Origin of the sequence: Pseudoalteromonas sp. T1lg76 (assembly GCF_002964725.1) — a bacterium.
Taxonomy (GTDB): domain Bacteria; phylum Pseudomonadota; class Gammaproteobacteria; order Enterobacterales; family Alteromonadaceae; genus Pseudoalteromonas.
Genome location: NZ_PQCE01000025.1, coordinates 1 through 230,686 on the forward strand (window position 1 = coordinate 1; position 230,686 = coordinate 230,686).

The 230,686-nt window shown below is 48.7% G+C and carries 193 protein-coding genes and 5 pseudogenes (1 of these 198 cut by a window edge); 99 read left to right on the top strand and 99 right to left on the bottom strand.

Annotated elements, in window-relative coordinates:
• Positions 1-112 precede the first annotated feature (112 nt).
• Complete coding sequence (locus tag C2M35_RS15670; protein ID WP_158677954.1) at positions 113-574, top strand: hypothetical protein; 462 nt, start codon at positions 113-115, stop codon at positions 572-574.
• Positions 575-674: 100 nt separating this feature from the next.
• Entirely contained in the window at positions 675-1,472 is a 798-nt protein-coding gene (locus tag C2M35_RS09430) for a hypothetical protein (RefSeq protein ID WP_105215812.1), read from the top strand.
• 338 nt (positions 1,473-1,810) lie between these two features.
• Here the strand turns inward: C2M35_RS09430 and asnS are convergent, their stop codons facing one another.
• Entirely contained in the window at positions 1,811-3,208 is a 1,398-nt protein-coding gene (gene asnS, locus C2M35_RS09435; protein WP_105259187.1) for an asparagine--tRNA ligase, read from the bottom strand.
• Positions 3,209-3,754: 546 nt separating this feature from the next.
• On the opposite strand from asnS, the gene C2M35_RS09445 reads away from it, so the two are divergent.
• On the top strand, positions 3,755-4,186 hold the full coding sequence (locus C2M35_RS09445; RefSeq protein ID WP_105199084.1) for an ATP-binding protein: 432 nt from the start codon (positions 3,755-3,757) through the stop codon (positions 4,184-4,186).
• A 53-nt stretch (positions 4,187-4,239) separates the two neighbouring features.
• On the opposite strand, the gene C2M35_RS09450 is transcribed toward C2M35_RS09445, so the two are convergent.
• Both C2M35_RS09450 and bioA read right to left on the bottom strand, forming a co-directional pair.
• Complete coding sequence (locus C2M35_RS09450) at positions 4,240-5,577, bottom strand: KamA family radical SAM protein (RefSeq protein WP_105265187.1); 1,338 nt, start codon at positions 5,575-5,577, stop codon at positions 4,240-4,242.
• A 183-nt stretch (positions 5,578-5,760) separates the two neighbouring features.
• Complete coding sequence (gene bioA, locus C2M35_RS09455) at positions 5,761-7,062, bottom strand: adenosylmethionine--8-amino-7-oxononanoate transaminase (protein WP_105265188.1); 1,302 nt, start codon at positions 7,060-7,062, stop codon at positions 5,761-5,763.
• 95 nt (positions 7,063-7,157) lie between these two features.
• On the opposite strand from bioA, the gene bioB reads away from it, so the two are divergent.
• The 5 genes from bioB (at position 7,158) to htpX (ending at position 11,824) form a co-directional block, all read left to right on the top strand.
• Entirely contained in the window at positions 7,158-8,201 is a 1,044-nt protein-coding gene (gene bioB, locus C2M35_RS09460) for a biotin synthase BioB (RefSeq protein ID WP_105189673.1), read from the top strand.
• Positions 8,202-9,341, top strand: coding sequence for an aminotransferase class I/II-fold pyridoxal phosphate-dependent enzyme (locus C2M35_RS09465; RefSeq protein ID WP_105265189.1), 1,140 nt, complete (start codon positions 8,202-8,204; stop codon positions 9,339-9,341).
• The gene (locus C2M35_RS09470; RefSeq protein ID WP_105265190.1) at positions 9,338-10,081 is read left to right on the top strand and encodes a methyltransferase domain-containing protein; all 744 of its coding nucleotides are present in this window, start codon (positions 9,338-9,340) and stop codon (positions 10,079-10,081) included. The genes C2M35_RS09465 and C2M35_RS09470 overlap by 4 nt, the downstream gene beginning before the upstream one ends.
• Positions 10,078-10,758: a dethiobiotin synthase gene (gene bioD, locus C2M35_RS09475; RefSeq protein WP_105199081.1), complete on the top strand. Its 681-nt coding sequence runs from the start codon at positions 10,078-10,080 to the stop codon at positions 10,756-10,758. Before C2M35_RS09470 ends, bioD begins: the two co-directional genes overlap by 4 nt.
• Before the next feature lie 205 nt (positions 10,759-10,963).
• Complete coding sequence (gene htpX, locus C2M35_RS09480; RefSeq protein WP_105199080.1) at positions 10,964-11,824, top strand: protease HtpX; 861 nt, start codon at positions 10,964-10,966, stop codon at positions 11,822-11,824.
• 43 nt (positions 11,825-11,867) lie between these two features.
• Here the strand turns inward: htpX and C2M35_RS09485 are convergent, their stop codons facing one another.
• Complete coding sequence (locus C2M35_RS09485; protein ID WP_105199079.1) at positions 11,868-12,074, bottom strand: hypothetical protein; 207 nt, start codon at positions 12,072-12,074, stop codon at positions 11,868-11,870.
• 104 nt (positions 12,075-12,178) lie between these two features.
• On the opposite strand from C2M35_RS09485, the gene C2M35_RS09490 reads away from it, so the two are divergent.
• The gene (locus C2M35_RS09490) at positions 12,179-12,640 is read left to right on the top strand and encodes a GNAT family N-acetyltransferase (protein ID WP_158677955.1); all 462 of its coding nucleotides are present in this window, start codon (positions 12,179-12,181) and stop codon (positions 12,638-12,640) included.
• Between the two features lie 11 nt (positions 12,641-12,651).
• On the opposite strand, the gene C2M35_RS15875 is transcribed toward C2M35_RS09490, so the two are convergent.
• Positions 12,652-13,203 carry a TetR/AcrR family transcriptional regulator gene (locus tag C2M35_RS15875; RefSeq protein WP_267894737.1) on the bottom strand — a complete coding sequence of 184 codons (552 nt, stop codon included), beginning with the start codon at positions 13,201-13,203 and terminating at the stop codon, positions 12,652-12,654.
• An 84-nt stretch (positions 13,204-13,287) separates the two neighbouring features.
• Between C2M35_RS15875 and C2M35_RS09500 the strand changes: the two genes are divergently transcribed.
• The 5 genes from C2M35_RS09500 (at position 13,288) to C2M35_RS09520 (ending at position 19,402) form a co-directional block, all read left to right on the top strand.
• Positions 13,288-13,500 carry a hypothetical protein gene (locus C2M35_RS09500; RefSeq protein WP_105199076.1) on the top strand — a complete coding sequence of 71 codons (213 nt, stop codon included), beginning with the start codon at positions 13,288-13,290 and terminating at the stop codon, positions 13,498-13,500.
• 192 nt (positions 13,501-13,692) lie between these two features.
• Positions 13,693-14,175: a 5-(carboxyamino)imidazole ribonucleotide mutase gene (gene purE / locus C2M35_RS09505; RefSeq protein ID WP_105189681.1), complete on the top strand. Its 483-nt coding sequence runs from the start codon at positions 13,693-13,695 to the stop codon at positions 14,173-14,175.
• A gap of 12 nt (positions 14,176-14,187) precedes the next feature.
• Positions 14,188-15,327 (top strand): 5-(carboxyamino)imidazole ribonucleotide synthase, encoded by a 1,140-nt coding sequence (locus C2M35_RS09510; protein ID WP_105265192.1) that lies wholly within the window; start codon positions 14,188-14,190, stop codon positions 15,325-15,327.
• A 152-nt stretch (positions 15,328-15,479) separates the two neighbouring features.
• Positions 15,480-16,706, top strand: a complete 1,227-nt coding sequence (locus tag C2M35_RS09515) for an endonuclease/exonuclease/phosphatase family protein (RefSeq protein ID WP_234000047.1) — start codon at positions 15,480-15,482, stop codon at positions 16,704-16,706.
• Between the two features lie 209 nt (positions 16,707-16,915).
• The gene (locus tag C2M35_RS09520) at positions 16,916-19,402 is read left to right on the top strand and encodes a S9 family peptidase (RefSeq protein ID WP_105265193.1); all 2,487 of its coding nucleotides are present in this window, start codon (positions 16,916-16,918) and stop codon (positions 19,400-19,402) included.
• Between the two features lie 76 nt (positions 19,403-19,478).
• On the opposite strand, the gene rrtA is transcribed toward C2M35_RS09520, so the two are convergent.
• A complete protein-coding gene (rrtA, locus tag C2M35_RS09525; protein ID WP_105265194.1) occupies positions 19,479-20,060 on the bottom strand; it encodes a rhombosortase in 582 nt (193 codons plus the stop codon).
• A 249-nt stretch (positions 20,061-20,309) separates the two neighbouring features.
• Here rrtA and ggt point away from each other — a divergent pair, with 249 nt between their 5' ends.
• The 5 genes from ggt (at position 20,310) to C2M35_RS09550 (ending at position 26,674) form a co-directional block, all read left to right on the top strand.
• On the top strand, positions 20,310-22,073 hold the full coding sequence (gene ggt, locus C2M35_RS09530; RefSeq protein WP_105265195.1) for a gamma-glutamyltransferase: 1,764 nt from the start codon (positions 20,310-20,312) through the stop codon (positions 22,071-22,073).
• A gap of 155 nt (positions 22,074-22,228) precedes the next feature.
• Positions 22,229-23,947 (top strand): NAD-dependent malic enzyme, encoded by a 1,719-nt coding sequence (locus tag C2M35_RS09535; protein ID WP_105265196.1) that lies wholly within the window; start codon positions 22,229-22,231, stop codon positions 23,945-23,947.
• A 171-nt stretch (positions 23,948-24,118) separates the two neighbouring features.
• A complete protein-coding gene (locus C2M35_RS09540; RefSeq protein ID WP_105199070.1) occupies positions 24,119-25,192 on the top strand; it encodes a sensor histidine kinase in 1,074 nt (357 codons plus the stop codon).
• The gene (locus C2M35_RS09545; protein WP_105265197.1) at positions 25,189-26,016 is read left to right on the top strand and encodes a LytR/AlgR family response regulator transcription factor; all 828 of its coding nucleotides are present in this window, start codon (positions 25,189-25,191) and stop codon (positions 26,014-26,016) included. The genes C2M35_RS09540 and C2M35_RS09545 overlap by 4 nt, the downstream gene beginning before the upstream one ends.
• A gap of 184 nt (positions 26,017-26,200) precedes the next feature.
• Positions 26,201-26,674, top strand: a complete 474-nt coding sequence (locus C2M35_RS09550) for a helix-turn-helix domain-containing protein (protein ID WP_105199068.1) — start codon at positions 26,201-26,203, stop codon at positions 26,672-26,674.
• Positions 26,675-26,712: 38 nt separating this feature from the next.
• On the opposite strand, the gene C2M35_RS09555 is transcribed toward C2M35_RS09550, so the two are convergent.
• Both C2M35_RS09555 and pyk read right to left on the bottom strand, forming a co-directional pair.
• The gene (locus C2M35_RS09555) at positions 26,713-27,702 is read right to left on the bottom strand and encodes an ATP-dependent 6-phosphofructokinase (RefSeq protein WP_105265198.1); all 990 of its coding nucleotides are present in this window, start codon (positions 27,700-27,702) and stop codon (positions 26,713-26,715) included.
• A 38-nt stretch (positions 27,703-27,740) separates the two neighbouring features.
• On the bottom strand, positions 27,741-29,177 hold the full coding sequence (gene pyk, locus C2M35_RS09560) for a pyruvate kinase (protein WP_105199066.1): 1,437 nt from the start codon (positions 29,175-29,177) through the stop codon (positions 27,741-27,743).
• Between the two features lie 451 nt (positions 29,178-29,628).
• On the opposite strand from pyk, the gene gndA reads away from it, so the two are divergent.
• Entirely contained in the window at positions 29,629-31,002 is a 1,374-nt protein-coding gene (gndA, locus tag C2M35_RS09565) for an NADP-dependent phosphogluconate dehydrogenase (protein WP_105265199.1), read from the top strand.
• Between the two features lie 71 nt (positions 31,003-31,073).
• Here gndA and ansA read toward each other — a convergent pair whose 3' ends face one another.
• Together ansA and sppA are read right to left on the bottom strand one after the other, a co-directional pair.
• Entirely contained in the window at positions 31,074-32,084 is a 1,011-nt protein-coding gene (ansA, locus tag C2M35_RS09570) for an asparaginase (RefSeq protein ID WP_105215841.1), read from the bottom strand.
• Between the two features lie 85 nt (positions 32,085-32,169).
• Positions 32,170-34,034, bottom strand: a pseudogene (gene sppA / locus C2M35_RS09575) (signal peptide peptidase SppA).
• A 209-nt stretch (positions 34,035-34,243) separates the two neighbouring features.
• Here sppA and C2M35_RS09580 point away from each other — a divergent pair.
• From C2M35_RS09580 to C2M35_RS09605, 6 genes are all read left to right on the top strand, one after another.
• A complete protein-coding gene (locus C2M35_RS09580; RefSeq protein ID WP_105265200.1) occupies positions 34,244-36,214 on the top strand; it encodes an NADPH-dependent 2,4-dienoyl-CoA reductase in 1,971 nt (656 codons plus the stop codon).
• A 141-nt stretch (positions 36,215-36,355) separates the two neighbouring features.
• On the top strand, positions 36,356-37,045 hold the full coding sequence (locus tag C2M35_RS09585; RefSeq protein WP_105215845.1) for an HvfX family Cu-binding RiPP maturation protein: 690 nt from the start codon (positions 36,356-36,358) through the stop codon (positions 37,043-37,045).
• Between the two features lie 87 nt (positions 37,046-37,132).
• On the top strand, positions 37,133-37,684 hold the full coding sequence (locus tag C2M35_RS09590) for an NAD(P)H nitroreductase (RefSeq protein WP_105265201.1): 552 nt from the start codon (positions 37,133-37,135) through the stop codon (positions 37,682-37,684).
• 189 nt (positions 37,685-37,873) lie between these two features.
• On the top strand, positions 37,874-38,251 hold the full coding sequence (locus tag C2M35_RS09595) for a hypothetical protein (RefSeq protein ID WP_105265202.1): 378 nt from the start codon (positions 37,874-37,876) through the stop codon (positions 38,249-38,251).
• A 183-nt stretch (positions 38,252-38,434) separates the two neighbouring features.
• On the top strand, positions 38,435-38,797 hold the full coding sequence (locus tag C2M35_RS09600; protein WP_105199058.1) for a hypothetical protein: 363 nt from the start codon (positions 38,435-38,437) through the stop codon (positions 38,795-38,797).
• A 95-nt stretch (positions 38,798-38,892) separates the two neighbouring features.
• The gene (locus C2M35_RS09605) at positions 38,893-39,510 is read left to right on the top strand and encodes an FKBP-type peptidyl-prolyl cis-trans isomerase (RefSeq protein ID WP_105199106.1); all 618 of its coding nucleotides are present in this window, start codon (positions 38,893-38,895) and stop codon (positions 39,508-39,510) included.
• A gap of 64 nt (positions 39,511-39,574) precedes the next feature.
• Here C2M35_RS09605 and C2M35_RS09610 read toward each other — a convergent pair whose 3' ends face one another.
• A complete protein-coding gene (locus C2M35_RS09610) occupies positions 39,575-40,078 on the bottom strand; it encodes a DUF2062 domain-containing protein (protein WP_105199057.1) in 504 nt (167 codons plus the stop codon).
• Positions 40,079-40,339: 261 nt separating this feature from the next.
• Between C2M35_RS09610 and C2M35_RS09615 the strand changes: the two genes are divergently transcribed.
• Genes C2M35_RS09615 through tcdA form a run of 7 tightly spaced genes read left to right on the top strand, consistent with a single transcriptional unit; the run spans position 40,340 to position 47,549 of the window.
• Positions 40,340-42,331, top strand: a complete 1,992-nt coding sequence (locus C2M35_RS09615) for a DNA internalization-related competence protein ComEC/Rec2 (protein ID WP_158677956.1) — start codon at positions 40,340-40,342, stop codon at positions 42,329-42,331.
• A gap of 59 nt (positions 42,332-42,390) precedes the next feature.
• On the top strand, positions 42,391-44,133 hold the full coding sequence (gene msbA, locus C2M35_RS09620; protein WP_105199105.1) for a lipid A export permease/ATP-binding protein MsbA: 1,743 nt from the start codon (positions 42,391-42,393) through the stop codon (positions 44,131-44,133).
• Positions 44,133-45,149, top strand: a complete 1,017-nt coding sequence (gene lpxK / locus C2M35_RS09625; protein WP_105265204.1) for a tetraacyldisaccharide 4'-kinase — start codon at positions 44,133-44,135, stop codon at positions 45,147-45,149. The genes msbA and lpxK overlap by 1 nt, the downstream gene beginning before the upstream one ends.
• A gap of 1 nt (position 45,150) precedes the next feature.
• Positions 45,151-45,348: a Trm112 family protein gene (locus tag C2M35_RS09630; RefSeq protein ID WP_105199054.1), complete on the top strand. Its 198-nt coding sequence runs from the start codon at positions 45,151-45,153 to the stop codon at positions 45,346-45,348.
• Complete coding sequence (kdsB, locus tag C2M35_RS09635) at positions 45,336-46,085, top strand: 3-deoxy-manno-octulosonate cytidylyltransferase (protein ID WP_105265205.1); 750 nt, start codon at positions 45,336-45,338, stop codon at positions 46,083-46,085. Before C2M35_RS09630 ends, kdsB begins: the two co-directional genes overlap by 13 nt.
• Positions 46,082-46,747 (top strand): TIGR01621 family pseudouridine synthase, encoded by a 666-nt coding sequence (locus tag C2M35_RS09640; protein ID WP_105265206.1) that lies wholly within the window; start codon positions 46,082-46,084, stop codon positions 46,745-46,747. The genes kdsB and C2M35_RS09640 overlap by 4 nt, the downstream gene beginning before the upstream one ends.
• Before the next feature lie 4 nt (positions 46,748-46,751).
• The gene (tcdA, locus tag C2M35_RS09645; RefSeq protein ID WP_105265207.1) at positions 46,752-47,549 is read left to right on the top strand and encodes a tRNA cyclic N6-threonylcarbamoyladenosine(37) synthase TcdA; all 798 of its coding nucleotides are present in this window, start codon (positions 46,752-46,754) and stop codon (positions 47,547-47,549) included.
• Between the two features lie 15 nt (positions 47,550-47,564).
• On the opposite strand, the gene C2M35_RS09650 is transcribed toward tcdA, so the two are convergent.
• The 3 genes from C2M35_RS09650 to C2M35_RS09660 form a co-directional block, all read right to left on the bottom strand.
• Positions 47,565-47,978 carry a SufE family protein gene (locus tag C2M35_RS09650; RefSeq protein WP_105199050.1) on the bottom strand — a complete coding sequence of 138 codons (414 nt, stop codon included), beginning with the start codon at positions 47,976-47,978 and terminating at the stop codon, positions 47,565-47,567.
• Entirely contained in the window at positions 47,978-49,189 is a 1,212-nt protein-coding gene (locus tag C2M35_RS09655; protein ID WP_105265208.1) for a cysteine desulfurase, read from the bottom strand. The genes C2M35_RS09650 and C2M35_RS09655 overlap by 1 nt, the downstream gene beginning before the upstream one ends.
• Positions 49,190-49,306: 117 nt before the next feature.
• Positions 49,307-50,596: a citrate synthase gene (locus tag C2M35_RS09660; RefSeq protein WP_105215867.1), complete on the bottom strand. Its 1,290-nt coding sequence runs from the start codon at positions 50,594-50,596 to the stop codon at positions 49,307-49,309.
• Positions 50,597-51,023: 427 nt separating this feature from the next.
• Between C2M35_RS09660 and sdhC the strand changes: the two genes are divergently transcribed.
• From sdhC to sucD, 8 genes are all read left to right on the top strand, one after another.
• Entirely contained in the window at positions 51,024-51,401 is a 378-nt protein-coding gene (gene sdhC, locus C2M35_RS09665) for a succinate dehydrogenase, cytochrome b556 subunit (protein WP_105199045.1), read from the top strand.
• Complete coding sequence (gene sdhD / locus C2M35_RS09670; protein ID WP_105199044.1) at positions 51,392-51,739, top strand: succinate dehydrogenase, hydrophobic membrane anchor protein; 348 nt, start codon at positions 51,392-51,394, stop codon at positions 51,737-51,739. Before sdhC ends, sdhD begins: the two co-directional genes overlap by 10 nt.
• Entirely contained in the window at positions 51,740-53,512 is a 1,773-nt protein-coding gene (gene sdhA, locus C2M35_RS09675; RefSeq protein WP_105199043.1) for a succinate dehydrogenase flavoprotein subunit, read from the top strand.
• An 11-nt stretch (positions 53,513-53,523) separates the two neighbouring features.
• Entirely contained in the window at positions 53,524-54,240 is a 717-nt protein-coding gene (locus C2M35_RS09680; protein ID WP_105199042.1) for a succinate dehydrogenase iron-sulfur subunit, read from the top strand.
• 114 nt (positions 54,241-54,354) lie between these two features.
• Positions 54,355-57,168: a 2-oxoglutarate dehydrogenase E1 component gene (locus C2M35_RS09685; protein ID WP_105265209.1), complete on the top strand. Its 2,814-nt coding sequence runs from the start codon at positions 54,355-54,357 to the stop codon at positions 57,166-57,168.
• A gap of 10 nt (positions 57,169-57,178) precedes the next feature.
• Positions 57,179-58,675: a 2-oxoglutarate dehydrogenase complex dihydrolipoyllysine-residue succinyltransferase gene (odhB, locus tag C2M35_RS09690; RefSeq protein ID WP_105265210.1), complete on the top strand. Its 1,497-nt coding sequence runs from the start codon at positions 57,179-57,181 to the stop codon at positions 58,673-58,675.
• Positions 58,676-58,855: 180 nt separating this feature from the next.
• Positions 58,856-60,022 (top strand): ADP-forming succinate--CoA ligase subunit beta, encoded by a 1,167-nt coding sequence (sucC, locus tag C2M35_RS09695; RefSeq protein ID WP_105199039.1) that lies wholly within the window; start codon positions 58,856-58,858, stop codon positions 60,020-60,022.
• Entirely contained in the window at positions 60,022-60,894 is an 873-nt protein-coding gene (gene sucD / locus C2M35_RS09700) for a succinate--CoA ligase subunit alpha (protein WP_105199038.1), read from the top strand. The genes sucC and sucD overlap by 1 nt, the downstream gene beginning before the upstream one ends.
• Before the next feature lie 120 nt (positions 60,895-61,014).
• On the opposite strand, the gene C2M35_RS09705 is transcribed toward sucD, so the two are convergent.
• Positions 61,015-61,908, bottom strand: coding sequence for a LysR family transcriptional regulator (locus tag C2M35_RS09705; RefSeq protein WP_105265211.1), 894 nt, complete (start codon positions 61,906-61,908; stop codon positions 61,015-61,017).
• Positions 61,909-62,070: 162 nt separating this feature from the next.
• Between C2M35_RS09705 and hutH the strand changes: the two genes are divergently transcribed.
• Positions 62,071-63,564: a histidine ammonia-lyase gene (gene hutH / locus C2M35_RS09710; protein WP_105199036.1), complete on the top strand. Its 1,494-nt coding sequence runs from the start codon at positions 62,071-62,073 to the stop codon at positions 63,562-63,564.
• 15 nt (positions 63,565-63,579) lie between these two features.
• Positions 63,580-65,591, top strand: a pseudogene (locus C2M35_RS09715) (urocanate hydratase).
• Between the two features lie 234 nt (positions 65,592-65,825).
• Here C2M35_RS09715 and C2M35_RS09720 read toward each other — a convergent pair.
• Together C2M35_RS09720 and C2M35_RS09725 are read right to left on the bottom strand one after the other, a co-directional pair.
• Positions 65,826-69,158: a S8 family serine peptidase gene (locus tag C2M35_RS09720; RefSeq protein ID WP_105265212.1), complete on the bottom strand. Its 3,333-nt coding sequence runs from the start codon at positions 69,156-69,158 to the stop codon at positions 65,826-65,828.
• A gap of 295 nt (positions 69,159-69,453) precedes the next feature.
• Entirely contained in the window at positions 69,454-69,789 is a 336-nt protein-coding gene (locus C2M35_RS09725; RefSeq protein ID WP_105199032.1) for a zinc ribbon domain-containing protein YjdM, read from the bottom strand.
• Between the two features lie 450 nt (positions 69,790-70,239).
• Here C2M35_RS09725 and C2M35_RS09730 point away from each other — a divergent pair, with 450 nt between their 5' ends.
• The 8 genes from C2M35_RS09730 (at position 70,240) to C2M35_RS09765 (ending at position 74,582) form a co-directional block, all read left to right on the top strand.
• The gene (locus tag C2M35_RS09730) at positions 70,240-70,569 is read left to right on the top strand and encodes a hypothetical protein (protein WP_105215886.1); all 330 of its coding nucleotides are present in this window, start codon (positions 70,240-70,242) and stop codon (positions 70,567-70,569) included.
• 117 nt (positions 70,570-70,686) lie between these two features.
• Entirely contained in the window at positions 70,687-71,157 is a 471-nt protein-coding gene (locus C2M35_RS09735) for a GNAT family N-acetyltransferase (protein ID WP_105265213.1), read from the top strand.
• 80 nt (positions 71,158-71,237) lie between these two features.
• Entirely contained in the window at positions 71,238-71,552 is a 315-nt protein-coding gene (locus C2M35_RS09740) for a hypothetical protein (RefSeq protein ID WP_105265214.1), read from the top strand.
• 105 nt (positions 71,553-71,657) lie between these two features.
• Positions 71,658-71,924, top strand: coding sequence for a hypothetical protein (locus tag C2M35_RS09745; protein WP_105199028.1), 267 nt, complete (start codon positions 71,658-71,660; stop codon positions 71,922-71,924).
• Between the two features lie 138 nt (positions 71,925-72,062).
• A complete protein-coding gene (locus tag C2M35_RS09750; protein WP_105265215.1) occupies positions 72,063-72,476 on the top strand; it encodes a hypothetical protein in 414 nt (137 codons plus the stop codon).
• An 82-nt stretch (positions 72,477-72,558) separates the two neighbouring features.
• Positions 72,559-72,777, top strand: coding sequence for a DUF6500 family protein (locus tag C2M35_RS09755; RefSeq protein WP_105199027.1), 219 nt, complete (start codon positions 72,559-72,561; stop codon positions 72,775-72,777).
• A 123-nt stretch (positions 72,778-72,900) separates the two neighbouring features.
• Positions 72,901-73,347, top strand: coding sequence for a hypothetical protein (locus C2M35_RS09760; RefSeq protein WP_105265216.1), 447 nt, complete (start codon positions 72,901-72,903; stop codon positions 73,345-73,347).
• A gap of 527 nt (positions 73,348-73,874) precedes the next feature.
• Positions 73,875-74,582, top strand: coding sequence for a DUF6544 family protein (locus C2M35_RS09765; protein WP_105265217.1), 708 nt, complete (start codon positions 73,875-73,877; stop codon positions 74,580-74,582).
• Positions 74,583-74,997: 415 nt separating this feature from the next.
• Here the strand turns inward: C2M35_RS09765 and C2M35_RS09770 are convergent, their stop codons facing one another.
• The 9 genes from C2M35_RS09770 to C2M35_RS09810 form a co-directional block, all read right to left on the bottom strand.
• Positions 74,998-77,781 (bottom strand): M16 family metallopeptidase, encoded by a 2,784-nt coding sequence (locus C2M35_RS09770; RefSeq protein ID WP_105265218.1) that lies wholly within the window; start codon positions 77,779-77,781, stop codon positions 74,998-75,000.
• A gap of 351 nt (positions 77,782-78,132) precedes the next feature.
• Positions 78,133-78,792: a CoA transferase subunit B gene (locus tag C2M35_RS09775; protein ID WP_105199024.1), complete on the bottom strand. Its 660-nt coding sequence runs from the start codon at positions 78,790-78,792 to the stop codon at positions 78,133-78,135.
• 10 nt (positions 78,793-78,802) lie between these two features.
• Entirely contained in the window at positions 78,803-79,504 is a 702-nt protein-coding gene (locus tag C2M35_RS09780; protein WP_105199023.1) for a CoA transferase subunit A, read from the bottom strand.
• A gap of 18 nt (positions 79,505-79,522) precedes the next feature.
• Entirely contained in the window at positions 79,523-80,434 is a 912-nt protein-coding gene (locus tag C2M35_RS09785) for a hydroxymethylglutaryl-CoA lyase (RefSeq protein ID WP_105265219.1), read from the bottom strand.
• On the bottom strand, positions 80,434-82,398 hold the full coding sequence (locus C2M35_RS09790; protein WP_105265220.1) for an acetyl/propionyl/methylcrotonyl-CoA carboxylase subunit alpha: 1,965 nt from the start codon (positions 82,396-82,398) through the stop codon (positions 80,434-80,436). Before C2M35_RS09790 ends, C2M35_RS09785 begins: the two co-directional genes overlap by 1 nt.
• Before the next feature lie 3 nt (positions 82,399-82,401).
• On the bottom strand, positions 82,402-83,178 hold the full coding sequence (locus C2M35_RS09795) for an enoyl-CoA hydratase-related protein (RefSeq protein ID WP_105215900.1): 777 nt from the start codon (positions 83,176-83,178) through the stop codon (positions 82,402-82,404).
• Positions 83,179-83,186: 8 nt separating this feature from the next.
• Complete coding sequence (locus C2M35_RS09800) at positions 83,187-84,794, bottom strand: carboxyl transferase domain-containing protein (protein WP_105265221.1); 1,608 nt, start codon at positions 84,792-84,794, stop codon at positions 83,187-83,189.
• 8 nt (positions 84,795-84,802) lie between these two features.
• Positions 84,803-85,978, bottom strand: coding sequence for an isovaleryl-CoA dehydrogenase (locus C2M35_RS09805; RefSeq protein ID WP_105189734.1), 1,176 nt, complete (start codon positions 85,976-85,978; stop codon positions 84,803-84,805).
• A gap of 5 nt (positions 85,979-85,983) precedes the next feature.
• Entirely contained in the window at positions 85,984-86,400 is a 417-nt protein-coding gene (locus C2M35_RS09810) for a MerR family transcriptional regulator (protein ID WP_105199020.1), read from the bottom strand.
• 293 nt (positions 86,401-86,693) lie between these two features.
• Between C2M35_RS09810 and C2M35_RS09815 the strand changes: the two genes are divergently transcribed.
• From C2M35_RS09815 to C2M35_RS09845, 7 genes are all read left to right on the top strand, one after another.
• Positions 86,694-87,887, top strand: coding sequence for a thiolase family protein (locus C2M35_RS09815; RefSeq protein WP_105265222.1), 1,194 nt, complete (start codon positions 86,694-86,696; stop codon positions 87,885-87,887).
• A 63-nt stretch (positions 87,888-87,950) separates the two neighbouring features.
• Positions 87,951-89,441: a CoA-acylating methylmalonate-semialdehyde dehydrogenase gene (locus tag C2M35_RS09820; RefSeq protein ID WP_105189737.1), complete on the top strand. Its 1,491-nt coding sequence runs from the start codon at positions 87,951-87,953 to the stop codon at positions 89,439-89,441.
• A 58-nt stretch (positions 89,442-89,499) separates the two neighbouring features.
• Positions 89,500-90,657: an acyl-CoA dehydrogenase family protein gene (locus C2M35_RS09825; protein ID WP_105189738.1), complete on the top strand. Its 1,158-nt coding sequence runs from the start codon at positions 89,500-89,502 to the stop codon at positions 90,655-90,657.
• A gap of 9 nt (positions 90,658-90,666) precedes the next feature.
• Complete coding sequence (locus C2M35_RS09830; RefSeq protein ID WP_105189739.1) at positions 90,667-91,443, top strand: enoyl-CoA hydratase; 777 nt, start codon at positions 90,667-90,669, stop codon at positions 91,441-91,443.
• Complete coding sequence (locus tag C2M35_RS09835) at positions 91,443-92,576, top strand: enoyl-CoA hydratase/isomerase family protein (RefSeq protein ID WP_105265223.1); 1,134 nt, start codon at positions 91,443-91,445, stop codon at positions 92,574-92,576. Before C2M35_RS09830 ends, C2M35_RS09835 begins: the two co-directional genes overlap by 1 nt.
• 9 nt (positions 92,577-92,585) lie before the next feature.
• Positions 92,586-93,473: a 3-hydroxyisobutyrate dehydrogenase gene (mmsB, locus tag C2M35_RS09840; protein WP_105265224.1), complete on the top strand. Its 888-nt coding sequence runs from the start codon at positions 92,586-92,588 to the stop codon at positions 93,471-93,473.
• Between the two features lie 2 nt (positions 93,474-93,475).
• Positions 93,476-94,249 (top strand): SDR family oxidoreductase, encoded by a 774-nt coding sequence (locus C2M35_RS09845; protein ID WP_105199013.1) that lies wholly within the window; start codon positions 93,476-93,478, stop codon positions 94,247-94,249.
• Between the two features lie 81 nt (positions 94,250-94,330).
• Here the strand turns inward: C2M35_RS09845 and C2M35_RS09850 are convergent, their stop codons facing one another.
• The 3 genes from C2M35_RS09850 to C2M35_RS09860 all read right to left on the bottom strand — a co-directional run bounded on the left by C2M35_RS09850 (position 94,331) and on the right by C2M35_RS09860 (position 98,258).
• Entirely contained in the window at positions 94,331-96,034 is a 1,704-nt protein-coding gene (locus C2M35_RS09850) for a hypothetical protein (RefSeq protein WP_105265225.1), read from the bottom strand.
• Positions 96,035-96,051: 17 nt separating this feature from the next.
• Positions 96,052-96,423 (bottom strand): hypothetical protein, encoded by a 372-nt coding sequence (locus tag C2M35_RS09855; protein WP_105265226.1) that lies wholly within the window; start codon positions 96,421-96,423, stop codon positions 96,052-96,054.
• Between the two features lie 95 nt (positions 96,424-96,518).
• Entirely contained in the window at positions 96,519-98,258 is a 1,740-nt protein-coding gene (locus C2M35_RS09860; protein WP_105265227.1) for a hypothetical protein, read from the bottom strand.
• A gap of 166 nt (positions 98,259-98,424) precedes the next feature.
• On the opposite strand from C2M35_RS09860, the gene C2M35_RS09865 reads away from it, so the two are divergent.
• Together C2M35_RS09865 and rmf are read left to right on the top strand one after the other, a co-directional pair.
• Positions 98,425-100,242: a protein kinase domain-containing protein gene (locus C2M35_RS09865; protein WP_105199104.1), complete on the top strand. Its 1,818-nt coding sequence runs from the start codon at positions 98,425-98,427 to the stop codon at positions 100,240-100,242.
• 472 nt (positions 100,243-100,714) lie between these two features.
• The gene (gene rmf / locus C2M35_RS09870) at positions 100,715-100,885 is read left to right on the top strand and encodes a ribosome modulation factor (protein ID WP_105199011.1); all 171 of its coding nucleotides are present in this window, start codon (positions 100,715-100,717) and stop codon (positions 100,883-100,885) included.
• 57 nt (positions 100,886-100,942) lie between these two features.
• On the opposite strand, the gene fabA is transcribed toward rmf, so the two are convergent.
• On the bottom strand, positions 100,943-101,458 hold the full coding sequence (gene fabA / locus C2M35_RS09875; RefSeq protein WP_105199010.1) for a bifunctional 3-hydroxydecanoyl-ACP dehydratase/trans-2-decenoyl-ACP isomerase: 516 nt from the start codon (positions 101,456-101,458) through the stop codon (positions 100,943-100,945).
• A gap of 238 nt (positions 101,459-101,696) precedes the next feature.
• On the opposite strand from fabA, the gene C2M35_RS09880 reads away from it, so the two are divergent.
• Genes C2M35_RS09880 through C2M35_RS09890 form a run of 3 tightly spaced genes read left to right on the top strand, consistent with a single transcriptional unit; the run spans position 101,697 to position 103,837 of the window.
• Complete coding sequence (locus C2M35_RS09880; protein WP_105265228.1) at positions 101,697-102,554, top strand: 6-carboxytetrahydropterin synthase; 858 nt, start codon at positions 101,697-101,699, stop codon at positions 102,552-102,554.
• On the top strand, positions 102,547-103,407 hold the full coding sequence (locus C2M35_RS09885; protein WP_105215923.1) for a M23 family metallopeptidase: 861 nt from the start codon (positions 102,547-102,549) through the stop codon (positions 103,405-103,407). The genes C2M35_RS09880 and C2M35_RS09885 overlap by 8 nt, the downstream gene beginning before the upstream one ends.
• Positions 103,400-103,837 (top strand): acyl-CoA thioesterase, encoded by a 438-nt coding sequence (locus C2M35_RS09890; RefSeq protein ID WP_105265229.1) that lies wholly within the window; start codon positions 103,400-103,402, stop codon positions 103,835-103,837. The genes C2M35_RS09885 and C2M35_RS09890 overlap by 8 nt, the downstream gene beginning before the upstream one ends.
• Before the next feature lie 194 nt (positions 103,838-104,031).
• Here C2M35_RS09890 and C2M35_RS09895 read toward each other — a convergent pair whose 3' ends face one another.
• From C2M35_RS09895 to C2M35_RS09950, 12 genes are all read right to left on the bottom strand, one after another.
• A complete protein-coding gene (locus tag C2M35_RS09895) occupies positions 104,032-105,348 on the bottom strand; it encodes a Na+/H+ antiporter family protein (protein WP_105265230.1) in 1,317 nt (438 codons plus the stop codon).
• A gap of 2 nt (positions 105,349-105,350) precedes the next feature.
• The gene (locus C2M35_RS09900; protein WP_158677957.1) at positions 105,351-107,288 is read right to left on the bottom strand and encodes a transglutaminase family protein; all 1,938 of its coding nucleotides are present in this window, start codon (positions 107,286-107,288) and stop codon (positions 105,351-105,353) included.
• The gene (locus tag C2M35_RS09905) at positions 107,281-108,270 is read right to left on the bottom strand and encodes a DUF58 domain-containing protein (protein ID WP_158677958.1); all 990 of its coding nucleotides are present in this window, start codon (positions 108,268-108,270) and stop codon (positions 107,281-107,283) included. The genes C2M35_RS09900 and C2M35_RS09905 overlap by 8 nt, the downstream gene beginning before the upstream one ends.
• Position 108,271: 1 nt before the next feature.
• Positions 108,272-109,180: an AAA family ATPase gene (locus tag C2M35_RS09910; RefSeq protein WP_105265233.1), complete on the bottom strand. Its 909-nt coding sequence runs from the start codon at positions 109,178-109,180 to the stop codon at positions 108,272-108,274.
• A 5-nt stretch (positions 109,181-109,185) separates the two neighbouring features.
• Positions 109,186-109,566: a response regulator gene (locus C2M35_RS09915; protein ID WP_105199003.1), complete on the bottom strand. Its 381-nt coding sequence runs from the start codon at positions 109,564-109,566 to the stop codon at positions 109,186-109,188.
• 380 nt (positions 109,567-109,946) lie between these two features.
• The gene (locus C2M35_RS09920; RefSeq protein WP_105265234.1) at positions 109,947-111,848 is read right to left on the bottom strand and encodes a cation:proton antiporter domain-containing protein; all 1,902 of its coding nucleotides are present in this window, start codon (positions 111,846-111,848) and stop codon (positions 109,947-109,949) included.
• Between the two features lie 102 nt (positions 111,849-111,950).
• Positions 111,951-112,343, bottom strand: coding sequence for an MAPEG family protein (locus C2M35_RS09925; RefSeq protein WP_105215952.1), 393 nt, complete (start codon positions 112,341-112,343; stop codon positions 111,951-111,953).
• 141 nt (positions 112,344-112,484) lie between these two features.
• The gene (locus C2M35_RS09930) at positions 112,485-113,210 is read right to left on the bottom strand and encodes an SIMPL domain-containing protein (RefSeq protein WP_158677959.1); all 726 of its coding nucleotides are present in this window, start codon (positions 113,208-113,210) and stop codon (positions 112,485-112,487) included.
• A 125-nt stretch (positions 113,211-113,335) separates the two neighbouring features.
• The gene (locus C2M35_RS09935; RefSeq protein WP_105215956.1) at positions 113,336-114,892 is read right to left on the bottom strand and encodes a SulP family inorganic anion transporter; all 1,557 of its coding nucleotides are present in this window, start codon (positions 114,890-114,892) and stop codon (positions 113,336-113,338) included.
• A 124-nt stretch (positions 114,893-115,016) separates the two neighbouring features.
• Positions 115,017-115,475, bottom strand: coding sequence for an Lrp/AsnC family transcriptional regulator (locus C2M35_RS09940; RefSeq protein WP_105198954.1), 459 nt, complete (start codon positions 115,473-115,475; stop codon positions 115,017-115,019).
• Positions 115,476-115,577: 102 nt separating this feature from the next.
• Entirely contained in the window at positions 115,578-116,219 is a 642-nt protein-coding gene (locus C2M35_RS09945) for an MBL fold metallo-hydrolase (protein WP_105265281.1), read from the bottom strand.
• 7 nt (positions 116,220-116,226) lie between these two features.
• Positions 116,227-117,996, bottom strand: coding sequence for a M14 family metallopeptidase (locus C2M35_RS09950; protein WP_105265235.1), 1,770 nt, complete (start codon positions 117,994-117,996; stop codon positions 116,227-116,229).
• Positions 117,997-118,117: 121 nt separating this feature from the next.
• On the opposite strand from C2M35_RS09950, the gene C2M35_RS09955 reads away from it, so the two are divergent.
• Positions 118,118-118,945, top strand: coding sequence for an SDR family oxidoreductase (locus C2M35_RS09955; protein WP_105265236.1), 828 nt, complete (start codon positions 118,118-118,120; stop codon positions 118,943-118,945).
• Positions 118,946-119,002: 57 nt separating this feature from the next.
• On the opposite strand, the gene rplT is transcribed toward C2M35_RS09955, so the two are convergent.
• From rplT to thrS, 4 genes are all read right to left on the bottom strand, one after another.
• Positions 119,003-119,362, bottom strand: a complete 360-nt coding sequence (gene rplT, locus C2M35_RS09960) for a 50S ribosomal protein L20 (protein ID WP_105189760.1) — start codon at positions 119,360-119,362, stop codon at positions 119,003-119,005.
• A 15-nt stretch (positions 119,363-119,377) separates the two neighbouring features.
• Positions 119,378-119,578, bottom strand: coding sequence for a 50S ribosomal protein L35 (rpmI, locus tag C2M35_RS09965; RefSeq protein ID WP_022944197.1), 201 nt, complete (start codon positions 119,576-119,578; stop codon positions 119,378-119,380).
• 208 nt (positions 119,579-119,786) lie between these two features.
• Complete coding sequence (gene infC, locus C2M35_RS09970) at positions 119,787-120,347, bottom strand: translation initiation factor IF-3 (RefSeq protein ID WP_105199099.1); 561 nt, start codon at positions 120,345-120,347, stop codon at positions 119,787-119,789.
• A 63-nt stretch (positions 120,348-120,410) separates the two neighbouring features.
• Positions 120,411-122,321 carry a threonine--tRNA ligase gene (gene thrS / locus C2M35_RS09975; RefSeq protein WP_105265237.1) on the bottom strand — a complete coding sequence of 637 codons (1,911 nt, stop codon included), beginning with the start codon at positions 122,319-122,321 and terminating at the stop codon, positions 120,411-120,413.
• 250 nt (positions 122,322-122,571) lie between these two features.
• On the opposite strand from thrS, the gene C2M35_RS09980 reads away from it, so the two are divergent.
• From C2M35_RS09980 to C2M35_RS10000, 5 genes are all read left to right on the top strand, one after another.
• On the top strand, positions 122,572-123,012 hold the full coding sequence (locus tag C2M35_RS09980) for a DUF3010 family protein (RefSeq protein ID WP_105198950.1): 441 nt from the start codon (positions 122,572-122,574) through the stop codon (positions 123,010-123,012).
• 92 nt (positions 123,013-123,104) lie between these two features.
• On the top strand, positions 123,105-123,644 hold the full coding sequence (locus C2M35_RS09985) for a manganese efflux pump MntP (protein WP_105265238.1): 540 nt from the start codon (positions 123,105-123,107) through the stop codon (positions 123,642-123,644).
• A 445-nt stretch (positions 123,645-124,089) separates the two neighbouring features.
• Complete coding sequence (locus C2M35_RS09990) at positions 124,090-125,802, top strand: AMP-binding protein (RefSeq protein WP_105265239.1); 1,713 nt, start codon at positions 124,090-124,092, stop codon at positions 125,800-125,802.
• Between the two features lie 160 nt (positions 125,803-125,962).
• Complete coding sequence (locus C2M35_RS09995; protein WP_105265240.1) at positions 125,963-127,807, top strand: ABC transporter ATP-binding protein; 1,845 nt, start codon at positions 125,963-125,965, stop codon at positions 127,805-127,807.
• Between the two features lie 120 nt (positions 127,808-127,927).
• On the top strand, positions 127,928-128,380 hold the full coding sequence (locus C2M35_RS10000; protein WP_105198946.1) for a hypothetical protein: 453 nt from the start codon (positions 127,928-127,930) through the stop codon (positions 128,378-128,380).
• Positions 128,381-128,430: 50 nt separating this feature from the next.
• Here the strand turns inward: C2M35_RS10000 and C2M35_RS10005 are convergent, their stop codons facing one another.
• The 9 genes and pseudogenes from C2M35_RS10005 to lrp all read right to left on the bottom strand — a co-directional run bounded on the left by C2M35_RS10005 (position 128,431) and on the right by lrp (position 137,542).
• On the bottom strand, positions 128,431-129,480 hold the full coding sequence (locus C2M35_RS10005; RefSeq protein ID WP_105265282.1) for a peptidase M42: 1,050 nt from the start codon (positions 129,478-129,480) through the stop codon (positions 128,431-128,433).
• Between the two features lie 125 nt (positions 129,481-129,605).
• Positions 129,606-129,992 carry a hypothetical protein gene (locus C2M35_RS10010; RefSeq protein WP_105265241.1) on the bottom strand — a complete coding sequence of 129 codons (387 nt, stop codon included), beginning with the start codon at positions 129,990-129,992 and terminating at the stop codon, positions 129,606-129,608.
• Between the two features lie 159 nt (positions 129,993-130,151).
• Positions 130,152-130,364 (bottom strand): hypothetical protein, encoded by a 213-nt coding sequence (locus C2M35_RS10015; RefSeq protein WP_105265242.1) that lies wholly within the window; start codon positions 130,362-130,364, stop codon positions 130,152-130,154.
• Positions 130,365-130,634: 270 nt separating this feature from the next.
• Positions 130,635-131,929, bottom strand: a pseudogene (serS, locus tag C2M35_RS10020) (serine--tRNA ligase).
• 8 nt (positions 131,930-131,937) lie between these two features.
• Positions 131,938-132,321, bottom strand: coding sequence for a fluoride efflux transporter CrcB (gene crcB, locus C2M35_RS10025; RefSeq protein ID WP_249318882.1), 384 nt, complete (start codon positions 132,319-132,321; stop codon positions 131,938-131,940).
• The gene (locus C2M35_RS10030) at positions 132,308-133,609 is read right to left on the bottom strand and encodes a replication-associated recombination protein A (RefSeq protein ID WP_105265283.1); all 1,302 of its coding nucleotides are present in this window, start codon (positions 133,607-133,609) and stop codon (positions 132,308-132,310) included. The genes crcB and C2M35_RS10030 overlap by 14 nt, the downstream gene beginning before the upstream one ends.
• A 46-nt stretch (positions 133,610-133,655) precedes the next feature.
• The gene (lolA, locus tag C2M35_RS10035; RefSeq protein ID WP_105265243.1) at positions 133,656-134,297 is read right to left on the bottom strand and encodes an outer membrane lipoprotein chaperone LolA; all 642 of its coding nucleotides are present in this window, start codon (positions 134,295-134,297) and stop codon (positions 133,656-133,658) included.
• A gap of 20 nt (positions 134,298-134,317) precedes the next feature.
• The gene (locus tag C2M35_RS10040; protein WP_105265244.1) at positions 134,318-136,936 is read right to left on the bottom strand and encodes a DNA translocase FtsK; all 2,619 of its coding nucleotides are present in this window, start codon (positions 136,934-136,936) and stop codon (positions 134,318-134,320) included.
• A gap of 126 nt (positions 136,937-137,062) precedes the next feature.
• Entirely contained in the window at positions 137,063-137,542 is a 480-nt protein-coding gene (gene lrp, locus C2M35_RS10045) for a leucine-responsive transcriptional regulator Lrp (protein WP_105259130.1), read from the bottom strand.
• A 142-nt stretch (positions 137,543-137,684) separates the two neighbouring features.
• On the opposite strand from lrp, the gene ald reads away from it, so the two are divergent.
• On the top strand, positions 137,685-138,806 hold the full coding sequence (ald, locus tag C2M35_RS10050) for an alanine dehydrogenase (RefSeq protein ID WP_105198942.1): 1,122 nt from the start codon (positions 137,685-137,687) through the stop codon (positions 138,804-138,806).
• Between the two features lie 71 nt (positions 138,807-138,877).
• Here the strand turns inward: ald and pssA are convergent, their stop codons facing one another.
• Positions 138,878-140,203, bottom strand: coding sequence for a CDP-diacylglycerol--serine O-phosphatidyltransferase (pssA, locus tag C2M35_RS10055; RefSeq protein WP_105265284.1), 1,326 nt, complete (start codon positions 140,201-140,203; stop codon positions 138,878-138,880).
• Between the two features lie 257 nt (positions 140,204-140,460).
• Here pssA and trxB point away from each other — a divergent pair, with 257 nt between their 5' ends.
• From trxB to infA, 4 genes are all read left to right on the top strand, one after another.
• Positions 140,461-141,414, top strand: coding sequence for a thioredoxin-disulfide reductase (trxB, locus tag C2M35_RS10060; protein WP_105199095.1), 954 nt, complete (start codon positions 140,461-140,463; stop codon positions 141,412-141,414).
• 42 nt (positions 141,415-141,456) lie between these two features.
• Positions 141,457-142,188: a leucyl/phenylalanyl-tRNA--protein transferase gene (gene aat / locus C2M35_RS10065; RefSeq protein WP_105265245.1), complete on the top strand. Its 732-nt coding sequence runs from the start codon at positions 141,457-141,459 to the stop codon at positions 142,186-142,188.
• Positions 142,166-142,876: an arginyltransferase gene (locus C2M35_RS10070; protein WP_105216007.1), complete on the top strand. Its 711-nt coding sequence runs from the start codon at positions 142,166-142,168 to the stop codon at positions 142,874-142,876. The genes aat and C2M35_RS10070 overlap by 23 nt, the downstream gene beginning before the upstream one ends.
• A 91-nt stretch (positions 142,877-142,967) precedes the next feature.
• The gene (infA, locus tag C2M35_RS10075) at positions 142,968-143,186 is read left to right on the top strand and encodes a translation initiation factor IF-1 (protein WP_023401681.1); all 219 of its coding nucleotides are present in this window, start codon (positions 142,968-142,970) and stop codon (positions 143,184-143,186) included.
• An 82-nt stretch (positions 143,187-143,268) separates the two neighbouring features.
• Here the strand turns inward: infA and clpA are convergent, their stop codons facing one another.
• Entirely contained in the window at positions 143,269-145,542 is a 2,274-nt protein-coding gene (gene clpA / locus C2M35_RS10080; protein ID WP_105265246.1) for an ATP-dependent Clp protease ATP-binding subunit ClpA, read from the bottom strand.
• 27 nt (positions 145,543-145,569) lie between these two features.
• The gene (gene clpS / locus C2M35_RS10085; protein ID WP_105189777.1) at positions 145,570-145,887 is read right to left on the bottom strand and encodes an ATP-dependent Clp protease adapter ClpS; all 318 of its coding nucleotides are present in this window, start codon (positions 145,885-145,887) and stop codon (positions 145,570-145,572) included.
• A gap of 200 nt (positions 145,888-146,087) precedes the next feature.
• Between clpS and cspD the strand changes: the two genes are divergently transcribed.
• From cspD to C2M35_RS10130, 9 genes are all read left to right on the top strand, one after another.
• Positions 146,088-146,309, top strand: a complete 222-nt coding sequence (cspD, locus tag C2M35_RS10090) for a cold shock domain-containing protein CspD (protein ID WP_105198938.1) — start codon at positions 146,088-146,090, stop codon at positions 146,307-146,309.
• Positions 146,310-146,613: 304 nt separating this feature from the next.
• Positions 146,614-148,836, top strand: a complete 2,223-nt coding sequence (locus tag C2M35_RS10095) for an NADP-dependent isocitrate dehydrogenase (protein WP_105198937.1) — start codon at positions 146,614-146,616, stop codon at positions 148,834-148,836.
• Between the two features lie 56 nt (positions 148,837-148,892).
• The gene (locus tag C2M35_RS10100; RefSeq protein WP_105259127.1) at positions 148,893-149,546 is read left to right on the top strand and encodes an rRNA large subunit pseudouridine synthase E; all 654 of its coding nucleotides are present in this window, start codon (positions 148,893-148,895) and stop codon (positions 149,544-149,546) included.
• Positions 149,539-149,982, top strand: a complete 444-nt coding sequence (locus C2M35_RS10105; protein WP_105265247.1) for an NUDIX hydrolase — start codon at positions 149,539-149,541, stop codon at positions 149,980-149,982. The genes C2M35_RS10100 and C2M35_RS10105 overlap by 8 nt, the downstream gene beginning before the upstream one ends.
• An 86-nt stretch (positions 149,983-150,068) precedes the next feature.
• Positions 150,069-151,169 carry a tRNA 2-thiouridine(34) synthase MnmA gene (gene mnmA / locus C2M35_RS10110; RefSeq protein WP_105198934.1) on the top strand — a complete coding sequence of 367 codons (1,101 nt, stop codon included), beginning with the start codon at positions 150,069-150,071 and terminating at the stop codon, positions 151,167-151,169.
• A gap of 1 nt (position 151,170) precedes the next feature.
• Positions 151,171-151,773 (top strand): high frequency lysogenization protein HflD, encoded by a 603-nt coding sequence (gene hflD, locus C2M35_RS10115; RefSeq protein WP_105198933.1) that lies wholly within the window; start codon positions 151,171-151,173, stop codon positions 151,771-151,773.
• Positions 151,774-151,843: 70 nt separating this feature from the next.
• Positions 151,844-153,211 (top strand): adenylosuccinate lyase, encoded by a 1,368-nt coding sequence (gene purB / locus C2M35_RS10120; protein WP_105198932.1) that lies wholly within the window; start codon positions 151,844-151,846, stop codon positions 153,209-153,211.
• A 112-nt stretch (positions 153,212-153,323) separates the two neighbouring features.
• Positions 153,324-154,466, top strand: coding sequence for a cupin domain-containing protein (locus C2M35_RS10125; RefSeq protein ID WP_105265248.1), 1,143 nt, complete (start codon positions 153,324-153,326; stop codon positions 154,464-154,466).
• A gap of 8 nt (positions 154,467-154,474) precedes the next feature.
• Positions 154,475-154,933, top strand: a complete 459-nt coding sequence (locus C2M35_RS10130; RefSeq protein ID WP_105198930.1) for a GNAT family N-acetyltransferase — start codon at positions 154,475-154,477, stop codon at positions 154,931-154,933.
• Here C2M35_RS10130 and C2M35_RS10135 read toward each other — a convergent pair.
• The 6 genes from C2M35_RS10135 to C2M35_RS15885 all read right to left on the bottom strand — a co-directional run bounded on the left by C2M35_RS10135 (position 154,920) and on the right by C2M35_RS15885 (position 159,581).
• A complete protein-coding gene (locus tag C2M35_RS10135) occupies positions 154,920-155,345 on the bottom strand; it encodes a DUF4826 family protein (protein ID WP_105265249.1) in 426 nt (141 codons plus the stop codon). The genes C2M35_RS10130 and C2M35_RS10135 overlap by 14 nt on opposite strands.
• A gap of 99 nt (positions 155,346-155,444) precedes the next feature.
• Positions 155,445-156,677, bottom strand: coding sequence for a lipoprotein-releasing ABC transporter permease subunit (locus C2M35_RS10140; RefSeq protein WP_105265285.1), 1,233 nt, complete (start codon positions 156,675-156,677; stop codon positions 155,445-155,447).
• A 5-nt stretch (positions 156,678-156,682) separates the two neighbouring features.
• Entirely contained in the window at positions 156,683-157,384 is a 702-nt protein-coding gene (gene lolD, locus C2M35_RS10145) for a lipoprotein-releasing ABC transporter ATP-binding protein LolD (protein WP_105265250.1), read from the bottom strand.
• Positions 157,377-158,585 carry a lipoprotein-releasing ABC transporter permease subunit gene (locus tag C2M35_RS10150; RefSeq protein ID WP_105265251.1) on the bottom strand — a complete coding sequence of 403 codons (1,209 nt, stop codon included), beginning with the start codon at positions 158,583-158,585 and terminating at the stop codon, positions 157,377-157,379. The genes lolD and C2M35_RS10150 overlap by 8 nt, the downstream gene beginning before the upstream one ends.
• Before the next feature lie 86 nt (positions 158,586-158,671).
• The gene (locus C2M35_RS15880) at positions 158,672-159,034 is read right to left on the bottom strand and encodes a LysR substrate-binding domain-containing protein (protein WP_158677960.1); all 363 of its coding nucleotides are present in this window, start codon (positions 159,032-159,034) and stop codon (positions 158,672-158,674) included.
• Positions 158,967-159,581, bottom strand: a complete 615-nt coding sequence (locus tag C2M35_RS15885) for a LysR substrate-binding domain-containing protein (RefSeq protein ID WP_105265253.1) — start codon at positions 159,579-159,581, stop codon at positions 158,967-158,969. Before C2M35_RS15885 ends, C2M35_RS15880 begins: the two co-directional genes overlap by 68 nt.
• A gap of 93 nt (positions 159,582-159,674) precedes the next feature.
• Between C2M35_RS15885 and C2M35_RS10165 the strand changes: the two genes are divergently transcribed.
• A complete protein-coding gene (locus C2M35_RS10165; RefSeq protein WP_234000048.1) occupies positions 159,675-160,802 on the top strand; it encodes an S-(hydroxymethyl)glutathione dehydrogenase/class III alcohol dehydrogenase in 1,128 nt (375 codons plus the stop codon).
• A 9-nt stretch (positions 160,803-160,811) separates the two neighbouring features.
• On the top strand, positions 160,812-161,660 hold the full coding sequence (gene fghA / locus C2M35_RS10170; RefSeq protein ID WP_105216025.1) for an S-formylglutathione hydrolase: 849 nt from the start codon (positions 160,812-160,814) through the stop codon (positions 161,658-161,660).
• 94 nt (positions 161,661-161,754) lie between these two features.
• Here the strand turns inward: fghA and C2M35_RS10175 are convergent, their stop codons facing one another.
• A complete protein-coding gene (locus C2M35_RS10175; protein ID WP_105265255.1) occupies positions 161,755-163,650 on the bottom strand; it encodes a beta-ketoacyl synthase in 1,896 nt (631 codons plus the stop codon).
• A gap of 158 nt (positions 163,651-163,808) precedes the next feature.
• Between C2M35_RS10175 and C2M35_RS10180 the strand changes: the two genes are divergently transcribed.
• On the top strand, positions 163,809-164,768 hold the full coding sequence (locus C2M35_RS10180) for a GlxA family transcriptional regulator (RefSeq protein WP_105265256.1): 960 nt from the start codon (positions 163,809-163,811) through the stop codon (positions 164,766-164,768).
• A 17-nt stretch (positions 164,769-164,785) separates the two neighbouring features.
• Here the strand turns inward: C2M35_RS10180 and msrA are convergent, their stop codons facing one another.
• Positions 164,786-166,078: a peptide-methionine (S)-S-oxide reductase MsrA gene (gene msrA / locus C2M35_RS10185; protein ID WP_105265257.1), complete on the bottom strand. Its 1,293-nt coding sequence runs from the start codon at positions 166,076-166,078 to the stop codon at positions 164,786-164,788.
• Between the two features lie 158 nt (positions 166,079-166,236).
• Here msrA and pxpB point away from each other — a divergent pair, with 158 nt between their 5' ends.
• From pxpB to C2M35_RS10200, 3 genes are all read left to right on the top strand, one after another.
• Entirely contained in the window at positions 166,237-166,896 is a 660-nt protein-coding gene (gene pxpB, locus C2M35_RS10190; protein WP_158677961.1) for a 5-oxoprolinase subunit PxpB, read from the top strand.
• A 3-nt stretch (positions 166,897-166,899) separates the two neighbouring features.
• The gene (locus C2M35_RS10195; protein ID WP_105265259.1) at positions 166,900-167,868 is read left to right on the top strand and encodes a biotin-dependent carboxyltransferase family protein; all 969 of its coding nucleotides are present in this window, start codon (positions 166,900-166,902) and stop codon (positions 167,866-167,868) included.
• Positions 167,869-167,998: 130 nt separating this feature from the next.
• Positions 167,999-168,211 (top strand): DUF2061 domain-containing protein, encoded by a 213-nt coding sequence (locus C2M35_RS10200; protein WP_105216037.1) that lies wholly within the window; start codon positions 167,999-168,001, stop codon positions 168,209-168,211.
• Positions 168,212-168,255: 44 nt separating this feature from the next.
• On the opposite strand, the gene C2M35_RS10205 is transcribed toward C2M35_RS10200, so the two are convergent.
• The 3 genes from C2M35_RS10205 to C2M35_RS10215 form a co-directional block, all read right to left on the bottom strand.
• Positions 168,256-168,804, bottom strand: a complete 549-nt coding sequence (locus C2M35_RS10205; protein ID WP_234000049.1) for an Lcl C-terminal domain-containing protein — start codon at positions 168,802-168,804, stop codon at positions 168,256-168,258.
• 100 nt (positions 168,805-168,904) lie between these two features.
• Positions 168,905-169,426: a GNAT family N-acetyltransferase gene (locus tag C2M35_RS10210; RefSeq protein WP_105265261.1), complete on the bottom strand. Its 522-nt coding sequence runs from the start codon at positions 169,424-169,426 to the stop codon at positions 168,905-168,907.
• Between the two features lie 123 nt (positions 169,427-169,549).
• Entirely contained in the window at positions 169,550-170,296 is a 747-nt protein-coding gene (locus C2M35_RS10215) for an HNH endonuclease signature motif containing protein (RefSeq protein ID WP_105265262.1), read from the bottom strand.
• A gap of 520 nt (positions 170,297-170,816) precedes the next feature.
• On the opposite strand from C2M35_RS10215, the gene asnB reads away from it, so the two are divergent.
• The 3 genes from asnB (at position 170,817) to C2M35_RS10230 (ending at position 176,638) form a co-directional block, all read left to right on the top strand.
• A complete protein-coding gene (gene asnB / locus C2M35_RS10220; protein ID WP_105265263.1) occupies positions 170,817-172,502 on the top strand; it encodes an asparagine synthase B in 1,686 nt (561 codons plus the stop codon).
• Between the two features lie 148 nt (positions 172,503-172,650).
• Positions 172,651-174,816 carry a S46 family peptidase gene (locus C2M35_RS10225; protein WP_105265264.1) on the top strand — a complete coding sequence of 722 codons (2,166 nt, stop codon included), beginning with the start codon at positions 172,651-172,653 and terminating at the stop codon, positions 174,814-174,816.
• 247 nt (positions 174,817-175,063) lie between these two features.
• Positions 175,064-176,638: a BCCT family transporter gene (locus tag C2M35_RS10230; protein WP_105265265.1), complete on the top strand. Its 1,575-nt coding sequence runs from the start codon at positions 175,064-175,066 to the stop codon at positions 176,636-176,638.
• 248 nt (positions 176,639-176,886) lie between these two features.
• Here C2M35_RS10230 and C2M35_RS10235 read toward each other — a convergent pair whose 3' ends face one another.
• From C2M35_RS10235 to trhO, 7 genes are all read right to left on the bottom strand, one after another.
• Positions 176,887-177,588 carry a 3'-5' exonuclease gene (locus tag C2M35_RS10235; protein ID WP_105265286.1) on the bottom strand — a complete coding sequence of 234 codons (702 nt, stop codon included), beginning with the start codon at positions 177,586-177,588 and terminating at the stop codon, positions 176,887-176,889.
• Positions 177,589-177,590: 2 nt separating this feature from the next.
• Complete coding sequence (locus C2M35_RS10240) at positions 177,591-179,486, bottom strand: DUF294 nucleotidyltransferase-like domain-containing protein (RefSeq protein ID WP_105265266.1); 1,896 nt, start codon at positions 179,484-179,486, stop codon at positions 177,591-177,593.
• A gap of 89 nt (positions 179,487-179,575) precedes the next feature.
• Positions 179,576-182,662: an efflux RND transporter permease subunit gene (locus tag C2M35_RS10245; protein ID WP_105265267.1), complete on the bottom strand. Its 3,087-nt coding sequence runs from the start codon at positions 182,660-182,662 to the stop codon at positions 179,576-179,578.
• 3 nt (positions 182,663-182,665) lie between these two features.
• The gene (locus tag C2M35_RS10250) at positions 182,666-183,634 is read right to left on the bottom strand and encodes an efflux RND transporter periplasmic adaptor subunit (protein WP_105265268.1); all 969 of its coding nucleotides are present in this window, start codon (positions 183,632-183,634) and stop codon (positions 182,666-182,668) included.
• Positions 183,635-184,002: 368 nt separating this feature from the next.
• A complete protein-coding gene (locus C2M35_RS10255) occupies positions 184,003-184,332 on the bottom strand; it encodes a hypothetical protein (protein ID WP_234000050.1) in 330 nt (109 codons plus the stop codon).
• Positions 184,332-185,483, bottom strand: a complete 1,152-nt coding sequence (locus tag C2M35_RS10260) for a serine hydrolase domain-containing protein (RefSeq protein WP_105265269.1) — start codon at positions 185,481-185,483, stop codon at positions 184,332-184,334. Before C2M35_RS10260 ends, C2M35_RS10255 begins: the two co-directional genes overlap by 1 nt.
• A 149-nt stretch (positions 185,484-185,632) precedes the next feature.
• Positions 185,633-186,619, bottom strand: a complete 987-nt coding sequence (gene trhO, locus C2M35_RS10265) for an oxygen-dependent tRNA uridine(34) hydroxylase TrhO (RefSeq protein WP_105198907.1) — start codon at positions 186,617-186,619, stop codon at positions 185,633-185,635.
• A gap of 167 nt (positions 186,620-186,786) precedes the next feature.
• Between trhO and C2M35_RS10270 the strand changes: the two genes are divergently transcribed.
• Both C2M35_RS10270 and C2M35_RS10275 read left to right on the top strand, forming a co-directional pair.
• Positions 186,787-188,136, top strand: a complete 1,350-nt coding sequence (locus C2M35_RS10270; protein WP_105265270.1) for a DEAD/DEAH box helicase — start codon at positions 186,787-186,789, stop codon at positions 188,134-188,136.
• The gene (locus tag C2M35_RS10275) at positions 188,136-188,975 is read left to right on the top strand and encodes a CvfB family protein (protein ID WP_105265271.1); all 840 of its coding nucleotides are present in this window, start codon (positions 188,136-188,138) and stop codon (positions 188,973-188,975) included. Before C2M35_RS10270 ends, C2M35_RS10275 begins: the two co-directional genes overlap by 1 nt.
• A gap of 11 nt (positions 188,976-188,986) precedes the next feature.
• Here the strand turns inward: C2M35_RS10275 and C2M35_RS10280 are convergent, their stop codons facing one another.
• The 10 genes and pseudogenes from C2M35_RS10280 to gyrA form a co-directional block, all read right to left on the bottom strand.
• Positions 188,987-189,373, bottom strand: coding sequence for a hypothetical protein (locus C2M35_RS10280; RefSeq protein WP_105198904.1), 387 nt, complete (start codon positions 189,371-189,373; stop codon positions 188,987-188,989).
• 1 nt (position 189,374) lies between these two features.
• The gene (pyrF, locus tag C2M35_RS10285; RefSeq protein ID WP_105265272.1) at positions 189,375-190,082 is read right to left on the bottom strand and encodes an orotidine-5'-phosphate decarboxylase; all 708 of its coding nucleotides are present in this window, start codon (positions 190,080-190,082) and stop codon (positions 189,375-189,377) included.
• 11 nt (positions 190,083-190,093) lie between these two features.
• A complete protein-coding gene (lapB, locus tag C2M35_RS10290) occupies positions 190,094-191,230 on the bottom strand; it encodes a lipopolysaccharide assembly protein LapB (protein ID WP_105198902.1) in 1,137 nt (378 codons plus the stop codon).
• A gap of 2 nt (positions 191,231-191,232) precedes the next feature.
• The gene (locus C2M35_RS10295; RefSeq protein ID WP_105259107.1) at positions 191,233-191,532 is read right to left on the bottom strand and encodes a lipopolysaccharide assembly protein LapA domain-containing protein; all 300 of its coding nucleotides are present in this window, start codon (positions 191,530-191,532) and stop codon (positions 191,233-191,235) included.
• 25 nt (positions 191,533-191,557) lie between these two features.
• Positions 191,558-191,842 (bottom strand): integration host factor subunit beta, encoded by a 285-nt coding sequence (gene ihfB / locus C2M35_RS10300; protein WP_105198900.1) that lies wholly within the window; start codon positions 191,840-191,842, stop codon positions 191,558-191,560.
• 61 nt (positions 191,843-191,903) lie between these two features.
• Complete coding sequence (gene rpsA, locus C2M35_RS10305; RefSeq protein ID WP_105198899.1) at positions 191,904-193,571, bottom strand: 30S ribosomal protein S1; 1,668 nt, start codon at positions 193,569-193,571, stop codon at positions 191,904-191,906.
• Between the two features lie 104 nt (positions 193,572-193,675).
• Positions 193,676-194,386 (bottom strand): (d)CMP kinase, encoded by a 711-nt coding sequence (gene cmk / locus C2M35_RS10310; RefSeq protein ID WP_105198898.1) that lies wholly within the window; start codon positions 194,384-194,386, stop codon positions 193,676-193,678.
• 167 nt (positions 194,387-194,553) lie between these two features.
• The gene (gene aroA, locus C2M35_RS10315; protein ID WP_105259105.1) at positions 194,554-195,834 is read right to left on the bottom strand and encodes a 3-phosphoshikimate 1-carboxyvinyltransferase; all 1,281 of its coding nucleotides are present in this window, start codon (positions 195,832-195,834) and stop codon (positions 194,554-194,556) included.
• Positions 195,834-196,915: pseudogene (gene serC, locus C2M35_RS10320) on the bottom strand (3-phosphoserine/phosphohydroxythreonine transaminase). Before serC ends, aroA begins: the two are co-directional and overlap by 1 nt.
• A 112-nt stretch (positions 196,916-197,027) precedes the next feature.
• The gene (gyrA, locus tag C2M35_RS10325; RefSeq protein WP_105216067.1) at positions 197,028-199,730 is read right to left on the bottom strand and encodes a DNA topoisomerase (ATP-hydrolyzing) subunit A; all 2,703 of its coding nucleotides are present in this window, start codon (positions 199,728-199,730) and stop codon (positions 197,028-197,030) included.
• 191 nt (positions 199,731-199,921) lie between these two features.
• Between gyrA and ubiG the strand changes: the two genes are divergently transcribed.
• The 4 genes from ubiG to yfaE all read left to right on the top strand — a co-directional run bounded on the left by ubiG (position 199,922) and on the right by yfaE (position 204,950).
• Positions 199,922-200,632, top strand: a complete 711-nt coding sequence (gene ubiG, locus C2M35_RS10330) for a bifunctional 2-polyprenyl-6-hydroxyphenol methylase/3-demethylubiquinol 3-O-methyltransferase UbiG (RefSeq protein ID WP_105198895.1) — start codon at positions 199,922-199,924, stop codon at positions 200,630-200,632.
• 505 nt (positions 200,633-201,137) lie between these two features.
• Complete coding sequence (gene nrdA / locus C2M35_RS10335) at positions 201,138-203,420, top strand: class 1a ribonucleoside-diphosphate reductase subunit alpha (RefSeq protein WP_105216069.1); 2,283 nt, start codon at positions 201,138-201,140, stop codon at positions 203,418-203,420.
• A gap of 71 nt (positions 203,421-203,491) precedes the next feature.
• Positions 203,492-204,622: a class Ia ribonucleoside-diphosphate reductase subunit beta gene (gene nrdB / locus C2M35_RS10340; protein WP_105198893.1), complete on the top strand. Its 1,131-nt coding sequence runs from the start codon at positions 203,492-203,494 to the stop codon at positions 204,620-204,622.
• 52 nt (positions 204,623-204,674) lie between these two features.
• A complete protein-coding gene (gene yfaE, locus C2M35_RS10345) occupies positions 204,675-204,950 on the top strand; it encodes a class I ribonucleotide reductase maintenance protein YfaE (RefSeq protein WP_105216071.1) in 276 nt (91 codons plus the stop codon).
• A gap of 2 nt (positions 204,951-204,952) precedes the next feature.
• Here the strand turns inward: yfaE and C2M35_RS10350 are convergent, their stop codons facing one another.
• The gene (locus C2M35_RS10350; protein ID WP_105198891.1) at positions 204,953-205,477 is read right to left on the bottom strand and encodes a YaeQ family protein; all 525 of its coding nucleotides are present in this window, start codon (positions 205,475-205,477) and stop codon (positions 204,953-204,955) included.
• Between the two features lie 150 nt (positions 205,478-205,627).
• Here C2M35_RS10350 and C2M35_RS10355 point away from each other — a divergent pair, with 150 nt between their 5' ends.
• On the top strand, positions 205,628-208,000 hold the full coding sequence (locus tag C2M35_RS10355) for a TonB-dependent receptor (RefSeq protein WP_105265273.1): 2,373 nt from the start codon (positions 205,628-205,630) through the stop codon (positions 207,998-208,000).
• 86 nt (positions 208,001-208,086) lie between these two features.
• Here the strand turns inward: C2M35_RS10355 and C2M35_RS10360 are convergent, their stop codons facing one another.
• The 12 genes and pseudogenes from C2M35_RS10360 to pepN form a co-directional block, all read right to left on the bottom strand.
• Positions 208,087-209,829, bottom strand: a complete 1,743-nt coding sequence (locus tag C2M35_RS10360; protein WP_105265274.1) for a DUF3466 family protein — start codon at positions 209,827-209,829, stop codon at positions 208,087-208,089.
• A gap of 11 nt (positions 209,830-209,840) precedes the next feature.
• Entirely contained in the window at positions 209,841-211,751 is a 1,911-nt protein-coding gene (gene uup / locus C2M35_RS10365; protein WP_105265275.1) for an ATP-binding cassette ATPase Uup, read from the bottom strand.
• Positions 211,738-211,986, bottom strand: a complete 249-nt coding sequence (locus tag C2M35_RS10370; protein WP_105265276.1) for a glutaredoxin family protein — start codon at positions 211,984-211,986, stop codon at positions 211,738-211,740. Before C2M35_RS10370 ends, uup begins: the two co-directional genes overlap by 14 nt.
• Positions 211,979-214,099 (bottom strand): bifunctional 23S rRNA (guanine(2069)-N(7))-methyltransferase RlmK/23S rRNA (guanine(2445)-N(2))-methyltransferase RlmL, encoded by a 2,121-nt coding sequence (gene rlmKL / locus C2M35_RS10375; protein WP_105265277.1) that lies wholly within the window; start codon positions 214,097-214,099, stop codon positions 211,979-211,981. The genes C2M35_RS10370 and rlmKL overlap by 8 nt, the downstream gene beginning before the upstream one ends.
• 53 nt (positions 214,100-214,152) lie before the next feature.
• Positions 214,153-214,680, bottom strand: coding sequence for a cell division protein ZapC domain-containing protein (locus C2M35_RS10380; protein WP_105198885.1), 528 nt, complete (start codon positions 214,678-214,680; stop codon positions 214,153-214,155).
• A 135-nt stretch (positions 214,681-214,815) separates the two neighbouring features.
• The gene (pyrD, locus tag C2M35_RS10385; protein WP_105198884.1) at positions 214,816-215,826 is read right to left on the bottom strand and encodes a quinone-dependent dihydroorotate dehydrogenase; all 1,011 of its coding nucleotides are present in this window, start codon (positions 215,824-215,826) and stop codon (positions 214,816-214,818) included.
• 76 nt (positions 215,827-215,902) lie between these two features.
• Positions 215,903-220,741 (bottom strand): NAD-glutamate dehydrogenase, encoded by a 4,839-nt coding sequence (locus C2M35_RS10390; protein ID WP_105216094.1) that lies wholly within the window; start codon positions 220,739-220,741, stop codon positions 215,903-215,905.
• A gap of 198 nt (positions 220,742-220,939) precedes the next feature.
• Complete coding sequence (locus tag C2M35_RS10395) at positions 220,940-223,258, bottom strand: efflux RND transporter permease subunit (protein ID WP_105198882.1); 2,319 nt, start codon at positions 223,256-223,258, stop codon at positions 220,940-220,942.
• Positions 223,259-223,260: 2 nt separating this feature from the next.
• Positions 223,261-224,259, bottom strand: a complete 999-nt coding sequence (locus C2M35_RS10400) for a YCF48-related protein (protein ID WP_105198881.1) — start codon at positions 224,257-224,259, stop codon at positions 223,261-223,263.
• 75 nt (positions 224,260-224,334) lie between these two features.
• The gene (locus tag C2M35_RS10405; RefSeq protein WP_105198880.1) at positions 224,335-225,702 is read right to left on the bottom strand and encodes a DUF1329 domain-containing protein; all 1,368 of its coding nucleotides are present in this window, start codon (positions 225,700-225,702) and stop codon (positions 224,335-224,337) included.
• Positions 225,703-225,714: 12 nt separating this feature from the next.
• Positions 225,715-227,802, bottom strand: coding sequence for a DUF1302 domain-containing protein (locus C2M35_RS10410; protein WP_105198879.1), 2,088 nt, complete (start codon positions 227,800-227,802; stop codon positions 225,715-225,717).
• A gap of 452 nt (positions 227,803-228,254) precedes the next feature.
• Positions 228,255-230,686 (bottom strand): annotated as a pseudogene (gene pepN, locus C2M35_RS10415) (aminopeptidase N) (it continues 186 nt past the right edge of the window).

Here is a 230,686-nt window from a genome sequence, read left to right on the forward strand (position 1 = left end):
GGTTTATGGCATATGGACTCGTTAAGGCTTGCTCGGGTTCGTTCCTCACCAAGTATAGCAAGCCTGAACTCGCCCCATAACCGGGCGTTATATTGCTTTGTAAGGTCAAGCGTTGAATACAAAAGAAAGCAAGGAAAGTGGTATCTTATATGCGGTGTTCATTACCGTGTTGTTGTATTTCTTTTTTAAGATTACTTTGATCTTTTCAATAGTGTCAGGCAGAAATATCACTTGTTTAAGCTCTATTTGGAGTAACTCTGATACTTTAATAACTCCTTTCTCTGCGTTTTTCATTCTGGCGATATTTAGCAGCATTTGGTTTTTTTATTGCGGCATAAGGTACAAACGAAAAGTAGGTAAATCGGTATATTTGCTATTAGCAGTCGGAACTGTGTTCTATTACTTTTGGTTCAAAGGTTTTTACGGTTTCTGGCAGCTAATGAGCTACGAGCAAAAGGAAATTACATTACAAGAGTTTTTTGAAAAAACAGGTGGTACAGAAAGGTTAAAGCTGTATGGTAGTGGCGCTAATAAAAATGTATTGTGTAAATCGCAATATAACAAAGCAAATTAAAAGTGCGGACAAAAAACAGTGGGCTTTGTTCGTACCTCACAAATTATAGCCCACTATTTTTAGCCGTTTATTTGCGGCGTTATAGGGCCAAGGTACCAGGATGGATTACCAAGAATTCAAAAAACAATTGATGCCAGAATTGGATAAGAAAATGGCTGAGATTGGATTTATTAGAAAGAAAACTAGTACCCCCACATATTGGAAGTTTCCGAATGAAGATGAAAGGCTAGCATGGGTCGTATGCTTAAATTTTTCGCATAGAGGTAACCCATTATTTGATGTCCTAATTACTCCTTACTGGATACCTTGCCAGCACAAAGATGAACCATTTCCCCGCGGTGTTGGTTACTTAGGTCATCTGTCGCCTGAGGGGTTTGGGCATGGGCAACATACATGGTGGACTAAAACGCCTGAAGGAGCCCAAAAGTCTATTCAAGAGGTAGTAGATGCTTTATCAGGCCCTGGGCTCGAGTGGTTTCAACAATATTCAACACCAGAAAAGTTATTGAAGGAGGTCCCTTCAGCGAAGCTCGCAGCAGACTTAGGGTATTATCAGCAAGCTTCAGAACTCTATAGAAAGAAACTAAAATCTAGTTTCGCGAACCTGCTAATCGAGAAAAAGACCACTCACGCTACGCCTTATGACAGTGTTAGAGACTGGGAAAAAGAGAGGCACGAGAGAATAATTGAAGAGTACGGCGAGGTTTTTCTTAAGCTTGGCTCAAGTGCCACTGATTATGAGCGGGAGCTTTGCTTGGTAGAATCCGAAACTCTAAAAGAAGAAAAGGATAAGTATCAAAAAGATCTTGAAGCTGACCCGAGATCCAGATGGTATAAAGCTCAGGTTAAGTATTGCGAAGTACGTATTGATGAGCTTAAACAAAAATTATATGAATAAACTAGGGAAGCCTATAACAAGGCCAAGCAGCATCGCCCCTACGGGGCTGGACCTCGCTACGCTCGGCCGCTGTTGGCGGCGTTACCGAATAAATACTCTAACGTGTTTCTGTCCAGAAGTGAGTTACAACGAGTATGATACTTTAATACTCAGTTGTAGCTTGATTCGGACTTGATAGTAGCATTTAGTATGAATCTTTATTTTTGGTCATGTTTAATCTTAAACGGTTCGAGCAGGGTTGCTTGACTGTTTAGTATGAAACTTTATTCCTCTCCTACAATAACTCAAAGTAAAAAACCGCTCATTGAGCGGTTTTTTGTTTGCCATTTAACTAAGTATTAGTAAGTAGCGCTGCCCTTAGTACGAGGGAAGGCAATAACGTCACGAACGTTGCCCATACCGGTTACATAGGCAACCAAGCGCTCAAAACCAAGACCAAAGCCAGAGTGTGGCACTGTGCCGTAACGGCGTAGATCACGATACCAGCTGTAGTCTTCTTTATTTAAACCCATTTCATCTAGGCGGGCATCCAGTACGTCCAAACGCTCTTCACGTTGTGAACCACCGATGATCTCACCGATACCAGGGGCAACCACGTCCATGGCCGCCACGGTTTTGCCGTCTTCGTTCTGACGCATATAGAAGGCCTTGATATCGCGTGGGTAGTTTTTGATAACAACCGGTGCTTTAAAGTGTTCTTCGGCCAAGTAACGTTCGTGCTCTGATTGCAGATCTACGCCCCACTCAACAGGGAATTCGAATTTCTTGCCACATTCTTTCAAGATTTCGATGGCGTCTGTGTAATCCACCTGAGCAAAGTCTTTGCTCACGAATTCTTCTAGACGTGTAATAGCTGTTTTCTCGATGCGCTGAGCAAAGAATTCCATGTCGTCACGGCGCTCTTCAAGCACGGCGGCGAATACATATTTGAGCATGTCTTCGGCCAGCTTGGCGATGTCGTTCAGATCGGCAAAGGCCACTTCCGGCTCAACCATCCAGAATTCCGCCAGGTGGCGCGAGGTGTTAGAGTTTTCGGCGCGGAATGTTGGACCGAAGGTGTAAATCTTAGACAGAGCGCTGGCATAGGTTTCGCCGTTGAGCTGACCTGAAACGGTAAGGAAGGCTTCTTTACCGAAGAAGTCCTGGCTGTAATCTATGTCACCCTTGTCGGTCAGTGGCAGGTTCTGCATATCAAGCGTCGATACACGGAACATTTCACCGGCACCTTCACAGTCACTGGCGGTAATGATAGGCGTGCTGATCCACATATAACCACGCTCGTGGAAGAAGCGGTGGATGGCTTGCGATAAGCAGTTACGCACGCGTGTTACGGCACCAATCACATTGGTACGTGGACGCAAGTGGGCATGCTCACGCAAAAATTCGATGCTGTGGCGCTTGGCCGCCATAGGGTAAGTATCCGGGTTCTCAACCCAGCCAATCACCTCAACGGCTTCGGCTTGAATTTCAAACGCCTGGCCTTGACCTTCGGAAGCAACCAGCTTACCAGTTACAGACACAGAGCAACCAGCGGTTAAACGAGTGATTTCATCATAATTATTAAGCGAATTGGGCACGACTGCTTGAATAGGATCAAAACTCGAACCGTCATGAACGGCTAAAAACGAAATACCTGCTTTTGAGTCGCGACGTGTACGCACCCAGCCCTTAATGGTCACCTGGCTGTCCACGGCAACGGCGCCTTTTAATAGCTCGGCGATTGCTGTATGGCTCATTTTCACTCCAATGATTACTATTGCCCAAGTTGCTTAGCCCTTGTTCAGGCTCTTACTAAGCAGCTTTATTATGATGTAAGTTAAGAGGCCTATCTTAACCGTGTTCGGGTGAGAAAAAAACTGTCAATTACGCTCTTTACCGCTTAATTGCTGAAAAATGGCCAATAATTCACCTAAACTAAAATTGAGCGTGAAATTATAAGGCTTAGGGGGATGTTACGAGGCGACGGAGCGGGCCCTTTTATATTGATTGGCTGGTGTGCAGCATTGGGATGGAGCTTGTTTGTACTTGTTTTGCTCATCATCCATTAGGGTCGCCGGAGCAGGATTTTGGCCAGTGGCGCTATTTAGGCGTACAAACACAGGATTTTTGGCTATTAAGTGCAAAAAATCCGCCTTAATGTTACTTGGGTTGTGCAGTCTGTGCGCAGTTTGTGGCATTATAAGAGCCAGAAAGATAAATAAAATGATGTAACTAGCGCCTCTATCCTTAATTGCCTGGGCGTTTTTGTGCATCAGCTTCATGCTAGCCTTAGTGAGTAGTTAATGAAACAAGCGTTTATTTTGCGCGGTTTACCTGGCAGCGGTAAAACCAATTATGCGCACAACCTAGCCGACGATTTGGTCGCCGGCGACAGCAGTCAATATGTCATTTGCAGCACCGATGATTACTTTGTCGGCGCCGAGGGTTATCAATTCGATAAGCATAAGCTTCCCGAATACCACAACCTTAACCTAGCACGCTTTATCAAGGCCCTGAGCGAGGGTATTCCCTTGGTGATCGCCGATAACACCAATATAAAAAAATGGGAATTTATTGCCTATCTAGAGGCCGCTCATGCTTTGGGTTATCAGGTTAAAGAGGTGATTGTTGGTGAGGTTAAGGACAAGGCTATGCAGCACCTTTATGCCCAGCGTAATACCCATAATGTGGCGCTGAGAACTATAGCGAAGATGGCCTACCAGTTTGAATGGTAGTCACTGCCTCAGCAAATAAAGAATCCCGCATTAAGCGGGATTTTTTTATGTCCTTACATGGCGTTGTATTCGTCTTCCCAGAAGAACTTCTCTTCGCCAAAGGCTGGTTTTAGGTCATCAAGCCAGGTGGCGGCTTCATCGTATTTGGCAAAGAAAGGACGTTGCACCCAGTCCGGATTGCGGGCCTGAATGAATCGCAGTACGAACACCTTTTCACCGGCGATCTCGCTCACACCCGATACTTCGACCTTACCTGGGCCGGCACTCATTGACGGGCCACGCACGGTGCGACTTACTCCGGAGATCTGTTTATAGGCTTCACGAAAGGTTTCCCAGGTTTTATGCAGGGGCAACTCAAAGTAGCGTTTTGCACCCGTGTCCCGCTCGATAAACATATAGTAGGGGATCATGCCTAGCTGGGTTTGCTCTTTCCACATCTCGGCCCACATATTGGGATCGGTGTTGATGTTATTGAGCAATGGCGCCTGGGTGCGAATTTGCGCCCCAGTTTTGCGAATTAAAGCGATGGCTTCGCGGGTGGCCGGACTGCGCAGCTCTTGCTTATGATTTACATGGGCCATAATGGACACATGCTTATCGGCATCGACCAATTCTTTTAATAGTGCCAATAAGTCCTGCGCGTCCGGGTCGGTCAGGTATCGGTATGGCCAAAAGGTCAATGATTTGGTGCCAATACGGATAGTGCGAATATGATCAAACTCCGGCTCTTTTAACTTCTCAAGATAGCCACGCAGTTTGATCGTGCGCATAACCATGGGATCACCACCTGTCATTAGTAGATCGGTTACTTCTGTATGCTCGCGCAAATAACCGTGCAGCAGTTCGACATCGTTATTGTTAAAGCGTGTGGCTTTACCTACAAACTGCGCCCAGCGAAAGCAAAAGGTGCAGTAAGAGTGGCAATATTGGCCCTGAGATGGAAAGAAGAGGACGGTTTCTTTGTATTTATGTTGGATCCCTTCGACGCGCTCGCCATCTAGCTCAGGCACATTCTTTTCCATTTGTCCGGCGGGATGAGGGTTCAACTTTAAGCGAATTTCCTGGGCCAGCGTCATCACTTCTTCGGCACTGGGGTTGCTTCTATGCAGCGCCGCCATTTGTTCGTATGACTCGTCATCAAGCATACCGCGCTGAGGAAAGGTCAATTGAAAGACGGGATCATTGGGTACCTTATCCCAGTCGATCAATTCTTCAATGACAAAATTATTGACGCGGAAAGGGAATACACTTGCGATCACCTTCATTTCAAAGCGCATATGCTCTGGCAGTTGATGCAAAGCCTCAATTTTATCAATTTGGCGATGTTGATACACGGTAAACCTGGGTGGGACAAAGGCCTCCGCTGGCTGAATCTGGACGTGTTGCTGCATAGAAAGTCACTTGCTTATTGAAAAGTTTTGTACTCTAACAAAAAGCAAGGGGTGATTCCTAGCGAAACCCCGGATTTACTCGGTAAATTTCACCATAAAAGCGTTTTTTAATCACTTTTATGGTGATTTTATTTATTTGTACGAAAACAAATAAGATCGCCGCTAGGTTATAAGTCGTTTGATCTAGTAATGTCTTTCGGCAATGGCTTGGTAAATGGCATTGCACAGGGTTTCTATGTCCTGCTTTGAACTCACAAAAGGTGGCATAAGGTAGATAAGTTTACCGAAAGGTCGGATCCACACCCCGTTCGCTACGAAAAAGCGCTGAATTTTAGCCACATCAACATTGCTATCGAGCTCCACCACGCCGATGGCACCCAAGGTGCGCACCGACACCACAGCATCAAGCTCCGTACAGCGTGTCAGTTGTTGTAGCCAAAGATTGATGTTGCCGACCTGTTGCTGCCAGTCGTTTTCCTGTAACAGGCACAGGCTGGCGTTGGCCACGGCGCAGGCCAGGGGATTGCCCATAAAAGTGGGGCCGTGCATTAGGACACCGGCCTCACCGCTACAAATGCCGCGGGCGACCTTATCCGTGGTCAGGGTGGCGGCTAGGGTCATATAACCGCCGGTTAGGGCCTTGCCCACACACATGATATCCGGGCAGATATCTGCATGCTCGACAGCGAATAGCTTGCCGGTGCGGCCAAAACCCGTGGCGATTTCGTCGCAGATCAGCAGTACATCATATTGGTCGCACAGGGCGCGAACGGCCTTTAGGTATGCGGGGTGGTAGAAGTTCATGCCGCCGGCATTTTGCACTATGGGCTCGATAATAAAGGCGGCAATGTCTTGATGATGCTCGGCAAAGTAATGGGCTAATTCGTCCGCTTCATGCTCGTTAAATTCGCCATCAAAGGCACTTTGTGGCTGCGGCACAAAAATCTGCTCGGGCAAAAAGCCACGATACATGCTGTGCATGGAATTAACCGGATCGCATACGCTCATCGCCGCAAAGGTGTCGCCATGATAGCCCTTGCGTGGGGTCATTATCTTATGCTTTTGCTTATGACCCTGGCTAAACCAGTACTGCAGCGCCATCTTGATAGCCACTTCAACACTGACCGATCCACCGTCTGCCAAAAACACCTTATCCAGTGGCGCCGGGGTCATGGCAATCAGCTTTTTACACAGTTCTACCGCCGGGGCATGAGTAATACCACCAAACATCACATGGCTCATTTTTTCGCTTTGCTCTTGCAGTGCACGGTTTAAGCGTGGGTGATTATAGCCATGCAGTGCACTCCACCACGAGGCCATGCCATCGACCAAACTCTCGCCACTGGCTAAATGTAAGCGGGTACCGCGGGCATGGGTGACCGGGTAGTTGGGCAGGGGCTTAAGCATGGAGGTGTAGGGGTGCCAAATATGGTCACGGTCAAACTCGACATCGATAGAATTGCTTTCTGTATAATTATTGTTCATAGGTAAACTTTAAACATTGCACTGGCGTTGACAATACTAAGGCAACTCGTAGACTGATACAAAATAAGTTTACCGTCGATAATAAAGAGAACCCTATGCAACAGGCTGAAATCCGCCATAACTGGACCCATGAACAAGTAAAAGCCCTTTTCGAAATGCCTTTTAACGACCTTCTGTTTAAGGCGGCGAGCATTCATAGGCAGCACTTTAATCCCAATGAGGTGCAGATCTCGACCCTACTATCGATTAAAACCGGCGCCTGTCCGGAAGACTGCAAATACTGTCCTCAGTCCGGTCATTATAAAACTGACCTAGAGCGCGAGCGCCTGATGGAAGTGGAAAAGGTCGTGGAGCAGGCCCGTTTAGCAAAACAAAAGGGCGCGACCCGTTTTTGTATGGGCGCCGCTTGGTCCGATCCTAAGGACCGCGATATGCCTTATATCGAAAAAATGGTTCGTGAGGTCAAAGAGCTTGGCCTTGAAACCTGTATGACTCTGGGCATGCTGGATAACGATAAGGCGCATCAGTTGCGCGATGCCGGTTTGGACTATTACAACCACAACCTGGACACCTCGCCTGAGTATTATCAGCAGATCATCACTACTCGTACCTATCAGGACCGTTTAGACACTCTAGATCATGTTCGCGATGCCGGCATGAAGGTATGCTCCGGCGGTATCGTCGGTATGGGCGAGCAGGCCAAAGACAGATACGGCCTTTTGATCCAGCTTGCTAACCTGCCAAAACAGCCAGAAAGTGTGCCAATTAATATGCTTGTTAAGGTAAAGGGTACGCCGCTGGAAAATGTTGACGACCTGGATCACTTTGAATTTATCCGCACCATAGCCGTGGCGCGTATCATGATGCCGAAGAGTTATGTTCGTTTATCTGCCGGTCGTACGGCCATGAACGAGCAGATGCAAAGCATGTGTTTCTTTGCTGGTGCCAACTCCATTTTCTACGGTGATAAGCTACTTACCACGGAAAACCCGGAAGCAGACACGGATATGAACCTTATTCGTAAGCTAGGCATGCGCCCGGCTCAGGGTGAGGACTATTCAGATGAAGCCTACGAGGCATCACTAAGCTCGGCTATTGCCGACAAGGCCGAATCTGAGCTGTTCTACGAAGCAAAATAAATGGCGTTTGACTATATCAATGACGCATTAGAAGCGAGGCGGCAGCAACACCTGTTGCGCCGTCGGGTACTGGTGGAAGAGGTCAGTGCCCGCAGCATTCGTGTGGCTGGCAAGGACTATCTTAACTTTGCTTCCAACGACTATCTTGGCCTGGGGGACTTCCCCCTGTCTGGCCTTGATGCTCGCTCTGGCGCTCACAGCTCTCCCTTGGTTACAGGCTATCAGCGTTGCCACCAAGCATTAGAGCAGCGTTTTTGTGATTTGCTTGGCTACCAAGCTGCCATGCTTTTTCCGAGCGGCTTTAGCGCCAATATCAGCGTATTAAAAGCCCTGTTTGCCGAAAGTAATGATGGGCTTATTGTTCAGGATAAGCTTAATCACGCCAGTTTGATCGACGGCGGCCTGCAGGCCAATGCCGCCATGCAGCGCTTTAATCATAACAATCTCAGCCATTTGCAGGCGCGTTTGACCAAGTCCAAGGCGAAAAACAAGCTGGTGGTCAGTGAGGGCGTGTTCTCAATGGACGGGGATTGCGCCCCGGTTGCGGATATTCATGCCCTGTGCCGCGCCCATGATGCCTGGTTTATGCTTGATGACGCCCATGGTTTTGGCGTGCTGGGGAATGGTTTGGGCACAGCCTATGACGAAACAGATAACGAGCGCGCCCGCCCGGATATTCTGGTGATCACCTTTGGTAAAGCCCTGGCTAGCAACGGTGCAGTAGTGTTGGCCTCAACGCCCGTGATTGAGCTGTTATTACAAAGTAATCGCGATTATATTTATTCCACCGCGGTGTCGCCGATGCAATGCGCCGTTACCGAGCAGCGCCTTACTCAATTGCTTGACGCTCACGCCGAGCGCCAGCAACTTGCGCGTAATATCGCTTATTTTAGAGAGCGTTGTGCGCAAGCGTCTTTGGCATTAATGGACTCACAGACGCCAATTCAGCCGCTGATCGTAGGTGACAGCGAAAGCGCCTTGCAAATGCAAACCGATTTACGTGAGCAGGGTATTTGGCTCAGTGCCATTCGACCGCCTACGGTTGCCCACAATACCGCGCGTTTACGCATTACCCTGACCGCTGCCCATCAAGAGCAGGATATAGACACCTTGGTCAAGGCCCTGGAGTCCTGTCGATGAGCGCGGCGTTAAAACAACAAGCCCAATCCCACTTTTCCAAGGCGGCGTGTCGCTATCAGTATCATGCCCGCGTGCAGGCCAGTGCCAGCGAGGTGCTGTTAGCACATCTAGCACAGCGGCCATTAGGGCTGTGTTTGGATTTAGGGGCGGGGCCCGGTGTTAACAGCGCGGCTCTTGCGGCGCAAAGCGATGCCCTGATAGCCCTTGATTTATCGCCCTCGATGCTGGCACAAATTCGTACGCAAAGCATTAAGCTCTGTGCCGATATGGACGCGCTGCCGCTGCAGGCCAACTGTCTGGATACGGTATTTAGTAACTTTGCCATGCAATGGTCGAGTGATTTAAACATCGCCCTGGCCGAGCTTTACCGCGTGCTTAAACCTAAGGGGCGTGCTTTTTTGGCCATAGTTGCCGCTGGCTCTTTGGTTGAGGTAAAAAACGCGTTTGCCGGTATAGGGCGAGCGGCGATTAATCATTTCGCTAGCTTTGAAGAAATACAAGGTGCAGCGCACAATGCCGGTTTTAATGTCAATTGGCAGCAAGAGTTGCCCTTGTACGACACCTATGCAAGTGCCAAGGATGCGTTAAAAAGCTTATCTGCCATAGGGGCAAACAGTGCCGAGCAGGGCCATAAGGCGCTTACCAAGGGCGAATATCTTCAAGTGTTGCAGTGCTTAGGGGGCGACAGCCAAGAGGTTGCCCTGAGCTATAACGTGGTCTTTTTGGAACTTATTAAATGAAGCAATTTTTTATTACCGCCACGGACACGGATGCCGGTAAAACCCATGTAACCAGTCTGCTGCTGAAATTGGCTGTGCAACATAAACGCAAGGCTTTGGGCTTTAAACCCATAGCTGCCGGTGCCGAGCAGGCCTTTGGTCGTCTGGTTAATACCGATGCGCTGACATTAATTGAAAGCGGTAATACGCAAGCACTTTACGAGCAGGTAAACCCCTTTATTTATGAGCCGCCCATAGCTCCTCATATTGCCGCAGCGCAACAGGGTGAACAAATCACACTGGCCAAGCTAAATAAGGCGTATGAAGAGATCAGCGCCTTGGACGCAGATATCTTGCTTACCGAGGGTGCCGGGGGCTGGTTATTGCCTATCAATGATCAAGAGTTACTTAGCGACTGGGTGGTGGCGGCCAAGCTCCCAGTGATCTTGGTGGTCGGCATGAAGCTCGGCTGTTTAAATCATGCCTTGCTCACCATGGCGTCCCTGCAACAGCAAGGAGTGGAGGTAGCTGGGTGGATAGCCAATCAGGTTGACCCTGACATGGCCGAATACGATGCCAATTTGGCCACCTTAAAGGCGCGCATGCCTGTGCCCATGCTGGCCGAGAGTCCTTATACTGAGGGCACCCCAAAACTGCGTATTCATGGCACCTTATTGGATGTGCTGGCGCTGCGATAGCGCTTTTCCTTCCTCTGGCATCTTGTTACAACTCTTTACAATTGTTTAAGTTACAATGTCTTGATGCTGTCATGGTTAGCCTATATATAGGACTCATAGAGCCGAGAGTGATGCTATCCATTATGGGTCAGGATGCCCCGTAAGCGCTGGACCCCAGCTAAGGGAGACCCCTAATGAATAATCTTACTCGATTGGAGAATGACGTATGAAGCGTGTAGTGCTTTTTTTATTGACCAACCTAGCGGTAATGCTGGTGCTAGGGGTGGTGTTATCGATTATTTTTGCCGTTTTAGGCATTTCCTCGCGCAGCATGGGCGGGATCTTAGTGATCGCTGCAGTATTTGGCTTTGGCGGCGCCTTTATTTCTTTAGCTATGTCGAAATGGATAGCTAAGCGCTCAACTGGCGCCTATGTTATCGAACAGGCGCGTACCGAAACCGAGCAATGGCTGGTGGCCACAGTAGCCGAGCAGGCACAGCAGCGCGGTATTAAAATGCCCGAGGTGGCGATTTACGATAGCCCTGAGATCAACGCTTTTGCTACCGGCCCATCTAAAAACAATGCCTTAGTAGCGGTAAGCAGTGGTTTACTTCATAACATGACCCAGGATGAAGCGCAGGCGGTACTGGCTCATGAGGTATCGCACGTGGCTAACGGTGATATGGTTACCCTGACGCTGATCCAAGGCGTGGTGAACACCTTTGTCATCTTCCTGGCGAAAGTACTTGCCGGGGTGGTCGATAACTTCCTAAGCGGCAATGAAGAAGAAAGCGGCCCAAGCTGGACATACTTCATCTTTGATATGCTGTTTCAAATTCTCTTTGGTGTGCTTGCTTCCGTGGTTGTGGCCTACTTCAGCCGTAAACGCGAATATGCCGCTGACCGAGGGGCTGCGGAACTAGTTGGTGCCAATAAGATGCGTGCCGCACTGGAGCGCTTAAAGGGCAACCGTGAGTCGCAGCTAGAAGGTTCTATGATGGCCTTTGGTATTGCCTCGGGGCGTTCAATCGGCGAGTTGTTTGCTTCACACCCACCGCTGGATGCGCGTATTAACGCATTAAAGTAAAAGTAATAATAAAAAAGGGCCGAAAGGCCCTTTTTTATTGGTTCTAGCTGCCCGCTTGTTCGCGCGCTTGCTGATTAGGCAGCAGTTGCTCAACGATTTCCTTGGCCGACAGGGTATAACGCACCCCGCCAAACATCACCGAGGTATATTCGTCCAGGCCGGTGATCCCCGTTAGCGTCCATCCCTCGCCACGCTCTGGGCAGTATACTGTTGTGGTGGGGGGCACCATGATAAATTGTGCTTGGCTCATTCGCTTGCCGTTTTTAAACTTGCTGATGGCCCTAGTTTAAGGCAATAATCCCGCAACTCAACCTCTGCGAGCTAAGTTTCATGATCCATTGCCAGGAAGCCTCATTGGCGCTTCGCCCAATACGACATAAAGATGTGTCGGCCCTCTATGGCATACTTACGCACCCAGAAGTCAGTCGCTATAACGATTATGCCCTTCCTTCAAACCCATCCGAGGTTCAAGATATTATTCAAGGGGACATAGAGCTGTTACTTACGGGTGAAGGAGTACGCATGGCTATCGTCTATCAGGAGCAAGTCGTGGGCAGCTGTGGCATTTATGATGCCCATACCAAGGTGGCTAAAATTGGCTATGAACTCCACCCCCTGTTTTGGGGGCAAGGCCTAATGCATAGTGCCTTGTCTTTATTATTGTCCGAGGGGCAGCAGTATATGGGCGCCGATGTAACCACAATACAAGCCCAGGTGCATATGGATAACCTGCGCAGTATTAAGCTGCTGCAACGCCTTGGCTTTGTGTGCAGTGAGCCTGGGGTCTATCAATTGCCCTGGCTTCCTCGCTCCTAAGCATTCTCGGCCTATAACAGCGCTATCTTGGCGCTCAAACGACGAACCAGGGTAGAGACATCCGGGTTTTCGCTGTTAAGGCCTTCAATTAAGGTCATAAAGTAGCAGTCCATCATGGCCGCGGCTCGCACCTCATCGTATTGACGCGTACCATCGAACAGTAACTTTTTAAATGCCTCCATCTGCGCGCTGAAAAACGCGCCTTGCCATACCAGGCCCTGCAATAAGGACTTGCTGAATTCCGTGTGCTGTAAATAGAAACGATAGAGGTGCTGAGCATAGTGACGCATTTTCAGCTTCGGCTGCTCGAAGGTATCTTCACGTTTAGCGCTGGCTATCACTTTATCTATATGCATCAGCATAAGTTGGCGTAACAAATCGTCTTTATTTTCAAAGTGGGTAAACAGGGTGCCATTGGCTACCTGGGCCTGTTTGGCAATATCGCGTGTAGAAGTGGCGGCAAAGCCATGCTCCAGGAATAGTTGCCAAGCTGCATCCAAGATGCGCTCCCGGGTTAACTGCTTTTTGCTTATTACCTTGTTTCCTACTTGGTTATTGCTCACAAAATGCCTGCTAAAGAGTTGAAATTGAGCGCGCTCAATTATTATAATGAGCGCGCTCATTTTTAAATCGTTAAGGAAAACAGCATGAAATCAGACACTAACCCCGTTACTTGGGTGCTTGGGTATATCCTTTTTATGCCATTTATTGTTTTTTATAGTTATATCCTAGGTCCTATACTCAAAGCAATTTTACTGCCTGGTGGCTTAGTGCTCTTGGCACTTATCTTAGGGCCTAAGGAGTTTACACGGGCGTGGCGTGAAGCTCAGCAAAACAAGCAGCATGGTAAGTCAGAATAAGGCCATTTTATCGGCCAACTTGGCATGCTTTTTATCTGGCTTTTTTGTATAATGCGCCGCAACTTATTGTTGGCAAATGGCCAACAGCTATGGGCGGGCGTACCCCTCAAGTGTGATAGCTTGGCGCCGGCGCACTAAAGCTTAGTGAAAACCATAGTTAAATTGGTATCGTTATTGACCCGAGGAGTGACAATGAAAGTAGGTATTATTATGGGTTCCAAGTCTGATTGGCCCACTATGCAACATGCAGCGGATATGTTGGATAAATTTGGCATCGACTATGAAACCAAGGTTGTTTCGGCGCACCGTACTCCTCAATTGTTGGCCGATTACGCCTCATCTGCCGCCGAGCGTGGTATCAAGGTAATTATCGCCGGTGCCGGCGGTGCTGCTCACCTACCAGGTATGGCTGCTGCCTTCACTTCACTACCAGTGCTGGGTGTACCTGTGAAGTCTAAAGCCCTAAACGGCGTGGATTCATTGCTCTCTATTTGCCAAATGCCTAAAGGCGTTGCCGTAGGCACGCTAGCCATTGGCGATCCGGGTGCGGCCAATGCTGGCTTGTTAGCGGCACAGATCTTAGGCTGTCAACAGCCTGAGTTATTGGCAAAAATCGATGCTTTCCGTAAAGAGCAAACCGATACCGTTTTAGCTAACCCAAACCCAGCTGAATAAGGTCCGGTAGCCATGAAGATGTTAGTGCTTGGTGCGGGACAATTAGCGCGAATGATGGCGCTTGTTGGCGCGCCTTTGGATATTCATATCCGTGCCTATGATGTAGGCTCAAAGCTGGTGGTCCACCCGGTAACCGGTGAAACCTATGAATTAACGCTGGAGCAGGCGATTGCACAGAGCGAGCGCATTACCGCTGAATTCGAGCATATTCCTGCGGATGTATTGGCGCAGTGTGAGCAAAGCGGTAAGTTCTTCCCTGGCGAAGAAGCCATTGCCTGCGGTGGTGACCGAGCTAAAGAAAAAGCCTTGCTAGAGCGCGCTGGTGTACCGAGCGCCCCTTATGTGCTGGTAACCGAGCGTAGCCACCTGGATAAAGCTATTTCTGAGTTGGCCTTACCCCTGGTGATTAAAACCTGTCAGGCAGGATATGATGGCAAGGGTCAATGGCGCTTAAAAGACGCCGCGGATGCGGATCAGATTTGGGCCGAAATGCGTGAGTTTTTAGAAAAAGACCCTGAGCACAGCATCATTTGCGAAAAAATGATCCCATTCGAGCGCGAAGTGTCGGTGATCGGCGCCCGTGATCAAGAGGGTAATGTAGCCATCTACCCGGTAACAGAGAATGAACACACTAACGGTGTACTCACTTTGTCTGTGGCCGGATTAGTAAATGACAGCGTGCAACAGCAAGCCATTGACGCCTATAGCAAATTGGCGAATGCGCTTAATTATGTGGGCGTACTGGCCATAGAGTTCTTTGATGTTGACGGCCAACTTCTGGTTAATGAAATTGCACCACGGGTGCATAACTCTGGGCACTGGACACAACAGGGCGCCTATAGCTGTCAGTTTGAAAATCATGTGCGCGCCGTTGCCGGTTTGCCGTTAGGTGACACAGCCTTATTGCATCCAAGCGCAATGATCAATGTGTTGGGTCAGGCGGCTATTCCAGCCGAGGTACTTAGCGTAGCGCAAACCCGCAGCCACTGGTACGGTAAGGGAGTAAAGCCCGGGCGTAAAATGGGGCATATTAACGTCAGTGCTGATAACCTGCATGCCTTGGGTGAGCGTTTAGCGGCGTTGGTTGAGTATCTACCCGAGGAGCAATACCCTGGGATTGCGGCCATGGCCAAACGCCTCACTCTAAATTAAGCCAAATCAGGCGCTTCTTAAAAACCGAGCTAAGCTCGGTTTTTTCATCTCTTTTCATTACAAAGTCAAAAGTTTAGCTGCTACCATTGCGACCTAGTACCTATTTCCCTGAATTGGTACTAGCATTTTTCGTCAGCTTAATGGAATCTAGTATGAAAGCACAATCTCGGGCTTTTTCTCTTCTGGGCGTATTTATGCTCGGGGTAAGCGCTTCAAGCGCTTGCGCCAGCGCCACCCCCAGGCTTAACTCTGATGCCGCGCAATCTGCGCCCAGCATACGTATTGCCACCTTTAACGTCAGTATGGACGGCTCTAATTACAACGAACGTTTTACCTCCTTAACCGAGTCGCCACTGCCTCAGTTACTGGCCAAGGGCCGCCACCCGCAAATTCATAATGTCGCCACCATTATCCAGGCTGTACGCCCGGATGTTATTTTACTTAATGAATTTGATTTCACTGGTGATTGGCAACAAAACGTAGCGCTGTTTCAGCAAAATTTTCTTGCTCAGGCCCATGGCGACTACCAAGCCATTAGCTATCAATACAGCTATGCGGCGCCGGTCAATACAGGTGTTGCCAGTGAGTATGACTTTGATGGAAATGGCAAAAAGTCTGGCATAGCGGGTGATGCCTATGGTTTTGGTTTTTATCCCGGTCAATACGGCATGCTGTTGCTGAGCCGTTTTCCCATAGATACTGATGCGGTGCGTACCTTCCAGCATTTGCCTTGGTATACGCAAAGCGGCGCTTCTATGCCCCTGCTTAATGGCCAGCCTTTTTATGATCAACAAACCTGGCAGGCGGCGCGTTTAAGCTCAAAATCATTTTGGGATATTCCCTTAGAGGTTGCCGGTGAACGCCTGCATATTCTTGCCTCGCATCCCACGCCGCCTGTTTTTGACGGCCCGGAAGACAGAAACGGCCTGCGTAATTTTGCTGAGCTCAAGTTAGTCGCGGACTATATCGCCACGCCAGCCCCAGGTTACCTTGTGGATGATAAGGCGCAAGTGGGCGGCCTCAGCGGCGACGGACGATTTGTGATTCTTGGTGACTTAAACGCCGCGCCCCAAGGCCCCAAGGCAAGGCCTGAGGCCATCGATCAGCTATTAAAACATCCCAAGGTGGATAGCAGCCTAATACCTGTTAGCAAGGGAGGCGCCGAATCCTCGACCGAGCCTTTTGCAAAATTCTATACCGCCAGCTGGCAGGCCCGTGTCGATTATGTTTTGCCGTCCAAATTCGGTTTGCAGCCAGTGGACTCGGGTGTGTATTGGCCGGCAGAAGGTGAAGCAGGTTATGAGTTAGTGCGCGATAGAAAGCTATCTTCGGATCATCGTCTGGTTTGGATGGATGTGCAGATAATCGCAAATGAATAAACGTATTTGTTTAAATTATGGTCTATATTTATAGGGAACAGGTTCATAGCTTGTTTTATTGCTAGCGCAGAGTTTTGGTCAGCAAGACTTGCTGACCTTTTTTTGCGTTGTTATTCACCCCGTTAAGCGCCTATTTAATCTAAAACATCTGTTTTTATTGCTGAGATTTTGCTTAAATCTTTGCACCTGCAATTTCAATACTAATAATTATGTTTCATAAAACAGTGCTAGCGGCCACCATAGCTTCTAGCTTTATCCTTGCGGGCTGTCAAAGCACGGCACCGCAAAGCGTGGCAGCGGTTAATGCCGAGCCCAGCACCATTGAAAAACAACAAGTATCGACTCCAGCTAAGCCAGGCTCTATCGCCATCACCCTAGAGCAGGCCATGGCGCATCCAGACTGGTTGGGTAACCAGCCGGAAGGTGCGTTTTGGCGCGCCGACTCTGGCGCGGTGATTTATCAACAGAAGCAGCAGGGCAATGAACTAAGAGATCATTATGTTCAAGCGCTTGGCAACAGCGCTGCCGTGGTGCCTCTGAACGAGCTTCACACCTTGGGTGATGACGCCGCGGTTATGAGCAAAGACCAGCGTTTGCAGGCCTATCAGTTTGAAGGCGATATCTTTGTTAAGGATCTTCTTAACAACACCCTGATCCAAATTACTAAAACGTCGGCATTTGAATCTAAGCCGCAGTTTTTAAATGACAACTCCTTGGTCTACCGAGTCGGTAACCTGTTTATGCAGGTGGATTTAAGCACGGGTCAGCACAGCGAGCTGGTCAACCTAAAGCTTGAAGACAAGCCGGTGAAGGTGAGTGAGCCGAGCAGCTACATAGCCAAAGAGCAGCATAAGCTAATCGACTATGTCGCCTTGCAGTTAAAGAACAAAAAAGATGCCGTCGCGCGCCAACAGGCCTTGCTTGATGCCAACGATGCTTTGGTGGATGCCAGCATTTACCTGGGTGAGAACAAGCGTCTAGTTGATGCCCAGTTATCACCGGATGGCACTAAGCTGATTGTGGCCCTGACCGACACCCGCAGCTGGCGTGGTGAAGGCGATATCATGCCTAATTACATTACGGATGATGCCGGTATTGATGCGGTTCCTGCTCGTCGCCGTGTGGCCGATGATAAGCCGCAGGAAACCGAGCTGGTGTATATCGACCTGGATAGCAAGCAGAAGTCGACCCTGACCTACAATACCTTGCCCGGTTGGGATGAAGACGTACTGGCGGAAGTGAAAGCACAAAACTATGCCCGCGAAGGTAAAAAGTACAAATCTGAAAAGAAACGCCGTGAAATCAATCTAATGATGGACTGGGGCTGGGATCAAAGCGCTATTGTCTGGAATAACGCCGGTACGCAAGTCGCTGTTATGCTGGAAGCCTGGGATAACAAAGACCGCTGGATTGCCACCGTTGATTTCAATGGCAAAAAGCTGGTTAACCAACACAGATTGCACGATGATGCTTGGGTAAACTACACCTTTAACGACTTCGGTTGGTTAAATAACAGCGATACCTTGTATTACCTATCTGAGCAGTCCGGTTATAGCCATATCTATACCAAGGCGTTAGATGGTAAGGCGACGCAGCGTACTCGTGGTGCGTTTGAGGTTTCCGATCTGACTCTAAGCAATGATGATGCTTATCTTTACTTTAAGGGCAATATAAAGCACCCAGGTATCTATGAAATCTACCGTTTGCCGTTGGCCGGTGGTGATTTTGAAGCACTGACCGACCTTAACGGTATGACGGATTATGTGCTCAGCCCTGATCAGAGCAAACTGTTGCTGACCCATTCGACCATTATGAATCCACCTGAGCTATTTGTGATGGACGCGGCGCCTAAGTCTGAAGTGACACAACTGACTCACACCGTATCCGAGCAATTTAAAGCCACTAAACTGACAGCGCCGAAAATTGTTGCCGTGCCTTCAAGTCATGGTGAGCAGCCCGTGTATGCCAAGGTTTATTACCCAAGCGACTACGTGGAAGGGGAAAGTGGTAAGACCCGTAAAGCGGTGATCTTTAACCATGGTGCCGGCTACCTGCAAAACTCACACTTCGGTTGGTCCGGTTATTTCCGTGAATTTATGTTCCACTCCTTACTGGCCGATGAGGGTTATGTGGTAATGGATATGGATTACCGGGCATCAAAAGGTTATGGTCGTGATTGGCGTACCGCTATTTATCGCCAAATGGGCACACCAGAAACCCAAGATCTGATCGATGGTGTTAACTGGATGGCCGAGCATGCCAATGTTGATACCGGTGCCGTAGGCACCTATGGCGGCTCTTACGGCGGCTTTATGACCTTTATGGCTCTGTTCACCGCGCCGGAAGTATTCCAAGCCGGTGCCGCCTTGCGTCCGGTCAGCGACTGGGCTCATTACAATGCGCCGTACACCTCGAACATTCTAAACCGTCCGGATGTTGATCCCATCGCTTATGAACGCAGCTCGCCGATTTACTTCGCCGAGGGTTTACAAAAGCCACTGCTGATCAACGCCCCCATGGTTGATGACAATGTGTTCTTCCAGGACGTAGTACGCTTGGTTCAGCGCTTTATTGAGCTGGAAAAAGAGAACTTCGAGACCGCCATCTTCCCAGTGGAGCCGCACGGCTTTATCCAACCTTCAAGCTGGTTAGACGAATACCGTCGTATTCATAAGCTGTTTAAAGAAAACCTGTAGTGGTTGATATTTGATAGCATAAAAAAGCCCGGGTTTCCCCCCCGGGCTTTTTATTTTCTTCTCTAGATAAGCTAATTTACTTGCGAGCGCGATGCCTTAACCAGTGCAATGCGGCCAGCGCCACACCGCCTATAACGCCAAATAAATGGGCTTCAATGGCCACCCGCGAGGCGATAAGGGTTTCTAAGTCGGCGCTGGCGCCGATAAATTGCTCATAGGCCACCTTGATCAACGCGCCTAATAACAGCAGGTAACCGGTTTTCTCGCCGCTGCAAATATCCCGAAGGGCGCCATAGACCAATAGGCCATGCAAGGCGCCGCTTAGGCCAACGTAAATATCTATATTATCGGCGAACAGATAAATAAGCCCGGTGCAGCCAATTGAAATACTCAGTACCGCCAGCCAATAGCCACGTACCGTAAAAAAATGATGATGAAGAAGCCAAAGAGCGCCAACGCCGGCCATATTCATTAATAAATGGGCGCCATTACTGTGGCTGAAGTTACCGCTAAGCAGACGATAGACTTGCCCGTCATTGATGGCGCCGCGGTCAAACTGCAGCACGGGATTCAAATTGAAAACCATGATCAGTATGCAGAGAATGATCAGGGTTAAAGGAGCAAATAAGGTCGACTTTTTAAACAAGGATTTAAACATAGGGCGATTATCTATTATTTTTGCGTATTGTGCCCGTTTATACCAATTCTGTTAAGTATGTGATCAGATATAGCGCTGGATAAATGATATGCTCACAAGGCGGAATTTTTTCTTACGTTTTCTACATAGAAAAATCCCAACACAGTGAGCATGATATTTAGCCCGCTAGAATGATTAGCTATTTAAGTGAATTGGTATTTCCCTTAAGATGCCAATCTCAAACAAGGATAAACAGACTCTAGCGCTATTATGACTTTTTCTAAATCCCTGCTTACTCTTGCAGCCACTCTTTTTCTTACTACCGGCTGTGTTACCACCGAAGAACCCAGTGCCAACAAACAGGTACTCGCCGACAGAGAGCCCGAAGCCACCACCAGTATTGTCGCCAAACATCAGGTTGTCGGTGGTAAATACATGGTTGCCGCCGCGAACCCTTATGCGGTAAAGGCCGGCGAGGCGGTATTGGCCAAAGGCGGTAGCGCCATAGACGCAGCCATCGCCGTACAACTGGTTTTAACCCTGGTTGAGCCGCAATCATCGGGTATAGGAGGCGGCGCCTTTATTATGCATTATGATGCGCAGGGGCGTCAGTTAACTACCTTTGATGGCCGTGAAACCGCGCCAAAAGCGGCCACACCCGAGCTATTTCTCGATAGTGAAGGCAAGGCGGTGCGCTGGATAGATGCGGTCGTCGGTGGTCGCTCCGTGGGGGTGCCCGGGGTGATGAAAGCCTTGGCCGATGCCCACACCCAGTACGGCAATTTGGCATGGGAAGAACTCTTTAGCGACGCCATCGCCTTAGCCGAGCAAGGATTTGAGGTATCGCCGCGGCTGCATAATCTGCTGGCCCGTCGCATCAACCCAGGTGTTGAAAAGCTGCCGGTGGCCAGTGACTATTTCTTTCCCGGCGGCGAGCCTTTAGCCGTGGGCACGATACGCAAAAACCCTGAGCTTGCAGCCCTATATCAGCAGATGGCTGAGCAGGGCGTTACCGCCTTTTATCAGGGTGACAACGCCACGGCCATCGCCAATGCAGTGCAGCACAGCGAGATTGCTCCAGGTCTTTTAACCGAAGCGGATATTCAAGGCTATCAAGCCAAAGAGCGTGCTCCTATCTGCGTTGGCTACCATAGCTACCGTGTATGCTCTATGGCGCCACCAAGCAGTGGCGGTATGGCGGTCCTGCAAATTCTGAAATTGCTGGAGCACAAAAAGCTAAGTCAATATCCGGTTAATGACCCAGAAGCGTTGCATTACTTTACTCAGGCTTCAAGATTGGCCTTTGCCGACCGTAACGTTTATATGGCCGACCCGGATTTTCAGGCGGTTCCCACTCAAGCCTTGATGGACAGCGCTTATTTGGATAAGCGTGCGGCCTTAATAGGTGAGCATGACCATAAGCAGCGTCACGGCAACCCGGTTTTGGGTGTAAGTTATGCCGAGGACGATGCCTTTGAGCTGCCTAATACCAGCCATATTTCCATCGTTGATGCAAAGGGCAATGCGGTGTCCATGACCACCTCTATCGAAATGGCGTTTGGCTCGACCGTCATGGTGAATGGCTATTTGTTGAATAACCAACTCACAGATTTTGCGCTCTCGCCTAAGCGCGACGGTAAATATGTGCAAAACCGCGTTGAGGGCAATAAGCGCCCGCGCAGCTCCATGGCACCTGTTATGGTGTTTAATGAAGATGGCTCACTGCGCCTGGTGATAGGCTCACCCGGCGGCAGTCGCATTATCAATTATGTGGCGCACAGCATAATCGGTGTGCTTGATTGGGGGCTTACAGCGCAGCAGGCCATCAATATGCCGCGTCTGACCAATCGCAACGATGTAACCACCTTGGAGCAGGGGACCGAATTGGCCAAGCTGAAAGCGCAATTTGAGCTGCGTGGTCATAAGGTACGCATTGGCGATCTGAACTCAGGTCTGCATGCTGTGGAGGTCATTGATGGCAAACTTTATGGCAGCGCCGATCCCAGGCGTGAGGGCATAGCTCTGGGCCAATAGGGCACCAATGTTAATATAAACTCAGGGGCTTGTTGGTTAATTGCTAACAAGCCCAAAAACTGGGGATGAATACGTAATCTAGCCGATTTCGGTTTGCAATTTACCCTCAAGGGGCAATAATATCAGGCAATTGTATTCTGCGCTAAGTAGGCATCATGACTGATAAATCATCCGCACCTCACACACAAATCAGCGATCCAAATTATCTTTATATTCCATATTCCGGCCCCACTCTGTTAGAGACACCCTTGCTCAATAAAGGCAGTGCTTTTACGCAGCGTGAGCGTGAGAGTTTTAACCTGGCCGGCTTATTGCCGCCACGCTTTGAAACCATCGAAGAGCAGGCGGAGCGTTGTTATCAACAATACTCCAGCTTTAGCGATAATCTTAATAAGCATATCTACTTGCGCGCCATTCAAGATAATAACGAGACCCTGTATTACCGTTTGGTACGCGATCATATCGACGAGATGATGCCCATTATCTATACGCCAACCGTGGGCGATGCCTGTGAGCAGTTCTCCGATATTTACCGCAGTTCACGTGGTTTATTTATCTCTTATGAAGACAGACATAATATCGACGACATTCTTCGCAACGCCACCAAGGGCAAGGTGAAGGTGATTGTGGTCACCGACGGCGAGCGTATTTTGGGTCTGGGCGACCAGGGTATTGGCGGTATGGGGATTCCCATTGGTAAACTGTCTCTGTACACAGCCTGTGGTGGCATTAGCCCTGCTTATACCTTGCCGGTGATGCTGGATGTGGGTACCAATAATGAGAAATTATTGAACGACCCTATGTATATGGGGGCGCGTCATAAGCGTATCGGTCAGCAGGAATACGACGAGTTTCTTGATCTCTTCATTAAAGCGGTTAAGCGCCGTTGGCCAAGTGTGATGCTGCAGTTTGAAGATTTCGCTCAGCCTAACGCCATGCCACTTTTGAAACGCTACCGTGATGAGATCTGTAGCTTTAACGATGATATCCAGGGCACAGCAGCAGTGACTGTGGGTACCTTGTTGGCCGCTTGCCGGGTGAAAGGCACTAAGCTGAGTGAGCAAAAGGTGGTGTTTGTTGGCGCCGGCTCTGCAGGCTGTGGTATTGCCGAGCAGGTTATCAGCCAAATGGTGTCTGAAGGTATCAGTGATGCCCAGGCGCGCAGTCAAATCTACATGGTGGACCGTTTTGGTCTGTTGGCCGAAGGCATGGAAGGGTTGCGTGATTTCCAACAAGCGCTGATGCAGTCTGAGGATAACCTTGCGCAGTGGCAATACAGCGGCGATTATCCGTCCTTGCTCGATGTGATGCACTGTACTGAGCCGGGCATACTGATCGGCGTATCGGGCCAACCTGGGCTCTTTACCGAGCAGGTTGTACGTACCATGGCAGAAAATAATCTACAGCCGATTATTTTCCCTCTGTCGAACCCGTCAAAGCAGGTTGAAGCCCATCCTCAAGATGTAGTGAACTGGACCAATGGCCAGGCCATCATTGCCACCGGCAGCCCGTTCGGGACCATTAGCCATGAGGGCAAGGACTACAACATTCCACAGTGTAACAACAGCTATATTTTCCCGGGCATTGGTCTGGGTGTTATTGCCATTAAAGCCAAACGTATTACCGATGAAATGCTGATGGCCGCCAGTGAAACCCTGGCGTCGAGTTCGCCCTTGGCCAACTCAGGTATGGGCAGCTTGCTGCCGCCATTGACTCAAATTGAAGCCTTGTCTAAGCGTATTGCCTTTGCGGTGGCCAAGGTAGCGATTGAGCAGGGGGAGGCACTGGAGGTCAGTGACGAGGACATTATTAAGGCCATAGATAAGAATTATTGGCACCCCGAATATCGCAACTATAAGCGTGTGAGTATTTAATCACCGTCATATAAGTAAACGCCGCACCCACTGTGCGGCGTTTTTGCGTTGAAGGAAGGGTTAGATAAGACCAAATACAGTGCCTTTTGAGCCGGCTTTATTAATAATGATGTTAGATAAGTATGCAGCGCGCATGGATATTGATGGCGTTGGCAAGGAGTTAAGTGAATTTTGAATTGGCAGCAATTAGTCGATAATCGCCAGCGTTTTTTCTGGGTCCTGCAAATCGCCGGATGGATAGGCTATGCCCTAGTTAACTACATAGGTTCCAAGGTCTTTGAAATGCGTGATATTTACGTGTTTGTGATCTTGCTTAATGCCTATGCCGGGTGCCTGATGACGGTGCCGCTGCGCTATTTGTACCGCCGGGTGTGGAATGCCAAACCCTGGATCTTGGTGCTGGTGGTGTTCGGGGTGTCCTATATCACAGGAACCCTGTGGTCGGTGGTGCAAAAGTTTAACCTGTGGGAAATTTACCGCCATGGTTATCGCCCCGATGAGTGGTTTTACTATTTTCAACAAGGCCTGGATTCGGTTTATATCATTTTATGTTGGAGTGGTTTGTATTTCGGGATCAAATACTACCAGCTCTTACAGGGTGAACGACAAAAGGCACTGAAGGCCAATACCATGGCCCATGAAGCGCAGTTGAAAATGCTGCGCTATCAGCTTAATCCGCATTTTTTGTTTAATACTCTCAACGCCATATCGACCTTGATCTTGGTGGAGGAAAACAAGGACGCCAACAAGATGGTGTCGCGATTAAGTGACTTTTTGCGCTATACGCTTAACACAGACCCCATTAAAAAAGTGGCCTTAGAGCAGGAATTACATGCCCTAAGCCTGTATTTAGATATTGAGCGGGTGCGCTTCGACGACCGCTTGGCTGTGCAGATGGATATCAGTGACGAGGCCAGAGAAGCCTTGGTGCCGAGCCTTATTTTGCAGCCGTTAATTGAAAACTCGTTGAAGTATGCCATAGCGCAGATGACCCAAGGCGGGGTGATCAGTGTCAAGGCTCAGGTGTTTGCCAAGGAATTGTTGCTTGAGGTCAGTGATAACGGCCCGGGCACAGAGCTTAAAGATGGGCAGCTGCTGCACGCCGGTGGCGTTGGCATAGCCAATACCAAGGATAGATTGAAGACACTTTACGAGAACAATTATTCATTTGTATTATCAGGGAATACGCCGACTGGTTTAACCGTCAATATTCGTATCCCTTTTGAGAAGGCAGTAACAGAGTGAATACCATAAAAACCCTGATCGTCGATGACGAGTCCTTAGCACGTAAGGGCTTGGCCGTACGTTTGGCGCAACTCGATAACATAGAAGTCATCGAGCAGTGTGCTCAAGGTGCCGATGCGGTGGCCTTGTGTCAATCGCAAACGATAGATTTGGTGTTTTTGGATATTCAGATGCCAGGAATGAACGGCTTTGAGGTGGCGGATGCGCTAGCGCACTTGCCCACCGAACAGCAACCCCTTGTGGTGTTCGTTACCGCCTTCGATCGCTATGCCGTGCAGGCCTTTGAAGTACATGCGCTCGACTATGTGCTCAAACCTGTGGATGACGACAGACTAAAACAGGCGGTGGAAAAAGTGCAATCACATTTAAAAACACAACAAGATAATATTCATAAGAAAAAGCTGGCCAGTTTTGTGGCCGGGATCACAGGTAATAACTGTGAGGAAATTCTTAAGAAATTAGCCAGCGGTGACAGCTTGGAGACCAAGCGCTACCCGGAATCATTGGCGGTGAAAGAGCAGGGTGAAATCATCCGTGTGTCGACCAATAGCATTCAATGGGTGGATGCCGCCGGTGATTATATGTGTCTTCACTGTGGCGACGGACAAACTCATATCTTACGTAAAACCATGAAAGAGCTGGAGCGTGAGCTCGACCCTAGTTTGTTTGTACGTGTCCATCGCAGCGCCATCGTCAATTCAAAACAGATCAGCAAACTGGTGACTCAGGTCAGTGGTGAATACCTTCTGGTATTAACTAACGGTCAGGAGCTGAAAGTCAGCCGTAGCTACCGTGATAAGGTCAAGGCAGCTCTGGCTAATTAATTTAACTAGCTTCATCAATATCAGTAGATCTTATTAAAAGCGAGACATGGGTGCTCGCTTTTTTGTTGGGTTTAGGCATTTGAAATGCCTGCTGTCGGGTAAATGTCGGGCAGTTTTCGTACCCGACAGTGCTAATATTCCTTCAATCTTCACTTTGACATGGATACGCAGTAAGAGGCAGGTTATGAATTTAAAGCAATTACGTTTGAGTCGACAATTATCGCAAGAGCAATTGGCGCAGATGTCCGGGCTCAACGTCAGAACAGTGCAAAGGATAGAAAGTGGTGCCAATGCGAGTTTAGAGTCGCAAAAATGCCTGGCTGCTGCCCTCGATGTCGATTTAGCAACATTGAACCAGGAGAAAGTGATGATAGATAAAAGCTCGGATAATTGGAAAAACCTGCCGCTGTTTTTAAAACTGTGGTTTGTTTTTCACTTTTTACAGCCCAGACCAACGCGCAGTTCGGCACAAAATGTTGAGCGTCTGTGCCATCTCTGTGGCTACTTGTTTTGTCTTATGGGTATTGTAAACGAGGCAGCACTGGTCGGTGGCCTGCTAATGCTGAGCACAGGATATTTATTTACCCTGTTGAAATACCAAGGTGATAAATATCAAATCTGGTATGAGCGAAGCGACAAGGCACACGCCGAAGGATAACAAAGGGGCCGTTTACACGGCCTTTTTTCTGTCTAGTCTCAAAGTCGATACTGCTTTAACCGGGCCACAAAGTCCTTATTACGGGTTTGTGTATTGGCGGTATCGGCAAAGAGGGTGGTGGTGATGGCATTATTTTCTATGCCGACCATCACACCGCTGGTGCCCTTGGCTAATTGCTCAATCGCAGCGACCCCTAACTGAGTCGCCAAAATACGATCCCCGGCAACCGGCGCTCCGCCTCGTTGCACATAACCTAAAATAGCGCTGCGACTATCGACTCCTGTGTATTCGCTGAGCTGCTCGGCCAATTGTTGAGCGCTGATACTTAACGAGTGCTCCGCCATAACCAGCACATAACTAGGGTGCTTATCCTGGCGCAGTGACTGTGCCATTTCTTCTTTTAGCTCGGCAAGAAAGGCCTGCTCATCATCGATAAGTTCCTTGCAGATGATCTGCTCGGCGCCACTGGCCAGGCCCGCTTCCATGGCCAAAATGCCGCAGTCACGGCCCATTACCTCAACCACAAAAGTGCGTTCAAAGGCCTGAGCGGTATCGCGAATCTTGTCTATGCAATCGAGCGCCGTATCTATGGCGGTATGAAAGCCAATGGTGGCCTCTGTGCCATTGATATCATTGTCTATGGTGCCGGGAATACCAATAAGCTGCCCTTGCCAATGGGCTTGCAGCGCTTGGGCGCCCTTGAAGCTACCATCGCCACCGATCACTACCAGGGCATCAATATGGCATTTGCGCAGGCTGTTGGCCGCTTGGAGGATCCCGGCTTCACTGAGCATTTGTGGGCAACGGGCGGATTTTAAAATGGTGCCGCCGCGATGTATGATGTCAGCAACATCGGACGCCTTGAGTTCGGTATAGTCTTCGTTGATCAGGCCATTATAGCCGGCGTAAAAGCCGACAACCTGATAGTCATGGGAGAGAGCGTGCAGGGTAAGGGCACGGATTGCCGCATTCATACCGGGGGCATCGCCCCCGGATGTAAGTATTGCGACGCGTTTCAATTTAGTCATAAGTTATTGCGTCTGTTGCTTAAACCTATGCTTACTATTTATTGAACGGTGACAATTTTCAAGGTATTTGTGGCACCAACGGTTTCCATCATGTCACCATGGGTGAGTATCACAGTATCACCTTGCTGCAGGTCGCCAAGCTCAACTAAGCGCGACAGCGCCTGGCTGGCAATTTCTTCTTTTTCATACAGGCTGGAATCGAAGTGCACCGGGTAGACGCCGCGATACAGGGCAGACTGACCTAGCGTTTGTTTATGGCGCGACAGTGAATAGATGGGCAGGCCAGATGAAATACGTGACATCAGCTTGGCCGTGTTACCTGATTCTGTCAGCGCGACAATGGCTTTAACCGTACCCAGGTGGTTGGCCGCATACATGGCGGACAGGGCAATCGTCTCGGCGTTGTCGGCAAACATGCTGTCGAGGCGGTGTTTGGAAATATGGGTTTCTTTTTGCGACTCGGCGCCTAAACAAACGCGCGCCATGGTGGCGACGGTTTGCTCTGGGTAATCACCGGCAGCGGTTTCCGCCGATAGCATCACGGCATCTGTGCCGTCCAATACCGCGTTGGCCACATCCATTACTTCGGCGCGGGTCGGCATAGGGTTGTCTATCATGGACTCCATCATCTGCGTGGCGGTGATCACCACACGATTCAGGGAGCGGGCACGATTGATAATGGTCTTTTGTTTACCAACAAGCTCGGCATCGCCAATTTCTACACCCAGGTCGCCACGGGCAACCATGACCGCATCGGAAGCCAGGATAATATCGTCGATGGCTTCAACGCTTTCCACCGCTTCGGCACGTTCAATTTTAGCTAATAGCTGGGCTGTAGAGCCGGCTTTTTCGGCCAAAGAGCGCACATAGCGCATATCTTCGCCACAGCGCGGGAAAGACACGGCGATGTAATCTACGCCAATTTTAGTGGCGGTGATCAAATCTTCTTTATCTTTATCGGTAAAGGCGGGCGCCGTTAAGCCGCCGCCTAAGCGGTTGATGCCTTTATTGTTTGACAATACACCACCGACCTTAACGATACAGTGCACCTTGTTGCCTTCAACATGGTCAACGGTCAATTGAATTAGACCGTCGTTAAGGAGCAGTAGGTCGTCAGATTTAACATCTTGGGGTAATTCTTTGTAGTCGATACCCACGCCGTTAATATCGCCTTGCTCCGGACCTAAGTCCGCATCCAGAATAAACTTATCGCCCTGAGTCAGGGTAACCTTGCCTTCTTTAAAGGTGGAAACGCGAATTTTAGGGCCCTGTAAGTCGGCCAGAATGGCCACATGTACGCCTAAGCGGCTGGCGATATCACGTACTGCATCGGCACGCTCTTGGTGATCGGCGGCTTTACCGTGGGAAAAGTTTAAGCGCACCACATTAGTGCCAGCGCGGATGATTTTTTCTAGATTATTGTCTCTGTCCGTTGCCGGACCCAGGGTGGCCACGATTTTCGTACGTCTAAGCATTAAAGTCTCCCGTAGGCATTTGCTTAATAGCAGGGTAGCAAACTCTGGCTTAATTACAGCTCGAAGTCCGCTTTTTACGTATTTTTTACTATTTATGTGTCGGTAGTATGACACCGGTGTCAGATGCAGTCAATTGTGCTATAATCGCGAGCTGACTCCTTTATGCAATGATATTGGGGTAATTTGATATAATTCCAAGGCGGGGATTGAATGGTCTCAAGTTTTCCCTATAATGCCCGCCGTAATCAGGTTATACACCCAATTTTTTAAGGTGATCAACCCGCGTGCAGAGCATCAAAACGCTAAGCGGAGAATAATAAAGATTTAGAGCCTGGCTCTATAAAAATTATTAATCCCATTAGTGAGTTAGGCTCTCACGCTAACAGTAATATGTTGTTGCACCCATGGGTGTTTTAAACCAGTCACACGTTAATACCGAGGAGGAAACTCGATGCAAGTAGCATTAGTAGGTCTGGGAGTGATGGGCAAAAATCTTGCTTTGAACTTAATCGAAAAAGGGCTCACGCTCGTTGCTTATGATACAAATCCAGACGCTGGTGAAGAGTTACTCAGCTGCGCCAAAACGCAAGGAACGGCCGAGCGCTTGCATATAGTCTCAGATCTTCATGATATGGTGCGCCGTTTAGAAGCGCCGCGTTCTATCCTTTTATTGGTTCCTGCCGGTGAACTGGTTGATCGCGTATGTCAGGACTTGGTTGATGCGGGTGTGAGCAAGGACGATATTATTGTCGACTGCGGTAACAGCAATTATAAAGACGGCATTGCCCGTAAGCTCAAATACCAGAACAAATTTGAATTCGCTACCATGGGTATTTCCGGTGGTGCTGAAGGCGCACGTCATGGTCCAGCCATGATGGCCAGTGGCTCAGAAGGTGGCTGGGAGCGTATCGAGTCTTCATTTGAAAAAGTGGCGGCCAGCTACAATGGCGAGTCTTGTTTTGCTCGCGTGGGCCAATCCGCCAGCGGTCACTTTGTAAAAATGGTACATAATGGCATCGAATATGCGTTAATGCAGTTAATTGCCGAGATTTACCAATTACTTCGTTTGGGTGCGGGTAAAACACCACAGCAAATCGCCGAGATTTTCGATACCTGGTCTGAGGGCGAACTGAATAGTTATCTGCTGGCTATTTCCAGCCATATTCTTAAGCTTGAAACCACAGACGGCAAGGCACTGGTTGATTTAATCGACAATAAGGTTGGCGCCAAGGGCACCGGCCTGTGGACGGCGCAAAATGCCTTGGAACTGGGCATTGCCGTACCTTCATTGGTTGCCGCGGTGCAAGCCCGTCACCTTACCAATACAGGTGACACCCATGCTGCAAAAGAAATGACCTATGCGGCCAAGGCAACCGAGCGCCTCGATATCGATTTGGACGAACTAAAAGATGCGTTCCATCTGGCGAGCCTGTTATGTTACCGCCAGGGTCTGGCGCTGATCAAAGGTGCATCGCGCGCCCATCAGTGGAAGGTAGACCTGGCTAAAACGCTGCAAACTTGGCGTGCCGGTTGTATTATCCGTGCCGATTATCTGGATCAAATTGCCCAGGGCGTAGAGTTTATCGATACTCTGGATACGCAAGTCAAAGCGCTGCGTCGTATTACCGGTGCCGCGGTGAGCACAGGTCTGGCATTCCCGGTGCTGAGCGCCACACAAAACTATTTGGCGACCTTAAGCACGCCGAGCAATGGTCACCTGGTGCAGGCGCAACGCGACTACTTTGGTGAGCATGGCATTAAGACCCACAGCGGTGAGGTGTGTCACCTGACGGACTTGGTTGAGATTGATGCCAAGGTTCGTTAATCGCCAAGATTAAACGCACATATAAAAAAAGCCCCGCATTTGCGGGGCTTTTTCATGCTTTAAATTGGTAGTTAACGGCTTAACTCGCCGCGCAAATTGTCCTGCATTAAGTGACGTATGCTTTGCGCCGAGAGCTGCTTGCTAAGTAAATAATGCAGCTTGGTTAAACAGGCTTCCAAGGTCATATCGAAGCCGCTGATCACGCCGACATTCAACAATGCATTGCCGGTGGCATAGCCGCCCATATTTACTTGCCCTTGCAGGCATTGAGTAAGGTTGATAACGACTATGCCTCGTTCGTTGGCATTGGCCAAAAGCTCTAAGAACTCATGGTTTTGCGGTGCGTTACCGACGCCAAAACTCAACAAGATAAGGGCCTTAATGTCGTCGTTTATTATCGAGCCGACCACATCGGCGCTGATCCCAGGGTACAGGTGCAAAACGGCAATGGCTTGTGGGGTAATGCGTGAGACCTGTAATTCATTGTCGATATAGGGGCTGAGCTGGCCTTCAATCAGGCGAATATTAATACCGGCTTTGGCTAAGGGCGCCATATTAGGGGAGTCGAAGGCATTAAAGCCATCGGCATGTATCTTGGTTGCCCGATTGCCGCGGAAAAGCTGATTGTTAAAGAAGAGGCTCACCTCGGCAATGGGATAATTCGCCGCCAGATACATGGCGTTTAACAGGTTAACCTGGCCGTCGGAGCGCAGTTGTGACAAGGGGATTTGCGAGCCGGTAACTATCACAGGTTTGGTCAGGTTTTCAAACATAAACGACAGCGCCGAAGCCGTGTAGGCCATGGTATCTGTGCCGTGCAATACCACAAAACCATCATAGTCATGGTATTTGGCCTGAATATCGTCGGCTATCATCTGCCAATGGGCAGGTGACATATCGGAAGAGTCGATAAGGGGGCAATATTCTTCGATATCAAACAGCGGCATTTCATCGCGGTTAAATTCAGCACTGTTTTTAACCGTTTCGGTCAGGTAGCCAGCGGCGGGAATAAAGCCCTGGCTTGATTTCTTCATACCTATGGTACCGCCGGTATAGGCGATATAAATACGTTTACGTTTCATAAAAAAGCCCGATAAATGCTATCGGGCTAAGTATACATGCTGTAGCGCCGTGACTAAATGTGGCGCCAGGATTTATTTACGAAAATTAATTCGTTACGGTACATACCAAGCAGCGGGCGTAGATACCTTCAGGATCATTGAAGGCTTTAAGCGAGTTCACTTGTTGTTCAATCTGCTCAACAAAATTATCGAACTGCATGGCCGCACCCACGCTGGCACTTTGCGGTGCTTGCTTAGCAACCAATGACTGCACCGCGGCATTACCAAACAGGTTTTGAATGAAAATATCCTGTGGCGATAACGGCTGCTCGATAAGTTGCACATCATAGTGCTTCAGACTTGCCAGTTTAGCGGCGGCGCTAATGGCGGCCTGCTTGTCGCCAAGTTGGTCAACCAAACCCAGTTGTTGTGCCTGAGTGGCAATCCAAACACGGCCCTGAGCGATTTTATCTACTTCTTCAAGAGATAGACCGCGAGACTCTGACACTACTTCTAAGAAGCGAGAGTAGGCATTTTCCACACTCATTTGAATGGCTTGTGCCAGTTTATCGTCTAGGCCAAGCAATACCGATGAGCCTTTTAGCTCTGTGGTGCCAACACCATCTGAGTAAACACCTAGTTTTGCAGCGCTTTTCTCAAAGGTCATTATGGTGCCGAATACGCCGATAGAGCCGGAATAGTGCTTGGCGCTGCCCAAATTTCATTGGCGGCACTGGCTATCCAATAACCACCAGAGGCTGCCACCGAGCCCATGGAGGCAACCACTGGCTTGCCCGCTTCTTTAAGGGCGATAACTTCACGGCGAATTAGCTCAGATGCAAACATGCTGCCGCCGCCAGAGTCGATACGAAGAACTACGGCCTTAACGCGATCATTATTACGAGCTTCACGTAGTAAGGCAGCTGTACTGTCACCGCCGATTTCACCGGCCTTACGGTGACCGTCGACTATGGTGCCTTTAGCCACAATAACCGCCACTTTTTCAGTCAATGGGTTATCCACTGCAATTGGCATCTTAAAGGTAGCCAGGTAATCGTTGAAGCCGATTTGACGGAAGCTCTTACCTTTTTCATCAAGACCAACCAAGTCGATCATCTGTTGGCGTAGCTCCTGATTGTTTTTAAGCGCGTCGACCCAACCGTTTTGCAGCGCGTACTCGGCACCGTTGCCGTCTACTTTCTCAAGTTTGGCAAGGTAAGTGTCCAGGCTTTCATCAAAGTTGGTTTGCTCAAAACCACGCAGGGTCGCGATTTCGTCTTTATATTGCTGCCAAAGGTGTGACAACCATTCTTTGTTCGCTTCTTTAGCCGCTTGCGACATATCGTTACGGATCAGCGGCTCTACCGCCGACTTAAAGGTACCCACGCGGAACACGTGCTGAGTGATCTTCAGCTTGTCCAGCGCATCCTTAAAGTAAACAGGGTAGACACCAAAGCCTTCGATAGACACGCCGCCGTAGGGGTGTAGGTTAATTTCATCGGCGTGGGCGGCAAGATAATACTGGCTCTGGGTGTAATAGTAGCCTGTGGCGATAACCGGTTTGCCCTGGGCTTTAAAAGCATCAATGGCTTTGGCAATGGCCGCCAGCTTATTGATATGAGCGCCACCTAGGTTTTGCACGTTTAATAGCATGGCTTCAATGCGCTCGTCGTTAGCGGCCTTGTTGATCACATCAACCACATCATCAACCAGGATTTCAGCCGGCTCATCTTGTGCACCCATGGATTGGGCTAGGGCAGCATCGAGTGGGTCTACATAGCGTTTTTGTTCGACCAGGTAGCCGTTTAGGTTCAGGTTAAGCACTGCGCCCTGAGGAACCTTGATCTCGCCATCGTCGCTGGTAATTGAGGCGATCACTATGATAACCAATGCTATAAAGATGAGGTTGACCACCAGACGGCGGGAAAAGTTAATTCCATCCCAAGTGGCTTTTACTACTTTTTTAATCAAAATCAGATCCTTAATATTAAAATCTGCTCTACACCTAGTTTAGACTTCCATATTAGCCCAAAGACTTCAAAATTTTAAACAGAAAAAAGTAACTAAGTGTTTACAGTTACCCTTGCTTTCACCAAGGGCGCTGTCGAATCTACTTGCCGCTGAAGTTAAAAATCGCTACTCTCAAACAGGTATGACCAGATTAGTTAGAGAGGATAGCCATGCTAGAACAAGCATTAGAATTAGCGCATGGGCAAATACGAAATCGCCTGGTAATGGGCTCTATGCACACAGGATTAGAAGAAGGGTGGCATAATCGTAAGCGCCTGGCGGCGTTTTATGAAGAGCGTGCTAAAGGTGGAGTTGGCCTGATTATTACCGGCGGCTATAGCCCTAATATTCGCGGCAAGCTGACGCCCATATCCTCATCCTTTAATACCTTGTTCGATGTGCTTAAGCATAAGATATACACCGAGGCGGTGCACAAACACGGCGGTAAAATCTGCTTACAACTGCTGCACGCTGGTCGCTATGGCTATCACCCTTTTAACTGTGCCCCCAGTGCCATTAAGTCACCTATTACGCCTTATGCCCCTAAAGCCATGACCAAGGGCATGATCAAAAGCACCATTAAAGATTTTGCCAACAGCGCCCGTTTGGCACAGCAGGCAGGATACGACGGCGTTGAGATCATGGGCTCAGAGGGCTATCTGATCAATGAATTTATGGCGCCTCATACCAATAAACGCACTGACGAATATGGCGGCGATAACACGGGTCGTATGCGTTTTGCCAAGGAAATAGTCGAGGCGGTGCGCGCTCAGGTGAGCGATGAATTTATTATTGTTTTTCGTTTGTCGGTTATGGACCTTATTCCTAACGGTTCAACTGCCGAGGAAGTCACCGAGCAGGCCAAGGTATTGGCTGCGGCCGGTGTTGATATCTTTAATACAGGTATTGGTTGGCATGAGGCCAGGGTACCGACCATAGCTTCCATGGTACCACCTGGGGCCTTTCGAGAAGCCTCACAGCGTTTAAAAGCGGCTACCGAAAAACCTGTGATCGCTGTTAACCGTATTAACACCCCAGAGATAGCCAATGAGATCCTAAAAGCCGGTCAGGCAGATATGATCTCCATGGCCCGTCCTTTATTGGCCGACCCAGAACTCTTTAATAAGTATGCGCAGCAGCGTAGCGAGCAGATTAACATCTGTATCGGCTGTAATCAGGGCTGTTTAGACCATGTGTTTAAAGGCCAGCGCGCCACCTGTTTGGTGAACCCTTTAGCGGCGTTTGAGCTAGATTTAGCCATTGAAAAGGCCCAAAAGAGTAAAAATGTGCTTGTCGTTGGTGCCGGTCCTGCGGGTCTGGCTGCCAGTATTTATTTGCGCCAGCGCGGCCATCAGGTCACCCTTATCGAGCGCTCAGATACTCTGGGCGGTCAGTTTAACCTGGCCATGCGTATTCCCGGGAAAGAAGACTTCCAGTTAGCGCTTAAATATTTCAGCGAAGAAGTTGTACGTCAGGGCGTGCAGCTACATATGAACACCGCCTATGACGCCTCAATGCAAAATGATTACGACGATATCGTCTTTGCCTGTGGTGTATCGCCTCGTAAAGCCAGTTTCAGCTGTGAAGATGGTAAAAGCGTTTATAGCTATGACGAGGTGATCCGTGGTGACGTAGAGCTCGGCTCTCGTATTGCTATTTTGGGTGCTGGCGGTATCGGCTTCGACATGGTGGCGTTTTTAACTGAAGAGCATCATCAGAGTATCGCCAACTTTAAGGCGCAATGGGGCATAGAGCAGCCGGTTGAGTTACACAAGAGTGATAAGAAACTTTACATGCTAAAACGCAGCAGGGGACGTTTCGGTGCCGGCTTAGGTAAAACTACCGGCTGGATCCATCGTCAGGTGGCCAAGATGCATGGCGTCGAGCAAATCGCCGATTGCCAATACGAGCGTTTTGATGCTCAGGGCCTGCATATCAGTGTAGCCGGTGAAGCCCGGGTGTTGGATGTAGATACAGTGATCGGCTGTATTGGCCAAACCTCGAACGACACCGAGCTTAAACAGGCCGAACAAGGGGCAGGGAAAGCCGAGGTGCACGTCATTGGCGGCGCCAAACTGGCGGCAGAAATTGATGCTAAGCGTGCCATTAAGGAAGCCCTTATGGTGGCACGCGAGATTTAATTTACTCGCTTACACAGCTTTTTATCGATGCCGCCTAGTTGCGGCATTTTTTATGTCTTAAATATTTTTTGTAATAAAAGCAGGGGAATGCGGGTCTTTGTGCTATATCATTAACACTTTATTAGCATAAAAGGTTTCACCATGCAGACTCGCGTTGCCCCTACACCTAAGGATGAATCATTAGGGCCATTACAGGCATTTGATGGCTTAGCGCCCTTGTTAATGCGATTAATTTTGGCGCCGGTGATGATCATCGCCGGGTATACTAAATTGAATCTCGGCAACAGTGATTTGCCCTGGTCGCAACGCCTGCTGGCAGACCCGAATGTGGTGGCCTGGTTTGGCAACAGCGATTGGGGATTAGGTTTACCCTTTGCCGATGTGCTTGCCTTGTTAGCCGGTTGGGCCGAATTTGCCGGAGGCTGGTTATTGCTTATCGGCTTGTTTACGCGTTTGGTGGCCATTCCCTTGATGATCACCATGGTGGTGGCGGCCACTATGGTGCATTGGGATAACGGCTGGTTTGCCATCACTCCTACGGATACACAAACCAGTCCGGCACAGGTCCTAGACTGGGCCGGTATAGAAGCGGCCAAGCAAAGCCTGGAGAATTCTGCGGCGGCTAAAATGCGTTTAGAAGTGATAAAAACGATTGTGGCTGAACATGGGCAACCCGGTTATGTCTATGAGCGCGGTAATATTGTGATCCTCAATAATGGTATTGAGTTTGCCGCCATTTATTTTGTTATGTTGCTATCACTATTTTTTGTCGGCGGTGGGCGTTATGTAAGTTTAGATTATTATCTTGCGCCGCGACGCAGGCGCACATAATACCTGCTTAGGTGGCTTTTCCCTTATCAGCCTAGGGCGACTATGGTAGCCTTAGGCTCAAGTACTTAAGAGAAAGAATCCCCCATAATGAATGCAACCGAGCTGTTATTAAATCGCCAATCCGATAGCCAATTATCTTATCCTGGTCCATCACCAAAGCAGATGGAGCTGATCCAACAAGCGGCACTGAGAGTGCCGGATCATGCCAATCTTGCTCCCTGGCAGTTTATTGTTTTAGAAGATGAACAGCGCGACGCGCTTGGCAGCATTTTTGCCAAGGCTGCGGTAGCCGAAGGCATGGGCGAGCGCGCCATAGAGCGCGCAGCCAGTTTAGTGGACAGGGCGCCCATGGTGATCGTCTGCATTATGAAATACACCCCACACGACAAGGTGCCAAGGGTGGAACAAATAGCCAGCGCCTCATGCGCGACCTTTGCTATGCAACAGGCGGCATTCGCTCAGGGTCTATCGGGTATTTGGCGAACCGGTGCTTTTGCCCAATCGCCCATGGTTAAGAGCGAACTAGGACTGAGCAGCGAGGACGAAATAATCGGCTATTTATATCTGGGCACGCCCACCTTAGATTGTCCGAAAAAGCGTCGTCATCAGGTGGCCGACTTCTTTTCTTACGGTATCTAATCTGACTTAAAACGGCGCATTTAATCGCCCGATTAGGGGCGTCGTCATCTTAGATTAATCTTTATTCATTTATACTGCTTTTTTTTGCTTAATTAATCACTTTGTGTGGTTTTTTAAACCGATATTTTTTGTTAGGCTAAGAATTGTACAAAATTGTAACTAACAAAAATAATAAGAAGATAAGAGTCAATGGGTAACTTATTCTTAAGAGAAAAAGAGCGTTGGGGATTGTGGTCATTTTGGGGAGTAGTAGGCGCTATGCTGACCACTTATGTGGCCATGGCCACTAAGGCACCACTTTACATTACCCTTGCCGCCATGTGCGTGGTCATCTTGGTATCGAGCTGGATGCTCTACAGTAAACGCTATGACTTTCTACGCGCCCTCAAGGTCACCGCCTATGTATTGTTTGTTAGCGTGCTGCCGGCTTTAACCTTGCTGATCATACCTGCCACTAAACAGCAAAGAGGCGAGCTTATTATGCAAAGCGTGCTTTTTGCGCTGATCGCCCTCATTGGCTGTGTAGTGTGTGCACTTATCGCTAAGCGTCCAAAACAGTATTACTAGGGTGGGGCTCGCGACGTCGAGCCTAGCTTTACTTTCCGTTTATGAGACTTTAGTATGCGCGACATCAAAAGGGTCACAAAGCGATGATAAACCCCGCCTTTGCGCCCTTAAACTCAGAGACCGTCTAAATTGGCGGTTTTTTCGTAATAGCTTTGCGATTCTAAACTTGATGGAGTGTACAAAATGGCAGCACCAATGCGCATTTTCTTTTGGCTGGCACTAGCCTTCTTTTACGCCATGGGTCTGGATGTGGTTAATAAGTTACTTGTTGACGCACACCTGGGTATGCTCGCGCAGTTGGCAAGTTTCGCCGTCTTCAACGCCCTGGTTGCACACCTGATAGTTAAATATGAAACACAACTTTCCACCTTATGCGCATTATTAGTAGGTTGCTTGGGAGTGATCGGCTGTGGCGTTATTTTATGGCCTTGGTTTATTGATATGCCGTATTGGCTGTGGGCTTATTTAATCGTTTCCTTACTGGTCTTTACCTGGGCTTGGCCATTTGTGGCTAAGAAAATGGCCAATATATCGGCAAACAAATAGCGATCACCGCGGTTTTTAGGCCTAAGCCTGACGTTGCGCCTTGAGTATGTTACCCTGTGCGCGAATTTTATATTTTCAAAAAGATGGACGATTTTATGTCTGATAAATTTACTACTCATGCGGATAAAGCCAGCTATGGTATTGGTCTGCAAATGGGCGAGCAACTTAAAGCAAACCCTTTCGAAGGTCTTAACCTGAACTCTGTTTTCGAAGGCATGAAAGATGCTTACACAGGTGAGAGCTTCCAAGTTGAGATCCCTGAGATTCAAGCTGCATTCGAAAAAATTAACGCTGAAATTCAAGCCCGTCGTGAAGAAGAAGCGAAAGTACTTGCCGCTGAAGGCGAAGCTTTCCTTGCTGAAAACGCTAAGCGCGCTGAAGTAACGGTAACCGAGTCTGGTCTACAGTTCGAAGTTATCGAAGCGGGCTCTGGTGAGAAGCCAACTGCTGAGTCTACTGTACGTACTCATTACCACGGTACCCTGGTAAACGGCACTGTATTCGACAGCTCATACGAGCGTGGTCAACCTGCTGAATTTCCAGTAGGTGGCGTAATTAAAGGTTGGACTGAAGCATTACAAATGATGCCTACTGGTTCAAAATGGCGTCTATACATCCCGCACGACCTTGCCTATGGTGAGCGCGGTGCCGGTGCAGCCATTGCTCCTTACTCAACACTTATTTTTGATATCGAACTACTTGATATTCTTTAATTTAAAGTGTGCTAAAAAAACCGCCTAAGGGCGGTTTTTTTATGTCTGTAAATAGCCCAACTTGCTATTTGCGCGATTCCCAGGCCTTTTTCACACCGCGGCACCATAAATAGTCGACTAAAATAAACCCTATCAGTGCAGCCAAGGCGCCACAGACGGCAGAGCCGAGTAAGAAGGCCGGGCCTATTGTCGTCAGGCTGTCACTAAGCCATTGCCAACTGGGTTCAAAGTAGAATTCCTGCTGTGGGTGACCGAGGATCCAAGTCCCCACCACATAGGAACAGTAGAAAATCGGTGGCATGGTTAAGGGGTTAGTGATCCACACCAAAGCGATGGAGAGCGGCAAATTAACGCGCAGAGGAATGGCGACGGCCGCGGCTAAAATCATTTGAAAGGGAACTGGAATGAACGCGAAAAACAAGCCAACGGAAAAGGCGCCACGCGCCGAACGTCTATTTAGATGCCAGAGATTAGCATCGTGTAATAGCCGCCCAAAAATACGAAGTGATTTAAGCTGCTTGATCTTATTATGATCGGGTAAGAACCGTTGAATGGTTTTCTTCGCCATCGGATGGGGCCCTGTACATCTATTGCGCTGTGCAGTGGGTTTTCATTCGGCTGTATTCTGTCACTTTTCACCCCGTCACTGCCAGTACTTTTTACAATAATAGCCATATTGCTAGTTATTCGAACAGTAACTGGTTATTTTATCGGCCAGACCCGAGCCTGCCTGTTCGCTCTCCTTTATACCTTAGCCTATTTTCAGCTGTTTTATCATTGGCATGGACCCGAAATTAATAATACCGTTAGGCACATAGAAGGACAGGTAGTGGCGCTCAGTAAATTACCAAGCAGCCAATTCGCCACGCTAAAATTGCTTCGCATTGATGAGTATAAAGTACCTTTTTATCAGCGGGTTATTATCAACGTACCGCTGTCTGCTGATATCAGCCTACACCCAGGCGCGACCATCAAAGCACATACTCGGGTGCGGATTAAACAGTGGCGAGTTAATTTTTCCGTGCGCGATGCGCGCATATATGGCTTTTTGCATGGCCCGCATCTGCAGGCATCAAAACCGGCGACTTTGGATATTGGCGAGGCGCAAGCAACCTTTGCCCAGCATTACCGCCATTGGCTCGATAAAAATCTGCGTGATTATCAGCTTTATGGCGTATATAAGGCGTTACTGAGTGCCGATAGAAGCGCTATCCCCGAGCAACACAAGCAACTGTTTCGTGATACCGGCACCATTCACTTGCTGGCTATATCCGGCTTGCATATAGCGCTGCTCTATGGCTTTTGTTTTTATGCAATTAAGCTGGCTCTTTGGGCACTGAGCCGCTGCTTTACGAGTGTTTTTCGCCAAGCCCAAAGTATCAATGGTCTTGTCGCGCTTATGGCTTTATGCCTGTGTGCGCTATTTGTGCTGCTGTGCCAGCTGCCTATTAGTGCTCAGCGCGCTTGGTTGATGTTGGCGTTGTTTGTGGCCCTATATTTTAGTCGCTTACACTATCGACTCGGCCCTAGTTTATTACTGGCATTAACCCTGGTGCTGGTGATAAATCCTTTTGCTCTTTTGGATGTGGGCATGTGGTTTTCCTTCTCTGCGGTGGCGGTTATTTTTGTTGCCCTTAGACTTAGCGCCGGGCGTCATTGGTTGGTGCGCTACCTCTGGGTACAGATGAGTTTATGTGTGGGCTTGGCGCCGCTGAGTTTATTGGTATTTGGCGGCTTTTCTTGGTCTGCAGCGCTATTTAATTTGTTGTTTGTTCCCTTGGTGAGCTTTATTTTGCTGCCGCTATTAATAATCAGTGCCCTGAGTGGTTTTGCGCCTTGGTTAATGGCAGGCTTAGAGCTCTTCGATATGTATGCCGGAGCTGGAATTGCTTACTTACTGCCTTTAAGCAGCCAGTTTTGGCTGCCTGGTTCTCAATTCCCTGGGACTCAGTTACCTGAGGTTGTGGTGCTGGCTTGTTATCTGGCTATTATAGCCGTGTTGCTGCTTCGTACCTGGTGGCCTGCCTTATATACCCTGGTGCTGTTAAGTACTTTTATTTTGATTGAGCGTGTACGGGCACCGAGCTGGCAACTGGATGTGCTGGATGTCGGCCATGGTTTGAGCATAGTGCTCAGGCGAGGGGGGCATGCTCTGGTATACGACCTAGGCGCCAGCTATTTTGGGCAATATTCCATAGTCGATAATACCCTGTTGCCATTTCTACAAAGCGAAAACCTAAGGCCTGAGCTGACCCTTATTTCTCACTGGGATAACGACCATGCTGGCGGCCTGAAGTTTTGGCGCAGTGCAGGTTATGGGAGCACCTTAGTTCGGTTTCATCCTGGTGGCATGCGGACCTGTAGTCAACAAGCCTTTAATTGGCATGGCCTTGAGTTAAGGCCATTGTGGCCAAAGTACGTAGGCAGTAATGATAATGCCAACTCCTGTGTATTACTTATTTCAGATGGTAAACATAGGGTGTTGTTAACTGGCGATATAGGTATAAAAGAAGAGGCGCAATTGGTGGCGTTAAACGCGCTGCCCAAGGTGGATGTCTTGGTCAGCCCCCATCATGGCAGCCGTACCTCTTCAAGCCTGGCCTTTGTAAACGCCCTAAAACCAAGTGAGGTGATCCATTCAAGTGGCGCCCGTACAAATTGGCAAATGCCTCACCCCAAGGTACTGGCCAGATATCAAACGGTGGGGGCGAGGCAATGGCAAACTAAAACGCAAGGTGGAATTCGGGTTCAGTTTTATCGCGATAAAATACAGGTAGAGGCTGCAAAAGAGCAGAAAAACTATTGGTTTATCACCGATTAAGTTTTGTTTTTCGCCGCGCAAAGCTACAATAGCCGCTAATGCGTGAATTTGAGAGTCTTATGCAACATAGCGCCACCCACACCTATAAGCGCCTTTTAGGCTACGTTAAAAGTTATAAGTCTGCGGCCATTGTCGCCATTATCGGTATGCTTGGTTATTCCGCCATGGATGCCACCTTTGTGTGGTTGATGCAGCCTTTTATTGACGAAGGCCTTACCGAGGGCAATAGCACGGTACTAAGTTGGGCGCCCTATGTGGTGATAGCGCTGGTGATCGGCCGTGGCACCTTTAACTTTGTGTCCAGTTATTGCCTTGCCTATGTGGGCTCTCAGGTGGTGCGCTCGTTGCGCCAGGATTTGTTTGTACACATGCTCAACCTGCCGGTGAGCTTTCATGATAATCATTCTAACGGCGAGCTGATCTCGAAAATCACCTTTGATACCGAGCAGGTGCAACAGGCCATTACCAAGGCGCTTCTGGTACTGGTACGCGAAGGCGCTTATGTGGTTTTCCTGCTAATGGTGATGTTTAACGCCAGTTGGAAGCTAAGCCTTATCTTTTTGGTGATCACCCCTATAGTGGCGGTAATTGTCGCTGTGGTGTCAAAACGCTTTCGTAAAATTTCCCGCAATATTCAAAATGCCATGGGTGATGTGACCCGTTGCTCAGAGCAGATGCTTGCCGGGCATAAGGTGATCCATGGTTTTAACGGCCAACAGCAAGAAACCGAACGCTTTGGCCGCGTTAATAACATTAACCGTTTGCAACGGGTGAAAATGGATGCCACCAAGGCACTGAGCGTGTCGGTTATTCAGATTCTGGCGGCGTCATCCATGGCGGTGATCCTGGTGTTGATTTCCATGCCTGGAATGATTGACAGCATTACCTCGGGCACCTTTGTTACCCTTATCTCGTCCATGATGTTGATGCTTCGTCCCCTTAAACAGCTTTCCAACGTGAACAGCGAATTGCAGCGTGGTATTGCCGCGGCACAAAGTATTTTCGCCGTGCTCGATACCGAGATTGAAAAAGACAATGGTACCTTGGAGATAGCCAAGGCCAAGGGCCATATCGAAATTAAGGACTTGTCCTTTGCATATCCAAGCAGCCTAGATCCGGTTATCAAAAATCTTAATCTGGATCTTAAACCCGGGACCAATATTGCGCTGGTGGGGCGCTCGGGCTCGGGCAAATCGACTTTGTCGAGCCTGTTGCCACGTTTCTATGATGTTGAGCCAAGCTCCGCCATCACGCTCGATGGTATACCCCTGTGTGATTACAAGCTACGCAGCTTGCGTCAACAATTCGCCATAGTGTCTCAGCAGGTGGTGCTCTTTAATGACACCATAGCCAACAACATTATGTATGGTCTGGAAACGCCACTGAGTGATGAGGCGCTGATGGATGTGGCGAAAAAGGCCCATGTATGGGAGTTTGTGAAGGACTTGCCGCAAGGGTTAAATACTCTGGTTGGAGAGGATGGAGTCATGCTCTCAGGTGGTCAGCGTCAACGTATCGCCATAGCCCGCGCCATAGTTAAAGATGCACCTATTCTTATTCTCGATGAGGCCACGTCGGCGCTCGATACCGAGTCGGAAAAGCTGATTCAAAATGCCCTGGAATCGCTAATGCGCGATAAAACCGCCATTATTATTGCCCATCGTTTATCTACCATAGAGCAGGTTGATTGTATCTATGTGCTTGATAAGGGTCGTATAATTGAGCAGGGTACGCATCAAGAGTTACTGACTCAGGATGGCACCTATGCGGCGCTGGCCAAAATGCAGCAGGGCGAAAATTAATGGCAGGATTGGATCACCAATCGGCTAACCAGCCTCAAGGATTTGCTCAGCGTTTAGAGCTTGCCTGGTACCGCAAAGGCGACTGGCTGGTGCTAGTTATGCTGCCTTTGAGTGCCTTATTTTGGTTGCTAAGTGCGTTTATTCGCTTGTTATTTAGTCTTAAGATTAAAAAAGCCTATCGTGCACCGGTACCCGTGATCGTGGTCGGTAATATCAGTGTGGGCGGCAATGGTAAAACGCCCATGACCCTGTTTCTTGCCGAGCTGCTAAAAAAGCAGGGCAAGCGAGTGGGGATCATCTCTCGCGGCTATGGCGCCGAGCCTCCTTACACTCCCTTTATGGTCGACGGCCAGTGCGACACTAAAACAGGCGGCGACGAGCCCGTGCTATTGGCGCAGCGAACCGGGTGCCCAGTAGTGATTGGCGGTGACCGCCGCGCCAGCATTGAAAAACTGATGTCCGAACATCAAATCGATGTCATTATCAGCGACGATGGTTTGCAACATTATGCTTTAGAGCGAGATATTGAACTATGCATAGTCGACGCCGAGCGTCGTTTTGGTAACGGCTTGCTGATGCCTGCCGGACCGCTGCGCGAAGGAAAGTGGCGATTAAAAACAGTCAACCTGGTTATTTTCAACGGTGAAGCGGGGCCTCTTGATGCTGCATATCGGCTGCAACCAAGTGGTATGTTCAGTGTTGCCGATGACACTCCTATCGAGCCGCCTTTCGCATCGGGTGTGGCCGTCAGCGCCATTGGTAATCCGCAGCGCTTTGAGCGCAGTTTGACGCAGCTAGGTGTTGAGCTTACCGACAAACGCCATTTTCGCGACCATCATCAATACCAAGCTGAGGATTTGCCCACTCACAATGCGGTCTATATGACCGAGAAGGACGCGGTAAAATGTCGCGCCTTTGCCCATGGGCAATGTTATTATTTACGCGTTGATGCCAAGGCCAATCAAGCCCTAGAGCAGCAACTGCACAGCCTACTTAAACGTAAAGGGGTCATTTAACATGGCGTTTGATACCAAGTTGTTAGAAATCATTGCTTGTCCGGTTACCAAGGGCAAGCTGCACTATGATAAAGAAAACCAGGAGCTGATCAGCACCGCCGCCAAGCTTGCCTATCCGGTACGAGACGATATTCCTGTGCTGCTTGAGAACGAAGCCAGGGAGTTGAGCAGCGAAGAGGTTGAGAAGTGGAATTCGTAGTTATAATTCCAGCTCGCTATGCTTCTACTCGGCTGCCGGCCAAGCCGCTTGCCGATATCTGCGGTAAGCCGATGATCCAACATGTTTATGAACGTGCTCAGGCATCGGGAGCCAGCGCCGTGTATATAGCCACCGATCACCCTGAGGTTGAACAAGCCTGTTCGGCCTTTGGTGCCGAGGTGGTGATGACCCGCGAAGACCATCAATCCGGTACCGAGCGTCTGGCAGAAGTCGTTACCAAGCTGGGCTTGAGTGATGATACCCTGGTCGTTAACGTACAAGGTGATGAGCCGCTGTTGGCGCCAGAAAATGTGTCGCAAGTGGCGCGACTGCTTGATGGCAATGATGCGCCTATGGCAACCCTGTCAACGCCCATCATTGATGCCGAAGAAGCGTTAAACCCCAATGCGGTTAAGGTGGTCAGTAACACCAGCAATAATGCCTTGTACTTCTCTCGTGCACCCATTCCATATCATCGCGATGCCTTGCTGGCGCAGCAATGTGCGCTGGACTTCAGCCATATGCAACGCCACATTGGTATTTATGCGTACCGCGCCGGTTTTATTTCTAAGTACATTGAATTGACGCCGTCGCCCATGGAAAAGCTGGAGTCTTTAGAGCAGCTTAGGGTCTTGTATCATGGCTACACCATTAAAATTGCCGAGGCCGAAGTGGTGCCGGCGGCGGGTGTCGATACGCCTGATGACTTAGCGCGTGTGATTGCGACCTTACAATGAGCCCATTGCAACTGCTTGCCCAAGAGCGCGACTTTATTGTCGTGAACAAGCCTGCGGGTATGAATTTTCACACAGAAGATGACACCCCGGGCTTGGTTGCTTTGGCCGCTGAGCAATTTGGGCTGCAGCTATTTCCTGTGCATCGCCTCGATAAGGTGACCTCCGGCCTGGTATTACTGCCCACAAGCTCAGAGGCAGCAGCACGTTTTACAACGCTTTTTACCGAGCGCCGAGTGAATAAATTCTACCTGGCCCTGGCCAGTGATAAGCCCAAGAAAAAGCAGGGCTGGATAAAGGGTGATATGGTCAAGGCGCGACGCGGTGCCTTTAAGCTATTAAAAAGCCAGGAAAACCCAGCTATTACTCGGTTTTATTCCTACTCTTTGGCACCTAAGGTGCGCGGCTTTGTGCTTAAACCTTACAGTGGTAAAACCCATCAACTCAGGGTGGCGATGAAATCGCTTTCGGCGCCCATTATTGGCGATAAGCTTTATGGCGGGCAGGCATCGGATCGCACCTATTTGCATGCTTATGCCTTACAATTTGAATATCAACAACAGAATTTTCAGTTCTCTGTGCCACCGAGCGAGGGTGAATTGAGCGAGTATTTGAGCGCACTTACCCGCGAATTCTCCGAGCAGCCGTGGCAATTAGAATGGTAGATACATGACGCAAGATTACGAACTCAGGTATGGTGGCATTGGCCGCCTTTATGGTCAGCAGCAATTACAATGGTTAAGTGAAGCGCATTTTTGCGTGATTGGCATAGGTGGCGTTGGCAGTTGGGTGGCTGAAGCCTTAGCGCGCACCGGTGTGGGCAAATTGACCCTTATCGACTTGGACGATATTTGTGTGACAAATACCAACCGGCAAATACACGCCCATCGCAACAGTGTGGGTGAGGCTAAGGTCGATGCCATGAAGGCCCGTTGCGAGCTGATCAATCCAGACATCCAAGTCAATGTTATCGATGATTTTATCACCCTGGATAATTACCGCGAGCATATTCAAGGTTTTGATTATGTGATTGATGCCATAGACGCGGTAAAAGAAAAGGCGGCGCTGATCGCCCATTGTAAGCGCAATAAGATGCCTATTATTACCACGGGTGGCGCCGGCGGACAGACAGATCCTAGCGAGATAAAATTTGGTGATGTGGCAAAAACCACACATGACCCTTTATTGGCTAAAGTGCGCTATATCCTGCGTAAACAATACAACTTCAGCTCCAACCCCAAACGCAAATTCGATGTGGATTGTATCTATTCAACGGAGCAACTGGTGTATCCCGATGGTCACGGCCAGGTATGTAAGGCCAAGCAGGGAGCGGACTCAAGCATGAATATGGACTGTGCGACCGGCTTTGGCTCGGCAACCATGGTGACAGGCACCTTCGGCTTTTTTGCCGCTGCGAAAGCGGTACGTAAATACCTTGATAAGCGCGCCCGCCTGGAGAAGCTGTAGCTAAGGCCGAGTATCTTAAAGGTGCTGCTCAGCGAAGGCGTTAATTTGCTGCACGATAGCGCGTATGCCATTGCCTCTTGATGGGCTTAGGTGTTTTAGTAAGCCTAGCTCATCAAATTCCTTTTCCGCATCAATGGCAACAACCTGAGCCGGGGTCTTGTTACGGTACATAAGCAAGATCACCGCCAGCAACCCCTTAACGATACGGGTGTCTGAGTCGGCAATGATCAGCAGCTGATCTTCTTGCGGAGTGAAATCGATATACATCCATACATTGCTTTCGCATCCGGCGACTTTAGCTTCATCCACCTTGAGTTCATTGGCCATCAAGGGCAGGGCCTTACCCAGTAACATCAACTCGCGATAACGTTGTTGCCAGCTACCCAAGGCGATAAACTGCTGCTTTAATTCATTGAAATTCTCAACCATCAGGCCATCATCTCCAAGGTATTGGTAAGTGCCATAATAAAGGCGTCGACATCCGCCTTGTTATTATAAAATGCCAGGCTAACCCGCACCGTGCCGTTCACTGAGAGCGCCGACATAAGTGGTTGCGCACAATGATGGCCGTGGCGCAGGGCAATGCCTTCCATATCCATCAAGGTCGCTAAATCATAAGGGTGCTCACCGCCGACTACAAAACTTATGGTGCCTATGTTGTTATCCATATCGCCAAGGATACGTACCTCAGAGAATTGCGACAATTGCTCACGTAAATAGGTAAACAGCTGCAACTCATGCTCTCGTAGCTGCGCTGTCTCAAGGCCATTGAGGTAGTCGATGGCGGCACTAAAACCCAGTACACCGGCGATATTTGGCGTGCCGGTTTCAAACTTGCTTGGCGGCGGGTTAAATTGCGTTTGTTCTATGCTTACCTTGGTCACCATCTCGCCCCCAGTCTGAAAGACATCCAGAGCTTCCAGGCACTGATAACGGCCATAAAGGGCACCAAGGCCGGTGGGGCCTAGACATTTATGGGCGGAAAACACAAAGAAGTCACAGTCCAGGGCTTTTACGTCCGGGCGCAAGTGCAGCAGGGATTGGGCGCCATCGACCAAAGTGAAGGCGTTATGTGCTTTAGCCGCTTTGATAAGTGTTTGCACAGGTTGAATATTACCTAATGCGTTGGAGGCATGGCTGATAGCCAAGACCTTGGGTTTTAATTCATTTATCAGCTCAAGCGCGAGCTCGGTATTTATTATCCCTTCGCTGTCCACGGGGATAGCGCGCAAGGTCGCGCCGCTGCGTTTGGCTAATTGCTGCCAGGGCACTATGTTAGCGTGGTGTTCAAGCTCGCTTATTAATATGACATCATTTTCGCTGATTAGATGAGTCAGGCCATAGGCCACAAGGTTGATGGCCTCGGTTGCCCCCTTGGTCCAAACCAGCTCTTTGGCCTGGCAATTGATAAACTTTGCAGCCTTTTCGCGCGCCTCTTCGTAGCTTTTTGTAGCAAGTTGACTCAGCCTATGGGCGCCGCGATGTACATTTGCGTTGCCATTTTCATAAAAATCACAGATTGCATCTATCACGCACTGGGGTTTTTGACTGGTGGCGGCAGAATCGAGATAGACAACTCCCTGCTGTTGATGGTGAATAAGAGCGGGGAAGTCGCCACGAATGGCATCGATATCAAACATATTGGCTTTGAATAAGAAGGCGGCGCTAAAACAATGGCCGATATTGTAGAGAGTTACATACAAATGGCAAATAAAAAGGCCAGCATAAAGCTGGCCTATATTAAGAATCACCTTGGATTATGAGCGCTCTGCCGGGCTCACATAATCACGCTTGGTCGCGCCTTTATAAAGCTGACGTGGGCGGCTGATCTTGTGACCAGGCTGAGATAGCATTTCATCCCAGTGTGAGATCCAACCTACGGTACGGGCCATAGCAAAGATCACTGTGAACATGCTGGTAGGAATACCGATTGCCTTAAGAATGATACCTGAGTAGAAGTCTACGTTCGGGTATAGCTTCTTCTCAACGAAGTATGGGTCTTCCAGAGCGATTTGCTCTAGGCGCATAGCTACGTCTAGTAGTGGATCTTCGATGTTAAGTTCTTTCAGTACTTCGTGACAGGTTTCACGCATTACCGTGGCACGTGGGTCGAAGTTCTTGTAAACACGGTGACCGAAGCCCATTAGACGGAACGGGTCGTTCTTATCTTTCGCTTTAGCAACGTATTCGTCGATACGGTCAACCGAACCGATTTCTTGTAGCATGGTCAAGCAAGCTTCGTTAGCACCGCCGTGAGCAGGGCCCCAAAGTGATGCGATACCGGCTGCGATACATGCATAAGGGTTAGCGCCTGAAGAGCCGGCGATACGTACTGTCGACGTTGACGCGTTTTGCTCGTGGTCGGCGTGAAGCATAAAGATACGGTCCATAGCTTTCGCTAGCACTGGGCTTACCTTGTATTCTTCCGAAGGCACAGAGAACATCATGTGTAGGAAGTTTTCTGCGTAGCTCAGATCGTTACGTGGGTAAACGAAAGGCTGACCAATAGTGTATTTGTAAGCCATGGCTGCGATTGTTGGCAGCTTGGCGACTAGGCGAATGGCGCTGCGTTTACGCTGAATTGGGTCGGCAATGTCCAGGTCCTGGTGATAGAAAGAAGACATAGCACCAACTACACCACACAGCATGGCCATTGGGTGTGCGTCAACACGGAAACCCTGGAAGAAGGCTGCAACCTTCTCATGGACCATGGTGCTTAATGTGATTGAGTTTGAGAATTTTTCAAGTTGCTCTGCTGTTGGCAGTTCGCCGTTTAACAGTAGGTAGCATAGCTCGGTGTAGTTTGAGTTTTCGGCTAGTTGGTCGATAGGGTAGCCGCGGTGTAGTAGTACACCCTTGGCGCCATCGATGTAGGTGATAGATGAGTCACAAGAGCCAGTCGACATAAAGCCTGGGTCGTAAGTGAAGTAACCGTGAGAGCCCAAGGTACGAACGTCGATAACGTCTTGACCCGCTGTGCCTTCATAAATTGGAAGCTCGATAGGGTCGTGTCCATCAATATGAACTGTGGCTTTCTTATCTGCCATCTATTTATCTCCTAATAAGAATAACAAGCTGCTGCTGTTATGCGTGATACTAATGTTAAGCAAATTGCGCTCATTCTAACGTACAAGAGGGGTAGAAAGTCAATTTTAATGCATCTAGGTATAATAAATATTCCTCACAGATTAAATATTATACCAATGGCTAATTCGCAAACCTGCGAGACTAAACAAGAATTGTAATATCCTCTACAGACTTATATACTGTCTGAGGTTCAATACCGTAACGTCTTTGAGTAAACCGATTATGACAAATCAGTGGAAATTCGCTTTAAAGTCGAACACCTAAAGTGAATTTTTCGCATGTCTACGGTTTATTTCTGTGAGCGCATTTATGCAGTGATGCATAAATGGTTATAAAAACAATGTAGATGGCTCTATTTTTCAATGTGAGCAAGATGGGCAAGTAACTGTGAAAAAGCAAAGACCTGTAAATCTCGATCTAACGACCATCTCTATGCCAGCAACGGCCAAAGCATCAATTCTTCACCGCGTCACCGGTGTAGCAATGTTCTTTGCCTTGACCTTTGTGATTTGGGCATGGGCTGAGTCTCTATCTTCTCCGGAAGGATTTGAATTTGTCAAAAGCCTGTTAACCGGGTTTGTTGCCAAATTTATCGCCTGGGGTACCCTCACCGTTCTTTCGTATCACTTCATCGCAGGTGTACGCCACTTAGTCCAAGATTTGGGCCCGTGGAAAGAATTAGACTCAGGTAACGCGACGGCTAAAGCAGCCCTAGTGTTATGGGTAATTGTTGCTGTTTTAGCGGGAGTTTGGCTATGGTCTTAAATCAAGCATCTCTTAAGCGCAATGGCGTTCAGGATTTCGTATCTCTTCGTGCTACAGCGCTAGTTATCAGTGCTTACGCACTATTTATTATTGGTTATCTGCTTTGCACTCCAGCACTAACCTATGAAGCATGGTCAGGCCTATTCGGCAACCTAGCGATGAAAGTGTTCACCCTGGTGGCACTAATTTGCATCATGGTGCATACACGCATCGGCCTATGGCAGGTATTAACTGACTACGTAAAGAACGCTCAACTACGCGCGTTTCTTGGCTTCGTACTAAACCTTATGGCTCTTGCTTACGTAGTGATCGGCCTATTCGTACTATGGGGTGTTTAAGTGAAATATTCAGTTCGCGAATTTGATGCGGTAGTAATTGGTGCCGGCGGCGCGGGTATGCGTGCAGCACTAGCTATCACCGAATCGGGCAAGTCTTGTGCTCTTATTTCTAAAGTTTTCCCAACTCGTTCACACACAGTTTCTGCGCAAGGTGGTATCACAGTTGCGCTAGGTAACTCGCACGAGGATAACTGGGAATGGCACATGTACGATACCGTTAAAGGTTCTGATTACATCGGTGACCAAGACGCTATCGAATACATGTGTAAAACTGGCCCGGAAGCTATTACCGAGCTTGAGAACATGGGTCTACCATTCTCACGTTTTGAAAATGGCCGTGTATATCAGCGTCCTTTCGGCGGTCAGTCTAAGAATTTTGGTGGTGAGCAAGCGGCTCGTACAGCGGCTGCTGCCGACCGTACAGGTCACGCACTGCTACACTGCCTATACCAACAGAACGTTAAAAACAAAACCAACGTTTATTCTGAGTGGTATGCGCTTGATCTAGTTAAAAACGACGACGGCGCCGTTGTTGGTTGTACAGCAATCGACATCGAAACCGGTGAAGTTGTTTACTTCAAATCGAAAGCCGTGGTTCTTGCAACCGGTGGTGCAGGTCGTATCTTCGCCTCTACTACAAACGCGCACATCAATACAGGTGACGGTGTTGGTATGGCAACACGTGCCGGCGTTGCGATGCAAGACATGGAAATGTGGCAGTTCCACCCAACCGGTATCGCCGGCGCGGGTGTACTAGTTACTGAAGGTTGTCGTGGTGAAGGTGGTTACCTTCTAAACAAAGACGGCGAGCGTTTCATGGAGCGTTATGCGCCAAACGCCAAAGACCTTGCTTCTCGTGACGTTGTTGCTCGTTCAATGATGACTGAGATCCGTGAAGGTCGTGGTTGTGAAGGTCCTTGGGGTCCTCACATCAAGCTGAAGCTAGACCACCTGGGTGAAGAAACCCTTAACCTACGTCTTCCTGGCGTATGTGACCTGGCGAAAACATTCGCTCACGTTGACCCAGCAAAAGAGCCAATTCCAGTAATCCCAACCTGTCACTACATGATGGGTGGTGTGCCTACAAACGTTAACGGTCAGGTTCTGAACGTAGACGGTCAAGGTAATGAGACACTGGTTGAAGGTCTATTCGCGGTAGGTGAGATTGCTTGTGTATCTGTACACGGTGCTAACCGTCTAGGCGGTAACTCACTACTTGACCTTGTGGTATTCGGCCGTGCCGCCGGTAACTTCCTAGGTACTTACCTGAATGATTACCAAGCACAGCGTGATGCTTCAACTGACAACATTGATGGTGCTCTTGCGCGCTTCAATCGTTGGGAAACATCTAAGCCTGGTCAAGGTGAAGACCCAGTTCAAATTAAGAAAGATCTACAGCAGTGTATGCAGCTTAACTTCTCGGTATTCCGTGAAGGCGATGCCATGGCAACGGGTCTTAAAGAACTTAAAGAAATCCGTGAGCGTCTACAGTTCGCCCGTCTTGATGATAAATCAAGCGACTTCAATACCCAGCGTATTGAGTGTCTAGAACTAGACAACCTTATGGAAACCGCGTACTCAACGGCAGTTGCAGCTAACTTCCGTACTGAGAGTCGTGGTGCACACTCACGCTTCGACTTCCCAGAGCGTGATGATGACAACTGGCTATGTCACAGTATCTACAACCCTGAGACTGAGCAGATGTCAAAACGTGACGTTAACTACGCGCCTAAATTGCGTGAAGCGTTCCCACCTAAAGCTCGTACTTACTAGGAGAGATGACGATGGCAACTTTAGAATTATCTGTTTATCGTTACAATCCGGATGTGGATAACGCACCGCGCATGCAGGAATACACCCTAGAGGTGGAAGAAGGCCGCGATATGATGGTGCTTGATGCCTTGATTCTGTTAAAAGAACAAGACCCAAGCCTGGCATTCCGTCGTTCTTGCCGCGAAGGTGTATGTGGTTCTGACGGTGTTAACATGAACGGCAAAAACGGCCTTGCATGTATCACGCCTATTTCTGCGTTGCAGAAAAACGGCAAGGGTAAGGTGATCATTCGTCCACTTCCAGGTCTACCTGTAGTGCGCGACCTCGTTATTGATATGACTCAGTTCTATACCCAATACGAGAAAGTGAAGCCGTTCCTGATCAACGACACACCGGCAGCAGGCGAGCGCCTTCAGTCAATTGAAGAGCGTGATAAGCTTGATGGCCTATATGAGTGTATCTTGTGTGCCTGTTGTTCTACTTCTTGTCCGAGTTTCTGGTGGAACCCAGACAAATTTATTGGCCCTGCGGGCTTGCTACACGCATACCGCTTCCTAGCGGACAGCCGTGATACGGCAACCGAAGAACGCTTGGCCGATTTGGACGACGCATTTAGCGTATTCCGTTGTCACAATATCATGAACTGTGTCAACGTGTGCCCGAAAGGCTTGAATCCGACTAAAGCGATTGGTCAAATCAAATCAATGCTTCTTAATCGTTCTGTTTAAGGGCATAATAACGCAAAGAATGGCTAGACATCTGTCTGGCCATTCTTCGATCACTTACTCAATTATTGAGTAGGCTAGACAATGTAAATCTGCGCTAGATAAAAGGGCTTATAAATGCACGATGGTGTGATGAAGGCATGGCTAGAGTCTTCTCATCTATACGGCGGCAACGTTGCTTATGTTGAGGAGCTTTATGAAGCATATCTTGATGATGTGACTTCAGTGCCAGAAGAATGGCGTGTAGTGTTCGAACAACTTCCAAAAGTGGAAGGCGTGGATGTAGAAACCAAACATTCACAAGTTAGAGCCGAATTCGCCGAACTGGCAAAAAATAAACACCGAGAAGTAATTATTGCAGAAGGGGGTCAAGCTGACCCGAAACAGATCAAAGTTCTGCAACTTATCAATGCTTTTCGTTTCCGTGGTCATCAAAACGCGAACCTTGACCCCTTGGGTCTATGGCAGCGTGAGCGCGTACGCGATTTAGACTTAGAATTCCACGGCCTTTCCAAAGAAGATTTCGACACTGAGTTTTATGTAGGTTCATTCGCTGCCGGCGGTGAAATGATGAAACTGGGTGAACTTTATCAAGCACTTAAGACTACTTATTGTGGTTCTATTGGTGCTGAATACATGCACATCACATCGACCGAAGAAAAGCGTTGGTTACAACAGCGTTTAGAATCGGTGCAGGCTCGCCCGCAATTCGATAGCGCTACTAAAAAGCGTATTCTAAAAGGTCTGATTGCCGCCGATGGTCTAGAAAAGTACCTGGGTGCTAAATTCCCAGGCGCCAAGCGTTTCTCACTGGAAGGTGGTGACGCCCTGGTACCTATGTTGAAAGAGCTTATTCACCGTGCTGGTGAAAGCGGTCAACAGGAAGCGGTTATCGGTATGGCTCACCGTGGTCGTCTAAACGTGCTTGTTAACGTACTGGGTAAAAACCCATCGGCGCTGTTCGATGAGTTCGCCGGTAAGCACAATGACACGCTAGGCTCGGGTGACGTGAAATACCACATGGGTTACTCGTCTGATTTCGCAACCGCTGGCGGCAGTGTCCATATGGCACTTGCATTTAACCCGTCGCACTTGGAAATCGTAAACCCGGTAGTTATGGGCTCGGTGCGTGCTCGTCTAGACCGTCTTGGTTGCGAAAGCGGCTCTAAAGCGCTGCCTATTACCATTCACGGTGACTCGGCGATCGCCGGTCAGGGCGTGGTGCAAGAAACCTTCAATATGTCGCAAACCAATGCCTTTAAGGTAGGTGGTAGCGTACGTATCGTTGTGAACAACCAAGTTGGCTTTACAACCTCGAACCAAGATGATGTGCGTTCTACTGACTACTGTACCGACATCGCTAAGATGGTTCAGGCGCCGATTTTCCACGTCAACTCGGACGACCCAGAAGCGGTTGCCATGGTTACCCAAATCGCTCTTGATTTCCGTAATCAGTTTAAGCGCGATGTGGTTATCGACCTGGTATGTTACCGTCGTCACGGTCACAACGAAGCCGACGAGCCAAATGCAACTCAGCCTTTGATGTATCAAAAGATCAAGAAGCACGCGGTTCCTCGTGAAATCTATGCGCAGCAGTTGATTTCTGAAGGCCTGTTCACTGAGGCAGAAATCAAGAACCTGGTCGATACCTATCGCGGTGGTCTTGATGATGGTCACTGTGTGGTTGAAGAAATTGAGCCAGAGACCAAGCACTCTTCAGAGTGGTCTAAGTTCGTAGGTCACGATTGGGATACCCAATACGATGCCAGCGTATCTGTTGAAAAGCTTAAAGAGCTTGGCAACAAGGTGGCGTCTTACCCTGAAAACCACAAGGCTCAGTCTCGCGTTAAGAAAATTTACGACGACCGTAAAGCCATGGCCGCCGGTGACAAGTTACTGGACTGGGGTATGGCGGAAACGCTTGCTTACGCAACCATGGTTGAAGAGGGCACGGACATCCGCCTAACGGGTCAGGATTCAGGTCGTGGTACCTTCTTCCACCGTCACGCGGTTGTACACAACCAAGCTGACGCTTCTACTTACTTGCCGCTACAGCATATCAGCGAAGCGCAAGGTAAGTTTGAAGTATACGACTCAGTGCTTTCTGAAGAAGCGGTACTGGCATTCGAATACGGTTATGCCACGGCAGAGCCAACGTCACTGGTTATGTGGGAAGCGCAATTCGGCGACTTCGCCAACGGTGCTCAGGTTGTATTCGACCAATTCCTAAGTTCGGGTGAGCAGAAGTGGGGCCGTCTTTGTGGTCTAACTTGTTTGCTACCACATGGCTATGAAGGTCAGGGCCCAGAGCACAGCTCGGCGCGTCTTGAGCGTTTCCTTCAGCTGTGTGCCGACCACAATATGCAGGTATGTGTGCCTTCGACTCCAGCACAGGTTTACGCCATGCTACGTCGTCAGGCGGTACGTCCTCTTCGTCGTCCGCTTATCGTAATGACGCCGAAATCATTACTACGTCACCCGCTTGCGGTATCGTCTCTGGAAGAACTTTCTGCAGGCGTATTCCACAACATGATCGACGAGATCGATGATCTTGATGCGAAGAAAGTTGAGCGTGTGGTTTTCTGTAGCGGTAAGGTTTACTACGAACTACTGCAAGAGCGTCGTAAGCTGGAAATCGACAATATTGCTATTGTGCGCGTTGAGCAATTATACCCATTCCCGCATCAGGAAATGGCGAACATTGTTGAGCGTTACAGCCATGTGAAAGACTTTGTATGGTGTCAGGAAGAGCCGCAAAACCAAGGCGCTTGGTATTGCTCGCAGCATCACTTCTGGAATTCAATTCCACAGGGTGCCAACCTAACATACGCAGGTCGTAAAGCCTCTGCAGCACCTGCATGTGGTTATATGGCCGTACATACTAAAGAACAACAAGCGTTAGTCGCTGACGCGCTTACCATTAAAAAATAAGGGATAAGAGATGACCACAGAAATCAAGGTTCCTGTTCTTCCTGAGTCAGTTGCTGACGCTTCGGTCGCAACGTGGCACGTGAGTGTTGGCGACAAAGTAAGTCGCGATCAAAACCTGGTTGACATCGAAACCGACAAGGTTGTTTTAGAAGTTGTTGCACCTGCTGATGGTGTGATCACTGAAATCAAAGAACAAGAAGGCGCAACAGTGCTGGCCGAGCAGGTAATTGCCATTATCGGTGAAGCTGATGCCGCTGACGCTGGTGCTGCACCAGCTCCATCTGAAGACAAAGCCGCTCCAGTTGCTGCTGGCGCACAAGAAGGTAAAGAAGTGGATATTAAAGTTCCTGTACTTCCAGAATCTGTTGCTGATGCAACAATCGCAACATGGCACGTACAACCTGGTGAAGCGGTAAGCCGCGACCAAAACCTGGTTGATATCGAAACTGACAAAGTTGTTCTTGAGGTGGTAGCACCTGAAGATGGCGTAATGGGTGAGCACATTCATGGCGAAGGCGACACAGTACTTGGTGAACAGGTAATTGGTAAGCTAATCGCTGGCGCCACAGCCGGTGCTGCACCAGCCGCCGCAGCTCCTGCTGCTGAAGCGTCAAGTGACGACAGCGCTGCCGATGCGCTAACGCCTTCTGTACGCCGCCTAATTGCTGAGAAAGGCCTGGATGCTTCGCAAATCAAGGGTTCTGGCAAAAATGGTCGCGTAACTAAAGAAGACGTTGATGCCTTCATCAAGAGCGCGCCTGCTAAGCAAGAGAGCACAGCCGCTGCTGCGCCTGCTCCTGTTGGCAACCGTACGCAGAAGCGTGTTCCTATGACACGTCTACGTAAGACCATTGCTAATCGTCTACTTGAAGCGAAGAACTCAACAGCCATGTTGACTACCTTCAACGAAGTAAACATGAAGCCAATCATGGATCTTCGTAAGCAATACCAAGAAGTATTCGAGAAGCGTCACGGTACCCGTCTAGGTTTCATGTCTTTCTACGTGAAAGCAGTTGTTGAAGCACTTAAGCGCTTCCCAGAAGTAAACGCGTCAATCGACGGTGATGATATCGTTTACCACAACTACTTCGACATCAGCATCGCGGTATCGACTCCGCGTGGTCTAGTGACTCCGGTTCTTCGTGACTGTGACAAGCTGTCTCTTGCTGAAATCGAAAAAGGCATCAAAGATCTAGCGATCAAAGGCCGCGATGGCAAACTAACTGTTGAAGATATGACAGGTGGTAACTTCACCATCACTAACGGTGGTGTATTCGGTTCACTCCTTTCTACGCCTATCATCAACTTGCCGCAGTCTTCAATCCTAGGCATGCACAAGATCCAAGACCGTCCTATGGCGGTTAACGGTAAGGTAGAGATCCTACCTATGATGTACCTAGCACTATCGTATGACCACCGTCAAATCGATGGTAAAGAGTCGGTAGGCTTCTTGGTAACCATCAAAGAGATGTTAGAAGATCCTACACGTCTTCTATTAGACGTATAAGCGTCAAAATTGCATATAAATTAAGCTGCGACCCTTGTCGCAGCTTTTTTTTGCCACCTTTAGTCGTACTAGGGTTTTCAAGCATTGCCATGAGAACTATACTAGGTGCGCAATTTGGGATGGTTGAATAAATTGCATATTTATTCAGCTCTTTTAGTACAAAAAATTGGATAAAGCATCATGAATTTGCATGAGTATCAGGCAAAACAACTTTTTGCCGAATATGGTTTACCAGTTTCTGAAGGCTACGCATGTGACACGCCTCAAGAAGCTGCTGAAGCTGCCGATAAAATCGGCGGTGACAAATGGGTTGTTAAATGTCAGGTTCACGCCGGTGGCCGCGGTAAAGCGGGCGGTGTAAAACTTGCTGACAGCAAACAAGAGATCAAAGATTTCGCTCAAAACTGGTTAGGTAAAAACCTAGTAACTTATCAAACTGACGAAAACGGTCAGCCAGTTGCTAAGATCCTTGTAGAAAGCTGCACAGACATTGCTAACGAACTCTACCTTGGTGCTGTTGTCGACCGCGCTTCACGTAAAGTTGTTTTCATGGCGTCAACCGAAGGCGGTGTTGAAATCGAACAAGTTGCAGAAGAAACGCCTGAACTAATTCACAAAGCTGAGATCGATCCTCTAGTTGGTCCTCAAGCTTACCAAGCTCGTGAACTAGGCTTCAAATTGGGTCTTAACCCAACACAAATGAAGCAATTCGTTAAGATCTTCATGGGTCTTGCGAACATGTTCAACGATTTCGATTTCGCTCTACTTGAAATCAACCCTCTAGTAATCACAGAAGAAGGTAACCTTCACTGTCTAGACGGTAAAATCGGTGTTGATGGTAACGCGTTGTACCGTCAGCCTAAAATCCGCGCTATGCACGATCCTTCGCAAGAAGACGAGCGTGAAGCTCACGCTGCACAGTGGGAACTTAACTATGTTGCACTAGACGGTAACGTAGGTTGTATGGTTAACGGTGCAGGCCTAGCAATGGGTACTATGGACATCGTAAACCTACACGGCGGTAAGCCAGCTAACTTCCTAGACGTTGGTGGCGGCGCGACTAAAGAGCGTGTAGCTGAAGCGTTTAAGATCATCCTTTCTGACGACAACGTTAAAGCTGTTCTAGTTAACATCTTCGGCGGTATTGTACGTTGTGACATGATCGCAGAAGGCATCATAGGTGCAGTTAAAGAAGTTGGCGTAAACGTTCCTGTAGTTGTACGTCTTGAAGGTACTAATGCTGAACTAGGTCGTGACGTTCTTGCGAACTCAGGTCTAGACATCATTGCTGCAGAATCTCTAACAGACGCTGCTGAAAAAGTTGTTGCTGCTGCGGAGGGCAAATAATGTCTGTACTAATTAATAAAGACACTAAAGTAATCTGCCAAGGTTTCACTGGTGGTCAGGGTACTTTCCACTCTGAGCAAGCACTTGAGTACGGCACGCAGATGGTAGGTGGTGTATCACCTGGTAAAGGCGGTCAAACTCACCTTGGTCTACCTGTGTTCAACACAGTACGTGACGCAGTAGAAGCAACTGGCGCAACTGCATCAGTAATCTACGTACCAGCACCTTTCTGTAAAGATGCAATCCTTGAAGCTATCGATGCTGGCATCGAGCTTATCGTTTGTATCACTGAAGGTATCCCAACGCTAGACATGGTTGACGTTAAAGTTAAGCTTGACCAAACTGGCGTTCGCATGATCGGTCCTAACTGCCCAGGTGTTATCACTCCGGGTGAAACTAAGATCGGTATCATGCCTGGTCACATCCACAAGCCTGGTAAAGTAGGTATCGTATCTCGTTCTGGTACTCTTACTTACGAAGCGGTTAAGCAAACTACTGACGCTGGCTTCGGTCAGTCTACCTGTGTAGGTATCGGTGGTGACCCAATTCCTGGTACTAACTTCATCGACGTACTAGAGATGTTCGAGAAAGATCCGCAAACTGAAGCTATCGTAATGATCGGTGAGATCGGCGGTACTGCTGAAGAAGAAGCGGCGGCGTACATCAAAGAAAACGTCACTAAGCCTGTAGTATCTTACATCGCTGGTGTTACTGCTCCTCCGGGTAAGCGTATGGGCCACGCTGGTGCCATCATCGCCGGTGGTAAAGGTACTGCTGACGAGAAGTTCGCAGCCCTTGAAGCAGCTGGCGTACAAACTGTACGTTCACTTGCTGATATCGGTAAAGCGCTTAAAGAGAAAACCGGTTGGTAATCTCGCATAACGCTTAAGAAAAACCCGCCTTCTGGCGGGTTTTTTGTAGGTCGATTTGTAGGTCGGCCTTCAGGCCGACAAAATGAGAATATGTGTTTTTTGTCGGGATAAAATCCCGACCTACAGGTGGCAGCGCTTCATTTCTTCTATCAATGCCTGCGCCAGTGGCGAGGCTGAGTTATTTTTAGAAGTGATCAAAACTACCGGTATGGTGTAGCGATACACTTCGGGCTCGATGGCTTTAAACACCCCCTTATCAACCCAATGCCGGGCATAATGCTCGGGCAGATAGCCGATAAACTTCCCGGATAAAATTAAATGGGCGATGCCTTCATCATGGTAGGCGAGGGCACTGTTTTGATAATTTAAACCATCGTTGCGGCTTTCCCGATCACGCATATAGTTACTGGTGATCACTTCCGCATCGGCTAACAGATCACTCACGGCGGAGGGGTCACAGTCGAACAGGGGATGGCCCGCCGCACAATACAAGTAGTTGGTTTCATCATGAAGCGGGTAATAATCAAGGCCCCTTAAATGATGGCGACTGACGCCTATGCCCACCAGCGCCCGGCCATTGACTACAGAGGTTTCAACTTCCCGCGCCTCACACACATTAATATCGAACTGAACGTTGCTGCCTCGCTCCTTAAGCTCGGCAATAACATGTGCAACGGCGCAACGGGGGTCGCTGACCAGGGTATCTATGATCGCCAGACTAACCCGACCGGATAATTCATTTTTTGAGGTCGCGACCGTGCTGGCAAAGGCCTCGCATTGCTGTAACAGCTCCAAAGAGGCCTGATAGGTGATGCGCCCGGGCTCGGTAAGCTCGAAACCGCTGCGCCCGCGTTTACAGAGTTTAATGCCCAGGCGTACCTCTAAGTCCGATAAATGTGAACTTATGGTGGAGCGGCCTATGCTCAGGCGCGATTCCGCCGCCGCCAATCCGCCACACTCAACTATGGCCACAAAGATACGCAGTAAGCGTAGGTCTACATCATGGACTTGCACTTGATCCCCTTAATTCGAGATGGATGTTTAATTAGATAAGTTTAGTTCGATAAAACCGGAATGAATTACGAATATTATGTATTTATAAAACATCTCTGGCAAGTTAGCATGGTTTAATTAAGCAAGTATTGCTTCGTACAGACAACAAGTTAGGAGAATAAGATGACGTTTAGATATGGTGTAGACCAGCTAAATCTTGATATTGTTAACGGCATCAATGATGGCAGCATTAAAGCCGAGCTTTGCCAGGAAGCCTTAGATAAAATTAATAAAAGCCGTCAGAATGTCGACGTGATGGCCGCTTCAGATAAGGCCGTTTACGGTATCAACACCGGCTTTGGCCCTTTGTGCGATACGCAAATCTCACCAGAAGAAACCCATCTTTTACAAAAGAACCTTTTGATCACTCATGCCGTAGGTGTGGGTGAGCCTATCGCTAAATCAATTTCAAAATTGATGCTGATCACTAAGGTACATGCCCTAAGCCAGGGCTTTTCGGGTATTCGCCTGGAAGTGGTTGAACGCATGTTGGCCTTCCTAGAGCTAGATCTTATACCCGTGGTACCAGAGCAAGGCTCGGTCGGTGCATCGGGTGACCTGGCACCGCTTTCACACTTATTCTTGCCACTTATTGGCGAAGGTGAATTCTGGCAAGACGGCAAACCCGTAGCTGCGGCCCATTTACTTGAAGCCAATGGCCTAGCGCCGCTTGAGCTGCACGCCAAAGAAGGTCTGGCTCTTATCAATGGTACCCAGTTTATTCTGTCACACGGTATCACGGCGCTGACCAAGATGCGTTACCTCCTTGATCTAGCAGATTTAGCCGGTGCTATGAGCATCGAAGGCATGCAGGGCAGTGGCTCACCCTTTAGAGAAGAGCTGCATGCAACTCGTCCGTTTGAAGGCAACATCGAAGTCGCTAAGCGTATGCGTATGTTCTTCAACGGCTCACAAAACATGGCTGCACACACTGACTGCGATCGCGTACAAGACCCTTACTCGCTGCGTTGTATCCCGCAGGTACACGGCGCATCACGTAACGCCTTTAACCACCTTAAAGAGCTGGTAGAAATCGAGATGAACTCGGTGACCGATAACCCAATCGTGATCAGCGCAGAAGAAGCGATTTCTGGCGGTAGCTTCCACGGTCAGCCTCTGGCCATGGTATTGGATTATGCGTCGATTGCTGCTGCCGAGCTTGGCAATATCTCCGACCGCCGTTGTTACCTAATGCTTGAAGGCCTGCACGGTCTGCCGCGTTTATTGACCACTTCAGGTGGCCTTAACTCGGGCATGATGATCCCTCAGTATGCCACTGCGGCCCTGGTAACAGAGAACAAATCACTGTGCTTCCCACCATCGGCGGACAGCGTACCTACCTCTATGGGTCAGGAAGATCACGTATCCATGGGCAGCATCTCAGGTCGAAAACTGAATCAAATCCTGGGCAACCTGGAAAAGATCTTTGCTATCGAATTGATGTATGCGGCGCAGGCCATTGAATTCCGTCGTCCGAACAAGTGTTCTGACATCATCGAAGAAAACTTCGCCATTATTCGCGAGAAGGTAGCCAAGCTTGAAGAAGACCGTCTACTTAAGCCGGATATCGATGCCATGATCGCACTAGTAAAAGCACAAGCGTTTAGCGTGAACTAAGGAGGCCTTTTAGCTATGGAAACAACAATGAATTTTCAAGAACAAATCAAGCAAGGTATCCCTAGTGTTTTACCTGAGCCTAAACCATATCCGGCCGGTGTAAACCGCGCGCCAAAGCGTAAAGACATTCTTAGCCCAGAGGAAAAGCAACTGGCGGTACGTAACGCCTTGCGTTATTTCCCTAAAGAATGGCACCAGGAGCTTGCCGCTGAATTTGCTGAGGAACTGAAGCAATTTGGCCGTATTTACATGTACCGCTTTAAGCCTAGCTATGACATGAAGGCGCGCTCGGTCTCTGACTACCCGGCGAAATGCGAGCAGGCTGCTGCGATTATGTTGATGGTTGATAACAACCTTGACCCAGCCGTTGCTCAGCACCCTGAGGAGTTGATCACTTACGGTGGTAACGGTGCGGTATTCCAAAACTGGGCGCAGTACTTGTTAACCATGAAGTATCTGAGCGAGATGGAAAAAGACCAAACCTTGCACATTTACTCGGGTCACCCAATGGGACTGTTTCCTTCATCAGAAGATGCACCGCGCGTAGTGGTGACTAACGGTATGATGATCCCGAACTACTCCAAGCCGGATGACTGGGAGAAGTTCAATGCCCTGGGTGTGACTCAGTACGGGCAAATGACCGCCGGTTCGTTCATGTATATTGGCCCACAGGGTATCGTACACGGCACCACCATTACGGTAATGAACGCCTTCCGTAAGGTGCTTGAGAAAGGTGAGAGCCCGCAAGGTAAGATCTTCCTAACCGCCGGTCTGGGCGGCATGAGTGGTGCGCAGCCTAAAGCCGGTAACATCGCCAACTGTATTACCGTGTGTGCCGAAGTGAACGCCAAGGCCGCTATTAAGCGCCACCAGCAGGGTTGGGTTGACGAGCTGATCGACAACATGGATGCCTTGATCAAGCGTGTACGCGAGGCGCAAGCCAATGAAGAAGTGGTGTCTATCGCCTACGTGGGTAACATTGTAGATGTGTGGGAAAGCTTCTACGAGGAGGACATTTTTGTTCACCTGGGTTCAGACCAAACGTCACTGCACAACCCTTGGTCGGGTGGTTATTACCCGGTTGATATTTCGTTTGAAGAGTCAAACCGATTGATCCGTGAAGAGCCAGAAGTATTCAAAGTTAAGGTACAAGAGACCTTGAAGCGTCATGCCGATGCGGTAAACAAGCACACGGCCCGTGGCACTTATTTCTTTGACTATGGTAATGCCTTCTTACTTGAAGCTTCACGCGCCGGCGGCGATGTGATGGCAGAGAACGGCATCGACTTTAAATATCCGTCGTACGTGCAGGATATTCTTGGTCCTATGTGTTTTGACTATGGCTTTGGTCCATTCCGTTGGGTATGTGCCTCAGGCAAGCCAGAAGATCTGGATAAAACCGATGCCATCGCCGCAGAAGTACTGAACAAGATCATGGCCGAGTCGCCGGAAGAAATTCAGCAGCAGATGCAGGACAACATCACCTGGATCAAAGACGCCAAGCAAAACAAGCTGGTTGTGGGTTCACAAGCGCGTATTCTTTACGCCGACGCCCAAGGTCGTATGGAAATCGCCAAAGCCTTTAACGATGCCATTAATCGCGGTGAAATTGGCCCGGTCGTACTAGGTCGTGACCACCATGACGTGAGCGGCACCGACTCACCGTTCCGTGAAACGTCAAACATCTATGATGGCAGCCGGTTTACCGCGGACATGGCGATTCACAATGTGATCGGCGACAGTTTCCGTGGCGCAACCTGGGTCTCTATCCACAATGGTGGCGGTGTAGGTTGGGGCGAAGTAACCAACGGTGGTTTCGGTATGCTGCTTGATGGCAGCGAAGGTGCCGAGCGTCGCTTGAAATCCATGCTGTTGTTCGATGTAAACAATGGTATTGCGCGCCGTAGCTGGGCCCGTAACGAAGAAGCCAACTTCGCGATTAAACGTGAAATGGCCGTACGCCTAAGCTTAAGGTAACCCTGGCAAACCTGGTTGATGACGAGATCCTCGATAACTTGTCATTCTAATTTGCCAAGCAAATTCAGTTAAAAAGGAAGCCTAAGTGCTTCCTTTTTTTATCCCTACTTGATGCTCTCCCAGCCAGTCTAGGTAGGGGACTAAGTTGTCTGCAATGCGGTCTGCAATGCGTTTTGCCGATAGAGTTAACAACAGCGAACAGCTTGCTCAATGCCTATCTAGGCATATAAAAACGCCACTGCGTAATAGGCAGTGGCGTTTGTGTAATAGCAAGTATGCTAGATTCAGTTGCAGCTGGTCGCTGCCATCGCTTTATCTTGCTTGGTATCGTGATTAACCTCAACGATATTAGCAAAACCGTCTGTACAGTTTTTAACGTTGGCATCAAAGCTAAAGGTCGCCGTACCACCGATTACGGACTCTACGCTTAAATCCGTGCCTACTGCAGGTGCGGTGCCAGTGCCATTATACCAGTAGCTACTGCCTAGTGTGCCGTTGTTGTTTTCAGCCCCGACCGTCGCCGTACTCAGATCTCCCAGTTGCGCATAGGCGAACCAAATACCTTGAGTAGGGCCATTGAGTACCCAAATTTGGAAGCTATAGCGGTTGGCGGCGTCGCCAAACTTAGGCACATTGTCCCATTCGTAGACTGTGTATTGGTCAGAGCCGGCACTGAGGACGGCAACGCGCCATTCGGCACCGTCACCATTGACACCCATATTCAGATCCATCCATAAGGGCGCTAACAGATTATTGGGCAAAGCATTGTTTGGCATGTTTGCATTGAGGGCAGGAGCCACCCGCATGCTGGCTGCACCTGCTTCCAAGGTACCGTTGACCGACCAGATCACCGAACTGTACTGCTCACCATTGTAGGTAAAGCTAGGTACATTCAAGGCTGTGCCACCATCATCGCAGTTGCTTGGACAACCAAAGGCGCTAACGCCCAGGCTAGCCAAAGAAACATAGCCGAATGGGGCGGGCGAGGCATTGACGGCTAGCCCACTGGTATTGAGTGTGCCGCTCCAACTCGCATGATTGCCCTCTATGGTAAATGGGGTCAGGGTGCTGCCACCATCTATCACAGCCGATTCCGAGCCCGGAACCACTTCGAGTTCCTCCGGAATATGGTCACTGAGGTTAATAACGTCTGTGTATGGGCCATTGTTTATCTGGATAACATAGTTAAGGGTGTCGCCTATCTGTGCCTGTGGTTGGCTTACGGTTTTACTTAGGACGCCAGCTGCTGTGGTATCTATGGCTTTTACGGCGATGGGCAGGTGCAGATCCGGGCCATCGCCATCTCGGTTAAGGTTGACCTGACCAAACTGCCAGCCGTTAGCAAAGCGAGTGTCTGCGGTGACTGTCACAGTGGCAGTTTCACCGGCCTTTACTTTGAGGTGAGAGGGACTAACCGAAAAAGAGGCGTCGCCATGACTTTGTGTCGTTAAGTCCATATGAACCGTGTTCGCGGTGACATTGGTAAAGGTGCGAGTCCAACTACAAGTGACCAGACACTGGCTGTCTTGCATGCTGGCGATATTTAAGGTTTTTGGGTCGCCACCCGTATCCGGGTTGGCGGCAAAGAAGTTTAACGGTGATTCATCCAGTACTAGGTCGGCTTCGGCGGCACGAGATAAATCAATACGCCCGGCGCCCATATCAAAGGCGTCCGCCGGGGTTACACCATCTTCCTTGCGCACCATTGAATTGTCACTGGTCATCATCAATGCCGAGCGAATCATATAAGGGCTCCAGTCGGGACGCGCCGCCGATAAAATAGCCGCAGCCCCAGCATGGTGGGGGGAAGACATGGATGTGCCACTGAGGAAGCCAAATTCTGCGGGGGCACTCGGATCATTGGTATTTACCGCCGCCAAGATGCTGACGCCAGGTGCTGTTATGTCAGGTTTTATTATATCAAGTCGATTATTTGGGCCGCGAGAGCTAAAGTCAGCCATGATATCTGCGCTTTGCGCATCATCTTGGGCGCTGAAGCCACTGATTGACGCGACCGGGTTAGTTACCGAGGCAACCCAAGCCTTGAGGGTATCGCCGTCACTGGCGCCAACATGAATACCTGGAATAAAGTGAGCATCCGCGGAGACCGACTCACCCTGCGCAGCTAAATTAGCCAACACCAGGCCACCAGCACCACCGGCGGCAACATTGGCACCTTTAGCCACCCGGGCGATGGCGCCGCGGTCACAGATCACGATTTGACCGTCAAAGTGTCCAGCAGGGAAAGGCTCTAGACACTGAGCGGGCTGGGTGTCATTGCTGGAGCCGTTATTGGTCGGGTAGTCACCCGCATAGACAATGGGTGCAGGGCCATAGCCAGAAGTGAATCCAACACTATGTATATCGGCGAGGCCGTCGGTATCCGAACTCATATCGATTAGGCTATTGGCCAGTACGCGGGTGTGTGTACTGGCGCCCGTAGTGCCTACCCAGGGCGCATTGTGGCCATTCGTTGATGCGCCGGGCCCGCCATTACCGGCAGAGGTAGCGACATAAATACCGGCGGCAGTGGCATTAAGAAAGCCCAGGGCAACGGAGTCATTGTAGGGATTGCTGCCACCAGAGATGGAGTAATTAAGCGAGTGAATCCCATTGGGTAAGTTGGAGGCATCAATTACAACTTGCTCTACAGCGGCCAATAGCGCAGAGCCTGGGCAGGTTTCGATACACACATCGTAGGCGATTATATTAGCCCTAGGTGCAACACCTGAGATAGCGCGCGTCATGCTTGTTGTCGGTGCGTATATTTCAGCACTCAGGTGATTTCCCGCTACCGTACTGGCGGTGTGTGAGCCGTGCCCGTCACTGTCCTCTGGCGATGGATAGTTAGCGTCAAAGGGGACGAACGACCAGGCGCCAATAAGCTTGTCGTTACAAAAACTGGCATCGGCAATATCGCAATAGCTGCCGGGAACATAGTTACCAGAGCCCAAAGGATTGATATGTTGATAGCCGTCAGAGGTTGTTGCTGCAAATGAAGGGTGATCCGCATTAATACCGGTATCAAGCACAGCCACCACTATGCCTTCGCCTTGAGAATGGGGCACATTGCTCGGTGAATTGCCCCAAATAACATCGGCATTAATCCACTGTGGTCCAGAATCGGTATTTAGGGTTTCATGGCGTTCCAGGGCAATGCTTTTAACACCCGGCATACTGGCCATGCGTTTAGCCTCGGCAGCGCTCATCTCCAGCGCCATGCCGTTAAACACCCATTGATAATCGTATTTGACGCGATTATTCATCTTGGTGCTGTCTAATAGCTGGCGTTGTTGCTCTTTTAAAAATTTTCTATAGGCCTGTGACGGCTTGCTTTGAGTATTGAGTTTCTTTGCCCCGGTAATTTTATTACTGGTTGGTGCTAGGCCCTTAACGCCACCCTCATAGGTGGCCACGGGTGCGGATTCAAGTTCAACGATATATATACGGCGCTCAGTATTAGTTTGAATTGCTTTTTGCTGTACGTTTAGCTGCGTATTTAATTTCGAGGGTTGATTTGGCGCCATAGTTAAGTCGTTGGCAAGGGTCGAAAAGCTTAGCGCGGAACTAATGGCAAGAGCAACTGCGCTGGTTGTTGTTGTGATCTGTCTGTTCATTGTCGAACCTATATTAATAAAGGGAAGAGTTTATGAGGGCAAAAAGATACGACCCAATTCCAATTGACCTTTAGTACCAGATTTAGGTTAGTTAAAGTTTACAAAACAGCAACAAATAAATTAGTAATTTAGTACTGCTTTTTTGCTTTTTTGAACGTCTTTATTTATGTCAGATGCAATTAAAAGTTCGCAATCAACAGCTTACCTATTGACCGCTAATGTAAAAAGAAGACTAGGGGGGGTGTTAAAGGCTGGCAGGAAAGGCCAGCCGCAAAGAGGCGATGATTAACCTTGATTAGGCTTTTTTAACAAACTTGGCGGTGATCATCATTTCGCCGACGCCATCAACCTTACAATCCAGTTCGTGGTCTTTGCTGTCTTTGATGCTGCGGATCTGCGCCTTGGTGCCTATTTTCATAATCATGGAGCTACCTTTGACCTTAAGGTCTTTAGCCAGCGTCACCTTGTCGCCGGCATTCAGTTCGGTGCCGTTGGCATCCTTGGCGGTGATAAGCTCTTCTTCGGCCAGTTGAGCCGGGTCCCACTCATAGCCACACTCGGGGCAAATAAGCTGATTTTGATCTTGGTACACATAGGGGGAATTACAATTTAAACAAGCTGGGTGGGCCATAATGCTCGGGCTCTTTAGTTTACTGTACGCCAATAATAAAACTTCTCAGCACAGGGATCGAGCGCGCAGTGAAAATAGGCGCTGAATTAAGGCCGCAGTAATAATTACATATCAAGCCGAGATCGAAAGCGCGAATCTTAACGGGAATGGGCGATCCCTGTGAGTTAGGAGGTGCTTGTTTTGGCACGTTATGTAATGAAAAAATGGCTCGTTTATGTGCCAATGAAATATAGGTATCTGATATGTATTAAAAAATAAATTGCATAGCGAGCCAGTGAAGGCTCGAATAAATGAAGGCACGTTTTTTATGGCTTACTTCTTGATTGCGTGTGAGAAAAACACCTGATAACTTGGTGTTATTATTAAATAAAATCTTTATTAGTGAGAGTTACCCTTGCTGTGGATAACTTCCTTAACCGGGAATTCGCACTAATAAGCTGTTAGGCATCTATGATCCTGAGCAAAGGTACGAAATCAAGCATATGGCTTGGAGCGCTTACATTTTTGTTGTTTGTGTTCATGCTTTACTTTCGTGCTTATATTTATGCAGGCATGTATATAGAGCCAGATGCGCCGTACGGAATCTCAGACATTATCGAGTTTTTGCTAGGCTGCCTCTTTCTTTTACTTATGGCGGCCTCAGTTATTCTTGCGGTCGCGCTATTCATAAAAGGCTCGGTGCAAAGTAAAAAATCGGGTGCGCTACTTGTGGTGTTTTGTGTAGTGCTTTTTATTGCATATTCACCATTGCACAATATGGCGGCAAGGCTCGGAGGGTAAATGCCTAACAAGCAGCAGCACGTTAGCCCGGCAAAAAGCGCCGGGCCGGACGGCTTACATTACGCTTCGCTTCATTTCAGCCGCCCGTGTGCTGGGCGTTAGCAATCAGGATAAATAATGAGCATCAATATCAGAAAAGCAGAAATCAGTGATGCGAAGTCAATCAGTGAATTGATTTTACCCTTAACAAACAAATATGTTTGCCCAACTTGTGATGTGTCTGTACACAGTATTTTGCTTGATTCAATGTCAAAGGAAAATATCGAAAAATATCTGTCTACAAACTATGACTATGTTGTCGCGGTAACCGAGAATAATGAAGTGGTTGGTGTGGCGGGGGTTCGAGACAACTCACATTTGTATCATCTATTCGTAGACGATAATTTTCAAGGTAACGGACTTTCCCGAAAACTGTGGGAAACGATTAAAGAAAAAGCAATAAAAAACGGGAATAGCGGTGCCTTTACAGTCAACTCTGCGGTAAATGCGGAAAACGTATATTTGCGTTTTGGTTTTAAACGAACAGAAGGCATCAGAAATCAGCAAGGAATGGTTGATATTCCAATGGTATTAAAGTTTGATTGCTAACAAAGCGTTTAAGGCTGATTCCCAACGCTTGGCATTTTGGGTTTACTTTTGATGGGGAAGACCAACGTTTTGGAGGATTTATGCGTTACATTCTGGTTTTAGTGTTTCTTTTGGTAATCAGTGGCAAAGTACTTGCCGATGAGTCAGTCACGATTTTTGTAAAGGAAACCAGCTATTCAATCAACAGCTCGGATGAAGAGCTGAACTCAGCAGAATTAGAAGGCAAGCTGAAACAACTAAGGTTTTCATTGGTAACGTTAGACATTGATTATTGTGCCGGCCCAGTTATGGTTACTGAGGTTTATGTAGCACTTGCAAATGCCAACCCCTCGGTTAAAGACGTTCACCTAAAAGCAAGTGGCAACCATGAACAAAGCAAATGCAAAAACATATAACAAATTGCTAAATTTCGTTTCGGCCACAAAAAAGCGTGGCCTTCACGGGATTGCCTACGCTGCGCTGCGGCAGCCAATGAGCAAAGCGTTATATGAATCTTGAGTATGATTGAAATCGTCATCGTAATAATCGTTGGTTTTATCTTATTAAAAGCGGTTCGTCATTCGCGAAAAGTTAATAAAGATTTCTCTCAGCTTGATAAACACCAAAAAGATGAGCTGGTTGGATTAGTCAATTCCAATCCCAAAAGATATTTTCTGGCAGGGGGTTCATTTACAAAATTGCCAAAGCCGCTGGCAATCATCGGAAATATTCTAGCTATATGTGTAATTTTGTTTTTTGTGGTCTTATTTGTCGCAGCACTTTCATAGTATTTTGGGTTTAAATTCATATAACAAGTCAATAATGATATGGACGCAAAACGCATGGCTTGCGCTCCTTCGTCGCTAATTACAGCCTGCTATTTTCGCCGTTTATTACGGTGTTAGATCTATCGAGGAATGTTATTTATGTTCTATAGCAGGGAGTTTAATAAGGTATTGCTGATTATCTTAATTATAGTCAGTGTTTATATCGTTTTTGTTTCCGGCAATAATTACGGAACATTAGTTGCGTTATCTATAAACGGCTTGATTGCTCTTCTGTTCTATTCAATGACAATTGAACTCAAGGGTAAGGTATTGAGCTGGTATTTCGGGTTTGGCTTTTGGCGTAAAAAATTGGCTGTGGCAGACATTGTGGAAGCCTCGCTTTATCACAGTAAGTGGTATCAAGGTATAGGTATCAGAATGCTGAGTGATGGCTGGTTGTATAATGCATCGGTAGGAAGGGCGTTAAAGTTAAAGCTGCGTAATGGCAAATATGTTTATATTGGCTGCAAAAATGCTGAAGCTTTAAAACGAGCTTTGGACGCTCAAAACTAACAAGGTGTGCAAATGAATCAACATGCGGCGTGTTAGGCTGATGTTGCTTTTCTTTCAGATTTAGAGGTTTGTATTTTACTCAATGAGGCAAGAATTAAGAGCTAGAATAATTGAGATCTGTGATAAGAAAATCGCTTCGAAAGGTGACCAAGTTGGATTGTCCTTTTACGCATTTTTTAAGAATAAGAATGATAACCCTGAGGAGCTTATGGAAGCGGCAACTTGGTGGATACAAACGCATAAATTAGATCATTTCGTGAAAGCCAAGAAGATAAAAGAAATGATCAAAAATGGCTTGTAATCGGCACAGAAGATTTAAATTTTGGATGCGGTGGAATAATTGTTTGTTTTATTTATGCTTGAAAAATTTTAATCAAGCATTGTATGGTGTTTATTGTCAGTCTTCTATTTTAAGGAAAATTCGATGAAGTCTAAATTTGCAACCTGGGTTGGCATTGGTCTCTTTGTTATTTTAGTTTTTGTAGCAGGCCTATTTAGTGGGGCTGTAATGACATTTCAAATGAATGGTGCGTCATATACGAAAGAGCATGTGGATAATGGCCGTTTTTTTCTTTATGCCTTAAAAAAACTTGAACAGGAAAAAGATACCGATGGCGCTATAAGTACGTTACGAAGTAACTTATTTGCAAAGGTTGCTATAGTTGGAATTCAACTTGAACTACCAACAAACAGCAGAGATAAGGAGCTTATAGAGTCTTTTTACCTTGAAGTTATTGATTATCTAAATGCACATGGCGGGCTTTATGATACTTACCAAGTTATTGAAAATGGTGAAACCATTGAGAAGCAATCAGCATACTCAGTGCTTTTGCAAGAATTCGCCGAGAAACATAACAAGGCCATTCAATAACGAACAATCCTTCGCTTTATTTTACTTCGCTTAACATATTAGCCAGTTATGACTTTTCTGCTTAGGGTAATACTGGGCAGTATATTATGACTGCAAAATGTGAGTGGCTGGTTGTGAACCTGGGTGATGCGCTGTTATCACAACCGATATTAAGCGCATATCAATGTCGCCTAGCCCAGGTGTATGAAGACGCTGGAAGCCCGGAGACTTTGGTTGCAGTATTTAGACATGAATCTCAAGACCTTCATTGTCATATAAAGTTGTTTCTTACTGCTGAATTTCAGCGCTTAGCAAGGTTAGACTGTGCGCTAAGATGCGGGAAACCAAGCTTTGATGATACTAGCTTTTTAGCTGGTAATCCAAGTTATATGGCTAAAAGCTAATTATGTCAGGGCGTTTAAATGTGATTCGCAGCGCCCTGCATTTTCATCCATTCTTGATTTTTCATGTTTAGGGGGCAAAGGTTTAGGTGTAGCCTAAGCTAGGTGGCAAGCTTTGCTTGCCCTTTAAAAGAGCGTTTGGCCCCCATGACTCAATTTCAGCTTCCAGAACAAGTTTTAAAATTCGCCCGTAGAAACACTACCGGCGAGTCCGCTGGTGTGCTTGCTGTGCAGCTTACGCAAAAGGGGCGGATGAGATTGGGGCCGGAAAAGCCCTGGGCTCCGTTTCAGGCCACCCAAGTTATTTCGGCGAAAGCCGTGGAGTTCGAGTGGACGGCACGCGTAAAGCTCGCTCCATTTCTTTGGGTCAAAGTGTTAGATGCGTACCAGAGCCAGCGAGGAAAGTTAGGGGTCAAGCTCTGGGGAGTTATTCCAGTAGCCAGTGCACAGGGCCCGAGCATAGATCAAGGTGAGATTCAGCGTTATCTGGCTGAGCTGCCATGGTGTCCCTATGCTTTTTTTGAAAATTCCACTTTGAACTTTAAAGAGTTAGAGGAAGATACAGTTCGTGTTTGGTTTGCTAATGAACAGACCTATGTTGATCTGATCTTCGATGCTCACGGCGATATCATGTGTTCGCGCAGTGAGACGCGTGTGCGTGAGGGTGTCGGACGCCAACCTTGGGTCGGGGTATTTGAAGAGTATCTAGAAATCGCAGGTATGCGGCTCCCACTAAGAGCAACTGTTCGATGGGACACGCCCGATGGGCCATTTGAATATTGGCAGGGGGAAATCGTCTCTATCAAGGTGTTTAGAGTTTCAGGGGAAGATCAGCAAGAGGTGCACAAAGGCTAGGGAAGAATCCAGCCTCAGAAGTTTACTTACTGGCCATTGTTGCAGCCGCCAAACCAGCTATAGTCGCAAACAGAATGGGTATTAAATTGACGCTTTGGCTAAGACGCAGTGTTGCACATGATACAGGCATGCCCTTGATGAGCCCCGGCGATCATGAGTTTTCAGTCGGCCAGAATGCAATGTCCCGGTCTGAAGTTGATGAAGTAATATCGCAAGCTGAATAGGCTGGTGCCAATATTGTAACAGCAGCTACCGAGCCTTTCTGGGGTGGTTACGCTGGCTATTTTCAGGTTCTCGATGGTCATGTGTGGTAGGTAGTCTGGAATCCGCAGCTACTTTTAGAGCGAGATAAGTGACCCATAAAAAAGCCCCTGCACAGGCAGGGGCTTAGTTTTTTTAAGATTAAACTCAGAGCTTAATCCAGGTAAGTTACTTCACCTAGGTTCAAGCTTTCGATTTGCTCTTTGATCTTGGCGACATCACCGACGATCACCCAGGTCAGTTGCTCAGGTTTAATTACCTTCTTCGCCTCGGCGGCCAGGGTGTTTGTATCTGGCTTGCGAACCAGCTCGGCGTAATTTTCCAGATAGTTTACGTCACGGTCTTTGCTGTAGGCATCCGCTAGCGAGTTAAGCAGCGACCACTTCTTCTCATAACGACCAGGTAGTTTAGCGGTTTTATTCGATACCACCTTGGCCAGCTCTTCATCGGTTGCCGGTTTATTGCCAATATAAGCGTTAAGCTCTTTCAAGATCTCTTGAATTGACTCTTTAGTTTTATCGGTTTGTACCGGGGCGTAAACGAAGAAGGGGCTTTGCGCCTTGGTATCCATTAAAATGGTGCGTGCGCCATACGACCAACCCTTGTCTTCACGCAGGTTCATATTCATGCGCGAGGTGAAGCTGCCGCCTATGATGGTGTTCATCATATCCAGGGTTACTTCATCCTGAGCACTTAATGATTGGCTGTTTGGACCCAATAGGCCAGAGATGATCAAGGATTGCGGCGACTCAGGCTTGTTCAATACAAAGACCCGTGCTTTTTCAGGAATGGCCACATCGGCGATATCAAGTTTCGGTGCCGCTGTTTGTGGTTTTTCCCAGCTTGCCAAAGCCGTTTCCAAGGATGTTTGTAGCTCGGCCCGATCGATATCACCAACCACGACTAAACGGCCCAGATCCGGACGTAACCAGGTCGAAGTAAAGGCTAATAAGTCATCACGACTGATTTGCGCTACCGATTGCTCCGTGCCTGAGCCGGTTAGCGGCTTACCGTAAGGGTGGTTTTCGCCGTATAGCAGCGGCGGTAAAACGCGCAGGGCATTGGAGCTTGGGCTTGCTTTTTCCTGCTTAATGCCTTGCAGCAAGAGTTTGCGTACACGCTCAATGTCGCTATCGGCGAAGCGAGGCTTTTGCAGCACATCGGCAAACAGCGCCAGGCTTGGCTGCCAGTTGGTGGTCATGGCCGACATCATCACTGAGGTTTTATCCAATCCGGCATTGGCCGAGATAGACGCACCTAAAGATTCGAGCTCGGCAGCCAGTTGCAGTGCATCGCGCGAGCCTGCGCCTTCATCAAGCATGTTGGCGGCAAAGTTGGCAACGCCAGGCTTATCATTGGCGTCGGTTGCGGTACCGCCGGCAAAGTCTAAACGTATGTTGATAACCGGGGTGTCGCTGCGTTTAGCCAGTACCACTTCTAAGCCATTGCTTAGGGTAAAGGTGTCAACGCTTGGCAAATCAAGGGCAGGGACGTCGCCGGCGCTTGGTACACCTGTGCTGCGATCCACACCTTGCTCGCTGGCGCTCAGCTCGGCAAAGGGGTGAACGGTCAGCACAAAGTCACCGCTGCTTAACCATTTGCTTGCCACCATTTGGATATCGCTCGGTGTTGCATTGGCGGTAATGGCAAAGGCCTCTTTATAATAGGTAGGGTCTTTATGATAAACGGCGCCGGACGCTAATACATCTGACTTACCGCCAAAGCCACCCACGCCTTCCACATTCTTTACCCAGCCAGCGGCATTGGCAAATTTAATGCGGCTTAGCTCTGCGGCCGTTGGGCCCTCAGCGATAATACGGGCTACCTCTTCATCGATGATCTGTTCAATCTTATCGATATTGGCTTTATCCAGGGCATCGGCGCCTATCATTAACTGACCGGCAAGGGTACGTTGATAGTTAAAAGCAAAGACGCTTGAAGCCAGTTGTTCCTTATACACCAGGCGCTGGTAAAGGCGTGAGTTCTTGCCACCGGCGAGCACATCGCTCAGTAGCGACAAGTATTCGCCTTCCACACTGCCTTTTTCCGCCGTGTTCCAAACCTTGAGGATACGCGATGCCGGCACGCGGTCTTGCATTACTAAACGGGTTTGCTCGTCACGCTTGGCGATCCATTTTTCTAGCTTGGCAACAGGTTTACCCGGCTTAATATCGCCAAAGTACTTAGCAACTTTTTCTTTGGCCGTGTCAACATCTATATCACCGGCAAGCACAAGTACCGCGTTATTCGGGCCGTAGTAGTCTTTAAACCACTGGTGTACGTCGTCTAGTGACGCCGCGTTCAAGTCTTCCATGGAGCCGATCACAGACCAGGAATAAGGGTGACCTTGAGGGAAGGTGTTGCTCCAGATATTGTCCCACATGCTGCCGTAAGGCTGGCTTTCACCTTGGCGCTTTTCGTTTTGTACTACGCCGCGTTGCTCATCGAGTTTTTCTTGGGTAATGGCACCAAGCAGATGACCCATACGCTCAGATTCCATCCACAGTGCCATATCGATTGCTGGGGTAGGCACGTTTTGGAAGTAGTTGGTTCTGTCTGAGTTTGTAGTACCGTTTTGCTCTGTGGCACCGGCACGCTCAAAGGGACCGAAATATTCGTCGTCGTAGTTCTCTGTGCCATTAAACATCAGGTGTTCAAACAAATGGGCAAAGCCCGTTTTGCCAACATTTTCATTTTTAGCACCCACGTCATACCAAACATTGACCGCAACGATAGGAGCCTTGCGGTCGGTGTGGACGATAACCTTAAGGCCGTTATCCAGGGTAAATGAATCATATTTGATATCAACGAAAGGCAGGTTAGCGGCATTTTGTGCAACTTGTTGCTTTGCCGAGGTTTGCGTATCGCTGGTGGCCGAGCAGCCGCTAAGGGAAATCATCACTGCCACGCTAAGGGCACTGAGGGTCATCTTATTCATGGAGATCCTTATTAAAATTGTTGGTGTCCTATTTATACCAATTCACTTAAATAGCTAATTATTCTAACGGGCTAAATATCATGATTTATCCACCGCTATATCTGATCACATACATAACAGAATTGGTATTATCCACCGCTAATCTACCACTATATTCGGAACGGTTAAATTGAACGCAGATAATCTGCCGTAAAAAATATGTAAGTAAATGTTTAATGGCTGAATTATGCGTAATAGTGGCGAAAAAAAACCCCTCAAAAGAGGGGTTTTGGGTAACACAGTGCCAACTAGCACTGGGAATGAGGACGGTACATTTACGGGTATGCTATGGGAGGGCTCCCAAGCTATCCGTTAGTCAAAGCTCATTTCTGGTACATCGCCTTCGACGATGAGTTTACCCGCTGTTTTACTGATGATTTCATCAACACTAACACCCGGGGCGCGCTCTAGCAAATGGAAAGCGCCGTCTTTGACTTCTAACACGGCCAAGTCTGTTACTATTTTCTTCACACAATTCACGCCGGTAAGAGGCAGTGAGCATTCTTCTAGTAACTTAGAATCGCCGTGTTTACTGGCATGGGTCATGGTAACGATAATGTTCTTCGCGCCGGCAACCAAGTCCATTGCGCCGCCCATGCCTTTAATTAACTTCTTCGGGATCATCCACGAGGCAATATTGCCGTGCTGATCAACTTCAAATGCACCTAAGACGGTCAAGTCTACATGACCACCACGGATCATGGCAAAGCTATCGGCACTATTAAAAATTGCTGCCCCCTTAGCTGCTGTAACGGTTTCTTTACCCGCATTGATCATGTCTGCATCAAGCTCGTCTTCGGTAGGGTAAGGACCCATACCCAGCAGGCCGTTTTCCGACTGCAGCATGACTTCAATGCCTTCTGGTACATAGTTGGCAACCAGAGTAGGGATACCGATACCCAGGTTCACGTAATAGCCGTCGGCCAATTCTTTGGCAACACGTTGAGCAATTTGTTCACGGTTTAATGACATTTTAATCTCCTTAGGCTTTACGTGTGGTAACGCGTTCAATGCGTTTTTCAAAGTTGCCCTTGATAACGCGGTTTACATAAATGCCCGGGGTGTGAATTTGGCTTGGCTCTAATTCACCCGGCTCAACGATTTCTTCTACCTCGGCCACGGTGATCTTACCGGCAGTGGCGGCCATAGGGTTGAAGTTCATCGCCGTGTGGCGAAATACCAGGTTACCGTAACGGTCTGCTTTCCACGCTTTCACAATGGCAAATTCACCGGTAACAGACTCTTCAAGAATATAGGGACGACCGTCAAATTCTTTTACTTCTTTACCTTCGGCAACTGGCGTACCGTAGCCTGTGGCGGTGTAAAATGCTGGGATACCAGCGCCGCCGGCGCGCATTTTCTCTGCCAGTGTGCCCTGTGGCGTAAGCTCTACTTCCAGCTCGCCGTCAAGCAACTGCTTTTCAAATAACGCGTTTTCACCCACATAAGAGGCGATGACCTTCTTGATTTGTTTGTCTTGAAGCAGCACACCTAAACCGAAATCATCAACACCACAGTTGTTTGAAACCACGGTAAGATCTGTGGTGCCCATGCGCTTAATCTCGGCAATTAGGCCTTCGGGGATGCCGCACAGCCCAAAACCACCGGCAATAATGGTATCGCCGTCTTTTAGTCCTGCCATGGCGTCGGCATAACTTGTTACTACTTTATCGAATCCGGACATGTCTAAGCACTCCTAGGTTTATTGTTCTTGGTCACAATCGGCAAGTATGGCGTTGGCCACCTTGCTCTGTGGATGCTTGTTTAGCGCCTTACAAATGGTCGCGCCTGCTTGGGCCAGTGTTTTTAAATCAATTCCTGTGTCTATGCCAAGCTTTTGCAGTAGATAGACCACATCTTCGGTGGCAACATTTCCTGACGCACCCTTGGCATAAGGGCAGCCACCCAGGCCTGCAACCGCACTGTCTACCGTGCTAATGCCCATTTTTAAGGCGGCATAGATGTTACTGATGGCCTGGCCATAGGTATCGTGGAAATGCACCGCCAACTGGCTGGCATCCAGGTGTTTAAGCAGCAGGTCAAGCAATTGCTCCACCTCATTGGCCGTACCCACGCCTATGGTATCGCCAAGACTGACCTCGTAGCAGCCCAAAGCCAACAATTGTTTACACACCTCAAGCACTTGCTCAGGCGCCACCGCGCCCTGGTAAGGGCAACCCAGAACGCAGCTGACATAGCCGCGTACCTTGATGTTGTTTGCCTTGGCAAGCTCTACCACAGGGCGGAAGCGCTCAATGCTTTCACTGATTGAACAATTGATGTTCTTTTGCGTAAAGGCCTCGCTGGCGGCGGTGAAAATAGCAAACTCGCCCACGTCGGCTGCCAATGCCAATTCCGCGCCTTTTAAATTTGGCGTCAAGGCACTGAGCAACACATCATCATGGCGCTCAATAGCGGCAAACACCGCACTGGAGTCCGCCATTTGTGGCACCCATTTAGGCGATACAAAAGCTCCGCCCTCAATATGCTTTAATCCCGCCTTGGCCAGGCTGTTGATCAAGGTCACCTTGTCTTCAAGGCTGACATTGACCTCGTTTTGCAGGCCATCACGAGCACCTACCTCAACGATACGCACCTGTTGTGCAAAGGCCATTATTCTTGCTCCTCAACGATAGCAAGCAGGGCACCATGGCTGACCAATTCGCCCTCGCCATAGCAATAACTGCTAAGTACGCCATCAAATGGCGCATTAAGGGTATATTCCATCTTCATGGCTTCCATCACCACTATGGCATCGCCTTGTTTTACCTCGGTGCCAATATCCAGCAGGTGTTTTACCACAGTGCCGTTCATTGGTGCTGCCAGGGCATCGCCACCGCTTTGCTCGGCGCCGACATAATGCTTAGAAGTCAGGGCAAAGTCATACTGGGCACCTTGATACATGATGCTCAGTGCTTCGTCATCGATTTGTGCATCGGCGCTTAGGCGCTGACCATCGACCACGGCAACATAGTGGCCTTGACCTTGATACTCACCGCTCAAGCTATGGCCTTGGCCATCGATATCGACTTTAATTCCGGTAGATGTCACATGTAACACCAGCTGATGATCCGCCAGCGGTACGGTGATCTCGTTGATGGAGTTTAGTTTAAAGCCAGATAAGCTCTGCCACGGCGAAGTTGCAGCCGGGGCCTTGCTGGTACCCTGTAGATGACAATAGTACACCCAGGCAGCCATGGCTAACGCATGAACATCGGCCTGTGGCGCCTGAGTCAGGCTGTCACAGTTATTGTCGATAAAGTGGGTGTCCATGGTGGCATCTTGCAGCGGCTGTGACTCGCACAGGGCTACTAAGAAGCCGGTATTGGCTTTAACGCCGCCGACATAGGTATGACGTAGTGAGCGCTCTAACAGTGACAGCGCCTGCGCTCGGTTATCGCCTTTGACGATCAGCTTGGCAACCATGGGGTCGTAGAATGAGCTGATCTCATCTCCACAGGTAACACCGGTATCAATACGCACGTTCGCATTTTGCTCAGGGAAGCGTAAATGCGTCAGACGTCCGCTTGAAGGCATAAACTGCTCGCTTGGGTCTTCGGCGTATAAACGGGCTTCAAAGCTGTGACCTGTGATTTCTACTTGCTCTTGGGTCAGAGGCAGGGTGTCACCACCGGCAGTGGCGATTTGCCATTGCACCAGGTCCACGCCCGTGACCATTTCGGTAACTGGGTGCTCTACCTGCAAGCGGGTATTCATTTCCATAAAGAAGAATTCCTCGCCACACAGCAGGAACTCAACCGTACCAGCACCCACATAATCGATGGCTTGAGCACAGCGTACCGCCGCTTCCCCCATGCTTTTACGCATGGCGTCGCTAAGACCGGGAGCAGGGGCTTCTTCAATCACTTTTTGGTGGCGGCGCTGCAATGAGCAGTCGCGGTCGCCCAAGTACACGCAGTTACCGTGTTTATCGGCAAATACTTGTACTTCCACGTGACGCGGATTATCGACATAACGCTCAATCAACACCAGATCATTACCAAAGCTGCTGATAGCTTCACGCTTGGCACCTTCCAGGGCACTGATAAAGTCTTTCTTATCCCGTACTACGCGCATGCCCTTACCACCACCGCCATAAGCGGCCTTGATAAGTACAGGGTAACCGATTTTATCGGCCTCATCGCTGAGGAAAGTCGGGTCTTGGTTGTCACCGTAATAGCCAGGTACCAAAGGCACGTTGGCGCCAGCCATAATCTCTTTGGCGCGGGTTTTTGAACCCATGGCTTCGATGCTTTTGGCGTAGGGACCAATAAAGGTAATGCCTTTTTGCTCGCACTGTGCGGCAAAGGCCTCATTTTCAGAGAGGAAGCCATAACCCGGGTGAATGCAGTCGGCGCCGGCCTGTTCGGCAACGGCAAACAGCTTGTCCATATCCAAGTAAGACGACTTACTCGGTGCCGGGCCTATGTGATAGGCGCTGTCGGCCATTTGTACGTGCTGAGCATTGGCATCGGCGTCGGAATAGACGGCAATGGTGTGCATGCCCAGCATTTTGGCGCTGCGAATAACGCGACAGGCGATTTCACCTCGGTTGGCAATAAGAATTCGTTTTAGCATGAGTTATCCTTGTTGTTGCCAAGCCGGCGCTTGTTTATTGAAAAACGCGTTTAAGCCCGCTTGCCCTTCGTCGCTTACGCGAATGGCGGCAATGCGCTCAGCGGTTAAATGGCGCAGGTCGGCATCTATGTCTTTACCGGCAACGTCATTAATTAAGTTCTTCGCTGCTTTAACGGCCATGGGACCGTTGTCGGTAATGATATCGAGGAATTTGTCACATTCCGCTTGCAGGTCTTCACACACTTCGTGGATCAGTCCCATGGCGTGCGCTTTATCGGCGTTAAAGACCTCAGCGGTTAAGAAGTAACGTCTGGCATTGCGCTCGCCGATGGCTTTGATCACATACGGGCTGATCACAGCCGGGATCAGGCCAAGTTTTACCTCTGACAAACAGAATTTGGCAGTCGGGTTGGCAAGAGCAATGTCACAACTGGCGATTAGACCCAGGGCTCCACCAAAGGCTGCGCCTTGCACTAAACAAATGGTTGGGTGCGGGCAGGTGTGCAGCACATGCATGAGTTTGGCAAGCTCAAGCGAGTCGGCGACGTTGTCCTCAAAGGAGTTGTCTTTCATGGATTTCATCCAATTCAGATCGGCACCCGCGGAGAAGTGTTTGCCTTCGCTATTAAGCACCAAGGCACGAATATCAAGTGTGCTTGCATGCTCGATTAAGCGGATCATTTCGCTGATTAGCGCATCGTCAAAGGCATTGTGCTTTTCGACGCGCTGCAGAGTCAGTGTGGCGATACGGCTTTTACTAATATTGAGTGTAACTGACATAGCGCCTCCTACATTCTAAACACACCGAACTCGGTGTCTTTTTGTGGTGCGTTGGCAGCCGCCTCAAGGGCTAAACCGAGAACCGAGCGGGTATCCGCTGGGTCGATAATGCCGTCATCCCAGAGGCGCGCACTGGCGTAGTAGGGGTGACCCTGACGCTCATACTGCTCAACGATCGGCTTTTTAAACTCGGCCACTTGCTCATCGCTCATGGATTGACCCTGACGGGCAAGACCATCTTGTTTCACCTGAGCCAGTACGCCGGCGGCTTGCTCACCACCCATGACCGAGATACGGGCGTTAGGCCACATCCACATCATGGTTGGATCGTAGGCGCGACCACACATGCCGTAGTTACCGGCGCCGTATGAGCCACCGATCAACACGGTAAATTTAGGCACTTCGGCACAAGAAACCGCGGTCACCATTTTGGCGCCGTGTTTGGCAATGCCTTCGGCTTCATATTTCTGACCAACCATAAAGCCGGTGATGTTCTGTAAGAAAATCAGTGGGATGTTGCGCTTGGCACACAGCTGAATAAAGTGAGCACCTTTTTGCGCCGACTCACTGAATAACACGCCATTGTTGGCAACAATACCAACCGGGTGACCGTAGATATGGGCAAAGCCAGTTACCAGGGTCTCACCAAAGTAACGTTTAAATTCATCAAAGGATGAATCATCGACGATACGGGCGATAACTTCGCGTACATCGAAGCTCTTTTTCAGGTCGCTGCCGACAATGCCGTAAAGCTCATGAATATCGTAACGCGGTGCTTTCACCTCGTTTAACACGGGCGCAAGTGGGCGCACATGATTTAAACGGGCAATACACTGACGGGCGATAGACAACGCATGCTCGTCGTTATCGGCATAGTGATCCGCCACACCGGACACCTTACAGTGCACATCCGCACCGCCCAAGTCTTCGGCGCTTACTTCTTCACCTGTGGCCGCTTTAACCAGCGGTGGACCGGCCAAGAAGATGGTGCCTTGCTCTTTAACGATAATGCTTTCATCGGCCATGGCCGGTACATAGGCACCGCCTGCCGTACACAGGCCCATGACCACGGCGATTTGCGCTATGCCTTTGGCCGACATGCGCGCCTGGTTAAAGAAGATGCGACCGAAGTGCAGCTTGTCCGGGAATACCTCGTCCTGCTCCGGCAGGTTCGCACCGCCGGAGTCCACAAGATAAATACAGGGCAGGTGACAGCGCTCGGCAATTTCCTGAGCGCGCAAGTGTTTTTTCACCGTCAGTGGGAAGTAGGTACCGCCCTTAACCGTGGCGTCGTTAGCCACTATCATGCACTCAACGCCTTGAACGCGGCCGATACCGGCGACAACGCCAGCACAGGGAATGTCTTGCTCATACACGCCAAACGCGGCGAATTGGCCAATCTCTAAAAAGGGTGAGCCTTCATCGAGCAAGTGTTCTATACGGTCGCGCACAAATAACTTGCCGCGACTTTGGTGACGTTCTACATATTTAGGTCCGCCGCCACCGCGCAGGGTGGCCGCCTTTTCATGCAGGTCTTGAACTAGGGCACGCATCGCTTCGTCATTGACAGCGAACTGCGGGTCCTTAGGGTTTATGCTTGAAGATAGAATGGTCATACAACACCTTAGCGGCTTTCGCTGAACAGTTCGCGGCCGATCAACATACGACGAATTTCAGACGTACCGGCACCGATTTCATACAATTTGGCATCGCGTAACAGACGGCCTGTAGGGTATTCGTTGATATAACCGTTACCGCCTAGGATTTGAATCGCATCCAGGGCCATCTTGGTTGCCAGCTCGGCAGCGTAAAGGATAACCGCAGCGGCATCTTTACGTGTGGTTTCACCGCGGTCACAAGCGCGGGCAACGGTGTACACGTATGAACGTGCGGCATTCATTTGCGTGTACATATCGGCGATCTTACCTTGGATAAGTTGGAATTGGCCGATGGGCGTGTCGAACTGCTTACGCTCGTGGATATAAGGCACAACCACATCCATACATGCCTGCATGATACCCAGTGAACCGCCAGAGAGAACCACGCGCTCGTAATCAAGGCCGCTCATCAACACCTTAACGCCTTCGTTTAGGTTACCCAAGATGTTTTCTTCTGGAACCGCACAGTTTTCGAATACCAGCTCACAGGTGTTTGAACCGCGCATACCTAGTTTGTCTAGCTTTTGCGCTTGAGTGAATCCCGGGGTGTCACGTTCAACGATAAAGGCGGTGATGCCTTTAGGGCCGGCGTTAGCGTCTGTTTTGGCGTAAATTACATAGGTGTGGGCATCCGGACCGTTAGTGATCCACATTTTATTGCCGTTAAGGATATAGTGGTCGCCTTTTTTCTCTGCTTTTAAGCGCATAGAAACAACGTCAGAACCCGCACCTGGCTCACTCATGGCCAGGGCACCAATGTGCTCACCGCTGATCAGTTTAGGCAGGTATTTTGCTTTTTGTTCTTCATTACCGTTACGGAAGATTTGGTTTACACACAGGTTAGAGTGAGCACCATAGCTCAGACCAATAGAGGCGCTGGCACGGCTGATCTCTTCCATGGCAATTACGTGCTCAAGGTAACCCAGACCGGCACCGCCGAACTCTTCGCTAACCGTCATGCCTAACAGGCCCATATCACCAAACTTGGTCCACAACTCGTTAGGAAACATATTCTGTTCATCGGTTTGCTCTGCTAAAGGCGCGATCTCGGCACTGGCAAAGCTATTAACGTGGGCGCGGATCATGTCGGCGGTTTCACCTAGGCCAAAGTTAAGCTCTTTATATAGAGAGATAGTACTCATGATGATTAATCCTGTTGTAAATGTGAGAGAGTTTCACGGCAGCGTTTTTCGGCCGTTACGAGTTCCATTAGTACGACTTTAATGTCGTCCATTTGCTGTATTAAGTGTGCTTTTTTCTCTTCGATAAGGTCTAACATAGTGACTAACTGTTTGGCGCTGGATTTGTCGGCGTCGTAAAGCTCGAACAAACGGCCGGTTTCGGCAAGGCTAAAGCCTAAGCGTTTGCCTCGTAAGATCAGCTTTAAACGGACCTTATCGCGTTTTGAGTAAATGCGGGTTTGGCCGTTACGACGTGGCATGATCAGTCCCTGGTCTTCGTAGAAACGAATACTGCGGGTGGTGATATCGAATTCTTTTGCCAGATCGCTGATGGAGAAAGTCTGTTCCATTTGCTCGTTGGGGCTTTGGCTTTGCTCAGTCATCGTTATTTAGTCTTATCTACTACAAAATATTAACACCAATATAAGTGAAGTTTACGTAAAGGTAAAGCTGGATTTCAACTCTCTTTAGGAGAGGTACAAAAACACAAATATGAGCTCAAGCGCAGGTTATTATTGGCCTTGAGAAAAAGGTGAGGGTGTTTTAACAGGGGTGGTGAGGCTGGTTAGATAAGTTTACAGCTCACAAAGTGTACAGTTTAAACTTATCTAATTGACGTTGGCGTAAACGTAAATTTTATGTATGCTCAAGTGAAATTGATTATGGAGACCCGAATATGAGCTCACAGTTAAACGATAACGACATTGTAATTGTCAGTGCAAAGCGTACCGCCATGGGCGGTTTTATGGGCGCCTTGAGCGGCGCAAGTGCCACCGAACTGGGTGCCACTGCTATTAAAGGCGCGCTCGAGAGTGTGAATATTAACCCAAGTGAGATCGATGAAGTCATTATGGGCTGTGTTCTGCCTGCGGGTCTGGGTCAGGCGCCGGCGCGTCAGGCTATGCTTAAGGCTGGTATGGACAAGCACACCGGTGCGACCACCATCAATAAGGTGTGTGGCTCTGGTCTTAAAGCCGTTATGTTGGCGCATGACCTTATTAAAGCTGGCAGCGTAAACAGCGTAGTGGCTGGTGGCATGGAAAGCATGTCTAACTCGCCTTATATGCTACCTAAGGCTCGTGGCGGCATGCGTATGGGTCACGGTGAAGTAAAAGACCATATGATGATGGACGGTCTTGAAGATGCGTACGATAACCTGGCCATGGGTTGTTTTGCCCAGGCTACGGCGGATCAATACGACATTACCCGTGAGCAAATGGACGAGTTTGCCGTAGCGTCATTGGAAAAAGCCAACAAGGCTATCGGCAGCGGTGCATTCAGTAACGAAGTTGTTGCCCATACCATCAGTACGCGTAAAGGCGACCTAGTGGTTGATACCGACGAGCAGCCAGGCAATGCCCGCCCGGATAAAATTCCTTCGCTACGTCCGGCATTTAAAAAAGACGGCACCATTACCGCAGCAAACTCATCGTCTATTTCAGATGGTGCCTCTGCGCTAGTGGTAATGAGCTATGCTGAAGCGCAAAAGCTGGGTCTTGCGCCTATCGCCCGTATCAGCGGTCACAGCACGCATTCGCGTTTGCCTGCGGAATTCACCATTGCCCCAGTGGGTGCCATGGAGAAACTGCTGGCTAAGCTAGAGTGGAGCACGGATGACGTAGATCTGTGGGAAATCAATGAAGCCTTTGCCATGGTAACCATGTTGGCCATCAATGAAATGGGTCTGAATAAAGACAAGGTGAACGTTAATGGTGGCGCCTGTGCCCTAGGTCACCCAATCGGTGCAAGTGGCGCACGTATCCTGACCACACTTATTCACGCTTTGCGTAACCAGGGCAAACGCCGTGGTGTTGCTTCTTTATGTATCGGTGGCGGCGAAGCCGTAGCCTTGGCAGTCGAAGCACTTTAATTTATCCAGCGCCCGTATAACGATAATTTCCGGGCGCGCAGTCAATTTGGGGAGACCTGTATTATGCACAAGGTACCATTATATATCGGCGGCGAAATGCGCCAATCTGAAACATCTCAGTGGTTAGACGTAGTAAACCCGGCTAACCAGGAAGTGCTTGCACAAGTGCCTATGGCCACCGAAGCAGAAGTAACTGAAGCCATTGCCTCGGCCAAAGAAGCGTTCCAAACCTGGAAAGAAGTACCGGTAAGTGAGCGTGCGCGCATCATGATGCGTTACGCTCAGTTGCTAAAAGACCACCACGACGAGCTGGCCACCATTATCTGTCATGAGCTTGGTAAAACCTTTGAGGATGCCAAGGGCGATGTATGGCGCGGTATCGAAGTGGTTGAGCAAGCGGCTAACGCACCATCGAACATGATGGGTGAAACCGTATCGAATGTGGCGCGCAATATCGATACCTACTCACTTATTCAGCCGTTAGGCGTGTGTGCCGGTGTAACACCCTTTAACTTCCCGGCGATGATCCCATTGTGGATGTTCCCATTGGCGATTGTATGCGGTAACACCTTCGTATTGAAGCCGTCTGAACAAGACCCGCTAACGCCAATGCGCTTAGTAGAGCTGTTCGAAGAAGCCGGTGCACCTAAGGGCGTACTGCAGGTAGTTCACGGCACCAAGGGCCAGGTAGATCAGCTACTTGAGCACCCGGATATCCGTGCTATTTCATTCGTAGGCTCGTGTGGTGTAGGTCAGTACATTTACGACAAGGGCACGGCAAACCTAAAACGCGTGCAATGCTGTGTGGGTGCGAAGAACCACATGGTCGTCATGCCAGACGCGCACAAGCAAAACGTCATCAATAACCTGGTTGGTTCATCGGTCGGTGCTGCCGGCCAGCGTTGTATGGGTATTTCGGTAGCCGTATTCGTTGGCAGTGCGAAAGACTGGGTTGATGAGCTTAAAGATGCACTGAGTGTGGTTAAGCCAGGTCCTTGGGACCAAGCTGACTCAGCCTATGGTCCGCAAACAACCATCGCCGCGAAGCAACGTATCCTATCGCTAATTGCCCAAGGTAAGCAAGAAGGCGCCGACTGTCTGCTTGATGGTTCTGACTTCACCGTTGAAGGCTATGAAGAAGGTAACTGGGTTGGACCTACGCTGTTCACCAATGTCACGCCTGATATGGCCATTTACCGCGAAGAAATCTTCGGCCCGGTATTGTGCTGTGTGTTTGTAGACACCCTGGACGAAGCCATTGCCCTTATCAATGACAACCCATACGGTAACGGTACTTCTATCTTTACCGCCAGCGGCGCTGCGGCACGTAAGTTCCAGCACCACATTGAAGTAGGTCAGGTAGGTGTGAACGTACCCATCCCTGTGCCATTGCCATTCTTCTCGTTCACCGGTTGGAAGGGCTCGTTCTACGGCGACCAGCATACCTATGGTAAGCAGGGTGTCCGTTTCTATACCGAGACCAAGACCATTACTGCGCGTTGGTTTGAAGACGACGTGGTAAGTGGACCAAACATGAGTATTCACCTTAAATAATTTCTTTACGGGTCGCCAAGGAGCGGCCCGATAAGCATGTAGTACAAGAGAGTGTGTTATGGACTTTAATCTTAGTGAAGATCAACTGGCCTTTGCCGATATGGCCGAGCGTTTCGCCAGCCAGGAACTAGCCCCTTTTGCAGCAAAGTGGGATCAGGAACATATTTTCCCCAAAGAAACCATTCAAAAAGCCGGTGAGCTAGGCTTTTGTTCCCTTTACACCCCGGAAGAAGCCGGTGGTTTAGGTCTTTCTCGTCTAGACTCAAGCATCATTTTTGAGCAGCTGGCCAAAGGCTGTACCGCCACCACGGCAATGTTGACCATTCACAATATGGCGACCTGGATGGTAGCAAGTTTCGGTACCCAAACGGCGAAAGACACCTATTGCCCAGAGTTGGTAACCGGTGAAAAACTGGCTTCTTATTGTTTGACTGAGCCAGGCAGCGGTTCGGACGCGGCCTCACTTAAAACCAAGGCCGTACGTGATGGTGACCATTACTACATCACGGGTTCAAAAATGTTTATCTCTGGCGCCGGCAGCACAGAAGTACTGGTGGTCATGGCCCGTACCGGTGAAGAAGGCCCCAAAGGCATTAGCGCCTTTGTGGTTCCTGCGGACGCAGAAGGCATCAGCTATGGTAAAGCGGAAGAGAAAATGGGCTGGAACGCACAGCCGACTCGTCTGGTTACCTTTGAAAACGTACGTATCCCAGCGGATCACCTGTTGGGTAACGAAGGCGAAGGCTTTAAGTTCGCTATGCAGGGCCTGGATGGCGGCCGTATTAATATCGCCACCTGTTCAATTGGTACTGCACAACAAGCCTTGAACACGGCGAAAGCCTATCTTAAAGAGCGTGAGCAGTTCGGTAAGCCGTTGGCGGCATTCCAGGCATTGCAATTTAAACTGGCGGATATGAACACCGAATTGGTGGCAGCACGTCAAATGGTTCGCCTGGCGGCGTTTAAACTGGACAGTGGCGATAGCGAAAAAACAGCCTATTGCGCCATGGCCAAGCGTTTTGCTACCGATGTGGGCGTGAAGGTGTGTGACGACGCGCTACAGATCCACGGTGGTTACGGTTACATTAAAGAATACCCGCTTGAGCGTCATCTGCGTGATGTACGTGTTCACCAAATTCTCGAAGGTACGAACGAAATCATGCGCTTAATCGTTGCTAGACGTATTCTGGCCGATGAAGTGAACGAAATTCTTTAGGAGGAAGTTATGTCAGCACAAATTCAACTAGAAAAAAAAGGGCATATTGCCGTCCTTACCATGAGTAATCCGCCGGCAAACACCTGGACTGAACAAACGCTTATCAGCCTTAAAGAACAGGTTGAAGCCCTTAACGCCGATAAAGATATCTTTGCCTTGGTACTGACAGGCGAGGGTGAGAAGTTTTTCTCGGCCGGCGCCGACTTAAATGTATTCGCCAGTGGTGACAAGGGCGTAGCTGCGCAGATGTCACAAGTCTTTGGTGCCGCCTTTGAAGCGCTAAGCAATTTCCGCGGTGTGTCGATTGCCGCTATCAATGGTTATGCTATGGGCGGCGGTCTTGAAGTGGCCTTGGCCTGTGATATCCGTATCGCTGAAGAGCAAGCGCAAATGGCACTGCCGGAAGCCAAGGTGGGTCTGCTTCCTTGTGCCGGTGGTACTCAAAACCTGTCATGGCTGGTGGGCGAAGGCTGGGCCAAGCGCATGATCCTGTGTGGCGAGCGCATTAAAGCCGACAAGGCCAAAGAAATTGGTCTGGTAGAAGAAGTGGTAGCGACAGGTGGTGCCCTTGATAAAGCAATGGCTCTTGCCGAGCAAGTGGGCGACCAAAGCCCGGTAGCAGTAAGCTACTGTAAGGAACTGATTCAAAAGGGTCGTCACGGCGACATCACCAGTGCCTTGCCTTTGGAGCGTGAGCTGTTTGTGAAATTGTTCGACACGCAAGACCAAAAAGAAGGTGTAAACGCCTTCTTGGAAAAACGCAAAGCGAACTGGGTGAACGGCTAATGGATACACTGATCCCTCTCAATAACCCAGAATCAGAGGTGGTGTTTGAGCTGGCTCAGTGTAGCAATGGCGCAAAAATCGCCCTTGCTACCTTAAATGTGCCAAAAGCACTCAATGCCTTAAACCTGAATATGATCCGCTTGCTTGATGAGCAGCTGACTAAGTGGCAAAACGACGACGAGGTTGCCTTGGTGATCATCAAGGGCGCCGGCGACAAAGCCTTTTGCGCCGGCGGCGATGTGGTCAGCCTGCACCGCGCTATGGCCACGGGTGAGCCCAAAGACTATGGTAAGACCTTCTTTAGCGAAGAATACCGCCTGGATTATGCCATCCACTGCTATGACAAGCCGATCATCGTGTGGGGTGACGGCTTTATCATGGGTGGCGGTATGGGCCTGATGGCCGGTGCCAGCCACCGCGTGGTCACCGAGCGCTCTAAGCTTGCCATGCCGGAAATCACCATAGGCTTATACCCGGATGTGGGCGGCAGCTATTTCTTGCAAAAAGCGCCAGACCAGGTGGGTCTATTCCTCGGTCTAACCGGGGCATTAATGAATGCCGATGATGCTCGTTTTGCAAGTTTGGCGGATCACAGCATCGACAGCGAGCGCTTTGTTGAGTTGCTCAGCACCTTGTGTGAACAAAGCTGGGGTAAGGTTTCCGCTCTTAATCACGATAAGCTGACGCAGCTGTTGAAGAAATTCGAAAGCGAGTCCAAGGCGATGGAAAAAGGTGGCCTGCGCAAGCATCAGGCAGTTATCGCCAAGCTAGCCGAATTCGATACTTTGGAAGCCAAGGTGGATTACCTGAGCGGCATAGAGACCGAGGATAAGTGGTTGGCCAAGGCCATCAAAACCCTGAAACACGGCTGTCCGCTCAGCGCACACCTGGTTTTCGAACAGCTTAAACGTGCTCAGGGTCTATCCCTTAAAGCCTGTTTCCAAATGGAACTGGGTATGTCGGTAACCTGCTGTGAGGTAGGTGAATTCCAAGAGGGCGTACGTGCGCTCTTGATCGATAAAGACATGGCACCGAAGTGGCAATATCCCACTTTAGAGAGTGTGCCTGCCGATGTGATCGAACGATTTTTTGCACCCATGGGTGAGAGCCACCCGTTGGCAAGCTTAGCTTAGGAGAAAGGCATGGCTAAAATAGGATTTATCGGCCTGGGTAATATGGGCGCGCCAATGGCGCGTAACCTGATTGCCGCCGGCCACGAAGTGCAAGTATTTGATTTAAACCAGCATGTGGTCAGCCAGTTGGCTGAGGAAGGGGCAATGGCGTGTAAGAACGCCAATGATGTCGCTCAGGGTGCTAACTTTGTGATCAGCATGCTCCCAGCGGCCAAGCATGTGCAATCACTTTATTTAGGCGAAGATGGCTTAATTAACCATCTTGGTGACGATGCAATCGTGATCGACTGCTCAACCATAGATGCGGCCAGTGCCAAGAGCCTTGGCGAAGCGCTAATGGACAAGGGTATTGCCTTTGTTGACGCGCCGGTTTCCGGTGGCGTAGCAGGTGCCGCGGCGGGTACGTTAACCTTTATCGTCGGTGGCGCGCAGGAACATTTCGACGCTGTTGAGCCGATTTTGCAAAACATGGGTAAGAATATTTTCCATGCCGGTGCCATTGGCGCCGGACAAGTGGCTAAAATCTGTAACAATATGCTGTTGAGTATCTTGATGGCGGGAACCAGTGAAGCCCTGCAAATGGGTATTAATCACGGCCTTGATCCTAAGGTCCTGTCTGAGATCATGCTTAACAGCTCAGGCCGTAACTGGACATTAGAGCTGTATAACCCATGTCCGGGTGTGATTGATTCTGTGCCTTCAAGCAACCAGTATCAGCCAGGCTTTATGGTTGATTTGATGGCTAAAGATCTGGGTCTGGCCTTAGAAGCGGCGCAAAACTCAGGCTCGGTAACACCACTTGGTGCGCTTAGCAAAAACCTCTACACCCTGTTGCAAAACCAAGGGGCAGGAGCGAAAGACTTCAGCGCTATTTTTACCCTATTTGAGAAGAAATAAGCATGGATTTAAATAATAAAACCATAGTTGTCACCGGTGGTGCCCAGGGCTTGGGTCTAGCCATGGCGCAAATGGCTGCCGAGCAAGGCGCCCAGTTGGCCCTGATCGATATGGACAGTGCTCTGTTGGATGAAGCCGTGACGCATTTACGTCAGGCCAGTACCAATGCGGATGCAAAAATTAAAGCCTATGTAGCCAACGTCAGTGTTGAGCAGGAAGTGGAAGCAACTTTTGCCGCTATCGCTCAAGACTTTGGTGCCATTCATGGCCTTATCAATAACGCCGGTATTTTGCGCGACGGTCTGTTTATCAAGGCCAAAGAAGGCAAGGTGGTTGATAAGATGTCTCTGGCGCAGTTCCAGTCTGTTATTGACGTTAACCTTACCGGTGTTTTCCTATGTGGCCGTGAAGCTGCGGTACACATGGTTGAAAGCGGCGAGGGTGGCGTTATCATCAACATGAGCAGTGTGGCTCGTGCCGGTAACATGGGTCAGACCAACTATTCTGCGGCTAAATCTGGCGTGGTTGCCATGACGACCAGCTGGGCCAAAGAGCTGGGTCGTTTTGGTATTCGCGTGGGTGCCATTGCCCCAGGCGTTATTCGTACCAAGATGACGGATGCCATGAAGCCTGAAGCGAAAGAGCGCTTGGTGAAGATGAAGCCGGTTGGTCGTCTTGGTGAAGCCGAGGAAATCGCCCATACCGCCAAGTATATCTTTGAAAACGATTTCTTCACCGGACGTGTGGTTGAAATCGACGGCGGTATTCGTTTGTAATCGCCTTATCTAAGTCTAAAAAAAGAGAAGCAAAGTTGATAAAACCTCGCTTCTCTTTTTTATTTTCTGTCAGGGCTAGCGTTAATAAATAACATTATTAATCGGCGTATTCTCTGTAGTTTCCAATCGCTTATCTAGTTGTACGAGCTGGCTATAAACGCTGGGTTTGTAAATCCTTAATCGTTGTGCTCTTGCTAAGTGGCTTGGTTCAATCGCAGTAATTTTTGGCAAGACTAACTTAAGGTTTTCATTCAATTTTCCATTGCTATAACTTTCGTCTAAAAGAAGATCTAACACATCGAGACCATAATGCCCTGTCGATACGGGGATGTCATTGTCGACAAGAAACTTAAGTGCATCACTGTTATGACGTGCGCTGTGCATATATAAATCAAACCCTTCAGCGTCTCTGATATTTAGATTTAAACCCATGTCAGCAAGGTTCACTAATCTAGGTAGCGAATTTTGAATAAGTAGAACAACAGAGCTTGGGGGGATCGGCTCCACTCGATTTTGCCAGGCGAGGGCGTACTTTTGCGGGTTGAATACTAGTGAACGAAATAACATGTCGGTTTGATGTTGGCTCAGTGCAGTGGTGCTCACATAATCTATCAGCTGTGAGTTATCCTGCGCGTTTAGCAAATTACGCAGGTCAGTATCTGAGGTATTGTTTTCATTCCTGTTGGCCTCGAAAGAGAGGCTGCTCAGATAGTGATTAACTAATGCAGGGTCTATAGCATGCAAACTAGCCTCCACCTCAGCCATCGTATTCCTTGCTTGTTCAACCGTATTTCTAATTTCACGATAGGATATTAAACCTTTGGCTGTTCTAATCTCATCGTTAACGCGGGCGCATTTTGTTTCGCGGTCTCTAAATGCGTGTATTTGCATATTTAACTTGTTGATTGCAGCATTTAAAGCATGATTATCGCTGTTACCAGCTTGGTGTTCTTTAACAGGAAGTAATGTTATTGATTCCATTGCTTTTGCTAACCTAGGCGCATTATCCAAGTATTTGCCTATATAGGGGCCAAATACTAAGGGGGTGCCATATCTTACCCAAGTTCGCCCATTACGGTCTTGCTCCAATGTGCCATGGGCGGAATAACCATTTTGTACAAGATATATGATTGTATCTATATAGCGAGTTTGGTTTTCTGCAAGCTCTTCTTTAGTCTGAGGGAGGTTGTGGATAGCCAGATCTAATCCGGTTAGTAACTCGTCTTGGTTCGTAGGTGTGACGCCATGTTTTGCTAGCGCCCGCAGTACAGGAACATTGTGATGGTAAGCCGCTAAATCGGCCAGGTTCGCTATATAAGTAGTTTCTATATTGGGATAAAGAGGTGCTTGGTGTATCTGCTTGGTGTGCTTAATCAGTTCATCGATATAGGTAATGGGGATATCATAAACAATCGCAGCTGCCAGGTCATTTACAGTGAAGCTAAGTCCATTGAGCTGGTCTTTAAATTCTTCGAACGGGATTTGCGTTGCCGCCAATACAAAAAGAATTGAGGGAGATATTGGCAGGTCGCCAGTTATATTTAGCGGTGACTCTTGGTAGGTATTGAATTGCTTGTCGTTGCGCTTAAGTTCAGCGATATCCGATGGCGTTATATTATCTTTCAAACCTAAATTCATGGTAAGCCGAACATTCCCATCGAGCTTATCCAGGTGTGTTTGCAACTCTTTTATCTTATCCCTATCCAGTCCTGCGAGCAGGGTTATCCCATGCATGTTATCAAGATGACGCAATGAGGTTACGACCTCAAAGTTTTGCTTAGCCACATTGTTTGCGGCCTGCTTTATAAGGTCGTTATAGCTTCTGAAATACACAAGAGAGGACGGTTGTTACTAAGATAGACCTCAAAGTAGCTTTTACCGGCAGTTAGTTCTACTTCTATCTCTCGTATAACATCTTCTTGAGCTAAGGTAATTTGCTTCTTAAAGTCACGAGATACGGATGAGCATTGTTTACTGAAGCTCACCAGTCCTTCTAGATTTTTTCGACGCTGGTTACCTAGTTTTTTTAGCGTTTGCTCCGACTGGTTAACGGTAGCAGCGAGCGCTGAATTCGTTTGCGTTGCGTTAGATGCCGTTAGATCATCCTTAGCAGTATATATGATGCCTATGAGCGAGAGCACTATGGCACTGGCAAGCGTTAGTCTATATTTCATCAGGAATCACCATCTAGCGAAGCTGTGTACCCAAAGGGCAAGGGCGTGAGGGTAGAGTACCAGCCTCTACCCTTTAATGGCTTATATGTTGCCGCTTAGTTCTTGCGAATATGCGAGCTTGAGCTTAGTTGTAAACCATGGCCATTGATGTCTGTGGTCATTGAGGTAGAAATGTCCTGCTCGGCCAGGGCCTTAAGTTCAGGCGGCGTTTCTTGCCCATTCGCCTCGTTGGCGGCAACGACAATCTTCATTAATGGTGCGAGGTTAACCGTCATGCCGAGAAGGCCATTGGCTGCAAGCGTTTCGTTTTCCAAAGCGCCAACCTGCTGCTCGGCTTTCTCACCCGTGTATAGCGTAATGTGATTACCCTTTACGGCCAGTTTAACGTCTAAATCGTGCTCCATGCCCATTTCCAGTAGTTCGTTAACCGAGACTGGACTACCGTCGCTCGGCACATTTACACCTGCCATATGAGGTACCAGAGATTTGGCGGTATTGATCAGCGTCATAGGATCGTCGGCACTGAGAGTAAATAGGCCGCTGAACTGCTTAATGTCGGGGGCGTGTGGGTTGGTTAAATCCAAGTCCAGGTCATTAATGGTGACGCTGACACCTTTAACCCCTGCAAACATACCCGTGGCCATGGCGATGGCCATAGGGTTGGCTCCCTGTGCTTGCTCTTGGGCCATTAATAAGGGTTCACATTCAAACTCGGCCTGAGTGAAGGAGCTCCATAAGGTGTTGGTTAGCGAACCCACCTTTGCTACGTCAATGCCATAGCCTAGGCTCAAAATGGCGTCGTCGGCATCGGTAACATGCTTAGGAATAAAGCCACGCAGGGTCGCTAATGCTCCAAGAAGGTCGCTATCACTGCTTTCAAAAATCACATCGACATCGAAGTTAGCATGGCTGCTGGTCACTTCCAGATCTGATGTGCCCCAGACCAGGCCCGGGAACTTAGTTGCGATGGCGGGCAGGTCTTTTTTACAGCCTGGAGTACGTACCGCATCCAAGGCATTGGTTTTACCTGCTTTGGCTATAAAGGTGTCGATCATGGTACCTAGGCGTGAAGGTTTCTCGGCGACTAGGGCCGAAACCAAGGCCTTATTATCGATAAAATTGACCGAGCTGCCATCCCAGCCATATTTATCAGCGTATTCCTGCAGGCGACCTGTGCTCGCCAATGACCTAGTTGGTTTTTTAGCAGCGAGTGCCAGGGCGAGATCGTCTTCACTGCTCACCATATCGCTGTTCAGGGTGAGGGTTAACCATTGCCCCTGGACGCTGAGGACTAGCTCAAGAGACTGGCCTTGCTCTGCTTCAAGGATAAAACGGGTATAAGCGGTGTTATTCAGGGTTTTTTCTTCGTGGCTTATCCCCGCTTTGTCTGCAGCTTCTTTCACCGTGTTGACGAAGGTGTTTGGCTCGGCCAGTTCGATGCGGGCTACGGGCATAATACCAACCGCGTAGCTAAGGTAACGCAATTCGCTGCCAAAGCCCCATATCTTATCGGCGCTTTGTGTGGCTATGGCCTGCTCGTACTTGTTTAGCAGCTCGGCGATAAACACCGCAATCTTGTCGCCGTCTTGTTTTAGCGCCTCGGTAATTTCACTAAACTGACCGCGTTGCTCTTCACTCAATTCGGTTGCGGGTAACAGCTTGGCATATTGCTCATAGGGGAAGGGGGTAAGCTGAGAGGCAAAAAACACAGTGTCAGAGGGCACATAGTCTAGCTCGGCAAGATCTATTTTGGCACTGGACTGATTATTCTGCTGGTAATAGATACCACCACCTAAGGCGGCAACGACCGCAGCACCAATAAGGACTTTCTTCATAAGAACTCCATTTCTAGTTATAATTATTTTGAGCAAAAAGAATACGTTAATGTGTGGCCCTTAACAAGCGCACGGGAATGACGAATTTGTTTCCTATTATTTCGAATAGCTCAAAAAAAGCGTAAACTGAGCAGATAGTTAGCACTTTAACAACCTTGAGGTGGCGGTGGCGCAACGGCCGATCACGAATTTTTACATCAATGAAGAGCAGTCCATTTATCTGCTCTCACATCGTGATGCAAAAAAACATAAGCAATGGCTTAATATTTGTATTAAGCAACTGACCATGCTGGGGTATCGGGATGTCGAGCTGATCGGCTCTGGTGCTTATGGCTTTGTGTTTGCCGGTGTTGATGACAAAGAGCAGCAGTGGGTATTTAAGTTTTCCCGTATTACCTTAGCCCAATCGGTGCGCGATCGTCTTGAAGACGAAGCCTATATGCTGTCTCGCTTCGATCATCCGATGATCCCTAAGTTTTATGCCTTTGAGCGTATTAAAAAACAGGGGATCCTGATGATGGAACGCTCCTTGGGTCACGACCTGGAGCATTTCTCCCTGCGCCTAGGAAAGATATCCGCAAAACAACTGTTGGCTCTGGGGTTGCAATTACACCAATTACTCTTGCTGCTGCGCCAGCATAGAAACGGCATTACACCTACGCCCGTGGTTCATGGCGATATTAAACCTTCGAACCTGGTGTGGGACCCTGATAGTAGCACCTTATCCTTGGTCGATTGGGGCAGCTCCGTCTATGCTCAGCTGGATGCCGAAGGACACCCAGTGGGTGCCAATGTGATGGATTTAATGTCGGCGGATATTACCAACACCAATGCCCGTATGGGGGACGTGTACTTTATCGGTGATGAGCAGATGTCGGGTGCTAAATCGTCGCCGCGTTTTGACGAGCAAGGTGTGGCGTCAACGCTCTATGCGCTGGCTTCGGCTCAGTCATGTCGCTTTGGCGCCCAGGTTATTCCAGCGAGCTCTTTGGGTCTGCCTGTGGAGTTCGCCAGGGTAATCGATGGCATGCTCAGTAAGGACAAGACCACGCGGGACAAGGCCGGTGATTATTTTATTCGTAATATGCCGGCCATGGCGCGAGCCTTTGTGCCGGTCCAGCAGCGCGTTCCGTCTAAGTCGCTGATCCCGTTTTGGAGCTCGGTGGCCGATATCTTGCCCGACACAGTAGTATATAGCTCGCGTAAACAGTTTCTACGCCAAGCCGACAGCGATAAGCGCTTAACTGATGTGAATGATGCTCAATTAGAGCGGTATTATCGGGAGTTTCTGTTCGACACCGGCGATACGGAAAAAGCGTTTCTTGCCGCCATTAGCCGCCTGGCTAAATACCCCGTGGTGGGCGGCCTTAGTTTTCACTGGAAACAGGATAACCTGTTTGTTGAGTCCAGCCTGATCCTTTATGACGAATCCCTGCAACTGGCGTTTCAGGATGCGGTGGACAACACGGTGAAACTGGCCCAGGGCATAGAACAAAAGGGCTTATTTAAGTGTTGTCTGTTTGATGCCAGGCAAACTATTCAAGTAGAGCGAGACGACACCGGCGCATTTGTGTTTGAGCAGTTGCCTGAGCTGAGTTATGACGTAACGGATATTCCCACCAAGGAAATGCTAAGGCCGCACTCCTACTTTGAGGATGGCAAGGATCCGGACGAGCAGTTGCAACTGCCGAAAAAGATCATTCAATGCGTTTTCGAGCTCAATAAAATTCACCATACCGGCTGTATTATCTTTGAGTCATTAGCTCAGCGTTTGAAAATACACCATTATTATCGCCTGCTTGATGCCTCTCAGGAAGCGCGGTTTACCCAGTTACTGAATGAAATTATGCAGTATGCCATGAGCATAGACGGGGTAGGTGTGGCAGGCTTTATGAAGCTACCTTATAAGAACACTCGGGAGTTTTCGCTGTGCGCAAAACAGCCGGATTATTTTTTATCAAAGAACCCAAAAAAACATAGTTGATGCAAAAATTAACATAAGAATGGGGTACGCCAGCGCAGTTTCATAAAGATCTGCGCCACTTTTCTTTTCTATCAATTGCCCGCACATATTATATCTAGTCAGACAAAAAAATAAGACTTGAAAACTGTCTCAAGAGACGGCAGATTGACCTTAGGGACAGCGGAACTTATTAGTCGCTTTTGCTGTCAGTAGTTGTAAGTATTGTCCGTTTTGTGCAAAAAAATATTACCGTCAATTACACGGGGTTTTAGCACTACCGACGATGCCTTTATTACGGAGTCCATGTAATCGGTCGAAGAAACAGAGGTACGGCCACTTATTTTTTCGCAGTCAATAACTGCTCATTTAGCCGAAATAACCCAATGTGGTGATAAGTATGGCTATCTAAAGTGACAGTTCTATTAATTATCCATTACTTGTAGATGATAAAAACACTACAAATGACGAAACTACAATGGTGAGGACTTTACCTATGAAGAGACAAAAACGTGATCGTCTAGAACGCGCCCATTCTCAAGGTTATAAAGCTGGCTTGGCAGGCCGCTCAAAAGAAAACTGCCCCTACCAACAGCTCGACCCGCGATCACAATGGCTTGGCGGGTGGCGAGAGGCCATCGAAGAACGAGCCCAATTTAAAGTCTAAATTTTCAATTAAAACGCCGCTATAAAGCGGCGTTTTTTGTAGCGTTAATGCAGATGATTAAAACGCGCTGGTATCTTGGAAAAGACCTACTTTTAAATCTTTCGCTTCATAGATAACGCGGCCATCTACTTCTACAGTACCATCGGCCATACCCATAAATAGTTTACGCTTAATAACGCGCTTCATATCGATGCGATAGGTTACTTTTTTCGCCGTAGGTAGGATTTGACCGGTAAATTTAACTTCACCCACACCCAGTGCGCGACCTAGCCCAGGACCACCTGACCAACCTAAGAAAAAGCCCACGATTTGCCACATAGCATCAAGGCCAAGACAACCAGGCATAACCGGATCGCCCTTGAAGTGACAGTCAAAGAACCACAGTGATGGGTCAATATCCAGCTCGGCTACGATCTGACCTTTACCATGCTCACCACCGTCTTCGGTAATAGAAACGATGCGGTCCATCATTAACATATTGTCGCTAGGAAGGCGGCAATTGTTCTCGCCGAACATTTTACCTTCACCACACAACACCAAGTCTTCTTTCGAGTAGCTATTCTTACGTTCCATAACACACTTATTGTTTGAAAATTTGCAGCTACTTTAGCGTACACCTGTACGCTAAACAACTCTGAGCAGTCATTTAATGGTCTAGATTTACAGGTTTTTTATTTAATTTATGTGAATCTGGCGTTGTGTCACTGTTACCGGGGCGAGAATCTTCAATAAATCCGCAAAAGGGCAGCAATTTAACCCTTTCCTCTGTATAATTTTGGGCAAAATTATCAATTGCTTGTTAGGCTGACCTATGACTTTGTTTGTCAACGATCTTACCGTTATCGATTTTTCATATTTTTGTCCCGACCGTGGACCGGTAGGAGAAAGTTGGATTGTTGATTTGACCCTGGATGGTGCTTTGAATGATGAGTCCATGGTGCTTGATTTTGGCTTGGTAAAAAAGCAGATAAAGCGCATTATCGATGACAGCGTCGACCATACCCTGGCCGTGCCAATGCAGGCGGATATAAGCCTGATTGAAAATGACGACATGGTGATTCTTGATGCGCATTTTGGTGCCAAGCATCACCTTGCCATGAGTGCACCGCTGCAAGCGGTAAGCAAAATCGATGCGCCGCGCATTGATGAGCAGGCCTTAATCGCACATCTTATTGCCTTGATCACCCCGCAATTACCGGCCAATGTTACCGGCATGGGTTTGCATTTACGCCCGGAGCCAAGCAATAGCTTCTATTATCATTATTCTCACGGCCTGAAAAAGCACGACGGTAATTGCCAGCGTATTATTCATGGTCATCGCAGCACCCTGGGTATAGAGCTCGATGGTATGGCAATGCCGCGCCTGCAAAAACAGTGGGCTGACCGCTGGGAAGATATCTACCTGCTTAGTGCAGAAGATCAGGTTGAAGCGACGCAACTGCAACATATACAAGCCAAAGAGGGTGACCTCTGCAGCCGTTATCGCTCAACTCAGGGCGAATTTGAGCTGGCCATTAGCGCCGAACGCGTTGAAATACTCCCTTGTGATACCACGGTTGAATGTATTGCCGACTTTATGGCGCAAGAATTAAAACGAGAATACCCAGATAAGCAGATTAAAGTAACGGCTTATGAAGGGGTAGGGAAAGGATCCATCAGTTATGCTTAAACGCTTCATTTGTTCGAGTTTAATTACCCTAGCATGTATCAGTAGTTCGCCGGCCGCGGCCAAGGCAGCGCAGTTGCCACAGCCCTTGGTTAAGGGGACATTGACACAAGGTGCCATGCTCATTGGCCAATTGCCCCATGCGCAAAAAGTCGTGTTTGCCGAGCGTGAACTTAAACGCAGCGCTGAAGGCTATTTTGTCTTTGGTATAGACCGTGATGCTGAGCCACAGCAGCAGCTAAAATGGCTTGATAAGCAGGGTAACTGGCAGCAGCTGGACTTTAACGTCAGCCAACGCGAATATAAGATAGATAAAATCGAAGGGGTGGAGCAAAAGTACGTAGAACCACCTAAAGAGGTGTTGGAGCGTATTCGCAGCGACGCTGCCATGGTTCGTGAGGCCCGCGCCAATGAATCGGATTTAACAGATTTTATAGCGCCCGTGTATCGCCCAGCCAAAGGTCGAATTTCTGGTGTGTATGGCAGCCAAAGATACTTCAACGGTACGCCCAAACGCCCTCATTTCGGTTTGGATATCGCCAATAAGACGGGCACGCCCATTTATGCACCTTTACCAGGACGCGTGGTGTTCGCTCATCCGGACCTATATTACTCAGGTGGTACTGTGATTATCGATCATGGCCACGGTATCAGTTCAACCTATATCCATATGCACAAGGTGTTGGTGGAAAAAGGCGAAATGATAAAAACAGGCGAGCGCATCGGCCAAATTGGTGCCACAGGGCGGGTAACAGGCCCGCATTTAGACTGGCGTTTTAACTGGTTTAACACCCGATTAGACCCGCAACTTATGATGATAGACACTTTAGCGAGCGAAGCTAACACGAATGACTAATATCCTAGATAAAGATGCCGTTGTTGCACAGCGTATTCAAGACTCAATTACCCATGTAACCAAAACCGTGTTTCCTGGGCGTACCAACCACCACAACACCTTGTTCGGTGGCGATGCCTTGGCCTGGATGGATGAGGTCGCCTTTATCGCTGCGACCCGCTTTTGTCGCAAGCCTTTGGTAACCATTTCATCAGATCGCGTTGACTTTAAAGAAGCTATTCCTGCCGGTACCTTTGCCGAGTTAGTTTCTAAGGTAGTACACGTAGGTAACACCAGCTTAAAGGTGGATGTCGAAATCTTCCTTGAGACCATGCATAAAGATAACAAGCATTTAGCCATTCGTGGCAGCTTTACCTTTGTTGCCGTTGATGAAAACCACAGGCCAACTCCTGTAGTCTGCGAGCGAATGATAAACGGATTTCAAGACTAATAAGAATGGGAGCTAAGGCTCCCTTTTTTAATCTGTCCACGCATAATGAACACATCATACTTTCGTTTTGACATGATCAACCTTGGCTTTCCCAACTAATCATTAGTTAAAGTTTTTCAAGTGAATGACAAATTGCGGTATTACAAAGGATAAAAAGCCGCGATGCGGCTCTTTTTGAATCTTACTTGGTTTGTCTAAAGCACCATGGCGGCTACCCAACCAAACAGGACTAAGGGAATATTAAAGTGGATAAAGGTTGGCACCACTGAATCCCAGATATGGTCGTGTTGGCCATCGACATTTAAGCCCGATGTTGGCCCCAGGGTTGAGTCTGAAGCGGGGGAGCCGGCGTCCCCTAACGCACCGGCAGTCCCAACAAGGGCTGCGGTAGCCATGGGTGAAAAACCCAGTTGCAAACACAAGGGCACAAAGAGGGCGGCGATAATGGGTACTGTGGAAAACGAGCTGCCTATGCCCATGGTGATCATTAAGCCAACTAACAGGATTAGCAGTGCCGCAACGGGCTTATTACCGGCTATCATATCTGCGGCGCCGCTGACCAAAGTATCTATATGGCCGGTGGCCTTCATGACCTCGGCAAAGCCCTGAGCGGAGATCATAATAAAGCCTATCATCGCCATCATGGCCACGCCTTTAGAAAACACATCCTGATTTTCATGCCATTTGACGATACCAAAAAGGGTAAAGACCATAACCCCAACCAAGCCACCCAGGATCATAGACTGACTCATAAACTGGGCGATCAGGGATAAAACAATAGCCAAGGTGCCGACCAGTAATACCTTGCCTGGGTTTTCAACTTCTAAGGATTTCGCCTCGCTCACCAGGGTGTGATTGTATTCACGTTTGCGACGATAACTGATAAACACCGCCACCAATAACCCCACAAACATGCCGATGGCAGGGATGATCATGGCCTGTGGTACGTCACTTTTGCCGATAACTAAGGCATTTTCAACCAGGTTAAGGTGCAAAATATTGTATAGATAAATACCGCCAAAACCGTAGGGCAGTACCATGTAAGCGGTGGCTAAACCAAAGGTAAGAATACAGGCAATGGCACGGCGGTCCATCTGCAAACGATTAAAAATCGCCAAAAGTGGCGGAATTAAAATTGGAATAAAGGCGATATGTACGGGGATCAGGTTTTGCGAACTTAAGGCGCAAAACAGCACCACGGCCATAATGGCGAAGGATAAAAAACGCTCCGACGTTTGCTCTTTGCCCATTAACACCAATAAGCGCGCCGCCAATAAATTGGTCAGTCCGGACTTGGCGATAGCGACGGCAAAAGCGCCGAGCATGGCATAGCTTAAGGCTATTTCAGCGCCGCCGGAGAGACCTGTGTTGAAAGCTGTGACAGTATCGGTAAGGGAAAGCCCACCGACCAAGCCGCTGACAAGCGCCGCGACCGTCATGGCGACAATGACATTGACCCGAAACAGGGTCAATAACAGCATAAGAAATACGCCGACAATGACTGAATTCATTTTTACCCTATGATTTTTATTGACTTATTTACTACTTTTCTAAACTCTGAGCGCTGTTTTTTTGTGAGCGGTTTCTGCTCGTAGGTGGCTTGGATGTAAAAACGAGAAATTTGCTCCATCTGTGTTTTAAGTCTTGGCGTATGCGTTGCCAGATAGTTTAGCTGCGCCACGGGTGTCAGTTGCTCTGGTGATAAAAGGGATGAATTATCGGCGGCATTAAATAGCTTGGCCAACTGCTTGGCACTGAAGGTCAATTGCACCTTGCGGTGGCGCGAACTGAGGATCAAGATAACAAATAACACCAGGGCAATGCCAATAACCACAAGGGCCATACTGTATTGTGCAAACTGACTGCCTAGCAACTCTTTTAGAAAGTTATTTTGTTTTTCCTGGTCGAACCCAAGCACCCATTTGGTCCAGCGGTAGTCAATTTTCTCTAATTGAATCCGCAGCCAGTTTAATGATTTAAAGCCACTAAGCTGTAATAGTCCGAGATCCAGATTGGCGCGAAACTCCTGTTGCAGCTGGTCGACTTGAGACAAAGAGCCATTCAGGCGCTCAGGAGCGACCACTGAGGTGGCATCAAAACGTTGCCACTGTTCACCATCGTGATATTCCACCCAGGCATGGGCATCGTATTGATATACAGAAAGATAATTACTGTCGCCGACATTTTCTCCACCCAAATAGCCGGATACCAAACGAGCAGGAATGCCTACGCTGCGCATCATAAAGGCACTGACACTGGCATAATGACCGCAAAAGCCACGCTGAGTCTGAGTGAGAAAAATATCCAGACTGTTGCTCCCGGTAATGGGTGTAGGGGTCAGGGTATAAGTAAAACCTTGATAGCGGTAATGCTCATAGAGCTCACTGATAAAAGCGTCGACATTATCACTTTTCGCTAGCAAACGCTTGGCCAGGTTACGGGCCAGCGGGTTGCCTTGTAGTGGTAATTGGGTGTAGTAACGATATTCGTATTGGCTTAGCGCCGCGGGCAATTGTGGACGATAACGCAATGGATATTTAAAGTTCGACGCGGATGGGTCTTGGCGCAGCAATAAACCGTCATTGATGTTTCTGACATCGGCGGCAGGGCTAACCCCATCGCCTAGCGTATAAAGCCAAGGGTTGGCACTTTTTTCCAGGTATATTTGTGCAGAACCTGTATAGGCGGGCCAATCTATATTTTGACGCTCGTAGGCCGGGGCTTTTTCCTTTACCCAAGCCTTGCCGTCGAAACTGGTATGCAACATGGCGCGCCAATAATAAGGCGGAGCTGCTTGATCATCATTGAACTCGGCGCGAAATACCAGTTCATCGGATTTTGCCAAACTGGCGATATCAAAAGGGTCGACGCGCTCATTCAAGCCGGTTTTAGCGGTATTGGCGCCGGGTAACTGCCAAAATGCCGGCATTTTAGGCACAAACACCAGCATCAAGGCCGCCAGAGGCACGGCAATACAGAGCGAATAAATGCTCTTGCGCATGGCTAAACGTGTGGTTGGCAAGCCATTGAGGCTAGCCAGGGCAATGGTTAAGGTGATGAAAAAAACGCCTACAAGTAATGTGCTATACAAGGACTGCTGATAAAGAAACACGGTTGAGATAGAGAAAAAAGTCAGCACTATCACGGTTTGTTGTTGCTTAGCACTCTCTGCCTGTAATAGTTTTAAAATGCTTGCCTGCAGCAGCATGATCACAAACAACAAGACACTTTGTTTTAAATTTACTGTGATAAAGAGTACCGCCAATAAGGCCGCCGCCAGCAGGTTGGTTGCCAGCATGGCTGGGCGTGTGAGCCCCTTGTTTGCTAATAGCAGGTTCCAAAGGCATAACAAGAGCAACAGACTCAACAGCATGGTCGGCAACTCGGCCGACAACATCATCAGGATGCCAATATAAATAAAGCTAAGGGCGCTGCTGGCAAAATTACTCATGGTGTGAGCCCCGCTTTTTATAAAGGGCGAGGGCACGCAGCGCCTTGAGATAATGCTCATCACTGTTATTACAGGCAAGTATAAGGCCTGGCAGTGCGATGGCGATAGGCATATGTTGGATTTGCGCCTGCTCAATACTGTAAGCCATCAGGCTTAAACGATTTTCAACATCGCCAGGGAACTTTTCAAAATCTACTACGTAGGCGCCGTCGGCCTCGGTGATAAATTCTTTGACTAAAAGCTGCTCTCGCTTGGCAAAGTGTTTCCAGGAAATACGGCGGTAATCGGCGAGCTGTTTGTGCTCTTTAAGACCATCGAACTCATCATTACCGGACTGGCTTAAAGCACCGGAAGTTTGTTGCGGCGAGTCATCAAGCGCTTGCTTGTTTAAACCATGATTATGGGGCTGAGGAGCAGGGTAGACATAATAATCGGCGTTCGCATCGAGGTAGCTCCATACTTTTGCGAGACCAAAGGGATATGTGGAAAACACCTTCAATCTCGGTACCTTATAATAGCCTCGCGCTTGTTTCCCACCCTGGATGGAGACATCCTGGCTGCTATCTTCGACCTTCTCAACCAAAGTCGTGCTGCCTTGCCACTGTAATTGAATGGCATAGCTGTTACGTTGCTGATTAGCCAGACTGAGGCGATAAGTGCGTTCTTGATTGGCATAACCACTGGCCACTTCTTTAAATTGCAACTGCAGCCCTTTGATATTGGCGTAGGATTGGATCAAAGACATAAGCACCAGCACTAACATTAAATAGGAGCTCAGTTGTACCAGATTATTTTGATAGTTGGCGGCAAGTATAAAGTTCAGAGCAGCCACCAGGATAAAACCAAAACCCAGTTTTGAGGGCAGCACGTAAACCGTGCTGTGTCCTAAGGTGAGCGACGTGGTTTTATGTTTATCCCTTAGCAGCCAATCTTGTAATTGATGATGGAGTGGGGCGAATGCCTTGCGCAGCAGGGCGGTCATACTAGAGCGGCACCTTAACCCGGCGCAAGATATCGTCGCACACGCTGGCCTGACTGTAATTGTCATGTGGATTGACGCGATGTTCACAGATACTGGAAAAAACCGCCTGCACATCCTCTGGCATCACATAATCCCGGCCTTCCAAAAACGCCCAGGCTTTAGCGCCTTGGGCCAGAGCGATACTGGCTCGCGGTGATAAAGGATGGGTAATATCACGGTCATGACGAGTCAGAGTCACTAAGGCGAGAATATAATCGACCACTGTGTTGGCGATACTTATATTATCCACGTGATTTTGCATCTGTTGCAGCTCGGTGCAGCTGATAATAGGCTCTATTGTTTTATGCCTTTGCGGACCAAGACCTTTGATCAGCAGTTTTTCTGCGTCTGCCGGTGGAAAGCCCAGGCTAAGTCGCATAAAAAAGCGATCCAGCTGGGATTCCGGAAGTGGAAAGGTACCGGATTGATGCTGCGGGTTTTGCGTAGCAATTACGAAAAAAGGCTCCGGCAAGGTATAACGCTCTGAGTCTATACTGACACAGCCTTCTTCCATGGCTTCAAGCAAGGCGCTTTGGGTTTTAGGGCCGGCGCGGTTAATTTCATCCGCCAACACAATTTGGCTGAAAATAGGGCCTTTATGAAACGTAAACTTATGCTCTTTGGTGTTAAAAATACTGGCGCCGAGAATATCCGCGGGCAATAAGTCACTGGTAAATTGAATACGCTGATAACTCATGCCTAGGGTTTGCGCCAAACCGTGAGACAAGGTTGTTTTACCCATGCCAGGCAGGTCTTCAAGCAATAAATGGCCACGGGATAGCATGGCGCATAGGGCGAGTTTTATTTGTTGTTCTTTGCCATAGATGACATCCGCTAAACCCAGCGTAAGTTGTTTTAATTTTTCTTGCATAGGGATTAGTTAAGCTCTAAACGCTTCATAACCATGTCGACTTTGTTGGCGTTAAAAGGTTTACTTATGTATTCCTCGGCGCCAAATTCCCAGTTGTGCTCAACGTTTTCGTAAGAATTATGGTCGGCACAAAGGATGATTTTACTGTGCGGGTGTAGCTCCGACAGGTAGCTGATAATGTCGCAACCGTCGCAGTCGGGTAAGGCAATATCAACGAAGATAACCTTGGGATCGAGTTGAGCGAGTAAAGGCTTAGCGTCGTTAATATCCGCGCTACCGGTGATCTGGTCATAACCTAGTTCGGTGAGAATCGCGGCTAAAGAACTACGCATGGACTGATCATTATCGATAATCAGAATTGGCTCCAGCGGGCGAACAAACTCCATAATGCATCTTTTTTATTGCTGTTTTAAACAATACTATGCGATAAGGCGCATTTGCTCAATACAACCAAGGCATGATTGAACACTTATCGTGAATTTAATCGACATTTAATGTGAAGCTAAAGCCGCTGTGATAGTTAGTGCCATAGAGATGGGTCGAATAATATTTATATAAACCATCGAAATGTCCGATACCGTCTAGTATTGGACATATGAAGGCGTATGGATTCGTGCTGCTGCATATAAGCCTTAATAACCTATAATTTATGTTATGTTAAATAGCGCATTTATAATTAAAAACAGAGTTATCCTCTTAATAAGTAATGTGTTTGCGCAGCCCTTTTTACCTGTTCTTGATTAACCAAGGTATTTTTTGTCGAGTTTCAGTGCTTGTCTGTTGAGTCAGCGTAAGTATCTTTGTCGCTGGTACCGGATTGTTTCTCGGTATTGATGATGCTTGCAACCGACTCTTTTAATTCTGGCGCGTATTGCTGCATATAGTCTTTCACTAACTTCACGTACTCATCATTATCCTGAAATGGCAAACTGGCATCAAAGGCCTCTGCGGTGACCCGCATCATTTTCTTATCATAGGTATCGAACTTGGAAATGATATCCGCTGCCTGTTCGCTGTTAATTCCTAGCGCTTCATAGGCAGCGCGCCCTATACGCAGTGAGCTGTCGTAGGTTTCTCGGATAATGTCACGGCAACCCAGTGCCCATAGCTGATAAACATGATGCCTGTCTATGGCTCGTGCTAACACATGGACATGGGGATAATTCTGTAAAACGTACTGAGTTAAGGTGGTGATTTGCTCTTTATCGTCCAGGGCTATCACCAATAATTTTGCTTTATCTATTCCGGCACTATTTAATAGATCAGGTCGTGTCGCATCCCCATAGAAATAATGCACTCCGATACGCGCCATGGCTTCCAAATGTTGATAATTATGGTCAATTACCGTGGCACGATACCCACCTATTTTTAATATCCTATCCACTAAACCGCCGACTCGTCCCGAACCGGCGATAATAATATGGCTGTTTTGTGGAAACTCTTCTTCGCGGCTTTTTCCTTCAACCACATATCTCGGCGCTATAACCTTTTGATATAGAATAAAAAGTAAAGGCGATATCAGCATAGACAGAGTAACCACCAGTAATAAACGGTCTGCCATGGCCTGCTCCATCACCTGATTGGTCACTGAGAATGACAGTAAAACAAAGCCGAATTCACCGGCTTGGGCAAGCCCAAGTGCAAGTAACCAAAGGGCTGCGCCTTTAATGCCAAGCACGCGTCCTAATACCAGTAACACGGCAATTTTTACCAGTATCAGGGCTAAGGTAGTAAAGAATATCCAGCCAAACTGCGCAGCCAATAGAGTGAAATTAATCCCGGCACCAACGGTAATAAAGAAAACGCCCAACAAGAGCCCTTTAAATGGTTCGATATTACTTTCAAGCTCATGTTTGTATGGAGAATTCGCAAGAACTACCCCGGCGATAAAGGTACCTAAAGCCGGCGATAACCCAACTAATGTCATCATTAAGGCTATGCCTATCACCAGGAATAAGGCCGTTGCGGTAAATAATTCCCTTAATCTTGCCTGGGCGACAAATTTAAAGATGGGCCCAGTCAGATACGCGCCCCCTACCACCACACTTAAGATCACCGCCAGTACTATTAATGCGCTTTGCCAGCCATTTAATCCACTTAGTATGTTTATTTGGGACGTAGCATGTGTGCCAGCGATCTCGGCGCTACTTGCATCGCCCATGGCCAGTAAGGGCAACACGGCCAAGATTGGAATAACGGCGATATCCTGAGTGAGCAATACGGAAAATGTTGCCTTACCGCCCTCGGTATCAAGCTCTGAGCGTTCGGTCAAACTCTGCAAGACTATGGCGGTGGATGACAAGGTGAGAATAAGTCCGATACTCAGGCCCGGTTGCCATGAATATCCTAAAAGCACAGCGACTCCCATAATAGCCAGAGCCGTAAGCAATACTTGCCCTCCACCTAAGCCTATTAACTGAGCGCGCATAGACCAGAGTTTTTTTGGCTCCAGCTCCAAGCCCACCAGAAAAAGCATCATCACCACACCGAACTCGGCGACATGCTGAATTGATACCAGGTCTATTTTAAGTACTGTTAATAAGGGTGCAATGATAATACCGGCTATCAGATAGCCAAGTACGGAGCCTAAACCAAAGCGCGTGGCAATGGGAACGGCCACTATGGCGGAGATCAGAAAAATACAGGCAACAATAAGAATGTCTGTCATCAATTTGCCCTTGAGCTAGCAATTTAGAATCACGCTTAAGGGCAAGTTTAGACGACTATTTATACTAAGGCTTTGATTTTGCCGAGATAAGGTAGGCAGGATTTAAAGATAAATCCCCAAGGTGGCATCGAGCAGCAAGGACACCGCAGAGATCATTATCACTGAGAAGGTTAACACCATGCTCACTACCCTCACCTTTATGTTTTCATCTAACTGGGAAATATTGCTGGCATGGATTAGACGTGCAAACACCAAGGTTGCCCCTAGCAGGTGGCTATAATGGCTTGCAAGACCCTGATATTCATTGAAAAATAATAGAAGCAACGCCAGCGGTACATACTCGATAAAGTTACCGTGAGCGCGTACTGCCCTCTGCAGTGCCATGCTGTCGCCGATACCGATAGAGCGGTGGCTACGTCGGCGCTCTTTGACTACGTAAAGGCTAAGTTGCAAATAGACCAGCGCTAAAATGGCGGCATAGATGGAAACAATCACGTCTGCTCTCCTGAGTACATTATCAGGCTAGAAGTTACAGGTAATTGATTTAAAAGAAAAGCGCCGAAGGAAAACTCTTTGGGATTTTACCTTCGGCTTTGACTAGGTTACACAGTCACGCACGGATTTTTATTGCCGAGTTTAATTATCGAGTAAAAATACCGCGTTAACCGAGGCACTGACCTTAATTTCGCCAACATTGTAGGCTTGCTCGACACCGGGCGCGGCATCTGCACTGACCATCATTTTCATTTCCGCGCGCGGATATGGAATCGGTCTGTCGTGGCTCATTACGTTAATGCTGTAAACTTTGCCCACCTTAGTATCAAAGCCATCGGCATAGGTTTTTGCTTTTTGCTTGGCATCACTAAAGGCTTGCTGTTGCGCTTGGTTATACAGTTCGTCGTAATTACTCAAACCAAAATGCGACTGCCCTACCTGGTTGGCTCCTTGCTGTACCAACAACTGCAAAACCGATGCATAGTTATCAATTTGGCGCAGAATAACACTGACATTACGGCTGACTTCATAGCCATCGAACTCATTGGTTTGTGTATCGCGGTTATAGCGGGTTTTGCTGTGAATGCCCAATTGGCTGGCATGAATATCCTTACTTTCAATACCCAGCTCTTTTAACGCCATGATCATGTTTGCCAGCTTTCTGTCGGCGGCACTTTTGGCCTCCAGCACATCCATGCTTTGCTCATTAACGCTCAGATTAATGGTTACCTTATCTGGCGTGGCCCACACTTCACCCACGCCGCGAACCTGTAAATGGGGCTCGTCGGGAATGGTTTGCGCCTGTACAGCGAAGGCTCCACCAAGGGCCAAAGAGGAAGTCAGTAACACCGAAAGTAGTTGTTTCATAGTCGTACCCATTATTGAAGAATTAACATAAGTCTATGTATAGACTAGTTAATTGCAACTGAATAAAAAAGGCCAGCGAAATGCTGGCCTAAAATTATGGGTTCAATTGGGTTTGTGAATTGGTATTAACCCAGCTCATCCGAAGCAACACGGTATTTAGGGTCTTCAATTACATTGATTTCCACAAGATCCCGTGCCTTACGCAGCAATTCCTTACAGTCGGCACTAACATGGCGCAGATGCAAGGTTTTACCTGCCTTGGTGTATTTATCCGCCAAGGTGTCTATGGCTTCGATGGCACTGTGATCCGCAACGCGACTGTGTTTAAACTCTACAATAACGTCTTTAGGGTCGTTTTTAATATCGAATAGCTCTAAGAAGTTCTTCGCCGATCCGAAGAACAAGGGGCCATGTAGCTCATAGACCTTAGAGCCTTGCTCATCGATATAGCTCTCGGTGTAGATATGTTTCGCATGTTGCCAGGCAAATACCAGGGCCGACACAATAATACCTACGCACACGGCAATGGCCAGATCAGTCGCTACCGTTACCGCACTTACTAAGAAGATAACGAAGGCATCGGATTTAGGGACCTTGCGCATAATACGGAAACTTGACCATTCAAAGGTGCCGATAACCACCATAAACATGACGCCAACAAGTGCTGCCAGTGGGATCATTTCAATGTAGCTGGCGGCAAATAGGATAAATACCAGTAGCAATAATGCCGCAGTAATACCGGATAAACGGCTGCGACCACCGGAATTAATATTGATCATCGACTGACCTATCATGGCACAGCCGCCCATGGCACCGAAGAAACCACAGGTTACGTTTGCCGCGCCCTGGCCCACACATTCTTTATTACTTTGACCACGGGTATCGGTAATTTCATCGATCAGGGTCAAGGTCAGCAGTGATTCAATCAAACCTATGGCCGCTAAGATCACCGCGTAAGGCAGGATGATTTTCAGGGTTTCAAGGTTAAATGGTACTTGAGGAATATGGAACTCAGGGAAACCGCCGGCTATGGTTGCAGCGCTATCACCCGTCATATCTTTTACAAAGTCGATAACGGTACGCGCTTCAAGGTCTAAACCTAGCACCAGGCCGGTTACCACTAAAATAGCGGCCAGGCTCGATGGAATAGCCGTTGTCAACTTAGGGAGGAAATGAATAATGGCCATGGTTAAGGCAACCAGGCCTAGCATGGTATAAAGCAGTTCGCCTTGCATCCAGTTCATTTGGCCATCGTCGCCCAACACCTTAAACTGCCCCAATTGGGCAAGGAAAATGACGATCGCCAAGCCGTTTACAAAGCCGAGCATGACCGGGTGCGGCACCATACGAATAAATTTGCCGAGCTTAAACACGCCCGCCAGTATCTGCAATATACCCATCAAGAGCACGGTCGCAAACAGGTATTCGACACCATGGGTGATAACTAAAGAGGTCATAACCACGGCCAAGGCGCCGGTTGCGCCGGAGATCATACCCGGACGGCCACCGATCAGTGAGGTGATAAGACCTACAATAAAGGCGGCATACAAGCCAACAAGGGGGTCAACCTGAGCTACAAAGGCAAAGGCCACGGCTTCGGGTACCAATGCCAAGGCAACGGTTAATCCCGATAGGATATCGTTTTTAGCAGAGCTAGGTGCTTTGCTGAGTAAGTTAAACATTCATTCCTCGTTTGCGGTGCGATTAGAAACAAGCTGCGAAAGGGGTGCAGATTCTAGCAAAAAGCAGAGAAATTAACAATTCAGCAAAGAGTTAGGCGACCGTTTTGGCCGCCTATAAGAAGATTTACAAAGGTAAAGAGGTGGAGCGTTTTACGCAGGTCATGGTGACGTTGGAGTGTACCTCTTGCACATAAGGCAGATTGAGCAAATTATCGCGAACAAATAGCTCATAACCTTCAATACCCTTAGAGATGATGCGCAGCATAAAGTCCATGGTGCCAGCCATGGTGTAACACTCGGTCACCTCGTCATAGCTCATGATCAATTCTTCAAATTGCGCCAGTTGATCGCGGCCGTGATTGGATAAACGAACATGGGCATACACCAGCATATCGAAGCCGAGCTTCTTCTCATCGAGTAAAGCTACTTTGCCCTTGATATAGCCTTCTTGCTCTAAACGGGCAATTCGGCGCCAACAAGGCGATTGCGAAAGGCCGACCTGATCGGCTATTTCCGCGGTAGAGAGGCTGGCATCTTGCTGCAGCAGTGCCAGTATCTGGCGATCAACTTGATTTAATGACATTGATTTTTCTTATTCTTTCGTTAATTAGGTAAAATTATACACAATCCATCCGGGATCGTCCTGCTTTTTTAACCCGAACTCCGAGTTAGTAAAGCCATCAGCTTAGCCAAAACGACCACTGATAAAAGGGTTAGTGGCACGTTCGTGACCCACGGTGGTATTTTCACCGTGACCGCTTAAGATGACAAAATCATCGTCCAAAGACAATACCTGACTTTTGATAGAAGCTATCAAGGTCGGAGCATCGCCCCTAGGAAAGTCGGTGCGCCCTATCGAACCTTTAAAGATCACATCCCCTACCAGCACCTGTTTTTGCGTTTGTTCAACAAAAATAACATGGCCGGGTGTGTGTCCTGGGCAATGGCGTACCTCAAAACTGAGCTCGCCTAAGGTCAAGGTGTCGCCATGACTTAACCATTTCGTCGGCCAAAATGCCGGACGAGGTGCAAAGCCAAACATCTGCGCCTGCTGTGGCAGTGCATCGAACCAAAACTTTTCGTCTATATGCGGGCCGATAATATCAAGGTTGTAAGCCTTAGCCAGCTCATCGGCCGCTCCTACATGGTCTAGGTGACCATGAGTTAGCCAAATGGCCTCGGGCACAAGTTCGTGCTCATTCAAGGTGGCAACTATTTTTTGTGCGTCACCACCTGGGTCGACAATAGCCGCCTTGTTGCTGCTGGTACACACCAAAATACGGCAATTTTGCTGAAATGGTGTCACCGGCACAGTAAGTATCTTTATGGTCATATTAGTACTGCATCAATATGGGGTAATTCAAATATTGCTGATCATAATACGGGCTTTGCGCATAAAGCCAAGCGCGGCGTGCTTTAGCATCCTCGGCAAAGCTCGAGTCTTTTAGCTTTTGCTCATAGCTTTCCTTGATGTCCTCATTGTTTAACAACATCTGCTCTGCATAGGGAGCCAAGGCATAGTTCTCAACATACTCGGTGCGCTGAAACAGGCTATGGAAAAAGCCCCACTGTAACAAAGAGTCTGGCGCTTGCGGGTGCAATAGATGCGTGGCGAGCAAGCCAAGCGTTTGATCTGTATCTACTTTTAGCCAATGCTCATCGACCATGACATTCATCTCTGTATATTCCATTGTCGGCGTCACTCTAAAGCGCCCTTCAAATGGCGCCTTGGCAAACTCGTGGCTGCCTATGCGCCCTTGGTGCAGGGTAAGTGTTACGGGTGTTGATATGGCTTCTGTTTTCACCCCTTGAATGTTCAGCACATCTAAAACTTGCGCATATTGGCGAGGAATATAAAAGGCCTTGGGGACAGCAACCTTGGTTTTAACTTCTTTTTGCCAGTAAATAGGCAAACTCGGATAATCGTGCGCCTTGCCTAGGTAGCGAACCTCATGGGCTTGGGTGGTTTTGCTGTGATAGCGCTCGTAGGCTATGCCCTTAAAACGAATATAGTCCGGCTCGCTGGCATAAGCGCGCTCAACGACCAGCTCTTTGTAGTTATCCTTAATTGAAGCAGTGACCGCCTGATTAAGTTGCTTACCATGCTTTGCTAAGGCTTCAATTGCGCCGTCTAAGAGCACATAGGTGCCAAGCACCCTTTGTTTATAGGGCTTTAATGAATGGTTCTCAACCAATATGGTGGGCAGGTGACGCAACTCTCCCCAGCCGTTAGAGTATCTAGGCCCAGCCACCCAACCGGCCAGACCCTTTGAAAATTCCATTTTATCCATCACAAAAACCAAAGGACCGGGCATATGCCCCTGTTGTTCGAGCCTGGTATTGATAATGGGCGCCACCCACTTGTCCAAAGCCTGTGTTACCTTGGGCGTGCTACTTGCAAAGCTTGGGTTATAGCCATAGGTGATATCGTATTGATAGTCGGCGCCGTCGGTCACATGCACATCTATGTATAAATCCGGCTGATAGGCATTAACGACATGGGCGATGGCGCGAACACCCGGGGTGTCTAACTTGGTGTAGTCGCGGTTTAAATTAAGGTTTTGGCCATTGGTACGAAAGCCCATAATACGTGGGCCTCTTTGGTTAATGCGATTAAAGGCGCTGCGGCGCTCATGACCATCGACATTGAGAATGGGGATAAACAGCAGATTAACCTGTTTTAATATATCGGGACGTTTGCCATTGGCAATATCGCGGAGCAGCATAAAGCCGGCGTCTTTGCCGTCTATCTCGCCACTGTGTATGCCCGCTTGAATCAGCAAGGTGGGTTTGTTGTCTGCTACAAGCTGCTCGGCGGAGGTCAACCCATGCTCAGTGGCAAGGAGCATACGAATACCACGCCCGGCATCGCTTTTACCTATGCTCACAGTATGAAACTGAGCGCTATTTGCCTTTGCCAGCTGATCTAAATACGCCATGGTGTCTTTATAATTTGGTGAGTCGACACCACCTGAGCGTTCAAAATCGGTTAGTAAGGGGCCCTGGGTTTGCATCAGGGTTTCACTCTTACCTTGCCAGGGGATCAATGGCGGCAGATGCGCATCTTGGCTCAGGGCGGCACTAAGCAATAAAGAGGTTAGCATAATAAGCTCTTGTTATTCTTATAAGTGGGTTTGAGTATAACAAGGTTAAACAAACACTGGCGAGGGCTGCGATGAAATGCTAGTTTGCCTACAAACCAGCGAATAATCATTACATTAGACTATGAAAACCATACTTATCACCGGCTGCTCCAGCGGCATTGGCTATTATTGTGCACAGCAATTGCAAAAGCGTGGCTATAAGGTTATTGCCAGTTGTCGCGCCCAAGAGGATGTAGATAAACTCAATGCAGAGGGTATAACCTGCGTGCAGCTTGATTACACAGATACGCAATCAATAGAAAAAGGCCTGCAAGAGGCGCTCACCCTCGGCGGCGGTAAACTCGATGCGCTCTTTAATAATGGCGCCTATGGTCAGCCCGGTGCCGTAGAAGACTTACCCGTAGAGGCGCTACGCAAGCAATTTGAAACCAATGTCTTTGGCTGGCACCACCTCACCCAGTTGGCCTGTAAAATAATGCGTCCACAAGGCCATGGCCGCATTATTCAAAACTCCTCGGTGTTGGGCTTGGTGACCCTACCCTATCGCGGCGCTTACAACGCCAGTAAGTTTGCCTTGGAAGGTCTAACAGATACCCTACGCCTGGAGCTCAAAGGCAGCGGTGTCCATGTATCTTTGATAGAGCCCGGACCCATCACCTCGAAATTTCGTGATAATGCCCTGCAGGCTTTTTTAACCTCAGGTATCAATATTGAAACCAGTGCGCATAAGGAAAACTATTTGGCACAACAGCGCCGGCTGGAATCGGCCGCTGGGCCTCAACCTTTTACATTAGGCCCGGAGGCTGTTTACAAGCGCTTGGTGCACGCCTTGGAGTCGCAACGACCACAGGCAAGGTATTATGTCACTACCCCAACCTATTTATTCGGCTTTTTAAGAAGAATCTTGCCCATCAGCTGGATGGACTGGGTGTTAACTAAATCCCGTTAACAGGAATTGCAGGCAATAAAAAAGGAGCCAATTGGCTCCTTTCTCTGCTAGCACAAATTAAGCTTCTAGGCCTTCTTTAGCCTTAGCTACTAGTGCTGCAAAAGCAGTTTGGTCATAAACAGCGATGTCTGCAAGGATCTTACGGTCGATCTCTACAGAAGTCTTCTTAAGACCGTTGATGAAACGGCTGTAAGACAAACCATTTTGACGAGCTGCAGCGTTGATACGAGCAATCCATAGTTGACGGAAAGTACGTTTCTTCGCACGACGGTCACGGTAAGCGTATTGACCCGCTTTAGTAACCGCTTGGAAAGCTACGCGGTAAACACGTGAACGTGCACCGTAGTAACCTTTAGCTTGCTTTAAAACTTTCTTGTGACGTGCGCGCGCGATAGTACCGCGTTTTACTCTTGCCATTATTCTATACCCCTATTAAGCGAATGGTAACATACGAGAAACTAAGCCGTGGTCGTTCTTGTGAACCATTAGCTTAGGACGTAGGTGAAGCTTACGCTTAGAGGTTTTCTTGGTCAGAATGTGACGAAGGTGCGCTTGTTTACGCTTAAAACCGCCAGAAGCAGTTTTCTTGAAGCGCTTAGCGGCGCCACGGTGTGTTTTTAGCTTATAAGCCATTGCAATAACTCCAATTGATATTGCTTAAATTTAGCAAGCAGGCGTCCAGCTTACACTGACACTTTATTGGCCTAACTTACTCCCAAAACCGGTGAAGGGACTTAAAAAGCCCCTTACTTTCAACCGGATAGATACAGGTGCTAAATAAATTACCAAGGCAATTTAGCTAGCTTGTAAACCTGCACTAAATCTTAAGCCGCGCAGTATACTATTTTTTAGCCACTGGCGCTAGCATCATAATCATTTGACGACCTTCGACTTTCTTAGGGAAAGACTCGCAGGTTGCCAAATCTTCTAAATCGTTTTTAATGCGATTTAAAAGTTCGATACCAATTTCTTGGTGGGCCATTTCACGGCCACGGAAGCGGATAGTTACTTTCGCTTTGTCGCCCGCTTCTAAGAACTTACGAAGGTTGCGCAATTTAACCTGGTAGTCACCAATGTCAGTACCCGGACGGAACTTGATTTCCTTAATCTGGATTTGCTTTTGCTTCTTCTTCTGTTCTTTTTGTGCCTTGCTCTTTTCGAAAATGAACTTACCGTAGTCCATAACCTTACAAACAGGTGGCTCAGCATTAGGGCTGATCTCAACGAGATCGACACCAGCTTCTTCCGCCAATGACAACGCTTCACTCAAAGACACAATGCCTGCTTGCTCACCGTCAAAGCCAATTAGTCGAACTTCTTTTGCCGTGATGTCTTCGTTAATACGATTTTTTTGAGTCGTTTGTTGACTCTTTTTTCCGCCTCTAATGGTACGTTCCTCCAAGAATATTAAAAACAAAAAAGGGTGTAACCTTCAGTATTTGGCACACCCTTTTTCAATCACAGACTAACGTCTATTCTTAATTTCGTCTGCGATTTTTGTAATAAAGTCATCGACTTTAAACTTGCCCAGGTCTTCACCTGTACGTGTCCTTACCGCGACTTCCTGTTCTTCAACTTCTTTGTCGCCAACTACTAACAGGTAAGGAATACGTTTTAAAGTATGTTCGCGAATTTTAAAGCCAATTTTCTCATTTCTCAAGTCGGCTGCAGCACGAATACCCAGTTTATTTAATTTTTGTACAACTTCTTGCACATAATCGGCCTGCTTATCGGTAATATTCATCAATACTACCTGCTTTGGCGCCAACCAGGTTGGGAATAATCCCGCGTATTCTTCGGTCAAAATACCGATGAAGCGCTCGATTGAACCCAAAATCGCGCGGTGGATCATTACTGGGGTGCGACGTTCGTTGTTTTCAGCAACGTAAGTTGCACCCAAACGACCCGGCAACATAAAGTCTAGCTGCACCGTACCACATTGCCATGCACGTTCCAAACAATCGTATAAAGTAAATTCGATTTTTGGCCCGTAGAAGGCGCCCTCGCCTGGCAGGTATTCAAACTCTATATCCTTGTCCATAAGCGCCTGCGCCAGCGCTTGTTCGGCACGACCCCAAAGCGCATCTTCACCGATACGTTGCTCTGGACGTGTCGACAGCTTAACCACGATTTTTTCAAAGCCGAAAGTTGAGTAAGTGTCGTAAACCATGTCGATACAGGCCGCTACTTCATCCAGGATCTGCTCTTCAGTACAGAAGATATGGGCATCATCCTGAGTAAAGCCACGTACACGCATCAAACCGTGCAGTGCGCCCGATGGCTCATTACGGTGACAACAACCGAATTCGGCCATACGCAGTGGCAGGTCGCGGTATGATTTTAAACCCTGGTTAAAGATTTGTACGTGACCTGGGCAGTTCATAGGTTTAATAGCGTACTCGCGCTTTTCAGACTCGGTCGTAAACATGGCGTCGCCATACTTGTCCCAGTGACCTGATTTTTCCCACAGTACACGGTCCATCATCAATGGGCCTTTAACTTCTTCGTAATCGTACTCGCGTAACTTCTCACGAACGAAATCTTCAAGCTCGCGATAAATGCTCCAGCCGTCGTTATGCCAAAACACCATGCCTGGCGCTTCTTCTTGCCAGTGCCATAGGTCAAGTGCTTTACCGATTTTACGGTGGTCACGTTTTTCTGCTTCTTCTAAACGTTGCAAATACGCTTTAAGTTGCTTTTTATCGCCCCACGCGGTGCCGTAGATACGTTGCAGCATCTTGTTTTCTGAATCGCCACGCCAGTATGCGCCGGCTACCTTCATCAGTTTGAAGTGCTGACAGAAAGACATGTTAGGTACGTGCGGGCCACGACACATGTCAACATACTCTTCGTGATGGTATAGGCCAGGACGGTCATCTTTTGAGATATTTTCGTCAAGGATTTCCATCTTGTAGGTTTCGCCACGTGCAGCAAAGGCATCGCGGGCTTCTTGCCAGCTGACAACCTTTTTAACTACATCGTATTTGGTTTTTGCAAGCTCAAGCATGCGCTTTTCCAGCGCTTCAAGGTCTTCTTGCGTCAGCGAGTGCTCCATATCGACATCGTAATAAAAGCCGTTGTCGATTGTCGGACCTATGGCCATTTTGGCGTCCGGGTAAAGCTGTTTAATGGCATGACCAATAAGGTGAGCACAAGAGTGGCGAATAATTTCTAAACCATCTTCATCTTTGGCGGTGATAATTTCTAAACGCGCATCTTCGGTTATAAGGTCACAGGCATCAACGCGCTCGCCGTTTACACGGCCGGCAATGGTTGCTTTCGCAAGACCTGGGCCGATATCAAAGGCCACGTCCAAAGTTGATACTGGGTTATCAAAAATACGCTGACTACCGTCAGGAAGAGTAATTACAGGCATGTTTAATCCTTTTACAGTGGTGACACCTACGCCGCGCCACATGTAGTAAGTTATATTTAATCGATTTAATTCATAATCAACGCTTATACCAACAAGCATTGCGATGATGTTGTTGCGCCTGAGTATGAGCGCAAGCGGCTATTCTCGCGTGCCCTGCATACAAATTCAAGGTTCAAGGAATAATTTTATTCCATTGTTTTTACACCATCTCTGATATACTAGAGGCCATTGAATACAAAGGCGATATAACATGAATACCTGTGGTGTAGAAATTAAAGGCAGCGAAGTGCTGCTGTGCTTATTATCAAAAGACAATGACGTTTTCGACATTCGCGACGTACGACAAACACGTTTTGTACTCAGTGACGCCGACGACACGGAACAAGTACAAAAGTTTTACCGCGATTTTAAAAAGCTGATGGAAGACTATGGCGTTGATTCAATCGCCATTAAAGGTCGTCCACAAAAGGGCAAGTTCGCCGGTGGTGCCGTTGGTTTTAAAATGGAAACGGCGCTGCAGCTTATTCCCGACCTAGATGTGTGTGTTCTTAATGCCACCACCATGAAAGAGCAATTAAAGCGCAACCCTGTTCCTATCGATTTTGAAGAAACTGGCTTAAAGAAATTCCAAGAACAAGCATTTATCACAGCTTATGTGTATATAATGCAGCGCACCTACGCCAAGGATTAAGCGCCAAGAATTACATGCTACTAGGTCGCTTTTTCAAGCGGCCTTTTTTATGTTGCTCACTCTTTTTTAAATCAACGATAGCGAGCTCTCTTATGATTGAAGTTTTTATCTTAGCCGTGGCCCTAAGCATGGACGCGTTCGCAGTATCCATCGGGCTTGGCTCAAAACACACCAGCTTAACGCGCTCGTTGGCACTCAAAGCCGGTGTGTATTTTGGTTTGTTCCAAGGCTTGATGCCGTTAATTGGTTATCTCGGTGGTAAAGGCGTGCTGGGCTGGGTGGACGCCTATGCTCATTGGATAGCCTTTGGCTTATTACTGCTTATCGGCGCAAAAATGATTTTTGAAGCCCTCAGTGAAGGCATCGAAGAAGATATAGCGCAAATCACCCATAAGGTGTTGTTGTTACTGGCCATAGCTACCAGCATTGATGCCATGGCAGCGGGTTTTACCTTAACCCTGCTAGATGTGCACCCCTTGTTGGCTTGTGCAATTATCGGGGCAGTCACCCTGGTATTTAGTTTTGTCGGCGTATTTGTTGGTGCCCGCAGCGGCACCTGGTTAGAAAGCAAAGCAGAATTACTCGGCGGTGTGGTCTTGATCCTTATCGGATTTAAAATCCTCCTTTTCTAACACTCGTCTAGCTCCTTATTACAGGATAACCAATAGGGTCCGGGCAAATTTGCGCCGGGCCCACTCCCCCTTCTTTATAATACCAATTCACTTAAATAGCTAAGCGGGCTAAATATCATGCTCACGGCGTTGGGATTTTTCTATGTAGAATAACTACATAAGAAAAATACCGCCTTGTTATCATATCATTTATCCAGCGCTACCTCTGATCACATACTTAACATAATTGGTATAAGCGTCTAGCTTGCCCACACACTAGATTTTTCAATTCATTACTCTTGCCCTACTTACCTAAACTCCCCACTCTTTGTCGACACCTATCTACACCTTTAGTCGCATCTGCAGGGTTAATCGTCTTTTTTAATGGCATGTGTCGACAATCTATGTTTGAGTAGATGCTAAAAATTGATTGAGTAAAATTCATTTTGCGCCAAGGAGGCACAGTATGCCCACGCATTTAAACCAGCAATTTCCTCTTACTCACAGCGCGTATCAAGGCACCAGCCAAATTAGCCTTAGCGAGCAGACAATAGGCGGTTACCTGCAAGGTATTGTCGACACCTCTGGGGATAAAGAAGCCATCGTCGTTTGCCACCAAGACATACGATGGAGCTATAAACGTTACCTTGAAGAAATAGAGCGGGTCGCCACCGGCCTATTGGCATTAGGCGTACAGCCAGGAGACAGGGTCGGCATTTGGTCCCCAAATAATATCGAATGGTCACTGATCCAAATGGCGACGGCGAAAATCGGCGCCATTATGGTGTGCCTAAACCCGGCCTACCGCCCTCACGAACTGGAATTTGCCATCAATAACGTTGAGGTGAAATTTCTGGTCATGGCGCAGCAGTTTAAGGCATCAAATTATGTAGAAATGCTGTATCAGTTAGCGCCAGAGTTAAAAGAGCCTAACCACCAAGGGCCAATAGCTAAACTGCCTTCATTGATTCAGGTAGTCAGTATAGGTGAGCAAGAGCTCCCCGGGATGCTGCCCTTTGCCGAGTTACAGAATTTAGGCCAAGCTCAGCATTATAAGCAGATGCAGGAAATCGCAGCGCGGCTCAGCCCGGATGACGCCATCAATATTCAGTTTACCTCAGGCACCACGGGCAACCCAAAAGGCGCGACCCTAAGCCATAGAAATATATTGAATAACGGCTTGCTCGTTGCGCGTGCCATGCACTTTAACGAAAACGACCGCCTGTGCATTCCTGTGCCCTTGTACCACTGTTTTGGCATGGTGCTCGGCAACCTGGTCTGTGTTGCCAGTGGCGCCTGCGCCATCTTCCCTAGCCTGTCGTTTGAACCCCTGACCACGCTAAAAGTTGTTGAGCAGGAGCGCTGCACCGCCTTACATGGTGTGCCTACCATGTTTATTGCGCAATTAGAGCTCCCGGAATTTTCTCAGTTTGACCTTTCTACTCTGCGTACCGGGGTCATGGCTGGCGCCACCTGCCCGCAGGAATTGATGCGCAAGGTGCACAGTGAATTTAATATGACACAAGTACTGATTGGCTATGGACAAACCGAATGCAGCCCCATTAATCATATTACCGAGATGGACTCTCCTATAGAGAAGCAGGTGGAAACCGTAGGCCGGGCCATGGCGCACACCGAAGTGAAAATCATCGATGAGCGCGGCGAAGTTGCAGCCATTGGCACGGCCGGGGAAATATGTGCCCGCGGTTATTGCGTAATGCAGGGTTACTGGGGGGATGAAGCGAAAACTAAGGCCACCATAGACGCACAAGGCTGGCTGCACTCAGGCGATCTTGGGGTTATGGACGAGCAAGGCTATGTCACCATAGTGGGTCGTATCAAGGACATGATCATACGTGGCGGTGAAAACATCTACCCGCGCGAAATTGAAGAGCTGTTATACCTTAACGAGGCAATCAGTGATGCCGCCGTATTTGGTATTCCCGATGATAAGTTCGGCGAGCAGGTGTGCCTGTGGCTTAAATTAAAAGATGGCCATTTCCTCAACGAGCAACAGTTGCGTGACTATCTTAAAGAACACTTGGCTTACTTTAAAATTCCCAAATACATTGAAATCGTCGACGAATACCCAATGACGGTGACCGGTAAACTACAAAAATTCAAAATGCGTGAACAAATGATAGCTAAGCTCGAAGCAGAGCAAGCATTAGCGGTATAAGCCCGAAGGCCCCAGCACAGGGGCCTTTGTTATGATCCAAGTAACATTAATTAATCCCCTAAGCCGCACACTGTTGCCGAATTGCCACGCGCTATGGCTAGGCAGCTCTTTTTAAAGCCGCTACACTGCGCCATTAACAGTATTAGTTGTTTATGGTCTTATGTTTGCATTTTTTGAAAAGCTAACCCGCCCCTTCCCCGAGCGCAGCACACAAGCGCCACCTAAAGGCTTGCTGGCATTTTGTCGTTATTACACTCGAGGAATGGAATGGCCGCTGGCGGTTATGTCTATCAGTGCCGCACTTTTAGCTGTAATTGAGGTATCGCTATTTAGCTTTATGGGTCAGCTGGTTGATTGGCTCAATCAGACCACACCACAGGAGCTGTTCGCCAAAGACAGCGGTAAACTTTGGTTTATGGGCATTTTGACCCTGATCATCTTGCCCATACTGGTGTTTGTGCATTCCGCCGTATTGCATCAGGCTCTACTTGGCAATTATCCCATGTCGATCCGCTGGCTGGCGCACCGCTATTTGTTGCGCCAAAGCATGAGCTTTTATCAGGACGACTTTGCCGGACGTATCGCTACCAAGGTAATGCAAACATCCCTGGCGGTACGGGAAACCGTGATCAAGCTGTTAGATGTTGCCGTCTATATTCTGGTTTATTTTACTGCCATGCTGCTGTTTATTGGCCAGGCAGATTGGCGCCTGACAGCGCCCATGTTGCTCTGGCTGCTAGGCTACGCCTGTATTCAACGCTATTTTATTCCTCGTTTAAAGCGCGTTGCCGAGGAGCAAGCAGAGGCGCGTTCGCAAATGACAGGCCGTATCGTTGACAGCTACACCAATATTTCCACCATTAAGCTGTTTTCCCACTCATCGAAAGAAGAGCGCTACGCCAAGGAGTCGATGGAGCTGTTTTTAGATCCCGTTTATCGCCAAATGCGCTTGGCCACAGGCCTTCAAGTGAGCGTGCAAGTGCTCAACTACACCTTAGTGGCTATTACCGCGGCGCTGTCTATTTACTTGTGGTCTTTAAGTGCTATAAGCGTTGGCGCCATTGCTATCGCCGTGAGCCTGGCCCTACGTCTAAACGGTATGGCTCAGTGGATCATGTGGGAAATAAGCGCCTTATTTGAAAATATAGGCACGGTAGCCGATGGCATGAGTACCCTGACCAAACCCATCGCCATTGAAGATAAACGCGATGCTAAGGCACTTGAAGTAACATCCGGTGCTATTAGCTTTAGCAATATTAGTTTTAATTATGGCAAGGCCCAGCAGGATGAACAACACAGTGTCTTGGCTGGGTTGGATTTGCATATTCGCGCAGGTGAAAAGGTCGGTGTGGTTGGACGCTCAGGCGCCGGTAAATCCACTTTGGTTAACCTTTTGCTGCGCTTTTACGATGTTGAGCAAGGCTCCATCAGCATCGACAATCAAGCAATAGATGGCGTCACTCAGGAGAGTCTGCGCCAGCATATCGCCATGGTGTCACAAGACACCGCCCTATTGCACCGCAGCGTGCGTGAAAATATCGGCTATGGTCTGGCCGATGCCAGCGATGAGCAGATCATCAATGCGGCCAAACAAGCCAAGGCCTGGGAGTTTATCGAAGAGCTTGAAGACAGCAAGGGCAACAAGGGTCTTGACGCTCAAGTGGGCGAGCGCGGGGTTAAACTCTCAGGCGGTCAGCGCCAGCGTATCGCCATTGCCCGAGTGCTGTTAAAAGACGCGCCGATATTGGTGCTCGATGAGGCCACCTCGGCACTCGACTCAGAGGTCGAAGCGGCCATTCAGGCCAGTTTAGATACCCTGATGCAGGATAAAACCGTTATAGCCATTGCCCACCGTTTATCGACCATAGCGCAAATGGATCGCCTGGTAGTGATGGATAAGGGTCATATTGTTGAGCAAGGCACGCATCAGGAGTTGATCGCTGCAGGCGGCATTTATGCCCAGCTCTGGGCCCATCAAACCGGTGGCTTTATTGGTACCGAATGATGAATATTAAGACCTCGCTTAGGCGAGGTTTTTTATACACTTGATTAGACAGACGAAATAAACAGAACTAGTTTTATTAGCTCAAGTTGCAATATCGCAACCTGTAACGAGGAGCTTACTATGTATAAGAACTTATTTATAGGAGCGTTGTTTTGTGTTTTTAGTTTGCTGTCTATTCAAGTCGTACACGCCGAAGATAATGAGCCGCCTTTTATTGGCGGCAATTACTGGGAAGTTACAGGGATTAAAATAGCCGATGGAGCAGGATTAAAGTATGCGAAATGGTTGGCGTCCGAGTGGCGTAAAAGCTCTGACTTCGCCGTAGAGCAAGGATGGATCAGCAGCTATTCCATTGTCAAAAATGTTCATCCAAGAGCAGACGAACCCGATCTCTACATAGTACGGGTTTTTGAAAATATGGCTTCGGTTGCCGAGAATGAAAAGCGCCGTGAAGCCTACTTCCAATGGGTGCAGAAGAGCATGGAAAAGATGCAAGAAGAAAGTGGTAATCGTGCAGAATATCGCACCGTTATGAGCACTTATTTATTGCAGGAAATGAAGTTTAGGCAATGACCAAAAGCAAGCAGAGTCCTTAGACTGGCTCTGCTTGCTCCTCACCCCGCCTATTCCTGTGACAAGGCACACAAAAGAGATAAGAAGGTTTCAACTGACTCCACGGACGCCGACTCGGACATGGTGTGATAACCGGTAGAGGGGATCTGAATCGTGGTGCCGTCCACTAACCCGTTGGAAGCCGCGATGATACGCCCTAACTCGGTGCTGCCAATGGATCTTGGCTCCTCACCTTGGGTAATTAGCTGCTCATTTATGGCTTCCATATATTTGTCTTTATACAAGTAGCTTATATTCTGTTGCTCGCAAAGCTGCTGCACCATTTGCGTTGCCTCGCTATTGAAAGCCGCGTTGGCGTCTTTATTTCTGAGCACCAATTGTTGATTGTCTGCTGCGTCCACATCAGGAAATGGACTGGTATCAACCACAAACAGGCGGTTTGTAGAGCCGCCAAAACGGCGGAACCACTCAAGCAAATAGCGCCAGCTCTTGCCCGCTTCTTCCTGTGCGGTAAAAAACGCCGTGCCCTGAAAGCCAAGACTAAACATATGTACCAAGGCCGCCGCACATAAGACGTTGTCGAGTTGCCCGTAAAGTCGCTGCTCCTGTATTTTCAATTTATCTTTAAAGGCCACGGGCGTACCGGCAACCAGGCCTTCTAAGCCGTCAATTTCAAAGATCAGGTTATTGCGATACTCGCAGATGTAGGCATTGGTAATCACGCCACTGCCACGATACGCGCCGGACCAGGGTTCATAAGCATACACGGGTTCATTTTGAAAGCGCTCGGTGATCTTGGTCATCAGCTCTTCGGATACCGAGTTATTTAATAAATCCGTGCGATTAGCGGAGATAAAGGCCGCGTATTGAAACTCATTGGGGCCTGTGCAGATCAGGCCATGCCTGTCGATATGGGCGGAAAACATGGTGCTAAAAGGCTTGCTCCCCTGGGCTACCAATAAGCCTTCATACCAGGTGACATGCGCGCCGCGCTCTTCTAACTCCCTTTGTAACACCCTAAAAAATGAATGCTCAGCACCAACCACGCTGGGCTGCCGGATAATGGTTTTTAGCAGATCAAAGAACTCATTGTTTAACATAACCACCTGACTCTGTAAGCGCTCTATAAGCAAAAGTTAATTGGGTCCATTCCCAACTAGCGAAGCTAGAACAGCCCTAGTTTAGAGTCAATCAATTTCACTCTAGGCACTGATTTGCTTGGCTATTAATTTACATTTTTGAATTCAAACGAGGTATAAAATGGCTGACTGTCGGGCGTGTATGACAAGGAACTGGCCATAACATCTGCAAAACATTCGGAAAACTTGCTGCTACCCTGATGCCACGAATTGATCACCTGCCCCGAGGCGTCAATTTGCACCACAACCGTAAACTTGATGGGAATTGAGCTTGTTTGCCGTAAACAATGAGGAAATGCCGAAGATGCAAGCTTGCCTTGTGCCTTAACTAAGCGCTCGGCTTCATTTGCCGACATGGAAGCCTCTATATTATCGGCGCGGGATTTTGCCTGTTCAAAGCTAAGCGGTTCGGCCGATGCCAACGAAGAGAGGGTTGCGGCCATAGGGGCCAGCAGGTAAAACGCGTATTTCATTGTTGAGTCCTTTCTATTATAAAAAACTCCCCTGTTAGGGGAGTCATTGCCTGGGTCGCTAAATAAATATTTTAGACCATGCGGGCATTTTAGCGACCCAGGTCGCTGGTGGCTTAAGGTACAATTCCTTGCTCTTACCTCGACGCTACCTTGTCTTTTTTACGCTGCCTGATGTGCCACCAAGAGCTGATTCAGTCTCTTAAGCTGCAAAATCGCCATTGCACCAACGACAAGACCTGCCGCACCGAGGGCGATAATGAACATGCCTCGGCTATCACTGGCGCTCGGTGTCGCCAACAACGTTGCCAAGCCAGAAAATGATAGTAAGAATGTACTTAGGATCAGTAACAGCGTAGATGGGATAACTTTCATAATAATTCCTTGTTAATCGTTTTATATTTTTATTATGTGAATGCTGTACCAGGAAATAGGCATAGTCCGCCAACGTGTTTCCCTGCATATTCACTACTTCTATTGATAACAGATAGTTACAACCTTTACTAGTGTAGACTCAATCCGCCTACTTGGATAGTAAAGCAGCTTCATAGTGGCAAATTAAATAAACGCACAAGTTTAAGGTTTAAATTCAAAGCACAAAAAAAGGCCACCACTAGGCGACCTTTTTTATTTCTGTATCAGCGCTTATTGGGCGCGAATAACTTCCAAGCCGCCCATATATGGACGCAGTACACTTGGTACCACAACAGAGCCATCGGCTTGCTGATAGTTTTCCAAGATAGCAACCAGGGTACGGCCAACGGCTAGGCCTGAGCCATTTAGGGTATGAAGAAGCTCTGGCTTCTTCTCACCGGCGCGGCGGAAACGCGCCTGCATACGGCGCGCCTGGAAATCACCCATATTTGAACATGAAGAGATCTCACGGTAAGTATCCTGAGCCGGCAACCAGACTTCCAGGTCGTAGGTTTTAGTTGCGCCAAAGCCCATGTCGCCGGTGCACAGCACGACTTTACGATACGGCAGCTCAAGAGCTTGTAGAATTTGCTCGGCGTGGCCGGTTAGCTCTTCTAAAGCCTGCATTGAGTCTCCGGTTTAACCAGTTGTACCAATTCAACTTTATCAAACTGGTGCTGACGAATTAGACCGCGAGTGTCACGCCCATAGCTGCCCGCTTCACTACGAAAACAGGGTGTGTGTGCCGTCATGCGCACAGGTAACTGCTTTTCATCGAAGATTTCATCGCGTGCGCAGTTTGTAAGCGGTACTTCAGCGGTTGGAATTAAGCTAAAACCTGCATCATGCTCGCCCAGTTTTTCGGTGTGGAACAGATCTTCGGCGAACTTAGGCAACTGACCGGTACCGAACAGGCTGTCCTTGTTTACCAAATAAGGCACGTACATTTCGGTATAGCCGTTTTTATCTGCATGAGTATCAAGCATAAATTGCACAAGTGCACGGTGCATACGCGCAACCTGGCCACGCATCACGGTAAAGCGTGCGCCTGATAGTTTTACACCTGCTTCGAAATCCAAGCCTTTATCGAGTGCTTCACCAAGGTCAACATGGTCTTTCACTTCAAAGTCATAAGACTTTGGCTCGCCCCACTTACTTACTTCAACATTGTCAGCTTCATCATTACCTACAGGCACTTCTTGTGCTGGCAGGTTTGGTAAGCCAGACGCGATATCGTTCAGCTCGGCTAAAACATCGTCTTGTTCTTTTTTCGCGTTTTCTAACTCGTCGCCTAAGTGCGCAACGGCATCAAGTAGCGGCTGGATATCTTCACCCTTGGCTTTGGCTTGGCCGATGGCCTTGGAACGGGAGTTACGCTCGCTTTGTAGTTCTTGTGTTTTTACTTGTAGTGCTTTGCGCTTCTCTTCAAGCTCGGCAAGCTTGGCAACGTCTAATTCGAAACCACGCGTTTTTAAACGTGCGGCTGTTTGCTCTACGTCCTGACGGAGATACTTTGAGTCTAACATGTGAGTTATTAACCTTTTTGCGTTGTTAGCATGAGGCCTAGTGCAGCCATAAAAATACACACCCCGACATTGAGCAGGATGTTTAACGCCACTTTCAGCCACTGACCTTGCTGCATTAGCAGCAGGGTATCGAGCGAAAATGTTGAAAATGTTGTTAGTGCGCCTAAAAACCCTATTCCCAGGGTCAGGCGGTGCGGATCGGTCAGTATTTCACGATCCAAAAGGCCGTATAAAACGCCCATTAACAATGAACCGAGAATATTAACCGTCAGCGTACCAAAAGGGAATCCCTTGGACAGGAGTTTTAGTGCTAATTCATTAATACCAAAGCGCATACAAGCGCCAAGCGCCCCACCTAGGGCAATCAAAAGATAGGTATTAATCACGCTCATAGCGTTTACGCAGACTCTGCTGGTCGCGCTCCTTGAGATATTGCAGCTTATCGGCGATGCGCTTTTCCAGACCCCTGTCACTGGGGTGGTAGTACTGAGTTTGCGCAATCTCCGGCGGGAAGAAGCTCTCACCGGCCGCGTAGGCGCCAGGTTCGTCATGGGCATAACGATAATCTGCGCCAAAACCCTGCTCTTTCATCAAGGCCGTGGGTGCATTACGTAAATGTAAGGGCACGTCGAGATCTGCGGTCGCTATGGCATGACGTTTTGCCTCTTTAAAAGCGGTATAAACGGCATTGCTCTTTGGTGCGCTGGCAAGGTAAATGGTGGCCTCGGCGATGGCACGCTCGCCCTCGCTAGGACCCACGCGGTGATAAATGTCCCAGGCGTTTAAAGCCACTTCCATGGCTTTGGGATCGGCGGTGCCGATATCTTCGGTGGCAATAGCCAATAAGCGACGTGCCACATACAGAGGATCACCACCGGCGGTAATAATACGGCAATACCAATATAAAGCCCCGTCCGGGCTTGAGCCCCGAACCGACTTATGAAAGGCAGAAATTAAATCGTAATAGTGGTCACCGCCCTTGTCATAGCGGGCGACCATTTGCGGTGCGACCTGCTGCATAACTTCCTGGTCGATCACCACGCCTTTAGTTGCGGCTGACTCCTTTGCACTAATGGCATAGGTAGCGGCCAGCTCGAGTAAATTAAGCACGCTGCGCGCATCGCCAGAGGCACCCTGGCACAGTTGCTCCAGGCTATCATCGGCAATGCTGATATGAGCATTTATTAACTCATTATCCTGCGTCAGTGCCTGGTTCACCACGGCCTTGAGTTCATCCAGACTCAGCTTTTTCAGGGTGTAAACCCGGGCTCGGGACAGTACCGCATTATTCAGGGCAAAAGACGGGTTTTCGGTGGTCGCACCGATAAAGATAAAGGTGCCGTTTTCCACATAAGGCAACAGGGCATCTTGCTGCGACTTATTAAATCTATGAACTTCATCGACAAATAACAGGCTACGACGCCCTTGCTGCAGGCTCAGTTGCGCTTGCTCGACGGCGTCGCGTATATCTTTCACTCCGGCGGTAACCGCAGAAAGCGTGATAAATTCAGCGTCGCAGTGATGGGCAATAATATGCGCCAAAGTCGTTTTCCCTACTCCCGGCGGACCCCATAAAATAAGGCTGTGGCATTGGCCCGAGGTAATGGCACGGTAAAGGGGCTGATCTGGGCCAAGAATATGGCTTTGGCCTATGTATTTCTGTAATGACGTAGGACGCATGCGCGCCGCAAGTGGGCGCACATCGGGGGCAAAGTCGAGGGAAAAACTATTCGCCACTTAACTGGCTTCCTCGCTGCTCCCTTTGGTCATCAATAAAGACCTGCTCGGGAATGGTAAATTCAAAGCGCCCATCGTCAATGTCGTTATTGATTTGCGCATCCTTGAATTCAAATTTAGAGCGCTGCCCGGATTGGTCGGTAACCTCAAGCGCGGAGATCTGCTCTTGCTCATTAAAATACAAGCTAAGCTGCTCTACCTGGCCCTGCTCCTTGCTAATGGGTTTTACCGCAAAGCCATGTTCAATGGCGGTAATGGTAAATTTTTGCCACAGCTGTTCATCATCCGTGGTTAATAAAATAAAGGGGGTATTGTCGATAAGCTTGGCGGTATCAAGCAAGGTTACCTGCTCGGCAAAAGGATCGAAATAATAGCTGTCGACACCGTTAGAGACGAACAGGGTCTCATCAGGCGTTTGCTGCTGCCAGCGAATTTTACGAGGTTGCTCTAACTGCAACTGACCATTGCTTTCGCTTACCAGCTCGCCTTCAGGGTCAAAAACCTGCTGGGAGAATTCGCTGCTCAGCGAGTTTAAACTCGCTAACTTTTCCTTTAGCGCCTTGGCATCATCGGCCAAGGTATGAGTAGCTGTTAGAGAAAAAAGCACAGCAGACATAAAAATACGTTTCATAATACCTCCAATACAGGCAATTAATTGGCGTTGTTTTTCACCAATACTTCACGGGTGCCATTATGCCCCGGCGGGCTAACCAGCCCTGAAATTTCCATTTGCTCGACCAGGCGAGCGGCGCGGTTGTAACCAACGCGTAGTTTACGCTGCACACTGGAAACCGATACGCGACCACTTTCAATCACAAAAGCCACGGCTTCATCATAGAGCGGGTCGGCCTCACCGTCTTCACCCTCAGGCACCTCGCCCGGCAGTAAGACGTCTTCCACAGCATCGCCATTGAGGATTTCATCCACATAATTTGGCTTACCGCGGGCCTTCCAATCGCTCACCACCGCATGCACCTCATGGTCATCAACGAAGGCACCATGCACACGTATCGGCACGCTGGTACCCGGTGGTAAATACAACATATCACCCATGCCCAAGAGGTTCTCGGCGCCCTGCTGATCTAAAATAGTGCGCGAGTCTATTTTTGACGACACCTGGAACGCCATACGGGTCGGGATATTGGCCTTAATCAGACCTGTGATCACATCCACTGACGGTCGCTGTGTAGCCAGCACCAGATGGATACCTGCGGCACGGGCCTTTTGCGCGATACGGGCGATCAGCTCTTCCACTTTCTTGCCCACTATCATCATCATGTCGGCAAATTCGTCAATCACCACCACGATACTTGGCAACTTATCCAGCTCTTGCGGGCCATCGGCCATCCCATCTGTATCCTTAAACAAGGGGTCGAGAATGGGTTGCCCCGCTGCTTTGGCATCCATTACCTTTTGGTTATAACCCTTAAGGTTACGCACCCCAAGCGCCGACATTAGTTTGTAGCGACGTTCCATCTCACCCACACACCAACGCAGGGCGTTGGCCGCCTCCTTCATATCTGTGACTACTTCACATAAAAGGTGGGGGATCCCTTCGTACACCGAAAGCTCAAGCATTTTCGGGTCGATCATGATCAAACGCACATCTTCCGGCGGCGACTTGTATAGCAAGCTTAAGATCATCACATTAACGCCCACTGACTTACCGGAACCCGTAGTACCGGCTACTAGCAAGTGCGGCATTTTTGCCAAGTCGGCCACTACAGGCTGACCGGCGATGTCCTTACCGAGCACCATGGTTAATGGCGATTTATTCTGTTCAAACTTGGGGGCGTTAATCACTTCCGACAGGCGCACCACTTCACGGTGTTTATTTGGCAACTCCAGACCAACATAGGTTTTACCTGGGATCACTTCAACCACACGCACGCTGACGGCGGAGAGTGAGCGCGCCAAATCTTTGGCTAGACCGGAAATCTTCGCTACCTTAACACCGGGAGCCAGGTCCAACTCAAAACGGGTTACCACGGGACCCGGGTACACGCCAACCACCGCGGCCTGCACGCCGAAGTCCTGTAACTTGGCCTCAACCAAACGCGACACAGCTTCAAGTTCTTCTTCAGAAATCGGGTTCTTTTGTTTGTCCGGGCGATCTAGCAGGTCTAACGAAGGCAAAGGCGCCATAGGGGGCTGCTCGGCCATCAATTGGTCAAACTTTTCTTTTGCCGATAGCGGCTGGTTATTTAAGGGCGTGTGCGCCGCTTGGCCATTAACAGCTGGCTTTGGCATTGCCTGAGGCTCAGATTTAGCTAAGGGTTGCTCACGGTCTAATTCGTTAAGCGCGTCGGCGGTATCAAAGCCTTCACCATCGGTGGCACTAAAGGCCATTTCATCGGCGAAGATATCGTCAAGTTGATCCAATGCCGCATGCTGTTGCTTACGTGGTACAGCAGTGTTATTTGGCGCTAAAGAGTCAGGTTCGATGTTAAACTCACCATCAAAAGCCGGCTCCTCCTTTGCTTGTGATTTAGGCTCGGGAGCAAACATGGCCGCGGCTTTTTCCATTAATGAGGCTGTTTTTTGTTTAGCCGCTGAACTGTCTTTTGTCTGCGTGCTTATTTCCTTGTCTGCAGGCGCGTCCTGAAGCATTTTAACCTCGGCGGCACTGCCTTCAAGGGCCGGTTGCAACTCGGCTTGCTCATATTCATCACGCCACTGACCGCGTTTGCGCTGGAACCAATTCCATAGCCAAAGCCCGGCTTTCATAACCCAGGCACCTAAGGTATCGACAAACTGCACCCAGGAAATACCGGTTAACAGCGTTAAGCCGGCAAAAAAGAAACACAATAAAAGAATGGAGGTGCCGGTAAAATTAAAGGCGGGCATCATGGCGCCGGCGATAACATCCCCTACTACCCCACCGGAAGAAAAATAAAAAATATCATCAAAATTGACCGAACTGATTGCCGTGGCGCTTAGTACAAACAAAACCAGGCCGATAAGGCGCAAGGCCAGAGTGATGTAGTCCAGGCGAAGTACCTGATGGGGACGCTTAAAAGCAAAGTAGCCAAACAGCTGCACGCCAGCGGGCACTAAAAACGCCAACCAGCCAAAACTAAAGAGAAGAATATCGGCCAACCAGGCCCCTGCTGTACCTGTGATATTTTTAACGTCGACAAATTCGCCGGTTTGCGACCAGGATGGGTCGGCAGGATCGAAACTGATAAGTGCGCATAATATGAAAATGGCAAAGGCGGTGCTTATGATTAAGCCCGTCTCAAGTAGTCTTTGTACACCATTTAGGCGCATATTCCTTTATCCTTATTATTTATCTAGATATTTCGGCGCAATACGCCTACCTTACCAATTCTAAGCACAAGATGCACTGGGTTTATAATCAGTAATTGTAATTGCAACCCAGGCTTTACGCCTCTATTAGGGTACCTGGGGACGGATGATCAAAGCCTCTTCCCCTTTGACTTCTTCCATTACTACGTAGGTACGGCTTTCGCTGATGTTTGGCAACTTTAACAGTATGTCGCCAAGTACCTGGCGGTATTCCGACATATCCGTTACCCGCGTCTTTAACAGAAAATCAAAATTCCCCGATACCAGATGACACTCAACAATTTCATCGTGCTTTTTTACCGCCTGGTTAAATTCGTCGAATACATCCGGCGAGGTCTTGGTAATGGTGACCTCTACATACACCAAGAGGCCCTGCCCTAATTTCGCAGGGTCAACCACAGCTTTATAACCACGAATATACCCCTCACGTTCGAGCTTTTTAACCCGCTCCAAACAAGGGGTGGCGCTCAGGCCAATGCGCTTGGCCAGTTCAACGTTAGAAATACGGCCATCACGCTGTAATTCGACTAAAATTTTACGGTCGATTCTATCGAGTTGTTGATGCATGTTTGATAATAGTTAATTGCACTGAATTTAGAATTAATAAAGTTTAATACACTGGCTACAGATTGCAAAATAGTGAGACACACTATTTGGCCATATGTACAATAGTGAAAAATTTTTCCGTTCAAAAAAGGTATAGTTACTTATGATTATCGGTGTACCAAAAGAGATTAAAAACCACGAGTACCGTGTGGGCATGATCCCAGCAAGCGCGCGCGAGCTGATCGCTCACGGTCACGAAGTGATCGTTGAAACCAACGCGGGCTTAGGTATTGGCTTTACCGACGAAGACTATATTGAAGTTGGCGCTAAAATCTTGCCAACTGCAGCTGAGATTTTTGCTCAGGCTGAAATGATCATCAAAGTAAAAGAGCCGCAAGCCGTTGAGCGTGCGATGCTGCGTGAAGATCAAATTCTATTCACTTACTTGCACCTAGCACCAGATCTTCCACAAACCGAAGACCTAGTGAAAAGTGGCGCTATCTGTATCGCTTACGAAACAGTAACCGATGCTAAAGGCGGTCTACCTCTTCTTGCTCCTATGTCAGAAGTTGCTGGTCGTATGTCAATCCAAGCCGGTGCTCAGGCGCTTGAGAAATCTAAGCAAGGTCTTGGCATGCTGCTAGGCGGCGTTCCAGGTGTTGAGCCTGCGAAGGTTGTTGTTATCGGTGGCGGTATGGTTGGTCGTAACGCGGCGCAAATGGCTGTAGGCCTAGGTGCTGACGTAACCATCCTTGACCGTAACATCGACGTACTGCGTAGCCTTAACGCACAATTTGGCTCACTGGCTAAAGTTGTTTACTCAACTGCTGATGCCCTTGAGAAGCACGTTGTTGAAGCTGACCTTGTTATCGGTGGCGTACTTATCCCAGGTGCAGCTGCTCCTAAGCTAGTAACTGCCGAGCACATCAAAGCGATGAAGCCTGGTGCTGCAATCGTTGACGTAGCAATCGACCAAGGTGGTTGTATCGCGACTTCTAAGGCAACTACGCACGATGAACCTACCTTCATCGTTGATGACGTTGTTCACTACTGTGTTGCTAACATGCCTGGTGCGGTTCCTCGTACTTCTACGTTCGCCCTAAACAATGCAACTCTGCCTTACATCATCAAGCTAGCGAACAAGGGCTACAAGCAAGCGCTACTTGAAGACGAGCACTTCCTAAAAGGTCTTAACGTGATCAAGGGTAAGGTAACTTATAAAGAAGTAGCTGAAGCGTTCAACATGGAATATGTTGACCCGCGCAGCGCCGTTGAAACACTATAATTTAGAGTTAGTGTTTACGAAAAACCCGCCAATCGGCGGGTTTTTTATTTGCTTAATATTTTTTAAAAAGGCTAGATAAAGCGCTTGATAATAAAGTCGACCTTTACGCGCTTGGCCTGCCCCAATATCTTTTGTACCGGCTCTGGATAATCGCTCAGCTGCTCTAGTTCGGTGTAACTTTGCAGTCTTGTACAATGGGCCATAATGGCCGCTTTTTCCCGCGCGACCGCGTCCACAAGCTGACCTTTGTGATCATCGATAAAAATACCGTTTTCTATATCCAGACCCCAGGCTCTGGGGTTGAGGTTATGGCCACTTAGCAGGTGGTAACGGTTATCAGAACAAATGCCTTTAAGATGGAACGAGTTCTTCTCATGCTGCCATAAATACACATTGAGGTTACCGGCATCCACATAACGCTGTTGGGTTTTCAAAAACTTAGCCAAGATTGTTTCATATAGATACGGCAGCGCCCCCACCTTGGAGAATTTTTCCTCCGGCGGAATATAGAAATCATTGGCGGTTTTATCCCCCACCACTATGGTGACTTGCTTACCCTGGCGTAATAATCGACGCAATGCGCGTAACAAGGGCGTGGGGAAATTAAAATAAGGGGTATAAAGCACCAATTCCTGTTCGGTGATATCGAACAGCTGCTTGATCAGGCGATTAAGCTTGTTATTTCTGCGTCCTAAACCGATAAATGGGCGTACCGTTAAATCGCTCTCGCCTTCATTTTTGGCCAAGGCATAACTGGCTTTTTTTAGTGCCTTAACCAACTTGCGGTGTTCGCCCTTAATATCGATGAACTTGGGGATGGGTCTTGTGTCCAATCGCGGCACCGCATCACTTGCCAATAACACCTTGTCGGTAAATTCCACAAAGGCGTCACATAGCTGCGCTTGGCGTATCAAAAAATAACGGTCGAGGCGATACTTATCAAAATACTGCAGGTACACATTATTTAGGCTGGCGCCGCTATAAAGTAAGGTATCGTCGATAACAAAACCTTTTAGGTGCAACACGCCAAAAAGCTCTTTGGCCTTCACCGGCACACCGTAAACCTGCACATTGGATTGATGTTGTTCAAGGGCGCTCAGATACAGGGCTGCATTGCCTTCACTGGCCGCTGCGCCAATCAAGCCGCGTTGGGCACGATGGTAATCGACCAATACCTTTACATCTAATTCAGGGTTGTTTTGCGAGGCTTTGTGAAGAGCTTCGAGAATTTCCCGCCCCGCTTCATCGTCCTGTAAATACAAGGCGGTGATATAGATGCGCTGTTTCGCACTGGCGATCAGCTCAAGTAGCTTGGTTCGATAGCTTTTTGCATCAAGTAGTATGTCTATATCTTGTTGTTCGAGGCCATAGCCTGCTTGATGTTGCCAAAAATACATAAGGCCCTTATTTTTCTGCTTCGTCATCAGCTTGGCGCTGTCTGCGAGTTTTTATTTGCCTAGAACATAGCAAAAAAAATATCTAAGGTCATGAAGTAACGCTTAGGCTATCGCTATTTGCTGTTTAATCACACAGTACAGTTATTTTGACAGCCTAGGTATTTATGCAAATGGAAAATTCGTAATTTTGTTTACATATGGATTGTTTTTCTTAGAATCACCCGCATAACCTAATTCTATAAATTCATTTGAGACGTATTATGAGCGCCAAACACTGCAAACTACTTATCCTTGGCTCAGGCCCTGCTGGTTACACAGCCGCCGTTTATGCTGCCCGTGCTAACCTAAACCCGGTATTGGTTACCGGTATTCAACAAGGCGGTCAGTTGACCACCACTACCGAAGTTGAAAACTGGCCTGGCGATGCCCACGGTTTGACCGGCCCTGCACTGATGGAGCGTATGAAAGAGCACGCCGAGCGCTTTGAAACTGAAATCGTCTTTGACCATATCAACGAAGTGAACCTCAATGTACGCCCGTTTGAGCTAAAAGGTGACAGCGGCACTTATACCGCCGATGCCCTGATCATCGCCACCGGTGCTTCAGCTAAGTACCTGGGTCTTGAGTCAGAAACTGCATTCCAGGGTCGTGGTGTGTCTGCCTGTGCAACCTGTGATGGTTTCTTCTATAAGAATCAAAAAGTGGCTGTTGTTGGTGGTGGTAATACCGCCGTTGAAGAAGCCCTTTATCTTTCTAACATCGCTTCTGAAGTACATGTTATCCACCGTCGTGACAGCTTCCGCAGTGAGAAAATCCTTGCCGACCGTCTGTTAGAAAAAGCAGAAAACGGCAACGTGACCATTCACTGGAACCGCACCCTTGACGAAGTTCTGGGTGACGAAATGGGTGTAACTGGTCTGCGTATGAAAGACAGCCATTCTGACGCTACCGAAGAACTTGATTTAGCTGGTGTATTTATTGCTATCGGCCACAAGCCAAATACCGATATGTTCCAAGGCCAACTGGAAATGAAAGACGGTTACCTGGTTGTTGAGTCTGGTCTTAACGGTAATGCGACGCAAACCAGCATCGAAGGCGTATTTGCTGCCGGCGACGTGTCTGATCATATCTACCGTCAGGCCATTACCTCAGCCGGTACAGGTTGTATGGCGGCGCTGGATGCCGAGCGTTACTTAGATAACCTTAAGTAATATAATTGGGGTTTAGGGTTAAGACCCTAGGCCCCAACTTTTATGACTCAGTATTTGCATTACCTTGGTAGCGTTGGAGAAGGTTTCCCCGACCCCAACACAGCTCTGACCCAACCCGATGGCCTACTTGCCATAGGCGGGTGCCTATCGCTGCCGCGCTTGCAGCAAGCCTATCAGCAAGGCATTTTTCCCTGGTATAGCGAAGGCGAGCCATTAATGTGGTGGTCTCCGAGTGAGCGAGCCATTATCGAACTCGATGAGTTTCATATCAGCCGCAGCCTGAAGAAGGCAGCACGCCGTCTTAATACCCGCGTCACCATCAATACTTGTTTTGCCGATGTGATACATGCCTGCAAGATACAACGTCAGGACGTTGAAGGCACCTGGATCACAGATGCCATGGAGCAAGCCTATATCCATGCCCATGAAAACGGCTTAGCGCACAGTGTGGAAGTATGGCAAGACGACACACTTGTCGGCGGCTTATACGGTATTATGCAGTCTCGGGTGTTTTGTGGTGAATCGATGTTTTTCCATGTTCCCGAATGCTCTAAATTGGCCATGTGGGCGCTGGTTGAATTACTCAAAGCCAATAATGGCGCCTTTATTGACTGTCAGTTGATGAATCCCTACCTAGAGCAATTAGGGGCAAAGGCCCTGTCACGCCAGCAATTCTTGACTAAACTAAAGGAAAGTAACCATCAGTCGATAGACTTGTCATTTTGGCAAGCTCGGCAGTTAGAGACTCCTTATGACGCAACACCTTCCGATTAAAATCGGCCTAAGTCAGCGTTTCCCCTGCAGTTACTTGGCCGCTCAGGAAGAGCAATTACTGGTTATTCTAGACCCGGTTTGTTACAGTCCAAATGGATTCGAGGCCTTGTTAAAACAAGGATTTAGACGCAGTGGCGAGCAGATTTACCGGCCCCATTGTCCAACCTGCAATGCCTGTCAGGCGGTGCGGGTATTAGCGCCCCATTATACCCCCAGCCGCTCGCAAAAACGTCTGATAACCAAGGCAAAAGAATTTCAGGTGCGTATCAGTAAGCGCGAAAAAGCCGAATATTATCCCTTGTACGAGCGTTATATTAATGCCCGCCATAACGATGGCACCATGTTCCCACCACAGCGCTCACAATTTGACAGTTTTTTATTTTGTCACTGGATGGATATAGACTTTATTGAGCTGTGGGATAGGGACAAGCTCATCGCCGTGGCGGTCACCGATGTGATGGCCCATTCCCTTTCCGCCATTTATACCTTTTTCGACCCCGATTATGAGCAGTTGAGTCTGGGCAGTTTAATGATCATTAAGCAGATCCAATTGGCGGCAGATTGGGGTAAGCGTTACCTGTATCTTGGTTATCAAATAGACGAGTGTCGTAAGATGCGTTACAAGCTGCAGTACTTGCCCGCACAACAACTGCGCAATAATCATTGGGAAGACGTAATTTGCCTGTAAAATCGACAAATTCAGTGCCTTGGCTTTACTTATCCGTTGCTTTTCGGCACAATCCCATGCGTTTAACTATCACAGAGGTGTTACGCTAGATATGGCGAAAGAAGACGTAATTGAAATGCAAGGTACGGTACTAGAAACCTTGCCTAATACAATGTTCCGTGTAGAGCTTGAGAATGGTCACGTAGTTGTGGCTCACATTTCCGGTAAAATGCGTAAAAACTACATTCGTATTTTAACTGGCGACAAAGTAACAGTGGAACTTACGCCTTACGATCTATCAAAAGGCCGTATCGTTTTCCGTGCACGTTAATACGCCCGCACGCTAAGCCGATTTAGCAAAAAGCCCAGCAAGTGCTGGGCTTTTTGTTATCTGCCGTTTGCCTAACATGTCATTAGGCTGGACTCAATTGCGACGCATAGGTAAATGACAAGCAGTCGTTATCCGTGTCCACATCAACCTGAACGTCGCCGCCGTCAGTCAGGCTGCCGAACAGGATTTCATTGGCCAATGGCTTTTTCAATTGCTCCTGTATTACCCGAGCCATGGGACGTGCCCCCATTGCCTTGTCGTAGCCCTTATGGGCCAGCCAACGACGAGCAGCATCGCTAAGCTCCAGATTAACAGATTTCTTATCAAGCTGGGCTTGCAGCTCCACCAGGAACTTATCCACCACAAGCAGGATGATCTCGCTATCGAGGTGATTAAACCAGATGATGTTGTCGAGACGGTTTCTAAACTCAGGTGAAAACACCTTGTTTATCTCGCTCATAGCATCAAAAGAGCTGTCCTGATCGGCAAAACCTATGCTGTTTTTCACCGTTTCCTGTACCCCGGCATTGGTGGTCAATACCAGTACCACATTACGGAAGTCGGCCTTGCGACCATTGTTATCCGTCAATGTGCCATGATCCATTACCTGCAACAGTATGTTATAGATGTCGCTGTGTGCCTTTTCGATTTCATCGAGTAACACTACGGCGTGAGGGTGTTTTATTACCGCATCGGTCAGCAAACCGCCCTGCTCGTAACCCACATAACCAGGAGGCGCACCAATCAAACGGCTGATCGCATGGCGTTCCATGTATTCGGACATATCGAAGCGTAAAAACTCAATGCCCATGCATTTGGCCAGCTGCTTGGTAACCTCGGTTTTACCCACACCAGTCGGACCGGCAAATAGGAAAGAACCCACCGGTTTGTCTTCATTAGCCAATCCAGAGCGTGATAAGCGAATGGCCGACGATAAGGCGTCAATGGACTGATCCTGACCAAAGACCAGCATCTTGAGGTTGCGGTCCAGGTTCTTCAATACTTCCTTATCGGACGAAGACACGCTTTGCTGTGGAATACGGGCAATCTTGGCAATGATCTGCTCAATATCCGCCACATTAATGGTTTTCTTACGCTTAGACACAGGCTGCAAACGCTGATTGGCGCCTGCTTCATCGATAACGTCTATGGCCTTATCCGGCAAATGACGTTCATTAATGTATTTGGCGCTCAGCTCGGCCGCCGCACGCAGTGCTTTTTGCGTATAACGAATACCATGGTGCTCTTCGTAACGCTCTTTTAAGCCATTAAGAATTTTCGTGGTGTCATCGATACTTGGTTCATTGATATCGATTTTTTGGAATCGACGTACCAAGGCACGGTCTTTTTCGAAAATATTCTTAAATTCGTTATAGGTAGTTGAACCCATGCAGCGTATCTGGCCGCTCGATAACAGCGGTTTGATCAGATTAGATGCATCCATAACCCCACCCGAGGCCGCTCCGGCACCGATTATGGTATGAATTTCATCGATAAAGAGAATGGCACCGGGTTGTTGCTGCAGCTGTTTAAGAAGGCTTTTTAAGCGTTTCTCAAAGTCGCCGCGGTATTTAGTACCGGCAAGCAAGGCACCCATATCCAGCGAGTACACCACGCCATCGGCGATCACTTCAGGTACCTCGTTATTGACGATACGATAGGCCAGGCCCTCGGCAATAGCGGTTTTACCCACCCCAGCTTCACCCACCAGTAGTGGGTTATTCTTTTTACGGCGACACAATACCTGCACCGTGCGCTCCACTTCTTGGTCACGACCAATCAGAGGGTCGACCGAGCCTTTTTGTGCTTCCACATTAAGGTTAGTGGTGTATTTATCGAGAATATTTTGCTCTTCGCTGGCCTCGCCCACCAATTCTTCGGAAATTTCTTCGTGATCGTCAATATGTTCACTTTCATCATCGGCACGGGAAATACCATGAGAGATGAAGTTAACGATATCAAGGCGATTAACATCATGTTTTTTAAGCAAATAAACGGCTTGGCTTTCCTGCTCCGAGAAAATAGCGACAAGCACGTTAACGCCAGTGACTTCACTTTTACCGGACGACTGCACATGAAATACCGCGCGCTGCAGTACACGTTGAAAACCTAAGGTGGGCTGGGTCTCACGCTCTTGTTCAAGATCTGAGATCACCGGTGTGGTTTCATCAATAAACTCAGATAATTCACTGCGTAACAGGGCCAAATCCAAACCGCAGGCAATTAAGGCCTCGTTGGCCGATGGGTTATCCAATAGCGCCAGCAATAAATGCTCGACCGTCATAAATTCATGACGACGGGTGCGGGCTTCTTTAAACGCATCATTTAAAGTAATTTCTAGATCTTTATTTAGCATTGGCAACCCCCAAAACTGAAAAACTCGTTATTCCTGCTCACAACTACAAAGCAGTGGATGCTCATGCTCTCTGGCATAGCGATTAACCTGCTCGGTTTTGGTGTGGGCAATATCTGCAGGATAGATACCGCATACCGCTTTACCCTCATGGTGAACTTTGAGCATAACGTCTGTTGCTCTTTCGCTATCCATATTGAAAAAAGTCATTAAAACTTCGATAACAAAATCCATTGGTGTGTAGTCATCGTTATTGAGTATCACCTTGTATTTACGTGGCGGCTGCAACTTTTGCTTCTGCTCGTCACGACTACGCTCTACAACACCAGAATCTTTCATTCCACTCATAAATAAATATAGTCTTCTCTGTAGATCTCAAGCAAACACGAAATCAAAAATAAATAAACTGTTAAAAAAATGCACAAAATACTTGACTGAATGGGCAAATAAACTACAGTCAAGTTTGGACTGTCTATCTATTAGCCAGTCTATCAAACTATCAGGTTTAGATTAACTAAATTAGTCAACTTATAGAAGGATGTAGAAGTATGGCTTGTGGAAAAGTCAAATGGTTCAACAATGCCAAAGGGTTCGGTTTTATCCAGGAAGTAGGCAGTGAGGAAGACATCTTTGCACACTACTCAACCATTAATATGGATGGATACAAAACACTAAAAGCTGGCCAAGACGTAACCTTCGAATTGCAACAAGGCCCCAAGGGTCTACACGCCACAAACATTCTACCTACTGATGGCTCCGAGGTCATTTGATCGGTAAATGCTAAGCGTCTTGCACTAACAGCTATGCTGTTCGGTCACGTCTAAGAGCGAGCTTATGCTGTAACTAGCTCGCTTTGATCCCCTCTGTACCCCCTTATTTTACTCGTCGCTACGTAAAGTTTTCCCTTATTCTGTAAACAATACTTGAATTTTTAATATCCGCCCTAACCTAAAGGTGAATGGAGCTTTTCTCTTTTGCTTGTTAAACTGCACCGCAGTGACAGCAGATGTCGGTCTTTTTAGGTGGATTTTTTTGCCTAGGCCGATAATACACAACGATAAATTAGGACACAAAATGACCTCGAAAATCATTTACACCAAGACTGATGAGGCGCCAGCTCTGGCTACCTATTCTTTGCTTCCTGTAATCGAAGCAGTTTCAAAAGTTGCTGGTATCGATGTAGAAACTCGCGATATCTCTCTTGCCGGCCGTATTATTGCCCTATTCCCTGAGTTTTTAAACGAAGACCAGCGTATCGGTGATGCCCTTGCCGAGCTAGGTGAATTGGCTAAAACACCAGAAGCAAACATCATCAAGCTTCCTAATATCAGTGCATCAGTACCGCAGCTTAAAGCGGCGATTAAAGAATTGCAGGCCCAGGGTTATGCCCTTCCTAACTACCCTGATGAGCCTAAAAACGAGCAAGAAGAAGATATCAAAGCCCGTTACGACAAGGTTAAAGGCAGCGCCGTAAACCCTGTATTACGTGAAGGTAACTCAGACCGTCGCGCGCCAGCGTCGGTAAAAGCCTATGCCCGTAAAAACCCTCATTCAATGGGTGAGTGGAGCAAGGACTCGCAATCTAGTGTTGTATCAATGACAGACGGCGACTTCTTCGGCTCAGAAAAGTCTGTAACCGTAGAAAAAGCGACCAGCGTACGCATCGAGCATGTGGCTGATAACGGTGACATCACGGTATTGAAGCCAGAAGTAAAACTACTAGACGGCGAGATCATCGACGGTTCTTGCATGAGCGTATCTAAGCTACAGGCCTTTATTGCCGAGCAAATCGATGCAGCTAAAGCACAAGGCGTGTTGTTCTCATTGCATATGAAAGCAACCATGATGAAGGTGTCAGACCCAATCATCTTCGGTCATGCAGTAAAAGTATTCTACAAAGACGTATTCGCTAAGCACGGCGCCCTATTTGAAGAGCTAGGTGTAGACGTAAATAACGGTCTTGGCGATGTATACGCTCGTATTGAAGGCCTAGACGAAGCCAAGCGCAAAGAAATCGAAGCCGACATCATGGCGGTATACGAGCAGCGCCCAGCGGTTGCCATGGTAGACTCAGACCGCGGCATTACTAACTTGCACGTACCAAGCGATGTGATCATCGATGCGTCAATGCCAGCGGCCATCCGTTCTTCTGGTCAAATGTGGAACGCCGACGGTCAGCTACAAGACACTGCTTTCGTAATTCCAGACCGTAGCTACTCTGGCGTATACGATGCGACTGTTGAGTTCTGTAAAGAGCACGGCGCATTCAACCCAAGCACCATGGGTAGCGTACCAAACGTAGGTCTGATGGCACAAAAAGCCGAAGAATACGGTTCACACGACAAGACGTTTGAAATCAAGAGCGCGGGTAAAGTACGCGTTGTTGATGCAAATGACACTGTGCTTATCGAGCATGATGTTGAAGCCGGTGATATCTGGCGTATGTGTCAGGTGAAAGATGCACCTATCCAAGACTGGGTTAAACTGGCCGTAAATCGTGCCCGTGCCACTAACACTCCTGCGGTATTCTGGCTAAATGAAGCCCGCGCACACGATGCCGAGCTTATCAAAAAGGTTAACGCCTACTTGCCAGAGCACGACACCAGTGGCCTGGAAATCCTTATCCTAGACCCAATTGCTGCAACCAAGTTCTCACTTGAGCGTATTAAAGAAGGTCAGGACACTATTTCAGTAACAGGTAACGTACTACGTGACTACCTAACTGACTTGTTCCCAATTCTTGAGCTGGGCACCAGTGCGAAAATGCTGTCTATCGTTCCTCTTATGAACGGTGGTGGCCTATTCGAAACCGGCGCTGGCGGTAGTGCTCCTAAGCACGTACAGCAGTTCCAAAAAGAAAACCACTTACGTTGGGATTCTCTAGGTGAGTTCCTTGCCCTTGCCGCATCTTACGAGCACCTAAGTGCCCGTACTAACAACGCCAAAGCGCAGGTACTTGCTGATACATTGGATCAAGCAACGGCTAAGTTCCTTGACGAGAACAAGTCACCTTCACGTAAAGTGGGTGAAATTGATAACCGTGGCAGCCACTTCTTCCTGACCTTGTTCTGGGCTGAAGCACTTGCTGCACAAGACGCTGATGCGGATCTTAAAGCACGTTTCACTGAGGTAGCAGCGCTACTTCGCGAGAATGAGCAAACCATCATCAAGGAACTAAACGACGCACAAGGTCCAAGCATGGATATCGGCGGTTACTACCAGCCAAATGAAGAGCTTGCGTTCAAAGCTATGCGTCCAAGCAATACTTTCAATGCGATTCTTGCTAAACTAGCTTAATCGTATCGAATGCAATATCAAGGCATCCAATCGGGTGCCTTTTTTATTTTTACTCCATGACAAAAAAGCCCAATAACACACGCTCACGCCCCTTTTCAGGTAAACCAGCGGATAAAACCCGATTTAAGCGTAAACCCGCCAAGCCCAGCGTGCCGCCACAGCAAGTTAAGGTGGTTTTATTCAATAAACCCTATGATGTGCTGTGCCAGTTTACCGATGATGCCAACCGTCGTACCTTGGCCGATTACATAGACATCAAGCAGGTTTATGCCGCAGGTCGTCTCGACCGCGACTCCGAAGGTCTGTTGCTTTTGACCAACTGCGGTAAGTTGCAGCACCAGCTCGCCAACCCCAAGAAAAATACCTATAAAACGTATTGGGTTCAGGTAGAAGGTGCTCTCACCGATGCTGCCTTGCACGCTTTACAACAAGGCGTTGAACTCAATGATGGCATGACCCTGCCCGCCAAAGTCAAGATCATCGACGAGCCACAAGGACTTTGGCCGCGCACGCCGCCAATACGCGAGCGTAAGAATATCCCCACCACCTGGCTTGAAATTCAGATCCGAGAAGGTCGCAACCGCCAGGTGCGACGCATGACCGCCCATGTCGGCTACCCGACCCTGCGGCTCATTCGCGCCGCCATAGGTAGCTATCGCTTGGGCGATTTACAAAGCGGCCAGTACCGTTTGGAGAAAAAACATGTATAGACCTAATGTAACCGTTGCCATGGTGTTAAAAAGTGGCGAGCGTTATTTGATGGTGCAAGAACGTGACAAACTAAGCGGCGAAGTGGTTTTTAATCAACCGGCCGGGCATTTGGAAGAAAATGAATCTCTCCTTCAAGCCTGTACCCGCGAACTTTATGAGGAAACCGGGATCACAGCTGCGCCCTTAGGTCTGGTGGGTATTTACAGTTTGCAGGCAAAAAATGGTGTCCATTATCTGCGCTTTTGCTTTTATGGCGAGCTGGAACAGTGTCTTGAACCCAAGCCGCAGGACCCGGATATCATGGCTTGTCACTGGTTAACACATGAAGAAATCCAATCTCTGGCGCTTCGCTCCGAGTTAGTCCGCCAATGCATTGATGATTCCCAATCGCGGCCCTTGATCCCCCTGAGCCATTTAAGCTATCAAGTGGGTTAACAAGCCCACCTTGCCACTTCAAGCCCTTGGGTAAGCGTGATATAATTCGCGCCTTTAAAGCCAAGTGATGTGAAAATTCAGTTCCTATGAGCGATAACAGCCAAATTAAAGTAATCGTCGGCATGTCCGGTGGTGTTGACTCATCCGTATCCGCTTACCTGTTAAAAGAGCAAGGCTATCAAGTCGAAGGCCTGTTTATGAAAAACTGGGAAGAAGACGACAACGATGAATATTGTGCCGCTGCAGAAGATCTGAAAGACGCACAAATGGTCTGTGAAAAGTTAGGAATCGAATTACACACGGTTAACTTTGCCGCCGAATACTGGGATAACGTGTTCGAGTACTTCCTTGCCGAATACAAGGCAGGACGTACCCCCAACCCGGATATTATGTGTAACAAGGAAATCAAATTTAAAGCCTTTTTAGAGTTTGCCGCCGAAGCCTTGGGCGCCGACTATATCGCCACCGGCCACTATGTGCGCCGTGAAGAGCGCGATGGTAAGTTCGCCATGCTCCGCGGTGAGGACGACAACAAGGATCAAAGTTACTTCCTGTACACCCTAAGCCATGAGCATATCGCCCAAACCCTGTTCCCAGTGGGGGAATTACCTAAGCCGCAGGTACGTGAAATCGCCGAGCAACAAGGCTTAGTGACCCACGATAAAAAAGACAGTACCGGTATCTGTTTTATCGGCGAGCGTAAGTTTAAAGACTTTTTACAACGTTACCTTCCAGCCCAACCCGGTGTAATCGAAGACACGGATGGCAACGAGGTGGGTGAACACGAAGGTTTGATGTATCACACCCTAGGTCAGCGTAAGGGCCTGCATATCGGCGGTCTAAAAGAAGGCTCTGGCGAGCCTTGGTATGTCGTCGACAAAGACATAGAGCGCAATGTGCTGGTTGTAGGTCAGGGTAAAGACCACCCTCGCCTGTATAGCAATGGCCTTAATGCAGATCAGCTGCATTGGGTTGACCGCGTTGGTCCTAAAGGCACGGCACGCGTTACGGTGAAAACCCGTTATCGTCAGCACGACATCCCTTGTACTTTATTAGTTGGCCAAGACGGCGTTGCTCGCGTGCTCTTCGATGAGCCGCAAAAGGCGGTAACTCCAGGTCAATCAGCGGTATTTTACGACGGCGATGTCTGCCTTGGTGGCGGTATTATCGACTCGGTGATCCGCTAGTATGAACGCCAATCAAGTGATGGCCCTGGCGGCCATGTGCCAAGTAGCCCTGCAGGTGCAAAAGCTGGCCAAATACGGCCAGTCACAACAGCATGAAATTGAGCCGCTGCTCAATTCCTTGTTAGCGACCGATGCCGACAATGCCGAGCAAATTTACGGCAGCAGTCGTAATCTTCATTCCGGCTATCGCGCCCTGGTTTCTCAGTTAAGCCCGGGCAGTGATAAAAACGTCGAGCTGGTCAAATACGTCGGTGGCTTAATTCAACTTGAACGCATCCTGAGCAGCAAGCCGCAAGCCCTGGCCGAGCTTGGCCGCGATATAGACCTGGTAAAAAATAAATTAAACCACTTAGACCTGCTTGATGAGTCTATTATTGCCGCCTTTGCCGATACCTATGCCCGCATCATCAGTCCGCTTGGGCAGCGCATTCAGGTATTCGGTCAACCGGCACTATTAAAACAAAGCAGCATTCAAAACCGTATTCGCGCCCTGCTCTTGGCAGGCATACGCGCGGCGGTGCTATGGCGTCAGGTCGGTGGTAAACGCCGCCACTTTATATTTGCCAAACGCAAAATATTGGCCTTAGCTAAAGAACACATTTAAACCCCGGCTTGTGAGTTATTGGCTTGCAAGCAAATAAAAGATAATCGTTCAACGTAACTTAGGAGTTAATATGGAGCTTTCAGCGTTAACCGCGATCTCTCCGGTAGATGGGCGCTACGGTAGTAAGACAACTGAACTACGTAGCATTTTTAGTGAATTTGGTCTGATCAAATACCGCGTACAGGTAGAAGTACGTTGGTTACAAGCCCTCGCCGAGGCCAAGGAAATTGCAGAAGTTCCAGCGTTAAGCGCAGAAGCCAATGCCCTGCTTGATAGCATAGTTGCAAACTTTAGCGAAGCCGATGCGGCCCGCGTTAAAGAAATTGAACGCACCACCAACCACGACGTAAAAGCGGTTGAGTACCTTCTAAAAGAAAAAGTGGCCGATAACGCCGAGCTTAATGCCGTTAACGAGTTTATCCACTTCGCCTGTACCTCTGAAGATATCAATAACCTGTCACACGGCCTGATGCTAAGCGAAGCGCGCGATACCGTATTGCTTCCTTACATGGATCAGCTACTTGACGCAGTTAAAGAAAAAGCCGTTGAATACAAGTCAATCGCCATGATGACACGTACTCACGGTCAGCCTGCTTCACCTTCAACCATGGGTAAAGAGTTTGCCAACGTGTACATGCGTCTTAAGCGCCAGCGCGATCAGGTTGCTCAAGTAAGCATGCTAGGTAAAATCAACGGTGCCGTTGGTAACTATAATGCTCACCTAAGCGCCTACCCTGACTACGACTGGCACACACATGCAGAAAAGTTTGTTACCAGCCTAGGTCTTACTTTTAACCCGTTCACCACGCAAATCGAACCACACGACTACATCGCCGAGTTGTTCGATGCGGTAGCGCGTTTCAACACCATTCTTATCGACTTCGATCGTGACGTTTGGGGTTACATTGCTCTTAACCACTTTAAGCAAAAGACCATTGCCGGCGAAATCGGTTCATCAACCATGCCGCACAAGGTTAACCCGATCGACTTCGAAAACTCAGAAGGTAACCTGGGTCTGGCCAATGCGATTTTCGCTCACCTGGCGCAAAAGCTTCCAATTTCACGCTGGCAGCGCGACCTAACCGACTCAACGGTTCTACGTAACCTGGGTGTTGGCATGGGTTATACCCTAATCGCTTATCAAGCGACCCTAAAAGGGATCAGCAAGCTTGAAGTAAATGCCGACCGTTTACTTGCCGAACTTGATCAGAACTGGGAGCTACTTGCAGAGCCAATTCAAACGGTAATGCGTAAGTACGGTATCGAAAAGCCGTATGAAAAGCTAAAAGAGCTGACTCGCGGTAAGCGTGTTGATCAGGTGGCTATGGCCGAGTTTATCGACACGCTTGAACTACCAGCAGAAGTTAAAGCGCAATTAAAAGAGCTAAGCCCAGCCAACTACATTGGCCGCGCCGTTGAGTTCATTGATAACCTTTAATTTTCAGCACTAGAATATGCTATAAAGCGAAAGATGCGGCCAAAAGCGCTGCTCTTTCGCTTTTTTTATACCAATTCTGTTAAGTAAGTGAATTGGTATTATAGGAGTAACCATGTACAGCCTAACAATAAACGAGCTCAGCAAGGCGCAATTTTTAGCGCAATACTGGCAGAAACAACCCCTACTCATTAAGGGCGGCTTTAAAAATTTTGTTGACCCGATCGATGCAGAAGAACTCGCCGGTCTGGCAATGGAAGAAGGGATAGAGTCGCGTATCGTCACTAATAGTGACGGTTGGCAATGTGCCAATGGCCCTTTTGAAGACTTCAGCACCCTAGGCGAAGAGCACTCTACCCTGTTGGTACAGGCGGTCGACCATTGGCACCCTGATGCTGCCGAGCTGGTTGAGCCATTTCGTTTTATTCCCAATTGGCGCATTGATGACTTGATGGTGAGCTATTCCACCCCGGGCGGCGGTGTGGGTCCGCACATAGATCAGTATGATGTGTTCATTATTCAAGGTTCGGGTAAACGCAATTGGCGAGTTGGTCAGGTTGATAAAAGCGTACAACAATTTAGCGCCAATAAAGGCCTGCTCCAGGTTGGCTCTTTTACTGCGGTTATCGATGTCGAGCTAGAGCCAGGTGATATTCTCTATATTCCGCCTAATGCGCCGCACGAAGGGTATGCCATTGAACCATCGCTAAACTATTCAATTGGTTTTAGAGCGCCGAATCAAACGGATCTGCTCTCTGCATTCGCCGATCACCTCATTGACCATGACCTAGGGCAAGCACGTTATGGTGATGAACAACTAACGGAGCGCCCCAGTCGCGGTGAACTAACCAGTGATGAAATCGCTCGCTTGCGTAAATTAATGATTGCCGCGATTGACGACGACAGCACCTTCTTGCGCTTTATCAGCGAAAGTCTCAGTGAGCCTAAACATGATAAGGACTTATTGCCCTTAGATGAGCCGCTAGAAGAACACCAGGTAATGGATTTCCTTAGTGATTATCCCCTTTTACACAAGGCCGGAGGTCTGAGATCTCTGTACGTAGAACAGCAAGATGCCGTTATCCTTGCCGTTGAAGGCCACAGCTTTTGCCTGCCAATCAATCACTTGGAAACCGTAAAACTATTATGTGATGAGCAAAGCATAGCTACCCATGTGCTGGCAATGAATACAAGCTGTTTACTTTTCAGGCAGACATTAGCTACACTGATCAAAGAAGGTTATTGGTTTGCAGATTAGGAGGGGTTATGCCTTATCGGATCCACCAAGTCGACTGGGGGTCTCAAGATAGCCCGATACGCCAAATACGTGAGCGAGTCTTTGTTTTCGAATTAAACATTCCCAAAAGTGTTGAATTTGACGAGCGCGACAATAATGCCCTGCATTTTGTCGCCTATGATGAAAACGGGACTCCTGTTGCTACTGCACGCCTATGTCAAGACGGCCTTTTAGGCCGTATTGCCGTCCTTCCAGACCATCGTAACCCCAGCATCTATACAGAAATACTCAAATACGTACTTATCAACGCCAGCAATTGCGGCTTTAAGTCCATATGTATTAATTGTGTGCTCGATGAGGTAGAACGCTTTAAGCAGAAAGGCTTTTCGCCTTGTGGCTGTGTGTTTATGGAGGCTGGCATTCCAAGACAGCGCCTGGAATGCCCGGTGTCACGCTGTGACAGTAGTCCTTTTACTATGGTTCATTAGTCCATAGTTCTTGTTTTTCGTATAGCTCATAAAGGCCATGTGCACGGTTTATCAGCAGTTGAGCAAAGTCGTGCTGAGTTTTATCTAAACGTGGGCTATTAAGCAATTGATCTGCTTTAAGCTGCCATTGCAGTGAGAAATGACGAATTGCCTCGCGAGCCGAGCCAGCGGCTGACACTTCAATATGATCGACAGGTAACTGACCTGTGATCACCCAATAGGTTTTGCCATCTTGCGCCTTAAACTTCCACACCGCACAAAGTGGTGCTAAGAAGCGACTGTCTTTTTCTACCAAAGTTTTTGGCATGATGCCTTTTTCGGCTAAATGCTTTTGCGCAGCTTCAAAACCTTGACGTTGGAAGGCGCGAATTAGTTGTTCTTGTTGTGCTAATTGTTCTTGTTGTTGCGACATAATACTACTTCTATTGTTGTTGCTAGGGTCACTTTACGAAGAAGCGCCCTGCCTTGCAAGCCCTAAAGGATACAAAGCAGGAGTTTAGTTTTGTGAGGGTTAGTTGCCCAATACCTTGGCGGGGTCAATCTTTGCCGCCTGCCAGGCTGGATAAATAGAGGCTAACACTGTGATCACTAAGGTAATGGCCGCCACCAGAGCGATATCCTGCCAATGAATTTGCGCTGGCAAAAAGTCGATAAAATAGACGCCGGCCAGCTTATTTTCACCGATAAAATCGCTCCAGAGCACAAAAATATCCGTGATGTTGAGTGCCAACAAAACACCAACCAAGGCGCCAATCAAGGTCGCTATCACGGCGGAAACTACCCCCTGAAGCATAAAGGCGAGCATAATGATCACATCACTGGCGCCCATGGTGCGTAAGATGGCAATGGCACTTTGCTTCTCTTTTACTTCCATAAACAGCGAAGAAATAATATTAAAGCTGGCCACGGCTATGATCAAAAAGACGCTTAAATAAACTATGGTGCGCACCATTTGAATATCCTGATACAGGCCGCCCTGAGTGCGAACCCAGCTGTTCACATAGACATAGTCATCGAGGGAGCGACCAATACGCATAGACTCGCTCTGGGCACTAAATACATCATCCAGGGTAATGCGCAATCCGGTGACCTGATCCTCTGTAAAAGCAAACGCCTGCTGCAAAGCGGTCAAAGGCAAATAAACTTGCAGTTTATCCAGCGGTCCATGGCTTTCAATTAACCCTGCCACCTGCACATTTAAGCGTATCGGTGCGCTTAGGGCATCGCTGGGGTTATTAATATCCGTCATCAAGAGCGTCAGGCTATCGCCGCGCTCAAGCCCCAGCGCCTTGGCCAATTGGGCGCCGATAATCACCTCATTGGCATCTAACTCCGTCAGTTTTTTACCACTTATAAAGTCATCGACTATGGATACCCTGGTTTCAAGTTCGGGCACTACGCCCCTAACCTGTGCCGCTTCGAGCTTACCGCGATATTGCGCCATGGCATTGACGGCAATAAAAGGCGCCGCCGCAACTACATTGTCTTGTCGCTCCAGGCGTTGCTGCTTTTGCGGCCACCGCTCTATAGGCCTGTCCGCGGCCACATACTCAACATGGGGCACCAGGGCTAACAAGCGCTCAACCAATTGCTGCTGAAACCCGTTCACCACGGACAGCGCCAAAATAAGTACGGCGACACCAAGAATAATACCCAGGCTTGAGCTGCGGGCCATAAAGCCCATAAAACCGCTATTACGCTGAGATTTACGAAAACGCTGCGCCAGTAGCAAACTTAAGGACATGGCCTTCATAGTACATGAGCCTCGGACCTTTGCGGATTCAATACGCCCTCATCCAAGACCACGGTACGGGTAAGGCGACTGGCCAAATCAAGATCATGGGTCACCACCACAAAGCTAGTGCCCAAATCCTGCTGCAATTCCATCAACAAGGCGAAGATACGCTGGGCATTGTGTTTATCCAGGTTACCCGTCGGCTCATCGGCCAGCACCAGATCCGGTCCACTCACCACGGCACGGGCAATAGCCACACGCTGGCGCTCGCCACCGGACAGTTTTGCCGGTTTATGGTCGGCGCGATGGGTCAGTCCCACCTTCTCCAGCATGACTTTCGCTTTTTGTTCGGCCTCTTTGGCATCCATTCCCGCTATCAGCAAGGGCATGGCCACGTTCTCAAGTGCCGTAAACTCCATCAGCAGATGGTGAAACTGATAGATAAAGCCCAAATGCTTATTTCGAAACTGTGCCTGTTGCTTACGCGTCAGTTTGGCCACCTCGGTATTGCAAATTTCCAAGCTACCCTGCGTGGGTTTATCCAAGGTGCCAAGAATATGCAATAAGGTACTTTTACCCGAGCCGGAAGAGCCGACTATAGCAACGCTTTCGCCGCGCTCAACGGTTAAATCTATGCCCTTAAGCACCTCAATTTGCTCCGCCGCATCGCTGTAAACCTTGGTCAACCCCTGACAACTAATTACCTTACTACTCATACCTTAACACCTCTGCTGGACGCACCTCGGCGGCCTTTTTCGCTGGATACAAGGTGGCGACAAAACTCATCACCACGGCCCCAAGTACAATTAGCATTAGATTGCTATAGGACACCACCACCGGCAGCTCTTGCTGACCAAATAAATGCAAACCGATCGCCGCTAAAATGGCATTGAGGTTAAAAACCACCAGCACAGCTAAAACCGCGCCTATCACGCTGCCGACCACACCGTTATATAAACCCTGTATCATAAAAATTCTGGCAATTTGGCTGTGATCTAACCCTAGGGTCTGCAAAATTGCCACCTCGCCTTGTTTCTCCCTCACCATCATGGTTAAAGAGGATAAAATGTTGAACACGGCGACCATAAATATCAGCCCCAAAAGCAGGCTCATAATGCGTTTTTCCATCGCCACCGCAGCAAATAAACTGCCCTGACTCTGCCGCCAGTCTGTGACGCCCTGACGCTGTTGCTCATTTAAGCGTGACAGCACCAATTCGCTGTTAAAAGCATCGCTCAGGCTTACTTCAATGGGCGCATCATCGGCATTTTTTATACGCAACAAACGCTGCAATGACTCGCCAGAGGTAAACAGAGTATGCATATCCAGCTCTGAGCCGGTACGGTAAATAACAGCCACGGTGAATAATCGCTGCGCCGGAATGCGGCCCATGGGCGTATAGGTAGAAACACTGGGAATGGTCACGCGCAGCGTATCGCCGACGCCCACATCCAAAGTACGGGCCAAATAGCGACTAATGGCGATGTGATAGCGCTCATCATAGAGGCTCTGCATCCTGCCCACCTCAATGTTGTCGATTACATTATCCGGCAAGGTTTTATAAGGAGCTTGCAATAGCACGCCCTGGATGTCAGCGGCGCTTTGCACTATGGCCTGAGCCTGATGATAACGCTTGATCGAGCTGACTTCCGGCTGCGCTTTTAAATCAGCGATCAACTCTTGCTGCGCCTGGGGCTCTCGCTCGGCCATAGTAAATTGCAAATGAGGGATCATCGACAACATGGTGCGTTTTAGGTTGTTTTCAAAGCCATCCATTACCGACATCACGGTAAACAAGGCGGTGATGCCTAGGGCTATACCGGCAATGGAAAAAAACGAAACAAAGGAGACAAACGCACTGCCTTTAGATAAGCGCGAGTAGCGTAGACCAATAAATAAACTGACAGGCTTATACATCAACAGCTTAACAATAAAACGAAATTGTCACGATGCTAACACAGGGACGCGGTCATGGGTATGCTCAGCACTTCCGGTAGGCGAATTTATCGCCCCAGCCCAAGGTCGTAACTGGCCCCTAGCCTATCACTCAGATGCTCGGCGAGATAATCCATCAGCGCCTTGGTGGCATTGGCCTGGTATAAATTAGCCGGGGTAATGGCAGATATGGGCTCTTTGCGAATTGCAAAACTGTGCAGCACCTCTTTGAGCTGGCCCTGTTGCAGCGCCGGTTGCACATAATAATCCGGCAGTTGTACCAACCCCAAGCCACGCATGGCCGCATCCGCCAAGGCCCAACCGCTGTTACAGCGTAATTTGGTCTTGGCTATTTTTACATGCCTAAAGCGCCCAATCTTCTTGAAATCGCCAGGTGTCGGCATGGCCGAGAAGGCATTGATGATGAGCAAGCTCACTCAATACATAAGGCTGGCCGTATTCGTTTAAGTATTCAGGTGACGCACAGACTATTACCGCCCTTGATGCCAGTCGACGTGCTTTAAGATTCGAGTCCGCAAGCTCACCGATACGTATAGCCAGGTCTATATGCTCACCAATTAAGTCCATGGTTTGATTACTCAAGATCATGGTGACGCTGACCTTAGGGTAAAGGGCCATATATTCGTGCACTAGGGGCATAATAAATTGCTCGCCAAACATTACAGGTGCGGTGATCCTCAATTGCCCACTGGGTTGGGCCTGCTGCTGTTGCAGCGCCCACTCCCCTTGCTCAAGTACGCTCTGCGCCTTTTTGGCATGGTGCAAAAGCAACTCACCTTGTTGCGTCAACACCACCTTACGGGTGCTGCGAATAAAAAGTTGAGTATTGTAATACTCCTCCAGGGCACTGATTGAACGACTGATATGGGCCACCGAGGTGCCTATTTGCCGTGCCGCGGAGGTAAAGGATTGAGCTTGCGCCGCAGCAATAAATTCCGGCATGCCTTGCCAACGCATTATTACCTCTTTGTAAAAGTATATTAATTCCAGTTAAAACTTAACATATTGTGTAATAATTTCACCTCATTTCATAAGAAGAGATCCATGGTTATGGCTGAATTTATTAAATCAAAAGCCGCCGTTGCTTGGGGCCCTAAGCAACCACTTAAAATTGAAGAAGTCGATGTGATGATGCCGAAAGCCGGCGAAGTGCTGGTAAAGATCCATGCCACAGGCGTGTGTCATACCGATGCTTTTACCCTCTCTGGTGAAGACCCTGAAGGCATCTTCCCTGCCATCCTAGGCCATGAAGGCGGTGGTGTAGTTGAAGCCATAGGCGAAGGCGTGACCAGTGTAGCCGTGGGTGACCATGTTATTCCTCTTTACACCCCGGAATGTGGCGAGTGTAAGTTCTGTACCTCGCGTAAAACCAACCTGTGTCAAAAAATTCGTGAAACCCAGGGTAAAGGCCTGATGCCAGACGGCACCACACGTTTTTATAAAGACGGTGAGCCAATTTATCACTACATGGGCTGTTCAACCTTCTCCGAGTACACGGTTCTGCCTGAAATTTCCCTCGCCAAGGTGAATAAAGAAGCGCCTTTGGAAGAAGTCTGTCTATTAGGTTGTGGTGTTACTACCGGCATGGGCGCTGTGCTTAATACCGCCAAAGTACAGCCTGGTGACACAGTCGCTATCTTTGGTTTGGGCGGCATCGGTCTGTCGGCCATTATCGGCGCAAAAATGGCCGGTGCCGGTCGCATTATCGGTATCGACATCAACGAAAGTAAGTTTGAGCTGGCGAAGAAACTTGGCGCTACCGACCTTATCAACTCCAATGATTACGATAAACCAATCCAGGAAGTGATCGTTGAGATGACAGATGGTGGTGTTGATTATTCATTCGAGTGCATCGGTAATGTCAATGTGATGCGCAGCGCCTTGGAATGTTGTCATAAGGGCTGGGGTGAGTCTGTGATTATCGGTGTTGCCGGTGCCGGTCAGGAAATCTCAACACGTCCATTCCAGCTGGTAACAGGCCGTGTATGGCGCGGCACCGCCTTTGGTGGCGTAAAAGGTCGCTCAGAGCTGCCAGAAATCGTAGAGCGTTACCTAAATAACGAGTTCGCTCTGAATGACTTTATTACTCATACCATGCCTCTTGAAGACATCAACGAGGCGTTCGAGCTGATGCACGCGGGTAAGAGTATTCGCAGCGTGATCCATTACGATAAGTAAGGGGGCGATATGAGCCTGGAATTAATTGCCAATAATAAGGTACACGGCGGCTGGCATAAGCGTTACAGCCACAAATCCGCGGTGAATAACTGCACCATGACCTTTGCCATCTTTTTGCCCCCGGGCGTGGATGAAACCGCAAAGGCACCTGTGCTGTATTGGCTGTCGGGTTTAACCTGCACCGATGAAAACTTTATGCAAAAAGCGGCGGCCTTTAAAACCGCCGCCGAGCTCGGCATTATTCTTGTGGCACCAGACACCAGCCCACGTGGCGAGGGAGTTGCCGATGATCCCGAGGGCAATTACGACTTCGGTTTAGGTGCCGGCTTTTACGTTAACGCCACCGAAGAGCCTTATAAGCAGCACTACCAAATGTATGACTACATATGTTCTGAGCTGCCGGCACTGATTGATGAGCACTTTCCCAGTAATGGTAAAAAGGCCATCAGCGGCCATTCCATGGGTGGTCATGGTGCTTTGGTTTTAGGTTTACGTAATCTTGGCCAATACACAAGTGTTAGTGCCTTTGCTCCTATAACCAACCCGCTTAGCTGCCCTTGGGGTGAAAAAGCCTTTAGTGGTTATTTGGGTAAAGACAGGGAGAGTTGGAAGGCCTATGACAGCTGTGAGCTACTCAGCCATACCCCAGTGGATAAATGCCCGCCGCTGCTGGTCAGCCAGGGCATGAGTGACACCTTTTTGGAAAGCCAGTTGCGACCGGAGCGTTTAATCGCCGCGGCAGAGCAAGCCGATGTCTCTCTTTGCCTGGAGCAGCACCCTGGTTACGATCATAGTTACTTTTTTATCAGTAGCTTTATCGACCAGCACTTGCACTTCCATGCACAATACTTAGGCTAACGGAAAGCCCTTAGGGAAAGCCCTTAGGGCCGGCCCTTACAGATAACAAAAAGCCCCGCTGATGCGGGGCTTTTTTCATTCTTTCACGACCTGCTTATTTGGTCATGTCGCTGTACGGATTGGCAATATCCAGACGAACTGGCTTATCAAAGCCCGGGATCTGCATCTGCTCGGTATCGAAGCTGATGGCATTTTCGTCGATAAGACCTTCACCAAAACGATAGATAAGTGAAAACTCGCCGCGTTGCGCCTGTTCAAAATAAACCTGCTGTTGCGCTGCTGTATCTTTAAAGGCCACTTCATGCTCCGCGATTGCAGCATCGCCATGACGAGCAGCCAACATGCGTTTAGTCACACTTGGGCTGAGCACAGGCGCGGTGGCGTTGTTACCACCAAAGCCTTTAGAGTTAATAAAGGCCACATCCTGAGGGGCACATTGATAATGCTCCAGGCTGATATTAAGACGAGCGTTAAATACATCGTCCGCCACCTTATCTATGGTGGTTACACCCGGCATGATGTTGTCGCTAAACACACCCAGGGCAAAAGCAAGCTGATCGCCACTGGCTGGTGCTATGGTGTGGCCAACAAAAGCTTTTGGCGCCACAACCGGCCAATTGTTAATGTCATAAGCAGTAGCGATACGGTCGTAAATCGCCGACTCGGTCACACGGTTTTGTGGTGTGCTCGAACCATGGGCCAGAATAAAGCTGCGCTTACTGATGGCTTCATCGCCAACAATGGCTTGTGCCAATGCCACGGCTTTGGCCATAGTGATATAGTTACCCGGACCCGGTGCGGTAATAGACTTCTTAAAACCATCGGCATTAACAAACACATCCGGCACACTGCCAAGAATGTCAGCGCCTAATTCCAACGCTAAGGCGTCGTCCATTAATATGGTCACCTGAGCGCCCTCACCTATGGTGAAACCACAGTTTTCGCCAAATGGACGCGAGGTACGGCGGTAATCCACTTCATCGCTGCCATCAAGTTTTTTCAGGTTATCGTCGTTGGCCAAGGCGCCCATATTACCGAAGCCTTCAATGATCTCCGGCTCGATGGCACATTCGCTTGAAGCCACGATAGCAACACGAGTACGACCAGCCTTAATGTCGTGTACCGCAGCACGCAGGTTATACAAGAAGGTGGCACAAGCACCTGAGGTGGTAAAGGTGGTACCCACGTTACCGGTTACATAGGCATTGATAAAGTCGGTAGACATGGTATTAAGACCCAGCGCCAGCTGTTTGGTGCTCACACGGTCACCTTGCAGACGCGCTTTAAACAGACCGCCAAGACCTTCGCTATTCACCTGACCGGCCACAGACGCACTGTAGGTACCGATTTGATCCGGCTCCACCGAGTTCATCACCTTTTGCCAATCCAGACCGCTGGCATGAATCGCATCACTGGCAGCAAAAATAGTGGCTTGCAGACCACGCGGCTGATAACGGCTGTTATACATTTGCGATGGGTCAAAACCGGTAGGCAATTGACCAGCAGCCTTGATGGGGTTGTCACGGTAACTGTCGAGCTTAACCTCAAAATCACCACAAATGGTTACTTCAACCTGGCCTTTTTCCAGCTCGGTGACTTGCCAATTACTTGGGATAGGCTCAGGAAGCTGACGCTTACGGGTGGTAAAGCTGATAGGCGCACTGGCTTGGGCTACCAATTTTTGATGCGAATGAGTGGCATCAACGTCGAAGAAACGCTCTTCGATACGACGAATTAGGGTACCAGCTAGGATCTGCTCGCCCAGTTGCGCTTCAACATTGTCGGCTGTGATGGCAACGCCATCCTTGCTCAGCAATTGTCCCTGCTCGTCACTTACCAGATTCATTAAACTGGCCAGGCCTAATAGGGTTTCTTGACGCTGTGCTAATGGCAAGGCATCGAGTACCACACGGCGGAAACCCTGGTTAAATGACGTGCGCCCGGCGGCATTAATACCACCCATGGCAACAATTACAGGTAATGCACTCATAACAACTCATTCTTTTACTTTGGAAATTGTCCCTAGTGTAAGTGGAACACAGCGGTCGATATGTGTTTTAATGGCCATATATTTATCAAATACGGCCAAATTTAAATGGTCGGATCTTTTATGAAGCCATTTAACGTATTAATAGCCTGTATCCACAAATGCTGGCCACCAGCCTGACCCTGCCTTTTGAGATGCTCCACGCCGGGTATGCCTTTGCACGGCGCCATAGCAAGGAAGCACCGAAACTCTGCCTGCAGTTGATGGCACAAACCACTGAGCCGGTTCTCGCCCACAGTGGCCTGCCCTTCACCGCCAACGTCGGATTAGATGCACTAGATACCTGTGATCTGCTTATTTTACCCAGCCTGTGGCGCAACCCGCGCCCGGTATTGAGAAAACAAGAGGGTATGATTCAGGCGTTGGCCAAGCTCGACCCAAAACGCTGCGCCATGATAGGCGTTGGCACCGGCAACTGCTTTCTCGCCGAGGCCAAATTGCTCGACGGCCACCCGGCCACCACCCATTGGCATTATGCCGATCAGTTTAAGCGGGATTACCCTAAAGTTGAGCTAAAGCCCGAGTACTTTATTACCCAGGCCGAGGGACTTTATTGTGTCGCCAGCCTCAATGCCTTAGCCGACGTGATAGTGCATATCCTTGAGAATCTCTATGGCCGCGAATGTGCCCTGCATGTGCAGCGCAACTTCTCCCATGAGGTACGAAAACCCTATGAGCAACAGCGCTACCTAGAAGGTATGAATGAACGTCACCCCGATGAGCTTATCGCCCAGGTTCAGTTTTGGCTGAAGAATAACCTGAGCGCGGAACTGAGTATTGCCGAAATAGCCAGTCAATTTGCCATCTCACAGCGCACCCTGACGCGGCGCTTTAAACAGGCCACCGGCCTAAGTCCGAATCAATATTGGCGCAAGCTTAAGGTACAGGCTGGCCAGGAGTTGCTCGCCAACTCCAACCTCAGCATTAACGATATCGCTTTAGAGCTGGGCTTTAACCATCAGGCACTGCTCAATAAGCTCTTTACCCAGGAGCTAGGACAAAGCCCGAGTGAGTACCGCACCCTGGTGCGTAAAAAACTCTTTAGCAGCGACAGTGACTAGCCAAGCATTATTGCGCTCTATTGCGCTTCGGTGCGGGCAAGATATTGGGCCCGGGGTACAAATTCCAACACTGTGGCATTAATGCAATAGCGCGGTTTGCCTCCCGGTCCCTCGTTGGCAAAGACATGCCCCAAGTGAATACCTGAGGATTTAGAGCGAATTTCCACGCGGCGCATGCCATAACTGTTGTCTTGATGACGGGTTACCTGCCCCGCCACGGGTTTGGTAAATGACAACCAGCCGGTGCCGGAATTAAAACGATCTTTGGTATCGAATAGAGGCGCACCTGAGAGTTTGTCTATAAACACACCGTCCGGCGTATTTTTAAAGATTTCATATTCCTGACAAAAGCGATTATCCGTGCCCTTGTTAAAGGCGACCCGATAGGCCTCGGTGTCTCCTAGTTTGAACGCGCCCAGCGCCTTATAAAACAGACTAGGTTCCATGTACCCCTGATAACCGGCCACTTCCTTGCCGTTTTCTAAAAATAAGATGGTCGGCGTCGCAAAAGTGGGTGTGGTCACGCTTAGGCCATCAAGCTGTGACGCATAGCGCATATGTACCTTGATAGAGCCTTGATAGTCATTCAGTACATCCGCCTTAAATTTCTCACAGTACGGGCAATAGGCACGGGCATCGAGCATGACAATATGCTTCCCCTTTAACAGCGGCGTATTATCGACCCGAGCTTCTTCTTGCTTTGCAAAACGAACGCCGGTGGAATGATCCGGGCAATAGCCATTAGGGTTTTTGCGAAGATAGTCCTGATGATAATTTTCGGCAGGATGGAATTTTTCCAGCGGTTTGATAACCGTCGCTATCTGGCCATAACCGGCCTGGGTTAATAATTTTTGATACTGACTCTGTATCTTAACGGCAATACCCTGCTGCGTTTCATCGTAGGTAAGTATGGTGGAGCGATACTGGGTGCCCCTATCATTGCCCTGACGATTAACTTGGGTAGGGTCATGTTGTTCAAAGTAGAACTGGAGGATTTGCTCTAAGCTGACGACATTGGCATTAAAGGTCACGCGCACCACTTCGGCGTAGTTATTTTCATCAAAACGACGTTTTCTGGCGATGATGTTCTGATAAGTGGGTTTAAATCCCCGTCCATCTGCATAACCCGACTCGGCGTTGAGCACCCCTGGTAAGGCTTCAAAACGCTTTTCAACGCCCCAAAAACACCCAGCCCCAAGCACAATTTGTCGCGTCGCGTTGGTCATTTGCGCCTTATCGGCGCCAAGCAAGCTGCTTGAACTTAGCCCAAGAAACAGTGAAATCGCGCATAAAAACAACTTGTTAAACATAATAACCCCGATAGACTGTAGAGATAAGAAGATATTCGGTGATATCAATGCAGGTCTCATATTTCCCCTGCACCTGTTTATTAGACCGTACCCAGGCTTATAATTATTCACACAGCCCAGAGCTAAGCCGTAACACCAGAATTAAGGATCAGCTTGCTATGACTTCAGCCTTGCCGGCGCCGCATTTTTATCAAATCGATAACGCCACCCTGGTATTGGACGCCAGTCCTATTAGCGCGCTCGATACGGCGCAAAAGCAGCGTATGATCAATGCCTTGGCCCGCCAGTTGCTGCTACAACCTGATTATGTAGATGTAGTCAGTGCCGATCAAACCTTGACCCTGTATGGCCGCAGTCATCTCGAATTAGAGAGGGTGCAAAAACACTTACTGCTGATGTGGCAGCAATTTGATGAAGATAGCAGTCAAAGTCAGTTTCATGAGATCAAGGTGCAATACGGTGGCAAACACGGCTTGGATCTCGCCTCGATAGCTAAGAGTTGTGGCCTTAGCGAGCGCGAGGTCATAAATATTCACACCAGTGGGCTTTATACCGTGGACTTTATCGGCTTTCAGCCCGGCTTTGCCTATATCAGCGGCCTGGACTCGCGCCTGCAGCTGCCACGTTTGGCTACACCCCGTACCTTAGTGCCCAAAGGCAGCGTTGCCATCGCCGCAGATAAAACCGCCATCTATCCTGCTAACTCTCCTGGTGGCTGGCATATTCTCGGCCACACAGAGCAGACGCTGTTTGACCCAAGTAAACAGCCACCGGCATTATTCGTCCCTGGCGATACCCTGCGCTTTGTGGAGGCTTAGACCATGTTGACCATCATTAAGCCCGGACCCCAGCTAACTATTCAAGACCTTGGCCGCTTTGGTCACCGTCACTTAGGCGTATCCCAGTGCGGCGCCCTTGATAGCGATGCCCTACGGGTTGCCAATCTATTGGTAGGCAATAACGAAGATGCTGCCGCGTTAGAGATCACCCTGGGCATGGCCAAGCTGCGTTTTGAACGACCGTGCTGCTTTGCTCTTAGCGGCGCCGATATGAGCGCTAATTTAAACGGGAAGCGCATAGAAACCGGCTGGTGTTACCGGGCTGAAGCTGGGCAAACCCTCACCTTTGCCTCCTCGTCTCTGAACCTGCGCTGCTATTTAGCCATAAGCGGTGGTTTTGCTTTAGAGCCGCTCTTGGGCAGTTGTAGCACGGATTGCATGGCCGGATTCGGCGGCCTGGATGGGCACGCTCTTAAGGAAGGACAACAAGTTGCTTTCGCCACCAGCAAATTTGAGTGGCTTAATTGGGGAGCCAAGTTACCCAGGCGCCAAGGCCCAATCCATTATATTGCCGAGCCCAGAGAATTTGGCTTAGCAGCAAAACTTAAACTCGCGTTTAGCGAGGCAACTTGGCAGGTATCGGCGCAAAGCAACCGCATGGGGTTGCGCCTGCAGGCAGAGCCAACCAGCGCGGACCTTGACGAGTCCATTGGCCATAATCTAAGCCATGCTTTAAGCATTAAAAGCACAGCGGTGGCACCGGGTAGTATACAACTGCCGCCAAGCGGCGAGCCCATAGTCCTGTTAAATGATTGCCAAACCACCGGCGGCTACCCGCTGTTGGGTCAGGTGATCGCCGCAGATCTGCCGCGCTTAGGGCAACTCAGGGGTGGCCACAGCGTCACCTTTACCCCGGTGACCCTGGCTCAGGCGCGACAATTGAATCAACAACATCAGAACGAGCTTAATCGCCTACGTTTGGCCATGCGCTATCGCCGCGAGTCTAGTTAAAACGCTCAAAAGCTGATTTGAGTTATTCATTCTATTTTTGTGATTGCATTAATCATATAAACCCATTTTATCTATCAATATGCCTGACTAATAATAAACGGACTTGAACTGGAGATTTAGAGAATTAGTCATGAAGAAAACAGCCACTTTCGCAACCATGCATTTCGCCATTGCCTTTGGTGTAACCTACCTATTAACCGGTAGCCTGGTGCTTGGAGGCCTGGTCGCCATTGTCGAGCCGGCGGTGAATACAGTGGCATTTTACTTCCACGAGAAAGCCTGGGGACTGGTTGAGCGTAAGCACGCTATGAATGCAGAAGACACAAGTGTGCTGCTTGCTTAAAGCAGCGTCTCTATATCTAGTGAACTTAAATAAAACACTCAATGCTAAGGGTTTGAAACGCAGGAAGCGTAGGTAGTATAGCTCGGGAATAAGTTGGGGTTGTCGCTCGTGCTGTTCGGTTCACTGGTGCTCACATAGCCATAACCGAGATCCACGTCGTAATAGTAAGCATCATCGGCTGTCACCGACCAGTAAGTGCCATCGGTTGGCCAACCCCGTGCACTAAACATATTACCGTAACTGTCATATAAACCCATTAACTCTTCTCGCGTTGGTAAGCGCCAGTTGGTTCGCCCTCCGAGACTTTGGGAATTATAGGTATTACACAGTGCCTTTGCATTGCTCCAGTTGAATAGGTAGAAAGTGCCGGATGGTCCCCGCGTGCCATCCACAGTCCAAGTTGGGTGTGTTGGATGTGTTGGACTTCCTCCAATACCGTCTAGGTAAGCCACTGATGGTGAGTTAGTAAACAATTTTCCACTGCCCGTATCGAAGACATCAATACAGCTATTTGCGACAGAAGCGCACTTGTTGGAGCCACTGGCTGCAGTACTCAATACAAGTGCTATTACTGCGATTAATTTAAGTTTCATGTGTCTCTGCATTTAGTTAGTCCTGCACAAGGCTCTTTATTCTCTATCTAATTAAACATTGCCGCAGCCAATTCAGGCTTAACGCCGTGGTAAGCAGCGTCTATACTTGCAGCGAATAGATGCCGATTGCTTGTTCTTTATTTGGGATGTCCAATGTATTTGGCACTTTCCTTAAAAGCCTTGCCCCAGCACGTTCAACTATTTTAATGCTGGCAAAATTGTTTTCTAAACACTGGAATTCAATGGTGCTAATACCCAGCTCAGTCGCTAAGTAGGGGATCATCACCGCTAAAATTTGCCCAACCACCCTATTGCCTCGGGCGTTGTCGGCAAGCCAGTAACCGAGTTCACATACTCCCTTATCAGGGTCAATATATTTAACACCAAAGACACCACTGAATTGATTGTGAAACTGAATCGAGAACCACTGCGCCCCATCTAAGCCACTATTTAAGCGGCTTTGAATGTAAGCTCGAGCACAGGCAATATCCAGGACGCTTTTTTCCCACGCCATATATTGAGAGAGGTTAGCTCTGCTTTGCTCAACAGCGTTAAACAGCGCCGGCGCATCTGCAACGCTTAAATGATTAAGATGTATGTTATTCGATATCTTTAGGAACATAGGGCCTCTTTTTATAGGGATAACGCTTTGCTAAGCGGCGAAAAGCGCTTGGCTAAAATTAGCGAAGAATGAGCGCAAGCCAAGCGTTTTACGTCCTTTCTTGAGCGACTTGTTAGGCATACATTACAACTCCTCGCCAGTTACTACATTAGAGTCATTAGCCTTATTTACCGAAAGATGGAGTACAGGAAATGAAGATTCCCCACCAATACCACCTACCATTTTTTGCTTTTCAATTGCAGCAAAGGCGAAAATATTAAACTCGCGTAATGCTTTTATCTCTTTATCTAGCTCTCTTGATGCATTAATTTTTTGAATTGGTTCCATTTCATTAGCCAATTCAGCCCAATCTTTAACGTTTTGAATAAAGCTCGCGACTATATCTAATTCTTCATCAGTTAAATTGTCGCTGTAATCATTGTAAAAAGCATATGCACCAGCAGCCAAATTAAACATTTCTTTACCCGTATTGATAACAGGTAATTTTTCAGGGATTTCCTCTTTTGTTCTCTTTATCCGTACTTTAGGTATTTCTGGCTGATCTTTAAGTTTATCTTCAACCCATTTTTCATGGTTGTTTTTTGTTGTTCTTAATCGTTCTGGCGTATAGGTTTCGACCTGGTCATCTATTTGCTTATGGTGAACCCGACAAAGCAAAATTAGATTTGATACATCATCAATTTTATCTTTCGGAAAGTCCGGATTGCTTCTTGGGCCTTTGTTCGCACCAGAAATAATATGGCATTCTTCTCCAACAATAGACTCATTGTCCATTTGAGTACTATCAAAGACTAAAGTATGCCTACACATAGCACATTTATTTCCAGATTTACCCCAAAGGATTTTTCGGTTTTTATCTGAAATTGCCACTGAACACTCCTTGTATACCTAACAGCTTATTAGCAGGACCTTACAAGGTAAGTATCCTTTCAAGGTAGGAAGGAAACTACCCATCTATTGTCGCACTAATAAGAATAAAAAATATTTATAAATCATACAGTAAATTAATTTTTTCCTTCGTACAATGCAAAGGTGATGCAGCAATAGAGCAATAGATTCCCTTGCTACCGTGGCAATCTACTTACTCCCGCCAATAACCAGTTAAATAAAACCATAATACTCCCGTCTAGAGTCCGCGCTTGTTTGGTGCAAGCAAACCTCCACCAGCCTAGTGGGCATAAAGAGTACGGCACGTAATAAGACCGCTTTTCCCATAAAATTGCGATAGCAGCTCGGAGATTGACCGCCCAAAACCCACCTTAGTGCATAAGGGTGAAATAGCGCACTAAATTGGCGCATAAAAAATTCAAAAACAACCTAGCCAAGCATGTGACTTGGCATATTTTTTCTGCTACAACAAAAGCTCGAGATAGGAATGAGGAAAACAAATATGTGTTCAATTTTTGCGGTGCTCGATATCAAGTCCAGTATTGCGCAATTGCGCGAGCAAGCCATAGACATGTCGAAACTCTTGCGCCACCGCGGCCCGGACTGGTCCGGCGTTTATACCGGCGACAAGGCCATTTTAGTGCATGAGCGTCTGGCCATCGTCGGCGTACAAAGCGGTGCACAGCCGCTGTTTAATAAAGCCGGCAACCATGTGTTGGCGGTCAATGGTGAAATCTACAACCATCAGCAACTCGCCGATGCCCTGACCATAGACTACGAATTTCAAACCCAGAGCGATTGTGAGGTGATCCTCGCCCTGTATGAAGAAAAAGGCAGTGCCTTTCTCGACGAGCTCAACGGTATTTTTGCCTTTTGCCTGTACGATGAAGAAAAGGATAAATACCTGATTGGCCGCGACCACATTGGCATTATCCCCCTTTATACCGGCCGCGATGAATACGGAAATTTTTATGTGGCCAGCGAGCTCAAGGCGCTGACGCCAATATGTAACAACATTGAGGAGTTCCCTCCCGGTCATTTCCTTGATAGCGAGGTGGGCGAATACCAGCGCTATTATCACAGAGACTGGCAAGAATATTCCGCGGTCAAAGACAATGATGCCGAGCCGGAAACCCTTAAACATGCCCTGGAGGCTGCGGTAAAACGCCAGCTGATGTGCGATGTGCCCTATGGGGTTTTATTGTCAGGGGGCCTGGACTCTTCGCTTATCTCCGCCATTACCCAAAAATATGCCGCCAAGCGCATTGAGGATAACGATGCCAGCGATGCCTGGTGGCCAAAGTTGCACTCCTTTTCCATCGGCCTTGAAGGCTCGCCGGATCTTACCGCCGCCGCCAAGGTTGCCGAGCATATCGGCACCATTCACCACCCTATTCACTTTACCGTGCAGCAAGGAATAGACGCCATTAAGGAGGTCATTTACCATCTGGAGACCTATGATGTCACCACGGTGCGCGCCTCTACCCCCATGTACCTGATGGCTCGTCATATTAAGGCCATGGGCATTAAAATGGTGCTCTCCGGCGAGGGCGCCGATGAACTCTTTGGCGGCTATCTGTATTTCCATAAGGCCCCCAATGCCGAGGAATTCCATGACGAATTAAACCGCAAGGTGGCCAAGCTGCATATGTTCGATTGCCTGCGCGCCAATAAATCAATGGCCGCCTGGGGCGTCGAGGCGCGAGTGCCGTTTTTGGACAAGGAATTTATCGATATCGCCATGCGCATTAATCCGGATGCAAAAATGTGTAAGGACGGGCGCATCGAAAAGCACATTATTCGTGAAGCTTTCGATGGCTATCTGCCGGAAGAGGTCTTATGGCGACAAAAAGAGCAGTTTTCTGATGGCGTTGGCTATAACTGGATAGACTCACTTAAAGCCTACGTCGAAGAGCAGGTATCGGACCGGGATATGCAAAACGCCCACTTTAAATTTCCGCTCAATACCCCGGATAGCAAAGAGGCGTATTTTTATCGCAATATCTTCGAGCAACACTTCCCCGGCGGGGTTGCGACCTTGTGTGTGCCCCACGGCAAATCGGTGGCCTGCTCTACCCCGCAAGCGCTGGCCTGGGATGCGTCATTTCAAACCAATGCTGACCCATCCGGGCGCGCCGCCAATACGCACCAAGCCGCCTACACAGCCGAGGCTGCACTCAAGGAATAACACCTACCCGGCGCAGTCTCGACTGCGCCACCTTCTTGTTGCTCGGACCGCTCTGATGGTTGGAAACATTTTGTAAACGTAAAAAGTTGCACCTAACCCTTTGCTGCGCGACACTGCGTCGCGAAAATATAACAACTAGGATGAAACTATGCGTTTATCTCTTATTGGCGCCGCCCTATTGGCGACGGCCATCAACCCTGCGCTTGCCGACGAAGGCATGTGGCAGCCGCATCAATTACCGCAGCTAGAGTCAGTATTAAAGGAAAAAGGCCTTGAAATCGACCCTAAAAACATTTCTAAGCTGACCGAATTTCCAATGAACGCTGTGATTAGCCTGGGTGGCTGTACGGCTTCTTTTGTCTCTCCTAAGGGCCTGGTTGTTACTAACCACCACTGTGCCTACGGCTCGATTCAGTACAATTCGTCGCCGGAGAATAATATTCTGCAAAATGGCTTCCTGGCAAAAACCTATGGCGAAGAGCTGCCAGCCTCTCCGGGCTCACGTGTTTATGTGACCGAAGAAGTAACCAATGTCACCGACAAGGTTAACGCCCAGCTCAACGACTCTATGGATGGTAACGCGCGCTACAAAGCGATTGAGCAAGCCCAAAAATCTTTGGTTGGGGAGTGTGAGCAAGGCGGTGGCTACCGCTGTAATGTGTATAGCTTCCACGGCGGTTTAGAGTATTACCTGATCAAGTCTTTGGAAATCCAGGACGTGCGTTTGGTTTACAACCCGGCACAGGGTATAGGTAAATACGGCGGCGATATTGATAACTGGATGTGGCCACGTCACACCGGCGACTATTCTTTCTACCGCGCCTATGTGGGTAAAGACGGCAAGCCAGCGCCTTTCAGTGAAGAGAATGTGCCCTTTAGCTCGGATTCATTCCTAAAGGTCAGCGCCAAAGGTGTTAAAGAAGGTGACTTCGTTATGGTTACCGGCTACCCGGGTCGCACCAACCGCTATCGCACCAATGCCGAGGTAGAGCATCAATTTACCGAGGTGTACCCTAAAGCCAAGGCCTACCGTGAACAGTCCATGGATATCATCAAGGCCACCGCCGAAGAAGGCTCTAAAGCCCGTATCGCCTATGAAAGCACGCTGGCGAGTCTGGCCAACTATGCGAAAAACTACGGCGGCATGGTTAACTCATATCAAAAAACCGATATGCAGGAGCGCAAGGATAAACTGGCCACCGAGTTGGCAAGCTGGATCAATGCTGATAAAGCACGTAAAAAACAATACGCTCATGTGCTTAAAGAGCTTGATAGCTTGATTGCCAAGTCACAGGCCAGCAGCGAGCTGGATTTAATCCTGGGTTATTTAAACCGCAGCGCCATGATGTCAACGGCAAGCCGCTTGTATCGTCTTGCTAACGAGCAACAACTGCCTGATGCCCAGCGTGAACCTGGCTATCAAGAGCGTGATATGACCCGCTTCAAAGCCGGTATGACCAGCCTGTCGCGTCGCTATGACGATGCCGTAGATATGGCACTAATGGCCCACTTTGTTGATCTTTACGCCCAACTTGAGCCGCAACAACGCGTTGCTTCTCTGGATAAGGCACTTGGCTTAGACAAGGGCTACAGCAAGGAAAAAATGGCTAAGACCTTAGCCGCCATGTACAAAAACACCGAGCTTAACGATGAGCAAGTACGTTTAGCCTGGATGGATAAGTCGGTTACCGAGTTTAAACAAAGCGATGATGCCTTTATTAAACTGGCGGTTGCCACTTATGAGCAAATGCGTGAGCGTGAGCTAGAAGACAAGGCGTTAAGCGGTGAGCTTAATAAAATTCGCCCACAATATATGGCCGCAATTATTGCTTACAACCAGGAACAAGGCCTGCCTGTGTATGCCGATGCCAACAGCACATTACGTGTAACCTATGGCTCGGTAAAAGGCTACAGCCCGCGCGACGCTGTGACCTATACGCCGTTTACTACCCTTGAAGGGATCACCGAGAAATACACGGGTGTGGCACCTTTTGATGCGCCAGCAGCACAAATGGAGCAAATTACCGCCAAAAACTACGGCAGCTACGAGATGGCCAGCCTGGGTTCGGTGCCGGTTAACTTCCTAAGTACAGTAGATACCACAGGTGGTAACTCCGGCTCGCCAACGCTTAACGGTAATGCCGAGCTGGTGGGTTTATTGTTCGACGGTGTGAGTGAGAGCATCATCGGCGACTGGGACTATGACGCTAACTTAAATCGTTCGATTCATGTCGACAGCCGCTACATGTTGTGGGTTATGCGTTATGTCGATAAGGCCGATAACCTGCTTAATGAAATGGTGATAGTGAAATAAACTAATTCCACCGCGAATTATTCCATATAATTTAAAGCGCCACCCGGCGCTTTTTTTATGCGCATAAAAAATACAAAAACCACCTCATTTATGGCATTTATCGCGCTGACAATTTACATTTATATTTTAATCCCTAAACTATTGTACATATCAAGGGGTCTAATTTAGTTAGTCTACAAATCATTGATTTACGTGGACTCACTCAACTAGGCCTTGGCTCTAATGGGTTTAACAACTAGAGGTAGGCATGAGTGAACATCATGACAAGTACAGTATAGAAAATACCGATTACACCGTCGGCCAGGATAATGTGCAAAAGTGGGGGTTTGATGTTCATAACCCTGTTTTCGGCATTAGCGCTGGCCTTATCATCATCTTTTTGGTAGCTATTCTGGTTACCGATCCAGCCACCGCGAAAAAGGCCCTGGACGGCCTCAAATGGGACATCATAGGTAATTTTGATGTGTTATTTATGTGGGCGGCCAACCTCTTTGTGCTCTTTTGTTTGGCCTTGATCGTCTCCCCTTACGGTAAAATTAAACTCGGCGGAGAGTCGGCAACGCCTTCACACTCGCGCATTTCCTGGCTGGCCATGCTTTTTGCCGCCGGCATGGGGATAGGCCTGATGTTCTGGGGCGTAGCCGAGCCGGTGGCTTATTACACGGGTTGGTACGAAACACCGCTAGGCGTCGAAGCCCATACTCCAGAGGCGGCGAAGACCGCTATGGGCGCTACCATGTTCCACTGGGGCCTGCATCCTTGGGCCATCTATGCGGTGGTTGCACTATCGCTGGCCTTTTTCTCCTATAACAAGGGCTTGCCGCTGTCGATTCGTTCTATCTTCTACCCCATCTTAGGCGACCGCGCCTGGGGATGGCCCGGCCATATAATCGACATTCTTGCGGTACTGGCGACGCTATTTGGTTTAGCTACTTCTCTGGGTTTAGGTGCGCAGCAAGCCTCTGCCGGCTTTAATCATGTCTTTGGTACCGACGGCGGTGTTGGTTTGCAAATTGGCGTGATCATTGGCGTTACCCTGTTGGCCATTATCTCGGTGGTGCGCGGTATCGAAGGCGGGGTAAAGGTATTAAGTAACGTCAATATGATACTCGCCTTTGCGCTCTTGTTATTTGTTGCTCTAGTTGGCTTTGCCGCCGCCATGGGCAACTTGCCGAACACCCTGCTTGGCTATATCGAAAATATTATCCCTTTGAGTAACCCGCATGGCCGAGAGGACGAAGCCTGGATGCACGGCTGGACCGTATTCTATTGGGCCTGGTGGATTTCATGGTCGCCTTTTGTTGGCATGTTTATCGCCCGCGTTTCCAAAGGCCGCACCATTCGCGAGTTCCTCATTGCTGTCTTGCTTATCCCGACCTTAGTAACCGCGCTTTGGATGTCAATTTATGGCGGTATCGCCATAGATCAAGTGGCCTCGGGCCTGGGATCCTTAGGTGAAAAAGGCCTGACCGAGGTGCCGCTGGCCATGTTCCAAATGTTTGAGCAGCTGCCTATGACCAAGGTACTCTCCTTTATCGCCATTGTGTTGGTACTGGTGTTCTTTATCACCTCATCCGACTCGGGCTCCTTGGTTATCGACTCGATCACCGCCGGTGGTAAGGTGGATGCGCCGGTACCACAAAGGGTCTTTTGGGCCTCTATCGAAGGCGCGATTGCCGCAGCCTTGCTTTGGATTGGTGGTAAAGAAGCCATGGAGGCACTGCAAGCGGGCGCCGTTTCCACGGGTCTGCCATTCACCATAGTGCTGTTGCTGATGTGTGTGAGCTTGATTTTAGGTTTGCGCACCGAGCCCAGACCTTAAACCTGGGATTTGGGGATTATACAAAACGCCGCATCAGCGGCGTTTTTTTAACCTGAGGTTTGGATATGGGATGAGCTAACTTATTGTTTTTAAATACTTACTATAAATTACCCCTTGTCTAGCCAGAGAGTTTTAGGGATAACCAGGCGAATTGATGCACCAATAGCTGGCTATTGGAAGTGAATTCAACGCAGTTAGCGCCAAAACTGGCTGCTAGAAAAGCATTCGCTATCCGAAGTTCAGGTTTTTTACATCCACAGCTGGTTGAGCTGGGTGTCACTGCGATAATGATAGCGCAACTGGGCTTGCAATAATTCGGCGGTAGCCAAGGCGTCTGTCATGGCATTATGCACACCATAAGGAGGCAAGTTATAGCGGGCACGACAATCAGATAGACGCAATGAGCCTATTTTCTCTCCCAGCAAGCGCCCGATAAATCCGCGGCGCGCCTGTAACGCCTGGCGCTCGATGGCCATGGTATCAATGAGCGCAAATTCAATGCTTTCGTTGATGCGTCGCAACAGGCTGTTGGCCAAAAATGGCCGCTCTATGGCATGGTAATGCACCACCACCACCCTACCTGCTATAGCCGCCAACAAGGGCTCAAGTACCTTGCTTAAGTCCGGCGCATCTTCGACTTCGGAATGGGTAATGCCGTGGATCACTATGGACTGCTCCGCCAAATTTCGTTTAGGTTGCACCAACCAGTGACGGGCCTGCCGGCAATAAATGCGCTGCCAGGTAAAGGGCACCAGACCAATGCTGACAATTTCATCGCCGGCGCTGTCGAGTCCGGTGGTTTCAAAGTCCAGAGCCACAAACTGCGCCTCGCCCAGGGTTTGCTCACCGCTCGCTATGCCGGCTCGATAAAATTGCTGCAACTGAGGATGTTGAGCTTTATTGGCCAACTGCTGGTAGCGTGCTGGCCAGTCTATGAGGTGATCTGACAACACTAGTTCAACCCATTACCGGTTTGATAACGGAACTTCAGAAAGCTTTGTGCCTTTTCTAAGATGGCAAAGGCTTCTTTTAAATTACGCTGCTCGAATGGCGATAACAAATTCGGATCCAGGTTGTTGTCCGGGTTTTCACCCTGCTCGATTTGCCAAGCCTGATGGCGAATGCGCATCATGGCAATATACTCCAGGGCATCGCGAAGATCCTGGGCCTTGCCCGGCGGCAATAGCTTGGCATCGATAATGTCTTCCAGGCGCTCAAACGAATTTTGCTTACGCGAGCCAACCGCCAGGGCATGCACACGAATAACATCCGATAATGGCGCCGTACCGCGACGTTTTAGGTTCATGGAATGCTTGTGCTCGCCGTCGTGTTCTAACACAAAGCCCTTAAAAAAGCCCAGCGGCGGCGTACGGTTACGGGCATTGGCCGCCAGGTTTGCCAAGAATTTACGATTGGCCCGCCCTTCCTTGGCGATATAAGATTTAAGCTCTTCCGCCCACTTGGTTTTGCCCCACACACCATCCAAATCGAAAAAGATTGAACTGTGTAACAGGGCTTGCGGTTTGGGCTCGGCAATCCAGGTGGCGAATTGCTCGCGCCATTGACTGCGGGTAAGACGCCATTTTTTAAACGACGACATGATCTCGCCATCGCAATAGGTATAGCCACACGCCGCCAAACCATCACAGACAAAATCTGACAGCGCCTGAAAGTAAGCGTCATGCTCCTGCTCGTTAAAGCTATCGTCAAGAATAATGGCGTTATCCTGATCCGTAACTATGAGTTGCTCGTCCCGGGCCATGGAACCCAGGGCGATAAAACAATAAGGAACCGGCGGCGGCCCCAGCTTTTCCTCAGCCAAGGCCAGCAGTCGCTGTTTAAAGGTGCGGCCGATCACCGCCATGGCCGTACCTATCATATGCGAATTAGCATCTTCGTTGACCATGCGCACAAAGACATTAGGCAGCTGCTTGGCAAAATGAGTGAGATCGTCCACCGTTTGCTGGGCAAGAATCCCACGCACCAACAGCAGGCTGCTTTGCGATTCGTAACGCAAAATATCCGATAAGGAGATCACGCCAATGGGCTTGCGCTTATGCAAAATAGGCAAGTGATGAACATTGTCCCTGAGCATGGCCAGCACCGCCTCAAACACATAATCATTGGCATCGAGTAAGGTAAGATTAGTGGACATCACCTCATGGGCCGGCGTTGCCAGGCTTTTCCCCAGCGCCACCACCTGAGAGCGAATATCCCTGTCTGTGATAATCCCCACCACCTGACCGTCGTCTTCTTCTGGGTCATCGCTAATGGGCTTGTTGGGATCGGTAACCAAGACACTGGAGATATGCTCATCGCTCATCAGCAGAGCCACCTCCTGAATACTGGCATCGGCGGATACGGTCACAACATCCCTGTGTAACAAGGCCTTAACCTTAGCGGTGGTTAAATCATTGCTGTCGGCTTGCTCGACTATGGCCTGGTGCAAACGTACATTGCCATCGGCCTCAAAGTAGTCGGCAAACACCTCGAATTTATCGCAGTATTCGGTAAATAGTTCCACATCGATGCAATAAACCAGGGTGTCTTCTATGGCGGTGACGGGAAAACGCACCTTGCGATTCATCAGCAGTCCCATCTGCCCAAAAATACCGCCGCTGTCCATACGGTTGTAAAGCTCACCACTGCGCCGGTAGGATTCCACCGCGCCGGAGCGAATGACATAGAGGTCGGCAATATCGTCGCCATAGTGAAGAATATCCGTACCGGCACGGAAATAAGCGACTTCGACTTGTTGCGCAAGATGGGCTAAGGCATCTTCGGGGAGCTCGTCAAAGGGTGAATGACTAGTGAGAAATTGAGCTATCTCAAGCTGCTCTGCCTGCATAGTGCATCCTTTAATCTGCGGCTAATAGGCTGAAGCTTAATATAAATTGGGGTAAAAAAAAATGTCCGCGATATTCGCGGACATTCAGATCAGGAGGCTTGCTCAAGCTCGGCGGCGAGTTGTTTACTCTCATCCGCCCTTGGCTTGGTAAAGCGTGCCAGGCCTAAATACACCACAGGGGTGAGGAATAAGGTAAAGAGTACCGCCAGGGCCAAGCCACCGAAAACAACCCAACCGATGGCGCTACGGGCTTCGGCGCCGGCGCCGGTAGAGAGAATTAATGGCAAGGCTCCGAGCAAGGTGGAAACCAAGGTCATGGTTATTGGGCGCAGGCGCACCAGAGCAGCCCGCTCAACCGCTTCACGCACCTGGTAGCCTTTATCTCTTAGCTGGTCGGCAAATTCCACCAGCAAGATGGCGTTTTTGGCGATAAGGCCAATCAACATCACCAGACCGATTTGCGAGAAAATATTGAGCGAGGTACCGGTGAGATACAAGGCCAAAATTGCCGAACTAATGCCAAAGGGCACAGTGATCATCACCACCACGGCGCTATTGACGCTCTCAAACTGAGCCGCCAACACCAAAAGCACTATGACAAAAGCCAGCACATAGGTCAGCACCACCTCATTGGCGGTTTCCTCAAAGGTGAGCGCTTCCCCTTTAAAGGCCAGAGTTACGCTGCTGGGCAAGGTGTTTTCACCAATATCACGGAGCTGATCAACCAGATCACTCATGGCCATATCCGCTGGCAACTGCATATCCACTTCGATGGCGCGGCGCTGAGCATGGCGCCCTAACTCTGCAGCCACGCCTTCTTCACTGATGGTGGCCACCGAGCTTAGCGGTACCAGTTGACCATTGCCACTACCCACATAGAGGTTGGCCAGATCGCTTGGCGAATTGATGGTGCGGTTCTGTGCCTGCAACATAATAGGAATGGATTGGTCGCCAACGTTCAAGTCAGCTACATCGTCGCCGTTGATGGCGGCACGCAGGGTTACGGCGATATCACTTAGCTCTACGCCTAACTCCTGAGCGCGGCGGCGATCGATATTCACTCTGAGCTGCGGCTGCGACGGCTGATAAGAAATACGCACCGGCGCCACCTCAGGAATGGCCTGCTCTACCGCCTTGACATAATCCTGGGCCGCAGCATAGATAAGCTTGTAGTCCTGACCTAACAAGGCCAACTCAACGCCACCACCTTGACCGCGTAAGTTCAGACTGTTTGAGCCAAATGCCCGCGCCGGAGCGCCGGGAATATCCCCTAAGGGGGCCCGCAGCTTGTTGATAATTTCCTGTTGGCTGAAATGGCGCTCGTCCCAATGCTTCAGCGGCACGGTAATAAAGACAATATTCGGATCCCATTGTCCCACCACGGTATAGATGGACTCGATTTCACCACTTTGCACATAAGGGAGAAGCACGTCTTCCATCTGTTTCGCCTGACGGTCCATAAAGTTCAGACCAACGCCATCCGGGCCACGGGCAAAAATACGTATTTTACCCCTGTCCTCAGACGGCAGAAGTTCATTATCAAGCTGTAAATACAGGGCTCCTGAGCCAGCGGCGACAAGCAGGGAAACGGCAAAGGTCGCCCAGGCATGGTCTAACACCTTCCTAATGCACCACTGATAAGCACCCGCCAATCGATTACCCAATTTAGCAAAAGGATGACGGCCACCGGATTTTGGCTTTAATTTTGAGGTTAAGGCCGGGACCAAAGATAAGGCGACAAAGCTGGAGATGATCACGGCCCCAGCCAGCACACCACCGAATTCACGGAATAAGCGCCCGGCGGTAGAAGGCAAAAAGGCGATGGGCACAAACACGGCGGCCAATACGGCCGTGGTGGCAACCACGGCAAAGAACACTTCCCGCGTGCCTACCACAGCCGCAGCGCGGCGGCCAAGGCCCATGCTGCGCTGACGCTGGATGTTTTCGCTCACAACTATGGCATCATCAACAATCAGGCCTGTGGCCAGTACCAGGGCCAGCAGGGTAAGAATATTGATTGAAAAGCCCAGCGCCCAAATAAGAGCAAGTGAACCGATAAGCGCCACCGGAATGGCAAAAGCCGGTACCAGGGTTGCCCGCCATGAGCCGATAAAGACCCACAGGGTGATCACCACCAGCACTATGGTCAGCACCAGGGAGTTAAGCACCTCATCCACCGAGCTGCGAATAAACTGAGCATCGTCCGAAGTCAGGGTAAATTCCATTTGCGGAAAACGCTCGCGCATGCGCTCAAGCAACAAGAGAACTTCATCGGAAATTTCTATGGTATTGGACTGAGCCTGACGAATGACTTCCATGCCGATCACCGGCTTGCCGTCTAAACGCACCATGGAGCGCGGATCGGCGGGGCCGAAATAAACGGCAGCAATATCGGCAATACGGGTATCGCCGCGGACTATGATGTCCCCTACCTGCTCGGCACTGACAGAGGTGGCATCGGCACGTACGATAAGCTGTTGGTCATCGGATTTTAAGCTGCCCGCTGGCACATCAAAAGGCGCCTGGCGCAGCGCCGCCGCCACATCCGGGATAGTAAGGTTAAAGCTGCTTAGCTTTAAGGGATCGATGCGCACCCGCATCACCCGCTCACGGTCGCCGTTAAGGCGCACGTCGGCAACGCCGGGTATGGTCAAAAACTGCGGCGCCAAGTCGGTTTCCACGCGCTCGGTGAGCGCTTCCAAGGACAGGGTTTCGCTGCTTACAGTCAGAGACACCACGGCTTCGGCATCATTATCGGCCTTGATAATGGACACCCGCTCTACCTCTTCTGGCAACTCTCTTTGTACCCGGGATACTGATTCCCGGGTTTCATTGGCGGCATCGTCGAGATTGATACCTGGGCGAAACTCAACACTGATACGGGCACTGCCCTCTTCACTTTGGGCGCGAATAGACTTAACACCACTGACGCGGGCCACGGCGCCCTCAAGTTTACTGGTGACTTCTGTGTCTACGGTTTCCGGTGAGCCACCTGGGAATGAGGCAGAAACGGTAATGCGTGGACGGTCGACATCCGGCAACTCCCGTACCTCAACGCCAGCAATGGCGGCGATACCGGCTATGATGATCAGCAGGTTCAACACCACTATTAGCACTGGCCGGCGTATCGCCATTGAAGGCAAGTCTTGAATTTGCGTATTAATTTGCTCGCTCATGGCTTAATTCCTGTCCGCCAACTGAGTCTGCTCAAACTTTACGCTTTGATTGGCGCGTAAACGCTGCACGCCTTCAACTATCAGTAGCTCGCCTTCATCTAGGGCACCGCTGACCAAGAGACGTCCGGAAAGGCGCTGGGCAATTTTCACATCCACTCGAGTGGCTACATTATCCACGCTTTTCCATACATAAGGGCCGGTTGCGCCCCAAAGCAGCGCCGCTTCTGGCACCACGGCGTAGGCGTCGCCCTGCATACTTAACCGCACACGAAAGCTCATACCGGGAATATAAAGCGCGTCGGAATTATTTATCTGGGCTTTAACCCTAAGAGTGCGCGAGTCAGCATCGATACGTGAATCAAGCTGCGCGATTTTCGCTGTAATCGCCTCTTGTTGCTGCCAAGGCTGTACGCTCACTTCAGCGCCGGCTCTGAGCATGGTCCAGGCCGCCTCTGGAGCGTTGAAATTGATATACAAGGAAGTGATGTCATCTATGCTGGCAATGGCGGTTTGCGCGCTGATGCGGTCACCCACCTCCACATCGGTAAGCCCCATCACGCCGGCAAAAGGCGCGCGCACCTGACGGTCTTCAAGCTCGGCTTGGGCCTTAGTCAGCGCGACCTTGGCCAGATCCCGTGCCGTTAACGCATTGTCTCTGTCACTTTTAGGAATGGCGCCCTTGGAAAAGCTGTTTTGCAAACGCTCCAGGGTGCGCTCGGCATCGGCCAAACGGATTTTGGCCTCTTCCAACGCCGCGCGCTGCAAGCGTGAGTCCAGCTCAAGCAAAAGCGCTCCAGATCCGACCTTTTGTCCCGGCGTAAAGTGAACCCCTGTGACCCTATCGCCCACGGCCGGATACAAGACCACTGAATGAATGGCCTCGGCACTGCCGACCGCCTGAACCTCTTGCTGTGAGTGCTCTAAACTCACATTTTCCACCACTACTTTGGTGGCCTTAGCGAGCGCTGGCATAGTGATTATTAAACTACAAATAATTGCACTGAAAAGCTGTCGCAAACTGAACCTTCCTTCTTTGTTATATACCAACTCATGTCGGCTATTAGGGTAATAATCCTGTTGTGTGAGTGTAACAGCTCGTCGCTCTGAGACTCTCCCTAGCTTCGGTCAATTCCCGATATAGCGCGACTAGTTACATTAACGCATTACAGATACGTACTAATTAATAGCATTAGATCACAAATCATCGGCCTTGAAAGCCGGTTTTACATATCTTTACTTTCGCTGAACCGCGCTCGCATAATTGAGGGAGGAAATGGATTTGCACCCGCTTCCGGGAAAAGAATATTAAAAAAGGGGTCACATACCCCTCTATCTAATCATTACATTTTTTTGGTCAGTAACACCCCATCGACAACCATTTGGTACTGACCATCGACCTCCTGAGGCGGCTGCGTTACCGAAAAGCGGGTATTGATAAATCCAAAGCCAACGATAAAGTCATCGCCTTCAAACTCTTGTAAAGTCGCGTTTATGGAGGTTGTGCCACCATTTTTAAGTCGTTTATAATCGACCGTGCCATCGGCGAGTATCAGTAACCTCATCTCAGGACTTTCCCATACACCTACATAAGCTTGCCTATCCGAAGGTACTGGCTTGCTGCATCCAAATAGCAGCAGGGCTAAAAACGCAATCATGAGTCCTTTTTTCACTATTTATCTTCCTTTTTGTTTAATACTTCATTAAATACCTTGTCCCTAATCGCTTTATAAGCGCTGAAAACATTGTCGTTAGAGACATCATTGCACATCAATGCAAATGACAATTTTAATTGCGGATATCGTGCAAAATAGGTGGTAGTTCCAAGCCACCCCCCAGAGTGAGCAAACTCCCTGTACCCTTTAAATTCACTGATAAACTGACCATTGGCATAGCTCGATGCAGCTGAGGGACCAATATTGGCGTTAGGCGTGTTCATCATGGCTATCAACTGTTCTGGATCCTGACCCAAGCTTGGCGTAGTAAATTGATTATTCCAGATTAATAAATCGTCTAGAGTGGTATGCAGGCCACCATCCCCGACCCAGAATAGATTGGTCATGTCGGTTACATAGGTACCGTCAGGCTCTTTTTTGTAACCCGAAGCTCGGTTTTTTACCACCTCGACGGGGTTATCACTAAAAAAAGTGTGTTTCATTCCCAAAGGGGTAAACATCTGCTCTGAAGAAAACTGCCGCAGTGATTTGCCAGAAACCTTTTCGACGAGCATAGAAAGAAGAAAATAAGCCAGGTTCGAATATTTGAATTCCTTGCCGGGTTCCTGCGCTAACGGTACGGTTTTTACGACATTATAGAATTCATCAATGGTTAGATAATCTTCATTACCGAGACGAAATTGCCCTCCGGCCGCGGATCTTAACTCTATTGCCTTATCACTTACTTCCCCTTCATAGGAAGGCGCAATAAGGTCATAATCTCCCATTCCTGCGGTGTGCCCTAACATTTGGCGAATACTGACCTTGCTTTGATACTCCCTTAGCGCTGGCAGATAAGTTCGAATGTCTTGATCTAAGTCGATCTTTCCTTGCTGAACCAAGAGCAACACGGCCATAGCAGTAAACTGTTTAGAAACCGATGCCATTCGGTGAACCTGGTTGCCATCCAAGGGAACGTCTAACTCGAGATTAGCCAATCCATATCCGCGTTTGTGAATAAATTGGCCCTGATGACTTATTCCTAAATTACATCCTGGTGCGTCCTTGTCGATAGCAGCGTCCATGATGCTATCAATCTCTGAGCTAAGCGACGCGCTAGCAGTGTTTAAATTGAATGCAAGTAATATGGCAAGTGGCGCGCGTTTCATATCATCCCTCTACCGACAATGCGGTTTAATCTATTGCCAACAGAAGCTACTAACCTTCTGTTAATACGGATCCTTTTCGTAAACTCTAAGCCTTAGCCATAAAAAAAGGAAGCGATAGTCGCTTCCTTTTTTAAGTATATAAAATTAAATTATTTATTTGCTGCGCGCTGTTGGTCTTTAAGCTGCTGCTTTAGCTCTTTGCGCTTATGCAGCATTTCCTGGGCTTCATGACCAATATGGCCTTCGCCACGCTCTTTGGCCAGCTCGATTTGCTTTTGACGCTCAGCAAAACGGGCACGCTGCTCATCGCTGACATTTTCGTGGCAGTGGTGGCAAGAAACCCCCTGCATATATTCCGGCTTTTGCTTGTCATCTTCGGTGATAGGCATGCGACAGGCATGGCATTGGTCGTATTGACCCTTGTTCAGGTCGTGATCAACGGCTACGCGGTTATCGAATACAAAACACTCACCCTGCCACATGGTTTCTTCTTTCGGCACTTCTTCCAAGTACTTTAAGATACCGCCTTCAAGGTGATACACCTCTTCAAAGCCCTGTTCTTTCATATAGGCGGTGGACTTTTCACAGCGGATACCACCGGTACAGAACATGGCGACCTTTTTATGCTTTTTCGGGTCAAGGTTTTGCTCGGCCCAGGCTGGGAACTCGCGGAATGTCTTGGTTTTAGGGTCAACCGCGTTCTCAAAGGTACCGATTTCGATTTCATAATCGTTACGGGTATCTACCAATACCACATCAGGGTCGCTGATCAGGGCGTTCCAGTCTTTCGGCTTCACATAAGTGCCCACCACTTCACGCGGGTCGATACCTTCAACACCCATGGTAACGATTTCTTTTTTCAACTTTACCTTGGTGCGGTAGAAAGGACATTCATCATCAAAAGATTCTTTAGAAACGATATTGTCCAGGTTCGGTTGCTTATCTAGCCAGGCCAGTAAGGCATCGATACCTTCGCGCTTACCGGCGACCGTACCGTTAATACCTTCGTTGGCAAGCAATAATGTACCGCGTACATCATTGGCCAGCATCACATCAAGAAGAGGTTGACGAATTTGTTCAAAATTAGGAAGCGCGACAAACTTATAAAGCGCACACACGACGTATTGTTGTGACATTAATATACCTATTTATTTGCTTTTAACTCTACCGAATCGTAAATCCGGCGCATTAGGGAGGCGTATTTTACCCATAATGGCTGAAAACGCAAAATTAGCTGCCAGAGGGCCGTCGCAATACGTTATAATAGCGCTGTATTAACTGTATTTTTTGTTGGAGAGTGAATTTGCAATTCAGTGATTTGGGTATCGATACGCGCCTGTGTGCACAAATAACGCACCAGGGCATTACCACACCTACCGATATTCAAGCCCAAGCTATTCCCTTGGCGTTGGCCGGGTACGACTTATTTGCGCAATCAAAAACCGGCTCGGGCAAGACCTTGGCGTTTTTGTTACCTGCGGTACAAAGGGTGATGAAGCAAAAGGCCTTATCAAAGCGCGACCCTCGGGTGTTGATCGTTACTCCTACCCGTGAACTTGCGACCCAAGTTTATACCCAACTGCGTTTGCTGATTGCCGGCACCGCCCTGAGCGCCGTAAAAGTGCTCGGCGGTGAGAATTATAACGATCAGGTGAAAGCACTGCGCAAAGACCCGCATTTTGTTGTTGGCACCCCGGGACGTATTGCCGATCACCTCGAAGACCGCTCTTTACACTTGGCCGGTCTGGAAATGCTGATTTTCGATGAGGCTGACCGTATTCTTGATTTAGGCTTTAGTGAGCAAGTCGAACTTATCAATAAAAGCGCCGACCACCGCCTGCGCCAGAGTCTGTTGTTTTCGGCTACCTTAGAGCACGCTCAAGTAGGTGCCCTATCGCGCAATTTATTGAAAAACCCTAAGGGTGTAAGCATCAGCGCTGCCACCGACGAGCATGGTGATATCTCCCAACGCCTGTATTTAGCGGATCATCTCGACCATAAAGAAGCGCTGCTTGACCATCTTCTTGCCAACGAAGAAGGCTTAGGTCAGTGCATTATCTTTACCGCCACCCGCGAAGATACCCAGCGCCTGTGTGATAAAATCAGCAAGCAAGGCTTAAAGGCCGTAGCGCTTGAGGGTACCCTGGCACAAAATAAGCGCCTGGATATCATGGATAGTTTCAGCCGTGGCCTTTACCAAGTGCTTATCACCACAGATGTCGCCTCGCGCGGGCTGGATCTTTTAAATGTGACCCATGTTATTAATTTCGATTTACCGAAAAACGCCGAAGAATACATCCACCGCATAGGTCGTACCGGTCGCGCCGGATTTAAGGGCTCAGCCATTTCCCTGGTAGGCCCGAAAGACTGGCAAAGCTATTTAGCCATTAACCAGTTTATGCGCCGTCCTCTGCCTTTTAGTAAAATCGAAGGCCTGGTAGGTAAATTTAAAGGCTTTACCCAGCCTAAGCCTAAGATCAGCAAGCCTAAAAAAGCAGATAAAACGGCAGCACAAGGCAATAAATCAGCAAAAGTTAAATCGCGTAAGGGTCCTGCCGCTAAGGCTAGAAAACCCATTGCCGCGCCATTTGACCCTAATGCCATGGGCTCACTAAAGCGTAAACCAAAACCGATGCAGGATGAGGAAGAATAATGAGTAGCTTAGGACAATGGCAAACCCTGTTTGTCGATGAAGTAGCCGGCGAAGGCCTGTATTTACACAGCCCAGACTTGGGTGAAGTATTCCTACCCGCAGAGCAGACCCCGGATGAGATTGAGCGCGGCGATAGCCTAAGCGTGTTTGTTTACCTGGATAACATGGGCCATCCAACGGCGACCCGCACTAAACCCAGAGCCCAGGTGGGTGATTTTGCCCTGCTCCAGGTAAAACAAGTGAATCAAATCGGCGCCTTTTTGGATTGGGGTCTAGAAAAAGATCTACTGGTGCCCTTTAATGAGCAAAAGCCACGCATGCAACCCGAGCGCAGCTATCTGGTAAAACTTTACCTGGATAACGCCTCAAAGCGTATTTGCGCATCGAGCAATCTTAACAAGTTTGTTGGTCGCGCCAAGCCAAATTATAAAAACGGGGATCAGGTTGAGATCATAGTAGCGGCGAAAACCGACCTTGGTTTTAAAGTAATAGTCGATGAGCTGCACTGGGGTCTTATTTTCCACAACCGCGTGCACCGGAACCTCTTTGTCGGCCAACGCTTAAAAGCCTATGTGCAGCAGTGTCGTGAAGATGGCAAAATTGATATCCTGCTCGAAGCGCCTGGGATGGCGAAAATCGATCCTCTGAAGCAGCAGATCCTTGATGAACTAAATAATCAAGGCGGCATCCTGCCCTTAGGCGATAAGTCCACCCCAGAGGCAATTAAGCGTCAGTTTGGCACCTCAAAAGCCAACTTTAAAAAGGCCATAGGCGGCTTGTTTAAAGACGGGCTGATTGATATCGAAGCCACACAGATAAAACTAAAAACGCGACCTTAAGGTCGCGTTTTTTATTTAATCGGCTGATAGCTTAAATCTTCATAAGGCAGGGAGCAGCGTACATAGCGCTTAGCGTAATCAACCACCTCATCTCTATCCGTTATGGTTAGTGGTGCCAGGCGAAAAACACGTTCATTACACTCGGCATGCTTGATGTCATGAAGCTGCTCACAATCACTCACCGAGCGCTCGCTTTCAAGCAACCTGCTGGAATTGCTGTCGCAAATAGCGTACACATGTTTTGTCAGCGCGTCTTTCAAGGCAAAAAGGTCAACCTCACCCTTTCTAGCCTCGGAGAGAACTAGATTCAGCGCTGAGGCATTACTTTGAGACCTTGTGTGTTCAAGGTAATAATACCCAGCCGCCGCCAGGGCAGCGATAAACACTAAATATTTCACCTTAGTCTCCTAGACTCTCATTGATGGCTTTCAATACGGCAACCGGGTCTTCAGCCTGGGTAATTGGACGCCCTATTACCAGGTAGTCGCTGCCGCTTTCAATCGCCTGCTTTGGCGTCATAATGCGCTTTTGGTCGCCCGCATCACTGCCTGCTGGTCGGATCCCCGGCGTTACCAGTTTAAAGTCAGCACCTAAGTGTTGCTTAAGCGCTTGCGCTTCTTGCGCCGAGCACACCACACCATCAACGCCTGCCTGCTTGGCTAACTCTGCTAAATACAATACTTGCTCTTGCGGGGTCTTTTCAATACCTAATTGTTTTAATTGCATTTCATCCATGCTGGTAAGCACGGTCACGGCAATTAACAAGGGTGCTTTATCGCCAAAAGGTACTAATATTTCCTTGGCCTTTTGCATCATTTCCACACCACCGCTGGCGTGCACGTTAACCATCCATACACCAAGTTCGGCAGCGGCTTTTACCGCTTTAGCAACCGTATTAGGAATATCGTGAAACTTTAAATCCAGGAATACATCGAAGCCCAACTCTACCAATTGCTTTACAAATTCCGGACCGAAATGAGTAAACATTTCCTTGCCAACTTTAAGGCGGCAGCTATCCGGAGATAATTGTTGTACAAATGCCAATGCCTTGGCTTTATCATCGTAATCTAAAGCGATAAGAACTTTTTTAGAGTCAACAGCGTTCATGTTTTTCCTGTTTAAAAACCATCAAGCCCACGGCTTGGTTGCATAGATTCCCAATGACGACAAGACGGACACAACCAATAATGACTGTGACTTTGAAAGCCGCAATGCTGACACTGAAAATCTGCTTTGGTATCTATGTATGATTGAATAAGTTTATCTATTGGGTTTAGCGCTTCATCAAGCTGCGCGTTTTGCCCTGCAAGTAATTGTAGCAAAAAACGAAAGCCGCGAATATTAGGTTGTTTCTTTAAACTCTTGGTGATGAACTCAACCGCTTGTTTGCGCTGCCCGGCATCAAGCAAGTGCTGGCAATAGTGAATTTTAAGACCAATACCGCCTTTATCGACCAGCTCGGCCAACAAGTGTTCAAACTGATGCTCTAGCTGCAAATGGTGGTAGCTCTTGCTTAAGCGCTCAAGCACTAAGGGGGAGCTAAAGGTAAACTGGCAAATTAAATCACGCCAATAATGAATGGCCTGCACATAATCTTCGCGCTCATAGGCCAATTGCCCAAGTTCATACAGAGGACGTACGCTCGGCTCACCCACGCCCAAAGCCTGCGACATTAGCTCAGGTGCATGATCCGCAGCACCGGCTTCACAATAAAAATTAGCTATGGCAATTTTTTGCTGACGCTGGGTAAATAGATGAGCATAACGCTGATGCAAGGCAATGCCTTTGTGCCATTCGCGGGTCTGCGAATACAAGGAAATTAGCGGCTCAAGCGCCTGAGGTCGTTTTTGCTTAATAAGAATAAGCAGGTGCTCTTCGGCACTGTCCAATAAGCCGGCAAGGATATAGTCCTGCGCCAACTCCAGGCGACAGGTCGTCAGCTGGTCTTCGTTAAGATTAGGGTGTTCAAGCAACAATTCGTGGATTTTAATGGCACGATCCAGCTCGCCACGGCGACGAAACAAGGTCGCCAAAGTCAAATAATGCTCCACCGAGTCGGCGGATACTTCAAGAAGTTGAATTAGGTGCTCAAGACCCTGATCGTCTTCCCTATCGAGAAGAAACTTTAGGCCTTTGCTGTATTCTGCGGTGATTTTACGACTGTGCTGATGAGCTTGATTTTTAGCACTGTTTTTACCCATGATCCAGCCGTAACCGGCGGCTACGGGCAAGAGTAAAAACAACAGCTCCAGCATAACTAGTTATCTTTTACAGATGCCAGAGCGGTACTTTGACTTTGCTCTTGGGCATTACGGGAAAGTTGCTCGTTGCGTTTTTGCAAGCGATAGTTTTGCCACTTTAACTTTGAAAATAAGCGGAAGCTAACAAAGCAGCCTAAGACTAATCCGACAATAAAACAGACGCTCATTAGCGCGGCTAATGGCATGGTGGCGCTGGCAATAAGGTAATTGACCTGGACTAGCTGTGGATTTTGCGAACCTAGTACAAAGGCAATAAAAATACACAGTACAAACAGAATGAACTTTACAACCTTCACTCAGCGGTTACTCCATCCGTGATGATTAAATACTGGCGTTAACGCGGTCGCGTAATTCCTTGCCCGGTTTAAAGTGCGGCACGTACTTACCGTCTAGCTCAACGGTTTCCCCAGTCTTAGGGTTACGACCTGTGCGCGGTGCACGGAAATGTAGAGAGAAACTACCAAAGCCACGGATTTCGATGCGCTCGGCTTCAGACAATGAACCGGCCATCTGTTCTAGAATTTCTTTAACGGCATTCTCAACATCGCGGGCTTGGATATGAGCGTGACTTTGTGCAAGTTGTTCTATTAGTTCTGACTTGGTCATAATGTTTCCTTAGGGGCTTACAAAGGAAGGGCTTACGCCCTTCCTAAGACAAGACTAAATATTAGTCTTTCTGTGCATTTTTGAATGCAGCAGCCATAGCATTTTCGAACTGAGGCTCGTCTGCCTTCAACTTCTCTAATGCTTCTTTTTCTTCAGCTTCGTAAATCGCTTTAACTGAAAGGCTGATAGCGCGGTTCTTACGATCTACGCCAACAAACTTAGCTTCGATTTCGTCGCCTTCAGAAACAACGGCAGTTGCATCTTCAACACGCTCTTGTGCAATGTCAGCTACACGGATGTAACCTTCAACGCCTTCGATAAGCTCTACAGTTGCACCTTTAGCGTCAACAGCAGTTACTTTACCTTTAACAATAGCACCTTTTTTGTTTGCGTCCAGGTAGTTATTGAAAGGATCAGCTTCGATTTGCTTAACGCCTAGAGAGATACGCTCACGCTCTGGGTCAACCTGAAGTACGATAGCAGTGATTTCGTCGCCTTTCTTGTACTCACGCACAGCTTCTTCGCCTGGAGTGTTCCAAGAGATATCTGAAAGGTGTACAAGACCGTCGATGCCACCGTCAAGGCCGATGAAGATACCGAAGTCAGTGATTGACTTGATCTTACCAGTAACTTGGTCGCCTTTGTTTTGTAGACGAGCAAATTCTTGCCAAGGGTTAGCTTTACATTGCTTAAGACCTAGAGAAATACGACGACGCTCTTCGTCGATTTCTAGAACCATTACGTCTACGTTGTCACCTAGTGAAACAACTTTAGATGGGTGGATGTTTTTGTTAGTCCAATCCATCTCAGAAACGTGTACTAGACCTTCTACGCCTTCTTCGATTTCAACGAAACAACCGTAGTCAGTTAGGTTAGTTACACGACCAGATAGCTTAGCGCCTTCTGGGTAACGGTTAGCAATTTCTTGCCATGGATCTTCGCCAAGCTGCTTAAGGCCTAGAGAAACACGTGTCTTCTCTTTGTCAAACTTAAGAACTTTAACGTTGATTTCGTCGCCAACATTTACGATTTCTGAAGGGTGCTTAACACGCTTCCACGCCATGTCAGTGATGTGTAGTAGACCGTCAACACCACCTAGGTCAACGAACGCACCGTAGTCTGTAAGGTTCTTAACGATACCTTTAACTTCTTGACCTTCAACAAGGTTCTGAAGAAGTTCTTCACGCTCTTGTGAGTTTTCAGATTCGATAACTGCACGGCGAGAAACAACAACGTTGTTACGCTTCTGGTCAAGCTTGATTACTTTGAACTCAAGCTCTTTACCTTCAAGGTGAGTTGTGTCACGTACTGGACGAACGTCAACAAGTGAACCAGGTAGGAAGGCACGGATAGAATCAACTTCAACAGTGAAACCACCTTTAACCTTACCGTTGATAACACCAGTAACAGTTTCGTTTTCTTCACATGCTTTCTCAAGGCGGATCCACGCTTCGTGGCGCTTCGCTTTCTCACGAGAAAGGATAGTTTCACCGAAACCGTCTTCGATTGCATCTAGAGCAACATCTACTTCGTCACCAACAGCAACTTCTAGTTCACCAGCAGTATTTTTGAACTGCTCTGCAGGGATAGCACTTTCTGACTTAAGGCCAGCGTCTACAAGAACAATGTTGTTCTCGATAGAGATTACGGTACCTTTTACGATTGAGCCCTGTTGAGCTTCAAAACCCTGTAGGCTTTCTTCAAATAACTGCGCAAAATTTTCTGACATACTTAATACGTCTCTATAAGTTAAATTCTCCACGTCGCGTCACTGCTCAGCGGGGTTATTAATTAAGCACGTGCGTCCTGCTCATGCGTAGGTATAATTACTGCTTATTTACTTAGCTTCGCCAACTTGCCGTCAACAACGGCCTGGTCGATAATCGACATGACTTTGGCAAATACTTGCTCGGCATTGAGCTCAGTGGTATCTAAGCTTACCGCGTCTTCCGCGGGAATAAGCGGCGCCACGGCGCGATTCATATCACGCTCGTCACGAGCTTTAATGTCGATAAGTAGACCACTTAGTGTAACATCCAGACCCTTAGCCTTCAACTCTTTAAAGCGTCGCTCGGCGCGCTCTTCAGCGCTGGCGGTCAGGAATATTTTTACATTGGCCTCGGGAAACACCACAGTGCCCATATCGCGGCCATCGGCAATCAGCCCGGCATCGCCGCGAAAGGCGCGTTGGCGGCGCAATAGTGCTTCACGAACGCGAGGCAGAGCCGCAACTTTTGAAGCTGCCGCGCCCACTTCTTCATTACGAATACCATGGGTCACTTCCTCGCCTTCGAGAATAATCTTGCTGCTTTCGCTTTGAGCATCAAAGCTAAATTGCACATCTAAATTTGCTGCAAGCGGGACTAAGGCTTCTTCATTGTCGAGTGCTATCTGATGGTGTAGCGCCGCAAGCGCCAAAACACGATAAATTGCGCCACTGTCGAGCACGTCCCAGCCCAACTTTTGCGCGAGTAAACGACACACTGTACCTTTGCCCGAGCCACTGGGCCCGTCAATGGTGATCACCGGCATAGATGCCTGCATTTAAACCTCCTGCATGCACAGCAAACATTTTAAAATCGCCGCATTATACGCGAACTATTTTGTAAATTCGCGTTAATACGCCAGATTTTTAAGATTGTTTTGTAACGGATCAACAAATGGTTAGATAAAGATGCCCGCTTGCCATAAGCCGTAAGCGGGCATGGAGATTAGCTGCAGCTGACGCTGGCTAAGGTATCAAAATAGGTAGGAAAGGTCTTGGCGGTACAACCAGGGTCGTTAATGGTCACCGGCCAACCACCGACCGCCACCATGGAAAAACACATGGCAATACGGTGGTCGTTATAGGTGTCAATGGCCACATCCGCTAAGTGCTGTGGCGGTGTGATCTCGATATAATCATGCCCTTCCACCACCTCGGCGCCGAGCTTTTTCAACTCTGTGGCCATGGCATACAAACGATCGGTTTCTTTCACCCGCCAATTGTAAATATTGCGAATGGCGGTTTTGCCCTTGGCAAACAGCGCTACCGTGGCAAGTGTCATGGCTGCATCGGGAATGGCATTGGCATCGATATCAACGCCATTGAGCTGTCCTTTACGTACCACCAGCTTATTGTCGTACCAATCAATATCGGCACCCACCTGCTCCATTACCTTGGCAAAGCCTATGTCACCTTGAACCGACGCCTTACCGACACCGTGAATGGTGATCTCGCCACCATTAATAGCGGCCGCAGCAATAAAGTACGACGCCGATGACGCATCGCCCTCTACCATGATTTCACCGGGAGAGACATATTGCTGCCCCCCTTTCACATGGAAACTCTGGTAGTTATTGTTGCTTACCTCGACACCGAATTTACGCATCACCCCCAGGGTGATATCTATATAAGGCTTGGAGACCAGCTCACCCTTAATGCTGATATTAGTGTCGCCACTAAACAGCGGTGCCGCCATTAACAGCGCGGTTAAGAACTGACTGGAAATACTGCCGTCTATAGTGACTTCGCCACCGGCCAGGGTTTTTCCTTTGATGGCCAAAGGCGGATAATCCTGCGTTTTCAGGTAGTCGATATCAGCCCCTAAAGCACGCAATGCATCAACTAGGTGGCCGATTGGGCGCTCTTCCATACGCGGCTCGCCGCTTAACTCAAACTCGCCTGGTGTGGCAGCAAGTACCGCCGTAAGCGGCCTGTAAGCGGTGCCGGCATTACCCAAAAACAAAGGCTCTTGTGGCGTAGTAAGTTTGCCCCCTTGGCCATGGACCCAGGCCTGAGTCTTGTCCTCGTTGAGCTCAACCTCAACACCCATTAGCGCAAGTGCCCCTAGCATATGACGAATATCGTCGCTATCGAGCAGGTTGGTCACCCTAGTGGTGCCTTGAGACAAGGCCGCCAACAAAAGAATACGATTAGATAAGCTTTTCGAGCCAGGTAACACCACTTCGCCTTGCACCTTATTAATGGGCTCTAAGCGCAATGACTCCATTAACTGTGCTCCTGGGCGAACTGCTCCATAAAGGTTACCAGGGCCTCGATACCCGCCACCGGCATGGCATTGTAAATACTGGCGCGCATACCGCCGACAAAACGGTGGCCCTCAAGCGCTAATAAGCCAGCCTGTTGTGACAAGGCCAGGAAGCGCTCATTCAGGCTCTCGTCGTTTAACCAAAATGGCACATTCATCAATGAGCGGCAGTCTTTAGCAACCTTGTTGCTGTAGAAATCCGATGCATCAATGTAGTCGTATAAAATCGCCGCCTTATTCTTGTTATGGCGCTGCATAGCTGGCACACCGCCCTGTTCCTCAAGCCATTTAAAGACCACATCGGCCAGATACCAGGCAAAGGTAGGTGGAGTGTTGTACATGCTGCCCTGCTCGGCCTCGATGGCGTAATCAAGTATTCCCGGGCGCGGCACGCCTTCTCGCTCAAACAAAGTCTTACGTACAATAACTATGGCCAGACCCGATGGGCCGATGTTTTTCTGTGCCCCTGCGTAAATCACATCGAACTGATTTACATCGATATCGCGCGATAAGATCATAGAGGACATATCGGCAACAATCGGCGCCGTTGGGTGAGATGGTACATCGAATAACTCAACGCCATCTATGGTTTCATTCGGGCAGTAATGGATATAACTGGCTTTTTCAGGTAAAGGCCACTGAGACACAGGAAGCACACCGAATTGTCCGTCTTTATCATCGGAACATTGATTTCCACAACATCTGTGTATTTTTTCGCTTCCTTAGCGGCGCCATCAGACCAGATACCTGTGTTGATATACACGGCTGGAGCATCATCAAGGTGCAGGTTCATAGGCACAGCGGCAAATTGACCGCGACCACCACCGTGCATAAAGAGTACGGCAAATTCATCGCTGATGTTCATTAGCCGACGCAGACGTGCCTCACACTGTTGGGCCATGGTCAAAAAGGGTTCGGCGCGGTGACTTACTTCCATAACCGATACACCTAGTCCTTGCCAGTCTAAAAACTCTTGCTGTGCTTTTTCCATAACGGCTGGAGGTAACATGGCAGGGCCGGCACAAAAATTATAAACGCTCATTACTTCTTCCTCATTCCACTTCGCGTACCCACACAATACCCATTGTGCAGGCGATGTAACTTGAAAATATTTTATACAGGGCTAAAAAAAGCGGCCGAAGCCGCTTTATAGATTATGAGTCTTGCTCAGGGCTCTGCTCAGCCTCATCGGCGGGAGCCTCCCCCTGGACCACGGCTTCTTCATCGTGTTCCAGTATGGCCAGTTCATCTTCATCGATTTCTTCGATACGTTGTAAACCAACCACCTGCTCGCCGTCAACTGTACGAATCAAAATAACACCTTGAGTATTTCGACCCACGGTAGACACTTCATTCACGCGAGTACGAACCAGGGTGCCACGATTAGAAATAATCATGATCTCGTCGTTGTCATCGACCTGAACGGCACCGACTACGGCGCCATTACGCTCACTCACCTTGATAGAGACCACACCTTGAGTCGCACGACTCTTAGATGGGTAATCTTCAAGGGCGGTACGCTTACCATAACCGTTTTCGGTCACGGTTAAGATAGCACCATCTGACTTAGGTACGATTAAGGACACCACGCGCTGGTCATCGGCCATCTTAATGCCGCGTACACCGGTGGCGGTACGACCCATAGGACGTACACCCTTGAACTTGATTTCCGGATTACCTTCTTCGTCAAGTACTGGGTTGCCGTTTTCGTCAACCACGGCCGACTCTTCCGCTTCTTTAAAGCGTACAACCTTACCAGCATCGGTAAAGAGCATGATCTCGTTGCTGCCATCTGTGATGTCCACACCGATCAGGCTATCGCCTTCGTTGAGGTTCACGGCAATAATACCGCTGGCGCGCTGACGACTATAAGCGGTTAGTGGCGTTTTCTTCACGGTACCAAAAGCGGTCGCCATAAAGACATACTTATCTTCTTCGTACTCACGCACTGGCAAGATAGCGGTAATGCGCTCGTCAGCTTCAAGCGGCAACAAGTTAATAATTGGCTTACCACGGGCAGCGCGGCTGGCCAATGGCAACTGGTACACCTTCAACCAGTACAGACGACCTGCGGTCGAGAAGCACAAGATGGTGTCGTGGGTGTTGGCGACCAGCAGACGCTCGATAAAGTCTTCATCCTTCATCTTGGTTGCTGATTTACCCTTACCACCACGGCGCTGTGCCTCGTAGTCGCTCAGCGGCTGATACTTCACATAGCCTTCATGTGACAGGGTGACTACTACGTTTTCTTCGGTGATCAAATCTTCCAGGCTGATATCGTGGGCCGCGGCACTGATTTCGGTGCGGCGCTCATCGCCATAGGTTTCCTTGATGGTAACCAATTCATCGCGGATCACTTCCATCAAGCGCTCCGGCGAACCAAGGATATGTAATAATTCAGCGATTAGCTCAAGTAGCTCTTGATATTCATCAAGGATCTTCTCGTGCTCAAGACCGGTTAGCTTATGTAGGCGTAGCTCAAGGATAGCCTGCGCCTGCTGCTCAGATAAATAGTACTGACCATCGCGAATACCTAAATCATCCGCCAGCCAGTCTGGACGAGCGGCGTTATCACCGGCTTTTTCCAGCATGGCTTTAACATTACCCAGCTCCCATGGACGGGCTACAAGGGCTTGCTTTGCTTCTGCTGGTGTCGGTGACTTACGAATAAGTTCGATAATAGGATCGATATTAGCAAGCGCTATCGCCAAACCTTCAAGGGTATGAGCGCGCTCACGGGCCTTGCGTAAATCGAATACGGTACGACGGGTAACAACTTCACGACGGTGCAGGATAAATGCTTCAAGCATTTCCTTGATGTTAAAGCACTTCGGCTGGTTACCGTCCAGGGCGACCATGTTGATACCGAACACGGTTTGCATCTGTGTTTGGGCGTACAGATTATTCAGTACCACCTCGCCCACTTCGCCGCGTTTGATCTCAATAACGATACGCATACCGTCTTTATCAGACTCATCGCGCAGCGCACTGATACCTTCGATCTTTTTGTCTTTAACAAGTTCGGCGATTTTTTCGATAAGGCGGGCTTTATTCACCTGATACGGAATTTCATGAACGATAATGGTCTCGCGACTCGTTTTTTCGTCCACTTCTACTTCCGCGCGAGCGCGAATATAAACCTTGCCACGACCTGTTTTATAGGCCTGCTCTATGCCTTTTTTACCATTGATAATGGCCGCTGTTGGGAAGTCCGGGCCTGGAATATATTCCATCAGCTCGTCAATGGTGGTTTGCGGCTCTTTGATAAGCGCTAAACAGCCGTTGATCACTTCGGTTAGGTTGTGCGGCGGGATATTGGTCGCCATACCTACGGCGATACCCGATGAACCATTAACCAGCAGGTTAGGTACCTTGGTCGGTAATACATCTGGGATCTGCTCGGTGCCGTCATAGTTAGGCACGTAATCAACGGTTTCTTTTTCTAAGTCGGCTAATAACTCTTGGGAAAGTTTTGCCATGCGTACTTCGGTGTAACGCATCGCCGCCGCCGAGTCACCATCCACGGAACCAAAGTTACCTTGGCCATCGACCAACATATAACGCAGTGAAAACGGCTGCGCCATACGTACTATGGTGTCATATACGGCACTGTCGCCGTGCGGGTGGTATTTACCGATGACGTCGCCCACTACACGGGCAGACTTTTTATACGGTTTGTTCCAGTCATTGCGGAGTTCATTCATGGCGAACAAAACACGACGGTGTACCGGCTTTAGGCCGTCACGAACGTCGGGAAGCGCACGTCCTACGATTACACTCATGGCGTAATCCAGGTAGGAATTCTTTAACTCATCTTCAATATTAACCGGAAGGACTTCATTGGCGAGATCAGTCATTGATATCACTTTCCTTCTTATTTGCGACAGGGTGTAATCGGCACGAGTTTAACTCGGCTTATCACCTGCCCTATTGTCGTTATTATCTCAGCCCATGCTATCACATAATTTTTATTTTTACAGGCGCTAAATCTTTGCGATTTCACAAAATCCCCCCGTATAATGGCCTCAGACGAACGAGGAAGTTTTTTATGACCGAACATCAAAATGTAGATACGGATGAAATTGCAAAATTTGAAGCCATAGCACAGCGCTGGTGGGATCTCGATGGCGAATTTAAACCCTTACACGAAATAAACCCCCTGCGCCTGGACTTTATCGCCCAACATGCCAACGGCCTTGCCGACAAAGAAACTCTGGATATAGGCTGTGGCGGTGGCATCCTCGCCGAGAGCATGGCCAAACTCGGGGCCAAGGTCACCGGCATAGATATGGGTCGTGAGCCACTGAATGTAGCCAAGCTCCATAGTTTAGAGTCTGGTGTTAAAGTCGATTACCAACAAATTACCGCTGAGCAATATGCGGCGGAGCATCCAGAGCGTTTCGATATTGTGACCTGTATGGAAATGCTTGAGCATGTGCCGGATCCGCAATCCGTGATAGCTAGCGCTGCCGCCCTTGCCAAACCCGGTGCCCAGGTTTATTTCTCAACCTTAAATAAAACCGCCAAGGCCTATCTGTTTGCCATTGTTGGCGCCGAGAAATTACTTAAACTTGTGCCCGAGGGTACCCACGACCATAAAAAGTTCATTCGCCCATCGCAGCTTATCCAATGGGCTGAACAGGCCGGGCTCAAAGTTCGCCACAGTGCCGGGCTAAGCTACAACCCACTGACTAAACAATACACCTTAGGCCAGGACCTAGACGTTAACTACATTTTGCACTTTGAAAAGCTGGCGTAACGCAAGTGTAGCGAATCCGCCTGGCGTTTTTTAAAACTGCGGATACACTATATCTGGTGGTTTGTTATTTTTTAAACACCAGATATAGTGCGCTGGTAAGAATTAGCGTGATGAAAAGATGGTCGACTTGATGATAAAAAACCCAGTCGGTTAGACTTGGAAAAAATCATTAAATTTGTGTTTTTTGACGTTGCTTTTCGCTGACCGACAGAGTTAAAAATGTTTGAAGGTTAACGGTCACTAACCGTGGCGACTTATCCACAGATTGTCACAGTTTGCACCTCTTGCAAATACACGCAGACCCCACTATCTTGTGAATCACAATGATGAAAACACCATATCTAGTGTTTGAATCTTATACAGCTCTAAATGCTTGGTGGCCGTGGGCGATGGCGCAAAGCGAAGGTATGCTAAAACGTAGTAAATACATCGCCTGCAATAGCTGAAAAAGACACTTTTAACAGCTGTGCGCTAATACAACTAATTATAATTACGGGCAATAACTATGACTCAACAGTTATCTGTTAGCAAACGCGATGGACGTAAGGAAGCGTTGGATTTAGATAAAATTCATCGTGTCATTACTTGGGCCGCTGAAGGGCTCAATAATGTATCTGTATCTCAGGTAGAACTTAAGTCCCATATTCAATTCTATGACGGCATTCGCACCGAAGATATTCACGAAACGATTATCAAATCGGCGGCGGACTTGATCTCTAAAGATACGCCTGACTACCAGTATTTGGCGGCGCGTCTGGCTATTTTCCACCTGCGTAAAAAAGCCTATGGTCGTTTTGAGCCACCTAAGCTGTATGATCATGTTGTTAAGCTCGTTGAAGACAAGCGTTACGATCAGCATTTAATGACCGACTACACTCAGTCGGAATTCGAGCAGATGGATCAGTTTATCGACCATAGCCGCGATTTAAACTTCAGCTATGCTGCCGTTAAACAGCTGGAAGGTAAGTACCTGGTACAAAACCGCGTCACCGGCGATATTTATGAAAGCGCCCAGTTCCTGTATATCTTGGTTGCTGCCAGCTTGTTCTCAGATTACCCCAAAGAGACGCGCCTTGATTATGTGAAGCGTTTCTATGATGCGGTGTCTTTGTTTAAGATCTCATTGCCTACGCCTATTATGTCGGGCGTGCGTACACCAACGCGTCAGTTCAGCTCATGCGTACTGATCGAATGTGCCGACAGCCTGGATTCAATTAACGCCACTTCATCGGCGATTGTAAAATACGTATCTCAGCGCGCTGGCATCGGTATCAACGCTGGTCGTATTCGCGCCTTAGGTAGCCCAATTCGCAACGGCGAAGCCTACCACACAGGCTGTGTACCTTTTTATAAGCACTTCCAAACGGCGGTTAAAAGCTGTTCGCAAGGCGGCGTACGTGGCGGTGCCGCGACTCTGTTCTACCCGCTTTGGCACCTAGAGGTTGAAAACCTACTGGTACTTAAGAACAACCGTGGTGTTGACGATAACCGTGTACGTCACCTTGACTACGGTGTGCAGTTCAACAAATTGATGTATACCCGTTTGATCAAAGACGGCTTTATCACCCTGTTCAGCCCATCGGATGTACCGGGTCTTTACGATGCCTTCTTTGAAGATCAGCAGCTGTTTGAAGAGCTTTACGTAAAATACGAGCAAGATGAGTCTATTCGTAAGAAGCGTATCAAGGCCATTGAACTCTTCTCAATGTTTTTACAAGAGCGTGCCAGCACAGGCCGTATCTACCTGCAGAACGTTGACCACTGTAATACTCACAGCCCGTTTGATGCCAAGGTTGCACCGATACGCCAGTCTAACCTGTGTCTGGAAATCGCTTTACCAACCAAGCCACTGAACGATGTGAACGACGAAACCGGTGAAATCGCTCTGTGTACTCTGTCAGCCTTTAACCTGGGCGCCATTGAGTCACTGGACGAGCTTGAAGAGCTCGCCGAGCTGGCCGTACGTGCCCTTGATAACCTGTTGGATTATCAAGAATACCCGGTACCGGCTGCCTACAATGCCACCATGGGTCGTCGTACCTTGGGTGTGGGCGTGATCAACTTCGCCTACTATCTGGCGAAAAATGGTAAGCGTTATTCGGATGGCAGTGCCAACGGCCTGACGCATAAAACCTTTGAAGCGATTCAGTACTATCTGATGAAAGCATCAAACGAGCTGGCTAAAGAAAAAGGCGCGTGTCCTAAGTTTAATGAAACCACTTATTCGCAAGGCATCATGCCTATCGATACCTATAAAAAGGATCTTGATAGCGTCTGTAATGAGCCACTGCACCTGGATTGGGATGGTCTGCGCGAAAGCATTAAAGCTCACGGCATGCGTAACTCAACGCTGTCGGCTCTAATGCCTTCTGAAACCTCGTCGCAAATCTCAAATGCCACTAACGGTATTGAGCCACCGCGCGGTCATATCAGCGTTAAGGCATCTAAAGACGGTATCCTTAAGCAGGTTGTACCTGAGTATGAGCGTCTTAAAGATCAATATGAATTACTGTGGGATATTCCATCGAACGATGGCTACCTGCAGCTAGTGGGCATAATGCAAAAGTTCGTTGACCAGACTATTTCGGCCAACACCAATTATGATCCGAATAAGTTCGATGGCGGCAAGGTGCCTATGAAGCTCTTGCTTAAAGATCTATTGACTGCCTATAAACTGGGTGTGAAGACCTTGTACTATCACAACACCCGTGATGGTGCCTCGGACGCCCAAGACGAGTTTAAGCCTCAGGCCGATGACGGCTGTGAAGGCGGCGCTTGTAAGATATAATAATAATTAAGCAAGCGGCTTCTGAGCCGCTTTGCTTTGTTGTTCGACCCTGATTTTGAGATCCCACGACCATGTCATACTCCACTTTTAGCCGTAATCGTAACGACCAATTAAAAGAACCGATGTTTTTCGGACAAACGGTGAACGTATCGCGCTATGACCAGCAAAAGTACCCAATTTTTGAAAAGTTGATCGAAAAGCAACTATCCTTCTTCTGGCGTCCAGAGGAAGTAGACGTCAGTAAAGACCGCGTTGATTTTCAGTCTCTGCCTGAGCATGAGCGTCATATCTTCTTAAGCAACCTTAAGTACCAGACCCTGCTCGACAGCGTCCAAGGCCGCTCACCAAACGTGGCTCTGCTGCCTATTGTTTCCTTGCCCGAACTGGAAACCTGGATTGAAACCTGGGCCTTTAGTGAAACCATTCACAGCCGCTCGTACACCCATATTATTCGTAACGTGACTCAGTCACCGGAAGTTATTTTCGATGACATAGTGACCAATGAAAAAATCGCCGATCGCGCCGAGGAAGTGACCCGTTATTACGACGACCTGATCCACCTAACCTCACTTTATAACCTGTATGGCCCAGGCCAGCACATGGTTAATGGTGAAGAGATTGATGTCTCCTTGTATGAGCTGAAAAAGCGCCTGTACTTGGCCATGATGTCGGTGAATATCCTTGAAGCCATTCGCTTTTATGTATCATTCGCTTGCTCCTTCGCCTTTGCCGAGCGCGAGCTGATGGAAGGTAATGCGAAAATCATCAAGCTGATCGCGCGCGACGAAGCCCTGCACCTATCTGGCACTCAGCATATCTTGAACATTATGCAAGAAGGCAAGGACGACCCACAAATGGCCGAAATCGCTGCCCAGTGCCGTGAGCAAGCTATACAAATGTTCGTCGATGCCGCTGAGCAGGAAAAAGAATGGGCCGAATACCTGTTTAAAGACGGCTCCATGATAGGTCTGAATAAAGACATTCTTTGCCAATATGTGGAATACATCACCAATGTGCGTATGAGCGCGGTAGGTCTGCCGGCACAGTTTGCCACTCAGAGTAACCCTATTCCATGGATCAACTCCTGGTTGGTATCGGACAACGTTCAGGTGGCGCCACAAGAAGCAGAAATTAGCTCTTACCTGGTCGGTCAAATCGACTCAGAGGTTGATGCCAACGACTTTGGCGACTTCGACCTATAATAAGAAGGGCTCCTTGTGAGCCCCTTTTCCCCCTCATATCAGTACATAATCCGTGTGCAAAGCAACTAAGACCAATATTACCTTTAACGGCAAAGCACTAACCCATGACTCGGATAGTCCATCTATCCTGCATAGCTTGGAGCGCCAAGGAGAAACTCCCGCCTATCAATGCCGCGAGGGCTTTTGTGGTGCCTGTCGGGCTGTTTTGGTGCAAGGGAATGTCAACTATAGCCACGAGCCGCTGGCCTTTGTCCGTGATGGCGAAATTTTGCTGTGCTGCAGCACCCCAGACGGTGATCTGGTTATTTCCAGTGACAATGAAGGCTAATCTCAGGGCCAGCTTATCAAAACCTGCGAGCTTACATAGCATTCAGCCGTGGTAATACTCAACTGATCCCACTCCACACATACATCCCAATGCAAAGAGCGCGCTAGCACAGCTTCCAATGCATTAACAAAACCCGGTTCCAAGGCGATCAGCTCGGCGCGATTATGGGCTAACTGCCAACTAGTGAGCTCGTCATTAATGGGGATGGTGGTGATCACATACAAAGACTGGGCGCGATTATAAATCTTGGTTAATTCATCGCAATTGTCATTAAATACTTCTATAACCAGTTCATAATCGTCATGGAGATCGTAGGCAACAATATCGATTTGCGGCTTTTGTTTGCTCTCACACAAGACCAGATCATGGCGATAAGCAAACAGACAAAAGCCGATTAGACGTAGAATAAAATGATCAAGCAGCTCTTCATCTCTGCGTGAGGTAGTAAAGTGTTCGTTTAGCTGACAATGATGGACATTGTCCACAATAGCAAAATGTGCTTTAAAGACCCTTCCTCTGTCGCTCATGGCAAAGATGTCTACGCTGGCTACTCGATAGCAATAAGTATAGTGTACTCTCGCTCATGCAAATTTTATTTAAGTTATACTATAACATTATTGTGCTGTATGATTTTATAATGTTATAGTATCACCATTGTTAGTTAACGGATTTTCTTTATGTTTAAACCAGCCGCAATATCCTGTGCCGTCGCCGCCCTACTCGGCTCGGCAAACGCCTTCGCCGGCACGGTTACTGGCCGCGTCGTCGATGAGCAACAACAACCCTTAAGTGACGTAGTGATCCACTACCATGGCAAGCAACATAGTGTGCGAAGCGATCAGCAAGGTTATTTCACCCTTGAACTAGATCAGGCTGGCCAGCTGCATTTCAGCAAAGAAAACTACATAGATAAGCGCTTGGAAGTAAGTGCACAAGCGCAACAACTGGATATCATGCTCAGCGCCTCGGCGATTGAAACCGTGGTGATCTACGCATCAGGGTTAGATAAAAACAACCTCGACATGGTCTCGCCGGTTTCCGTACTCAGTGGCGATGAATTACGCGACAGAGCCCAGCCAACCTTAGGCGAAACATTAAAAGGCCTACCTGGCATTAATGCCAGTTATTTCGGTCCGGTATCTTCAAGCCCAGTGATCCGTGGCTTAGACGGCCCGCGCGTTAAAATCACCCAAAACGGCCTGGACAGCGGCGATGCCTCACGCGTCGGCCCAGATCATGCGGTGGCCACCGAGTCCATCGTTGCCGAACAAATAGAAGTATTACGCGGCCCAGCAACCCTGCTTTATGGCTCCGGCGCCATTGGCGGCGTGGTTAATGTGGTCGATAACCGTATTCCAACGGATCGTATCGAAGGCTATCAAGGAGCCGCCGAATACAGCCATGATACGGTTTCCAACACCAATACCTATGCGGGCAAATTTACCTCAGGGTATGATGGCTTTAATTTCCATGTTGATGGCAGCGATCGCGTTGGCCATGACTATGAAACACCCACCTTTACCCTTGAAGAAGATGGCGAACTAGAGCGCCATGACCGCGTTGCCAACACCTTTATCGACAGTGCTACGGTAAATATCGGCAGCAGCTATGTCAGCGAGCATTGGACCCTGGGCCTTTCCTACGGCACCATAGAAACTGACTATGGCATTCCCGCTCACGCCCATGATCATGGCCATGAAGATGAGCACGGACATGAAGATGAGCTTGATGGCCATAATGAAGCGGAGCATGAAGGCGAAGAAGGCGTATTTGCACGAATGCAGCAAGATCGCTGGCAGGCGCTCGCAAGCTACTCTTTCCATGACAGCTTTGTTGAAGCCCTGACGCTGCGCGCCGGATACAGCGACTATGAACATGGTGAAATCGAAGGCGAGACCCTAGGCACCCTGTTTAGCAATACCAGCCGCGAGGCCCGTTTAAACGCCAAACACCGTCTCGGAAACTGGCATGGCACCCTAGGTTATCATTACAGTGATTCCGACTATAGCGCAGCCGGCGAAGAAGCTTTCACCCCGTCGACCAAAACCAAGGTGCATGCCCTGTATTTATTGGAAGAGCGGGAATTTGAGCGTTGGACCCTAGAGTTAGGTGCCCGTGTCGAAGACTATCAACTAGACAGCGAGATAAGCGATGAAGTCGGCCATCACGACCACGAAGAAGCGGGTCATGAAGAGTCAACGACTGCTTATGAGTACAGCGATACCAACTTAAGCCTCTCACTTGGCGGCATTTGGAATTACCAGGACGGCTATGCCTTGGCCTTAAGTGTATCGCGCTCCGAGCGAGCGCCGTTAACCGGCGAGTTGCTTGCTAACGGCACCCATATTGCTACCGGCACCTATGAGCTGGGCCTGGCCTACCATATTGAAGACGGTGAAGCGCATTTTGAAGGCGAAGACATAGCTCAGGAAACCGCGACTAATATCGATTTCAGCTGGCGTAAATATGTGGGCGATTTTGGTTTTAACTTCAGCGCCTTCTATAACGACGTGGACGATTTCTACTATCAGGAGAATACCGGACTGGTATTCGACCATGATGCTGGTTTTACCGATGCTACACTTGCCGACGATGACGCCCTCGCCGTTTATCAATATCGCAGTGGCGACGCCGAGCTCTACGGATTTGAGCTAGATGCACACTACGCCTTGTCATCAAGCTGGCAAATCAAAGGCTTCGCCGATTCTGTTAGGGCAAAACTCAAAGATGGCGAGCATCTACCACGCATCCCGGCGGCAAAAATCGGCTCCCAGTTAAATTATCTCTATAAAGATTGGGATTTTGCTTTGGTTGCCACCCATTACCTTGAGCAGGATGATTTCAGTGCGTTCGAAACCAAGACTGATTCCTACACCCTGGTAGATTTTAAGGTGAACTATCACTTTAGCCTGGGTCAATTCGATGGCGTTGCCTATCTGCAGGCGCAAAACCTAGGGGATGAACTTGGCTTTGTTCACACATCCTTTATCAAGGATCAGGCCCCTTTACCTGGACGTAACTTGCGTTTAGGTGTCAGAGCCTATTTCTAAATATAAATGCCACCTGCATCGCAGGTGGTTTAAAACATGTAATAAAAAGCCCGGTAAAACCGGGCTTTTTTAATGTACTAAGACAATTATTTAAAACGACGTCTCAACGCCAATAAAGGTAAGGCCAATAGTGCCAGCCAACCTAATGAGCCACTTTGGCGCTCATAGCTGCCGGCCGCTTCCGGTGGACACTCTTCAATCTCACCACCTGCTATGCGGCTTAATTTAACCGGCATTGCCACACTTTCAAAAAGAACTTTGCCACTGTCATCCACTTCGACTTCACCACGGGCATTGAGCTTTTCTTTGCTCTTAGTAGCAACACCATAGATAACGCCATCATCGTCAATGGCTGTTGCTTCGGCAAAGTTGTAAGGGTAATTACTTTCGCCATCGATATCATAACAAGGAAGCAAGTCATTAATATTAGCTACCGTGTCATCGCCAATGTTGTAAATAAAGCCTTCGCGGCGACGGCTTGATGAATTCACTACATCAACCTCACCCTCACCTATGATCACGCCATGGATGTTAACATCGCGGGCCACAGAGCTTGAGCTGACAAAGTAGTCACTTGGGAACACGGTTTGACCCGTGTTGAGATCATGGTAGAAAAATTTAGTGGTATTTCTGTTGTCTATAGCCTTATTGCCATATCCGGTAATAATGCCGGCTTCGCTAATGGCTACCGCTTTACCGCTAAACCAATCATCTTCCTGGTTTAGTAGCTCTATTACTTCACCGTTTTTGAAAACCACAGGCATAACCCGTAGCGTATCATTATCGTATTTACGTACATGAGAATAGCCTACAGCGATCCCCTGACTGTTTACGGCTAACGCCACCGAGCTAAATGCATGTCCCTCGTCTTCATCAGGCACTAGGCCAAGACCAAGATCCTTGGTTTCAACGGTGTTTAAATCCGCGTCCAGAGTCCACAATATTGCACGGCGATCATAAAAGGCACCCAGGGCATTGCTGGCCTCTAAGTTTTCCATGCGCCAAATACACACAGCAACAGGCTCGTCTTCACCGTCACAACGTTCGTCATAATCTTCCTGGCGGTCAACGGGAACGCCGATGGATGCGCTACCAACCACATAGTAGCCGCCATCGGGGCGCTGCACTATATCGGAAGCCATGCTGGTGCCACCGTACAGAGCAGAGACAGGCTCAAGCGTGCTGACCTCGCCCGTGGGCGACACCACTACGCCACGCGAGCGATAGTCACGAACAAAGTAGGTTTCTGCTTCATTTTCACCACTGGGAGTAAATTCTATTTTCTTATAAGGCGCCGAGCCGCTGCCCACGCGCACGCCATCTTCGCTGATGGCGTTATATAAGTTACTGACACTGCGGGTGTAGCCATCGTAATCAGTAGATGTTTGATCGAGTAATACCTGCTCAACCGCAGGGCTCGGAGTAAAGTTTACCGCAGCCACATCGGCGAGCTTCTGCCAGTTTTCATTGCCATTATTTGATGACAAGAAGCCCAACATAAAGGTTAAGGCATCGGCATTTAAATTTCCGCCGGCAATATCGTCCAGGGTAAAGGTAATTTCCTTGTCGATTGCATCAAATCGGTCTTCTTTCCAATTATCATAGGCACGAGTAATGATGCTCTCGGTAAAATCGATATAGCTAACGTCGATAGGCAGGTTATAAATGCCGCGGACCTGGCCTATTACTTCACCGTTATTGTTGGCGTCGGTGATAAAGTGGTGTTTTGCAGTGTCTAAGGTACTAAGTTCTTCTAGTTGATATACCGCGGCTTGCGCGCTGGCGCTAAGGCCCGCAAATATGCTCAATGCAACCAAGGATTTTTTCATCTTCTTCCCTACTACTGATTTTGTAATTCTTCGAGTTCTTCCCAACGGGCGAACGCAGCTTCAAGCTTCGACTCAAGCTCTGCCAATAGGTTCAACTTGGCGTTGGTTATTTCATTGTCTTGCTTAAAAAAGTCACTACTATTGACCTCTTGCTGCAGGCTGTCAATAGCTTCTTCCAGTTCTTCTACCTGATTAGGCAGTTGTTCTAACTCGCGTTTATGCTTATAAGACAATTTATTCGCAGATTTTTGCTTCACTGCCTTGGGCGTATCAAGGGTCGCTTTTTGTGCTTGTTTTTTAGCTGCTTCCTCGGCCGCCAAAATCTGCTGCCTATAGGCTTCATAATCGCTGTAACCACCCACTACCTCGGTGATTTTACCTTCACCATCAAAACCCCAGACGCTCGAACAGGTGTTATCGATAAACTCCCGGTCGTGGCTGACTATCAAGACTGTGCCCTGATACTGGTTCACGATTTCTTCAAGCAGCTCAAGGGTTTCAATATCCAGATCATTGGTCGGTTCGTCAAGCACAAGTACATTGGAAGGCTTTAAGAAGATCTTGGCTAATAATAAGCGGTTTTTCTCACCGCCCGAGAGCGCCTTAACCGGGGTACGGGCACGTTTTGGCGGAAACAGGAAGTCTTGCAAGTAACCCAGTACATGGCGGCTGCGACCACCAATTTGCACTTCCTGCTTACCATCTGCGACGTTATCCTGAACGCTGGCTTCTTCATCTAGCTTGGCACGATACTGATCGAAATAGGCGATTTCCAGGTTCACCCCTTGCTTGAGCTTGCCGCTGTTTGGCTGCAGTTGTCCAAACAACAACTTTAACAAGGTGGTTTTACCAACACCATTAGGGCCAACCAAGCCAACGCGGTCGCCACGCATAAGCAAGGTCGAAAAGTCATCGACTATGACCTTATCACCAAAGGCATGGCATAAGTGCTGTGCCTCGGCCACCAGTTTGCCCGAACGAGCGGCGGTTTCTATGTTTAAGTCCACCTTGCCTACTTGCTCGATACGTTGTTTACGCTCCTGACGCAAAGATTTCAGCGCCCGCACACGTCCTTCATTACGGGTACGACGCGCTTTAATACCCTGGCGGATCCAGGCTTCTTCTTCGGCGAGCTTTTTATCAAACTCGGCGTTTTGCTGCTCTTCTACTTTTAAATCATGAGCCTTACGCTCTAAGTAGGTGGCATAATCACCGGGATAAGAGACAAGCAGCCCGCGGTCTAAATCGAGAATACGTGTCGCCAGGGCGCGGATAAAGGCACGGTCGTGGGAAATAAAGACGATGGCGCCTTTAAACTCTTTTAAGAATTGCTCTAACCATTGCACCGAGGCCACATCCAGGTGGTTGGTAGGCTCATCAAGAAGCAGTAAATCAGGCTCGCCTACTAACGCCTTGGCCAGGGCCACCTTGCGCAACCAACCACCGGATAAGGTGGCTAACAAGGCATCGGCATCCAGTTGTAATTGCCCCAGTACCAGCTTGATTTTAGACTCAAAACGCCAGCCGTCTTTGGCTTCTATTTCCGCAGAAATGTTCGCTAAGCGCTCCAGTGCCTTATCATCGTCGGCATTAACCGCCAAGGCGGCATTGAGGTTATGGAATTCTTTTAGCAAACGCGCCAAGGCAGGTAAGCCATCGGCCACATAATCAAAGACTGTACCGTCGCTGTCGCGTGGGGGATCTTGCTCTAAGCGGGCAATTTTTAGTTCGCCAACCTGGTTTATATCACCATCATCGAGTAAAACATCACCGCTTAGTACCTTTAAAAACGTCGACTTACCGGCGCCGTTGCGGCCCACCACACATACTCGCTCGCCTTGTTCGATAACGGCATTGGCGCCGTCAAGTAAGGGATGCGTACCATAGGCTAGTTGCCCGTTTGTTATTCTAATTAGGTCCATACTGCTTAATCAATTCGCTGATTGCCTGCTGGTCAAAAGGCCACCCCAGCTCGGCCTGTGGGTTATGTGCCAAAGCCAGCACCGGAATGCGTATCTGATACGCTTCGAGCCACTGTGGCTGGTCGATAATATCGCGCAACTCAATGGCTTCGATATCCTGATGCTGTTGCAATAATGCCTGCGCCTGCTCACATAGATGACAGCCATCGGTATGATAGAGCACCACCTTAGCCATGGCGGATCAACCAGGCATTGTGGATATGCTTGTTGCGGGCGAAGTCCGGCGACTGAGTCTGCTCGGTAATGTTTTCACACTGCAAGCCTTGTAATGCCAAGGCATCCACATCCATCTTAAAGCCGCGCTTGTTATTGGAAAATAACAAGGTGCCCTGCTTGGCCAGTAGCTTGGACGCATCCTTGATAAGGGTCACATGATCACGCTGCACATCGAAGCTGTCGCGCATGCGTTTCGAGTTAGAGAAGGTCGGCGGATCTAAGAAGATCAGATCATACTCGCCGCGGGTACGCTTAAGCCACTCGATACAATCGCCCTGCTCAAAACGGTAACGCGGGCTTTTCAAGTTGTTGAGGGCAAAGTTGCGCTGCGCCCACTGCAAATAGGTTTTTGACATATCCACCGTGGTTACCGACTTGGCACCGCCAAGCGCCGCCTGCACCGATGCGGTACCGGTATAGGCGAAAAGATTAAGTACACGTTTACCCTGGCTCAGCTCACGCACCCGCTTACGGGCCAAACGGTGATCCAGGAAGATGCCGGTGTCGAGGTAATCAAACAGGTTCACCTCAAATTTAGCGCCGTACTCAGAGACCACCATGGTTTTACCCTGAGAGCCCTGAGTTTGATACTGGCTATCGCCCTTTTGCTTACGGCGCTCCTTCAGGGCAATTTGTCCCGGCGCAATTTCCAAGGTCTCACAGGTGAGCATAAGCACGTCCTGCAGGCGCTTTTGCGCAACATTGGGGTCAATATTCTTTGGCGCTGCGTATTCGTAAATCACAGCGCTGTTTTGGTAAACATCAACGGCAACGTTGTATTCCGGAATATCCGCATCGTAAAGACGATAGGCGCTGATCTCATCGCTTTTAAGCCACTTTTTCAAAGCCTGACGGTTCTTCTTCAGGCGATTGGCAAAGGCCACGGACTCTTCAAAATGCAATGGCGTTTTGCTTTCGCTCTGTCCTTGTGTCTGCTGCTCGGTAATATCGTATAGGGCCAACAAGGTATCGAGCGGGCCGTTTTTAAACTTGTATTGCTTGTGTTTTACCAGTTTAAACAGCTTGAGCATTTCTGGCTCGCTGATCAAAAGTGCTGCACGCCAATGGCAAAAGTGCTGCTTCAACTGGTGACCCATTTGGCGATACAGGGCGACGATTTCCGCCATAGAGCCAAGGCGCTCACCATAAGGCAAGTTCGCCAGCAGCACACCAGGGCGTTTCGCTGGCGCCTTCATATCGGCAAGATCACCAACGGCAAAGTCGATACATTCACTCACGCCGGCGTTGGCTGCATTCTCTTGCGCCTTTTTAATTACCTGAGGGTTGATATCGCGACCGATAAGCCAAGGTTTTACGTCATCGTTAACCTGGTCTTTAATGCTTTGCTTTAGCTCTTTAAATTTGGCAATACGGAAGCTGGGCAGGCGCTCAAAGGCAAAGCCTTCGCGTGATAGCCCGGGTGCCTTGTTTTGGGCCATCAGCGCCGCTTCGATAAGCAAGGTGCCGGAGCCACAGGTTGGGTCGAATAAAGGCTTGCTGGTGTCATCCAGCCAACCGCTACGCATCACCAGCGCTGCAGCTAGGTGTTCTTTTAATGGTGCCTTACCCTGGGCGCTACGATAACCGCGTTGCGACAGGCGTGGGCCGGAATAGTCGATATACAGGGTCAGTTTATCGCGGTTAAGTTTGGCAACCATACGTACGTCCGGCGTTTCTTTGCTGACGCTGGGACGACGCTCGTACAAGTCATAGAAATAGTCACAAATGGCATCCTTGATCACCAAGGCGCCGAACTGGGTGTTTTTCAGCTGCCGATTGGTGCCGCTAAATTCCACCGCAAAGGATTGATCCGGACCGAAAAACTCTTGCCATGGCTGAAAGCGGGCAAAATTATACAGGGAGGTTTTATCTTCGATGTCGCTGCCTTGTTGCAACACCAACATGACGCGGGTGGCCAAGCGGGTGCACAAGCACACCTTTTGTGCGGTTAAACTATCGGCGCTGAACTCGACGGCACCAACGCGCTGTTTGGTAACTTCAGCACCTAGTTCGGTGAGTTCTTGTTGTAGCAGTTGTTCTATGCCAATGGATGTAGAAGCGACAAATTGCAAGGTGACTTTCCTATCTCGTAAATTCCCCGAGATTGTATCACAGCCCCTTTGTCTTAGGCGCTTTTTTGTTGTCCTTGGGCGGAGAAAATCGGTGTGATACGGTCGTTTAGCACCTTGATCACAGCAAACTGTTGCAGCTGTAAATTTTCATCAAGGGCAAAGCTAGACTCAAGGCATAGACACACACTTGCTTGCTCGGCGCAGTCAACAATCAGGAATTGTCCACTTTGCTGGGAAGAAGTCAGCTGTACCACGGCTTCGTGGTTGGCTTGGTTGCCAGTATAGGGGGCGAAGAACCAGCTTTTCGCCAGCATGGGCTTAAGGTAGTGTTTGACCGCGGTGGCGTTAAGGGCAATTTGACAGATATGGGCATCATTCCACAGCGAAAACCCGCTTAGGTACTGACAAACCTGCTGATAGAACTCGGCATCACGCAGATTAAACTTGGGCTGGGTAAAGGCTTCATCAATCAACTGGCGGCTTTTATACGGCGTGCAAAACTGCATGTCACCCATGTCGAGTAACAGTGTATTGCGCTCTTCGCATACTTGCCATTGCCAATCTTGTTGTGCCTGTAACATCCCTTCCTCGATTTAATATAAATTAAAGTCAATAAAATCAATGCTTATAACTTTGGATTATAGCGCTTGGCGATCCCCTGTAAAATTAATTCTAATAATATTTTACGAGGGATCGTCCGTATTAATAGCGGATCCTTATAAGCCGCTTAAAATCCGTTTAACCAGCGCCGGTCCTTCGTAGATAAATCCGGTGTAAATCTGCACCAAATCTGCTCCGCCATTGAGTTTCTCTTTGGCCGCTTCAGCGCTGTCGATACCGCCGACGCCGATAATAGGCAACTGACCATTGGAAATACGCTTGATCTCCTTGATCACCTCTAAAGACTTGGCACGCACAGGACGACCAGACAAGCCACCGGCTTCATCCGCATACTGCAGGCCCTGCACCGCGGTGCGATCTAAGGTGGTGTTGGTCGCAATCACGCCATCTATCTTGTTGTTTAACAAAGAATGGGTAACCTGCTCTACCTGCACCTGATCAAGATCAGGGGCTACCTTCACCAGCATGGGCACCTGTTTATTGTGCTTGGCAATAAGATCCAACTGTTCATTTTTCAGGCTGGATAAAAGATCATCCAGCGCCTCACCGTACTGCAGATCACGCAGACCCGGCGTGTTCGGCGAAGAAATATTCACCGTGATATACGAGGCGTGCTCGAACACCTTACGCATACAGTGGATGTAGTCATCCTTGCCTTGCTCGTTTGGCGTGTCCTTGTTCTTGCCTATATTAATACCCAGGATACCGCGATAGTTTGATGCCTTAACGTTGGCAACCAGGTTATCTACGCCCTTGTTGTTAAAGCCCATACGGTTGATCACCGCATGCTGCTCTGGTAGGCGGAAAATACGCGGCTTATCGTTACCGGCTTGTGGTCGTGGCGTCACCGTGCCTACTTCGATAAAACCAAAACCCATTTGCGCAAAGGCGTCGATGCATTCGGCGTTTTTATCCAGACCGGCGGCCAAACCCACTGGGTTTTTAAATTCCAGGCCTAGAAATTCCGTTGGCTTATCGGCCACATTTTGCGACCAGGCCATAGACAATGGTGTGTTGGCAAAGCGACGTAGGTTGTTTAGCGCAAAGTCATGCGCCCATTCCGCGTCCTTGGTGAACATAAAACGGCGTGCTAATTCGTAAAACATGGATCCCCCTAGAAAAAAATACCCCAGCCAAAGGCCGGGGTATTCTACAGAGTTTTACTGCTTATTAACAGAGAGCTTAGTTACGTTGATCACAGTTATGTGCAAGTAACATCAACTCACGCAGAGCTACAGAGAACTTCGCAAAATCATGACTTTGTGACGTCTTAAATTCGCTTAGCATCTGCTGCCAACGATGCAATAAGGCATCGTTTGCGTCCATCCAGGCGTCGATTTGCGCATCAACATCCTGTTCCTTGTCATCGAAGCTGCGCAGTACAACATCAGTCAAGGTACGCTGCTGCCAATCCAGCTCTTCGCGGTACGAGGCACGAGCAAGGGCTTGCCAGTGGTTTTGTACCGGCTGATTGGTGATCTGCGTAAGGAACCAGTGTAGACCCATACGCGCACCCAGCTTGAAGTAAGTGCTTGAAACAATCGCCGTAGGACGCTTGCTTTGCGTTGCCACTTCCGCCAGATCCATGGCTGAGAACAGGCTTGAAAGCGATACGATACGCATCGCCAGTTGCGCCGGAACGCCCTTGTCTGCCAATGCAGTCGCGTTTTTGCGGATCTGCTCGCTCTCTGCGCTCACCATGTAGCTGTGCAGGTTGTCCGTTAGATCTTTAAAGCAAGGTGCAAAGTGCTCGATGCTCTGCTCAATGGTCAAGGCCTTGTTGCGGTGACGTAAGAACCAACGCGTGGCACGACGTACGGTACGACGAAGCTGATACAACATTTCTGTTTGCACCGCTGCATCAACCTGGTTGTCCAGGGCACTGATCTCGCTCCAGGTTGTTGGCAAGGCGAAGATTTCGCGGGCAATGCTGTAGCACAGGGCGATTTCGGCATCCGAGGCACCGGTTTCTTCGTGCATGCGCACCATAAAGTTAAGACCCATGTCGTTAACTATGTTGTTAGCCAACTTGGTGGCAATAATTTCTCTGCGTAGCGGGTGATTGTCCATGGCCGCATTGAAACGCTCGCGCAGTGGCGCAGGGAAAGATTGCACCAACAACTGACGGTAGTATGGGTTTTCCGATACTTCGTCCGTTACCAAGGTTTCTTTCAGTACCATTTTCGCGTACGACACCAACACAGACAGCTCAGGACGAGTCAGGTCTTTACCTGATGCGGCGCGCTCTGCCAGCTCTTCATCGCTTGGTAGGAATTCGATAACGCGATCCAGCTTGCCTTCTTTTTCAAGGGCGTGGATAAAGCGTACCTTTTCTTTAAGCGTTGACGCGCCTTTTAACTGAGTCACGGAAATGGTCTGGGTTTGACGGTAACAGTCTCTCAGTACCAACTCTGATACTTCGTCTGTCATCGCATAGAGCAATTCGTCACGCTGTTTCTTAGTCAAGTCGCCTTCACCCACTAGAGAGTTAAGCAAGATCTTGATATTCACTTCGTTATCCGAACAGGCTACACCACCTACGTTATCGGTAAAGTCGGTGTTGATACGACCGCCTTTAGCAGCAAACTCGATACGACCCAATTGCGTCGCACCCAGGTTACCACCTTCACCGAAGATCTTCGCACCCAGCTCGCCGCCGTTGATACGAAGCGCATCGTTAGCGCGATCGCCTACGTCTGTGTCGGTTTCAGACTTAGACTTGATGTAAGTACCGATACCACCGTTCCATAGCAGGTCTACAGGCATCATCAGTATGGCTTTGATCAGCTCAGTTGGCGTCATCGCCGCCTTCTTGGTGCCAATCATCTTCTTAATCTCAGGCGTCAAGGTGATTGACTTGGCGCTACGGTTAAAGATACCACCGCCTTGAGAGATCAATTCGCTGTTGTAATCTTCCCAGCTTGAACGCGGCAGGTCGAATAAACGCTTGCGCTCTTCCCAAGACGTGGCTGCGTCCGGGTTCGGGTCGATGAAGATGTGCATATGGTTAAATGCCGCTTGTAAGCGCGTGTGCTTAGATAGCAACATACCGTTACCGAATACGTCACCGGCCATGTCGCCGATAGCAATGGCGGTAAAGTCTGTGTTTTGACAATCAATGCCGATTTCACGGAAGTGACGTTTCACCGACTCCCAAGCACCCTTGGCGGTAATACCCATCTTCTTGTGGTCATAACCAACAGAGCCACCCGAGGCAAAGGCATCGCCTAGCCAGAAGCCATACTCTTGCGCGATACCGTTAGCGATATCAGAGAAGGTCGCGGTGCCTTTATCGGCAGCAACAACCAGGTACGGGTCGTCTTCGTCATGACGAGTCACATCGACAGGAGCAACAATTTCGCCATGAACTATGTTGTCTGTGATATCCAGTAGACCGCGGATAAAGATCTTGTAGCACTCTTGACCTTCGGTAAAGAAGGCTTCGCGCTCACTCGGTAGCTGCTTACAAACGAAACCACCTTTAGAACCAACAGGTACGATAACCGTGTTCTTAACCTGCTGCGCCTTAACCAGACCCAATACTTCGGTACGGAAGTCTTCACGACGGTCTGACCAACGAAGGCCACCACGAGCAACCTTACCACCACGTAGGTGTACACCTTCAACGCGTGGTGAATAAACAAAGATTTCAAACGCAGGAAGTGGCAGTGGTACATCCGGGATCAAGCTTGGCTTAACCTTGAATGAGATGTAAGACTTAAACAGACCATCTTCAGCTTTTTGGTAGTAGTTGGTACGCAAGGTTGCCTTGATCATATCAACGTACAAGCGAATGATACGGTCATCATCCAGGTTAGCTACGTTTTCAAGGGCTTCGTAAATTTGCGCAATCAGCTTCTCAAGGGCTTTATCTGTGCCAGGAGCCTTAACCGAGAACTTCTTAGCAAATAGTTTAACGATTTGCGTGGCGATGTCCGGGTAGTTGGCAAACGTGCTTTCGATGTAGCTTTGCGAGAAGGTTACGCCGATTTGACGCATATACTTGGCATAGGCGCGCAGGATTGATGCTTCACGACCCGCTAGGCCGCCAACCAATACCAGGCGGTTAAAGCCGTCGTCTTCCAGGCGGTTGTTCCAAACATCCGTTAGCGCTTTTTGGAAACGAGCAGAAACCTTGTCGAAGTCCGCTACTTCTTTGTTGCTCAGCAACATAGAGAAGTCCATGATCCAGTTTACCTGGCCATCAGACGTTTTCACCGCGTATGGAGTTTCACCGATAACGCGCAGACCGAAGTTTTCCAACATCGGCATAACGTCAGACAGGTGAATAGGCTCATCTTTGTGGAACAAAGATAGGCGTACTATGTTTGAGCTTACTTCTTCTTGTGGACGGTAGAAAAGCATTTCCAGCTTGTTGTCGTCATCAAGCAACTCTAGCTTTTCGATATCAACCACGGCAGCGCTAGGCAGTACCTGATCTTTGTAAGCGCTGGCAAACGCATTAGCGTATTTGCGGTTAAGTTCGTTACCACGGGCTTCGCCATTGCTACCAAGTAATGCCGATTGCAGTTTATCTTCCCAAGTACGGGCAGCTTCTACTAAATTGTTTTCGATTTCTTTCACGTCGTAATCTACGTTGTCGTCTTGCACGCGCACTATGTAGTGAGTACGAGCAAGGTTTGATTCTGAGAAATAAGTGGTAAAGGCCACTTTGTCGTTCGAGCCAAAGGCTTCTGCAAGAATTTGCTGGGTTTCGCGGCGCAGCGCTGTGTTATAACGCTCACGTGGCACATACACCATGCACGAGAAGAAACGACCATAAGTGTCTTTGCGCACGAACAGGCGACACATATCACGTTCTTGGATTTGCAATACGCCCATGGCTACATCAAGTAGTTCGCTTTCGCGAGCTTGCACCAGTTCGTCACGAGGATAGGTTTCAAGAAGGTTTAACACCGCTTTATAGGCGTGTGTACCCGCAGCGAAATCACTCATATCCAATACACGGCGGATCTTCGACTTCAACACCGGCACATCGGCGGCGCTGTTATTGTAGAAGCTCGATGAGAACAAACCGATAAAACGGTCTTCGCCTACCACGTTGCCGTCTTTATCGAAACGCTTAATGCCGATATAGTCGGTGTGCGCCGGACGGTGTACACGGGAAACCGAGTTGGTTTTAGTCAATACCAAAAGGTTATTACTGCGCGCTTCTTTGCGAGCGGTTTCTGGCATGTCTGACAGTAAGCGTACATGGTTTTCATCTGAGTTCTTCATCAGACCTAGGCTTGAGCCTTCCACGCCCTTAAGCTGATGGTCACCCTTCACCGGCGTCAGCAGGTATTGACGGTAACCCATAAAGGTAAAGTTATCGCTGGCCAGCCACTCTAGAAACTCCAGGGTTTCATTAAGCTCAACCGCATCAACATTGTGCGGGCGCTTAGGCAAGTCTTTGATCACTTCAAGCAACTTGCTGCGAATTGGCTGCCAGTCTTCTACTGCCAGTGAGACATCGTTTAGAACCGACTCAAGCTCGGCTTTAAAGGCATTGATTTCGCCTTCATCGGTTTGACGGTCAATCTCGATAAAGAACACTGTTTTCGTCGAGTTCGACTCTTGCTCGGCTTTTAGGTTCGAAAGATTGATGATGGCGCCATCGTTATCGCGCTGAATTTTTAACGGTGTATGCAGCAACAGGTGTGAAGCTATATTGGCACGATTCAGTGACATGCGCACCGAGTCCACCAAAAATGGCATGTCCTTAGCTATGATTTCAACGATGGTGTGAGAGGATTGCCAACCGTGTTTTGCTACTTCAGGGTTAATTACGCGGATCACCGCTTCGTCGCCCTTGTTTCCCTCTAGGGAATTCCAAAGACTAAGCGCTGCCCCGTAGAGGTCACTGTCATTTCTGTGTACTAGGTCCTCAGCCGACATATTGCTGTATAACGCATGGGCGAATTTGTCGACCAGTGACACCTTGTCTGGATTAACTTTGCTCTTAATAAGCTTGCTGACGTTATTCAGAATAACGCTAGCGTGACCGTCATTTTGTGTCATTGTGTGTTCCTTAATCTATACCGCCTTGTGAACGGGTGACTGAATAGCGTGGAGTCGGGGTGAATTCTAACCCTTTTACAGCTAATAAACAGCCTTTTCGATGAAATCAGACCAATGATTTCAGCGCTTTGACGCATTATTCACAAAATATAGATAGAAATGGCCGAGACCGGCCATTTCCGTTAACACATATTCACATTATTTTTTCTGGTCAGACCACAAGAAGGCACTGATTGCTGGAATTATAAGCAAGGCACCTATCATGTTTACCAGGAACATAAAGGTTAACAAGATGCCCATATCGACCTGAAACTTCAGCGCCGAGAAAATCCAGGTACTTACACCCACTGCCAAGGTGATACCTGTAAATAGCACAGCACTGCCCCGCTCAACCAAGGCATTACGATACGCCTGACTTACACTAAGGCCCTGCTTAAGCTGGATCATCTTGGAGGATAGGATATAAATACCGTAATCAACACCTATACCCACACCCAGGGCGATAACCGGCAAGGTCGACACAGTAAGGCCAATCTCCAATGCCACCATCAGCGCCTGCGCCAGGGTCGATACTATATACAGAGGCAGAACCACGGCTATGGTCGCGCGCACCGAGCGGAAGCTGACCAAGCATAGGGCTATCACAGCACCATAGACATAAAGCATCATGGGCGTTTGCGCTTCGGATACGGACTCATTAGTGGCCGCCATCACGCCGATAGGACCTGAGGCCAAACGGAATTGCAGTTTGTCGGTGCCAAACTCGGCGCCCACTTCCTTCACCGTCGCCACTACCTGATCTATGCTTTGCGCCTTATGATCTTTCATAAAGATGATCACCGGCATCACAGAGCAATCGCCATTAAGCAGGCCTGAGCTTGTTTCCACCCGCGACGACGCCTGCACCAGAGATGCGGTATTGCGCGGCAGGGTTTGCCATTTTAAATTGCCTTCGTTGTAACCGGCGTTGACCGCCTGCGCCACACTGGCAAGAGACACACTGCTTTGCACCCCGGGGACGTTTTCAATACGCCACTGGAATTGGCGAATACGCTCCATCACATCGTGCTCGGTACAAGCCGCTGGATAGGCTTCAACTATCACCTTAAGGATATCCGAGGAGATCTCGTATCTATCGGAGATCAAGAAGGTATCCTGGTTATAGCGGGCATCTTCGTGCAACGCCGGCGCGCCTGCATGCAAGTCGCCGATATGCATCTTTTGTGATTGCCAATAACCGAAGGCAAAAAGCAGCGCCGTACAAATAAGGATAATGGCGGCATATTTTCTATCGGTGGCGCAAACCAGTAACTCACGGAGTTTAAAAAGCGCATCTTTATTTCTGTTATCCGCGGACAGCACGTGCAGGTTGCTCACATTCAAGTAAGAAGCAATCACGGGTAACAACACCAGGTTGGTAAAGATGATCACCGCCACCCCTAAACTTGCGGTAATGGCCAGCTCACGAATAATGCCGATGTCGATAGCAAGCAGGGTTAAAAAGCCCACTGTGTCCGATAGCAAGGCGATACCACCTGGGATCATCAAGGCCTTAAAGCTCGACTCCGCAGCATTTTTAGCGCTGCTGCCCAGTTGTACTTTTTTGGCGATATCATTGATCATTTGCACACCATGACTCACGCCTATGGCAAAAACCAAAAACGGCACCAGAATCGACATGGGATCCAGACCAAAGCCCAGGGTTGAGAGCAGACCAAGCTGCCAAACCACAGCGATAAAGGAGCAGACAATTGGCAACAGGGTCAGCTTAAAGCTTTTACAGAACAGCCACACCATAATAAAGGTGATCACTATGGCGAGGGCAAAGAAGAGCAATACGCCCTTGGCACCATCGGCGATATCACCGGCCATTTTCGCAAAGCCGATAATATGAATGCTGACGTTGTCCGTACTCAGGTCATCACGGATTTTGCTTTCAAGCTGCTCGGCAATCGCCAAGGTATCGAGCTTCTCACCGGTTTGTGGGTCGAACTCCATCAGCTGGGCACTGACCATGGCACAGGAATAATCAGACGCTATCATGCGCCCTACTACCTTGGCCTTTTCTATGTTTTCTTTTACCCGGGCTAAGCCACGCTCATCGGGACGAAAATTTGCAGGAATAATGGGGCCGCCACTAAAACCATCTTCGACCACCTCAACAAAGCGGGCACTGGGCGAGAAGATCGAATTAACCAAGGGGCGGTTAACGCCGGGAATAAAGTAAAGCTGATCATGTACCGACTTTAACTGAGTAAAGAACTCTTCATTAAAGATGTCACCACCGGCATCACAAACGGATATTAATATGCTGTTGGCGCCACCAAATTGCTTCTCATGCTTGGTGTACACCTTCATATATTCATGGTTAAGAGGGATGTTTTTATTAAATGAGGCGTCGAGTTTAAGCTGAGTAGCCTGAAAAGCCAGGGCTAATGTGGCCAACACAAAGGCCATTATCACCCACATGCGATGGCGGAATAAACTACGCTCTAATGCTTCCACTATAATTTGCATGATTAGTTAAACTCCTTGCTTTGGATCCCAGCTTCGGTGGCCAGTATCAATTGTCCATTGAACAGCACCCCGTTTAAGATGGCTTTACCATCACTGAGTTGCTCACTTTGCAATTGCGTGCTGCTGGCATCATCCAGATGGTAGATCACCGCCGAGTTGCCGAAAATATACAGCTGCTTATCGGCAGTCGTCATCATGCTGTTCATGGTCGCCTGCTCATTCGCCATCAGCTGTTGCCAACCATCTTCTTCGCTATAACTAAAAGCATTACCACGTAAACCTGCTACATAAAGCTTATCGGCCATTTCGGTAATATCAAAAAACGAGCCTTGATAGATTTCTTCTTCACGCTGCCAGGTTTGGCCACCGTCGCTGCTGTGCGCTATCAGGCCCATTTCGCCCACTATATACAAGCCCTTGCTGGTTGTCGCAATGCGGTTAAAGTGCGGCAAAATAGAAGCAGTCTCGCTTTCATAGCCTGCTGGGTCTTCGGCTTTAAGCTCATTTAAATAGTCGCGGTCTTCGGCAAACAACAAGCTATCGAGAAAGCGCTTTTGCCAACTTTGGCCGCCGTCCTCGGTAACGAAATACATACCGTATGCACCCACGGCTATGCCCTGTTGCGCATCCATAAAGGTAATATCCAAACAAGGCTTATCAAGCTCAGGTAAAAACTGCTGAACTTGCCAGCTTTGCCCGCCATCTTGGGTATTTAAGATGGTAGCGTCATGGCCGCATGCCCAGCCTTGGTTGTTATCAATAAAGAACACCGAGGTCAGTAACACGTCTACCGGTGATTGTGCCTGTTGCCACTGCTGAGCATCGTCACTGATCACTATGGTGCCATGTTGGCCAACGGCAATCACACGCTCAGCGGTGGCGGTAATATCGGTGAAAAGTGTATGCGTCGCCTGCTCGGCTTGGTAAGCGGGCTGAGGTGTTGTTTGAGCTACAACGTGCAGCGACAAAAGCAACGTTGCCCAACTAAGCAAGTACTTCATATAAATATGCGCCCAAAAAAGAGAAATTGAATCAAGGAGCCGAGCCCACTAGGTGAGCCCGGCTAAGTACGAGGATTAACGGCGACCTTCGCGGCGAAGAGCGTTAGATGTAAACTCATTGTCATTGAATGACTGTGAGAAATCATACATAGCTTCTTGGTTATCCAGACCAATGGCCAGGTAACGACGAGAGTTAAGGTCATGATAAACCTCAAGCGTACTCCACTGCGCCGGTACTTCGTAGTAGTTCAAGCCATAGGCCATAGCTACACGGTATAGTTGATCACGGTTGTCGTATAGGTCGGCCACAGAGATCTGCCAGCTGTCTTCGTCAATGTAGAAGGTACGCTTCTTATAGGTGTGACGCGTGCCCTCTTTCAAGGTTGCTTCAACCACCCAGACACGGTGCTTCTCATAACGCAGATGCTCAGGGTTTACATGACCCGGTTTGAGGATATCATCGTACTGCAATGAATCACTGTGCAGCTTGTAGCTGTTATAAGGGATCAATAATTCTTGCTTACCCTTTAGCTCCCAGTTGTAACGGTTAGGTGAGCCGTTAAACATATCGAAGTCATCGGTCGTGCGCAGGTTGTCTGACGCCGTTCCCGGGGCATCATAAGCAACGTTTGGTGCACGACGTACGCGGCGCTGACCCGTGTTGTAAGTCCATGCCTGACGCGGAGTCAGGATTTGGTCCATGGTTTCATGAACCAATAATGCGGTACCTGCAAGACGCGCCGGCTCGGTGACGCTTTGCTTAAATTTGAAGAGGATATTTGACTCTTCCAGCTGCTCAGGCGTGGCATCGTCGGCGGCGTACTTGATCAATAACTGCTCGTCAAAGCCAATCAGGTTATAGGCACCGGAAGCCGTTGGCATCGCCTGACCACCAAAGCGCGAAATAGACTGACCACGGTAGCGCAGCAGGTGGTTCCAAATGGCTTCAAGACCATTGGCAGGAATAGGAAATGGAATACCAATGGCTGTGTTTTTAATACCGTTACCACCTTCAATCAACTCGGCTTGAGTGGCGTACTTCTTGGTCGCATCGTAGAAGGCTTGAGGATATGAGGCACTACGGCGAGTTGGGTACACAGGCATCTTAAAGGTATCTGGGTAGGCTTCAAACAAGGCTATCTGGCCTGCACTAAGCAGGTGTTTGTACTGCTCCAGATTTGATTTGTCTATGGTGTACAACACCTGATCCGCAGCAAACGGATCCGGATGGTGCATGCCCGGCTTATAGTTTGCCGGCACTTCGGTGATACCACCATCCCAAGCAGGTATAGAACCATCTTGGTTTCCGGCCTTAACGGCGCCAATTGGCGTTAAGTCCGCGCCAAGGCGTTCCACTTGCTCCGGCGAAATTTTAGCCTGTACTGCAGTGGTAGCGAAAATGCTACAAAATGCTGCTGCAATGAGGGTAGGTTTAGTCAACATACGGATACCCTTTTAAATTGAATATTTGATATTAAAGGAAACAAAATCACGATCGGCAAATGTATTGGTCGCGCCGCCGCCCCAGAATGAGTTATAACCAAGATCAAAAGACCAGGTATTTTGATAGTTAAAATTCATATTAATGCCCAATGATTTTCTGTCTTCAATAAACAGGAACATGGGATCTGGAGTAATACCATTGACATCGTGTGAGAATACGAAACGCGGCGAGAAGTTAACGCCCGAGAACAGGTCATAATAATCGCCCTTGGCGATCAGACGATAACCCCAGGCCGAAGCCGTTGGGAATGGGTTGGTTTCAGGACCATTTGACAAAGCCATATGCAAGGCCGAATAGTCATCCGCCAAAGGCCCCTGCATAATGCCGCTACGGCCAGTACCGGAAACGTTCAAGCGTAATTCGTCATAGGCCGGCATATTGTTAATGCGTACACCGCCTACTTCACCAACCACAGCCCAGCTATCGGCACCCAGTGCAGGGCCAAACAGGTGTGTTGCAGTAAATTGCACTTGTGCTGTATTACGTAAAATATAGCCTTGAGCCGTACCGCCTGGGCCAACTACCGCAGTGGCATCGCCTGGGCTGAGCTGAGAAATACCGGCGAATTCTGGACGAAGTCCTGCCAATGCCAGTTGCTCAGGCATACCTGCGTACAATAGCTCTACGTCATCAACCTGGAAAGGCTCGTCTTCACGGAAAGCAAATTCACCGGCAAGCGCGGTTTCACCAATGGAGGTATTAAAGCTTAAACCGTATAACTTGATGTCCTCTGGATAATCAAGCTTGGCCTTGGTAAAGGCTTTCAAGTCGTTTACGTTGTCGCTGTTGATCTCTGTGCTCATGATCATCGCCAAGTCTTCACCTATGGCGGTAAAGTCCGATACCTGACCCGAGATCACCGGACGACGACTGTGGTAATTAATGTAATACAAGGCCACTTCGGTGTCGTTCAGCTCAGGCATAAACATGCCAAGGCGCAAACCATATTGACCGCCATCGCTAGGCTCTGTTTTGCCTCGACTACCCTCGCCCTTCAGGGCCACTTTAGTTGGGTAAGCAAGGTACATGCTTGCTAGCAATTGCTGGCCTTCTGCGGATGTCGGGTCAATGCCCTGAGCCGCTGCTGCTGCTTGCCAATCGGCGGCAAGGTTATTCAAGCTGTCGGTTAAAAACGCCAAATCGATATCCGGGTTTGAGGTAAAGCCCAGCTGTACGTTTTGGTTAAAGCCGTTTTCCGAGGCAAAATCATTGGTCGAGAAATAGCTGCCGGTTGCAGGCAGGCGAGTTTCATGCCACTGATATTGATAAAAACCTTCTAGGAAAAGGTTTTCGGTAATACCCAATGAGGCCCATAACATGCCCACAGGAATAAAGGCTTCTTTTAACTCGGCGCCCGGCGCTTTTAAGCGGTCGATATCAACCGGGTTCACGTTGATGCCGTGAGAGATAAGTGTACTTTCACCCCAGTTAACAACCTGTTGGCCTAAACGCACAGATAGCGGGTTTTGACCTTCATTGAAATCGAAGTCGGCCCATACAAAGGCATCAAGAAGACGGAAGTCGGCACAGACCTGCTCTTTGGTTTCGTCGTAATCGCACGGGTCTACGCTTTCGCCGGATACCGGATTGGTATAGGCGTAATCACCATCCATCAGGGCAAAATCGTAAAAATACATAAAGCGGGAGAACAAGCCGTAAGATTCGCCATTGATAGCCAGCTCATGAGTACCCTTTAACAATTGCGAAAAGGTATCGCCCTTGTCGAAATTCAGGTTACCCGCATCGCCGTTGTTTGAATAGGCGCCGGGTTGGCTCCACACGTCACTAGAACTATATACGGGATTAAGCGCGGCGTTGTAAGTGCTCCAGTCAAAGCGTGGGTGGTTACTCTTACCTATATACTGAAAATCACGGTTTTCGGTACGAATGCTCTGGCCGTATGAGAACGTCGAATCAAAATTGATATCGAAATCACCAACCGTAAAGCTGGCACTGTGTGCGGCGCTACTCATGCCCAACATCGCTGCGCCGACGCTGAGCGCTAACCGATGCTTCACAAATAGTGGCTGTCTTATCATTGTTGCTTCCCCCTTAGCGCGGGTAATTTTTAGATCAAGTTATTGTTTTTAGTGTAGTCTTGTGCATTTAAAAGGATAGGCTACAGTTACGAACAGTCTACATGAATGCTTTGTAACTGGCGTTAAATTTCCTTTTCATATGCTAATGGTATGACATCCTACCACTATTTTTATACATGACAATAACGTTAACGACAAATGCAATTTACATTACCGTCAAATAATCTAAAAATTGCTGTATTTATATTCGCTCCAGCACAACGAATTTATTTTCCCCAGTCAGGGTAAGGCGGGATCGACCAAATATGCCCAGAGCGGACATATGCGGTAATACTTTTTAGCGGCGGGAAAGCGCATGCGACTAGTATTATCGTCATACACTTAAATGGCAGTGCTTGACCTATTACCGGGCCAAGTCACTGCTCATAGGTTAGGTGCTGCGCAAATATTGCTTATTCACTTAAGGCTTTTTCAACCTTTTCAAAGAGATCTTTGCTCAGATTCGGTAATGCCATCAGGCGTTGTAACTGGGCACGCATCAATTCTTGACGGTCCAAGTCATAACGGCGCCAGGCCAACAGCGGAGTAATTAACCGCGAGGCATTTTGCGGGTTTATATCGTTAAGCTTTACCAGCACATCCCCAAGAAGCTCATAACCACGGCCATCCTGGTGATGGAACACCCTTGGGTTGCTCATGGTCAGGGGCCCCAACAAGGCTCTTACCCGGTTCGGATTTTGCCAAGAGAAGTGCGGGTGTTCAAACAAGGCGCTAATATCACTCAAGGCATGTTCGCCCTGCTTCATCGCCTGTAAGTTAAACCATTTATCTAATACCAGGACATCGTCGGCCCAGCGCGTTGCAAACTCTCCAAGCAAGATGTTTTCTTGCTTATGCTGCGCCAACACCAAGGCTTTTAGCGCCGCCAGCGACAAGGTCATAGAGCCATTGGTCGCTTGCTCGGCAATATAGTCGGTGGCGACATCAAGGCGTGCCAGGTAGTACATGCAGGCAGCAAGCAAGGCGCGTACCCCAGTGCTTTGAGCTGTTTGTTGCTTGTCGTCCTTAAACTGCTCTACGACGGCTTCTAATTGCGGGCGCAGATGCTTGGCAATATCCGTTTCAAAAGCATCAATAATGCTATTGAGCGCATCGACCGGGATTTCGCTATATCCGCTGCTCAGAGTGTCAAAGCTCGGCAAGTACAAAAGCTCGGCAATCAAAGCCAGATCAGCTTCTTCACCTGATAAAACGCCATTTAGCAACTCGCTCATGGTTGCCAATACCAGATCCGGCAACTGAACTTGCTCATTAACTTGCGCCACAGCCTGATTAACGCAATGACTGAGTGCGGCTTGCTGTGCATCCCAGCGGCTAAAGTCACTGCTGGCGTGGCGAACAATATGCAATTGATCCGCCAAGGCTTGGGCAAACTGCACCTGCACCGGCGCCGAAAAATCTTCAAAAAGAACGGCGACCGGGCGCTCATCAACCTGCTCAAACACAAATTCTGACTTTGCTCACTCAGGTGTAAAACCTTGTCCAGGTCTTGGCCGTCACGCTTCAGCGCCATGGGCTGCCCCTGTTGATTTAACAACTCTATGGCCACCGGAATTAACAAGTTGTCCTTATGGGGCTGCTCCGCGGTTGGCTTATGGGTTTGCGTTAAGCTCAGGGTGTAGCGTTTGGCGTCGCTGTCGTAATCTTCGCGCACCGAAACCAAGGGCGTGCCCGCTTGTCCGTACCAGAGTGAAAACTGCGATAAATCCGTGTCATTGGCATCATGCATGGCGGCAACAAAGTCATCACAGGTCACCGCCTGGCCGTCATGGCGCTCAAAATACAGCTTCATGCCCTTTTGGAAGCCCGCTTCACCAAGCAAGGTATGCAGCATGCGGATCACTTCGGCGCCCTTGTCATACACGGTTACCGTGTAAAAGTTATTCATTTCAATGACTTTTTCTGGGCGTATGGGGTGCGCCATGGGGCCTGCATCTTCGGCAAACTGATGAGTACGCATCACCTTCACGGCATCGATGCGGTTAAGGGCGCGAGAGCCTAAGTCACTGCTGAACTCCTGATCGCGAAATACCGTTAAACCTTCTTTTAAAGACAGCTGGAACCAGTCGCGACAAGTAACCCGGTTACCTGTCCAGTTATGGAAATACTCGTGCCCGACAATGGACTCGATAAGATGAAAATCCCTGTCTGTGCTGGTGTCACTATTGGCCAAAACGCACTTGGAGTTAAAGATATTCAGACCCTTATTCTCCATGGCGCCCATATTGAAAAAATCGACTGCCACTATCATGTAGACATCCAGGTCGTATTCGAGGTCGAAGCGTTGCTCATCCCATTGCATAGCGCGCTTAAGGGAGGCCATGGCATGAGGCGCTTTGGAGAGGTTCCCTTTATCAACATACAGCTCCAGCGCCACCTCGCGGCCCGAGGCCGTGGTATAGGTATCGCGCAGCACATCGAAATCACCCGCCACCAAGGCAAAGAGGTAACTGGGCTTTTTAAACGGGTCTTGCCAGGTGGCAAAATGCTTACCGTCGGCTAAGTCCCCACTGTCGATTTTATTGCCATTGGATAAAAGGTGTGGAAACTGCGCCTTGTCGGCCACTATAGTCACCTTGTAACTTGCCATCACATCGGGGCGGTCAAGGAAATAGGTGATTTTACGAAAACCCTGGGCCTCACATTGAGTGCAGTAGGCACCATCTGACAAATACAGGCCTTCCAGCGAGGTATTGGTTTCGGGTGCGCATTGCGTGGTGATCTCAAGGGTAAAAGCCTGCTCAGGCAACTGCCCTATTATCAACTGCTCGTCTTCAATGCGATAGGCGCTGTGAGCCTGGTCGTTAATGCGCACCTGCAGCAG

Excerpts from the sequence above, each read along its gene's own strand:
- C2M35_RS09430 (WP_105215812.1), top strand. The coding sequence starts at position 675 with ATGGATTACCAAGAATTCAAAAAACAATTGATGCCAGAATTGGATAAG.
- asnS (WP_105259187.1), bottom strand. The coding sequence starts at position 3,208 with ATGAGCCATACAGCAATCGCCGAGCTATTAAAAGGCGCCGTTGCCGTG.
- C2M35_RS09445 (WP_105199084.1), top strand. The coding sequence starts at position 3,755 with ATGAAACAAGCGTTTATTTTGCGCGGTTTACCTGGCAGCGGTAAAACC.
- C2M35_RS09450 (WP_105265187.1), bottom strand. The coding sequence starts at position 5,577 with ATGCAGCAACACGTCCAGATTCAGCCAGCGGAGGCCTTTGTCCCACCC.
- bioA (WP_105265188.1), bottom strand. The coding sequence starts at position 7,062 with ATGAACAATAATTATACAGAAAGCAATTCTATCGATGTCGAGTTTGAC.
- bioB (WP_105189673.1), top strand. The coding sequence starts at position 7,158 with ATGCAACAGGCTGAAATCCGCCATAACTGGACCCATGAACAAGTAAAA.
- C2M35_RS09465 (WP_105265189.1), top strand. The coding sequence starts at position 8,202 with ATGGCGTTTGACTATATCAATGACGCATTAGAAGCGAGGCGGCAGCAA.
- C2M35_RS09470 (WP_105265190.1), top strand. The coding sequence starts at position 9,338 with ATGAGCGCGGCGTTAAAACAACAAGCCCAATCCCACTTTTCCAAGGCG.
- bioD (WP_105199081.1), top strand. The coding sequence starts at position 10,078 with ATGAAGCAATTTTTTATTACCGCCACGGACACGGATGCCGGTAAAACC.
- htpX (WP_105199080.1), top strand. The coding sequence starts at position 10,964 with ATGAAGCGTGTAGTGCTTTTTTTATTGACCAACCTAGCGGTAATGCTG.
- C2M35_RS09485 (WP_105199079.1), bottom strand. The coding sequence starts at position 12,074 with ATGAGCCAAGCACAATTTATCATGGTGCCCCCCACCACAACAGTATAC.
- C2M35_RS09500 (WP_105199076.1), top strand. The coding sequence starts at position 13,288 with ATGAAATCAGACACTAACCCCGTTACTTGGGTGCTTGGGTATATCCTT.
- purE (WP_105189681.1), top strand. The coding sequence starts at position 13,693 with ATGAAAGTAGGTATTATTATGGGTTCCAAGTCTGATTGGCCCACTATG.
- C2M35_RS09510 (WP_105265192.1), top strand. The coding sequence starts at position 14,188 with ATGAAGATGTTAGTGCTTGGTGCGGGACAATTAGCGCGAATGATGGCG.
- C2M35_RS09515 (WP_234000047.1), top strand. The coding sequence starts at position 15,480 with ATGAAAGCACAATCTCGGGCTTTTTCTCTTCTGGGCGTATTTATGCTC.
- C2M35_RS09520 (WP_105265193.1), top strand. The coding sequence starts at position 16,916 with ATGTTTCATAAAACAGTGCTAGCGGCCACCATAGCTTCTAGCTTTATC.
- rrtA (WP_105265194.1), bottom strand. The coding sequence starts at position 20,060 with ATGTTTAAATCCTTGTTTAAAAAGTCGACCTTATTTGCTCCTTTAACC.
- ggt (WP_105265195.1), top strand. The coding sequence starts at position 20,310 with ATGACTTTTTCTAAATCCCTGCTTACTCTTGCAGCCACTCTTTTTCTT.
- C2M35_RS09535 (WP_105265196.1), top strand. The coding sequence starts at position 22,229 with ATGACTGATAAATCATCCGCACCTCACACACAAATCAGCGATCCAAAT.
- C2M35_RS09550 (WP_105199068.1), top strand. The coding sequence starts at position 26,201 with ATGAATTTAAAGCAATTACGTTTGAGTCGACAATTATCGCAAGAGCAA.
- C2M35_RS09555 (WP_105265198.1), bottom strand. The coding sequence starts at position 27,702 with ATGACTAAATTGAAACGCGTCGCAATACTTACATCCGGGGGCGATGCC.
- pyk (WP_105199066.1), bottom strand. The coding sequence starts at position 29,177 with ATGCTTAGACGTACGAAAATCGTGGCCACCCTGGGTCCGGCAACGGAC.
- gndA (WP_105265199.1), top strand. The coding sequence starts at position 29,629 with ATGCAAGTAGCATTAGTAGGTCTGGGAGTGATGGGCAAAAATCTTGCT.
- ansA (WP_105215841.1), bottom strand. The coding sequence starts at position 32,084 with ATGAAACGTAAACGTATTTATATCGCCTATACCGGCGGTACCATAGGT.
- C2M35_RS09580 (WP_105265200.1), top strand. The coding sequence starts at position 34,244 with ATGCTAGAACAAGCATTAGAATTAGCGCATGGGCAAATACGAAATCGC.
- C2M35_RS09585 (WP_105215845.1), top strand. The coding sequence starts at position 36,356 with ATGCAGACTCGCGTTGCCCCTACACCTAAGGATGAATCATTAGGGCCA.
- C2M35_RS09590 (WP_105265201.1), top strand. The coding sequence starts at position 37,133 with ATGAATGCAACCGAGCTGTTATTAAATCGCCAATCCGATAGCCAATTA.
- C2M35_RS09595 (WP_105265202.1), top strand. The coding sequence starts at position 37,874 with ATGGGTAACTTATTCTTAAGAGAAAAAGAGCGTTGGGGATTGTGGTCA.
- C2M35_RS09600 (WP_105199058.1), top strand. The coding sequence starts at position 38,435 with ATGGCAGCACCAATGCGCATTTTCTTTTGGCTGGCACTAGCCTTCTTT.
- C2M35_RS09605 (WP_105199106.1), top strand. The coding sequence starts at position 38,893 with ATGTCTGATAAATTTACTACTCATGCGGATAAAGCCAGCTATGGTATT.
- C2M35_RS09610 (WP_105199057.1), bottom strand. The coding sequence starts at position 40,078 with ATGGCGAAGAAAACCATTCAACGGTTCTTACCCGATCATAATAAGATC.
- msbA (WP_105199105.1), top strand. The coding sequence starts at position 42,391 with ATGCAACATAGCGCCACCCACACCTATAAGCGCCTTTTAGGCTACGTT.
- lpxK (WP_105265204.1), top strand. The coding sequence starts at position 44,133 with ATGGCAGGATTGGATCACCAATCGGCTAACCAGCCTCAAGGATTTGCT.
- C2M35_RS09630 (WP_105199054.1), top strand. The coding sequence starts at position 45,151 with ATGGCGTTTGATACCAAGTTGTTAGAAATCATTGCTTGTCCGGTTACC.
- C2M35_RS09640 (WP_105265206.1), top strand. The coding sequence starts at position 46,082 with ATGAGCCCATTGCAACTGCTTGCCCAAGAGCGCGACTTTATTGTCGTG.
- tcdA (WP_105265207.1), top strand. The coding sequence starts at position 46,752 with ATGACGCAAGATTACGAACTCAGGTATGGTGGCATTGGCCGCCTTTAT.
- C2M35_RS09650 (WP_105199050.1), bottom strand. The coding sequence starts at position 47,978 with ATGGTTGAGAATTTCAATGAATTAAAGCAGCAGTTTATCGCCTTGGGT.
- C2M35_RS09655 (WP_105265208.1), bottom strand. The coding sequence starts at position 49,189 with ATGTTTGATATCGATGCCATTCGTGGCGACTTCCCCGCTCTTATTCAC.
- C2M35_RS09660 (WP_105215867.1), bottom strand. The coding sequence starts at position 50,596 with ATGGCAGATAAGAAAGCCACAGTTCATATTGATGGACACGACCCTATC.
- sdhD (WP_105199044.1), top strand. The coding sequence starts at position 51,392 with ATGGTCTTAAATCAAGCATCTCTTAAGCGCAATGGCGTTCAGGATTTC.
- C2M35_RS09680 (WP_105199042.1), top strand. The coding sequence starts at position 53,524 with ATGGCAACTTTAGAATTATCTGTTTATCGTTACAATCCGGATGTGGAT.
- C2M35_RS09685 (WP_105265209.1), top strand. The coding sequence starts at position 54,355 with ATGCACGATGGTGTGATGAAGGCATGGCTAGAGTCTTCTCATCTATAC.
- odhB (WP_105265210.1), top strand. The coding sequence starts at position 57,179 with ATGACCACAGAAATCAAGGTTCCTGTTCTTCCTGAGTCAGTTGCTGAC.
- sucC (WP_105199039.1), top strand. The coding sequence starts at position 58,856 with ATGAATTTGCATGAGTATCAGGCAAAACAACTTTTTGCCGAATATGGT.
- sucD (WP_105199038.1), top strand. The coding sequence starts at position 60,022 with ATGTCTGTACTAATTAATAAAGACACTAAAGTAATCTGCCAAGGTTTC.
- hutH (WP_105199036.1), top strand. The coding sequence starts at position 62,071 with ATGACGTTTAGATATGGTGTAGACCAGCTAAATCTTGATATTGTTAAC.
- C2M35_RS09720 (WP_105265212.1), bottom strand. The coding sequence starts at position 69,158 with ATGAACAGACAGATCACAACAACAACCAGCGCAGTTGCTCTTGCCATT.
- C2M35_RS09725 (WP_105199032.1), bottom strand. The coding sequence starts at position 69,789 with ATGGCCCACCCAGCTTGTTTAAATTGTAATTCCCCCTATGTGTACCAA.
- C2M35_RS09730 (WP_105215886.1), top strand. The coding sequence starts at position 70,240 with ATGATCCTGAGCAAAGGTACGAAATCAAGCATATGGCTTGGAGCGCTT.
- C2M35_RS09735 (WP_105265213.1), top strand. The coding sequence starts at position 70,687 with ATGAGCATCAATATCAGAAAAGCAGAAATCAGTGATGCGAAGTCAATC.
- C2M35_RS09740 (WP_105265214.1), top strand. The coding sequence starts at position 71,238 with ATGCGTTACATTCTGGTTTTAGTGTTTCTTTTGGTAATCAGTGGCAAA.
- C2M35_RS09745 (WP_105199028.1), top strand. The coding sequence starts at position 71,658 with ATGATTGAAATCGTCATCGTAATAATCGTTGGTTTTATCTTATTAAAA.
- C2M35_RS09750 (WP_105265215.1), top strand. The coding sequence starts at position 72,063 with ATGTTCTATAGCAGGGAGTTTAATAAGGTATTGCTGATTATCTTAATT.
- C2M35_RS09755 (WP_105199027.1), top strand. The coding sequence starts at position 72,559 with ATGAGGCAAGAATTAAGAGCTAGAATAATTGAGATCTGTGATAAGAAA.
- C2M35_RS09760 (WP_105265216.1), top strand. The coding sequence starts at position 72,901 with ATGAAGTCTAAATTTGCAACCTGGGTTGGCATTGGTCTCTTTGTTATT.
- C2M35_RS09765 (WP_105265217.1), top strand. The coding sequence starts at position 73,875 with ATGACTCAATTTCAGCTTCCAGAACAAGTTTTAAAATTCGCCCGTAGA.
- C2M35_RS09770 (WP_105265218.1), bottom strand. The coding sequence starts at position 77,781 with ATGAATAAGATGACCCTCAGTGCCCTTAGCGTGGCAGTGATGATTTCC.
- C2M35_RS09775 (WP_105199024.1), bottom strand. The coding sequence starts at position 78,792 with ATGTCATTAAACCGTGAACAAATTGCTCAACGTGTTGCCAAAGAATTG.
- C2M35_RS09780 (WP_105199023.1), bottom strand. The coding sequence starts at position 79,504 with ATGTCCGGATTCGATAAAGTAGTAACAAGTTATGCCGACGCCATGGCA.
- C2M35_RS09785 (WP_105265219.1), bottom strand. The coding sequence starts at position 80,434 with ATGGCCTTTGCACAACAGGTGCGTATCGTTGAGGTAGGTGCTCGTGAT.
- C2M35_RS09790 (WP_105265220.1), bottom strand. The coding sequence starts at position 82,398 with ATGCTAAAACGAATTCTTATTGCCAACCGAGGTGAAATCGCCTGTCGC.
- C2M35_RS09795 (WP_105215900.1), bottom strand. The coding sequence starts at position 83,178 with ATGTCAGTTACACTCAATATTAGTAAAAGCCGTATCGCCACACTGACT.
- C2M35_RS09800 (WP_105265221.1), bottom strand. The coding sequence starts at position 84,794 with ATGACCATTCTATCTTCAAGCATAAACCCTAAGGACCCGCAGTTCGCT.
- C2M35_RS09805 (WP_105189734.1), bottom strand. The coding sequence starts at position 85,978 with ATGAGTACTATCTCTCTATATAAAGAGCTTAACTTTGGCCTAGGTGAA.
- C2M35_RS09810 (WP_105199020.1), bottom strand. The coding sequence starts at position 86,400 with ATGACTGAGCAAAGCCAAAGCCCCAACGAGCAAATGGAACAGACTTTC.
- C2M35_RS09815 (WP_105265222.1), top strand. The coding sequence starts at position 86,694 with ATGAGCTCACAGTTAAACGATAACGACATTGTAATTGTCAGTGCAAAG.
- C2M35_RS09820 (WP_105189737.1), top strand. The coding sequence starts at position 87,951 with ATGCACAAGGTACCATTATATATCGGCGGCGAAATGCGCCAATCTGAA.
- C2M35_RS09825 (WP_105189738.1), top strand. The coding sequence starts at position 89,500 with ATGGACTTTAATCTTAGTGAAGATCAACTGGCCTTTGCCGATATGGCC.
- C2M35_RS09830 (WP_105189739.1), top strand. The coding sequence starts at position 90,667 with ATGTCAGCACAAATTCAACTAGAAAAAAAAGGGCATATTGCCGTCCTT.
- C2M35_RS09835 (WP_105265223.1), top strand. The coding sequence starts at position 91,443 with ATGGATACACTGATCCCTCTCAATAACCCAGAATCAGAGGTGGTGTTT.
- mmsB (WP_105265224.1), top strand. The coding sequence starts at position 92,586 with ATGGCTAAAATAGGATTTATCGGCCTGGGTAATATGGGCGCGCCAATG.
- C2M35_RS09845 (WP_105199013.1), top strand. The coding sequence starts at position 93,476 with ATGGATTTAAATAATAAAACCATAGTTGTCACCGGTGGTGCCCAGGGC.
- C2M35_RS09855 (WP_105265226.1), bottom strand. The coding sequence starts at position 96,423 with ATGAAATATAGACTAACGCTTGCCAGTGCCATAGTGCTCTCGCTCATA.
- C2M35_RS09860 (WP_105265227.1), bottom strand. The coding sequence starts at position 98,258 with ATGAAGAAAGTCCTTATTGGTGCTGCGGTCGTTGCCGCCTTAGGTGGT.
- rmf (WP_105199011.1), top strand. The coding sequence starts at position 100,715 with ATGAAGAGACAAAAACGTGATCGTCTAGAACGCGCCCATTCTCAAGGT.
- fabA (WP_105199010.1), bottom strand. The coding sequence starts at position 101,458 with ATGGAACGTAAGAATAGCTACTCGAAAGAAGACTTGGTGTTGTGTGGT.
- C2M35_RS09880 (WP_105265228.1), top strand. The coding sequence starts at position 101,697 with ATGACTTTGTTTGTCAACGATCTTACCGTTATCGATTTTTCATATTTT.
- C2M35_RS09885 (WP_105215923.1), top strand. The coding sequence starts at position 102,547 with ATGCTTAAACGCTTCATTTGTTCGAGTTTAATTACCCTAGCATGTATC.
- C2M35_RS09890 (WP_105265229.1), top strand. The coding sequence starts at position 103,400 with ATGACTAATATCCTAGATAAAGATGCCGTTGTTGCACAGCGTATTCAA.
- C2M35_RS09895 (WP_105265230.1), bottom strand. The coding sequence starts at position 105,348 with ATGAATTCAGTCATTGTCGGCGTATTTCTTATGCTGTTATTGACCCTG.
- C2M35_RS09900 (WP_158677957.1), bottom strand. The coding sequence starts at position 107,288 with ATGAGTAATTTTGCCAGCAGCGCCCTTAGCTTTATTTATATTGGCATC.
- C2M35_RS09905 (WP_158677958.1), bottom strand. The coding sequence starts at position 108,270 with ATGACCGCCCTGCTGCGCAAGGCATTCGCCCCACTCCATCATCAATTA.
- C2M35_RS09910 (WP_105265233.1), bottom strand. The coding sequence starts at position 109,180 with ATGCAAGAAAAATTAAAACAACTTACGCTGGGTTTAGCGGATGTCATC.
- C2M35_RS09915 (WP_105199003.1), bottom strand. The coding sequence starts at position 109,566 with ATGGAGTTTGTTCGCCCGCTGGAGCCAATTCTGATTATCGATAATGAT.
- C2M35_RS09920 (WP_105265234.1), bottom strand. The coding sequence starts at position 111,848 with ATGACAGACATTCTTATTGTTGCCTGTATTTTTCTGATCTCCGCCATA.
- C2M35_RS09930 (WP_158677959.1), bottom strand. The coding sequence starts at position 113,210 with ATGAAACAACTACTTTCGGTGTTACTGACTTCCTCTTTGGCCCTTGGT.
- C2M35_RS09935 (WP_105215956.1), bottom strand. The coding sequence starts at position 114,892 with ATGTTTAACTTACTCAGCAAAGCACCTAGCTCTGCTAAAAACGATATC.
- C2M35_RS09940 (WP_105198954.1), bottom strand. The coding sequence starts at position 115,475 with ATGTCATTAAATCAAGTTGATCGCCAGATACTGGCACTGCTGCAGCAA.
- C2M35_RS09950 (WP_105265235.1), bottom strand. The coding sequence starts at position 117,996 with ATGCTAACCTCTTTATTGCTTAGTGCCGCCCTGAGCCAAGATGCGCAT.
- C2M35_RS09955 (WP_105265236.1), top strand. The coding sequence starts at position 118,118 with ATGAAAACCATACTTATCACCGGCTGCTCCAGCGGCATTGGCTATTAT.
- rplT (WP_105189760.1), bottom strand. The coding sequence starts at position 119,362 with ATGGCAAGAGTAAAACGCGGTACTATCGCGCGCGCACGTCACAAGAAA.
- rpmI (WP_022944197.1), bottom strand. The coding sequence starts at position 119,578 with ATGGCTTATAAGCTAAAAACACACCGTGGCGCCGCTAAGCGCTTCAAG.
- thrS (WP_105265237.1), bottom strand. The coding sequence starts at position 122,321 with ATGCCTGTAATTACTCTTCCTGACGGTAGTCAGCGTATTTTTGATAAC.
- C2M35_RS09980 (WP_105198950.1), top strand. The coding sequence starts at position 122,572 with ATGAATACCTGTGGTGTAGAAATTAAAGGCAGCGAAGTGCTGCTGTGC.
- C2M35_RS09985 (WP_105265238.1), top strand. The coding sequence starts at position 123,105 with ATGATTGAAGTTTTTATCTTAGCCGTGGCCCTAAGCATGGACGCGTTC.
- C2M35_RS09990 (WP_105265239.1), top strand. The coding sequence starts at position 124,090 with ATGCCCACGCATTTAAACCAGCAATTTCCTCTTACTCACAGCGCGTAT.
- C2M35_RS09995 (WP_105265240.1), top strand. The coding sequence starts at position 125,963 with ATGTTTGCATTTTTTGAAAAGCTAACCCGCCCCTTCCCCGAGCGCAGC.
- C2M35_RS10000 (WP_105198946.1), top strand. The coding sequence starts at position 127,928 with ATGTATAAGAACTTATTTATAGGAGCGTTGTTTTGTGTTTTTAGTTTG.
- C2M35_RS10005 (WP_105265282.1), bottom strand. The coding sequence starts at position 129,480 with ATGTTAAACAATGAGTTCTTTGATCTGCTAAAAACCATTATCCGGCAG.
- C2M35_RS10010 (WP_105265241.1), bottom strand. The coding sequence starts at position 129,992 with ATGAAATACGCGTTTTACCTGCTGGCCCCTATGGCCGCAACCCTCTCT.
- C2M35_RS10015 (WP_105265242.1), bottom strand. The coding sequence starts at position 130,364 with ATGAAAGTTATCCCATCTACGCTGTTACTGATCCTAAGTACATTCTTA.
- crcB (WP_249318882.1), bottom strand. The coding sequence starts at position 132,321 with ATGAGCGTGATTAATACCTATCTTTTGATTGCCCTAGGTGGGGCGCTT.
- C2M35_RS10030 (WP_105265283.1), bottom strand. The coding sequence starts at position 133,609 with ATGCGTCCTACGTCATTACAGAAATACATAGGCCAAAGCCATATTCTT.
- lolA (WP_105265243.1), bottom strand. The coding sequence starts at position 134,297 with ATGAAACGTATTTTTATGTCTGCTGTGCTTTTTTCTCTAACAGCTACT.
- C2M35_RS10040 (WP_105265244.1), bottom strand. The coding sequence starts at position 136,936 with ATGCGCCTAAATGGTGTACAAAGACTACTTGAGACGGGCTTAATCATA.
- lrp (WP_105259130.1), bottom strand. The coding sequence starts at position 137,542 with ATGCATCAACAACTCGATAGAATCGACCGTAAAATTTTAGTCGAATTA.
- ald (WP_105198942.1), top strand. The coding sequence starts at position 137,685 with ATGATTATCGGTGTACCAAAAGAGATTAAAAACCACGAGTACCGTGTG.
- pssA (WP_105265284.1), bottom strand. The coding sequence starts at position 140,203 with ATGTATTTTTGGCAACATCAAGCAGGCTATGGCCTCGAACAACAAGAT.
- aat (WP_105265245.1), top strand. The coding sequence starts at position 141,457 with ATGACTCAGTATTTGCATTACCTTGGTAGCGTTGGAGAAGGTTTCCCC.
- C2M35_RS10070 (WP_105216007.1), top strand. The coding sequence starts at position 142,166 with ATGACGCAACACCTTCCGATTAAAATCGGCCTAAGTCAGCGTTTCCCC.
- infA (WP_023401681.1), top strand. The coding sequence starts at position 142,968 with ATGGCGAAAGAAGACGTAATTGAAATGCAAGGTACGGTACTAGAAACC.
- clpA (WP_105265246.1), bottom strand. The coding sequence starts at position 145,542 with ATGCTAAATAAAGATCTAGAAATTACTTTAAATGATGCGTTTAAAGAA.
- clpS (WP_105189777.1), bottom strand. The coding sequence starts at position 145,887 with ATGAGTGGAATGAAAGATTCTGGTGTTGTAGAGCGTAGTCGTGACGAG.
- cspD (WP_105198938.1), top strand. The coding sequence starts at position 146,088 with ATGGCTTGTGGAAAAGTCAAATGGTTCAACAATGCCAAAGGGTTCGGT.
- C2M35_RS10095 (WP_105198937.1), top strand. The coding sequence starts at position 146,614 with ATGACCTCGAAAATCATTTACACCAAGACTGATGAGGCGCCAGCTCTG.
- C2M35_RS10100 (WP_105259127.1), top strand. The coding sequence starts at position 148,893 with ATGACAAAAAAGCCCAATAACACACGCTCACGCCCCTTTTCAGGTAAA.
- C2M35_RS10105 (WP_105265247.1), top strand. The coding sequence starts at position 149,539 with ATGTATAGACCTAATGTAACCGTTGCCATGGTGTTAAAAAGTGGCGAG.
- mnmA (WP_105198934.1), top strand. The coding sequence starts at position 150,069 with ATGAGCGATAACAGCCAAATTAAAGTAATCGTCGGCATGTCCGGTGGT.
- hflD (WP_105198933.1), top strand. The coding sequence starts at position 151,171 with ATGAACGCCAATCAAGTGATGGCCCTGGCGGCCATGTGCCAAGTAGCC.
- purB (WP_105198932.1), top strand. The coding sequence starts at position 151,844 with ATGGAGCTTTCAGCGTTAACCGCGATCTCTCCGGTAGATGGGCGCTAC.
- C2M35_RS10125 (WP_105265248.1), top strand. The coding sequence starts at position 153,324 with ATGTACAGCCTAACAATAAACGAGCTCAGCAAGGCGCAATTTTTAGCG.
- C2M35_RS10130 (WP_105198930.1), top strand. The coding sequence starts at position 154,475 with ATGCCTTATCGGATCCACCAAGTCGACTGGGGGTCTCAAGATAGCCCG.
- C2M35_RS10135 (WP_105265249.1), bottom strand. The coding sequence starts at position 155,345 with ATGTCGCAACAACAAGAACAATTAGCACAACAAGAACAACTAATTCGC.
- C2M35_RS10140 (WP_105265285.1), bottom strand. The coding sequence starts at position 156,677 with ATGTCCTTAAGTTTGCTACTGGCGCAGCGTTTTCGTAAATCTCAGCGT.
- lolD (WP_105265250.1), bottom strand. The coding sequence starts at position 157,384 with ATGAGTAGTAAGGTAATTAGTTGTCAGGGGTTGACCAAGGTTTACAGC.
- C2M35_RS10150 (WP_105265251.1), bottom strand. The coding sequence starts at position 158,585 with ATGTATAAGCCTGTCAGTTTATTTATTGGTCTACGCTACTCGCGCTTA.
- C2M35_RS15885 (WP_105265253.1), bottom strand. The coding sequence starts at position 159,581 with ATGCGTTGGCAAGGCATGCCGGAATTTATTGCTGCGGCGCAAGCTCAA.
- C2M35_RS10165 (WP_234000048.1), top strand. The coding sequence starts at position 159,675 with ATGGCTGAATTTATTAAATCAAAAGCCGCCGTTGCTTGGGGCCCTAAG.
- fghA (WP_105216025.1), top strand. The coding sequence starts at position 160,812 with ATGAGCCTGGAATTAATTGCCAATAATAAGGTACACGGCGGCTGGCAT.
- C2M35_RS10175 (WP_105265255.1), bottom strand. The coding sequence starts at position 163,650 with ATGAGTGCATTACCTGTAATTGTTGCCATGGGTGGTATTAATGCCGCC.
- C2M35_RS10180 (WP_105265256.1), top strand. The coding sequence starts at position 163,809 with ATGCTGGCCACCAGCCTGACCCTGCCTTTTGAGATGCTCCACGCCGGG.
- msrA (WP_105265257.1), bottom strand. The coding sequence starts at position 166,078 with ATGTTTAACAAGTTGTTTTTATGCGCGATTTCACTGTTTCTTGGGCTA.
- pxpB (WP_158677961.1), top strand. The coding sequence starts at position 166,237 with ATGACTTCAGCCTTGCCGGCGCCGCATTTTTATCAAATCGATAACGCC.
- C2M35_RS10195 (WP_105265259.1), top strand. The coding sequence starts at position 166,900 with ATGTTGACCATCATTAAGCCCGGACCCCAGCTAACTATTCAAGACCTT.
- C2M35_RS10200 (WP_105216037.1), top strand. The coding sequence starts at position 167,999 with ATGAAGAAAACAGCCACTTTCGCAACCATGCATTTCGCCATTGCCTTT.
- C2M35_RS10205 (WP_234000049.1), bottom strand. The coding sequence starts at position 168,804 with ATGAAACTTAAATTAATCGCAGTAATAGCACTTGTATTGAGTACTGCA.
- C2M35_RS10210 (WP_105265261.1), bottom strand. The coding sequence starts at position 169,426 with ATGTTCCTAAAGATATCGAATAACATACATCTTAATCATTTAAGCGTT.
- asnB (WP_105265263.1), top strand. The coding sequence starts at position 170,817 with ATGTGTTCAATTTTTGCGGTGCTCGATATCAAGTCCAGTATTGCGCAA.
- C2M35_RS10225 (WP_105265264.1), top strand. The coding sequence starts at position 172,651 with ATGCGTTTATCTCTTATTGGCGCCGCCCTATTGGCGACGGCCATCAAC.
- C2M35_RS10230 (WP_105265265.1), top strand. The coding sequence starts at position 175,064 with ATGAGTGAACATCATGACAAGTACAGTATAGAAAATACCGATTACACC.
- C2M35_RS10240 (WP_105265266.1), bottom strand. The coding sequence starts at position 179,486 with ATGCAGGCAGAGCAGCTTGAGATAGCTCAATTTCTCACTAGTCATTCA.
- C2M35_RS10245 (WP_105265267.1), bottom strand. The coding sequence starts at position 182,662 with ATGAGCGAGCAAATTAATACGCAAATTCAAGACTTGCCTTCAATGGCG.
- C2M35_RS10250 (WP_105265268.1), bottom strand. The coding sequence starts at position 183,634 with ATGCCAGCGCTCGCTAAGGCCACCAAAGTAGTGGTGGAAAATGTGAGT.
- C2M35_RS10260 (WP_105265269.1), bottom strand. The coding sequence starts at position 185,483 with ATGAAACGCGCGCCACTTGCCATATTACTTGCATTCAATTTAAACACT.
- trhO (WP_105198907.1), bottom strand. The coding sequence starts at position 186,619 with ATGTCACAACAATACGTCGTGTGTGCGCTTTATAAGTTTGTCGCGCTT.
- C2M35_RS10275 (WP_105265271.1), top strand. The coding sequence starts at position 188,136 with ATGAGTAGCTTAGGACAATGGCAAACCCTGTTTGTCGATGAAGTAGCC.
- pyrF (WP_105265272.1), bottom strand. The coding sequence starts at position 190,082 with ATGAACGCTGTTGACTCTAAAAAAGTTCTTATCGCTTTAGATTACGAT.
- lapB (WP_105198902.1), bottom strand. The coding sequence starts at position 191,230 with ATGCTGGAGCTGTTGTTTTTACTCTTGCCCGTAGCCGCCGGTTACGGC.
- ihfB (WP_105198900.1), bottom strand. The coding sequence starts at position 191,842 with ATGACCAAGTCAGAACTAATAGAACAACTTGCACAAAGTCACGCTCAT.
- rpsA (WP_105198899.1), bottom strand. The coding sequence starts at position 193,571 with ATGTCAGAAAATTTTGCGCAGTTATTTGAAGAAAGCCTACAGGGTTTT.
- cmk (WP_105198898.1), bottom strand. The coding sequence starts at position 194,386 with ATGCAGGCATCTATGCCGGTGATCACCATTGACGGGCCCAGTGGCTCG.
- aroA (WP_105259105.1), bottom strand. The coding sequence starts at position 195,834 with ATGGAGTCATTGCGCTTAGAGCCCATTAATAAGGTGCAAGGCGAAGTG.
- gyrA (WP_105216067.1), bottom strand. The coding sequence starts at position 199,730 with ATGACTGATCTCGCCAATGAAGTCCTTCCGGTTAATATTGAAGATGAG.
- ubiG (WP_105198895.1), top strand. The coding sequence starts at position 199,922 with ATGACCGAACATCAAAATGTAGATACGGATGAAATTGCAAAATTTGAA.
- nrdA (WP_105216069.1), top strand. The coding sequence starts at position 201,138 with ATGACTCAACAGTTATCTGTTAGCAAACGCGATGGACGTAAGGAAGCG.
- nrdB (WP_105198893.1), top strand. The coding sequence starts at position 203,492 with ATGTCATACTCCACTTTTAGCCGTAATCGTAACGACCAATTAAAAGAA.
- C2M35_RS10350 (WP_105198891.1), bottom strand. The coding sequence starts at position 205,477 with ATGAGCGACAGAGGAAGGGTCTTTAAAGCACATTTTGCTATTGTGGAC.
- C2M35_RS10355 (WP_105265273.1), top strand. The coding sequence starts at position 205,628 with ATGTTTAAACCAGCCGCAATATCCTGTGCCGTCGCCGCCCTACTCGGC.
- C2M35_RS10360 (WP_105265274.1), bottom strand. The coding sequence starts at position 209,829 with ATGAAAAAATCCTTGGTTGCATTGAGCATATTTGCGGGCCTTAGCGCC.
- uup (WP_105265275.1), bottom strand. The coding sequence starts at position 211,751 with ATGGACCTAATTAGAATAACAAACGGGCAACTAGCCTATGGTACGCAT.
- C2M35_RS10370 (WP_105265276.1), bottom strand. The coding sequence starts at position 211,986 with ATGGCTAAGGTGGTGCTCTATCATACCGATGGCTGTCATCTATGTGAG.
- C2M35_RS10380 (WP_105198885.1), bottom strand. The coding sequence starts at position 214,680 with ATGTTACAGGCACAACAAGATTGGCAATGGCAAGTATGCGAAGAGCGC.
- pyrD (WP_105198884.1), bottom strand. The coding sequence starts at position 215,826 with ATGTTTTACGAATTAGCACGCCGTTTTATGTTCACCAAGGACGCGGAA.
- C2M35_RS10390 (WP_105216094.1), bottom strand. The coding sequence starts at position 220,741 with ATGACACAAAATGACGGTCACGCTAGCGTTATTCTGAATAACGTCAGC.
- C2M35_RS10395 (WP_105198882.1), bottom strand. The coding sequence starts at position 223,258 with ATGCAAATTATAGTGGAAGCATTAGAGCGTAGTTTATTCCGCCATCGC.
- C2M35_RS10400 (WP_105198881.1), bottom strand. The coding sequence starts at position 224,259 with ATGAAGTACTTGCTTAGTTGGGCAACGTTGCTTTTGTCGCTGCACGTT.
- C2M35_RS10405 (WP_105198880.1), bottom strand. The coding sequence starts at position 225,702 with ATGTTGACTAAACCTACCCTCATTGCAGCAGCATTTTGTAGCATTTTC.
- C2M35_RS10410 (WP_105198879.1), bottom strand. The coding sequence starts at position 227,802 with ATGATAAGACAGCCACTATTTGTGAAGCATCGGTTAGCGCTCAGCGTC.